At 36.8% G+C, this 213,981-nt stretch carries 202 protein-coding genes, 1 tRNA gene and 1 pseudogene (1 of these 204 cut by a window edge); 84 read left to right on the top strand and 120 right to left on the bottom strand.

Translation table 11 applies throughout. The features are described from left to right. Positions 1-12: 12 nt before the first annotated feature. The gene (locus tag IW16_RS18130; protein WP_034747594.1) at positions 13-771 is read right to left on the bottom strand and encodes an IS5 family transposase; all 759 of its coding nucleotides are present in this window, start codon (positions 769-771) and stop codon (positions 13-15) included. A 68-nt stretch (positions 772-839) separates the two neighbouring features. After that, positions 840-4,523 carry a type II CRISPR RNA-guided endonuclease Cas9 gene (gene cas9, locus IW16_RS18125; RefSeq protein ID WP_084694583.1) on the bottom strand — a complete coding sequence of 1,228 codons (3,684 nt, stop codon included), beginning with the start codon at positions 4,521-4,523 and terminating at the stop codon, positions 840-842. Positions 4,524-4,723: 200 nt separating this feature from the next. On the opposite strand from cas9, the gene IW16_RS18120 reads away from it, so the two are divergent. Genes IW16_RS18120 through IW16_RS18110 form a run of 3 tightly spaced genes read left to right on the top strand, consistent with a single transcriptional unit; the run spans position 4,724 to position 8,166 of the window. Next, positions 4,724-6,847 (top strand): Tex family protein, encoded by a 2,124-nt coding sequence (locus tag IW16_RS18120; protein ID WP_034747589.1) that lies wholly within the window; start codon positions 4,724-4,726, stop codon positions 6,845-6,847. A 57-nt stretch (positions 6,848-6,904) separates the two neighbouring features. Then, positions 6,905-7,561: an HAD family hydrolase gene (locus IW16_RS18115; RefSeq protein ID WP_034747586.1), complete on the top strand. Its 657-nt coding sequence runs from the start codon at positions 6,905-6,907 to the stop codon at positions 7,559-7,561. 38 nt (positions 7,562-7,599) lie between these two features. Beyond that, a complete protein-coding gene (locus tag IW16_RS18110; RefSeq protein ID WP_034747583.1) occupies positions 7,600-8,166 on the top strand; it encodes an RDD family protein in 567 nt (188 codons plus the stop codon). Positions 8,167-8,267: 101 nt separating this feature from the next. Here IW16_RS18110 and IW16_RS18105 read toward each other — a convergent pair whose 3' ends face one another. The 8 genes from IW16_RS18105 to IW16_RS18070 all read right to left on the bottom strand — a co-directional run bounded on the left by IW16_RS18105 (position 8,268) and on the right by IW16_RS18070 (position 18,640). Further along, positions 8,268-9,839, bottom strand: a complete 1,572-nt coding sequence (locus tag IW16_RS18105; RefSeq protein ID WP_034747581.1) for a M20/M25/M40 family metallo-hydrolase — start codon at positions 9,837-9,839, stop codon at positions 8,268-8,270. 247 nt (positions 9,840-10,086) lie between these two features. After that, on the bottom strand, positions 10,087-10,263 hold the full coding sequence (locus IW16_RS18100; protein ID WP_034747578.1) for a histone H1: 177 nt from the start codon (positions 10,261-10,263) through the stop codon (positions 10,087-10,089). A 321-nt stretch (positions 10,264-10,584) separates the two neighbouring features. Then, entirely contained in the window at positions 10,585-11,934 is a 1,350-nt protein-coding gene (locus tag IW16_RS18095; protein WP_034747575.1) for a DUF3526 domain-containing protein, read from the bottom strand. A 2-nt stretch (positions 11,935-11,936) separates the two neighbouring features. Beyond that, positions 11,937-13,385 (bottom strand): DUF3526 domain-containing protein, encoded by a 1,449-nt coding sequence (locus IW16_RS18090; protein WP_034747572.1) that lies wholly within the window; start codon positions 13,383-13,385, stop codon positions 11,937-11,939. 10 nt (positions 13,386-13,395) lie between these two features. Beyond that, positions 13,396-15,870, bottom strand: a complete 2,475-nt coding sequence (locus IW16_RS18085) for a TonB-dependent receptor (protein WP_034747569.1) — start codon at positions 15,868-15,870, stop codon at positions 13,396-13,398. Positions 15,871-15,880: 10 nt separating this feature from the next. Beyond that, complete coding sequence (locus IW16_RS18080) at positions 15,881-16,582, bottom strand: ABC transporter ATP-binding protein (RefSeq protein ID WP_034747566.1); 702 nt, start codon at positions 16,580-16,582, stop codon at positions 15,881-15,883. Positions 16,583-16,653: 71 nt separating this feature from the next. Next, on the bottom strand, positions 16,654-17,013 hold the full coding sequence (locus IW16_RS18075) for a hypothetical protein (RefSeq protein WP_034747563.1): 360 nt from the start codon (positions 17,011-17,013) through the stop codon (positions 16,654-16,656). Between the two features lie 208 nt (positions 17,014-17,221). Next, positions 17,222-18,640 carry an aminotransferase-like domain-containing protein gene (locus tag IW16_RS18070; RefSeq protein WP_034747561.1) on the bottom strand — a complete coding sequence of 473 codons (1,419 nt, stop codon included), beginning with the start codon at positions 18,638-18,640 and terminating at the stop codon, positions 17,222-17,224. 120 nt (positions 18,641-18,760) lie between these two features. Between IW16_RS18070 and IW16_RS18065 the strand changes: the two genes are divergently transcribed. From IW16_RS18065 to IW16_RS18035, 7 genes are all read left to right on the top strand, one after another. Next, a complete protein-coding gene (locus IW16_RS18065) occupies positions 18,761-19,270 on the top strand; it encodes a hypothetical protein (protein ID WP_034747559.1) in 510 nt (169 codons plus the stop codon). A 333-nt stretch (positions 19,271-19,603) separates the two neighbouring features. Next, complete coding sequence (locus tag IW16_RS18060) at positions 19,604-20,518, top strand: helix-turn-helix domain-containing protein (protein WP_034747556.1); 915 nt, start codon at positions 19,604-19,606, stop codon at positions 20,516-20,518. A gap of 93 nt (positions 20,519-20,611) precedes the next feature. Beyond that, positions 20,612-21,817 (top strand): Bcr/CflA family efflux MFS transporter, encoded by a 1,206-nt coding sequence (locus tag IW16_RS18055; RefSeq protein ID WP_034747688.1) that lies wholly within the window; start codon positions 20,612-20,614, stop codon positions 21,815-21,817. Positions 21,818-22,117: 300 nt separating this feature from the next. After that, the gene (locus IW16_RS18050) at positions 22,118-23,167 is read left to right on the top strand and encodes a sensor histidine kinase (protein WP_034747552.1); all 1,050 of its coding nucleotides are present in this window, start codon (positions 22,118-22,120) and stop codon (positions 23,165-23,167) included. 3 nt (positions 23,168-23,170) lie between these two features. Then, a complete protein-coding gene (locus IW16_RS18045; protein WP_051890453.1) occupies positions 23,171-23,926 on the top strand; it encodes a LytR/AlgR family response regulator transcription factor in 756 nt (251 codons plus the stop codon). 57 nt (positions 23,927-23,983) lie between these two features. Beyond that, positions 23,984-24,382, top strand: coding sequence for a hypothetical protein (locus IW16_RS18040; protein ID WP_034747548.1), 399 nt, complete (start codon positions 23,984-23,986; stop codon positions 24,380-24,382). A gap of 388 nt (positions 24,383-24,770) precedes the next feature. Further along, entirely contained in the window at positions 24,771-25,190 is a 420-nt protein-coding gene (locus IW16_RS18035) for a hypothetical protein (protein ID WP_034747545.1), read from the top strand. On the opposite strand, the gene IW16_RS18030 is transcribed toward IW16_RS18035, so the two are convergent. From IW16_RS18030 to bla, 5 genes are all read right to left on the bottom strand, one after another. Beyond that, entirely contained in the window at positions 25,187-25,696 is a 510-nt protein-coding gene (locus tag IW16_RS18030) for a hypothetical protein (RefSeq protein ID WP_034747543.1), read from the bottom strand. The genes IW16_RS18035 and IW16_RS18030 overlap by 4 nt on opposite strands. 135 nt (positions 25,697-25,831) lie before the next feature. Next, on the bottom strand, positions 25,832-26,554 hold the full coding sequence (locus IW16_RS25805; protein ID WP_051890451.1) for a toxin-antitoxin system YwqK family antitoxin: 723 nt from the start codon (positions 26,552-26,554) through the stop codon (positions 25,832-25,834). Positions 26,555-26,642: 88 nt separating this feature from the next. Next, complete coding sequence (locus IW16_RS25800) at positions 26,643-27,194, bottom strand: hypothetical protein (RefSeq protein WP_051890448.1); 552 nt, start codon at positions 27,192-27,194, stop codon at positions 26,643-26,645. 234 nt (positions 27,195-27,428) lie between these two features. After that, complete coding sequence (locus tag IW16_RS18015; protein ID WP_034747541.1) at positions 27,429-28,490, bottom strand: serine hydrolase domain-containing protein; 1,062 nt, start codon at positions 28,488-28,490, stop codon at positions 27,429-27,431. Next, the gene (gene bla, locus IW16_RS18010; RefSeq protein ID WP_034747539.1) at positions 28,491-29,396 is read right to left on the bottom strand and encodes a class A beta-lactamase, subclass A2; all 906 of its coding nucleotides are present in this window, start codon (positions 29,394-29,396) and stop codon (positions 28,491-28,493) included. It abuts the gene before it with no gap. Positions 29,397-29,886: 490 nt separating this feature from the next. Between bla and IW16_RS18005 the strand changes: the two genes are divergently transcribed. Next, positions 29,887-31,410, top strand: coding sequence for a peroxidase, FMP-type (locus IW16_RS18005; RefSeq protein ID WP_034747537.1), 1,524 nt, complete (start codon positions 29,887-29,889; stop codon positions 31,408-31,410). A 170-nt stretch (positions 31,411-31,580) separates the two neighbouring features. Here IW16_RS18005 and IW16_RS18000 read toward each other — a convergent pair whose 3' ends face one another. Further along, positions 31,581-31,925 (bottom strand): hypothetical protein, encoded by a 345-nt coding sequence (locus tag IW16_RS18000; RefSeq protein WP_034747677.1) that lies wholly within the window; start codon positions 31,923-31,925, stop codon positions 31,581-31,583. A 226-nt stretch (positions 31,926-32,151) separates the two neighbouring features. On the opposite strand from IW16_RS18000, the gene IW16_RS17995 reads away from it, so the two are divergent. Together IW16_RS17995 and IW16_RS17990 are read left to right on the top strand one after the other, a co-directional pair. Continuing rightward, the gene (locus IW16_RS17995) at positions 32,152-32,562 is read left to right on the top strand and encodes a VOC family protein (protein ID WP_034747535.1); all 411 of its coding nucleotides are present in this window, start codon (positions 32,152-32,154) and stop codon (positions 32,560-32,562) included. 348 nt (positions 32,563-32,910) lie between these two features. Next, positions 32,911-35,397: a DUF748 domain-containing protein gene (locus tag IW16_RS17990; RefSeq protein WP_034747532.1), complete on the top strand. Its 2,487-nt coding sequence runs from the start codon at positions 32,911-32,913 to the stop codon at positions 35,395-35,397. 208 nt (positions 35,398-35,605) lie between these two features. Here IW16_RS17990 and pgl read toward each other — a convergent pair whose 3' ends face one another. Genes pgl through gndA form a run of 3 tightly spaced genes read right to left on the bottom strand, consistent with a single transcriptional unit; the run spans position 35,606 to position 39,253 of the window. Then, on the bottom strand, positions 35,606-36,316 hold the full coding sequence (gene pgl / locus IW16_RS17985) for a 6-phosphogluconolactonase (protein ID WP_034747529.1): 711 nt from the start codon (positions 36,314-36,316) through the stop codon (positions 35,606-35,608). Between the two features lie 25 nt (positions 36,317-36,341). Beyond that, positions 36,342-37,823 (bottom strand): glucose-6-phosphate dehydrogenase, encoded by a 1,482-nt coding sequence (gene zwf, locus IW16_RS17980; protein ID WP_034747674.1) that lies wholly within the window; start codon positions 37,821-37,823, stop codon positions 36,342-36,344. Between the two features lie 11 nt (positions 37,824-37,834). After that, positions 37,835-39,253: an NADP-dependent phosphogluconate dehydrogenase gene (gndA, locus tag IW16_RS17975; protein WP_034747526.1), complete on the bottom strand. Its 1,419-nt coding sequence runs from the start codon at positions 39,251-39,253 to the stop codon at positions 37,835-37,837. A 344-nt stretch (positions 39,254-39,597) separates the two neighbouring features. Between gndA and IW16_RS17970 the strand changes: the two genes are divergently transcribed. From IW16_RS17970 to IW16_RS17955, 4 genes are all read left to right on the top strand, one after another. After that, complete coding sequence (locus tag IW16_RS17970; RefSeq protein WP_034747523.1) at positions 39,598-39,954, top strand: hypothetical protein; 357 nt, start codon at positions 39,598-39,600, stop codon at positions 39,952-39,954. A 223-nt stretch (positions 39,955-40,177) separates the two neighbouring features. Beyond that, positions 40,178-40,519: a nuclear transport factor 2 family protein gene (locus IW16_RS17965; RefSeq protein WP_034747520.1), complete on the top strand. Its 342-nt coding sequence runs from the start codon at positions 40,178-40,180 to the stop codon at positions 40,517-40,519. Between the two features lie 68 nt (positions 40,520-40,587). Further along, complete coding sequence (locus IW16_RS17960; RefSeq protein WP_034747517.1) at positions 40,588-41,184, top strand: Crp/Fnr family transcriptional regulator; 597 nt, start codon at positions 40,588-40,590, stop codon at positions 41,182-41,184. 77 nt (positions 41,185-41,261) lie between these two features. Beyond that, complete coding sequence (locus IW16_RS17955) at positions 41,262-41,963, top strand: DAPG hydrolase family protein (protein ID WP_051890442.1); 702 nt, start codon at positions 41,262-41,264, stop codon at positions 41,961-41,963. Between the two features lie 124 nt (positions 41,964-42,087). Here the strand turns inward: IW16_RS17955 and pncA are convergent, their stop codons facing one another. After that, complete coding sequence (gene pncA, locus IW16_RS17950) at positions 42,088-42,678, bottom strand: bifunctional nicotinamidase/pyrazinamidase (RefSeq protein ID WP_034747514.1); 591 nt, start codon at positions 42,676-42,678, stop codon at positions 42,088-42,090. Positions 42,679-43,240: 562 nt separating this feature from the next. Between pncA and IW16_RS17945 the strand changes: the two genes are divergently transcribed. Beyond that, complete coding sequence (locus IW16_RS17945; protein WP_034747513.1) at positions 43,241-43,696, top strand: hypothetical protein; 456 nt, start codon at positions 43,241-43,243, stop codon at positions 43,694-43,696. A 115-nt stretch (positions 43,697-43,811) separates the two neighbouring features. Next, the gene (locus tag IW16_RS17940) at positions 43,812-44,165 is read left to right on the top strand and encodes a hypothetical protein (protein WP_131327932.1); all 354 of its coding nucleotides are present in this window, start codon (positions 43,812-43,814) and stop codon (positions 44,163-44,165) included. Positions 44,166-44,216: 51 nt separating this feature from the next. Here the strand turns inward: IW16_RS17940 and IW16_RS17935 are convergent, their stop codons facing one another. Next, the gene (locus IW16_RS17935; RefSeq protein WP_034747507.1) at positions 44,217-44,819 is read right to left on the bottom strand and encodes a hypothetical protein; all 603 of its coding nucleotides are present in this window, start codon (positions 44,817-44,819) and stop codon (positions 44,217-44,219) included. Positions 44,820-45,110: 291 nt separating this feature from the next. Here IW16_RS17935 and IW16_RS17930 point away from each other — a divergent pair, with 291 nt between their 5' ends. Continuing rightward, positions 45,111-45,776 (top strand): hypothetical protein, encoded by a 666-nt coding sequence (locus IW16_RS17930; RefSeq protein ID WP_131327931.1) that lies wholly within the window; start codon positions 45,111-45,113, stop codon positions 45,774-45,776. An 88-nt stretch (positions 45,777-45,864) separates the two neighbouring features. Here IW16_RS17930 and IW16_RS17925 read toward each other — a convergent pair whose 3' ends face one another. The 3 genes from IW16_RS17925 to IW16_RS17915 all read right to left on the bottom strand — a co-directional run bounded on the left by IW16_RS17925 (position 45,865) and on the right by IW16_RS17915 (position 50,117). Continuing rightward, complete coding sequence (locus IW16_RS17925; RefSeq protein WP_034747503.1) at positions 45,865-46,845, bottom strand: hypothetical protein; 981 nt, start codon at positions 46,843-46,845, stop codon at positions 45,865-45,867. Positions 46,846-46,913: 68 nt separating this feature from the next. Beyond that, positions 46,914-48,596, bottom strand: coding sequence for a POTRA domain-containing protein (locus IW16_RS17920; RefSeq protein ID WP_228376960.1), 1,683 nt, complete (start codon positions 48,594-48,596; stop codon positions 46,914-46,916). A 705-nt stretch (positions 48,597-49,301) separates the two neighbouring features. Next, on the bottom strand, positions 49,302-50,117 hold the full coding sequence (locus IW16_RS17915) for a hypothetical protein (RefSeq protein ID WP_034747498.1): 816 nt from the start codon (positions 50,115-50,117) through the stop codon (positions 49,302-49,304). A 621-nt stretch (positions 50,118-50,738) separates the two neighbouring features. Here IW16_RS17915 and IW16_RS17910 point away from each other — a divergent pair. The 18 genes from IW16_RS17910 to IW16_RS17840 all read left to right on the top strand — a co-directional run bounded on the left by IW16_RS17910 (position 50,739) and on the right by IW16_RS17840 (position 69,903). After that, a complete protein-coding gene (locus tag IW16_RS17910; protein ID WP_084694581.1) occupies positions 50,739-51,827 on the top strand; it encodes an NADH:flavin oxidoreductase in 1,089 nt (362 codons plus the stop codon). Between the two features lie 214 nt (positions 51,828-52,041). Beyond that, the gene (locus IW16_RS17905; protein WP_034747496.1) at positions 52,042-52,407 is read left to right on the top strand and encodes a DsrE family protein; all 366 of its coding nucleotides are present in this window, start codon (positions 52,042-52,044) and stop codon (positions 52,405-52,407) included. A 141-nt stretch (positions 52,408-52,548) separates the two neighbouring features. Continuing rightward, positions 52,549-53,430 carry a helix-turn-helix domain-containing protein gene (locus tag IW16_RS17900; protein WP_034747494.1) on the top strand — a complete coding sequence of 294 codons (882 nt, stop codon included), beginning with the start codon at positions 52,549-52,551 and terminating at the stop codon, positions 53,428-53,430. 59 nt (positions 53,431-53,489) lie between these two features. Then, positions 53,490-53,954, top strand: a complete 465-nt coding sequence (locus IW16_RS17895) for a nucleoside deaminase (RefSeq protein WP_034747491.1) — start codon at positions 53,490-53,492, stop codon at positions 53,952-53,954. Positions 53,955-55,060: 1,106 nt separating this feature from the next. Beyond that, complete coding sequence (locus IW16_RS17890) at positions 55,061-57,451, top strand: outer membrane beta-barrel family protein (protein WP_034747488.1); 2,391 nt, start codon at positions 55,061-55,063, stop codon at positions 57,449-57,451. Positions 57,452-57,543: 92 nt separating this feature from the next. Continuing rightward, positions 57,544-57,729, top strand: coding sequence for a class I lanthipeptide (locus IW16_RS17885; protein WP_034747485.1), 186 nt, complete (start codon positions 57,544-57,546; stop codon positions 57,727-57,729). Between the two features lie 42 nt (positions 57,730-57,771). Then, positions 57,772-57,948, top strand: coding sequence for a class I lanthipeptide (locus IW16_RS26695; RefSeq protein WP_165571996.1), 177 nt, complete (start codon positions 57,772-57,774; stop codon positions 57,946-57,948). A gap of 73 nt (positions 57,949-58,021) precedes the next feature. Beyond that, the gene (locus IW16_RS26460; protein ID WP_034747485.1) at positions 58,022-58,207 is read left to right on the top strand and encodes a class I lanthipeptide; all 186 of its coding nucleotides are present in this window, start codon (positions 58,022-58,024) and stop codon (positions 58,205-58,207) included. A gap of 42 nt (positions 58,208-58,249) precedes the next feature. Further along, entirely contained in the window at positions 58,250-58,438 is a 189-nt protein-coding gene (locus IW16_RS17880) for a class I lanthipeptide (protein WP_034747482.1), read from the top strand. A gap of 97 nt (positions 58,439-58,535) precedes the next feature. Then, on the top strand, positions 58,536-59,708 hold the full coding sequence (locus IW16_RS17875; protein WP_034747479.1) for a lanthionine synthetase LanC family protein: 1,173 nt from the start codon (positions 58,536-58,538) through the stop codon (positions 59,706-59,708). Between the two features lie 2 nt (positions 59,709-59,710). Then, entirely contained in the window at positions 59,711-60,865 is a 1,155-nt protein-coding gene (locus tag IW16_RS17870) for a lanthionine synthetase LanC family protein (protein WP_034747475.1), read from the top strand. Between the two features lie 11 nt (positions 60,866-60,876). Next, positions 60,877-61,794, top strand: coding sequence for an LLM class flavin-dependent oxidoreductase (locus tag IW16_RS17865; RefSeq protein ID WP_034747472.1), 918 nt, complete (start codon positions 60,877-60,879; stop codon positions 61,792-61,794). 55 nt (positions 61,795-61,849) lie between these two features. After that, positions 61,850-64,912 carry a lantibiotic dehydratase gene (locus IW16_RS17860; protein WP_165571995.1) on the top strand — a complete coding sequence of 1,021 codons (3,063 nt, stop codon included), beginning with the start codon at positions 61,850-61,852 and terminating at the stop codon, positions 64,910-64,912. Continuing rightward, positions 64,909-67,110 carry a peptidase domain-containing ABC transporter gene (locus IW16_RS17855; protein WP_034747466.1) on the top strand — a complete coding sequence of 734 codons (2,202 nt, stop codon included), beginning with the start codon at positions 64,909-64,911 and terminating at the stop codon, positions 67,108-67,110. The genes IW16_RS17860 and IW16_RS17855 overlap by 4 nt, the downstream gene beginning before the upstream one ends. Positions 67,111-67,504: 394 nt before the next feature. Next, positions 67,505-67,669, top strand: coding sequence for a hypothetical protein (locus IW16_RS26690; protein ID WP_165571994.1), 165 nt, complete (start codon positions 67,505-67,507; stop codon positions 67,667-67,669). Positions 67,670-68,259: 590 nt separating this feature from the next. Further along, positions 68,260-68,397: a DUF1737 domain-containing protein gene (locus tag IW16_RS26180; protein ID WP_083536202.1), complete on the top strand. Its 138-nt coding sequence runs from the start codon at positions 68,260-68,262 to the stop codon at positions 68,395-68,397. Positions 68,398-69,070: 673 nt separating this feature from the next. Further along, positions 69,071-69,427: a hypothetical protein gene (locus tag IW16_RS17845; protein WP_131327930.1), complete on the top strand. Its 357-nt coding sequence runs from the start codon at positions 69,071-69,073 to the stop codon at positions 69,425-69,427. A gap of 2 nt (positions 69,428-69,429) precedes the next feature. Beyond that, positions 69,430-69,903, top strand: coding sequence for a hypothetical protein (locus tag IW16_RS17840; protein WP_034747458.1), 474 nt, complete (start codon positions 69,430-69,432; stop codon positions 69,901-69,903). Positions 69,904-70,229: 326 nt separating this feature from the next. Here IW16_RS17840 and IW16_RS17835 read toward each other — a convergent pair whose 3' ends face one another. The 4 genes from IW16_RS17835 to IW16_RS17820 all read right to left on the bottom strand — a co-directional run bounded on the left by IW16_RS17835 (position 70,230) and on the right by IW16_RS17820 (position 76,080). Next, a complete protein-coding gene (locus IW16_RS17835) occupies positions 70,230-70,706 on the bottom strand; it encodes a pentapeptide repeat-containing protein (RefSeq protein WP_034747454.1) in 477 nt (158 codons plus the stop codon). Positions 70,707-71,125: 419 nt separating this feature from the next. After that, positions 71,126-71,199: transfer RNA gene (locus tag IW16_RS17830), tRNA-Arg, on the bottom strand. Positions 71,200-71,263: 64 nt separating this feature from the next. Then, entirely contained in the window at positions 71,264-73,033 is a 1,770-nt protein-coding gene (locus IW16_RS17825) for a TonB-dependent receptor (protein ID WP_034747451.1), read from the bottom strand. Positions 73,034-73,116: 83 nt separating this feature from the next. After that, positions 73,117-76,080 carry a tetratricopeptide repeat protein gene (locus tag IW16_RS17820; RefSeq protein WP_034747448.1) on the bottom strand — a complete coding sequence of 988 codons (2,964 nt, stop codon included), beginning with the start codon at positions 76,078-76,080 and terminating at the stop codon, positions 73,117-73,119. A gap of 237 nt (positions 76,081-76,317) precedes the next feature. On the opposite strand from IW16_RS17820, the gene IW16_RS17815 reads away from it, so the two are divergent. The 3 genes from IW16_RS17815 (at position 76,318) to IW16_RS17805 (ending at position 80,846) form a co-directional block, all read left to right on the top strand. After that, positions 76,318-78,558, top strand: coding sequence for a CocE/NonD family hydrolase (locus tag IW16_RS17815; protein WP_185116423.1), 2,241 nt, complete (start codon positions 76,318-76,320; stop codon positions 78,556-78,558). 114 nt (positions 78,559-78,672) lie between these two features. Further along, entirely contained in the window at positions 78,673-80,349 is a 1,677-nt protein-coding gene (locus IW16_RS17810; RefSeq protein WP_034747443.1) for an APC family permease, read from the top strand. Positions 80,350-80,492: 143 nt separating this feature from the next. After that, positions 80,493-80,846, top strand: coding sequence for a DUF962 domain-containing protein (locus tag IW16_RS17805; RefSeq protein WP_051890456.1), 354 nt, complete (start codon positions 80,493-80,495; stop codon positions 80,844-80,846). A gap of 191 nt (positions 80,847-81,037) precedes the next feature. Here IW16_RS17805 and IW16_RS17800 read toward each other — a convergent pair whose 3' ends face one another. Next, complete coding sequence (locus IW16_RS17800; RefSeq protein WP_165571993.1) at positions 81,038-81,496, bottom strand: lipocalin-like domain-containing protein; 459 nt, start codon at positions 81,494-81,496, stop codon at positions 81,038-81,040. A gap of 83 nt (positions 81,497-81,579) precedes the next feature. Next, positions 81,580-83,600, bottom strand: a pseudogene (locus IW16_RS17795) (hypothetical protein). Positions 83,601-83,739: 139 nt separating this feature from the next. On the opposite strand from IW16_RS17795, the gene IW16_RS17790 reads away from it, so the two are divergent. From IW16_RS17790 to IW16_RS17770, 5 genes are all read left to right on the top strand, one after another. After that, positions 83,740-84,087 (top strand): DUF4377 domain-containing protein, encoded by a 348-nt coding sequence (locus tag IW16_RS17790; protein WP_034747440.1) that lies wholly within the window; start codon positions 83,740-83,742, stop codon positions 84,085-84,087. A gap of 334 nt (positions 84,088-84,421) precedes the next feature. Further along, entirely contained in the window at positions 84,422-86,638 is a 2,217-nt protein-coding gene (locus IW16_RS17785) for a peptidase domain-containing ABC transporter (protein WP_051890416.1), read from the top strand. A 9-nt stretch (positions 86,639-86,647) separates the two neighbouring features. Then, complete coding sequence (locus IW16_RS17780) at positions 86,648-89,305, top strand: lantibiotic dehydratase (RefSeq protein ID WP_034747437.1); 2,658 nt, start codon at positions 86,648-86,650, stop codon at positions 89,303-89,305. A 1-nt stretch (position 89,306) separates the two neighbouring features. Then, positions 89,307-90,182: a thiopeptide-type bacteriocin biosynthesis protein gene (locus IW16_RS17775; protein ID WP_034747433.1), complete on the top strand. Its 876-nt coding sequence runs from the start codon at positions 89,307-89,309 to the stop codon at positions 90,180-90,182. Beyond that, the gene (locus IW16_RS17770) at positions 90,160-92,073 is read left to right on the top strand and encodes a lanthionine synthetase LanC family protein (RefSeq protein WP_034747430.1); all 1,914 of its coding nucleotides are present in this window, start codon (positions 90,160-90,162) and stop codon (positions 92,071-92,073) included. The genes IW16_RS17775 and IW16_RS17770 overlap by 23 nt, the downstream gene beginning before the upstream one ends. A 178-nt stretch (positions 92,074-92,251) precedes the next feature. On the opposite strand, the gene IW16_RS17765 is transcribed toward IW16_RS17770, so the two are convergent. The 5 genes from IW16_RS17765 to IW16_RS17745 form a co-directional block, all read right to left on the bottom strand. Then, complete coding sequence (locus IW16_RS17765) at positions 92,252-92,446, bottom strand: pinensin family lanthipeptide (RefSeq protein WP_131327928.1); 195 nt, start codon at positions 92,444-92,446, stop codon at positions 92,252-92,254. 102 nt (positions 92,447-92,548) lie between these two features. Further along, positions 92,549-94,738, bottom strand: a complete 2,190-nt coding sequence (locus IW16_RS17760) for a TonB-dependent siderophore receptor (RefSeq protein ID WP_034747425.1) — start codon at positions 94,736-94,738, stop codon at positions 92,549-92,551. A gap of 11 nt (positions 94,739-94,749) precedes the next feature. Then, positions 94,750-96,219, bottom strand: coding sequence for an ABC transporter permease subunit (locus IW16_RS17755; RefSeq protein WP_084694579.1), 1,470 nt, complete (start codon positions 96,217-96,219; stop codon positions 94,750-94,752). A gap of 4 nt (positions 96,220-96,223) precedes the next feature. Next, entirely contained in the window at positions 96,224-97,642 is a 1,419-nt protein-coding gene (locus IW16_RS17750; protein ID WP_034747419.1) for a DUF3526 domain-containing protein, read from the bottom strand. A 246-nt stretch (positions 97,643-97,888) separates the two neighbouring features. Then, complete coding sequence (locus IW16_RS17745; RefSeq protein ID WP_034747416.1) at positions 97,889-98,590, bottom strand: ABC transporter ATP-binding protein; 702 nt, start codon at positions 98,588-98,590, stop codon at positions 97,889-97,891. 126 nt (positions 98,591-98,716) lie between these two features. Between IW16_RS17745 and IW16_RS17740 the strand changes: the two genes are divergently transcribed. Then, entirely contained in the window at positions 98,717-99,097 is a 381-nt protein-coding gene (locus IW16_RS17740) for a Fur family transcriptional regulator (protein WP_034747413.1), read from the top strand. A gap of 173 nt (positions 99,098-99,270) precedes the next feature. On the opposite strand, the gene IW16_RS17735 is transcribed toward IW16_RS17740, so the two are convergent. After that, positions 99,271-100,626: a deoxyguanosinetriphosphate triphosphohydrolase gene (locus IW16_RS17735; protein ID WP_034747654.1), complete on the bottom strand. Its 1,356-nt coding sequence runs from the start codon at positions 100,624-100,626 to the stop codon at positions 99,271-99,273. A gap of 70 nt (positions 100,627-100,696) precedes the next feature. Between IW16_RS17735 and IW16_RS17730 the strand changes: the two genes are divergently transcribed. From IW16_RS17730 to IW16_RS17720, 3 genes are all read left to right on the top strand, one after another. Then, positions 100,697-101,431, top strand: coding sequence for a DNA-formamidopyrimidine glycosylase family protein (locus IW16_RS17730; protein ID WP_034747411.1), 735 nt, complete (start codon positions 100,697-100,699; stop codon positions 101,429-101,431). Between the two features lie 153 nt (positions 101,432-101,584). After that, positions 101,585-102,211 carry a class I SAM-dependent methyltransferase gene (locus IW16_RS17725; RefSeq protein ID WP_034747408.1) on the top strand — a complete coding sequence of 209 codons (627 nt, stop codon included), beginning with the start codon at positions 101,585-101,587 and terminating at the stop codon, positions 102,209-102,211. Positions 102,212-102,213: 2 nt separating this feature from the next. Next, entirely contained in the window at positions 102,214-102,612 is a 399-nt protein-coding gene (locus IW16_RS17720) for a YybH family protein (RefSeq protein ID WP_034747406.1), read from the top strand. Between the two features lie 38 nt (positions 102,613-102,650). Here the strand turns inward: IW16_RS17720 and IW16_RS17715 are convergent, their stop codons facing one another. After that, positions 102,651-103,373 carry a LytR/AlgR family response regulator transcription factor gene (locus tag IW16_RS17715; protein ID WP_034747404.1) on the bottom strand — a complete coding sequence of 241 codons (723 nt, stop codon included), beginning with the start codon at positions 103,371-103,373 and terminating at the stop codon, positions 102,651-102,653. Then, positions 103,370-104,446, bottom strand: a complete 1,077-nt coding sequence (locus IW16_RS17710) for a sensor histidine kinase (RefSeq protein WP_034747402.1) — start codon at positions 104,444-104,446, stop codon at positions 103,370-103,372. Before IW16_RS17710 ends, IW16_RS17715 begins: the two co-directional genes overlap by 4 nt. Positions 104,447-104,639: 193 nt before the next feature. Here IW16_RS17710 and IW16_RS17705 point away from each other — a divergent pair, with 193 nt between their 5' ends. Next, entirely contained in the window at positions 104,640-105,074 is a 435-nt protein-coding gene (locus IW16_RS17705; RefSeq protein ID WP_228376959.1) for a hypothetical protein, read from the top strand. Between the two features lie 4 nt (positions 105,075-105,078). Further along, positions 105,079-106,050: a DUF6268 family outer membrane beta-barrel protein gene (locus tag IW16_RS17700; RefSeq protein ID WP_034747400.1), complete on the top strand. Its 972-nt coding sequence runs from the start codon at positions 105,079-105,081 to the stop codon at positions 106,048-106,050. Between the two features lie 193 nt (positions 106,051-106,243). Here IW16_RS17700 and IW16_RS17695 read toward each other — a convergent pair whose 3' ends face one another. Then, on the bottom strand, positions 106,244-106,579 hold the full coding sequence (locus tag IW16_RS17695) for a DMT family transporter (protein WP_034725086.1): 336 nt from the start codon (positions 106,577-106,579) through the stop codon (positions 106,244-106,246). 1,370 nt (positions 106,580-107,949) lie between these two features. Here IW16_RS17695 and IW16_RS17685 point away from each other — a divergent pair. From IW16_RS17685 to IW16_RS17650, 8 genes are all read left to right on the top strand, one after another. Continuing rightward, positions 107,950-108,669 carry an AAA family ATPase gene (locus tag IW16_RS17685; RefSeq protein ID WP_034747395.1) on the top strand — a complete coding sequence of 240 codons (720 nt, stop codon included), beginning with the start codon at positions 107,950-107,952 and terminating at the stop codon, positions 108,667-108,669. Then, positions 108,666-109,400, top strand: coding sequence for a YggS family pyridoxal phosphate-dependent enzyme (locus tag IW16_RS17680; protein WP_034747391.1), 735 nt, complete (start codon positions 108,666-108,668; stop codon positions 109,398-109,400). Before IW16_RS17685 ends, IW16_RS17680 begins: the two co-directional genes overlap by 4 nt. Before the next feature lie 174 nt (positions 109,401-109,574). Beyond that, a complete protein-coding gene (locus tag IW16_RS17675) occupies positions 109,575-110,105 on the top strand; it encodes a hypothetical protein (RefSeq protein WP_034747388.1) in 531 nt (176 codons plus the stop codon). Positions 110,106-110,224: 119 nt separating this feature from the next. Next, on the top strand, positions 110,225-110,482 hold the full coding sequence (locus IW16_RS17670) for a hypothetical protein (protein ID WP_034747375.1): 258 nt from the start codon (positions 110,225-110,227) through the stop codon (positions 110,480-110,482). A 460-nt stretch (positions 110,483-110,942) separates the two neighbouring features. Further along, positions 110,943-112,400 (top strand): S41 family peptidase, encoded by a 1,458-nt coding sequence (locus IW16_RS17665; protein ID WP_034747372.1) that lies wholly within the window; start codon positions 110,943-110,945, stop codon positions 112,398-112,400. A gap of 228 nt (positions 112,401-112,628) precedes the next feature. Next, complete coding sequence (locus IW16_RS17660) at positions 112,629-113,594, top strand: DUF4062 domain-containing protein (protein ID WP_034747369.1); 966 nt, start codon at positions 112,629-112,631, stop codon at positions 113,592-113,594. Positions 113,595-113,878: 284 nt separating this feature from the next. Continuing rightward, positions 113,879-114,028, top strand: coding sequence for a hypothetical protein (locus IW16_RS17655; RefSeq protein ID WP_223878189.1), 150 nt, complete (start codon positions 113,879-113,881; stop codon positions 114,026-114,028). A gap of 523 nt (positions 114,029-114,551) precedes the next feature. Then, positions 114,552-115,334, top strand: a complete 783-nt coding sequence (locus tag IW16_RS17650; protein WP_034747363.1) for a hypothetical protein — start codon at positions 114,552-114,554, stop codon at positions 115,332-115,334. Positions 115,335-115,409: 75 nt separating this feature from the next. Here IW16_RS17650 and gcvP read toward each other — a convergent pair whose 3' ends face one another. The 23 genes from gcvP to tpx (IW16_RS17535) form a co-directional block, all read right to left on the bottom strand. Beyond that, complete coding sequence (gene gcvP / locus IW16_RS17645; protein ID WP_034747360.1) at positions 115,410-118,268, bottom strand: aminomethyl-transferring glycine dehydrogenase; 2,859 nt, start codon at positions 118,266-118,268, stop codon at positions 115,410-115,412. 665 nt (positions 118,269-118,933) lie between these two features. Further along, a complete protein-coding gene (locus tag IW16_RS17640) occupies positions 118,934-119,581 on the bottom strand; it encodes a J domain-containing protein (RefSeq protein WP_034747357.1) in 648 nt (215 codons plus the stop codon). A 236-nt stretch (positions 119,582-119,817) separates the two neighbouring features. Further along, positions 119,818-120,075: a hypothetical protein gene (locus IW16_RS17635; RefSeq protein WP_034747354.1), complete on the bottom strand. Its 258-nt coding sequence runs from the start codon at positions 120,073-120,075 to the stop codon at positions 119,818-119,820. Positions 120,076-120,165: 90 nt separating this feature from the next. Then, the gene (locus tag IW16_RS17630) at positions 120,166-120,498 is read right to left on the bottom strand and encodes a hypothetical protein (protein ID WP_034747349.1); all 333 of its coding nucleotides are present in this window, start codon (positions 120,496-120,498) and stop codon (positions 120,166-120,168) included. Between the two features lie 13 nt (positions 120,499-120,511). After that, positions 120,512-121,090 (bottom strand): RNA polymerase sigma factor, encoded by a 579-nt coding sequence (locus IW16_RS17625; RefSeq protein WP_034747346.1) that lies wholly within the window; start codon positions 121,088-121,090, stop codon positions 120,512-120,514. 242 nt (positions 121,091-121,332) lie between these two features. Next, a complete protein-coding gene (locus tag IW16_RS17620) occupies positions 121,333-123,342 on the bottom strand; it encodes a S9 family peptidase (RefSeq protein ID WP_034747343.1) in 2,010 nt (669 codons plus the stop codon). A gap of 131 nt (positions 123,343-123,473) precedes the next feature. Beyond that, positions 123,474-123,932 carry a DoxX family protein gene (locus IW16_RS17615; protein ID WP_034747340.1) on the bottom strand — a complete coding sequence of 153 codons (459 nt, stop codon included), beginning with the start codon at positions 123,930-123,932 and terminating at the stop codon, positions 123,474-123,476. 126 nt (positions 123,933-124,058) lie between these two features. After that, entirely contained in the window at positions 124,059-124,502 is a 444-nt protein-coding gene (locus IW16_RS17610; RefSeq protein ID WP_034747337.1) for an SRPBCC family protein, read from the bottom strand. A gap of 103 nt (positions 124,503-124,605) precedes the next feature. Continuing rightward, a complete protein-coding gene (locus IW16_RS17605) occupies positions 124,606-125,034 on the bottom strand; it encodes an SRPBCC family protein (RefSeq protein ID WP_034747334.1) in 429 nt (142 codons plus the stop codon). A gap of 211 nt (positions 125,035-125,245) precedes the next feature. Further along, positions 125,246-126,079 (bottom strand): SDR family oxidoreductase, encoded by an 834-nt coding sequence (locus IW16_RS17600; RefSeq protein ID WP_034747331.1) that lies wholly within the window; start codon positions 126,077-126,079, stop codon positions 125,246-125,248. Positions 126,080-126,187: 108 nt separating this feature from the next. Further along, entirely contained in the window at positions 126,188-127,054 is an 867-nt protein-coding gene (locus IW16_RS17595) for a VOC family protein (protein WP_034747328.1), read from the bottom strand. Positions 127,055-127,146: 92 nt separating this feature from the next. Next, the gene (locus IW16_RS17590) at positions 127,147-127,386 is read right to left on the bottom strand and encodes a helix-hairpin-helix domain-containing protein (RefSeq protein WP_223878190.1); all 240 of its coding nucleotides are present in this window, start codon (positions 127,384-127,386) and stop codon (positions 127,147-127,149) included. Between the two features lie 35 nt (positions 127,387-127,421). Continuing rightward, positions 127,422-127,835 carry an SRPBCC family protein gene (locus IW16_RS17585; RefSeq protein ID WP_034747320.1) on the bottom strand — a complete coding sequence of 138 codons (414 nt, stop codon included), beginning with the start codon at positions 127,833-127,835 and terminating at the stop codon, positions 127,422-127,424. A 77-nt stretch (positions 127,836-127,912) separates the two neighbouring features. Beyond that, on the bottom strand, positions 127,913-128,344 hold the full coding sequence (locus tag IW16_RS17580) for a VOC family protein (protein ID WP_034747318.1): 432 nt from the start codon (positions 128,342-128,344) through the stop codon (positions 127,913-127,915). Positions 128,345-128,467: 123 nt separating this feature from the next. Then, positions 128,468-129,244 (bottom strand): alpha/beta fold hydrolase, encoded by a 777-nt coding sequence (locus tag IW16_RS17575; RefSeq protein WP_034747315.1) that lies wholly within the window; start codon positions 129,242-129,244, stop codon positions 128,468-128,470. 1 nt (position 129,245) lies between these two features. Continuing rightward, positions 129,246-129,770, bottom strand: coding sequence for a hypothetical protein (locus tag IW16_RS17570; protein ID WP_034747312.1), 525 nt, complete (start codon positions 129,768-129,770; stop codon positions 129,246-129,248). Between the two features lie 105 nt (positions 129,771-129,875). After that, positions 129,876-130,337, bottom strand: coding sequence for a hypothetical protein (locus IW16_RS17565; RefSeq protein WP_034747309.1), 462 nt, complete (start codon positions 130,335-130,337; stop codon positions 129,876-129,878). Positions 130,338-130,470: 133 nt separating this feature from the next. Then, positions 130,471-130,884, bottom strand: coding sequence for a VOC family protein (locus IW16_RS17560; RefSeq protein WP_034747305.1), 414 nt, complete (start codon positions 130,882-130,884; stop codon positions 130,471-130,473). 78 nt (positions 130,885-130,962) lie between these two features. After that, positions 130,963-131,553, bottom strand: coding sequence for a Crp/Fnr family transcriptional regulator (locus IW16_RS17555; RefSeq protein WP_051890402.1), 591 nt, complete (start codon positions 131,551-131,553; stop codon positions 130,963-130,965). Between the two features lie 202 nt (positions 131,554-131,755). Next, positions 131,756-132,967, bottom strand: a complete 1,212-nt coding sequence (locus IW16_RS17550) for a DUF763 domain-containing protein (RefSeq protein ID WP_034747302.1) — start codon at positions 132,965-132,967, stop codon at positions 131,756-131,758. A 169-nt stretch (positions 132,968-133,136) separates the two neighbouring features. Continuing rightward, positions 133,137-133,541 carry a glyoxalase superfamily protein gene (locus tag IW16_RS17545; protein ID WP_034747295.1) on the bottom strand — a complete coding sequence of 135 codons (405 nt, stop codon included), beginning with the start codon at positions 133,539-133,541 and terminating at the stop codon, positions 133,137-133,139. Between the two features lie 28 nt (positions 133,542-133,569). Then, entirely contained in the window at positions 133,570-133,917 is a 348-nt protein-coding gene (locus IW16_RS17540; protein ID WP_034747290.1) for a VOC family protein, read from the bottom strand. Between the two features lie 88 nt (positions 133,918-134,005). Next, the gene (gene tpx, locus IW16_RS17535; protein WP_034747287.1) at positions 134,006-134,503 is read right to left on the bottom strand and encodes a thiol peroxidase; all 498 of its coding nucleotides are present in this window, start codon (positions 134,501-134,503) and stop codon (positions 134,006-134,008) included. Between the two features lie 161 nt (positions 134,504-134,664). Between tpx (IW16_RS17535) and IW16_RS17530 the strand changes: the two genes are divergently transcribed. From IW16_RS17530 to IW16_RS17520, 3 genes are all read left to right on the top strand, one after another. Next, complete coding sequence (locus IW16_RS17530) at positions 134,665-135,117, top strand: T9SS type A sorting domain-containing protein (RefSeq protein WP_034747284.1); 453 nt, start codon at positions 134,665-134,667, stop codon at positions 135,115-135,117. Between the two features lie 12 nt (positions 135,118-135,129). Beyond that, on the top strand, positions 135,130-136,245 hold the full coding sequence (locus IW16_RS25795; RefSeq protein WP_051890400.1) for a cadherin repeat domain-containing protein: 1,116 nt from the start codon (positions 135,130-135,132) through the stop codon (positions 136,243-136,245). 105 nt (positions 136,246-136,350) lie between these two features. Continuing rightward, positions 136,351-138,570, top strand: coding sequence for an NADP-dependent isocitrate dehydrogenase (locus tag IW16_RS17520; RefSeq protein ID WP_034747282.1), 2,220 nt, complete (start codon positions 136,351-136,353; stop codon positions 138,568-138,570). A gap of 285 nt (positions 138,571-138,855) precedes the next feature. On the opposite strand, the gene IW16_RS17515 is transcribed toward IW16_RS17520, so the two are convergent. The 4 genes from IW16_RS17515 to IW16_RS17500 form a co-directional block, all read right to left on the bottom strand. After that, positions 138,856-139,869: an MBL fold metallo-hydrolase gene (locus tag IW16_RS17515; RefSeq protein ID WP_228376958.1), complete on the bottom strand. Its 1,014-nt coding sequence runs from the start codon at positions 139,867-139,869 to the stop codon at positions 138,856-138,858. Between the two features lie 45 nt (positions 139,870-139,914). Beyond that, positions 139,915-140,916, bottom strand: a complete 1,002-nt coding sequence (locus tag IW16_RS17510; RefSeq protein ID WP_034747280.1) for an aldo/keto reductase — start codon at positions 140,914-140,916, stop codon at positions 139,915-139,917. An 87-nt stretch (positions 140,917-141,003) separates the two neighbouring features. Further along, positions 141,004-141,909 carry a helix-turn-helix domain-containing protein gene (locus IW16_RS17505; RefSeq protein WP_034747278.1) on the bottom strand — a complete coding sequence of 302 codons (906 nt, stop codon included), beginning with the start codon at positions 141,907-141,909 and terminating at the stop codon, positions 141,004-141,006. 118 nt (positions 141,910-142,027) lie between these two features. Next, the gene (locus tag IW16_RS17500) at positions 142,028-142,447 is read right to left on the bottom strand and encodes a hypothetical protein (protein ID WP_034747275.1); all 420 of its coding nucleotides are present in this window, start codon (positions 142,445-142,447) and stop codon (positions 142,028-142,030) included. A gap of 356 nt (positions 142,448-142,803) precedes the next feature. Here IW16_RS17500 and IW16_RS17495 point away from each other — a divergent pair, with 356 nt between their 5' ends. Further along, positions 142,804-143,091 carry a GNAT family N-acetyltransferase gene (locus IW16_RS17495; protein ID WP_034747272.1) on the top strand — a complete coding sequence of 96 codons (288 nt, stop codon included), beginning with the start codon at positions 142,804-142,806 and terminating at the stop codon, positions 143,089-143,091. A gap of 1 nt (position 143,092) precedes the next feature. Here IW16_RS17495 and IW16_RS17490 read toward each other — a convergent pair whose 3' ends face one another. Beyond that, complete coding sequence (locus IW16_RS17490; RefSeq protein ID WP_034747642.1) at positions 143,093-144,187, bottom strand: MBL fold metallo-hydrolase; 1,095 nt, start codon at positions 144,185-144,187, stop codon at positions 143,093-143,095. Between the two features lie 143 nt (positions 144,188-144,330). Between IW16_RS17490 and IW16_RS17485 the strand changes: the two genes are divergently transcribed. Further along, entirely contained in the window at positions 144,331-145,884 is a 1,554-nt protein-coding gene (locus IW16_RS17485; RefSeq protein WP_228376957.1) for a S41 family peptidase, read from the top strand. 55 nt (positions 145,885-145,939) lie between these two features. Here the strand turns inward: IW16_RS17485 and IW16_RS17480 are convergent, their stop codons facing one another. The 5 genes from IW16_RS17480 to IW16_RS17460 form a co-directional block, all read right to left on the bottom strand. Then, entirely contained in the window at positions 145,940-146,530 is a 591-nt protein-coding gene (locus IW16_RS17480; RefSeq protein ID WP_034747268.1) for a hypothetical protein, read from the bottom strand. 16 nt (positions 146,531-146,546) lie between these two features. Further along, the gene (locus tag IW16_RS17475) at positions 146,547-147,047 is read right to left on the bottom strand and encodes an RNA polymerase sigma factor (RefSeq protein WP_034747263.1); all 501 of its coding nucleotides are present in this window, start codon (positions 147,045-147,047) and stop codon (positions 146,547-146,549) included. A gap of 531 nt (positions 147,048-147,578) precedes the next feature. After that, positions 147,579-148,394, bottom strand: a complete 816-nt coding sequence (locus IW16_RS17470) for a hypothetical protein (RefSeq protein ID WP_034747260.1) — start codon at positions 148,392-148,394, stop codon at positions 147,579-147,581. Between the two features lie 12 nt (positions 148,395-148,406). Then, the gene (locus IW16_RS17465) at positions 148,407-148,916 is read right to left on the bottom strand and encodes an RNA polymerase sigma factor (protein ID WP_034747257.1); all 510 of its coding nucleotides are present in this window, start codon (positions 148,914-148,916) and stop codon (positions 148,407-148,409) included. A 157-nt stretch (positions 148,917-149,073) separates the two neighbouring features. Further along, entirely contained in the window at positions 149,074-150,702 is a 1,629-nt protein-coding gene (locus IW16_RS17460; protein WP_034747254.1) for an NADP-dependent glyceraldehyde-3-phosphate dehydrogenase, read from the bottom strand. A 174-nt stretch (positions 150,703-150,876) separates the two neighbouring features. Here IW16_RS17460 and tpx (IW16_RS17455) point away from each other — a divergent pair, with 174 nt between their 5' ends. Then, the gene (tpx, locus tag IW16_RS17455) at positions 150,877-151,449 is read left to right on the top strand and encodes a thiol peroxidase (RefSeq protein ID WP_084694578.1); all 573 of its coding nucleotides are present in this window, start codon (positions 150,877-150,879) and stop codon (positions 151,447-151,449) included. A gap of 171 nt (positions 151,450-151,620) precedes the next feature. On the opposite strand, the gene IW16_RS17445 is transcribed toward tpx (IW16_RS17455), so the two are convergent. Next, a complete protein-coding gene (locus IW16_RS17445; protein ID WP_034747249.1) occupies positions 151,621-152,190 on the bottom strand; it encodes a hypothetical protein in 570 nt (189 codons plus the stop codon). Between the two features lie 542 nt (positions 152,191-152,732). On the opposite strand from IW16_RS17445, the gene IW16_RS17440 reads away from it, so the two are divergent. The 3 genes from IW16_RS17440 (at position 152,733) to IW16_RS17430 (ending at position 155,697) form a co-directional block, all read left to right on the top strand. Beyond that, complete coding sequence (locus IW16_RS17440) at positions 152,733-153,110, top strand: helix-turn-helix transcriptional regulator (RefSeq protein ID WP_034747246.1); 378 nt, start codon at positions 152,733-152,735, stop codon at positions 153,108-153,110. Positions 153,111-153,806: 696 nt separating this feature from the next. Then, positions 153,807-154,799 carry an SMODS domain-containing nucleotidyltransferase gene (locus IW16_RS17435; protein ID WP_034747243.1) on the top strand — a complete coding sequence of 331 codons (993 nt, stop codon included), beginning with the start codon at positions 153,807-153,809 and terminating at the stop codon, positions 154,797-154,799. Next, positions 154,792-155,697, top strand: a complete 906-nt coding sequence (locus IW16_RS17430) for an S-4TM family putative pore-forming effector (RefSeq protein WP_034747241.1) — start codon at positions 154,792-154,794, stop codon at positions 155,695-155,697. The genes IW16_RS17435 and IW16_RS17430 overlap by 8 nt, the downstream gene beginning before the upstream one ends. Positions 155,698-155,845: 148 nt before the next feature. Here IW16_RS17430 and IW16_RS17425 read toward each other — a convergent pair whose 3' ends face one another. From IW16_RS17425 to IW16_RS17410, 4 genes are all read right to left on the bottom strand, one after another. Beyond that, positions 155,846-156,622 carry a Rossmann-fold NAD(P)-binding domain-containing protein gene (locus IW16_RS17425; protein ID WP_034747239.1) on the bottom strand — a complete coding sequence of 259 codons (777 nt, stop codon included), beginning with the start codon at positions 156,620-156,622 and terminating at the stop codon, positions 155,846-155,848. Between the two features lie 106 nt (positions 156,623-156,728). Beyond that, a complete protein-coding gene (locus IW16_RS17420; protein WP_131327927.1) occupies positions 156,729-157,187 on the bottom strand; it encodes a hypothetical protein in 459 nt (152 codons plus the stop codon). 66 nt (positions 157,188-157,253) lie between these two features. After that, complete coding sequence (locus IW16_RS17415; protein ID WP_051890396.1) at positions 157,254-158,171, bottom strand: tetratricopeptide repeat protein; 918 nt, start codon at positions 158,169-158,171, stop codon at positions 157,254-157,256. 117 nt (positions 158,172-158,288) lie between these two features. Beyond that, positions 158,289-160,274, bottom strand: coding sequence for a urocanate hydratase (locus tag IW16_RS17410; RefSeq protein WP_034747234.1), 1,986 nt, complete (start codon positions 160,272-160,274; stop codon positions 158,289-158,291). A 245-nt stretch (positions 160,275-160,519) separates the two neighbouring features. On the opposite strand from IW16_RS17410, the gene IW16_RS26995 reads away from it, so the two are divergent. Further along, positions 160,520-160,687, top strand: coding sequence for a hypothetical protein (locus IW16_RS26995; RefSeq protein WP_228376956.1), 168 nt, complete (start codon positions 160,520-160,522; stop codon positions 160,685-160,687). Between the two features lies 1 nt (position 160,688). After that, positions 160,689-160,958, top strand: a complete 270-nt coding sequence (locus tag IW16_RS26990) for an endonuclease domain-containing protein (RefSeq protein ID WP_228376961.1) — start codon at positions 160,689-160,691, stop codon at positions 160,956-160,958. 120 nt (positions 160,959-161,078) lie between these two features. Here IW16_RS26990 and IW16_RS17400 read toward each other — a convergent pair whose 3' ends face one another. The 4 genes from IW16_RS17400 to IW16_RS17385 all read right to left on the bottom strand — a co-directional run bounded on the left by IW16_RS17400 (position 161,079) and on the right by IW16_RS17385 (position 163,933). Further along, on the bottom strand, positions 161,079-161,369 hold the full coding sequence (locus IW16_RS17400) for a hypothetical protein (RefSeq protein ID WP_034747232.1): 291 nt from the start codon (positions 161,367-161,369) through the stop codon (positions 161,079-161,081). Positions 161,370-161,529: 160 nt separating this feature from the next. After that, positions 161,530-162,507: a 2-hydroxyacid dehydrogenase gene (locus tag IW16_RS17395; protein ID WP_034747229.1), complete on the bottom strand. Its 978-nt coding sequence runs from the start codon at positions 162,505-162,507 to the stop codon at positions 161,530-161,532. A 105-nt stretch (positions 162,508-162,612) separates the two neighbouring features. Next, positions 162,613-162,861 carry a hypothetical protein gene (locus IW16_RS17390; RefSeq protein ID WP_034747226.1) on the bottom strand — a complete coding sequence of 83 codons (249 nt, stop codon included), beginning with the start codon at positions 162,859-162,861 and terminating at the stop codon, positions 162,613-162,615. Between the two features lie 421 nt (positions 162,862-163,282). Continuing rightward, positions 163,283-163,933, bottom strand: a complete 651-nt coding sequence (locus tag IW16_RS17385) for a protein-L-isoaspartate(D-aspartate) O-methyltransferase (protein ID WP_034747629.1) — start codon at positions 163,931-163,933, stop codon at positions 163,283-163,285. A 138-nt stretch (positions 163,934-164,071) separates the two neighbouring features. On the opposite strand from IW16_RS17385, the gene IW16_RS17380 reads away from it, so the two are divergent. From IW16_RS17380 to IW16_RS17360, 5 genes are all read left to right on the top strand, one after another. Continuing rightward, the gene (locus tag IW16_RS17380; RefSeq protein ID WP_034747224.1) at positions 164,072-165,034 is read left to right on the top strand and encodes a Gfo/Idh/MocA family protein; all 963 of its coding nucleotides are present in this window, start codon (positions 164,072-164,074) and stop codon (positions 165,032-165,034) included. Positions 165,035-165,113: 79 nt separating this feature from the next. After that, on the top strand, positions 165,114-165,995 hold the full coding sequence (bla-A, locus tag IW16_RS17375; protein ID WP_034747221.1) for a CGA/CIA family class A beta-lactamase: 882 nt from the start codon (positions 165,114-165,116) through the stop codon (positions 165,993-165,995). Positions 165,996-166,062: 67 nt separating this feature from the next. After that, positions 166,063-166,473 (top strand): hypothetical protein, encoded by a 411-nt coding sequence (locus IW16_RS17370; RefSeq protein ID WP_034747218.1) that lies wholly within the window; start codon positions 166,063-166,065, stop codon positions 166,471-166,473. Between the two features lie 11 nt (positions 166,474-166,484). Continuing rightward, on the top strand, positions 166,485-167,375 hold the full coding sequence (locus IW16_RS17365; RefSeq protein WP_175550410.1) for a 3-hydroxybutyryl-CoA dehydrogenase: 891 nt from the start codon (positions 166,485-166,487) through the stop codon (positions 167,373-167,375). A 52-nt stretch (positions 167,376-167,427) separates the two neighbouring features. Then, on the top strand, positions 167,428-167,667 hold the full coding sequence (locus tag IW16_RS17360; RefSeq protein ID WP_007845674.1) for a hypothetical protein: 240 nt from the start codon (positions 167,428-167,430) through the stop codon (positions 167,665-167,667). A 50-nt stretch (positions 167,668-167,717) separates the two neighbouring features. Here IW16_RS17360 and IW16_RS17355 read toward each other — a convergent pair whose 3' ends face one another. The 4 genes from IW16_RS17355 to dnaN form a co-directional block, all read right to left on the bottom strand. Beyond that, positions 167,718-168,128 carry an META domain-containing protein gene (locus IW16_RS17355; protein ID WP_034747212.1) on the bottom strand — a complete coding sequence of 137 codons (411 nt, stop codon included), beginning with the start codon at positions 168,126-168,128 and terminating at the stop codon, positions 167,718-167,720. Positions 168,129-168,483: 355 nt separating this feature from the next. Continuing rightward, complete coding sequence (pheT, locus tag IW16_RS17350; protein WP_034747209.1) at positions 168,484-170,886, bottom strand: phenylalanine--tRNA ligase subunit beta; 2,403 nt, start codon at positions 170,884-170,886, stop codon at positions 168,484-168,486. Between the two features lie 295 nt (positions 170,887-171,181). Then, a complete protein-coding gene (locus IW16_RS17345) occupies positions 171,182-172,015 on the bottom strand; it encodes a M23 family metallopeptidase (protein WP_034747206.1) in 834 nt (277 codons plus the stop codon). Positions 172,016-172,081: 66 nt separating this feature from the next. Beyond that, entirely contained in the window at positions 172,082-173,212 is a 1,131-nt protein-coding gene (dnaN, locus tag IW16_RS17340) for a DNA polymerase III subunit beta (RefSeq protein WP_034725003.1), read from the bottom strand. 202 nt (positions 173,213-173,414) lie between these two features. On the opposite strand from dnaN, the gene IW16_RS17335 reads away from it, so the two are divergent. From IW16_RS17335 to IW16_RS17325, 3 genes are all read left to right on the top strand, one after another. Then, positions 173,415-173,771 carry a diacylglycerol kinase family protein gene (locus IW16_RS17335; RefSeq protein WP_034747203.1) on the top strand — a complete coding sequence of 119 codons (357 nt, stop codon included), beginning with the start codon at positions 173,415-173,417 and terminating at the stop codon, positions 173,769-173,771. A gap of 349 nt (positions 173,772-174,120) precedes the next feature. Further along, a complete protein-coding gene (locus tag IW16_RS17330; protein WP_034747200.1) occupies positions 174,121-174,498 on the top strand; it encodes a hypothetical protein in 378 nt (125 codons plus the stop codon). A 2-nt stretch (positions 174,499-174,500) separates the two neighbouring features. Continuing rightward, positions 174,501-175,049: a hypothetical protein gene (locus tag IW16_RS17325; protein WP_034747196.1), complete on the top strand. Its 549-nt coding sequence runs from the start codon at positions 174,501-174,503 to the stop codon at positions 175,047-175,049. Between the two features lie 99 nt (positions 175,050-175,148). Here IW16_RS17325 and IW16_RS17320 read toward each other — a convergent pair whose 3' ends face one another. The 7 genes from IW16_RS17320 to purB all read right to left on the bottom strand — a co-directional run bounded on the left by IW16_RS17320 (position 175,149) and on the right by purB (position 184,314). Continuing rightward, positions 175,149-175,481 carry a gamma-glutamylcyclotransferase family protein gene (locus tag IW16_RS17320; RefSeq protein WP_034747193.1) on the bottom strand — a complete coding sequence of 111 codons (333 nt, stop codon included), beginning with the start codon at positions 175,479-175,481 and terminating at the stop codon, positions 175,149-175,151. After that, a complete protein-coding gene (locus IW16_RS17315) occupies positions 175,481-176,107 on the bottom strand; it encodes an SGNH/GDSL hydrolase family protein (protein WP_051890394.1) in 627 nt (208 codons plus the stop codon). Before IW16_RS17315 ends, IW16_RS17320 begins: the two co-directional genes overlap by 1 nt. An 89-nt stretch (positions 176,108-176,196) precedes the next feature. Continuing rightward, positions 176,197-176,598, bottom strand: a complete 402-nt coding sequence (locus IW16_RS17310) for a ribonuclease inhibitor (RefSeq protein ID WP_228376955.1) — start codon at positions 176,596-176,598, stop codon at positions 176,197-176,199. Between the two features lie 76 nt (positions 176,599-176,674). Next, positions 176,675-180,370: a phosphoribosylformylglycinamidine synthase gene (locus IW16_RS17305; protein ID WP_034747190.1), complete on the bottom strand. Its 3,696-nt coding sequence runs from the start codon at positions 180,368-180,370 to the stop codon at positions 176,675-176,677. A gap of 76 nt (positions 180,371-180,446) precedes the next feature. Beyond that, the gene (locus IW16_RS17300; RefSeq protein ID WP_051890391.1) at positions 180,447-181,871 is read right to left on the bottom strand and encodes a serine hydrolase; all 1,425 of its coding nucleotides are present in this window, start codon (positions 181,869-181,871) and stop codon (positions 180,447-180,449) included. A gap of 10 nt (positions 181,872-181,881) precedes the next feature. Then, positions 181,882-182,841, bottom strand: a complete 960-nt coding sequence (locus tag IW16_RS17295; protein ID WP_034747188.1) for a WG repeat-containing protein — start codon at positions 182,839-182,841, stop codon at positions 181,882-181,884. A 45-nt stretch (positions 182,842-182,886) separates the two neighbouring features. Beyond that, positions 182,887-184,314: an adenylosuccinate lyase gene (gene purB, locus IW16_RS17290; protein ID WP_034747185.1), complete on the bottom strand. Its 1,428-nt coding sequence runs from the start codon at positions 184,312-184,314 to the stop codon at positions 182,887-182,889. Positions 184,315-184,569: 255 nt separating this feature from the next. Between purB and IW16_RS17285 the strand changes: the two genes are divergently transcribed. The 3 genes from IW16_RS17285 to IW16_RS26355 all read left to right on the top strand — a co-directional run bounded on the left by IW16_RS17285 (position 184,570) and on the right by IW16_RS26355 (position 187,024). Next, positions 184,570-185,451, top strand: a complete 882-nt coding sequence (locus IW16_RS17285) for an AraC family transcriptional regulator (RefSeq protein ID WP_034747182.1) — start codon at positions 184,570-184,572, stop codon at positions 185,449-185,451. Positions 185,452-185,514: 63 nt separating this feature from the next. Next, positions 185,515-186,681: an iron-containing alcohol dehydrogenase gene (locus tag IW16_RS17280; protein WP_034747180.1), complete on the top strand. Its 1,167-nt coding sequence runs from the start codon at positions 185,515-185,517 to the stop codon at positions 186,679-186,681. A gap of 193 nt (positions 186,682-186,874) precedes the next feature. Then, entirely contained in the window at positions 186,875-187,024 is a 150-nt protein-coding gene (locus IW16_RS26355) for a bacteriocin-like protein (RefSeq protein ID WP_117590663.1), read from the top strand. A 151-nt stretch (positions 187,025-187,175) separates the two neighbouring features. Here the strand turns inward: IW16_RS26355 and IW16_RS26350 are convergent, their stop codons facing one another. From IW16_RS26350 to IW16_RS17245, 8 genes are all read right to left on the bottom strand, one after another. After that, positions 187,176-187,313: a bacteriocin-like protein gene (locus tag IW16_RS26350; RefSeq protein WP_117590662.1), complete on the bottom strand. Its 138-nt coding sequence runs from the start codon at positions 187,311-187,313 to the stop codon at positions 187,176-187,178. Between the two features lie 219 nt (positions 187,314-187,532). Continuing rightward, entirely contained in the window at positions 187,533-187,946 is a 414-nt protein-coding gene (locus IW16_RS17275) for a hypothetical protein (RefSeq protein ID WP_034747179.1), read from the bottom strand. Between the two features lie 291 nt (positions 187,947-188,237). Next, positions 188,238-188,624, bottom strand: coding sequence for a hypothetical protein (locus tag IW16_RS17270; RefSeq protein WP_034747176.1), 387 nt, complete (start codon positions 188,622-188,624; stop codon positions 188,238-188,240). A gap of 84 nt (positions 188,625-188,708) precedes the next feature. Further along, positions 188,709-191,036, bottom strand: a complete 2,328-nt coding sequence (bglX, locus tag IW16_RS17265; protein WP_034747173.1) for a beta-glucosidase BglX — start codon at positions 191,034-191,036, stop codon at positions 188,709-188,711. Between the two features lie 171 nt (positions 191,037-191,207). Beyond that, positions 191,208-191,915, bottom strand: coding sequence for a carboxylesterase family protein (locus IW16_RS17260; protein WP_034747170.1), 708 nt, complete (start codon positions 191,913-191,915; stop codon positions 191,208-191,210). Between the two features lie 99 nt (positions 191,916-192,014). Next, positions 192,015-193,400 (bottom strand): glucoamylase family protein, encoded by a 1,386-nt coding sequence (locus tag IW16_RS17255; protein ID WP_034747167.1) that lies wholly within the window; start codon positions 193,398-193,400, stop codon positions 192,015-192,017. A gap of 73 nt (positions 193,401-193,473) precedes the next feature. Further along, on the bottom strand, positions 193,474-194,892 hold the full coding sequence (locus tag IW16_RS17250; protein ID WP_051890388.1) for a RagB/SusD family nutrient uptake outer membrane protein: 1,419 nt from the start codon (positions 194,890-194,892) through the stop codon (positions 193,474-193,476). Positions 194,893-194,904: 12 nt separating this feature from the next. Continuing rightward, positions 194,905-197,727, bottom strand: a complete 2,823-nt coding sequence (locus IW16_RS17245; RefSeq protein ID WP_084694577.1) for a SusC/RagA family TonB-linked outer membrane protein — start codon at positions 197,725-197,727, stop codon at positions 194,905-194,907. Between the two features lie 346 nt (positions 197,728-198,073). Here IW16_RS17245 and IW16_RS17240 point away from each other — a divergent pair, with 346 nt between their 5' ends. Next, positions 198,074-198,745, top strand: coding sequence for a DUF4197 family protein (locus IW16_RS17240; protein ID WP_034747163.1), 672 nt, complete (start codon positions 198,074-198,076; stop codon positions 198,743-198,745). A gap of 41 nt (positions 198,746-198,786) precedes the next feature. Beyond that, positions 198,787-199,092 carry a DUF493 family protein gene (locus IW16_RS17235; RefSeq protein ID WP_034747161.1) on the top strand — a complete coding sequence of 102 codons (306 nt, stop codon included), beginning with the start codon at positions 198,787-198,789 and terminating at the stop codon, positions 199,090-199,092. 41 nt (positions 199,093-199,133) lie between these two features. On the opposite strand, the gene IW16_RS17230 is transcribed toward IW16_RS17235, so the two are convergent. The 20 genes from IW16_RS17230 to IW16_RS17135 form a co-directional block, all read right to left on the bottom strand. Further along, entirely contained in the window at positions 199,134-199,484 is a 351-nt protein-coding gene (locus IW16_RS17230) for an arsenate reductase family protein (protein WP_034747157.1), read from the bottom strand. Positions 199,485-199,570: 86 nt separating this feature from the next. Continuing rightward, positions 199,571-200,185 (bottom strand): deoxynucleoside kinase, encoded by a 615-nt coding sequence (locus IW16_RS17225; RefSeq protein WP_034747153.1) that lies wholly within the window; start codon positions 200,183-200,185, stop codon positions 199,571-199,573. Between the two features lie 29 nt (positions 200,186-200,214). Next, on the bottom strand, positions 200,215-201,141 hold the full coding sequence (locus IW16_RS17220; RefSeq protein ID WP_228376954.1) for a hypothetical protein: 927 nt from the start codon (positions 201,139-201,141) through the stop codon (positions 200,215-200,217). A gap of 121 nt (positions 201,142-201,262) precedes the next feature. Beyond that, positions 201,263-202,288, bottom strand: coding sequence for a glutaminyl-peptide cyclotransferase (locus IW16_RS17215; RefSeq protein ID WP_034747611.1), 1,026 nt, complete (start codon positions 202,286-202,288; stop codon positions 201,263-201,265). 102 nt (positions 202,289-202,390) lie between these two features. Continuing rightward, a complete protein-coding gene (locus IW16_RS17210) occupies positions 202,391-203,413 on the bottom strand; it encodes a glutaminyl-peptide cyclotransferase (RefSeq protein ID WP_034747150.1) in 1,023 nt (340 codons plus the stop codon). A 35-nt stretch (positions 203,414-203,448) separates the two neighbouring features. Beyond that, positions 203,449-203,826 carry a VOC family protein gene (locus IW16_RS17205; RefSeq protein ID WP_034747147.1) on the bottom strand — a complete coding sequence of 126 codons (378 nt, stop codon included), beginning with the start codon at positions 203,824-203,826 and terminating at the stop codon, positions 203,449-203,451. Continuing rightward, positions 203,823-204,332 carry a GNAT family N-acetyltransferase gene (locus IW16_RS17200; protein WP_034747144.1) on the bottom strand — a complete coding sequence of 170 codons (510 nt, stop codon included), beginning with the start codon at positions 204,330-204,332 and terminating at the stop codon, positions 203,823-203,825. The genes IW16_RS17205 and IW16_RS17200 overlap by 4 nt, the downstream gene beginning before the upstream one ends. Continuing rightward, positions 204,325-204,762, bottom strand: coding sequence for an SRPBCC family protein (locus tag IW16_RS17195; protein WP_034747142.1), 438 nt, complete (start codon positions 204,760-204,762; stop codon positions 204,325-204,327). The genes IW16_RS17200 and IW16_RS17195 overlap by 8 nt, the downstream gene beginning before the upstream one ends. Positions 204,763-204,783: 21 nt before the next feature. Further along, positions 204,784-206,397, bottom strand: a complete 1,614-nt coding sequence (locus tag IW16_RS17190; protein ID WP_034747139.1) for a Na+/H+ antiporter — start codon at positions 206,395-206,397, stop codon at positions 204,784-204,786. A 230-nt stretch (positions 206,398-206,627) separates the two neighbouring features. Beyond that, entirely contained in the window at positions 206,628-207,632 is a 1,005-nt protein-coding gene (locus IW16_RS17185; RefSeq protein ID WP_034747134.1) for a bestrophin family protein, read from the bottom strand. An 88-nt stretch (positions 207,633-207,720) separates the two neighbouring features. Beyond that, positions 207,721-208,398, bottom strand: coding sequence for a DUF2490 domain-containing protein (locus IW16_RS17180; protein ID WP_034747131.1), 678 nt, complete (start codon positions 208,396-208,398; stop codon positions 207,721-207,723). A 124-nt stretch (positions 208,399-208,522) separates the two neighbouring features. Next, positions 208,523-208,918 carry a DUF1398 domain-containing protein gene (locus IW16_RS17175; protein ID WP_034747128.1) on the bottom strand — a complete coding sequence of 132 codons (396 nt, stop codon included), beginning with the start codon at positions 208,916-208,918 and terminating at the stop codon, positions 208,523-208,525. A 181-nt stretch (positions 208,919-209,099) separates the two neighbouring features. Beyond that, a complete protein-coding gene (locus tag IW16_RS17170) occupies positions 209,100-209,549 on the bottom strand; it encodes a VOC family protein (protein WP_034747125.1) in 450 nt (149 codons plus the stop codon). A 39-nt stretch (positions 209,550-209,588) separates the two neighbouring features. Then, positions 209,589-210,131 (bottom strand): SRPBCC family protein, encoded by a 543-nt coding sequence (locus tag IW16_RS17165; protein WP_034747121.1) that lies wholly within the window; start codon positions 210,129-210,131, stop codon positions 209,589-209,591. A gap of 9 nt (positions 210,132-210,140) precedes the next feature. Next, entirely contained in the window at positions 210,141-210,512 is a 372-nt protein-coding gene (locus tag IW16_RS17160; RefSeq protein WP_034747118.1) for a VOC family protein, read from the bottom strand. Between the two features lie 9 nt (positions 210,513-210,521). Beyond that, positions 210,522-210,926, bottom strand: coding sequence for a hypothetical protein (locus IW16_RS25790; protein ID WP_051890385.1), 405 nt, complete (start codon positions 210,924-210,926; stop codon positions 210,522-210,524). Between the two features lie 2 nt (positions 210,927-210,928). Then, positions 210,929-211,399 carry a hypothetical protein gene (locus tag IW16_RS17150; RefSeq protein WP_034747115.1) on the bottom strand — a complete coding sequence of 157 codons (471 nt, stop codon included), beginning with the start codon at positions 211,397-211,399 and terminating at the stop codon, positions 210,929-210,931. Between the two features lie 9 nt (positions 211,400-211,408). Continuing rightward, complete coding sequence (locus IW16_RS17145) at positions 211,409-211,864, bottom strand: DUF1569 domain-containing protein (protein ID WP_034747112.1); 456 nt, start codon at positions 211,862-211,864, stop codon at positions 211,409-211,411. A 224-nt stretch (positions 211,865-212,088) separates the two neighbouring features. After that, entirely contained in the window at positions 212,089-213,282 is a 1,194-nt protein-coding gene (locus tag IW16_RS17140; protein WP_034747109.1) for an ABC transporter permease, read from the bottom strand. Between the two features lie 2 nt (positions 213,283-213,284). Beyond that, on the bottom strand, positions 213,285-213,981 hold the 3' portion of the coding sequence (locus IW16_RS17135; RefSeq protein WP_034747605.1) for an HlyD family secretion protein. It continues 260 nt past the right edge of the window; the window shows 697 of its 957 coding nt (coding positions 261-957); its start codon lies off the right edge, out of view — the gene reads right to left on this strand; it ends in the stop codon at positions 213,285-213,287.

The following is a 213,981-nucleotide window of genomic DNA, read 5'->3' as shown; positions in this document are numbered from 1 at the left end:
CTTAGAGGCTGTTTAAATTTTATTGAGTAATAATTTTATGGCAGATAATTTGACCATGTTTTCAGAACTTTCCATTAGAAGTTCATAATTCCTGCATAATCTTCTATCATTATCAAACCAAGAAAAAGTACGTTCTATAATCCATCGTTTATGAATGGGCTCAAATTCTCTTACTTTTCTGTCACTCCGCATAACGATTTGAATGATATAATTGAACTTGATTCTTATTTCCTCAATAATCTCACCTCTGTAACCTCCATCAGCGAGGATTACATCAAGTGGAATCAATAAGTATTGCAGTGTTTTCATCAATAATAATGCGGCTTTACTGTCGTGAATATTGGCAACACTTACCATGACAGCTAACAAAAACCCATTTTTATCTACCACAACGTGTCGCTTGATGCCTTTTACTTTTTTACCTCCATCATAACCATTGAGCGAACGGTTATTTCCCCAGCGAACGCTCTGACTGTCCATAATTCCCAAACTTGCCTCGGCTTTTTGACCTCTGTTTTGTCGTACTTTTTCCCTCAATTTTGACAATAATAAATCGAAAACCTCCAGATTTGACCATTTTGAATAATAGTAATAAACCAATTGCCATTTTGGAAAATCATGAGGTAAAAAACGCCATTGACAACCTGTTTTCACCAAATAACTAATCGCATTCCAAATGACAATTAAATCATATTTTCGTTTTCTGTCATCAAAATCTAATGCTTTTTTTATAAATTGCCACTGAGTTTGGGTTACATCTGTTGGATACATTGATATTTTTTGTTTTGCAACTCTAAAATGACAATTTTTAGCCAGTTTTTAGCCCATACTCTTTTTTATTATTCATTTTTTAAACAGGCTCTTAATAAAGATTTATCATTATTATTTATTGCTTCATCAAATTCACCTTGTGATAAACCCAGAATAAACATTTCATTTTGCTGCATACTAAACTTTAGATTAAGTCTATCTGTAGGTAACTTATCTAAAAATGATATTGGAAACTCTTTGTCTAATAATTGACTCCAAACAACTGATGAATTTCCAATAACAGCAGGAATATTATATTTTTTCCTTTCCACTGCGTGCCAAAACGTGCAACTGTGTTGAACAAGCTTATTATCTTTATCTTCATAAATGGCGATATGATGATTATTTCCTGTAAGAACAAAGCCAATATCTTTACCATCTTTATCTTTCTTAATTGTCTGTAAATTATTAGCATCGGGGCGGGCAAACAAACGAACCGTTATAATCGGAATTTGTTTTTCTTCATTAAACCAAAGGATATCCTTGAAAGCTTCTTTTTCCTTATTTCCAAATTGAGCAAGTCTTTCTTTTACCAAAAATTTTATTCTTTCATCAACAATATCATCGGCCTGGCTTGCTTTTAGACTTTGCAATTTGTATTTCATTACCGTTGCATCATTGTAACAAGATGCTTTTTCCAGGATCTCAGTTTTTTCTTCGTTTAAAAAGATTGGAGTTTTCTGTAATGTTGATAAAGCTTTTTTAGAATTATTTTCATTTTCTGAGAGCCTTGTTTTAATAAGATTTTTAATCCTTGTGTTTACGATTTTATCTGAGTTTTCAAATAAATATTTTAAAGATTTATCATTCTCAATTACTTTTATTTTACCATAAACAGATTGTTCGTGTAAAGCTCCCCTTGGAACAATTACACCTGCCTCTTTATTCCTTCCTGTTGCTTTAAATTTAGATATTGTTGCGACTTTTTTACCCGCTTTAAATGAAATTAAAACCTTATCCGCTTCGTTCATTACTTCTTGTGTATTAAATGGCTTCTGCGTTTTTAGATATTTTTCTAAAAGTGTAGTCTTTTCACTAAACTCCACCTTAGCTTCCTTAACTTCTTTCACCATCAAATCTTTTGTCTCACTTGAATTCAAAGTATTTATTCGTTGAATAAAACCTTGTTGTGTACAGGCAATTACCAAAGCGTCAATAGCGTGATGGCGATGATCGTCTCTTTTTGTCCAATTTTCGATTTCTTCTTTTTGATGTTTTCTTTTTCCGTGTTCGCTTGTCCATTCTTTGGTGACGGTTTGCCCTAATTCTTTGTATCTAGGCATTTGAAGAGTCATTAAAACATCATCCCAACCCCATAAGTTGCGGAGTTTTGCAGTAACTCCACCTTCTGTTGTTGTTACGTTATTACATATTTTCTGTAAAATGTCCCTTGATTTTCGAGAGATATATTGAGTATCTTTCAATTGCCTGTCGATGAAGTTTTCCCAAAGCTTTTTATCGGTTTCTGTTTCTTTTCCAAGTTTTTTCCTTTCAAGATATTCTTTGTGTGAAACTTTCAACCTTTGCATTTTACTGTAAGAAATAATTCCTCTCTTGAACCAGTCATCCACCCGTTCTGAATATACCCGAACCTGTTCATCGCCTTTTGTAGCAATGTAATCGTAAGCAGTTTGATTAGTTTTTGTCGAGTTACATTTTCGATGAACCAAAACCTTATTGGTCTGAGAATCATCGAATAATAAAGTTTTCGGCACAATATGGTCAACATCATAGGCATCCCCACTCAAAGCTTCTGTTAAATTGAAAGTTTCTCCACAATAAATACATTGATTATTAACGTGAGCATCTTTCAGGTTTTTACTAAGTGATGGAAAAATGAATTTATACTTTTGAACATATCGCTTGGTGACAGGCAATCCCAATTCAGCCAATCTTTTCCCGATTTCTTCATTGAGTTTTTTATTTTTAGAATTTTGTAAATCGGTCTCATTTCGTTCGTCTTTACTTTGTTTAAGTGCGCGGGCAAGTTCAACTCTAATTTCAGATGGTTTTCCGTATTGCTCAAGGATTACATTAACTACATTAATCATCTGATTTAGAATTTTCTCAACAATAGGTTGTCTCAAACTGTTTTTTGGAAGAAGTTCTAACCGGTCTAAAGTAATTTGTTTTTCTCTTTCATCTTTAGTCAAAGAATTAGAATGATTATAGCCCGCCAAACTACAAGATTGAGAATAATCATAACCCTCCATCAGAAAAGGAAGAATTTTCCTCATCGATTTATTAGATTTATTTCCAAAAGCCTGTTTATTAAAATCGATATGAGACAATTTTTCGGCAATTTCTTGATCCAAACCAAACCTTTTAATTAAAGCACTTTTACACTCATCTAAATCTTTCAGAGAATAAATGGTATGCCACAGTTGATACAATGGTTCTTTTTCCAATGTTGCATTAAGTTCAAGTCCAGTTCTTTCTTCAAGAATTTCGCCTGTCTTCTTATCTACCAATATTGCAGTCTGATTTGAAGTAACGATAGATACATCAAAATTCAAAAGTTCATTATCGCCTAAAACACTATGAAGAGTTGCATACGTTTCATTTCCTTTAATACCTTTCAAGATTTGCTTATTCACATATACATCTTGTTTTTTTAATTCTAAAATTTCAAGAAGTTTACTAAAACTTAGGCTTTCATTCTTAAATAAATAATCTGCTAAAATTTCTTTTTCCTTTAAATCTGGAATTTTTTCGCCCCATTTATATTTACTTCCTTCTGGATTTTTTATTTTTACAGTAATCGTATTGACAACTTCCCAAATCCTGCAAAGCTGAAAGAGAGGAGAGGTTTTAGGAGCAACTTTTGGCCCAACAAATACTATTTTATTCTTGTTTTTTTTATTATCAAAAACCGTTTTCTCAAAGCCTTCAAATTCACAGATACTAACTAATCCTTTTTGAGATTTCAATATCCTTTGAAAATAAATGATTTCATTTCTTAACTGATGAACCACATTATCTGTAAGAAAATCGTGCTTATCTTTTTGAGCATTAATAATGGTATCAAACTCTTCTATATAAGCTTCTCTTGGATAAACTTCTTCTTTTACTCTGAAATACTGCTGATTATCTTTGTCTGAAAAAGCGTTAGAAAGTCCCCCATAAAAATATTGCCCAATAGTCTGATTCCTATCTTTTAACTGAGCATAACGTCCTTTTACAGCCTGAACATAATCTGTATCTTTTTTATCAGAATTAGCTTCGCTTCTTGCAGACTTATAACCTCTTTTCTGATTAAGCATATAGAGAATACGACCAAGTTGTTCTGCAGAAATATTTTCATTGGGATTAGCAGAATCACTTCTTAGTTTCCACAAATCAAGCATTGGCAGTTTTAATAATTCTTCTGATGGGAAAATATTGTATTTATTAAGAATTTTCTTTAAATTACTTTTTTTCAGTTGTTTCCTATCATAGCCTTTCCTCTGAGTACGACTTAATGTTCTACTTTGATTTTTTGTAATTGACAAGCCTCTTTGAAATTCTTCTTTATCACTTGTTGATAAAGGAATTATTCTGGAACCCATTGCTATAATTCTCAGGGGAATATTGTTTTCATCGACTTCTATTAAAGCCCAGCCAATTGAGTTGGTTCCCAAGTCTAATCCAAGTATATTTTTAATCATCATTCTAGTTTTTAGATGCTGTATAAAAATATAAATAAAAAAAGCATTTAAATTATGGTTTACCATAAATCAACTACTGTTTTTTTCTTCTATATTTGTATTAATAATTTTGAAAAGCAATTCACAATAAGGATTATTCCGTTGTGAAAACATTTAAGCCCCCTCGTCTTTCAATACGGGGGATTTTTATTTCCAATATTTTCTGTTTATCAGTATTCAGTTTTTTTCATTCCAAAACCTTATTTTAGCCTTCCGAAAACAAGATAATGACAACGGTAACATTTATACAGCAACAGCTCGATATCTCCGAAAAGAGCATCAACAATACCCTTCAATTATTAGCAGAAGACTGCACCATCCCTTTTATTTCTCGTTACAGAAAGGATAAAACAGGAAATCTGGATGAAGTTCAAATCGAACAGATCTCCAAAATCAGCAAGCAGTTTGAGGAAATAGTCAAACGTAAGGAGAGCATTTTGAAATCAATTGAAGAGCAGAATGCCTTGACTCCTGAACTTAAGCAGAGAATTGAAGAAAGCTTTGACATTACGGAACTGGAAGACTTATATCTCCCATTCAAAAAACGCAGAAAGACCAAAGCGGATACCGCTAAAGAAAAAGGACTGGAACCTTTGGCTAAGATCATTATGAGCCAGAAAAACAATGATCTCCAATTTCTGGTTTCCAAATATCTTACCGGTGATGTTTCTTCAGAGGAAGAAGCTCTTCAGGGGGCAAGAGATATTATGGCAGAATGGATCAATGAAAATATGTACGTCCGTAAAAATCTGCGCCGCATTTTCCAGCGCAAAGCAATAGTTACTTCTAAAGTTGTTAAAGCAAAAAAAGACGAAGAAGAGGCACAGAAATTTTCACAGTATTTCGAATGGGAAGAAAATCTTAACAGAACCCCTTCTCACAGGCTTTTGGCCATGCTCAGAGCTGAATCAGAAGGTTTTGTGAAAGTGAATATAGGAATTGATAAAGAGGAAGCTGTCGACTTTATAGAAAAAGCAATCATTAAATCTAATAATGAAAGTTCGGAACAAATCGCTCTGGCCATAAAAGACAGTTATAAAAGACTTTTAGAACCTGCTATTTCAAACGAAGCACTACAGGAAGCTAAAGAAAAGGCAGATAAAAAGGCTATTGAAATATTCTCTGAAAACCTGAGCCAATTGCTTCTTGCCCCTCCTTTGGGAGAAAAAAGAATTTTAGCAATCGATCCTGGATACAGAAGCGGATGCAAAGTGGTTTGTATTGACGAAAAAGGAGACCTTCTTCACAATGAAACCCTTTATCCTCATGCTCCACAGAATGAGAGTGGAATGGCAATGAAAAAAATACGCTCTATGGTGAATGCCTACCATATTGAAGCGATCTCTATTGGAAACGGGACGGCAAGCCGTGAAACTGAATTTTTCATCAAAAAAATTGCTTTTGATAAACCACTGCAGGTTTTTGTGGTGTCGGAAGCGGGAGCATCAGTTTATTCTGCGAGTAAAATTGCAAGGGATGAATTCCCTTCTTATGATGTAACGGTGCGTGGTGCAGTTTCTATCGGAAGAAGGTTAGCAGATCCTTTGGCCGAATTGGTAAAAATAGATGCCAAATCAATTGGTGTAGGACAATATCAGCATGATGTAGACCAGACTCAATTGAAAAACGAACTGGATTCCACGGTGATGAAGTGTGTGAACTCGGTGGGGATCAATTTAAATACTGCAAGCAAGTCATTATTAAGCTACGTTTCAGGAATAGGAGAAAAAATGGCAGAAAACATTGTCAGTTACCGAACTGAAAATGGTGCTTTTGAGGATAGAAAACAGCTTAAGAAAGTACCAAGGCTTGGAGAAAAAGCTTATCAGCAGGCGGCAGCTTTCGTAAGGATTACTAATGCTAAAAATCCACTGGACAATTCTGCCGTGCATCCGGAAGCATATGGCATTGTTGAAAAAATGGCCAGAGATCTGGGTATTAAAACCACAGAACTTATCGGAAGTAAAGAAAAAACGGCTTTGGTAAAACCTGAAAATTACGTTACTGAAGAAATCGGAATTTTAGGAATTAAGGATATTTTAAAAGAGCTTGAAAAACCGGGATTAGACCCTAGAAAAGCAGCCAAAGTATTTGAATTTGATCCAAGTGTAAAAAGCATCAGAGATTTAAAAGCAGGAATGATTCTTCCGGGGATTGTCAATAATATTACGGCTTTCGGATGTTTCGTGGATCTTGGAATTAAGGAAAGCGGACTTGTTCATATTTCTCAGCTGAAGGACGGTTTTGTTTCTGATGTGAATGAAGTCGTAAAACTTCACCAGCACGTCCGGGTAAAAGTCACAGAGGTGGATGAAGCAAGAAAAAGAGTACAGCTAAGCATGATTTTATAAGTAGGCTTTTGTACAGGTTAAGTTATCATTACAAATCAAACAAAGTAACAATACATTTTGAGCAATAAAAATTTAATTTTCGACTTAGATGGAACGCTTTGGGACCCCAGAGCTACCATCATCAAAATCTGGAATGAGGTTTTAACAGAACATCAACTGATCACAAGGGAATTGAAACCCGAAGATATGGATCAATATATGGGACTGTTATTTAAAGACATTCTAAAAGATATTATTCCCGGAATTTCTGATCAGCAGGTTCAGGATATTCTTTCGGAGATTGTGCAAAAGGAAAATAAGGTACTTCATTCTGAGGGTGGAATTCTTTACGAAGGAGTTGCAGAAACGCTAAAGAACCTATCCAAAAACCATAAACTTTTTATTGTCAGTAACTGCCAGGACGGATATATTGAAGCGTTTTTAGAATACTACCAATTCAATGATTTATTTACAGATATTGAATCTCACGGCAGGACTAAAAAAGCGAAATCGGAGAATATCAAACTACTCATGGAAAGAAACCATTTAAGCGCTGAAAATACCATCTATATTGGTGACACACAGACCGATTATGATTCTGCGTCCGCTAACGGGTTGCCTTTTATCTTCTGTAAATATGGCTTTGGAAAATTGAATGCAAGTGATTACAAGCCTTCTGTTTCGAAGTTTTCTGATCTGGAATCGTGTGTTTTAGAAATCGCTAATGAGATTTAAAAGGTAATGTTTCTATCGAATTTCAATAATAAGGTGTGATGAAAATATCTGAGCTCAAAGACAGAAGAATTATCCGTAGGCCAACCCGTCAATTTGATGAATTTGGATACAGGATTTACAATTCTTTTGAGTATGACTTTCCCTACGAAGCTACTTATAAAGGCAATGAAACAGAAAGACTTTTCGCTAAACTTATCGATATGCTGCCCTTCTTTCTTATTTTCTTCTTTCTGTTTGGAAAAATAGCTTTCATCTGTTTTTTGTATTCCATTCCGTGTGTTATTATTTCGGGGGCTCTGTGTGAATGGTATTGGGGAACGACTTTAGGAAAGGCTGTATTTAAAATAAAGGTAATTGATGATTTTGGAAATTTTCCCAGCCTGTTATTATCTTTAAAAAGAAACTTTTTGTGCCTTGCGAATTTATTGGTCAACTTTATAGATTATGTCCCGCCACTAAATCACACATGGGAAAAAGAAGGTACTCAAATGAATTTCAGAATGAACCTGAACAACAAGATCTGCAAAACCTACATTGTAAAGGAAAATAAAATTGAGGAAATAAGAAAGCTTCTCTACACGCAAAAAACAAAGGTTGTACAATAATCTGTACAACCTTTTATATTCTAAGGATATTTTAAAACACAATCAAAAAACTGGTTAACAAAATATCGCGTATGATGTCTAAGATCTGAAATCCCGCGTCTCTATTTATAATCCCTGGAATCTCTCTTTGGTTCCTTAGCTTCCGGCCATTTTACCGTTTCGCCTTTGTCGTCCTGAGGCATTACCCTTTTTTCTCTACTGGTAAATTCCGGATCTTCAGATGCCATATAAGCTAATGCAGCCGTTAAAACCACATTATTTTTAACCTCATCAAAAACTATTTTGTCATAGGTATCTTTGGTCGTATGCCAGGTGTAACCAAAATATCCCCAGTTCAGAGAGCTTAAAGAAAACCCGGGTACTCCTGCTGCTACAAATGAAGCATGGTCAGAACCTCCACCCCCAGGCATTCCCGGAAAATCTGTTTTAATCTGATCTCTTACCGTTTTAGGAACTCCGTTCAGCCATTTTCCGATATAGCTGTAAGAATCTGCAAATCCCTGACCGCTGATATTAATTACACGTCCCGTCCCGTTATCCTGATTGAATACCGCCTGTGTACCTTTCATAATCTGCGGATTGTCTGCAACGAACCCTCTTGAACCGTTCAGTCCCTGTTCTTCACTACCCCAAAGACCAACCACAATGGTTCTCTTATTGTTCGGATAATATTTTTTCAGGATCCTCATGGCTTCAAGCATGGTAAGCGTACCTGTTCCATTGTCTGTAGCGCCCTGAGCTCCATCCCATGAATCAAGGTGTGCAGAAAGAATCACGTATTCTTCAGGCTTTTCTTTTCCTTTGATGATTCCGATCGTGTTGAAATTTTTCGCATCAGGAAGGATTTTAGACTGTGCTTCTACTTTGATCTTAGGCTTCGCTCCCTTTTCTGCCATTCTGTACAGCATTCCATAATCTTCCACATCGATGTCAATCATCGGAATTTTTGAGGTCTTGGCACCGAAAATCCTGTTTGCGCCCATGATTCCTGTCCAGTTGGAAATAGCAATTCCTGATGCTCCTGCTTTTTCTAAAGCTTCCGGAAGCGTATTATTATCATAGCCAATATTCTTCACATAATCACGGAAGTCTTTTGCTGCCTGTTCTTTTTCTGCTTTCAGTTTTTCGTACAGTTGCGGAGTGGCAAATTCTTTAATCTGCTCGTCAGAACGCCCGATCTTCTGATATTGTGCAATAAGCACTATTTTTCCTTTTGCGGAAGGAAGCCACGCGTCAAATTCAGCTTTGGAAGAAACTTTTGGAAGTATGATAACTTCAGCCTCTACTGCTTTTTTGGTTGCAGGACTCCATGCAAGCTGTGTCGCAGCCAATGATTTCACACGTGGATACGTCATGTCTACATGCGTAATGCCACGCTGCCATCCTTTCCATGTTCCAAACTGCTGAAGGTTGGACTCTATTCCCCACGAACGGAGCTTAGCAGCAGACCATTCATTCGCAGCCAACATTTCTGGAGTTCCTACAAGACGGGGTCCGATACCGTCCAGAAGCTCATAAGCCATGTTTTCCAGCTGAGAGCTGTTGTTGATTTCATCTACAAAACTTTTGACAATAGGATCAAGCTTTTCTTTCGGATCTACCTTCACCTGAGCCCATGAGAACTGGGCAGCCAGCACAACTGCCGGTACAGCAAAAAATCTATTTATCTTCATAACATATATTGAATGCTAAAGATAGTAGAAATTGTTTAAATAAGGATGGTATGACGATGTATTGATATGATGATCTGCCCAAAAACAATATGACCTTATGCATGGAGACGATCAATAAAAAACACCAACTTAAAAATAGCAGTTTAGGCGTGAATCGAAAGTAGGTTGTTTCGTATTGATAAAAGCTGGTAACAAGGGAAAATCAAGGAATAAAAAAGCCGGCTCAGTGAGCCGGCTCGGGAACGAATTATTTTTTAGCTTCTTCTACAGAAACTTTTCTGAATTCTTTGAACAATTTGCTAAGTTCTAAAGCTGATTTACGAGCTCTTGTACCAGCAGCTTTGTTTCCTTTTTCTGCTTGTTGGTTAGCCTCACTTGCGAACGCTTCGAATTCAGCGTTGATTTTTTCAATTAGTTCTTTCATTATTTTAAAATTTAGGGTGCAAATATAGGTTTTATGGTAATTCCAGCCTAGCTCAAGCTTAAAAATTTTGGGTTAAAATGCGATTTTTTTCTACTTTTTAATTGTGAGGTTATCATTTTTTGCATTTATATTAAAAAATCCAGGCTTTTCTTAGATTTATAAGGCCTTTAGATGGATTAGTCAAGTATTACACTATCCCTTCTCAGTTTACATTTATTCTCATTCCAAAATTCTATAATCATTGGAGACTCTTCGTCATTCATTACCCTCATTCTGATTTCACCAAATGATTTTTTTTAATCGACTTCAAAAATCCAATTATTATAAAACCGTATGTTTCCTAAAATTCGCAGCCCCCAGACAATAAAAAAGCAAACTAAACAGGAATAACGGCCCAAGCATAGCCAGCCAGTTGATTTCACTCCGTTCATGATAATACTCCAGTCCAAACTTTTTCCAGTCGATACTTCCGGTAGGTTTGTTTGCAAAAATTTTAGGATAGAACAAAAGTCTTTTGCTCTCGTGAAACCTTTCTGCTTCCTGGGTAAATTTTAACTGATCAGCCAAACCTGAACCGGTAAGATCACTAAACTGAAACTGTACATGAAGTCCGGGAACAAAATAAGAAAGCTTTCTGCTCATTTCTTCTCTTTTCCATAGTTTAGCCTTTAACTGACCGGACTGGTTTTTCGACTCGTCATCCCCCATTTGCTGCATGGCATAATACCAAAGCCAGTTGAAATTTTCTTTAGGAAAACCATAAGATCTGAACTGAGGATAATGCTTATAAAATTTCTCTAAAGTTGGTCTCTGATCGGTATCCCATTTTTCATGATAAGCCTCTCTCTGCTCAATGGCAGTATCCAATGCTTCCGGAAGAGGATATCTGCTCAAAACAAAATTGTTGAGAACTGCTGGCAGAATAACAGTCAGCACAATCCAAAAACATAAAAGTCCTGCTGCCCCTGCCCCGGAACTCTTATTCCATGAAACGACCCAGAAACTTAGTGCAAACCATACAATTATATAAAAGAGTGACACCAGAATAAAACCTGCCAGCGCTCCATTAATGTCCAGATTAAGAATAGGAACAGCCAAAATAATCAGAAGCAGCAAAACTCCGGCAATAACTGCAAAACGGACCAGAAATTTTTTAAACAGAATATTAAAAGGTGTTTGTGACTGTACAGATAAAAGAATCCAGGTACTCTCTTCTTTTTCTTCCGACAGAAGATTATAACAGTAGGAAATAATCACCAGCGGAAAAAGAAAAATAATAACAAATCCCAGATCCAGGCTACCCAAAAGCAGACTTACCGGATTCTGAAGATCTGTATCATACTTCTGCCCTTCCAGATTTCTTATGGTTAAGCTTTGTATCGAGGGATTGACATCTCTCTGACCAATCGACAGCGCATTCAGGTTGTCTGTTTTATTCACCAGTCCAAACTTCAGATAATACAGCAAGAGCCCGAGGTCTTTCTCTATATATCCTGTATACCTTTCAATATGCTCTTTCTGGTATACATCTGTATGACCAATATTAGCTTTTTGCTTTTCAATAAACTGCCTTCCGACCAATATACTTACCAGTCCTGATAATAACAGGAACAACATTCCCAGATAGGCAGACTGGGAACGGATGAAGTTTTTAAATAATAAAAGGTACATGATTAATTTATTTTTATTGTTTTAGATAAAAAATGAAGGACAAAAAGAAGACCTAAGGCCCATACCAAAAGAGAAAGTACAGAAACTGCTTCATTCTGGAACAAGGTGCTTTGGCTGATAAACCGATATTGAAAATCAGGCAGGTCTTTCCAGTGACTCCTGCTTATAGTATAAGGTTTTTCATTGGCCTCCTGTTTTTTGTTGCTGATATTTTCCATCTGCAGTTTATTCATGAGCTGTGCCAGCTGATATCTGTAGTCTTCGACCTGTTGCTGATAACTGATATATGAATTAAAGTCTGATCCCGTAAGCGCTGTCGAAAGATCTTTAACAGCCTGAAAAGGATTCACAAAAGCAAGTGAACGGTTGACCGTGTTTTGCTTTTCATAAATATCAAGCTGTTTTTGCCAGTTTTTATTATAAATTCCGGAACTAATCTTTTCACCTTGAGCCATGATATAACCACTATAATTAAAGGGCAGCTCCTCTACTGTTTTCACACGATACACATGCAGAAGAGAATCTTTTATTTCTTTATAATAGATATCATTGGGGTTGTGGCTGTCTCCCGTTTTTACCAGTTCATTTTCCACACGGGTATCAAAATCTATCTTTGACGGTGCCGGATACAGATAGGCACCAAACGCCTGTGCAGTTCTGGGAATAATAACGATAAACAGAAGCCACAAACCTATCAGTTTTACCAGTGAGGATCTTGACGTTCTGCTTACCGCAGACACGATCACGCAAATGCTGCAGATAATAAAAAAATAGATAAAATAAGTTGCTGCAATCCAAAATAGTCGCAAAAATTCGTCAAACGTATTTTTAAAATCTGTCAGAGAAAACCACATAACCAAAGACAGGATCATGACAGGAATGAAAACCAGGCAGACCAGAAAAAGCAGTCCCAGTATTTTTCCTGCCAGCAGCTCCTTCCACCGTACTCCCTGACTTAGCAGCACTTTTAAGGTATTATTTTCACGCTCTGCAGAAATGCAGCTGAATCCCAGGAAAAAAATAAATAAAGGGATAAGAGTCTGCAGAATCATAGCAGTACTTACCTCTCCAAACCTCAGCATTCCAGAAGAAAATCCGGCTTCCGAAAAATTAACGGTATTCTGCTTATGAGCTTCAAGAAATACTGAATTTCCCATATAGCGCTCCAAACCATAATCAAAAAAGCTTAACGGATATCTGGCTCTGAAAATGAGATAGCCGTAATGAGCCATTCTGTGAGGATGTTTGTCCGGTTTTTCTTCCCATTGATGCCGAACCTCTACCTGATGTTTGACTCTGACATCTTCCTGTACTTTATAATCCTGCCAGCCCGTATAGGCTGCAAATACAAAAAGAAGACTCAGGATCAACAGTAGAAAAACAACCGCTTTATTCTTTAGTGACTGTTTCCAAAGCTGTATGGAAATCAGACGGATAATATGTATTCTCATATTTATAGATTTAAAATTTATAGACTGCGGTGAGCATTGCATTTCTCGGAGCTCCGGGAAACAAACGGAGGTAGTTTTGCGCACCCAGCCAGTAAGTGGTATTAAAAAGATTACTCACATTGAAAGAGATTTTCACAGGTCCCTGTTTGGGTGAGTAATAAATTGCAGCATCAAAGACTGTATATTCAGGGACTAAAAATGAACGGTTATACATCGGAACTTTGTTTCCACTGTACTGAACACCGAATCCCACGGCAATGTCCTTCAGAAAAGAAGATTCTTCAAAACTGTATTTCTGCCAGATATTCGCACTGTGAAACGGTGTATTTTGTTTTCTGGCCCCTATCAATGCAGGATTAATGTCGTCAATAATTCTCGCATCATTGTATCCATACGACGCAAAGACCTGCCAGTGGGGTAAGATATTACCTATGACATCTAACTCAAAACCACGACTCCGCTCCTGCCCTCTAGTCACCAGGCGGTCGGGTTCAGCAGGATCGTTGGCATTCAGGAGTATATTCCGCTGGCGGATTTCGTATACAGCAACATCCACATGAATCTTTTTATTAAAAAAATCAGCCTTCATTCCGATCTCTCTGGACTGGCTCCTTAAAGGATCAAAGGCTCTGCCTTCAGGAATAGCCACCGGTGCCAGCGAAGCTGTATTCGATTGCGGTTGAAATCCTTCTATATAAGAAGCGTATACATTGATATCATCATTGACGTTATAAGTAAGACCAATTCTGGGGATTAATTTGCTGTCTTTTACAACAATTTCATTATTCTCCTTATATCTGGTAATATCCTGAAACCATTCCTGTCTGAGACTTAAAAACAAATTAAATTGATTCCATTTGATCTGATCCTGAATATAAATTCCATTAGAACGTATCAATGCCGGTAGTAAAGCGGTCTTTGAAAAAACATATTCATCAGGATTTTTAATACTGTAAACTGGCTGCGCAAGATTAAAATGCTCTACATTCGGTTTAGGCATGGTAATACCATTGACCGTCACCATCTGATAATCACCTGCATTCTGAGGATTATACGAAGAAGTTGTTTTTCCATTGTTCAGAAGATATCCTCTTGCTGTGTTCTGTGCGCCTCCTTTGTATTTGTGAGTACTGATCAAATCGTAACCAGTCAGAATTTTATGCTCAATAGGTCCTGTTTTAAGATGGAATACCAGATAAGCATTGAGATTATCTGTATTCCAGAACTGATTCCGCTGTACCATCTGCATCCCGGCAAGCGTTGGGATAGGTTTATTATTCGCATCTACAGCAAAAGCGTTGGTTGTTCTGTGTTCCTGAAGATCTTCTTTCCAGGTCTGTTTCATGTAGGATGCATTGATGCTGATTTTATCGGTAATACGGTGTGTAAAATTGGACATAATGATCAGCTCCTTTGATTTAAAGTAATCATTAATGGCTCCCAGGTTGAAGCTTATGGGGGTGCTCCGCAGATCCGTCATTCCTTCTACCGCTCCGAAAATGGGCTGTCCGCGATCTATTTTTCCATTAAGGTCACTGTAGATCATTTCTACATTAACCGCTATCCTGTCATTAGGTATATAGGAAAGGGAGGGAGACACCAGAATACTTTTCTGAGACTGGATATCTCTGAAACTCTGAGCCTGTGAATAACCGGCATTAAACCGGTACAAAAGAGTTTTCTCTTTGTTCAGAGGTCCGGTAAAATCGAGTGAACTTCTTATGGTGCTAAAGCTTCCTACACTCATGCTGACTTCCCTGCTTGCTGTCTTCAGCGGTTTCTTGGTTACAAGAACAATACTTCCTCCGGGATCTACACTTGAAAGAACTGCGCTGGCAGGGCCTTTTATAACTTCTATCTTCTCAAGATTGGTGGTAACAGGCTGCATAAAGTAATATTGGCGCGTACGCATTCCATTGATGATCGTTCCTTCTTCATTTTGTGCAATTCCACGGATACTGAACTGGTTGTAATAACTCACAGGAGTTACACTGCTGGCCATTTTTACAGCATCACCGAGCTGGAAAGCCTGCTTGTCACTGATAAGCTCCTTGCTCACCGTAGAAATAGAAAAGGGAATATCTTTGTTATGAACTCCAATTTTGGTAGCTGAGAAAGAATAATCACTATGATACTTTTTTGATGCCCTGCCTACAATTTCAACTTCCTGGATACTTCCCACTTTGTACAGATGAACCAACAGTTTCTTTGTTAAAAATAAACTGTCCGCTTCTATATGCTCGGTGTAGGTCTCATAAGATTGAGCGTTAACATGTATTTCGTAGATCCCCTTTTTGAAATCCGGTATCGTAAAATTTCCGTCCCGGGTTGTTGTTTCATATAGGTTTTCATTATTTTTAATAATGATCAGGGCATTTTTAAGCTTTTTGTGGCTTTCCCCGACCACTTCTCCGGATAATGTATGCTGCGCACAGACCTTCACACTGGCAATAGCCAGTGCAGCTGTTATATATAAATACTTCATTGCCCGGTTCTTAGATCGTTTCTAAATAAATTTTCTGAAGTTCATCTGCAGTAACAGATTGGGCATCAAGAGTGTGAACCAGGCTTCCTTCTTTCATAATCCCTATCCTTGTTCCCACGTTCACAGCGTTGAAGATATCGTGGGTTGCCATCATAATGGTTTTACCTTTTGCCGCAAGATCTTTGCAGATCCTCGTGAATTCTGCGGTAGCTTTTGGGTCAAGTCCTGAAGTAGGTTCATCCATTAAAATGAGATCTGCATTTTTCGCAACAGCAATAGCTATGGCCACTTTCTGGCGCATTCCTTTAGAATAATCAGACAGTTTTTTGTGATGAGCAGCCTTCTGAAGACTTGTGTTTTCCAGAAACAGTCCAAGTTCTTCTTTAGAATATCGAAATCCGGCCATCTGACTGAAAAAGTCTAAGTTTTCGATCCCCGTAAGATGAGGATACAGCTGCACCACTTCCGGAATATAAGCCGTATATTTTTTAGTGGTCTCACCATTGATTTCCACCGGAACTCCATTGATAAGAGCCTGACCGGAAGTTGCTTTTAAAAATCCTAAAAATATATTGATGGTAGTAGTTTTGCCGGCTCCGTTTTGGCCCAGCAGACAGAAAATTTCGCCTTTTTGTACGGATATATTAAGTCCGCTTAGTGCAGTGACATGGTTGTACTGCTTACTAAGCTCAATTGCTTGTAATATTGACATGAAAATGTATTAGATAATTAAATAATCAAAAGAAGTTCAGCCCGCAAAAGCAGGCTTGGGATATTTAAAAATTATAATACAGCTGGCGGCCCTCTGTCCGGTAAAGAAAAACGACTGTTAGAAAATGGAAATTCGGGAGAAGAAAAGATCTTTCCCGTGATTTTTGTTGCAGAAAAGGTAGCAGTGTAAATTTTTCCTGTTCCTTCCTCACCCAAAAGTTTATGGTGGCAGATAGGACATTTTGTATCACAAGAAGAAAAGGCTTTTTTGAATATTTTGCCATGTTCACCTTTCGCTTGCTGAAATGAATTTCCTGCATTCTGGCTGTGAAGAAAATGATGGTGGAGGTATTCTGCCGGAGAAACAGCAAAAGCATAAACAGCAATGAATATTGCCGTTAAAAAGTTTTTAAAATGCCTCGTGACTCTCAATAGATAGATTTACAAAGTGACTTTGAATCCTGCGAAATTAAAAAATATTTAATTAACAGGAGGTTTTATGCGGAGTATTTTCAAAATTTTTACAGGATCAGCTTTTGACCATTAGTGGATAGATATAATTCTTAAGCATGATTAAGCATCCTATTAACACATCTGTTTTCAGCCATCGAAACAAATCATTATTCTTTCACAAACAGACTTACCTGGCAAGTTCTTTTGCTTTTTTACCCGCACTTTCCAGTAAGCTCATGCTTTCCTCAGTGATCCTGTCTGCAAAAACAATCCGGAAATGATGATCATACTCGCCCGTCAGTGAAAACGTATTTCCGGGAGTGAACAGAATTTTGTTTTGATTGCAATAATTAAAAAATGATTTCATATCAGTTCTTTCCGGAAGCCTTCCCCAAATACTGTATCCTCCCTGAGGGCTGTGAAAATATGAATCTTCAGGAAAGTATCTCCGTAAAGCATTCAACACTTCCAATGCCTGCCGGTTCAGGTGTTTTCTGAATGACCTCAAATGTCTCTGGTAACTATTACCCTGCAGGAGTTTCAGCATCAGTTCCTGGTAGATGGGGGAAACGGATCTGCCCATAACAAATCTTGCTCTTTCCGAACGGGAATAAAAACGTCCGGTATGAAGCCACCCCAAACGGATTCCCGGTGCCAGTGTTTTTGCAAATGAAGAATAGGTCATCACCAACCCGGAATCATCAAAGCTCTTAATACTTCTCGGTCTTTTTTCACCAAAATAAAGATCACCATATATATCGTTTTCAATAATGGGAATCTGAAAAGAGACCGCAGCTTTCAGCAATTCTTTTTTAGCATCATCATTCATAACGATCCCTGTCGGATTGTGAAAATTCGGGGTGACTATCACTGCCTTTATTTCATTCGATGTACAGATATTCCTGAAGTATTCTGTATCAAAACCGTTTTCATAATGAATGGGAATTTCTATTATTTTAAGTCCGAGGTTGGCCATAGCTTCCAGCACTGAAAAGACGGAGGGACTTTCAACAGCTACAATATCGCCGGGATCGGTGACCGCACGTAAAGCTATTGTAAGCGCCTGCAGTGCGCCGTCTGTAATGATGATCTCATCTGGATTTAACAAACATCCATGAATAGCCGTATGAAGGGAAATCTGTTTTCTCAGTTCATCCAGCCCGTTGGACGGATAATACCTTAGCAGAGCTGCTCCTTTTTCACGGATAACTTCCTGCATTGTTCTAAGAATCAGTTTTTGCGGAACCAAAAGATCTCCCGGTGCAGCTGTATTGAAAGTGCTTGATTCCGATGGTTTGTTTCTGGCAGAGGTAAGCATAACATTTTCAGCAAATTCAGCATCGCGAACTACCGGAGGGAGGTACGTTTTCATTTTAGAAACATGAGTATCCGGAGTATATGCTACAAAGTATCCGGAACGTGGACTGCTTTCCACCAAACCTTTCATCATGAGATATTCAAACCCGCTCTGCACCGAACTTGTACTCAGGCTGTATGTATTTTTGATCTCGCGCACAGATGGCAGACGTTGTCCTTGAATCAGAATTCCTCTTTTGATCTGCTCTTCAAGAATCATTGTAAAAACTTCATATTTGTAGCTCCGCATTCCTATTTTTTTAAACTGTACCGTACAAATTTACAAAATAAGCAACTGTACCGATTAAATTAATCAAAACTGTATCCCTTTTGAATGCAATAATCTTCTAATTTTGAATAAAAAAGATTCATGAATATAATTTCAAAATTTACAGTAGGTTCTGAGGAGGGAATTTCTGATCTTATAACCATTATCGATTCTTCAGTCTACTCGCTGCACAGGGAACTCGTCCCTGAAGAAGAAGTCAAAAAATATATAGAAAACGATATTGATCCCAGAAAGATGATCAATGATCTCAATGACCTTTCCACCCAGCTTATCATCACTTATCTGGACGGGAAACCAGTTGGATACAGCATTCTGAAAAGTGGTACAGGACATTCTTCTCTTCCTGAAGGTAAAAAAGCAACAGAGATCAGTTTTGTGATTCTTCCTGAATTCGATTCTGCTGAAGTCAGGGAATCACTTTGGAAAAAAAGCAAGTCAGCGGCCAGTTTTACGGATATCATCTGGATCAATATGATGGTTCATGATCCTCTTGCAGCATTTTTAAAGGACTCAGGATTTACTGTAGCTGCCGATGCGGACGCAGGACCTTTTAAACTTCCATCACATATATTACAGTTCAGTAAAAATTAGATTGCAATGAACAGTACGTTTCTCAAAACGTTTTAAAATATTCAGATACTGTTTATTTTTTTCCATTAAGAACTTTGTGAAGTCACTCGGGGAAGTTGAGATAAAATTTACTTGGGTTAAAAAGTATATTCGGTTTAATCATTCTTAACTGCTTCATGAGTCTTAATGGTTGTTTTTTTGCTCTGACTGAGAAATATTCATTATAAGTCTATCATAAACTTCCTGTTCAAAGAAAATTGAGAAAAACTATTTTACAGATTATTATTACATGTCAGAAAGCAGATAAAGATTGGCGGTGGTTTACGTATCTTTGATTTTTATAATTTTAAAATTATGAGTGATCAGCTTGAAACCATTGAAGATTATTACAAACGTCTCAGGAAGAATCAAATGAAAATGTTTGACTCTGATGATTTCGAAACCGGAAAGTCACATTTTAATGTTTCCATGCGGAAATACTGTAGTTTTAAAAGTCCCTACAACCGCCGGGATTATTATAAAGTAAGCTTTATTCAGGGGAAAGGCACTTTTCAATATGGTGCCCATGAACTGTATATTGACCGCCCTGCCCTTTTTTTTCCTTCTCCTCATATCCCTTATTCATGGGAATGTGACGGTGATCTTCAGGAGGGCTATTTCTGTCTGTTCAATCAGGAGTTTTTTAATGGAAATACAGAATTCAATTTGTTTAAAAAGACATCCCTTTTTAAGGAGTGGAGCAAACCTATTGTTTTTTTAACAGATGAGCAGACCCAGCTGGCAACACTTTATTTTGAACAAATGTATAAACTGAATAACTCAGCTTATCCATTCCGGTGCAGCAGTATCAAAAGCCACCTTGCTTCTGTGATGCATCTTGCTTTGGAGAATCGTGTAGATGATATTCATCCTAATGAACTTCCTGCCAACATCCGCCTTTACCGATTGTTCGATGAGCTTCTCAACAAACAGTTTCCGTTGGATTCTCCGGCTTATCCGCTGGCTTTGAAAACGGCTTCTGATTTTGCAGAGCATCTGAATGTGCATGTCAATCATTTGAATTCATCGGTAAAATCCGTGACTCAGCTTACCACAACGCAAATCATTAAAGAAAGGGTTTTTGAAGAGTCGAAAAATCTTCTGAAATACACGAACTGGGATATTGCGGAAATAGGATATACATTGGGGTTTGACCAGCCTTCCCATTTCAATAATTTCTTTAAAAAGCATGCTGAGGTTTCACCTTTAAAATTTAAAAACGCATATTAAATCTTTGATTTTTGTAATTTTTACTTTGTCTTTTAAAATTCAATTTGATATTTCTTAGCCTACTTTTGCATAGTAAAATAACGAACGAATATGTTGTTGAAAGAAGCATCTGAAAAAAGAATCAGATTAATAACCATTATGGCCTTTGTATCGATCCCGCTTTCCGGGTTTGTTACAGATATTTACCTACCCTCATTTCCTTCGATGGCCAAGGAAATGCAGGTCTCTGAAAAGGATATCCAGATCACTTTAACGTCTTATCTTTTGAGTTACGGAATTTCACAGCTCTTTGTGGGTGGAATTCTGGACAGTATCGGACGTTACAGACCGAAGCTTATCGCCTTGTTTCTACTGATCGTCAGCAGTATTTTGATTACGATGACGGACAGTATTCTCTTGATCTGTCTGCTCCGCATTCTTCAGGGTGCCGCTGTTTCTGTTCTGGTTGTGGCTACCCGTGCTATCTTTGTGGATCTTTATGATTCTGAAAAGGTAAAGCATTATCTGAGCTATTTCACGATTGTCTGGTCTTGCGGACCTATTTTAGCACCTTTTCTGGGAGGATATCTTGAAAAGCTTTTTAACTGGCATGCTAATTTTCATTTTCTGGCTTTGTATGCCGGGGCTTTATTTCTTTTTGAGTGGTTTTTTAGCGGTGAAAGTTTACCGGAGAAAAAGAAACTTAATCTTTCTGAGAACATCAGCCTGTATAAGATGATGCTTAAAAACAGAATTTTCATGCTGGGTATCTTTATATTAGGACTGAGCTACTCTATCGTTATGCTCTTCAATCTGACAGGTCCTTTTATTATTGAGAATACATTTCACTTTACGCCTGTCGTTATCGGATACTGTACCCTGATATTGGGATTCTCGTGGATGATCGGCGGTTTTATTGGAAAACGCAGACTTAAATTAGACTTTAAGCCACGAATTCTTCAGCCAATAATTTTACAGCTGATCCTGATTGCAGGACTTATTGCCACCAGCTTTTATGCAGAAAGCCTGTTTATTATGGTTCCTTTTGCATTCTTTATTCACATCTGTTCAGGAATTCTGTTTACTTCATTCTTTACAACAAGTATGCTGTATTTTCCGAAAAATGCAGGAACAGCAGGTGGGCTGATGGGTGGATTGGTTTATGTGATCACTTCCATTACAAGTTTCATCATATCCGTCAGTGGAACCGTCACAGAACAGAGCGGACTTTCCTGGCGCTATCTGGCTATTGCCATTGTACTGTTAGGAATTATCCTCGTCATGCATCAGGCGGTTAAAAAAGAACAGGCAGAGAATTAATCTCTGCTTTTTTTATGCCCCACTCTCTTACAACACCCCTCCGTTGTTATCTTGTTTATGCATTTAAATAATAGTCAGTCCTTCATTTTTCTGTTTAAATCTATAAAGTTGCCACAATCCTATGATTGATGCCGCTAATACAGGTATTGGTGGATTATATTTTTGTCTCATTATGATATGAATTAATATTGCACTGTCAAAAAGAGAATTGTCGTAATTTTAATAAGGAAAAATTATTATTTAAAGAAAAAACATTTCCAGCAAAAGGCATCCATACTTTATAAAAAGAAGAGAATTAAAATGTTACAAACGATTAAAAAGCAATGGAAACAGATACTGATCATACTCACATTATATACAGTATGGAACATTACTGTATTTCTATTTCTCATCAGGCTTCAGGGGCTCGAAATAACAATGAAACAGTTTGGAACAGGTGCTGAGTTCTATCTCAATTTTGTTCATACTATCATTAAGGGAACCCTAGTCTATTATATCCTGATTTATCATTTGGTTATTCCGCTGATCAGAAGCAGAAACTGGAAAACCATTATTCCGCAGTGTCTTTTTCTTTTTGTAATACTGACTGCTTATGAATTCCTATGGAATTTCGCCATCATAAAACCTGATCCTAAAAGCGTTAACTATGTTTCCCCCAAGACATTTTTTATCACCGCTGCAGTTCTTGACAGCATTATTATATTAATCTCTTATTTTGTGGCAACTTTAATCACCTCCAATGAAATGCGAAAGCATAAAGAAGAACTGGAAAAGGAAAAACTCCGGGCAGAACTTGCAGCGATCAAATATCAGATCAATCCTCATTTTCTTTTTAATTCGCTGAGCCTTATTTACACAAAAACCCTTAAAAGCAGTCCTGAGGCCGCGCATGCCGTACATCTTCTTTCCGAAATTATGAGTTACGCGCTTGATGACTGGGGAGAAATGGGAACAGTTCCTCTGGCACTGGAGGTTGAGCATATGAAAAAAGTGATTGAGATGAACCAGATCCGTTTCAGTAACACCTTAAAAATTAAATATTATGAAGATGTCCAGGCAAATGATGCCGTTATACCTGTTCTGGCATTCGTTACCCTCGTAGAAAATGCTTTTAAACACGGCGATCTCAATGATGAGAAAAACCAGGTATCTATTGAACTGATTGCTACGAAAAGTAAAATATGCTTTCTGGTGTGCAATAAAAAGAAAACGGGTCCGAAAGAACCCTCCAAAGGAATTGGTCTGAACAATGTCCAGCAGCGGCTGGAGCTTATGTATGGGATCAAACATACTTTTAAGATCAAGGAAGATGAGAATTATTATTTAAACGAAATTATCATTAATCTATAAATCATGATGAACTGTATTGTAGTAGACGATGAGGCTCACGCCATAGAACTGCTGACTTTGCATATTGAACAGACTCCGTTTCTGAAACTGGTAGGCTCTGCAACGAATCCCGCTGAAGCATTACAACTGCTGAACAGTACAGAAGTTGACCTCATATTTCTGGATATCCAGATGCCGGGAATGTCGGGGATCGAATTACTGCAGATGCTGAAAGACCGTTATAAAGTGATTCTCACGACCGCTTTCAGAGAATATGCCCTTGAAGGATTTGACCATCATGTAGTGGATTACCTCTTAAAACCAATTTTCTTTCCAAGATTTCTTATGGCGGCACAGAGGGCACAGGAAACTGTTTCAACGCCTATTTCTAAAAAAGAAACTGAAGATTTTATTCTGGTTAAAACAGAGTACAAAGGAAAACTCTTGAAAATCAAGATCAATGATATGGTCTATATTGAAGGAAAAGGAAAATATGTATGTTTTCATACCAAAGACGGCGAGCAGATCATGGCTCTTTTAAATATCGGTGGCCTGGAAGATAAACTGCCGACCGACCGCTTCAGACGTATTCATAAATCATTTATCATAGCGGTTCCCTTTATCACGATGATCCAGGGAAATACAGTACAACTGGAATTTACGAAGAATCAAATCCCTATCGGACAAACCTACCGCGATACGTTTATGACACAAATGATGGATAAAGTACTGACCAATAAAGGAAAGGATGAACCCGGCCCCATTGACCCCCTACGATAAATCAACTAATAACCAACAACATAAAAATCTAACAATTTAATTTACAAATCAGAAACAATGAAAAAATTATTCATCCAATCGATTGGAATCTTTGCACTGGCTGCCACTGCATCATGTACGCCTTCTTATTTTGGTAAAACTTATTCACCCACACAGAACGTAGATGTATATTTTGATGCTGCCGATGTAAAAAGAGAGCATGAAGTAATGGGCACAACAGATATCGGTCAGGGATTCAATTCTTTGAATGCGGTACAGCAGAAAGTAATTGAACTGGGCAAAGCACAGGGCGCAGATGGTGTGGTCATGAAACTCACAGAAGAGGTTACAGGAAGCTCAAAAAGTGATTTCGGTAACATGAAGAATGGCAGCAAAAACAGTACGTATACCGGAGGATCGGTAACGAACAACATCAAAACCAAAAAGGTACTGGCAACTTTTATCAAATATAAGTAAGCCACTACTCTATTCATCAGACCTCTGTTCTGATGACTCCTCTGCAATATGCAGAATCTGATCTATATTTCATACTATTTTTATCTTATTCAACAACATCACTGCTGCGTCATGCATGCGGAGAGGAAAAAAACTGCCTAAGATTTCAGAGGAGAAAAGTAAGGAAAGATTGATATCAATTTTTAAATAGTCGTTTTATCCTTTTATCCAATTGTTTTTTAATCCGGAGTTTTGGCTCCGGATTTTGCAGTGGCAGGTTTCAGATTTTCAACATACTGCGGAAGCTATTCATCTTTAACTATTTATCAGAATTTTCATACAAGCGTTACATTTTTATTTAACTTTAAAGAGATATCTTAAAAGGCAAACCCGTAAAAATCTTAAGCTCATGAAATTATACATCTCTTTATTAATCGTTTTATTGATCAATCCAATTTTATTTGGGCAGATTCAAAACAATAAAACTTATGAAGCATTAATGTCAACGGGTTGTACCGCAATGACCACAGGACCTATCACGAACTATACAATACATGAAATCTTATTTAATGGCAATTTTGCCTATGTAAAGGTGATCCGTATTAACAGTTATGCAACAAAAAAACAAGGTGAAGGAAAGGCAAAAAGGAAAGAAGACCAACCTGAAAAACATCTTTATAAAGTGGTTGGAAAAAAAATACTGATAGACGGTTACGAATATTCTCCTTTAACGGTTAATAAAGCAACACTTAAAACAGCCGGTGGTATTATATTCAGACTGAAAACTAAAACATCCAACCCATTGAATAGGGAAAACTTTACCCGCTAACGATGGGTCTTTTCGATATAGAGTATGTCTGTCTTATTATCTTCAAAGCAATGAATCGTTATGGACATATTCGCATGCATTTCATGAAAAGGAAGACTGGGCTGCATCACAGTCGTTATTGACCAGGAATCCAGATATCTATATTCTGTTTCGATAACGTATTTATATCCTTTGCCAGTCAATTTCTGCTTAACCGATAAAACAATAGTATCAACCACTAATTTATCCTTCCATTTAAGATTTTTAAGTGATTTTCTATAAAAAGGAATCACAAACCGGATGATCAGTAATACAATAATCAAGAGAAATGCAAGACAAAAATACGTCCATCCATCTGCAGTCCTATTTGTTATATCCTGAACGATTACAGCACCCATAGATATGAACATCAAAACAGTCAATGGCGCTATAAAAAACGACCCTATGATGAGCCTTACTTTAAGAATAAATTTTAGTTTTTTCTTTTCCTCAGCAGTAAGAGGTTCCTTTCTAATTTTTGTAAACATTATTCATCGTTTTTGATGCCGGACCTTCATCACTTCTTATATCTGATATTACTGATAGATTTTAATAACAATTCCCGAAACGGATATTTCAGTTATCTGAAAAATTTAAAATGAAATTCACTTTGACGTTGATCTTTAGAACTTCTTCTTTTTCAAATGAGTTATTCCTTTTACCCTCATCGGATTATAAGGATATTCTACAACAGTTCCTTCGACGGGTTTATTGGCCTGTTCTAAATAATCCAGCACATTTCCGTTAGGATCTGCTTCATTCAACCGGGCTGTCCCTATCAGATTGCCGTTAATATCATAGCTTTTCACCATTTTATCCTTAAAATAAGTTTCCTGCCTGATCCCTTTGATGTTTCCGTCAAAAATAATTTCAACCGTCAGCTCTTCTTTTACAGTCTTCAAAGCGGTATCATAGTCCGGTGATCCTTCAGGATCGCCTTTATAGTGAAACATAAGCGCGTTAAGCTGTTTATTATTAAGGTAAACAGCCTTACCTTTTATTTTTCCATTTTCGTCAAAGGAATTAACCTCTCCATTTATGATCCCGTTGTTGAGTACTGCCGATTCTATCAGCTGTCCATTTTCAGCATAGAACTTGGCCACACCGTCAAATTTCTTTTCCGTTTTAGAAGTAGATAATGCTTCAAAATAAAGTTTTCCGGATTTGTAATAATCTTTACATACAAACTTATCTCCAGCAGGCTCCGGCGGCGGTGTATAATACACCATTTCTTTTTTTGAAACAGGCTCCCAGTTTTCATCAAAGTAAATAATATCTGTCTGATGTTCCGGATAATTCCCCAAATAGAACAGCTTAAAAATGATTAAAAAAGGAATTACAGGCATCGTATTGTGAGATTAATTAAAAATAGGGCCAGCATACATTCAGAAAACTAACTGACCATCAAACTATTAAACATTAAGATTCATACTTTTAGTTATATTCGAGTACATCTTCAATTAAAAAGGAAGTCCCGGAAGGAATTACCCTGATATCTCTTTTATAACTTACATTAGACTCTGTATCGGTAATTACCGTTTCAAACATATAAGAAGAACCCATTTTTTTCTTGAAATCACAGTGCGTCACTTTTATGAATCCATAATCTGTCCCAGATATGAGATAACCAGTACCCACACCTGCGTATTGACAGTTAAAATCTTTAGCCCATTTATTTTTAAAAGCTTTCAAAGTCATTCCTCCATCCAAATCAACTTCTGCTGCATCATTTTTGTAGGCTATGTATTTTTTGGTATAGATTTCTTTATGCTTGCCTTCTGCTTCTTCATTTGTATTTTCCTCCATCCCATTGGCCTTATTTAGTGTACTGGCAACTATATGAGTAATCCAGCTTTTTGCTTTTTCAATTTCTTTGGCTGGATTTTGCTCAACTACCGCCTTATTACCAGTATTCTTTTTCTGTGCATGAGCCTGATTAGCCAAACCCAGTGACAGAAGCATTGCTGTTATTAAAAATTTATTCATCTTTTAAATTTAGTCTTTTTTCTATTCTTGTTGAACTAATAATTCTTTTATCACTTCTCACCCAGGTCGCTTGTAAAGTTATATCAGAACCTTTAAATCTGCAACTGCTTAAATCCTCATCAAAGCTCTCTTATTTCTCTTACATAACTTTAACAAAGACTTACTACTTCACCAATAATCTGGAATACATTTCCATTTATAGTTTTTATAACACACTATAGAGCTTAAAAATTTTTATTTCAGGATTGGGTCTGTCAAATCCTTTTGCCCGCCAAGTAAACTGCTTTTTAATACGATGTTTTTAATTACCGCTTCTTTATAACTCCAATACTCACGGCTTTCAGGCATTTGGTTTTCCAGAATGATCAGACTCACATCGTTGTCCGGAAAATGGGCATTTAAACACGTAAACCCATCGCCAAGTCCGGTTACCGCAAAATAATTCATGCCGGATTCTTTGATCACACGGACGTTATAACCGAATCCCATATTTTCTTTTCCAAAAACCTGATGCTGTGACATGGTTGTCGCTGAGGTCATCATCTTAAATGTTCCGGATTTTAACAGCTTCCCGTTGAATAAAGCATCATCCCATAGGGACAGATCGTAAGCTGTCGACACAATTCCGGCTGCGGGTATGTTGTCTTTATTCAGAAATGATTGCTGTACTCTTGCAAAATTATTTTCCTTATTCATATAACCGGGGACAAGATTTCTTTTGTGATCTTCAGTGTAGCAGAACGTATTTTTCATTTTCACTTGTCTGAATAATTCATTGGCCAGTTCAACATATGTTTTACCCGATATTTTTTCCAGCATTTCTCCCAAAAGCATATATGACAGATTCCCGTATTTGAATTGTGAACCCGGTTTAAAAAGAAGAGGTTTTTCTGTATCAGCGATTCCATGGGTATGATTCAAAATCTGATGCACAGTAACAGAATCCGCCCAGGACTGCTTCAGATAAGGGAGATATTTTTTAATTGGAGACTGAAGGTTTATATTTCCTTTTTCTACTTGTTTTAAAATCAATACTGCTGTAATTTGCTTTGAATTGGACATAATCTCAAACTGATCATCAGGTTTCAGTTCAATTCCTGCATCAATGTCTTTGTAGCCAAACGTTTTAGCATATTTAACCTTACCGGCCTTTGTTATCAGAACAGTTCCATTAAATTTTACAGGATCAGAGGATGTAATAACACTGTCAATTTTTTTCGAAAAATCATCTGCCTTCTGCGCTTTGGTTTCCGAAAAAATGAGGATAAGAAATAATAAAGTAAGTTTGGTTTGCATTTAGTTTCGTTTTTCCTTTGTATAATAGTTCCACACTGCTTTGGCAATATCTGCCATTGTCTTTTCTGTTTCCGTTCTTTCTTCGGTAATATTTTTCAGATATAGAGACAGAATACAATGCTTTCCGTTCGGAAGTTTAATGATTCCTACATCATTCATTGCTGCCCGAAGGTTATTTTTATTGGTTCCGGAAATTCCTGTTCTGTGGGCTATCTCTGTACCTTCAGGCAATCCTGCTTTCAGCCATGTGATCCCACGTGAGGTTTGTGCCATGATCTGATACAAATATTTTGTTGTTTCTTTTTTAAGGACTTTTCCTTTATAAAATTTCTCCAAAAGTTCTGTTGTGGCTAAAGGTGTAGTGGTATTCAGGTACAGATTGTCCCAGGATGCCATTTCCTGTTCATTTACTTTGATGGTAAAATCTTTAATTCCCTGTTTGTTTATGAATTGCTGCACTGTTTCAGTTCCTCCCAACATCCTCAAAAGCAGGTCGCATCCATTATTATCACTGTGTGAAACGGTATATCTCAATATCTCATCTAATGTTAAATAGAGATTTCCATCAGGAAACTCATCGCGCATCGGGCTCCAGGTATCTGCATGGAGATCTTCTTTTTTCACAAAAATCTTCTGATTCAATTTCAGCTTCCCTTTATCCACCTGATTCAGAACTGTGAGAGCAATGTGGAACTTAAAAACACTCATCATAGGCATCTGTAAATTGCCATTGATACTCAGAGTGTCTTTATCCTCAATACCTTTTACTGATATCCCAACGGTTGCATTTTTTGTTGAAATAATCTGTTTGATTTCCTTTCTCAGGTTTTCGATGGATTGTGCCTTTATGTTCAGACTTAAAGGTAATAAAAGGATCAGAGGGATCAGCTTCTTTATTGAGTACATAGTTTCGTTTTTATGAGCAGGGAGAAAATCATTTTTTGAAATGTCATAAAAGTAGGAAATATTCTATGATCCCATATCAGTATTTTTATTTAATGAATAAAACATTAAACAGAATACCTTCAAAACCGTTTCCTTTTATTTAAAATAATTCTAAATTAGGTGAAAACAAAACATTCCACAATTCTATTTAATAAAGGATTTTCTTAAAATATCTCAAATTAAAGCAATAAAAATTAAGTAAAAATACTGAATGACAGGTACCACATTGTGATTAATTTTGAGTAAACAAAAACTGATCACTATGGACCGCTCAAAAAACAATCCGCCATTTCTGAAAAAGAAGATGGATTCTCTAAGCGTATTCCAAAGACTCTGACAGGTATATAGATTGACTACACTAATTACTCTCCTATGATGGGGCCTAAAGATACTCTAACCATCAAATCTTAACGAAATAATTATTAATTGATAACCATAAAAACTAAATACCATGCTTAAACGTAAAAAAGAAGGTCTTGAAACAGGCGGACAAATGTTCCGTAAGAGTTCAGGCGGAAATCAGAGTACCCTGGCAGAAATAATGCACGGATACTCAAAACTTCTCATTGATGATCCTGTAATGCCTTTTAAGGAAGAAAACCTGCAGGAAATAGCGAATGATGTGGATTACGGTGTACTGGCTGCGCTGGATGGCACATGGGTAAGCTACAATGCCAATTACAATAAAAACATCGGTGAGCCCTCACTCTCAGGTGGAATACATACAACGATCATGCCTTCACCAGGTACAAATTCAGGAACGATTCCGGGCAAATTCAGCTTTGATTGTGAAGAGTATATTGAAAAACTGACCTTTTCTCTTGTTCCCGGCGGAGTCCGCAACCGTGGCGGTGCCAGTGAGTTATTCTGTGGAGCTGTAAAATATGAGCAGACTATTAAAAGCGTTAATAAAGAAGCAGGAAAGCCAGATCTGCAATATGCATCCATTCATGAGGAAAACGGAATGTATTTATGGCTGAGTGATGTTTACAATCATGCCGCCACTAAAGAATCGATTGAAAAAGACCGCGGTATTCACGCTTTTTCTGACGATGATTTTAAAAAATATGGATACGCCGGTACATACAGAGATGAGCCATTGGTTCAGATATCTGCTGATAAGAATAAAAAAAAGTATATTCTTTTAAGTGAATTACAGGAAGGACAGGAATATTATGAGATCATTCCTGCTCAGGAATTAAAACCGGGAGATGGTATAAAAGGTCCTTACTTTATTCCCGACTATTCTATTTCAAGAAGTGGTGTTATTCCTCATGGCAGCACGATTACGTTGCTGGGAGATATTACACCCAGTGGTAATAACTACTTAATTGAAGGTTCACCAAAATTCCCATATGGTACTGCTGCGTGGCAGACTGATCATCTTGCTATTTCTAAAACCATGGGTGGAGCCGGTCATGAACCAATCAATCTTGATGAACCGGCACCAGCCTGGGTTCATGAAACACTAACGGATAAAAATGATGAGGGTTCCAACAAAATTTATACACAGCGAATCCTTGCTGATCATTTATATCCTTATTCTGTACGACCGGATTTACGACTGCGAGATACGTTAAGCGGTCAGCATGTTTCCAATTACGTAAAGGTTCAGATGTCATCAAAAATGAAGACCGGTGCTCAGGGAGGAATTTTAAATGTTCCTTTTGTGAACCGCTTCGTTCCTACCGTTGAAGTAGACTTTAGTCTGTGGATCCAAACCGTGATTGAAGATGGAAAAGAAATTATTCAGCTGCAGTACGAACAGATTGTATTTTTTGAATTTGATTTCGGAAATGATGGGGGAACGACAAGCTGGCCTCACATCCAGGTAAATACCCTTCGTAAACTTCAGGATATTCCGGAAGACCAGAGACGCGTTATCGAAGAACAGTTCTTTGATCAGAAACCGAATATGACCGTTACCGGTGAGGCGACGAATCCTCCTGCCGGATGTCCTTACCATAAGGAATAATAAGATAATTTCAAGTATTTCCGCGGTGTTTTTATAGAAATGCCGCGGAATCTTTTAAATAAACCCCTTACAAAAATTTTTGTGATGGAGTTTTATTTTCAGATAGGAGAAAGAGTTTTATCACTGACTATAAGATACTTTTGATTAGTGCAGACCTTCGTTTTTTAATTTCAAACCAAGTCGTGCCAGCTATATGTACAATACCTACATTGCTTTGCATTGGGCGTACGGGCAAGCTTATTACATTTTGGACAGTTATTAAAGAATACTTTTTCCGGTGTCTCAGACATTATTCTTTTGACTACATTTAATTCAAATTCTTCATAACCATCCTTGAGGAAATTAATTATCTCAGGACTAGAATCAATCCAGCCTTTTTTTGTCATCACATCTCTCATTTTGGGATTATCAGAACTTTTGTACATGAATATATGGTATTTCAATGCTGCTTTTTCATCGTCAGTCATCAGCTTACTAAAATAGTTGATGATATAGTTTACAGTCTCTTTGTCCATTCTAAATGTTTTTATGGTTGTCACTAATAAAAGGAATTGATAATGAAGTGCTAATTTAGTTTCACTGTTAAAGTAAAAAAACTTTTTCATCAATCATCATGTAAACAAATATAGTTTACAGCCAGTTACAAAAATAAAAAAACTTAGATCCTCAGATACGTTCTCCTGACACACTCTTGTCACAACCTCACTCTATCTTTACAGCCTAATTTAAAAATATTCAATAATGAATTTAGTATCCATCCGTATCATAACCGCCCATATCGAAAGCATGATATCATTTTATGAACAGATCACAGGAATTGCAGCCCTACATTATACGCCTGATTTTGCTGAGCTTAAAACGGCTACAACAACGCTTGCAATAGGAAGTACCAGAACGCTGCAGTTTTTTGGTGGGGAAAGTGTGGCACAGCCTGCTGAAAACCGTTCTGCTATTATCGAATTTTTAGTGGATGATGTAGATAAGGAATTTGATCGCTTAAGAACTGTTCTTTCTTCTCATATTGTACAGGAACCAACCACGATGCCGTGGGGAAATAAATCTCTCTTATTCAGGGATCCGGATGGCAACCTGGTGAACTACTTTACCCCGGTCACAAAGGAATCAGTAGAAAAGTTTACAGGTAAGCAGTAAAATAGCTGCGCCATACAAACAACAGAAAAATATTTTAAGATATTATTCGTTAATTATGTTAGATAAAAAGTCAGGCTTGGATTATAAAATCCAAGCCTGATTTCATAAAACAGTAAGAACAATACTCCCTATTAAAAGGGAATTTTCTATTTTTCACCAGCATTTTGTGCTTCCCCATTCAATGTCGTAAGGAACCTTGTTCTTTCTTTGATCTAAAATTTAACAGTGATAAATTGTGAAATAATTTTAATTATCTTGTAAATTGGAACGGGATTGGAAAGTATTTGAAATATTCGTATTTTAAATTCACTGATTTACTCTGGCCGTTAACACTAACACAAATGCAATATGGAAAAAAAAATAATTAATAAAAAGCCCGGAAAAAAAAAGAGAATCATCCTGATTGTCGCAGGAATACTCGTTATTTTAGTACTTATTTTTCCTTTTCTTCTTAATATTTATCTCAAAAATAAACTGCCACAGCTCGTCAATGAAAAGACGCCTTATCAAATCAGTCTTAAAGATTTCGATCTTAACCTCTTTAAAGGTGATATTTCGGCAAACGCTATTCATATCAAAACCAAACAGACTACAGATCCTGCAGTTACCCAAATTAACGGGGACATTAAAAGTCTCCGCATTCAGAATTTCGGAATTTGGAATGCAATTTTCAATAAGTCTTATCATATTAAAAATGTACAGCTGATTGACCCTAACGTTAAAATAGCTCTAGGCAAGCCAAAAGAAAAAAAAGACTCAGTACAGAAGAAAATCAACTTCGGTGTTGAGAATATTTTGGTCACCAACGGAAATATTTCGGTAAAAGACAAAAACAGGAAAGATCTTGTTAACGGAAAAAATGTCAACATTAACCTTACAGAAATTAAACTGAGTGAAAATGCCTCAAAACTGCCTATTGCTTTTAAAAATTTTAAAATTGATGCTCACGATCTGCTGATCACGGTCAACGATTTTTATCAGATTTATGCCACTAAAATTGACGCTAAAAATAAGCAGCTTCATATTTCTGAATTTCACCTGAAACCTATTGAAAGTCCTGCCCTCTACAATGCCAAGAATGTTTTTGATCTGAAGATCAATCAGCTTTCTGCAGAAGACTTCAGCATCAATCAGGATTCTCTTATCATTGAGAATGCAAAATTCGTTAAACCTCAACTGATTGTTACTTCAACCCATAAAAAGGAGGTCAAAGAAAATCCGAAAGAAGTTAACCTGAAAATTGGGATCAGAAATCTTGATTTTGGACAGGGTTCTGTGCTTATTCAGCAGAGAGACAAAACAAAGATCGCTTCTGTAGACAATTTCCATTTAAATTTAAAAGATATTGTTTTCGATAAAAAAACAGTGAAAGAAAAAATCCCTTTTGCATTTTCCACCCACAATATTGAATTTGAAAATATTTATTTCAAATCGGATCCATTACAGGCTGTGAACATCAGGAAAATTACTTCTGACAATGCGGATATTCTCATTGATGACATAGAGTTTAAAGCCCTTGGAAAGAGCTCTGCAAAAGATCTTTTCAACATCAGATCCAGGAAAGTAGAAATCCTCAACAATACTTCAAAATTTGCAGGACAACAACTTCAGCTTCAACTCGAAAAAATCAATGTACACCACCCTGAAATAGAAATTATTTCTGCATCACATAAGAAGAAAGCTCCTGAGAAAAAGCATAATGCAACACCCGATTTGCTGGCACATCTGGGAGCACTCCATATCATCGACGGAACTTTTATCCAAAGAAAGGATGGCAAACAAAAACTAAAGGTGGACAATTTTAATGTGACCCTTAATTCGGTTACGACCAATAAAGACATTCTTAGAGAATCTATTCCATTTCACATTAAAAGCCAGCTGATTACCGCTAATAAAATTGATGTAGATGCCGGTAAATATTACCGACTGAAAGTTGATCATATAAAAAATACAGGAAAGCAGACTGTTGCTGCCAATTTTGCCTTCCTTCCAAAATATTCCAGAGCAGAGTTTAATCGTTTAATTGCAGTTGAAGAAGATCTTTATACGATAAAGGCTAAATCAATTGTGATTACGGATAAGAACTCAACATTAGGTTCCAAAACCAGTATCGATCTGGATCATATTATTTTTGACGGAATCGACTGTAATATTTATCATGATCTTGCACCACCTGATGACATCGGTGTACGGTATATGTTCAGTAAAAAACTTCGTGATGTGAAATTTCCACTCTACATCAAACAGATCGATATTAAAAATTCAAAATTAGCCTATGAAGAGGTTGCTGAAAAAGCAAAAATTCCGGGTAAGCTTACTTTTGGAGATTTTAATGCAACAATAAAGAACGTCAACAGTGCTAAGATGAAGGGGAAACCGACCTTGGTAAAAGTAGATTCCAACTTTAATTTTTTTGGAGATGCTCCAACCGATGTCCGCTGGCAGTTTGATGTCGCCAATAAAAATGATGACTATGCGATCAATGGAACCATCAAAAACCTGTCTGTAGACAATGCCAATCTTTTCGTAAGACCTTATCTGAATGTCAGTCTCGATGGACAAATTCAATATCTGAAATTTGATTACAAGGGCAACAGCAATCAGATTGGCGGGAATTTTTATTTTAAATACACCGACATGCATGTCAACTTTTTAAATAAGAATACCGGGAAAGAGAGGAAGGTTCTTAGTGCTATTGCTAATATTTTTGTGAAGAATGATTCCAAAGGTGAGCCTAATCACGTAGAGGTTGATGTGAAACGTGATCCCAATAAAAGTTTCTTTAATACTCTATGGCAGGGAATTATGGAGGGTCTGAAAAAGTATTTGATTTAAACCTTTTATCTAATCCCGTTTTCAGCCGACGCTGATTTACTTTCACAGTCAATAACTTATTAAAAAAAAGAATAATAAAAGACAAAACAAACAAAACATAGCACATCATTAAATGCATTACAATAAAAAAGAGGAAATATAAATCACATTTCCTCTTTTAATTAAATTTATAAAATACAATTGCTAAGCAATTTTTTTAAAATAATTTCTAGCCTTTAGCTTTCTCATCTGTAAAAAACTGAAAACCATCTTTTTTATCAATGAGCTGCATGGGATATAATGCAGGATTGTATGCACCGTTTAATACTTCGTTCAGTGCATGCTTTTTGGATTCACCGAATGCTACAGCCAGTATATTCTCAGCTTTATTAATCAATGGTGCAGTCAAAGTAATTCTGAACATTTCCTGAGGTGTAAGGTAATAGGCGGAAACCCACTTTTCTTTCTCATCAAGAACCTTTTCACCAGGAAACAGAGAAGCGGTATGCCCGTCGTCCCCCATTCCCAAAAGGATAAAATCAAAAATACCTTCATCTCCCAGAATTTTTCTGATCTGCTGTTCATATTCTACAGCATATGCTTCAGGAGATACTCCATCTTTATACATCGGAAAAATCTGATCTCTGTTCACCGGAACTTTATCCAGAAGTGTTTCGAATGTCATTTTGGCATTGCTTTTATCATCATCCAGCGGAACCCAACGTTCATCAACCCAAAAAAAGTATACTTTATTCCACTCGATTTTTGCTGCATATTCTTCGGTTGCCAGCAGATTAAAAATAGCTTTGGGAGAAGAGCCCCCACTTAATGCAACAGCAAACCTGTTATTTTTCTGAATAGATTTTTTGGAAAGATCTACAAATGTATCTGCAGCTTTTTTATACAGTTTCTCCAAATCATCAAATACGGTAATATTCATTTTCTTCTATTTAAATTGATAGTATTTATACCCAGTGATTGCCTTGTCTTTCAACCAATGCAATACTGTCTTCCGGCCCCCAGCTTCCTGCCTCATAGTTTGGAAAAGCGGTATCTTTATTATTTTCCCAGGTTTCCTGTATTGTTTTTACAACATCCCAGGCTTCTTCTACCTGATCAGAACGCATAAATAAGGTAAGATCACCCATCAGCGCATCCAGCAGTAAAGTTTCATAAGCCTCTGGAGTATCTTCCTGACAGGCAAAATTATCAAAGATCATCTCAACAGGTTTTAGCACCAAAGAAAGACCCGGTTTTTTGGCCATAAACTGCAGCCGGATATCCATCAGCGGCTGAATATTGATGATCAGCCTGTTGGCCGATAAGAGCTGTGAGCTTTCTGAAAATGTGGAATGTGGAAGCGGTTTAAACTGAATGGTAATATAAGAATGCTTTTCTTTCATCTTTTTACCTGTACGCACGTAGAACGGAACATCCTGCCATCTTTCATTATCCAGGTAGAATTTTACTGCTGCAAAAGTTTCTGTATTGGAATCTTCAGCAACTCCATCTTCCTCACGGTAGCCTTTGACTTTTACCCCGTTTATTGTTCCTTTTCCGTACTGTCCTCTTACGGCATAATAATCAACTTTATCGGCAGAAATCCTACGGATAGATTTAAGAACATCTACTTTACGGTCTCTGATCTCACCCGATTCCAGTGAAGCAGGCGGTTCCATTGCAATCATACACAGGATTTGCAACAAATGATTCTGAATCATATCCCTCAATGCCCCGGTCTGCTCATAAAAACTTCCTCTCGATTCAACGCCCACTTCTTCAGCTACTGTAATTTGTACCGATTTTATATGCTGATGATCCCATAAAGGTTCAAAAATAGAATTCCCAAATCTAAAGGCCAATATATTCTGTACGGTCTCTTTTCCAAGATAATGATCAATACGGTATATCTGCTCTTCTTCAAAGGTCTCAGCCAGCAAACTGTTCAGTTCGATTGCCGATTGTTTGTTGTGACCAAATGGTTTTTCAATAATGATACGGTCTCTTTCGGCATCAGAAGCTAAAGAAGCATTTTTGATATGATTGGAAATCGTAGAAACAAAAGTAGGTCCAATAGACAGATAAAATAATCGGTTTCCTCTTTTTCCGTAAACCCTGTCGAGCTTTTCTAATTTTTGCTGCAGATCTTTATATGAAATTTCCTCATCCAGCTGATGCTGAAAATAGGTAATATGGGCTTGAAAACCCGCCCAATCTTCAGAAGTTATCTTTTTTCTTGAGAAATGTTCGAGATTTTCTTTGATGTAATTTTTAAAATATTCATCGGTATGGTCTGCTCTGCCTAGTGCTACAATATTAAAACCTTTGGGCATTCTCCCATCGATATATAAATTATAAAACGCCGGAAAAAGTTTTCTTTTTGCCAAATCTCCTGTAGCACCAAAAATAATTATTGTCGTTGGCTGCAAGACTTTATTTTCATTCATTTTTCCGAATTTTAATTTTTTGAAGTTTCCCAAGAAGTATGGAAAAAACCTTCCCTGTCTATCCTCTGATACGTATGCGCTCCAAAATAATCACGTTGAGCCTGGATAAGATTGACGGGCAGTGAATCTGTTGTATAGGCATCGAAATACCCTAAAGCAGTTTGAATTCCTAAACTTGAAATTCCGTTTGAAACTGCAAAAGCAGCGGTTTTTCTTAACGAACCAATTTTTTCTTTAACAATATCTGAAATATCCCGATCCAGCAAAATATTCGACAGATTAGGATTTTTGGTATATGCTGCATAGAATTTTTCCAGTAAAACCGAACGGATGATACACCCTCCTCTCCAGATTTTAACAACATCTTTTAATGGAATCTGGAAATCATATTCTTCAGAAGCTTTAACCAATAACGCTAAACCTTGCGCATAGCTTATCAACGTAGCCAGGTAAAGAGCGTCACCCACTTCTTTGATGAATAACTCAGTATCTTCCGGGCTCACTGTTTCTTTTCCTGAATACAGTTGCGACGCCTGAATCCTCTCTTCTTTATAGGCTGATAAAATTCTTGAAGTCACCGCAATATCAATGGTTGGGATAGAAACCCCAATTTCCATTGCCTGCTCGGAGGTCCATTTTCCGGTTCCTTTTGCTCCTGCTTTATCCAAAATCTGATCTACCAGATAACCGTCTGTGAGTGAATCTTTCTGCTGAAAAATATCTCTGGTAATTTCAATCAGGAATGAGTTCATTTCTCCATTGTTCCATTCTTTAAAGACATGGTACAACTGGTCGTTGTTCAGGTTGGCTCCTCTTTTCAGTAAATCGTAAGCTTCACTGATGAGCTGCATGATCGCATATTCAATTCCGTTATGTACCATTTTCACATAGTTTCCGGCGGAATCTTTACCCATATACGCTGTGCAGGCTTCATTATCTACTTTTGCAGCAATAGCTTCGAGCATGGGTTTAAGCAGATGGAAAGCTTCCAAATCTCCCCCAGGCATTATGCTGGGTCCTGTCCTTGCTCCTTTTTCACCTCCGGAAACTCCCATTCCCATGAAGTGAAGATCTTTTGAAGCCAAATCAGCAACACGTCTATTGGTATCTTTAAAATAAGAATTACCTGCATCAATAACGATATCCCCTTTGCTTAGAAGCGGCGTAATACTTTCCAAAACTGCATCTACCGGTTTTCCTGCCGGAACCATAAGAATAATTTTTCTGGGAGTTTCCAGTGCTGATACCAAATCTTCTAAAGTACCGGTCCCTTTCACTTTCATTTCTGAAGTGGCACCATCCTGTAAGTCTTTTATTTTTTGCCCGTCAAGATCAAAACCTGCGATCGAAAAACCATTGTCAGCAATATTATAAAGAAGATTGCGTCCCATTACTCCGAGACCAACCATTCCGTAATTATACTTTTCCATTTATTTTATTGATATTATTATAAAATCTGTAATACAGAGAATAAAATTACGGAAATGCTGAGGAGGAAAAAAATAAAAGAAGATAAAAAATTTCCTGTTTTTTTTCATATCCCTCATTTATAAGCTCATAGTTAATATCATATTTATAAAAAATCTGTCAGGATTTTACTTAAACTCAGTCATTTGCTTCTTCCAAAATCTTAATGGTTCATCATTAAAAACTAAAAATCATCCTTAGCTCATTTTTGAGGAAGAAATACAATAGTCATCATTATGGAAATAATCTATCAAAAAGGGGTGGTTATTTGGCACAATTAAGCATATATTTGCCAAAATTTAAATTCATGAACTATAAACTTGCGCTCAATACGCAGGAGCCTGACTCTAAAATCGTTTTTCACACAATCATATTCGATGCGTTCAAGGTAAATATAGTTGAAAGATATACTGGATCGCGGTCCCGTCCAATATTATGTGAAGCTTTATTTAAGGTAAGAACTTTAGATGATCAAATTGTTAAGAGAAAAGATGACAATGTAAGGGTAAAAATCAAAGACAATGATTTTGACATTTATCAGACCCTGACCAGAAAACTGGATTCTTACGAATATAAAAACAAACTCATCAACAGAAAAGATGTTGAGCAGGATTATGTTCATTTCATTTTGAGCTTAGTTATTTCTAATTATAACCTTAACTGATCCATTTTTTGACTTTCCTTAGACATTAAGCTACCGCATTCTAATAATGGGTAATTGATAATGTACTGGTGTTGAATATCTGACAGCTATCCTATGCAACAGGCAACTGTCTGCATCGTTGTGACGTAGCCATCATTGGCGGCATAAACTTTGAATAATTGAATACGGAGTATCTGGAGATGATGCTCCGGAACTTCTGTTACAAATCAAAACAACCTGCCCTATGAGCCATAAAACAGTCTTAGAAAAAGCAAATACTGCCATATCGGAAGGTGATCACGAAACCTTCCTTAGCTATTGTACTGAGGATACCTTATGGAATTTTGTAGGTGACCAAGCGCTTTCAGGAAAAGAAGAAGTACGCCGTTATATGGCAGAAGCTTACAAAAGTCCTCCCAAGTTTAATGTTGAACACATGATTGGAGAAGGAGATTATGTGACGGCTGTAGGTACAATAAGTATCCTTAACAACGACAATCAGTGGGTAGAATATGATTACTGTGATGTATGGAGATTTGAAAATGGTCTGATGGCAGAATTGCGGGGGTTTGTCATTGAGAAGTGATTCCTGCCTGCGTATTTTATTAAATGATACGAAACCTACTATCATAACAGTCCTAATAATCCGGTACAGTGGAAAACAAAAGTACAGAAGATCATCTTAAGACCATATTTAATCTCAGGGAGTTTCCAGAGGATAAAGAGTGGAATGACCTGTTGAGAAATTCCACTGTTAAGTCTTTCAAAAAGAATGAGATCATTTTAAAGAAAAATTTCCGCTACACGGATGTTCTGTTTGTTGCCGAAGGTATATTAGCCTCAGAATTTACCATCAATGAAAAAACGGTAATCGGCAGGTTTTTCCGTACCGGAAACTTATGCACCAATTTTGACAGTTTACTTCACCAGACTGTATCCAGATATCAGATTGTAAGCGTTACTCCATGTACTGTCGTTTCAATTGCATCCTCAGACTTTATGGAGTATTACAACAATGGTATTTCCGTGGGCAAAATCATAAGAAATACAGTTCTTGAGATCATTGCCGAAGATATCATGATTACTGATGTGAAGCTGTTGTATGGGAAAAATGAGATGATTGAATTCATAAGATCACATTATCCCGATATTGCCCGAAACGTTCCCTATAAATATATTGCCCGGTTTTTAGGAATTACTCCTGAAGCCTATAGTAGAATATTGAAACAAAGCCACCACAAATCTTCTTAGAAAAGCTTAACAAAAGTTAAGTTTTTCAGTAGCCATCTCCAGCTAACTTTGATATGTAATAATAAATCAAAGTTACTATGAGACTGACTAAAGAAGAACAGGGTATCTTGTTTTCGGATATTGATACACTTCTATCTCCCAAACCCTTACGACTGGAGGCAGGGATTAAAAGACTGGGTAACGGTATGCTCCAGGTTTCTATGAGAACAGATCTGCACGGCTGTAAAAGCAGAATGCTGGACTGGTGGTTTACCTATTTCGAAACCACAGCCCATTTAAAATGGTGGCATCCCCATGACCATATCCTGCATAGCGGATGGGACAGCAAGTGGGTGAAAAACAAAAATTATATTGGAGCTACCATACATGCCACTGAAGCATTAGGTGACATTCCACCTGTTCCCGCCACCATCAAATTCCACGCTCCGGATGAGGTATTTGATCCCGCCCTTTTGCATAAAGCTTTTGATAAGGGTGATGTAGGTGCTGTTATTTATGCAAGGATAGGTTTTGGAGAAGACACTTCACTCGACAGCAACGGAGATCCTGAAGATGGCTTTATGTTTCATGTAGCCAGAGACACTCCTTTTGGCTGTACGCTGAGAAGCCATTTTTACCTTGGTGCACTGACGGCAGATACAGAAACACCTCTGCACGAAGATATTGGTTTTGGATTAATGGAACATTGCTATACCGAATTTACTTACTTATCCCATTTCTTATCCTCGCTGTATTATGCTGAGAACCAAAATGGAGATAAAGCTCCCCTGCCCTGGTAATATCAAATTGTGCAATTGATATGCTATTTAAAACAACAATAAGAGAAGCAAAAGGCCTCTCTTATTGTTGTTAATATTAATACCTGCTCCGGTAAATATTTTTATATCCAAAAATGATACATGGCTAAATGACTGTACCTCCTTTTGATTGGAAGTCTGCTTTGACACGTGCATATCTTTCCTGATCTATGGGTTTGGAAGCACGCTCGATAATACTTGATTTAAAACCTAAGTCCAGCGCATCGTTAGCAGTATAATACACACAATAATCAGCAGCTACACCGCAAACTGCCACTTCGGTCACCCCTCTCCCTTTCAGATAGTCTGCCATGCCTGTAGATTTTTTCTTACCGTTGTCAAAAAATCCACTGTAGCTGTCAATTTCTTTATCCATACCTTTTCTAAAAATAGCCTCCACCGCATCTGTTGAAAGCTCCGGAACCAATTCGGCTCCCTTTGTACCCTGTATGCAGTGTTCCGGCCACAGTACCTGATTCAATCCATTTAATGTAATCTCTTCAAATGCTGTTTTGCCCGGGTGGGACGTAAAAAAACTTTTATGGCCTCTTGGATGCCAGTCCTGTGTGGCTACTACCAGATCATACGTTGGCTGCAGTTCGTTAATAGTCTGAACAATTTCGTCACCATGATTAACGGCTAAAGCGCCTCCAGGTAAAAAATCATACTGAACATCAATAATAATTAAAGCTTTCATAATTGTTAAATGTTATTAGTTTATTAATTGTCAGATAGAATTACAGTTCATTTAATTCCACCCTTTGTTATTTTTTTCATTCATTTACAGGATATAACCTCTTCTGATTAAGTCGTTCTTGGAACTTTGATTATATCTAAAAATAAATTATAAATCTAAAGTATGTGATTTATATCGATCAAATTTAACTATTTTTTTTAATTATCATTAATATTTTAACACCAAAACAATATTAGCTTAATAAGTTACTAAATCAAAAAAGTTTGACTGAATTTTTTACAGTGCTTGTTCATGAATGATAATGGGTGCAAAGACAGCTTGACATGATTTAAACGGTATTTATATTGCCGGCATAAGCGCAATTCAAACACTTATGAATCATGAATATCAATCAGTTCGTGATCATAAAGGCAGCCCTGAAGACTTTCATACATTTTTTAATTTTTATAAATGTGTGAGTAAAACCATTTTAAATGACCAGATGTTATGAAAAAAACAGTTTTAGTTTTACGATCAAATTATTATTATCATTTCAAATGCATTAAAAGTTTACTTTTACCCTATGCAAAAAATACCGACCGAAGAATTTTATGCCCCAAGGTGGCAAAAAATCATGTATAGCACTGCCAGTGCAATAGTATTTGTGTTGGGGATTAATGTACTTATGATTAAAGAGCCTAACTGGATCATCTTTCTGGCCCCGTTTATTTTTATAATCTCTTTTTCCATGCTGCTGTATACCCGGTTGAAACTCATTATTTCAGATGATAAAATTCGGCTAACAGGCGGATTAAAACGGTATCACTTTTTGTGGAGTGATATCAAAAAGATCGATATGGTCCGGCTGGGAAAGTACAGAACACCATTAGTCACCATTTACTATTCCGGTGGAAAGGTGACGCTGAGTAAAAGCCTGTACCTCACCGAATTCAATAGAATTTTATTACTTTTGGAAATGAAGGTCAATCCGGAACTGTTTACCGAGAACTATCAGAAGATTCGACATCAGATGGATTAGCGTATTTTGTGTACCCGATGATCTTATTGTTAAAACTAAATCACATACTATGAAAGGTCTGCAACTCTTATTATTATTTTGTTTTTCGTTGGCTATGGCCCAAAAACAATACAGTTTGAAGCTGCATTTTATGACAGACAGCAATGAAGCAGCACCTCATGTTCAGGTAACTTTATTCAAAAATATAGAAGGAAAGGAGGGTGCCGTGATTGTCAATAAAGTCACAGCTGACGAAAAAGGTATTTTAAATCTGAAACTTTCGGATGATTACTTTGACAAGACAGGTTCGCTAACCATACAGGCGTACTATTATAATAAAGATGCTTATTATCTTGATTATTATGAAAAAATTTCAAAGAAACAGTTTCCTTTCAAAAAAACAGTTAAGTTCGAACATATTATTCCTCCAACTCTTGAGGAGATTAACAGTTCCTCTTCTATTCCGCCGCCGCCTATGGTTCCAAAATAACATAAAATTGTTTTCCTGTCAATTGCATTCAAGCCAGATCAAATATGTTATCTACTTCGCTTTGACTGTTGTATACTTATTAAAACTCACATAGGTTCTGGTTTCCTTAAGCTGACCGTTTTTATAGAGCTCAATCCTGGATAATTCTCCGGACTTTTTATCCAGATATCGTATTTTCATTAGTTGGATTTTGGTGTCAAAATATTCGGTTTTAAGATTTCTTCCATCTTCCATATAGTGTACTGTATCTAAATTTCCATTCTTTGTATAAGAATATGTTTTTGAATTGTAAAAATCCCCTTTCTTATAGAGTATGCCTTCATAAGTGTATTGGGGCGTATATACCCCTTCCAGTACCAACTGTTTTTTGTCGTTATAAATAAGATAATAGGCATTATCCTGTGGATTGATCAATTCATATCGGATGGTGGGTTCAGGATTGCTACAGGGGCGGGTGATGATGTCCTCTGTCTTTTTGAAGACAGATGGATCATTTTGAAAAACCCTTAAGGTATCACGTTCAGGCAGGTTGTTTATTTTATAATTTATTTTTGAAATGCTGACATTTTCTTTCTTATCACCATCATATCCCTTCATAAAGCTGCTACAGATGATACTGAAAACTAAAAATAACAGGAGGCTTTTTGTTCTCATAAATTATCGGTTTACTGGTATATAATTGGTGTCAAGATTTAAAATAAATGGGTCTGCAGATGCCCAATCGAATCATTATATTATTTTGACCTGACTGGTCGTTTACGTTGTTCAGTACCTACAAATATATTTCATCCCGCGCAGATTCATCTCTTTATTCTGATAAAATATTTTTAAATCTACCTTTACCATATCCGTCACGAAGGACCAATAAAAAATATATCTTTGCACAAAAAAGTGACAACGTTGAATTCATTTTTCTTATATCTTCTTGTATCAGTACAGTTTTTAATGGTACCGCTAAATCTTAATGCCCAAAAACATCACAGTACTGACCACCCCGGCATACACGGTATGGTCCTTTTTGGGGAGTACAAACAGTACGCATCCCATTTGCCATTGTTCTATTCACCTCATGACTATCAGATTATTTTAAAGGTGAAACTGGATTCTTCAGCTGAACAAGCTTATATCAACGATCGTAAAACCAGCCATACAGAACTTTATACGATAGAACCTGAAAAGTTCGTTTTACCTGAAATAATGAATGATATTCATTCATTTAAAGCTAACCTGTATAGAGGACATTTTGAACGGGGCGGACAGCTTATTCTACAGAATGTAACTGTGCAAATAGAAAAAGTTGCGTATTTCAAAAAACTTAATCCAACACAGAATCAAAAAGAACCCTTCCGTTATATGCTTTTCGGAAATAAACAGGAACAGTTCATGGTACACCAAATTCTCAACCGCCCTGAATTTGATGAGATTCTCAGCGTACAGGTTTCCGATGTAAAAACAAAATCAAAGCTGGACGAAGGCGAAGTTCTGACTATATCTTTACCTGCAGAAACGATAAAACCCTATCCCTGGAAATTCAACACTGAATCAAAGATCGGTACGATTAAAATGAATGTTTTGAAGCAGATTTACCTGGAATTTGACGATCTTAAGTAAGCTTGCATTAATTTTTGGTCCTTTCGCTGAATGGGACTAACACGATCTGCCTACTTTTCAGAATTCTTTTATGGTTCTGAATATTACGTTACCGAATGATTTGCAGGTTTTGTGTACCCTTCGGAATGTATAATAACATATCTATAAAAGTTTTTCTATGCATCCCGTTTTTATCTACATCCTCGTAGCCTAACAAAGACTCTCCACGGCTAAAACCTTCTTTAGGCTCTAATCTCACGACCCGGTTATCAGCATACAATTTCATAATGTAGTTTTCTACAGGATAAACAGTTCGTGAATATTTACCAGGGGTTGACGCTGCTGAAGATACAGATTTTCCTTTTCTACCATTGGTTGACTGAAGTTTTGCGATTGTTTCTTTAGAAAAATATTCTGCCTGATACCATTCAGAGTCTGCGTTCAAAAAAACAGTATTCAAATAGTCATAATCTTTTTCTTTAAGGGCTGAAACCATATTTTTATAGAAGCCGGCTACTTTTAGTTCCAGATCTTTTTGATTCAATGCAGACAGATCTTCCCCATCTTCCCATCCTTTACTATGGTAAGGCACGGAAGCATCGAAAATGAGATTGGTTTTGTATTCCGTTAACTTTGAGTAGTCAATATTTTTATCATTATTCCTAAATTCCAGAATATCCTGTTGAGTTTCTGATGAGCCTTTTTTATCCCATCCGGTTTTTTCTACTTTCAGAATAAACTTGTCACCATTCTCAAGATTGTTTTTTTGAATTCCCTTATGATCATATCCGGGATAAAGCTCAACCTCAATATTTTGTTTTCCACTTTTAAGAATGAATGAATTAATATTAAGTCTTGCCACTCCTCCAGCTACATCAAAGTTTGAATAAACAGGAACTCCGTTGATCATTACCCTGAAGCTCAATAAAGATTGGATATCTAATTCATAAAGAGGTTCCTTATCAAATTTTTGAACTTTCCCGGACAGAAATTCAATCCTTTCGTTAGTAGTCAGTGTTTTCACACTTTGTACCTGTGACTTGCTGCTAAGACTTGCTGTAAGAAGTACTGTAAATATAATTTTTCTCATTATCTTATTTGATGGATCATATGCTGCCTGATTTCATTTGCTCCGGTTCCCGGTCAATTAAAATAGTATCAATTTCCAAAATTCACAAAATGCGGAATATCTGTTGCAAAACTATTCATTGGCAATAGATTATTCCTGTTGCTGTTAAAGTCAAAAACTGAATTATTATCAAAAGGAACCCGTGGATAATAAGTAAAAGAAATTTGAATCCTGTTGAAAACCAAAAACGGATTGTTAATTAAAACGCCCACACCTATTTTTGTGTTGGCCGTAGTTTTAAGCAATTTGTCATCAGGCATTCCCAACCAGCCGACCGCCGCAGTTAAATAAGGACTGAAATGAAAATTCTTCCAGGTTTTATTCACAAAAAGCTGAAGCTGATATCTTAAAACCAATTTTTTAGTTCCTATATAATCCGAATCGTAAACAGGAAATTCGTCTGAAGAAGAAAGATTAATTCGATCTCTATAAGAATAATTGTGCTGTGGATTTCCCAATGCTAAAGTGGGAGAAAAGAAATGTCTTGCTTTGGCAAATTTCCAATCCATAAGATTGGTGAAATAAGTTCCTTCGAGGCGGAAAGACTCGCGATTCCGGCTATCTTCATTAAAGAATCTTCCAAACTGAGCTTTTACATTGAAATATCCCAGCCTTATGAAATCACCATACGATGCAGAAACTCCCACATAGGGCTTCACATCATTACTTCTGGATAAAGCTCCGGCAGTAACGTTTACCGAATTACCATAAGCAATATCCTCCGGCAAATCGTATTGAAAGATATTCTTCTGAACCGAAAAATTTCTGTGAATAAATCCTGCAGACATCAGAAAACTGCTGTAGGAGCTAAAATACTGATACTGATCGATTCCGGGACTGTCTTTGTACTGATAATTCTGAATCCGCCCTATCAATGCGATAGTACTGGAGACCTTGTTTTTGGTGTCAGATGAAACAGGAATCTGATAACCACCCCATAAATCCTGACTGTAGACTTTGATTTGAACTTCCGGAAAGGTGGTATCGGTCTTTATCGGGAGTAAAACATTTCGCATAAAATATTCAAAAGTAAGACCACCTGCCCATTTTGTCAGGGGTGAGTAGAAATCTCTTCTGACATTGAAATTGATTCTTTCATTCTTCAAAAAATCCCGTTCACCCAAAAACTGGGCGTTGATATAAGAGCCCCAAAGGTTATAGGCCGTATAGCTTCCTAACAGATAATCCTGCTTTTCTTTGGAATCGTTTCTATAAAGCAAATTTAATTCGTGTCCTAATCCTAATACATTTTCTTCTGTAACTCCCAGACCAATTTTACTTCCCGAATAACTTACCCTCGGTTTTAAACTCCAGGAATCGAGAACTTTTACAACGACATCAATAGAGTCTTTACTGGAAGTACTGTCGGAAATACTGATATTAACCCTGTTGATAAAAGGCATTGCTCTCAGCAAACGTTCAGATTCATAGAGTTTCTGAGCATTATATTCTTCACCTTCTTTGAAAAGCAAATAATTATTAACCGTTTTATCTCTTGTATTAGCATGAAGATGATTCGTGAACCAGTCATACCACTTGGCTTTTTCTTTTTTCTCTTTAGAACCATATCCAAACGGGTCAATGGTTTCTATCCTGATATTTCGGATATGCTTTCCGTTATGAGTTTCTTGCGACAGTTTCTCAGTTGTGGTTCTAACAGATGTAGAATCTGCTTCCCTCCGGAATATGAAGCGGTGAATGAATTTGGTCACTTTCGTTTTATCCGAAAAATTTTCAATTTTATAATACAGTGAATCCTTTTTTTCCTGCGCCTTAAAAAAGGATAAACCAGTTAAAAAGAAAACTAAAAATATAGCCAGCTTGTTCATTAGTCTTTAAAAATTCAATATCGATTGTACTATCAATTAATAAGCCAACAAAGGGGAAAATGCAATAATATTCCTAAGTCTTTCACTGCAAAAACCAATAAAGGAGCTGTTATTTTCGATATTGTTCTATCAACCATCTTTCAAACTCACTACAACCTAACCTATTGGTAAAAAAATCCTGTCCAAATATTAAATTTCACTGCTTTTTAAAAACAGGATTTGGAAACCCAAAACTCAATTCAGCATTTTAGAGGTATATCACGTCGTCATTTAAACAGATGAGACTGCCTCAAAGAGGGACAGTCTCATACCGGGCGCCCGAAAGAACGTCGTTGTTTGAATATGTTTTTCTATATTATTAGTCTCTAATATACATGGGTATACCACCCACCCTGGTTTCCAATACCGGAAAATTTCGCATTTTCATATATTGTGAAGACTGCAAATGATGATGATTTATTTAATATAAACTATTAATTTCCAAAACATAGCACAATAAAAAAACACTTACTGAGGGAGTAAGTGTTTCCATGTTTGGGAACATTTATGATATTTTGTGTTTGTAGAATAACTTACGCCTGGAAAAAATTAATCCCCTATTCGAAAGACCAATAACTGAGTGGCTGTACCTGTCAAATTCATTCCCGGTCCAGCGCAATTACCCGATATCCCCCTGCCTAAAGCAATTTGCCAAGTTTTGCCAGCAGGAACGGTGGTTGCATATGTTATAGCATTTCCATGGATGGAGTTTCCTCCTTCAACATGAGAAGAGGTATTATGAACTCTGGTTGTACCGGCATCAAGAGGAAAATCAATAAAATAAGAACTTAAAGTGCAGCCTGTATTATTATGAACAGCTTCATAAACAAATGTCATCTGATAGGTTCCTACAGGAAAAGTAATAGTACTGGTAGTTGTATTGTAGGTCAATCCGGGAATAGTATTCTTAATCACTGACATAGGAATCACCTGTGTGTTACCTGCAGCCACTCCGTTCAGGAAATTAGCTATCGGCGCTTCCAATCTGAAAACGGCCGGATTCGGGATTGATAAAGCACCTAAGGTACCAATTGTTTTTACAACACCTGTACCATCCAGAACCATTAACCGATCTGTTGTAGTAACACCAGCTGTGGTACCTTCCAGTCGTAGTGGATTTGCCGCAGCTGTTACATGAAGTTTATTGGTAGGTACGGTATTTCCGATTCCTACATCACCCGCGGTTGTAATGTTTACATCATTGGCTTGCTGTGCTGCTGTAGGGACACCAGTTGCAGGATTATCTTTCCCAGCATCTACTTGAAAAGCGCCTTGCGGATTAGGTGTATTAATCCCTACCTGAGAGTACAGAACCGTGCTAGAAGCAACTAACACTAATAGAGGATAAAATTGTTTGATTTTCATACTAATCTTATTTAAAATGTTTAGGTACTCGAGTATTGATTTTCCAATCAAAAAAGATAATAAATCATAACTGCCAGAACTGTATACCTACAAACGGATCTCTAAAAGTTTGCATTCTTCAATTGTTTTCAACGTTACATGATAGCTTTTGTTAATGGCTGTTAGTTTTATTATTACAGTAAAAATAGAGAAAAAAAAACAATATATCCCATTATTTAGATTTATTTTATAATAATATTTTCGCATTTTAATGTTTAATATTCAACATAAACTAATTATAACATTAAAAAACAACTAATAAGTCACCATTTAACACATTAATCACAAACCATCCAAAATGAAGTTTTTCTCAAAAAGATTCCGCCTTTAATCAACCATATGTAAAACGGATTCCTCATGAAATCAGGCAAGCCGCCTAGTTTACATTCCGTCATCGAAAACGATCAATTCCACGCATCAATTGAAAGTACGTCAATAAACTTGTCGCAGCTAAACATTCTCAATTTTCCACAAAAAAATCCATTATATAGTAGAAATCATCCATTTTTCATGAGCTCCTATCAGAGCATCTTTGCAACAGACTAAAATTTATATAAGTAAAACAAAAAAAATTAAACAAAAATGTCTGTTTCTGATTTATTCAAGCCTCTCACTCTGCTGCATGGTCCGGCAATGAGAAACCGTTTTATGCTTGCTCCCTTAACCAGCCAGCAAAGTGATTATGATGGTACAGCATCCCGATATGACCAATCCTGGATTCAACAGCTGGCAAAAAGTGGTTATGGATTGATCCAAACCAGTGCTGCTACTGTAGAGGCCGGAGGTATTGCCTTTGAACGGCAATTGGGAATTCACAGTGATAAACATTTACCCGGCCTGACTCAGATGGCAACAATGATCCGTGAGGGAGGAGGACTTTCTGCAGTACAGCTGCATCATGCCGGACACCGCGCCAAACCGTCAATAGGAGGAATCCCCTCTCCTGCTTCAGAGAAAACACTGCGTGGTATAAAAGCTATCACCACAGAAGAGGTGGAACGTATAAGAGAAAGTTTTATTGCAGCAGCCAAAAGAGCACAACTGGCCGGATTCGATGGAATCTCAGTTCATGGTGCTTTCGGATGGATTCTGTCAGAATTCCTGTCACCCAACTTAAATGACCGTAAGGATCAGTACGGGGGAAGTCTCGAAAACCGCGCCCGCTTCACGATTGAAGTTATAGAAGGAATTCGTAAGGCCTGTGGACCAAATTTTCAAATTGGCTGGCGATTGTCGATTGAACGTTACGGGCTTCGACTGGAAGAATTGCGCGAAATGACAGCTGATATCTTTAACCGTGAACTGATCGACTATCTGGATCTCGCGCTGTGGGATTCTGCACAAATTGTCCGGGAAGGAACATTTCAGGGGAAAACGATGCTGAGCGTATTTACCGAACTTCCCCGGAAAGGCGTTCGCTTAGGAGCTGCCGGAAAAATAATGAGTGCACAGCGTGCAGGAGAACTATTAGATGAAGGCTGTGATTTTGTACTGATCGCGCGGGCTGGAATCCTTCAGCGGGACTTCCCTCTTCAGGTAATGGCAAACCCTATATACGACAGTCCTCAACTTCCCGTGACAGCAGAGTATTTGCGTGCAGGAGGCCTGAGCGAACGTTTTATTGACACCATGAGAGGATGGCAGACCTTCGTAAAGCCGGGCTCCCTATAACTCCTGTGTGACAATCATAAGAACTTAATATGCACCGATAAGAATAAGCGTTACCTAATTTTATGTCACGCTTATTTTGTTCAGTATGATCAGCGTCATCTTTTGCTTAATGACTAACTGAATACGTTAAAAAATCTCCATCACAAAGTAAAAATTATCCATTCTTTAACAACCATGATTCCCACATCTTTGCAGTGTAAATAATTTGTTTAAAATGAAAAAAACAGCTGTAATTATTCTTTCTGATCCCAAAGATGGTTCAGAAGAAGCAATGGGAAGAGTATTCAATGCTTTGGCATCCGCCTATGAATTCAAACATGCGGGTGAAGATGTCAAAATCATTTTTCAAGGTACGGGTATTAGATGGCCTGAACAACTTGAAAAACCAGATCACCCTGTGAATGCTCTTTACAAAGAAGTAAGAGATCATGTACATGGTCTTTCTAAAGGGTGTGTTGCAGTATTCGGCACTGAGGTATCCGGGTACGACTTGCTAAACGAAAATGAAGTACCGGGGACTCCTGGTTTACCAAGTTTCCTCAACCTCAGAAATGAAGGGTATGATATTTTGATTTTCTAATCCAGCCCTACCACTGCCTTCAGGAAAATCTGAAGGCAGTTTTTAATCCTAAAACCTTTAGATGACACCTTTCAGATGAAGGATAATCCTCTAAAATGTTTCCATAGGGAATTAAAAAAATATTAATAAATTGCAAGTATCATGTTATCACAATCTGTATACACACTGGTAAATCAACAGAATGGAAATTTAGCTTTCAAACTATTTGAGTTTGATAACAACAGCTATTTCGATCATATTCAGCGTAACAATTATTTTACGCTTATATTAATCACTTCAGGTGAAGGGACTGCCAAAGTTGATTTTTGTGATTATTCATTTAAAGAGAACACCTTATTTGCATTCTACCCTTATCAACCATTTATGCTGTCTGCTAAAAAACCATTAATGGGAATTTCAATACAGTTTCATCATGATTTTTTTTGCATATACCGCCATCATCAGGAAATTGCAGCCAACGGTATTTTGTTTAACAACATCTATCAGCAACCCTTTGTTTATCTGGACGAAAGCTCTAAAAACACAATCATACATCTTATCCGGGAAATAGCCCGCGAACTAAAAGACGAAGCGTTCCGAAAGGATGAAGTTCTGGTTTCTTACCTTAAAATTCTGCTGGTAATGGCCACAAGGATAAAACTTGAACAGCAATCTCTTCAGGGGGCAGCAAAAGATAAGGGAAAACAACAGTTTATGATCCAAAATCTCAAAAATGCGATCGAAGATAATTTCAGGGTAAAACATTCTGCCAGTGATTATGCTGATCTGCTCAATCAAACACCCGCTTCTCTTGCAAGGTTTACTAAAAATCATTTTAACAAAACGCTTTCTGACCTGATCACCGAACGGATTATCGTTGAAGCAAAAAGAGAATTGTACCTGACAGACAAGACGATTAAAGAAATAGCCTATGAGCTTGGATATGAGGACGAATACTACTTCAGCAGACTGTTTAAAAATAAAACAGATATATCTCCTCAGATTTATAGAAATACCATTGGATTCAACAGAGGTGAATCTTAATCAATATCCTCCCAAAATTTTTCACAGTTTCGAAGATGAATTAAAACAGGAAAACAGACATGGATTCATATAATAAATATATGCTTGAGTGTATTGAACTTGGCAGAGAAGCACTCCAAAAAGGAAATCCGCCGGTCGGATCCTTGTTAGTCTATCGTGATGAAATTATAGGAAGAGGAATCGAATCCGGAAGATCATCAGGAGACCTCACTCAACATGCAGAAATTTTAGCCGTGAAAGATGCTTTAGCAAAGGGCTATCGGGATGTATTACATGAATCTGTGATGTTCTCTACACATGAACCCTGCATGATGTGCTCTTACCTGATCCGGCACCATAAAATCGCAAAATTGATTTTTGGAATTTCTGTTCCTTTGGTTGGCGGACAGTCTTCAGAGTTTAATATTCTTGAAACCGAAAACATTCCCAAATGGGGCCGCAAACCTGAAATTGAATCTGGCATATTACAGCATGAATGTGAACTTTTAAACGAAGAATTTGCAGATTACCTGTCAAAGCAATAATGAGAACTTCAAACGCCCTGCACCGGTGCCACATTCTATGATACATACCAGTTAAAATTTGTTAAAATTATAAATATCGCTGGCTTCATTCTTTTCGATAACGGCAAATGAACGGCTTATAATTGTACACTTCGCATTTATTTATAATCGGGAAGGCTTATTTTAATTATTCTATTCCTTAATCTCAATGGTTTTCCCGGCTAAACACAATACCATTCATTAGCTTACTTATTCACGGCTGTTAATAATATCCTTACTTGTAAATTCTGGCAATAACCGTAAAAATGGAACCTGGCATCTTCATACAGACTGTAATGGAGGCAGCTCAGTAAACAATGGAAATGTGACTATAAATATTATTGCTATCAATCGTTCTGCAATAAAACAGATCAATACTCAAACTATTAATTTAGGTGGTCATCAGCAGGATCTTTGATCAGCCGTCCTGCGGGCTTATAAATATATAAGCTAAAAAAGAAAATTGACCCATTGCTTCCCTTGTCTGCCGAACAAAGCATTACCTAAATCAATCCTTTACTTCAATGAAATTTCTCTTCAGATGAACTTTATTTTTTACTTAGCTAGCTAATTTTAGCGACGCATCCAGCCTGTTCTTCTTTTACTATACTTATCCAATAAGCTAAAGGTAATTATATAATAGGATCGGTATAGTTCGAAAGAGGATGAAGAAGATTAAATGTTAAATTTTTCATGATTTTTCCTCTCTAAAAATGTAAATCTATCCAATAAAAAAATGAAAAAAAACATACATTTAAATCATAGTATATTGATATATTTTGAATTTTATTCTAAAAAAGAGTGTTTATAAGTATAAATTTTAAGTCAATTAGTATTATGTTTATTAAATAGTAATTGATCCAATTGTTTTATCATAAAAAAACGAATTATGTAAAACAGAGCACACGACAATGTATTAAACAAAAATCAATCAGACAATCAATATTCTGATTTTCAGATATATAATTTTTAAATTTAATTTAATTATTTGTAATCAGTCTAAATTCAAAAAATAATTACAAAATAATTATTTTAAATTTTCTATTTTTTTGTATGTTTGATAAATATTGTAAAAAGCTAATTTCCAGATGAAAAGAAAAATCTATATTTTCCAGTTTCTATTTTTTTGCTGTACCTTATTCTCGCAACAATTCCAACTACAGGGAAAAATTGTTGATGAAAAGGACACTCCTCTGGAATATAGTGAAGTTCTAATTCTAAAAATGGATTCCATTCCTGTTAAAAGTGAACTGAGTAATGAGAAGGGTGTATTTTCCACTCAATTAGCCTCCGGAGAGTATATCATTAAAATAAAATATTTCAAAGACATCGGCTACACTAAAGCAATAAGTTTACATAACAATATTGATTTAGGAAAGATAAAGATAGAACGAACCAAAAATATCAAAGAAATTGTATTAGACGGGAAAAAGAAGTTAATAGAAAGAAAAATAGACCGTCTAATTTTCAATGTTGAGAATTCGATCTCAGCAACCGGCGGAGATGCATTGGATGCTCTGAAAGTAACTCCCGGATTAAAGGTTCAAAACGAAAAAATCTCTATGGTAGGCAAGAACGGCATGTCTGTGATGATCGATGACCGTCTTATACAACTTTCAGGAGATGATTTAACTAATTTTCTGAGAACAATAAGATCTGATGAGATCAAAAGTATTGAAGTTATTACGAATCCTCCCGCCAAATATGATGCAGAAGGAAACAGTGGTATCGTTAATATCAAAAGAAAAAAGATTGCCTCCAACAGCTGGAAGTCATTAATAAGTTCTAGATACATACAGGGAAATTACGCGTCCGGAGGTATGGGTGCCAGCTTTGACTATCAAAAGAATAAAAGCTATTTTAATTTTTCAGTCAATTATGATAGAAATAAAAGAAAAATAGATGAAAACTTCGTCAACAATTATCCTTCCACATTATGGGAAGAAGTAAAAACAAAAAAGAGTCTGTTCTATCCTCTCACTACCAAATTAGGTTTTGACTACAAATTAACGCCTAAAGTGATGACAGGAGTAAGTTTCTACTACAGCTACTCCGATACAAACCCGACTGAAAAGGACAGGGTTGTAATTTCCAGTAAGACAGCCAATAAGATTGATTCTTTAGCTAATTCTAACAAAGATCTGAAGAACAAATACCAATTTCTTTCATTCAATTACCACTTAAATTATGAAATTGATTCGTTAGGTAAAAAACTATCTTTTGACTTTGATTATTTTTCTTATCAAAATAAATCCAATCAATTAATTCAGGGACAGAACTTCTTCCCTAACTCATATCCTACCCCAGGCTCAGGTTTTATGTTTAATAGTATGGGGGGAATCAATGTTGATAACTATAATTTCACTCTTGATATGGATCATCCCATCAAGTCTTTTACTTTGAACTATGGTGCTAAATTTTCTCTATCAAAGTCAGACAGTGACAATTATTTTTATAACCTGCGAAGCGGAACACCTGTACTAGATAGGAATAACACCAATTCGTTTATTTATAAAGAAGATATCAGCAGTGTTTATGCAAGTGTAACGCATAAAATAACCTCCAAACTGGAAGGAAAACTGGGACTCAGGCTAGAGAATGTAAATACAAGCGGTCATTCAATCACGCTGGATCAGACTCAAACAAACAATTATTTAAAGATATATCCTACCGCCTATCTCTCTTATACTCCCAATGATGATCATTCGTTCAATGTGAATTATGGTAGAAGAATAACAAGACCGCGGTATTTTTGGTTTAACCCATTCAGAAGCTTTAATAATCAATATTTTTATTCTGAAGGAAATTCTTTTTTGCAGCCTGCATTCTCGGATAATATTGAATTAAATTATAATTTCAAAAATAAGGTAACGGCCCAGTTTTATTACTCACATTTGAAAAACGGATTTGACTATGTTACTCTCGTTCAGCCTGGCGACCTCACTTCGCGTTATGAAAAACCATACAATTATGTCAGTTCAGATAAATATGGAGTCAATATTTCTTACACATTTGACAAATTTAAATGGTGGGAATCTGTGAATTCTTTGGATTATAATTATTCTCATTCCACCTCTTCAATCCCGGAAACCAATGCCAGCTTAAGTGGAAATTCGCTTCAACTTTACACCACCAATACATTCAAGATTTCATCAACGATTTTTTTAGAAGCTTCTTATTTTTATTCTTTTCCTACCGTAGATGGTTTATTTAAAGTATCAAGCATCAATGGACTAGATCTGGCATTCAAAATGTTTTTTATGAAAAAATCACTTCAGCTATCTGTTGTGGGAGAAGATGTCTTTGGAAGCAACAGGCCAACCTATACAGGATATACCAACAATATTGAGCTTAAAAACAAAATGTATTTTGATAATCAGAGATTCAGGATTTCACTTATCTATAAATTCGGAAACAATAAACTCAAGACACAGCAAATCAATTCTAATAACAGCGAACAAAAAGAACGTGTTCAATAAAAAATAAAGCTTGCAAGCCGAGAGCGAAAAAGAAAAAAGTATTAATCTCTTAAAAATATGATACTCCTACTAATCTCATAAATTAAATTACTATGAAATCAAAAATTCAAATGAAAGGATTACAGTTCAATAAGGAAGCTGTAACAAAGTTAAACGACGACCAGATCAGTCAGCTGAAAGGAGGTATCCTGGGGGCAAGTTCGAAAGGTGATAACTGCTCTTGCTGCCACGGTTCTTGCAATAGCAAGACTCCAGCTACTACCGCTACTATAGAGTAAGCACTAACTACCAAGTAAATATTAATCATTAACCCAATTACTATGAAATCAAAAATTCAGATGAAAGGATTACACTTCAATAAGGAAGCTGTAACAAGGTTAAATGACGACCAGATCAGCCAGCTGAAAGGAGGAATCCTTGGGGCTAGCTCGAAGGGTGATAACTGCTCTTGCTGCCACGGCTCTTGTAACAGTAAAGTTATAACACCTCAGAAATAAATTCAGAGAGCGCTAAAAAAGGGATCAATTCCCAAATTAATATTTATTAACTAATCTCATAAATAAAATTACTATGAAATCAAAAATTCAAATGAAAGGATTACAGTTCAATAAGGAAGCTGTAACAAAGCTAAACGACGATCAAATCAGCCAGCTGAAAGGAGGTATCCTTGGGGCAAGTTCGAAAGGTGATAACTGCTCTTGCTGCCACGGTTCTTGCAATAGCAAGACTCCGGCTACTACCGCTACTATAGAGTAAGCAGTAACTACCAAGTAAATATTAATCATTAACCCAATTATTATGAAATCAAAAATTCAAATGAAAGGACTGCAGTTCAATAAAGAAGCTGTAACAAAGTTAAATGATGATCAAATCAGCCAGTTGAAAGGAGGTATAATAGGAGCCAGTTCAAGAGGAGACAACTGCTCTTGCTGTCACGATTCCTGCAACCCGAAGACGACTACAACGACAACGCTTCAAGCAACGTAAAAATGTAGTTTTTAAAAAAGTATCCTGAGCGAGGTAATTAAATAATTTTATTTGCCTCGCTTTTTTAACTGCAATTAATTTTACAACAATCTAAACCATGAAAATTAATGAACTTGAGCTCTCAAAAATAGCCGATGCGTTGGAAAAAAACATTTCCATTTTAAAGGAAGTTGGATTAAATAAAGGAATTCTGGGGGCTTCTCTATTTTACTACTATTATCATTTATATACGGAAAAGGAAGAGTTTCTGGAAATGTCCGGAGATTACCTCAATCTTAGTTTATCAAGTATTAATGAGACTTATGATGGTGATTCTTTAATTTTAGATATGTGTGAAATAGTGCACGTCTTATATTATTATAAAAAAAAGGCAGTCATCGATGAAGATGTTAATGACTACCTGGAAAGTTACGATCATTGGGCTCTCAAATTTTTGCAGACTAAAATTGAAGAAAAAAATATAGATAGCGTTAATGGATGCGTTAGGATAGGTTATTATCTTTTTCAAAGAATGGAAGACAAAAATTTTGAAAAAGAACTCAAAACTGTTATCAACACTATTGACAGCCTGGCAGTAAAAGAAGGTTCATCCATCAGATGGAATTATAATTTTCTTTGGGGAAGACCATCCAATGAACTCGGTATCATGCATGGAATAGCAGGCACCTGTCAGTTCTTATTGTATTGTTATAAAAGGGATTTTGAAAAGGAAAAATGTCTTGAACTTCTTACAGGAGCTCTTCATTATCTGATCAGCAACAAAACAACAGACGATAATAGTACCAACATATTTCCATTTGATTCAATTCAGCAGAATTATATAAATTATTCAAATATATGCTATGGTGATCTGGGAATTGCATTCATACTGTATCACGCTTCACAAATATTGAATAATGATGATTATCTTGATTTGTCCAATGAAACAATAATACATTTCATTAATAAACGGGATGTTATTGAAAATGAATTGACAGACGCAAGCTTATTGTACGGATATTCAGGTCTGTACTCATTGATGAGAACATTCTACCAATATACAGGAAAAACAGAATATTTGGAAAATGCTGATTTCTGGCATAAAAAGATCTTAGATTCAAATCAAAATGAAACTCCCTGGGCAGGTTATTCTACACATTTCAACAGTGATCTTGAAGAACTTCACCTTTCTTTTTCACAGGGAATCATTGGAATAGGAATCAGCTTAATTACAGCTGATTTACAAATGGAAAATGAACATCTTTTCTTTTTAAAATACTTTTTAATATAGATATGGCAAATAACAGTATTGAAAAAACGACCAAAAAGTTTAATGATTATTTATATCATTATGATTATAATGAATTGGAAGATGACGGCCTGTTTGAAGGTAAATTAGGTATTGTTTATTATCTCACCTATATCAATAAAATATATGAGGATGAAAAAAATATCTCTACCCTATACGAGATCCTTAATCTCGTTTTGGAAAACATATCAAGTCAGAAAAAATTTATTTCAGTATCACCGTGTATTCTCAGTGGTCTATCTGGTTTTGGAGTAATGGCTCATGAATTGAAAAAGCATGAACTGTTAGGAGATGAACTGGATAATGAAATAAGTGACATCAATGATTATCTTCTGGATAAAGCTCTCATTCACGTCCAAAACAACGTATTCGATTACTTAGGTGGAAGCATGGGAATTCTTTATTATTTCATTCAAATTAATGATGTAAAAAAATCCGACATTATTATCAATGAGATTTACAATAACATTAACAACCAGAAACTCGCCTTTTACAACAATACAGACGATTTGTACAACAAAGGACTCAACTTCGGGCTGGCGCATGGAATATCTGCTATCCTTCATATAATAGACCTGTATCTGCAGATCAACCCTAAAAATGAACAGGCCCGGATCATAAGAGCTAAATGTATAGAAATCCTATCCGAACACTGTAAAGAGTACATGATAGAAGATTCAACATTATATTTCCCTTACAATAAGTTTTTAGAAGATCATCAAATGATAACCCATAAAAACAACAGATTAGGATGGTGCAACAGTGATTTGTCTGTGGTGAATACGCTATACAGATCCGCTCCTCTTACCCATTTTGAGAAAATAGATGCAGAGAAAATAGCTTCAGAAACCACCAAACGAAGAACTTTTAATACAACAGGTATACAGGATTTTCATTTCTGCCACGGCACATCCGGAGTAGCAATGATGTATAAAAACATCTATGACCATACAGGGAACGATAATTTCAGAGAAGCTTATCAATATTGGCATGACCAGACCGTAGATTTTTTAAGGAATGACACTCTGGTTCTTCAGGAAAATAAAATGAGCCTTATTTTTGGTTATCCGGCAGCGATTCTTACCATAAATTCAGCAGACAAAAGAATCAGCGATTGGAGTAAAATATTTTTAATTTAAACATATTCAGTATGATAAAATTAGGAATTTTAGATTTTGGGAGAAGGGGTGATTTAAACAGCCTGGAAATCATAGAGCAAATTATTACTTATGCCTCCCAGGCAGAAGAATATGGATTCAATAGATTTTGGCTTGGAGAGCATCACTTACCGATCCCTAATGTTTCATATACCAATCCGGAAATTATAATTTCCATAGTAGCCGGAATGACTGAACGTATTTTGGTAGGGTCTGCAGGTTCTTTAATTTCCATGCATTCCCCTTATATTATTGCAACAAATTTCAGACTTTTAAATAATATTTACTACAAAAGAATAGAACTTGGACTGGCCAAAGGAGCACCGGAAAGCGTGAAAGTCATGGAACTTACCAATGATAAGCTGCTGAGCACTCCACAAAATGAAATTTTTGATGAGAAACTTGATAAAATCCTCAGCCTTTTGAACAATGATGAGTATAATTTAAAGGAAAATAAACTTGTTATTCCACCTTATGGAGGTGAAAATCCAGATATCTGGTATCTTTCATCAGACTTTAACTATCTGGATCTAGCTGTTGCCAAAAATCTTAACTACTGTGTTTCTACTTTTCATGGAGCCAGAAAAAAACTATCGGCAACCAAAGATAAACTGAAAGAATTTAAAACCGCTTTTTTTGAAAAAAATGGCAGAGAAGTTAAAATGGTACTGTCCATTGCCTTCTGTACAGACGAGAGTCAAGTTCTTCAAGATCAAAACCCCAACCAGCATCAAAGTGAAAGTTTCAATATTTTAAACGTAACGATTGAAAACTTATCCCAAATCATTGAAGAGTATCATGAGGAGTATGGAATAGATGAATTTGTCCTGTATGATACCTCAGCCACTAATGAGGCAAAAATATTAAATCTAAAAAAACTAAACACCATTTTCTATTCTGATGAAAAATAAATTAAAAATATTAAATACTGTTTTTTGCAGAAACTCATTATACACTTTAAACGACTTGTTGAAGATACCTCGTCATGAAGATGAGCTCAATACATTCATGGATTATCTTTATAATGATACCATCTTTAAAGACGCCTTATTTTTAGCTTCTCCTGAATTATTTTACAGATGGAAATCTGCAATTGAAGCCGATCTTTCGAATGCGGTTACAGATAAAAGTAAAGAATACAGAAAATTGGCTATTTCTATTTTAAAATATTATATCAGAATATGCTCACGGGCTACCCCTTTCGGACTGTTTTCAAGCTACTCAATCATTGATTTGGAAAAAGAAGTATCCACAACCCATAGTGGTGGAAACTTTATTCCTTTCTATAGCGTAGATCTCAACATTGTATTTAAAATACTCAGAAAAATAAATAACAATCCGAATATCATCAAACAGCAGGATTATGTGATTAATAACACCCTGTACAATATAGGAAAAGAATACAGATATGTTGAAGTAACCCATTCTAAGGAAGACTCCAGAGATTATATTTTAAATTCTTTTGAAAGAAATGAGGTCCTTGATTTAATTATCAGTGAAACTAAAAGCCCGAAATCATTTGCCGACCTGGTATCATTACTTCTTGATAGTGTTGATTCTATAGAAATAGAACAGGCTGAAGAATATCTTTCGTCTTTGATTGAAGCTCAACTGCTCATTGGAGAATTTCAGCTCTACCTAAACCATGAAACACCACCTTTACAGCAGATCATTAATTTATTTGAAAAAAAAGAGCCCCTGCTCTATGATCCGGAAATCAATATACTGCACAAAAAAATAAAGAAAATCAATGACAGCCTGGCTGCATTGGAAAAAAAAGAAATCGGCAACAACATACAATACTATGAAGAAATCTTCCATGTACTGGACGAGTTAGAAATTACATACAATAAGAAATTTGTGATCAACTGTAATTTAAAACATACAGATATAGTACCTGTCATACCCGAAAAAACACAAAAAAACATAAGAGAAGCAATAGAAATATTATCTGCACTAACTACTTTAAAACAGCAGACTCATAAAACATTGGATGAATTTAAAGAAAAGTTCACCGAAAGATATGGGGAGAATCTGATGCCTTTAAATATTGCTTTGGATAATGAAATTGGAATAGGATACTCAAACAATTCCAATAACGCCATCCAATCCGATCTGGTAAAGAAAATACAGGTAAATGCAGAAGGCTCTGAAGATCAACAAATAGAACACAGCTTAAAAATAAAAAGAATATGGAACAATATTCTCGCTAAGGCAAAGTATAGCAAACTCTCTGAAATTGATCTCAGTAATGATGAATTCCGTAATTTAATTCACACAGAAAAAACAGAGAATAATATTAATTTACCGGACAGCTTGCACGCCATGGTATCTGTGGTAGATGATAATAAGATATTAATCAAAGGCATTGGAGGAGTGAGCGCTTTAAATCTGATCGGGAGGTTTACCTGTTTCGACCCTGAAGCCGCGGCTTTAGCTTCCGAAATCAGTAAATCCGAGAGCCAAAATAATGTGAATGCTATTTCAGCAGAATTCGACTATATTCCAGACAACAGAAGCAGTAATCTTTTGGTCAGAAATATAAAAAGAGAATATACTTTAGGTTATATTTCCAAGAACAGTACGGTATCTCATATAGACTTAGACGATATTTACGCAGGAGTGAGATATGGAAAAATAGTATTATGGAGCCAGAAGCATAAATCCATGATCAAACTGTACAATTCTCATGCTCATAATTTTCATATCAACTCTATGCCGATCTATCATTTTCTGTGCGATCTGCAGTGTCAAAACATTACCGAATATCTTCACATAAATTTTGATCAGCTTATATTTTCATACAATAATCATTTCCCCAGAATCAGCTGGAAAAACCTTATCCTTTCCCCTGCTACCTGGAGAATAACCACCTCTGAACTAAAGTATCTGTTTCCTCAGAAAAATGATGAAGATCTCCTTTCTTATTTTAATAAGATAAAAAGCTACTATAATATTCCAAGATATGTTTATCTAAAAGACTCCGGTGATAATCAGTTATTAATAGACACCGAGAATAAAATATTACTGGAGATAGTACGTGATGCTATCAATGAAAAAGAAAGCTTGATACTCATTGAAGTTCTTTATAACCTTAACCATAAAGGAATACATGATAATGAATACATTTTTCCGATAATCAACGAAAAAAGCAATAACAGTCTGGAAGTTGTATCTCCTAAAAAATCATTAAAGAGGAAATTTATACCTACAAACGAATGGGTATTCTTTAAAATATATTTAGGTATTGAAACCGCCAATAAGCTGCTGGCAACGGAAATACCTTCTCTTATTGAAACTTTAAAAAAGAAAAATTTGATAGAAAAATGGTTTTTTATCAGGTATTACGACCCTAATTTTCATATCAGGCTTCGATTTCAGTATGACAATAATAAAACCAAACTTTCAGACATACTGTCCATTGTTAATCAGAAGCTGAAATACTATTCAGATACCCATTACATCTCAAAAATAGATATTTCAACCTATGAAAGAGAAATCGAAAGGTATGGCTATCATTTAATGATCAATGCTGAAAGTTTCTTTACAATGGACAGTGAGATTATTATAGAGCTTTTAAAGAGAATTAAAGCAGACCCTACCGGAGATGAAAGAGTGAAATATTTCATTTTAATCAAATATATTGATCATTATCTTAATTTCTTACAGCTATCGCTCGATACAAGGATTAATTTATTCGGCAACTTATACAATGCGTTTCAGACAGAATTTCAGGCCAATAAAAAGACCAGAAAAGATATTGATTCCATTTACCGTCAGGATTTTGAACACCTTTCAGAGTTTCTTCATCATAGAAATGAATACGATGGCATCATAGAAAATAACATAAGCAGGTTTGCCCCCGACATCAAAAAGTTTATTGGAAGAACAGATATAATAACCAGTTTTATACATATGACAATCAATAGATTTGCAAAACTGGAGCCCCGAAAAAATGAACTCTTAATTTATGGAGTTCTTGAAAAACATTACAGAGCTATGAATGGAAAATTAAATTTAAAAGTATGATTTTCTTACCACAACATGATCAGATGGACTGTGGGCCCGCATGCCTTGCTATGGTTGCAGCCCATTACGGAAAAGAATATAGTGTACAGTACCTGAGAAATATGAGCTATATTACCCGGGAAGGAGTCTCCTTGCTCGGAATAAGTGATGCTGCCCATAAAATTGGGTTCAAAACGATGGCAGGTACATTAAAGCCGGAAAATATTGATCAAAATTTTTTACCTCTTATCCTTCACTGGAATCAGAATCATTTTGTAGTCCTTTATAAAGTTTCAAAAAATATATTTAACGGCAAAAGAACATACAAAATTGCCGATCCCGGGCATGGCTATATTTCTTTATCGGAGGAAAAGTTTAAGCAGTCATGGATCTCGATCGGAGAGGAAGGAGTTGCTTTATTCTTAGAACCTACAGAAGAGTTTTACCAACAGACTCCGCCCAAAGAAGAAAAACTTTCGGCCGCCTACCTGTTTAATTATCTTAAACCTTTTAAGAAACAGATATCATGGATGTTCCTGCTGCTGCTGCTGGGAACACTTACCACTCTCATTTTTCCCTTCCTGACTCAGAAATTAATTGATGACGGTGTCACCAAAAAAGATCTGTCTATTATTACTTATATCTTATTGGCCCAACTGACATTTTTTTTAGGCAATATTATTTTCGGAATTTTCCGGAACTGGATCATGCTGGTCGTAGGTACAAAGATTAACATACAAATTATTTCAGATTTCCTCAAAAAACTACTGAAACTTCCTATCCGGTTCTTTGATACGAAGTTAATGGGAGATTTTAATCAAAGGATTCAGGATCATGAAAGGGTTGAAAGTTTTCTCACTTCACAAAGTTTAATAACATTATTTTCAATCATTACTTTTTCTGTTTTCTTTGGGGTACTGTGGCATTACGATTATAGAATTTTGTTGGTTTACATGACATTGACTGTGTTTTCTGTGATCTGGTCTTTGTATTGGATGAAAAAACGCAAAATGTTGGACTATTTTAAATTTCAGCGAAGAAGCGAAAATCAGGAATCAATTTACGAAATGATCAATGGTGTTTCAGAAATGAAGCTCAACCAGTTTGAAGAGTTTAAACGAAACGAGTGGAATAAAATCCAACAGAAACTTTTTAAAATCAATATCCGTATTTTAAAACTGGATCAGATTCAGCTTTCCGGTTTTGAATTCATTAATCAGATAAAAAATATCATGGTTACATTCCTTGCCTCATCATTTGTGGTACATGGCAATATGACCCTGGGTGCTCTTCTGAGTGTCTCTTACATCATTGGGCAGATGAATACTCCGGTAAGCCAGCTGATCACTTTTTTCAGATCACTACAGGATGCAAAATTGAGTTTAACCCGATTAAATGAAGTACAAACCCATCCTGAAGAAGAACAGGAAAATCATGTTCCATTACTCAGTGAAAAATACACAACCCAGAACGGAATTGAAAAAGGAATTTATCTGAAGAATGTTTCATTCCAATATGAAGGCCCCAAATCACCTTTTGTGCTTAAGGATATTAATATCTTTATCCCGGAGGGCAAAGTCACTGCTATTGTAGGGGCAAGTGGCAGTGGCAAAACTACCCTCATGAAAATGCTGCTGAAATTTTATGAACCAGTAGAGGGTGATATAGAATTTAATCATTTGAATATTAATGATATTTCTCCTGAAGATCTGAGAAAAAACTGTGGTGTTGTCATGCAGGATGGGTTTATATTCTCTGATACCATTGAAAGAAATATTGCAACCGGTGATGAAAACATCAATTATGAGAAGCTTGAAAAATCATTATTTATTTCTAATATTACATCTTTCGTAGAAAAGCTTCCTCTCAATTTAAATACCAAAATTGGCGCAGCGGGCAACGGTATTTCAGGAGGACAAAGGCAAAGAATCCTAATTGCAAGAGCGGTATATAAAAACCCTCATTATATCTTTTTTGATGAGGCAACCAGTGCATTGGATTCTGAAAACGAAAGAACGATACATGACAATTTACAGGATTTCTTTAAAGAGAAAACGGTTGTCATCATAGCCCATCGTCTTTCTACTGTAAAAAATGCAGATCAAATTATCGTATTAAAGAATGGTGAAGTCGTAGAACAGGGCAGTCATCAGCAATTGGTTCAAAATAAAGCAACCTATTTTAAATTAGTGAAAAACCAACTGGAACTTGGAGGGTAGCAGACTGTAAAGATACTCGTCTGCAAGCTAACCCACTTTGTAACCATTCCGTTTTTCTTAAATTTATACCTCGCTACCACATTCGATTGTAGCGTGTGATTCTATGCCCCTTTGCATCAATGGAATTTCTATTCAGATGAACTTTTCTTTACCCCCTTATATAAGTACCTCCAGCCCGTTCACCAACCGCCTCTACCCTCTTCCGGCAAGCCTACAGACATCTGAGAAGCTGTTTACTCTTCTTAAAGCTCCCTGCGAGCAGTTGTAATGATAACTAAAATTCAGATGATTTAACAAAAACAAAACCATTACAGCAACCCACAAAATATCAGTACCCAAAAAACAGAGATTGATTAATATTTGCTTTTGTCAATTATTTTCACTATCTTGATATATGAAAAAAAGTGAAAATCAAGGTGGTATAACACACGCAGGTAAAATGAACGAACGAACAAAAGCTTTGGAAGTTCTTGAAAAAGCTAAGCAGACACAAGGAAAAATCACATTCCTAAGACAAGGTGCCGGAAGAAACTTTAAGCCAAAAAATGAAGAGTCATAAATTGAAATTGATTTAATTTACATCTTCAAAGAGTACCTTTAAACCATAGACAGAGAAAAACTGGAAAACCAGATACTATCTGCATTGAAAAACTTACAGCTCAATAGGTCAAACATTGACCCCTGAGCTGTAATAGTATATTCAAGCTGCATACTGTTTACTTCAGTGTCACCCACTACCGCACGAATCCTTTCGTGTGGTTTAACATTATAAATCAAACATTCTACATACAGCATCCAGCCAATCTACAACAACAAAATTTATAAAATATAATCCTGTAAGATTTTGGAATTTACAATGATGATTCATCAATTATGGTTTTAATAAAAACTTCTTGAGGAAGTCTTGGGAAATAAAAACCATGCGATACAATCGCAGCAGCAAGGGAATTAATATTTCCAGAATTGCTATTTATTAAAAAGCCTCCCGTAGTCCGAGAGGCAAAGTGTAATTTTTAAGAAATATGAAAGTATTCAAGTCCTTAAATATAAAACGAGTTTTCAAGATGGATTATGATTGCAGTCATAATTCTATGGAAAAACGTAATTTCTGTATTTGGATTATTTGTATATTGAAAAAAAAACATCAATATGTACTACAAAGTAATTTCAAATCCAATTCTAGAGTATTTAGAAAAAGAAGTTAATGAATACATTCTTAAGGGTTGGAAGCCCCAAGGTGGGATACTTGTTACCGGTGATGGATTCTACCAAGCCCTATCGAAGTAATCTTATAACAACAATCCCACCTAAGTAGGGATTGTTTTATTTTCACCTTCAAAAAGGTTTCTGATCATAGGATTTTGAAAATATGACTGCATTTTTAGTGTTTGATCTAATACACCTTCTTTCCAATCTCTAAGGCTTTTATATCTGTATTTCATTCTATTACAGCAAAAATCTGGTAGATCGAATCCATTTTGACTGTGATCATAATCATCCGTTTTGAAAAATACTTTCAATTTACCTCTAAATCTCTTGACGATTGCGGAGTATACCTTACACCCTTATCAAGAATTCCATACTATTACTTAATCAATCTGATTGTTGTAATACAATCATACGACCGAAGACCTCCTTTTGACTGCTTGCTCGGAAAGCCTGTAAAACCTGCAAATATTTCCCAAAACTACTATTATGAGGTAAGGCCGGATTGTGCAAGATCTGATTTCCCCCAGTAGACAAAATTCTCAGTTTTGTATTCCAGGTCGTTTTCCTGCCATTGGTCTTTGATAATATCCTCCATCGCTTGCCTTTCATTTGATAGTCAAATAATTTTAAAACAACCAATGCTGACAAGATATTATTTTTGTACAATATTAAAAATAAAGTTAATATACAATGTTTATATTTCGAATATATGCATTATCTTCACGTTATTAACATCAAATTATATATTTTTATGAAAAAATTACTTTTCACATTAATTTGTGCGACTACGCTAGTTTTTACTAGTTGCTCAAACGATCCTCATCAGGAAAAGGAAGTTCAAGACCAGAACCAAGCGGTAGCAGCGAAGAAGTCTGTAAGCAAAACTCAGCAAGAAATCGATAATCTTCTCAAACATTTTACAACACAGGATTATCATTCCTCTGTTTCCAGCTTAACTAAGGAGGAAGTGCAAAAAGATATGGCCATGAAATTACTGCCAAAGTGCAAACAGCTTCTTATGGAAAATGGATATACGGAAGATGATATTAATAAATTTGGCGACGATTACAAAACTATTATTCTTACAGCATTTAACTTAAAAAAATAATTATGAAAAAGATCTTTTTATCACTTGCACTTGTGTTTGGCGCAGCTAATTTTGCAATGGCAATCCCAACCTTTTATTATAATTTTGGAAGTTACGACGTAGAAGGTTTATTTGTTTATTATTCAAGTCCAGCTAACGGAATGGGTTGTTATGATGGAGACATACTTCCTTTGAAACTGTCAAGTTCAAATGTTCTTACCAATATGTATACTGGTGTTCCAGTTCCTGCTAACCAACTTTCACATGCCTATGTATGTGGTGCATCTCCAACGCCGGTATGCAGTACTACACCGGATGTAGTCTTTAGAGGCATGAGATTTTATACTACAGTAAGTAATTTTGCGGGGATGGCAGGAACAAGTTGTACCAATTTCACTCAGGTTCCAACACCTAACGGATGGAAAATAACAATGCCAGGTTCACAAAGTCTAACATTTGTAGACATGGGGTTCATGACACAATATATTTACCAATAAGAAAAAAACTCAAATTTTTATTAAAATAAGAATCCATTATGGCCTAAATTGGAATAAAAATTTGTGACTATAAAGCAAATCCCCGAATAATATCGGGGATTTTTACTGTATATACTTTTTCTTTTCCTCTAAGAAATCAGGCTTATTTTTTCGTTTTTCCAAAGTATGGCTAAAAGTTCTTTAAAACGCCATGCAACTCACGAATGTAAAACTTACATCTATATTATTGAGCTTTCTCTATTTTGTTCTTCAAAAAAATAAAATTTTAAACAGCTTTGTTACATACAAAAAACGGATAACCTTATTTAATTTTCCATTTTTGTATTTTAGTCAAAAGACCAAATCACATTTTTTTCAATATTATCATTGATTACTGAAAAAGATCTTTCTGTGATTTCAAATTGAGTATCGTTAATAATATTATCACTAAAAATAATATTCGTAAAAATACAATTCTTAAAATTGCATGCTGTGATTTCTGCTCCCATTATTTCCGCACCTGCAAAAGAACAAGTGATAAAGGAGCAAAATGTAAATGATGTATTATTTAAATTAGATTTTGTAAAATCAACATTTTTGAAGGTACATTGATGAAATGAAGTTTGAACAAAATATGTAGAATAAAATGATATTTTATTGAATTCAATATGACTATATATAGAATTTACAGATATAAGGTCATCCAAATTACTATCACAAACAATCAAATCTCTAATTTCTATTTCATTAAAACTAGGCAGATCATCGGTCTTGTAATCATTTTGCTCTTTTATAGCACTGTATAAATTAAATACATTTTCCACTTTTTATTAAAATTTCACATTTATTTCTATTATTACTGATCATTCTTCTACGTTTAAATTAAACCATTTCCATAATATAATCAAATTCATTCATAACCACTGAATGATTGATCCATGTACGAGCGCCTTTACCGCACGAATTCTTACGTATGGTTTATTATTATAAGTCTAATATTCTAAAAACAAAAATAGGATTAAAAAGTCCTTTAAAAAATATTCATGCAGCCTACAACAGCAAAACTTATGAAATATATCCTTCAGGAATGTGGAATTTGTAATTGACAACTCATCAATTATGCTTTGAGAAAGATAAAAACTTTTGAAAAAATCTTTGAAATAAAAACCCTTTGATATAATTGTGTATTATCTATTGATTCGGGGGTATAAACGAAAAAAGCCCCTAAAATAGGGGCAATTTGTGACCGCGAAGGGATTCGAACCCCCAACCCTCAGAGCCGAAATCTGATATTCTATCCAGTTGAACTACGCAGCCTTTTGTATAAGTAATTGGTAACCAATTGTGGAAACATCCGATCACCAATTACTCATTAATTTTATTAGAAAGTAATTTTCACTCCTCCTACAACCTGTGCGCCTAAGACTTTGTAGCCCTTATACGTTTGGTAGTTTGAGTTCAGAAGATTGTTTCCGAGTGCGAAAATACTGAAATTTTTGTGAAATTTGTACTCTACGGAAAGATTTAAATCAGCATACCCCCCAATTTTGTCATTTTTGTCCTCCGTAGACTGGTAAACCATTCCCGGATTTGCAACACCTTCCAGAGCGAAAGAGTTTGTCGTTCTGTCACTTGCAAAGATTCCTTTGAATCCTAAGAGCAGTTTTTTATCAAGCATGGTATATTTTGCTCCGATGCTCGCATTTACTAAAGGAACGTTATAAATATCCTCATAATTCTTCAAATCGTACTTCGTAAACCTTACTTCACCATCTAAAACTAGATTTTCAAGAGGAAAATACTGCACGCTACCTTTGATATCACTTACATTTCCATCATCATATACAGCAGAGAATGTATTGGCAAAATTGTAAGCAGAACGGTTCAGTGTAAATACATTGTCGAAAAGACTGTTTCCTTTGAAGAACATAATATCCTTCATTTTTCCGTAACCTGCAGAGAAGTCATATTTGAACGTTTCGTCGATGTCTCCACGTAAACCTATATAAAAATGATATTGAGTCTCTGTTGGCTTTAAAAACTGGTCTGAAACGATGAATGGGTTAGCCTGTAAAAGATCTCCGTAAGTATTAAGCTTCAGACCTCCGTCTACCCCACCGTAGAATTTAAATTCTTTAGCAGCAGCAACCTGAAACTCAGCCTGCGGAAACCAGTAGGTTTTGTTGTTTTTCACCTCTCCGCCCAATACATCATTTGAGTTCCTGGCATTAAGGAAAGAAAAACCGGAACCTATCATTAAGTAGGATTCTCCTTTTCTGAAGGTTACTTTCGGAGTAAGGCTCGTATTAAAGAAATTAGATGAGTTTTTGTTTACCATCTCAAAATCTGTTTTCACAGCCTCTATTCCTACGCCTAAGTCAGCATTTAAAACAATTCCAGACTTTCCAATCTCCACCGCATGCTTGGAAAGGTTTGCCAAAATGGAAACCTGATTTTCCTGTGCATCAAAATGATCTTTAAGGAAAGAAGATTTTACCCTTACATCATTTAAGATCTCATTGGAATAAAAATCATAGTATCCATTTACCTTGAACTGGCTTACCCTCTGCTTCAAATCAACATCTGCAGCAGGTTCCATGGCATAAATTCCGTAATATCTGTTATTGTCCAATCCATACTCTGCATTCAGGTTGAATTTTCCTTTGTCACCGTATGAATTTAAGTATGCTCCTATTGCTGTAGAACTCTGCTTGGAATCCCAGGCATATTCTTTTTTCAGACCTAAAGTAGAAAGAAAATGGAAATCCGCCCCTACTTCAAGTTTGTTGTCAAGGGTTTTGGAAATATTGGCATCTCCCAGGATCTTCCCGAAGTTCCCCATTCCAAACTGCAGATAATTATTCTGAGCCGTTCCCTCAAATTTCGGAGTGACATCCTGTCCCTGAATAGTAGACGTTTTGAAATCTGAAACCGCAGGTACATCTGTGATATTATATTTCACAGGGTTCTGCGATTTTTCTTCCGGCGGATAATTCTTAATCGTTTCCACAGAGGTTTTCTTCTTCTCGATCTTCTTCACCTCCGGTTCCCGCTTCTTATTAAGAATCAGTTTCTCCTCCTTGATCTGGGAAAACGCAAACTGCGAAACCCCTAAAAATAATATGGATAATATTTGAATTTTTCTGTTCATTGTTCAATATTTGTATTAACGTATAATATCCGATGCATCATGTACATACCGGATTGGACTTTGTACATTATACTTTATACATTTTACTTTTTAATCTGCTTTTTAACCTCTTTCGCTTCTGCTACGATCTCCGGGAAATCTTTATAATTCTCGATGATCTGGTCACAGGTATAACTTGCCTGATAATTATCTTTCAGTCCTACATAGTTTTTAGCCATCAGAACCAAAGCTTTTGCTCCCCAATAGTCTTCAGAGGCATAGTTATTCGCCAGTTTAAAGATGGTCTCGTTGGAAGACTTGAATGCCTTACCTTTATTCTGATAATAAGCTTTTGCATAAATAGCTTCGGCGGCCACTGAGGTATTGGAAGATTTTTCAAGAGAAGTATACGCTGACTGGGCATCTTTATCTTTCCCTGAATTCATCAGGCTTCTCGCTTTGATCACTTTCGCTGTTTCAATAACTGCTGCCGAGTTTTTGGTATTGCCAATCACTGCATCTGCAAGCTTTTCAGCCTGAGAGAAGTTTTTCTCTCCTGCATATACCTTCATCAACTCTACATTAGCATAGTTTCTAATGCTGATATCTGAAGAGTTTTTGATGTTCTCAAGGTATTTTTTAGCTTCTGCTGTATTTCCCTGAGCTACAAAGATCTGTGCCAGACGGGTCTGAGCATCATCCTGATAATCATTCTGAACAGAGGCTACTTCCTGAAGAACAAGAAGTGCTTTCGTAGCATTATTGGTTTGATAATAGCTTTCTCCCAGCTCGTATTTAGCCTGATAAAGGCCTTCTCCGGTAGGATTCTGCGTTAAGTATTTTTCGTAGTAAGAGATAGCATTTTTGTAATCCTTCTTCGTGAAATACTGCTTTCCTGTAGAAAGATTGATCTCATCAATTTCAGAAGCAGCTACATTCACTCCGATATTTTTGGCAAAACTTTCATATCCTGAAACATCTCCGTTCTTTGTGAAAATAGGTTTTGCCGCCTGAACGATCTTCTCAGCATACGCTGTATTTTTATATTGCTCGCCCAATGATTTAAGTTCAGAAAGAGCTTTATCACTTTGATTCTGATCAATATAATTCTGCGCTCTGTAAATAGATGCGTTGGCAATAAGATCTTTATCCGAGGACGTTTTGATCACCTTTGCAAAATAATCATTGGAATTTGCAAAATCATCCTGTGCAGAATATGCTGTTCCTATTTCATACTGGGCATCATCATAATACTCAGAATCCTGATATTTGGATAAAAGGTTTTTCAGATTGGTAATTTTCGCCTGAGTATCTCCTTTAAATCCTAAAGCCATTGCTTTTTGATATAAAGTATAGTCTGTGGCATCTTCATTCTTATCGTAAATCGCAATAGCCTCGTTCAGATCATTGTTGGCATAATGAATATCCGCCAGACGAAGCTCTGCATCATTTTTAAATTCAGGTTTCGGATTGGTCAGATACTGCTTGAAATAAGTCTGTGCCTGATCGAATTTTTTAGCTTTAAAATAAGCATAGCCCAAATCATAAGGCAGCTGTTGTTTCTCCGGGAAAGTTTCATTTAGCAGCTTTTCGTAACGGGCAATAGCAGACGGATAATTTCCTTTCTGGTAATAAACCTGCCCCAGCCAGTATAATGCTCTGTTGTAAAACTCTTTATTGATATTGAATCCTAAACTTCTCAGAAAATACCTTTCCGCTTCATCATAGTTTCCTTTGTTGAACTCTTCTGTTCCTAATAAATAAGAAACCTCCTGATCTACTTTATTGATCTCAGGTGTAGAGTTCTGAAGTCTGTCGATGGCGTTAAGGGTTTCCTTATAGTTCCCGGAATACAGGTATGATTTCACAAGAAGTGATCTCATTTCCGGAGCATTCGCGTCATTCTGATTATCGTTGATATAACTTTGGATCACCGCAGAAGGACTTTCAAACGGGTTTCCGATATCGTAACTTAGTTTTGCGTACTGTTCGTGTGCCAGTTTTTTAACCTTAGCATCGTAATTCATCTGATAAGAAGAACGGAAGGCAGAAAGCGCTTCCTGTTTTTTATCTACCGCCAGATAGGCATTTCCTAACTGATAGTAGGCGTTCTGTGCCAATGCTGAATTACTGTTGACAAGCTGGTTGTAATAAGAAACCGCTTCATCATACTTTTTAAGCTGAGCCGCTACAAATCCCATTTCATAAAGGTCATTCTCAGACGGGTTCTGCTGCACGCTCAAATAATCTTTCAGGTGAGGATAAGCCGAGGTATAATCATTTTTCATGAAGTAACTTTCCCCGATGATTTTATGAACCTCTGCTTTATAAGCATCCGAAATACTCTCGTTCAGTAAAGCTGTTCCTTCTGAAATTGCCTTGTCATAATTCTTATCATTATAGTACATCTGTACATAATAAGGACGCACCAGTTTAGAGAATTTAGGCTGATCTTTTACAGAATCAAAATACTGGAAAGCCTTATCATTCTGACCGCTTGAATAATACAAGTGTCCCAGCATATAGGCAATGTCTCCTTTTTGGGATTCATCGGCCGTTTTATAGGCTTCTTCTAAAGCATCAGTAGCTCCTTTTGTATCCCCGGTCATGAATTTAGCATAACCCAGTTTCAGAATGTACTGTGTATTTTCTTCTTTTGAAAGCTGATACTGATTCACTTTTTTCAGAGTCTCTAATGCTTTGTCGAAATCTTTTTTGGCTAAATAATAATCAGCCAGCGGAAGATTTGCCTGAGCAAAATAGGCAGAATTCGGATATTCTTTCATGAAGGCCGTAAGCCCCTCTTCTGCATGATTTTTCTGAAGGATTACTCCGATCACATTATCAAAAAACTGCGCTGCTTCTTTTCTCGATCTGGACAGATTCTGATTATAGAAATACTGTCTTGCATATTCGAATTGAGAAGCATTGTATATTTTGGTCTGATAAAGATTTTCTGCGAGATTGAACCTGTAATTTTCTTTCTGTGTAAAGTACTGTGACTGTTGCGCTCCGGAAATTCCGAAATAAAGCACGGCAGCTGAGAGAAGTATTTTTTTTGAATTCATTCTTTTTCTGAATAAAAAGATTAGTCTTATAAGTTAACGAAAATATTAAAAACTTATTGTTTAAGCAAGTTTTAAAGGTTTAATAACATAAATTAACAATTGAATACATTTCACTATTTGATGATAAAAAATGATTACTTTAGTATCATAAAAACCTGAGTGAATATCAATTGGGAATCATCAAAAAAATATTTTGACTGAATTCTCTTTCTACACCAGCTAAAAACATACCATTACATGAAAATTAAAATACTTTTAGCATTAATATGTGTCAATATGCTACAGGCTCAGAAACTTTACTTTCCGAAAACTGCAGTAAATGACTCTTTGGTTCTGGAAAAACAAATTGCTCTGCTTGCCACCAAACTAATGTCCCAGCCGACGTTACTGAAGCTTAAAAAAGACAAGAGACTTACATATCTGGATCATCTTCTGCGTTTACAGATGGTCGCTAAAGATTATAAAAAATCGATTGCCACTCTAGCAGATTACCGCAACGAATATGCCGCCAATAATATGGCGGGGAATAAATTCATTCTTTATGAATTTTACAGTATGGCCAAAGTAATCGAAGAGAAAGAAAACATTTCTTTTTCCAATGCACTTCAAAAAGCGTTCAATAAAAAGTACGAAAGCCTTTCTGATCAACTGGCGACCAAAGTAGGCATAGCAGTAGACGGAGACGTCATAGATGCCAGAAAAACCCTGCACAAAACACTCGACAAGCAAAAGGATAAAGACAGCATAGATTACGCATCAGCTCTGGCTTTATGCAGAAGTTATCTGAATTACAAAACCTTCTCCTCCACTAAGCCTCAGATTATACAATTGGCAGCATCAAAAGACGCGGAAAAATTCATTACTGAAACCAAGGATCTGAAAACAAAGAATGGGAATACTTTAACGATCACCATCGTCAGAAAAAAAGAAAACACGTCTCCCCTTCCTGTTATTCTCACGAATAATATCTATGCCGGCTCATTTGATCCACTTTTCGGGAAAAGAGCAGCGGTATATAATTATGTAGGTGCCGTTGTGAATACCCGTGGCAAAAGAAACAGCAATGATGAGAACAATCCTTTCGAGCATGAATCTCAGGATATTTATGAGGTGATTGACTGGGTCAGCAGACAGCCCTGGAGCAATGGCAAAGTCGGAATGATTGGTGGAAGTTATCTGGGATTCAGCCAGTGGGCAGCGGTAAAAAAATTACATCCTGCGTTAAAAACTATTGTTCCACAGGTGGCAGTCGGAATCGGAATAGACTACCCTGCCCAAAACAATATCTTCATGAACTATATGTTGCAATGGATTCAGTATGTGACTAATAATAAGCTCACTGACGAAGCAGACTTCAACAATTCATCGAAGTGGGATTCTATTAATACGGCATGGTACAAAAGTGGAAAATCGTTCAGAGCTTTGGATACCATCAGTGGTAAACCAAGTAAGATATTTCAGAGATGGCTGGATCATCCAGGCTACGATACCTACTGGCAGAAAATGGTTCCTTACAAAGAGGATTTTGCCAGGATCAATATTCCTATCCTGACGACAACCGGATATTATGATGATGATCAGATCGGAGCCATGTATTATTTTAAACAACATCATCAGTATAACAAAAATGCAAATCATTATCTGGTGATAGGCCCATATGATCATGGCGGTGCACAGAGTTATGGATTTACATACGTTAACGGGAACCCAATCGATCCCGCAGCCCGGATAAGTATTGACGATCTTGCTTTTTCCTGGTTTGATTATATTCTGAAAAACGGCAAGAAGCCTGCTCTGTTAAAAGACAGGGTCAACTTTCAGGTGATGAATACCAATACATGGAAACATGTTTCAAGCCTTGAAAAAATGCATACCTCAACGGTTAAGTTTTACCTTCAGGATCATAAGAACCATTCATCCGTATTTAATAAACCTGCTGCGAAAAATTTCATCAGACAAACCGTGGATTTTAAAAATCGGGATCAAAAAGACCTGTATCACGCAGTAAGCAAAATAGACAGCCTCAAAACTACCACTTCTCTTTATTTTGAAAGTGAAGTTTTAGACAAAGATCTTATCATCAGTGGAAATATGTCCGGATTTTTCAATGTCTCCATCAACAAGAAAGATTTTGATACGGAAGCTTATTTATACCAGATAAAACCGGATGGCAAGTCCTTTTTATTATCCTCTCACCTTGTAAGAGCGAGCTATGCAAAAAACAATGAAGTCCGCCAGCTCCTTGAACCAGGAAAAACAGAACAGATCCCAATAAACAATTCAATAATCATCAGCAAAAAAATAGAAAAAGGAAGCAAACTGGTGCTGCTGGTCGGTGTTAATAAAAATTCAAGCTGGCAGATCAATTACGGAACCGGAAAAGATGTAAGTGATGAAACGATCAGGGATTCCGGTGAGCCACTGGAAATTAAGTGGTACAATGACAGCTATGTAGAAATACCTATTTACCAAGAATAAAGGCTTTTAACCCTTATAACCTCAGCCTTTTTAACGAAATATTATGATTACACCCAACACCAAAATAAAAAATGATTACATTTGCTTTTTTTCAAACTCAAATATAAATATTGAATGAATCAACTTTTCAGAAGGAAAAACTATTCAGAAACAGATACATCGACCAGCCTTTTAAGGGTTCTAGGTGTTTGGGATATCGTTTTTTTTGGTATAGCGGCCATTATTGGAGCAGGAAGTTTCAGCAGTTTAGGCGAAGCAGTTTTTAGAGGTGGCCCCGGAGTTATTCTACTGTATTTAATTTGTGGTTTTGCCTGTGGTTTCACTGCATTATGTTATGCTGAATTTGCCAGCAGAATTCCTACAGCCGGTTCTGCCTATACCTATGCTTACGCCAGCTTCGGTGAATTGATTGCATGGGTGATCGGATGGGCCCTGATCATGGAATATTCTTTCGGGAATATTTATGTAGCCTTTTCCTGGTCAGACTATTTCACCAGCTTTTTAGAACGTCTGGGAATGCATATTCCCGATTACCTTACCTGCAGTTATACGGAAGCTCGTAAAGCCTTTCAATACGGTTCTGAGAATAAAGAACTGTTAAGCGCCTGGAATACGGCACCGCTGATCGGCAGCTTAAAGTTCATCGTTGACCTTCCTGCATTGGTGATCAACGGACTTATCACATGGCTGTGCTATGTAGGGGTAAAAGAAAGTAAAAACTTCAATAATTCTTTAGTTATTCTAAAACTAGCCGTTATTGTTCTGGTGATCCTGGTAGGCTTTGCTTACATCAATACGGATAACTGGACGCCAGTAAATCCGGAAACGCAGGTCGCTTCATTCATGCCTAATGGTTTTGCAGGAGTAATGAGTGCGGTTTCGGGAGTTTTCTTTGCCTATATAGGTTTTGATGCTTTAAGTGTCCTTTCTGAAGAGACCAAAGATCCCCAGAAAACGCTTCCGAAAGGAATGATCATTTCCCTTGTACTGTGTACGGTAATTTATATTGCTTTAACGCTGGTATTAACAGGAATGGTGGATTACAGAAAGTTTGACGGTATCGGAGATCCCCTTTCATTTATATTCGAAAAATCAAATGCGAATGTGGCCTGGATGGAACTGGTAGTTTCTTTTGTAGCTATTGTCGCTATTACGACCGTACTACTGGTATTCCAGATGGGACAGCCAAGAATCTGGTATGCCATGAGCCGTGACGGATTGATGCCTGAAAAATTCAAGACCGTACATCCAAAATATAAAACACCTTCATTTGCCACGATTGTTACAGGGATTGCAGTAGGAGTTCCGATTCTGTTTACGGATAAAACATTCATTCTTGATTTTACAAGTATTGGAACCATCTTCGCCTTTGTACTGGTTTGTGCCGGAGTTTTAATGCTTCCTGCAAAACAGAAAATCAAGGGTAGATTCCACCTTCCTTATATCAATGGTAAAATTATTTTCCCGGTTATTTTCATCGGTGGATTAATTGGTTTCTATGTATGGCAGCCTGAGTTTTTCAATAATCTAACAGACTGGAACGCTCCTAAAGAAGGTGAATTCAGAGCTTCTATATGTGTTTTCATTCTGATTAATCTAGTGCTGTGTGTGTTCACCTTTATCAAAAATTTCTCTCTGATCCCTCTTATCGGTTTAAGTTCTTGCCTATACCTTCTGACGGGAATGAGTCATGAAAACTGGTTCTGGTTCGGGCTCTGGTTTGCCCTGGGTCTGATCATCTATTTCTGCTACGGTTACAGAAACAGTAAACTTAGAAAAGAAAACGTATAAATAAACTGATACGAATAAGTATAATAAAAAGGCAAGTTTGCAAATCAGCAAATTTGCCTTTTTGCTTCTATACCTTCTGCTTTTGGATTAAATCGGCAGAATTATTGCATAGGTGTCTATAGGAACTATAAACTATGTCAGCCATGTCAGAGCGAATAAAAACTTACGGAGAATTTTATCAGTTTTATCTTACCGAACACAGTAAAACAGGAACCCGGATCTTTCATTTTATAGGAACACTTCTCGTATTTCTGGTAATCTGGTATGTAATCAGTTCCGGAAAAGAAAGGTTTCTTTGGTATATTCCGATCTTCGGATATGGCTTTGCCTGGTTCAGCCATGCCGTCATTGAAAAAAATAAACCTGCCACTTTTAAATATCCTTTATGGTCACTGATTTCAGATTTCAGACTGTTTTTTGAACTGTTGATTGGTAAACAGAAATTCAGAGGAATTGCTCCTGTACCTAAGGAAACTGAGGACTCTGAAGGGGCTTAATTACTGTGATTTCTGCCGCAAAAGTCATTGAACACTTACGTTATTTTTTTAAGTTATATAAATACTCGAAGTACACATTAGTTTTATGAAAATCTAATGATTCCTAATACTGAATGCGTAAAAACCTGCAAAATTTGCTAGCGTTAAAAAGGTGAATCGAAAGATCTCCAAATTTGAAGATTGCCCATAAATTAATCCTTTTTCTCCAGGATATCGTAATGAATGGTATTGATTATTTTCTCGGCTAAGCGATCCCCATCCACTTTAATCTGTTCAGGTTTGTAGGTGGATAATGTAATCGTTTTATCCTTGTTGAATGTAACCCTTACCTCTTCTAAAATCTGATCTCCTGCATAAAACTGCAGCCTGTCTTCCACGATCCTCCAGAATGAAAGCCTTGGTTCGGAAGGCATACAATTACCAGAGCTTCCTTCTGTATAATTATAGACGGCAAAACCATCATCCCGGATGGCATAATTTCTCATCAGACGGCAGTCATCAAAATCTTTGATCACTTTTTTCTGATTTTCATAAAATCCGGATTCTTTGAGTTTCCAGAATCCTGTGACATCTTCCTTCTTTAAGTTCTGGGCATTCAAAATGGAAGTCGTTGCCATTAACATGATTCCTGTGCATAGTCTCTTCATCATTAATACAATCATTTTATTAATTTCAGGCTTAGGATAATTTGATATTTCGGCGGCCTCCGGCCGCCGAAATATCAAATATAAAATTACTTAAACCTCTTTTTAAAGCTAAACTTGAGCATATTCATTAAACCGGGCTCTATAATATCAATCCCCAAACCAAAGTTGCTGTCAGCCACCTGATGGTGATCTTCCCGAAATGCCTCAAACTGATCCTGTGGGATTTCCAGATTCACTAAAGGATCGTACTCTATTGAAACTGTTGCTCCGTTTTTAGTAATCTTTTTACGGCTTTTATAATCGAAATACGGGTTGCTTATGGTACTTTCCTGAATCGTATATTTTTCTTCGGTATCAATCTTTTGGTCCGTAAACAAACTGATCTCGTACTTTTCGCGGTCGAAATTATGCCAGAAGGGAAGATCTTTATGCATAAAATCCCTTGCACTGGCCTTGATGATATTTCTGTCAAAATACATCAGAAAACGATTGTTCTGAGGATCTACATAATAAGGATTCTCTACGGTAGAAGTATAATGGATCTTGAATTCATTTAATTTTTTATCATCACTTACAATATCGATGGATGCATCTTTAAAAATATTTCTGACATCGGTACCGTTCCGGTCATTAGAATAATTAAGAACATAAAAAAGGAAACTGTTCCAGCTGTCTACGATTTCCCGTTTATTGGTGTTTTTAAAATACCTTCTCATCGCATTGGCCCGGTTCCCTTTATAGGTTGTGGTCAGTTTCAGTGTACCTGTTGTATTCTGTACATTAAATTCAGCCTTTTCATCAATACACCAATATGGAAATTGATATGATTTTCTTTCCTGAAGCACCTGATCAGCTTTCACTTCCAGATAATGCATAAAGTAAATGAATCCTCTGTTTTCAATCAGCCCGAATTCATCACGGATGGTGGTATCCACAAAATACTCCTGTCCTTTATACTGAATTTTTATAATGACATGATTAAAACTCAACAGCGACGGCAGATAGTATTTGATATAATAATCTGTATTGAAATTAACAAGAACTACCGATGCTTCCACTCCAATATAATCTAAAATCACCTTAAGCAAAACACATTTGGCTTTGCAGTCCCCCTGCTTATTTTCATAGGTGACAGAGGGTTCCTGTGGCTTGTGCCCATTCATTTCATCCGCATTGAAAATATAGTAAATATGATTCTGTACATATTCTATAGCAAACTGAAGCTTTTCATCCTGGCTATTCAACGCATCCAGCTTTTCGACAAGGTTGGGTGCAAAATCTTTCAGAGAAAATTTATTAAAAACATCATCATAGATCGGGACAATGTAATTGGAAAGTTCTTTCCAGCTGTTTTCTGTAGCAAAATCTATAAAAGGAAAAATCTCTCTGCCTGCATCAACCGGATTAATGTAATTTTCTTCGTCGATAACGAATTGTTCTCCTTTCTTCAGATAAAAGATTTCAGGTTCCAGAACGTTCCCCTGTTCATCTCTGAAAAAGGTTTTTTACAGACAATATTCTGTTCGCGTTCATTAATGAAGGTAAACTTAAAGCTTCCGTATGCCCAGTAATTATCAGGACTTACCCAAACATATTTGGAGAATTCTTTTCTCAGAAAATCACGTTCCGTAAAGGCTTTACACCTTGAATCTTCCATGATAAGAACATCATAAAGCCTCAGATCTTTAATGGTAATATTGATCTTTTTATTACTGCTCAGTATACCGCCGCTGCTTTGGTTTTCGCTGTCCAGTACTTTGATGTTGGTATCCGGAATCTTATCGATCAGAACACCGTCTCTCAAAACACTGATCCGGTGAATGCTGTATATTTCATTTTCCTCTACAATAACTTCTGAAACAGACGCACGTTCAAGGGTTCCCGGCTCATTCAGGGTATAAGCCATACATACGTATTCGCTGTTTTCTTTATTATTTGTATGATGTTTTTTGTCGAGAAAATAGCAGTAGTCTCTTCCTTCATCGATCTGCTTTCGGGCAAATTCTGAATCTTTTATTTTTTCAATCAGTTCCTGATCATTGATACTTCCTGCCCATAATTCAGGTTTCTGAATTTTGTAATTTTCAATTTGAATTGGATTATCCATATTATATTTTGGCGTTTTTGTCCTTTGGTTAAATTTTAAGAGGCGCTCAAATTAAATAATTATAAACTAAAAAACAATAGAAAAACTACGTCAAAAACTTCGGCACAGTAATTGCGAACTAAGCTTTAAAATAAAGTTTATGAAAATTATAGCAACAATTCTAAAGGGAGCTGTTCCTGCAGTAGCACTATTCGCAATGACACAATGTACCACTACGGCTAACACTGCCGGAGCTGATGAAAAAACATTCATCGTAGGACCTGAGACCGCAGACTGTACAGGAGTAGCACCGATGAAATGTCTGCAGGTAAAAGAAAAGGCTTCAGAAAGCTGGACTAATTTCTATACCAACATTGAAGGATTTACGTATGAACCGGGATATGAATATGTATTGAAAGTAAAAACAGAAAAGATAGCTAATCCACCAGCTGACGGATCTTCCATCAAATACACATTGATTAAAGAGGTTTCCAAAACCAAGAAATAATACCAAAAACTCCCGGACATCTCCGGGAGTTTTTAATTTTTAAGATCAATAGTATACGCTATTCTACCCGACTATTCAGAGCTGTTCGATTTCTGATCTGTAGTTCTTCTTTGCTACTTTATCACGCGTAAACCACACTATTGAGAGCTTTGCGCAAATTTCTCACGTCATCTTTCTCCCTTATTAACCGTCAGGTCCTTTAAGGAACGCTAAAAACTCAATTACTCACAATCTTCAGAATTAATTTCAGAAATAGGGGTTGTCTTAAATTATTTTTTTAAATTGCAACACAATTGCATTAGTAACAATGTTGCAATTTATAGATTAAGGTAACATGGAGAATACAATAAGGAGAATTAAACATTACTTTAAAAAAAAACATTATCCCTTTTTCCGTCAGCTGGACACTATGGATTGCGGGCCGACCTGTCTTAAAATGATGACAGCCTATTACGGAAAGGAACTGTCACTCAATCATCTTCGTGACCTCTGTGATGTACGCAGTCAGGGAACTTCAGTATCCGGCATAACGCATGCGGCAGAAAAACTGGGTCTTAAAACCCTGGCTGCAGAATTAAGTCTGGAACTACTGCTTGAAAAAGCACCATTACCATGCATACTCCATTGGGATCATAATCATTTTGTGGTGCTATGGCATCTTACCCAAACTCATGCCTATGTAGGAAATCCTGCATTAGGAAAGAATATGCGTTATACAGTTGAAGATTTTAAAGAGCATTGGAATATACCCGGAAGCGGAAATCAAGGTATTGCTATCTTTCTCGAACAGACCAAAACTTTTGACCAAACAAAAAATCAGCCGGAGCCGTCTGTCAATCTTTTTTCATTATTAAAACGGGTAGATGACCACAAGAGCATTTCTTATGTTATCACAGCTCTTTTAGCTGCTACCCTTTTGACATTAGCTATTCCATTATTAACGCAGGCTGTTGTAGACCGGGCTGTTTCCAAAAAGGATATCGGGATATTATCTCTGATTTGTGCGGGACAGCTTGTTTTATTCACAGGCAGAATTTTAACCGACTTCTTTCGCAGCCGGATTCTTTTTAAGCTGGGTATGAATATCAGTATAAAACTCATTTATGAATTCGTAGATAAACTCATGCAGCTTAAACTTTCTTTTTTTGACTACAGAAGCAGCGGAGATAATTTACAGCGGATCTATGATAACCAGCGTATAGAGGAATTTCTCACCAAAAACTGTGTAAGTGCAGGTCTGTCCATAATCATTCTTATTGTCAATGGCGGATTATTATGCTATTATAACTGGAAGCTTTTCATTCTATTTGCAGTTGCCGGTGCAGTAAGTGTACTGTGGACGAATCTTTTTGAGGAGAAAAGAAGACGTTTGGATCAGAGGACTTTCAGCCTTCTTGCAAACGCTCAGCGTCATCAGATCGAGACATTTGAAGCGATGACAGAAATCAGGCTCACCGGAGCTGAGAAAGAAAAAAACCATTTATGGAAAACCATGCAGGAAGAAACCTACAAGGTAAAAATGGAAAACCTGAAACTGGATCAGCGGATACAGGGAGTTGCTCTTTTTATCAATGAAACGACAGGTGTACTGACCACTTTTTTAACCGCTTCTCTGGTCATCAATGGAAGTCTGACACTCGGTGCAATGCTTGCCATTACTTATATGTATGGCTCCCTGAATGGTACAGTCAATCAGCTTTCAGACTTCATCCGCTCCATGCAGACGGCAAAATTCAGTTTACAGCGTATTTCTGAAGTGGAATATGAAGAAACGGAAGATGCCCATTCAAACCTGACTTTACCTAAAGGGGCTTCCGGCTCTATTGAACTGCTTGATGTGAGCTTCCGGTATGGAAGATTATCCCCTGATGTTCTGCATAATGTATCCTTAAAAATTCCTGCCGGAAAAGTAACAGCTATTGTGGGAATGAGCGGAAGCGGAAAAACAACCCTTTTGAAATTACTTCTCAAATTTTTCCAAACCACTCAGGGGGTGATTATTTTTGGAGGTCAGGATCTGAAAATGATTAATGCCAAAAGTTTACGGAAACAATGTGGGGCCGTGATGCAGGACTCATTCCTGTTTACAGATACAATAGCCGGAAATATCTGGCTTGGAAGTCCTGAAAAGGATAAGCTCCGGGTAAAAAACGCCTGTCAGATGGTCAATATGCATGAGTTTATTGAAAGTCTTCCCTTTTCTTATGAGACCCTTATCGGAAGTGAAGGAATCGGGTTGAGCGAGGGGCAGAAACAGCGTCTGCTCATTGCCCGTCTGATCTACCGCCAGCCTGATTATATATTTCTGGATGAAGCGACCAATTCTCTTGACGCCAATAATGAAAAACTGATCGTTGAAAACCTGAATAATTTTTTTCAGGGAAGAACTGTGGTCATCGTTGCACACAGACTGAGCACCGTTGTCCATGCTGATCATATCATCGTTCTGGACAAAGGATATATCGTAGAACGGGGTACGCATGAGACTTTAACACACTCTAAAGGAGCCTACTATAATTTAGTTAAAAATCAACTTGAACTCGGAAAATAAATTTTGAACATGAGCCTGACTATTTTACCCTATATTTTTACACGTTTTGCCGCACTACCTGTACAAACCTTAAATACACTGAAAATTCCGGAAATTGGTGATCAGCTGAATCAGTGGCAAATGACAGCCGAGGATCATAAGAACAGCAATAAAAAGTTATGCGATGAACTTTATACCCTGATTGAACAGTCTTCTGATGATCTGGAACGAAAGCTTCTTCTGAATCTTAAACGTTCGGTATACAATGGAAGGCAAAACACAGATATTTTAGCACAAAAAATACCCTCAGAAACTTTTAATGCATTCAAAAATTCATGGGAAGAATGGCAGAATGCTGTCGCAAAATATAAAGAATATGAACAGCACTGGGAAAAGAACTTCAATGATCATTTATGGTCCCACAGACTGGATATCCAAAAACTGACCGGACAATATCCATTCAGAAACGGAGTGCTGCTTTCCAGTAAAGATTTATATGATCAGCTGGACAGCTTTACCAATACCGGTGTGAAATCACTCAACAAAGACACCGAGCGGATTGAATTCAGTGTTCTGCGTTACCTCACCCGGATGGCTTATAAAACGTCTCCATTCAGTACCTTCACTTACTTAGGGATAACCAAAATGACAGGTGATGAAGAGCTGCATCATTCGTCAGTTCCGGAAACTATAGACTGCAAAATACGGCTGAATAATAAACTGCTGAAACGCATTAAAAAACTGATGGAAAGACATTCAGATCTTCAGGGTTTATTGTTTGTCAGTACCAATAGCAGCATGACCGAACATGATGGCCGTTTCAAATTTCTGATGAATTGTGCTAATATTGAAGTCTTTCAGGAAATTCAGGCCACTGCAGTCAATCAGTATATCAAAGAATTAATCAACGGTTCGGAAGAAAGTATCTCGCTGTCTTCTTTCATTGAGCTTCTTTCAAATCACATTGAAGCGGATGTTTCAGAATTAAGGCATTATGTTTTAAAGCTGATCGATTCAGGATTTCTGGAACTCACCCTGGAATGCTCCGAAATTGATCCGGACTGGGATATTTATCTGATGACATTTCTAAAACAACATAAGGAAAACAATGAGGCTGTCACAAAGCTTTACGAACTTGTTTCAAATCTACAGAAGGCTAAAAATAAATTTGGAACAGCTGCAATTTCAGAACGGGAAATTCTTTTGAAAAATACTTCAAAGCTATTTGACAGCACCATTTCAGAACTTGAAAACCAATCAGATATCGTAAAGCTTCCGAAAGAAGAAATAAAAAAGATACTTGATCTGATCCTTGAAAAGTATAGAAATGGACATGGTTTTGAAAAATTACCTTATTTACCGGTTGACTACCGTCAGGAAGGATTTATTTATGAGGACACATACACCGGTCAGATCAATCCGGTTTCTGAAAGTACGGTTCGCGACCTGGGACAATTGTTATCCGATCTGACGAACGGTCTAACTTCATTTGATATCCGGGGCAAGGAGAAAAGCAACGCCAAAAACTTTTTCATTTCAAAATACAGCAAAAATCAAAGTATTCCGCTAATGACTTTTTACCATGACTATTACCGTCATCAAAATGAATCTGAAAAAAAAGATCAAAATCAATTGGATTCAGTGGACTTATGGTCTGATGTATTTTGGAAAGATCTTCAGCAGAACGGCCCGCAGACTGATGAGATCAATATTCAGAAGAATAGTTTAGTCCATCTTCCTTTATCCAGTCATTCATCTCCAACCGGATCAGCCTTTCTCCAGTTTTTTGATCAGGAATCACAAACGGGTACAAAAGCTGTTGTCAATGGACTGATGCAGGGAATGGGAAAGATGAGCGGCAGGTTTCTTCATTTATTTGACCCTGAAATTTCAGAAGCACACAAGGAGCACAACAATCGTTTATTTCCGGATCACCTACTCATTGAACTGAATGATGATTCCAGTTTTAATGCCAATATTCATCCGCCTTTGCTGGATCATGAAGTAAAAATGCCTGCCTCTAATACACAAATGAAAAAATCCCAGCAAATTCCCTTGGACCGGATATCTGTTGGTTATCATTCAAATAATGATACGCTCTTCTTGATAGACAATGTCCTGAATAAAGAGATCTATGCATTCGACCTGTGTCTGGAAACCATCACAAACAGGTCCAATCTTTATCAGCTTATGTCTCTTTTCAACCCCTGTACATCCATAAGTTATTTCCCACTTATCCGGTCAATTGATCATCATTACTCAAAACAATATAAAGAGGAAAATATTAAGATATTTCCACGGGTTGTCTTTGAAGAGAAGCTTATACTCCGCCGTAAAGGGTGGCTGATCAGTCTAACTACTGTTCCCAAAAAAAATAAAGATGAAAATGACAGTATTTACTTTTTACGTTTCCACCAGTGGATTTTGGATAACAACCTGCCTTCTTCAGTATTTCTGTATCTGCAGTCTTCCTATATTCCTGAAGATCATTCATCCGAAAAAACGACGGGAACCAGGGATGATTACAAACCTCAGTTTATAGGTTTTGAACAGCCTTTACTTTTTAATCTGTTTACCAAACTACTCAATCGGGCCGGATCTCATATTTATCTGGAAGAAGCCCTTCCCTCTGTGAACAGCTCTCAGGAAAGAGTCGCCGAACATTTGATCCAATGGTATAATTTTTAATATGATGAAGAAAATCTGGAATACCTGGTATCTGTATTATAATGGTGATGCAGATAGTCTGTTGAAAGAAATTGTACATCCATCACTTGAGAATATCGAAGAAAAGCTGAAAAAAGAAGTAAAGTTTTTCTTCATCCGTTATTTCGAAAACGGTTATCATATCCGGTTACGGCTGCTTTTATCTGATGAAGAATCTTCTGTATTTATCTCTGTATTAAAAGATCAGATCTCAGTTTATGAAAAACATCACGGAGTTAATCTTACAGTAAAGGAAGCTCTATATATTCCCGAAACAAAAAGGTATGGAAATGCAGATACCATTCTCTTTGCAGAAAGTCAGTTTGACGCATCATCCCGGTTGGTTCTGCATAATTTAGTGCAAAACAGTTCATTAACAGCGTCCGAAAGATACCTTTTGGCTCTTAAAACCCATTTTGCATTTTTTAAAGGGATGGGATTATCACGAATTTACAGTCAGCAGCTCTGTGATCAATTTATCCAGAGCTGGTTACCGCTCCCTGTTTCCAAAGATGCGGATGAAGAGGAGCAAAACAGGATGGGAGTTTTGTCGGCTTTTCAACAGCAGTTTGAGGTCTATCAAACTTTATTATATGAAAGGGTCTCAGAATTTTGGACCGCGCTCGACACTACAACGGATCCTTTTATCCTTCAATTTCTTAAAGTAAATCATGAGGTTTGGAAAGAATATACTCAGTCTCAATTACCCGAAAATGCCCTGAACGAAGCATTTCTCAGCTTTATTCACATGACCAATAACCGTTTAGGGATCATCAATTCTGAAGAATCCTACCTACTTTTTTTAATTAAGCAAACCATCCCTTTGATACAAAACTATGATAACCAACCAGGAACTTAACGGGCTGCAATCAGGATTGGATGAAATAAGTGAATTTCTCCTGTCAAAAATGAAGCAGGACAAAAACGGTTTTTATTGGGAAACAAACTCCCACAACCAAAATACAGGAACATTTTCTTTGACGTTCAACCCTTCATTGTGGAATGGAACGGCAGGTATCGCATGGTTCTTCCTGGCCCTTTATGAACATGCCGGAAAGAAAAATGATCTGACAACTGCAGAAGGAGCTTTTGCAAAAATATACCATTACTGCACCCACAACAATATGCTAAATCCAAGTCTTTACGATGGGATAAGCGGCGTTATTTATTTGGGTCTGGAGCTTTTTCGGGTCACCGGAAATGAAGGATATCTTCAACAAGCTTCTGAAGTGTATGATTTTTACAGACAAAAAATTCTGGCAGAAAAAACTGAGGATATGCTGATTGGAATATCAGGTATTATCATAGCTGTCTGTACCCTTTATCATTGTACCCAAGATCAGAAATTGTGTGATGATATCGTGGTTTTGGTCACTACTCTTTTGGAAAAATCGCTGGTGGCAGAATCCGGGATCAAATGGGGAAACAGTCTGCTTTCGATGGATGCTTTATGTGGATTTTCACATGGCAATTCGGGAATTGCTTTTACTCTGCTGCAGCTTGGAAAGTATTTTAATAGCGATGAATTCATTTGGTTGGCCGAGCAGGCATTCCGTTACGAAGACCTCTATTATGATTCAGCTCAAAACAACTGGATGGATCTGAGATGGGAAGAATCAAAAAATAGACTTCCCGATTTGTTCGATTGGCATAAAAGCACTTTTCTTAAAGAAGATTTTAATCTTAATGCCTGGGCCCATGGAGCCTGCGGGATTGGCAATGCAAGAATTTCAGCATTCATGATAACGGATAATCCTACCTATAAAAAAGACTGCAAAAAAATATTTGAAAGATGTAAAAAGGATATTTTAACAAGATCCAAACAAAACCACATCCTATTCAGCGGTTATGGTGGAATCTCAGATTTTCTTTTGCAGTATAAAGAAACATTTAGAAACAAAGAAGCCTTAGGTCTCGCTACAGCAATTGTTCAGGAAGGTTTAAACAAAAGCAGGAATCACGGGCATTCTGAATGGGGCGTTCAAAAGAGTGAGGACCTCGGTCTCATGACCGGTACCGCGGGAATCGGACTTTCTGTACTTCAAATTATAAAAGGTACAACGTTCAATTCTATTCTTCATCCGGAACTGCCTGAGCATAAAACAGGAACTCAACCTATCCTGAGAAATATCAAAGTAAAAAAAGTGTTTTTTGAACGTTATTATCCCAAAACACTTAAGGTTTTAAATACTTTTATCACACCGCAGGAATCCATTTACAGTGCCAACAATATTGAAGAATTTGGAGATAACGTATTGAATATCATAAAAACTCTAACCAGGAATGATGCTGTTTTTGTTTTGGATATCTATCAGTTTGAAACCTTTAAAATTAATATCCGCAAGAAACATAAAGGAACCCTTTGTTTTCAAACCCGGCTGATCATACTGAAAAAGGAATTAATTGAATTCTCAGAAAATTCGGACGTTAATCTCCGGAACAAGCGTTTTGTCCGTACACCTTTTATTGATCTGTGTGAATCCCGATGGAACTGGAAAGAAGAAAATCACAAGCATTCTGAGCCTGATTCATATACAAACGTTTTTTATAGTACAGATCAGGAAATATTTCACCTTCTGCTTGAGCCTTTTCCAGCATTGATCCTTCAATTGTTAGAAAATCCATTAAGTATAGAAGAATTGACACAGCATTTTCATTATTTGGAAGGAGAAAAAGAAGTGATGAAAGAAAAGTTATATGAACAGATTATGGAGTTGCTGAACAACTTCTTCATAAGAATTGCTGAGTAACAAAGGAAATAAAATTATCCTACAAAAGATTTGTGTAAACTATTTTATGTAAAACAAAAATCGAAGATTCACTGGAGTTAAAAGGATATTAAAACTTTACGGCTTTTGTGACGGAAATTCAAGGTACAAAAAAAGGCTGCTTTACGAATAAAGCAGCCCTGAAATTCTCTTTCCCGAATTAACACTGAACAGTTCCGCAAACGTGAAGTCTGTCCTGAGTTTTTATTGTATGAGTAGGATGATCATGTTCTCCTGCAGGAGAAATTCCTAAACCACCCTGTAATTTCGCAGACAAATCTTTGTCCAGAGCTGTTACGAAGCTTTCAATCTTAAGATCTTCGATGTTAAGTTTTAATTTTTTCTTGTTTTCCATAATAATAAAACATTTTTTAATTGGGCCTACTCTTTTTAAGGTTTTCGGCTTTCCCTTGTTGTAAAGATACATTTTTTATTGCAACAAAGTTGCATTTAAATGTTAAAATTTAATCCCGAACTGCAATTTAAAATTGAAGGGATTACTTTCTTTGTACATCCACCTCTCTCCTACTACCGCAGTCCAGTCTGCGTTATATCTCGCATTTACATTTCCATCGGTGATATATCGTTTATTCAGCAGATTATCTAAAATCCCGCGGACAAACCACTTTTTATATTGGTACATGATGCTGGCATCAAATTTTACAAAATCGGGAATACGCACTCCGGGCACGTCTGTTTCGCGGACTAATGCAGCCGTCTCCCCCAACGCCAGAGAAAGTCCGTTGAGTTTTCCCTTCTGGAATTTGTACATTACCCATGTGTTGATCTGATGTCTCGGCACACTTGAAAACCTTTGCCCAACAAGCTCCGACGCGTACGGATCTTTTGAGTATACAGAATTGATATATGAATAATTGGCCGTCAGCGTGATATTGGGATAAACAGAACCGATCACATCGATCTCGATTCCTTTATTTCTTACCTGATTAAGCTGGGTCATAAGTCCGGTGGCAGGATTTTGCGAGAATGAATTGTTCCTGATAATTCTGTACGCACTCACTGAAGTGGATAACAGTCCTTCAAACCAATCCTTTTTCAGCCCAATTTCCGTATTATAGCTTTCCAGAGGTTTCCATTCTTTACCCTGCGGATCGGTTCCCGCCATAGGATCAAAACTTTGATCATACGAGAAGTAGGCAGCGAAATTTTTCTGAATCATATACGTTACCCCAACCCTGGGATTGAATGCATGATGTCTAAAAGTTTTGTTTTCACCGTCCGGATTATACGGTCCTTTAAGATAGCGGTCCCGCGTGTTTTTACTGTACCTGAATCCTGCATCAACAAACAGCCGGTTCCAGAATTTAAAATTATTGTATACATAGCCTCCTAACGTTTTATCTTTCGACGTAGTATAATCAATCTGATCATCCGTTTCGGGCTCAATCAGCAGATCACGGTCTATCCCATAGTTCAGAAGGTTTCGGTTAAAGACAAATTCATGAGCTCCCTGAATATGTTCTGTATCACTTTTGCTGCTGTTAAAATCTGCTCCGGCAAGTACTGTATGAACAATATTTGGAGTGATGTTGTAGCTTCCGCTTACAAAGAGCTGCGTATTATAGGTAAGATATTTTTGTTTATTTCTGAAACTGGAACGGAGTGCATTGCCTTCGTCATCAAACATTGGCGGATTGTAGCTGGCCGTCCCTCCCAAAAGGCTCCACTGGTCCAATGGTGTACTTTTAATGGAAGACTGCGAAACTATTTTCCAACGGTCATTAAAGTTATGATGGAACACCAATCTTCCGTAATGTTCATTAAGCCTGGAAGTGGGTAGGTTTGGATCACCCTGATAATTAGCCTTCCACGGATGTTTCTGTACCGTAGTTTCTGTTTCATACTGAATAAAATTACTTGATTCCAGCGCTCTTCCCAGGATCATATTCCACTCCGCCAGAAAGAATGTATTTTTACTGATATTATATTGAATAACAGGGGCAACTACAAATTTCCGCCGTTTTGCATAATCAGCATAATACCCCTGTGACTCATAAGCAGCATTAAATCTAAAAGAGAACCCTTTGTCTTTTACAGCACTTCCCAGATCCACAGCAGCCCGGTAGAATCCAAAACTTCCTGCCGCTATATTGGCTTCACCAATTCGGACGGACCGGGGAGCTTTCGTATTGATATTCAAAGATCCGCCACCGGTTCCCATCGAATTGATAAATCCGGCCGGCCCTTTGATGACGTCCACCTGCTCTATTAAAGCAACATCTTCCTGCGAAAGCCCCCCGGCAAAAGAAGGCAATCCATTCCTGAAAGTACTGACTGGACTAAATCCTCTTAACTGTGTATTGTAGGTTCCTGCAAAGACATTCCCTGCTCCGGTAGCATCGCCGATATAAATCCCGCTTACATTCCTAAGCGCATCCTGAACATCAAACGCGCCCTGAAGATTGAGCAGGTTGCTTTTAATACTCACAATATTCTGAGGAATTTCCAGCAGCCTGTCATTCCGTTTCAGATTTCCGGAAAGACTGTCTGTTTTGATCTGCTTCATGGCGGTTAATACTACTTCATCGATATTCTTTGCAGACAGAGAATCTTTCTTTTCCTGCGCCCGGACCAAAGAAAACGTCCCCAAAAGGGCTGCTGTCAGCAGGACGTAATTTTTCTTCATTTTTTCAATATTTATTGTTTAAATTTTCTGATCATTAATAATCCTCCGGCCCAACAAACTATACTTACAAGCCACAGAAACAACATACCATAAATGAATTCTGCTGTTCTGACTTCATGATGTTTAATGGTAAAAACGGGTAGTTTTTTCAGTTCTTCAGGTGAGAATTTAGACAGTGTTCTTTTTCCGTTTTTGATCGAGAAAACCCTGTCATAGAAATAAGTCTGCCATCTGCGTTGGAAATCGCTGACGTCCTGTTTATAGTCTGAATAGTCTGAGCGGCTTGTGCGTGCTAAAAGGGTAAAAAGGTGTTCTGTACTTTGAACAGGATTATATCTGATGAGCCGGTATGCGGTTTGATTAGCTTTTTTATCTCCATCCCATAAAGAATCGATGACTCTTTTCATCCGGTTTTGTTTGATGTCATAATATCCTGCAAAAAAAGCATCATTTTGATTATCAAGGGTATCTGCAGGACGATACGCTGGGGCATATCCCGGAAAGTTTCGGTAAAAACTGCCGACCACCATTTTAGGTTTCATAGCCCATACTTCATCACTGATGTGTCTGTCTTTTTCTTCAAGGTCCAGAAGTTTAAGATCAGAAGGATGCTGCCATTGTGCCGTCTTGTTAATAATCAATGGTAAAAGAAGTAGTAAAAAAATCCATGATCCCATGCAAGAAAACAAGCTGAACACACTGTTTCTATCCAGAGAGATAATCACAAAACCAATAGATATCCAGAGAACACAATACGAGAACAGTAAAAAGAACCAAAGAAAAGCATCCTTTGCCGATGGAAAACCTGACGGAGAAAGCACCATGCCCAAAGCATTCAAAATTAAAGATGCCCAAAAAACCATGATCAGACGGGTCAGAAGTTTTCCAAAAAGGATCCGTTTTAAGCTCCCTCCCTGAACGATCAAAAGATTACTGATTCCCTTTTCTTTTTCCGAAGAGATCGTGTTGTACACCAAAACAATGATTAGCAACGGTATTAAATACAAATTGACATATACCAGGTCTAACCTCCCCTCAAAGAGTATGGAAGGATTGATCATTTCTCTGTCTATAACGGCATAATCTATATAATAATTTACCTTTTCTGTAACCGGAGTGATATCTTTTATGCCAGCTGCCAGACCCGTTAAAGGATACGGCCTATCATAAGCAATACGTGGATATCTGTAATCGATAACGTATGGATTCCCTGCATTGTCCGCCTGCTGTTTCTTGTCTACACTTCCAGTATCTGCAAAAGCTTTAAGCGCAGTATGATAATCTTTGGCGAATTCTTTCTTTGCCTCCTCAATCGCAGCCAGTTTCTTTCGCGTCAATACATTTCCTGAATAAATGGCGTAACCTCCAATTACAAAGAAGAAAAAAAACAGGATCCACACCGCGGGCTGCCGGGAAATATGTTTCCATTCGTATACTAACAGCATCATCTTATCCTTCATTGACTTAAAATTATCCTTCATTGGTTTAAAAATTATTTCGTTTAATAATAAATCTGAAGGACAGCATCAAAAGGATCATCCAGAACAGCAATGACAAAACCGAAATGATATGATGCAGGATCACATCTCCGGCAGTCGGATATTCATAATGAAAGTCCGGAAGGCTTTTGTAGAAGTTTCTATTGCTTTCGTGGTTCTGATCTGAAACAGCAAGCTGTAATTCTCTTTTATTCAACCTGTTCATCATATCATTTCTATAGAGCTCAGCTTTGTTGAAAAAATCTATGTGATGGTACACATCAGTTCCGGTAAAGCCCATAGATAATTGTCGTACCGCAATAAACGGATTGATAATTCCCATATAATCCATTAACTGCTGCTGCTGTTCAAATTTTCTTTCAATCTGTCCGGAATACAAACGATTCACTTTATTTTCATATGCTTCAGCCTGTATCAGATCAAGAGCAAAACGGATATTTTCCGGCAGTTCATTGATTGTCTTGGCATTAAACTGATTGAGATGTTTATTCAGATACATTTCAGATCTTACCGTGTAAGTGCCATCATCACCGAGTCCTTTGTCGAACCCTGTTTTGATGTTATGTTCAAATTCATGGTAGGAAGGAAGCGGGTATGTACCGTCTGCTGCTGAGCTGCTGAATTTTGGAATAAGAAGAATACAAAGAATCCACACGGTAATATTCGTCATCAGCGAAGACCACGACGAGCGGCTGAAAACAGAGATTAAGAGAACCACTCCACAAATAAGAAAGAAATAGACAGCATATAAACTGAACCAGCATAAGGCCCTCACCAAATGGTTGAAAGGTTCGTTTTCAAAAACCAGACCTGTCAAAATAACAGCGAATGGAGGAACGGTAAATAACAGAACTGCCAGATAAAGTGCTATGAATTTTCCGCAGACCAGATGTCCCAAAGAAGCACCCTGCACGGACAAGAGTTTCAAAAACCCTTTCTCCCGTTCGGATGAGATGCACGAAAATCCTAAACCAATAACAAATAATGGCATCAACCATTGAAAAAAGAATGCAGTATTAAGGTCTGGTCTCCTCATAAAAGCCTCCAGATCCGGCAGTCTGTTAGAATGTATCTGTGGACGCTTATGCGCCTCTACTCTATAATAATTTTCAGAATAAATGGCTGTTCCCGATTCCAGAAGGGAAAGATAACTTACAGGTTTAAAAAGGAAAGTACCCCAATGAGCGGCACTGTGATTGCTCCGGTCCTGATCTTTCCATTCTTTATCAATAGCTTCCTTAGCTTCTCTGTTTTTAACAGAAGAAATATTAAGCTGTACATAATTGCTTCCCCAAACTCCCAAAACCATCAGCACATAAAACAGTACAAATATTTTCAGCCCATTTTCCTGAAACGCTCTAAACTCATGTTTAGCCACTAAAAACGTTATCTTTAAATCAGTCATTCATTCACTTTTGATCATTTCACCCTGCAATACTCTTTTAATCTGAACTTCAATAATCTCATACGTAATAAGGAAACAGAATAAAATAGCTTTTCTAAAACAGCTATTGCAACATTGTAGCAAAAGTAATCATATTTTTAAATAATGCACTATTGTTGCATTAAATAATTTAATATTTTTTTTGCTTCAATAATGAGGATAAAATTTGTGTGAATTAGGAAGAACAATTAAGGATACCCAACAGAATCAGCCCTGCATATAATTCAGATATATCGTCTCTAGCTCCCCTGCCGTTACTCCCGATGTATTCATTTCTTTGACTAAAATCCCGCTTTTAAGAATTCCAATACGGCTGCAGGTTTCTCTGACCCTGAAAATATCATGAGATGCCATGAGTATGGCAGCACCTTCTTCCGCCAGTTTTTTCAGTAAAGCAGAAAGTTCATTACTGGCCAGAGGATCCAGACCACTTGCCGGTTCATCCAATAAATACACCCTTGCCTGTTTTGCATAGGCAATGGCAATACCTACTTTCTGGCGCATTCCTTTGGAGTAAGCTCCTGCTTTCTTATGATGTGAATCTTTTTGAAGTCCGCAACCGGTAAGAATATCGGAAAGTTCTTCTGTACTGTAATTTTTACCTGCCAGTTTGCAGAAATAATAAAGATTCTCCAGCCCCGTTAAATAGGGATAAAGATTCACATTTTCAGGAATGTAACCTGTTATAGCTCTTGCCTTTTTTGCTTCTGCACCAGTATCAATCCCATCAAGGAGTGTTATTCCCGAATCGGGTTGTAAGAAACCCAGCAGCATATTCATTGTCGTGGATTTTCCTGCTCCATTCGGACCGAGAAGTCCATAGATCTCACCCCTTTTTACTGATAAGGAAAGCCCTGTCACAGCCTGTTTCCCGTTGTATGATTTACTAGTATTTTCAATCCTGATCATAACCTATATAGTGTTTGATTTATATGCTCTATCGCTTTCTTTAATGCAATAATGTTTCAAAAATAAAGATTATATTTGTTACTGCAACAATATGGCATTAATTATATTGAAATTTATTCAGAAATCATGAAACAGTCTAGAAATACAATAGCGAGAAAAGAAATAACAAGGCTCATCCACGAATCCGGAGTTGCTTTGTCTCATGCGGAATTGCAGGTTCTATTGGATGGACTCTGCGACCGCGTAACCACTTATAGAGTACTTGAACGATTAATGGATGAAGGCATCATCCATAAAGTAGTAGATATTGACGGCACCATAAAGTACGCGGAATGTCATACCTGCACCACGGAAATCCACCATCACGATCACCTGCATTTCAGCTGTGAACAGTGTAAGACAGTGACGTGTGTAGAGGATGTGGAACCGAAAATTAAATTACCTGTAAGCTATAAGGTTCATAAGATCAATCTGACAGTCTCCGGAATATGTCCAAACTGTCAGTAATGTTCAGGAATTATATGTCCGATCTGATACAGATCGGATGCATCAATGATAAAAGCGGGCTAAAGCCCGCTTTTATCATTTTTTAATACTCTAAATTTCATACAGATATAAAAGTCATTTTCCCTTTCTGAATCTTCCAAGAGATGAAATTGACTGGGTTGTATCCTGATATTTTACACGGTCATTCCTATATCAATTCCTTTAATTTTTCGGTAAAGATCGGTTGCGAAATTATCTGTCATTCCTGATACAAAATCAATGACGCCAAGCACCTTCTGGTAGTCTGTTCCTTCTTCATAAACAAACTGTTTCGGCAGGAGCTTCAGTGCTTTTTTATCATAAGATTTTCTTTCGTCTTCAGGTTTCAGAATGGAAGGAATAAAATGGTCAAGAAGCTCATACATTACATTATATCCGGCATTTTCAATTTCTACTACGGCTTTGTGATTGTAGATCTTTTCGATGGAGAATGCTTCGATATCCTGCAGGGCACGGTTTTCGGATTTATAAATATCCAGAAGTCCATTGTCCAGATTTCCCTGAAGAATAGTTTCAAAATTATGCTTATAAATCTCAAGGGATTTGTTGATCAGCGCATTAATGGCTTTCGCTCTCAGATAGGAAATTTTCTCATTTTCATTGGAAATGGAAGCCAGCTTATTTTTCACCTTATCCATATCGCTGCTTTCGGATCTGATCAGTTCAAAGAACAGGTTTTCGCAGTCTGACGTGGATACGATTCCCAATCTGTGGGCATCTTCCATATCAATAATATTATAGCAGATGTCATCAGCTGCTTCCACAAGCCATACGAAAGGATGTCTTTTGAATATATAAGGTTCTTCGTTTTCGACAATTAAATGTGTTGCTTTTGCAATTTCCAGGAAGATATCTTTTTCATTCTGGAAAAACCCGAATTTTTTTCTGTGGATGATTCCTTTTTTCTTGGCCACAGCTTCACATGGATATTTTGCTATACTGGCCAGTGTAGAAAAAGTCAGCTGAATTCCTCCTTCATCTTTTCCCTGCTGACGTTGAGCCAGAACTCTTATCGCATTGGCATTTCCCTCAAAATTCACCAGATCCGCCCATTCTTTTTCATTGAACTTCTGCTTCAGGTCTTTTTCATTTCTTTCAAAATAGCTGGCAATGGCATCTTCCCCTGAATGTCCGAATGCTGGATTTCCTACATCATGACATAAACATGCAGCGGCAATCACATTTCCTAAATTATGAAGATAGAAGTTTTTGGAATCTTCTGTGAGGTCATTTTTATAAGTATCAAAGATAAATTCTCCTATAATACTTCCCAAACTACGCCCTACTGACGAAACTTCCAGCGAGTGCGTCAGCCTGTTGTGTACAAAAACACTTCCGGGAAGAGGAAAAACCTGGGTCTTATTCTGCAGCCTTCTGAATGCCGAAGAGAATATAATTCTGTCGAAATCTCTCTGAAAATCAGTTCTTGAAGCCTTAGTATGTGGGTTATTCCCTGTACGCTGATTCGTGTAAATCTGGTTTAAATTCATCATTTTTCAAAATTACTCCAAATTTTATTTTTACGGAATAGTATTTGAACTTTTATTGAAAAGCAAAACCATGCCTGAAGGTCCATCCATACTTTTAATGAAAGAAAACCTGCTGCCTTTTGTCGGGAATACCGTGACAGAAGCTTCAAGTAATGCCAAATTCGATAAGGAACCACTGATTGGGCAAGCCCTTCATGAGGTGCGTACTTTCGGAAAGCAGACTTATCTTGTTTTCGATAATATGGCAGTCCGGATTCATTTACTCATGTTCGGATCCTATAGCATTGATGAACAGACAAAACCAGATAAAAGTCTGCGTTTATCCCTCCATTTCGAAACCCGAAGTATGTACTTTTATACCTGTTCGGTAAAATCTGTAGACCTTGAATTTTTATCCTCGATCGATTGGGAAGCTGATATTATGAGTGATGACTGGAATACTGAAAAAGCAAAAAAGAAGCTGAAATCCAAACCTGAGATGATGGTCTGCGATGCTTTGATGGATCAGGATATATTTTCCGGAGTTGGAAATATCATTAAAAATGAAGTTCTGTTCAGAATTGGTGTTCAGCCTGAAAGCCTGATTGGCAAATTACCCGCCAAAAAACTGAAGGAGCTGATTGCTGAAGCCAGAAATTACAGTTTTGACTTTCTTGAATGGAAAAGGGAATTTGTTTTAAAGAAACACTGGCAGGTTCACACCAGAAAGATCTGTCCGAAATGTGGCGGAAAACTGGTAAAAAAACAAACCGGATTGGGAAAACGGCGAAGCTTTTACTGTGAAAAGGATCAAAAACTTTATTAGTTCTTTACAGCTCATTTATAGAATCTATTTTGAACAGTGTTTTTTACATTCACGGAAAAGGTTGGAAACTTCCTATATTTGGGCCTTCAATATGTTCTGATTCATCGTCGACTGATGAATCCATAATAACAACAAAACTAAAATCCTTATACCATGACCGACAACATTTGGCTAGACAGATGGAATGAAAGATACAGCAGTGACGAATTCGCATACGGTACAGAACCCAATAATTATTTAAAAGAACAACTGGAGAAGCTCACTCCCGGAACAATCCTTTTTCCTGCTGAAGGTGAAGGACGGAATGCGGTTTTCGCCGCAAAGCTTGGCTGGAAAGTTTCTGCTTTTGACATCAGTGAAGAGGGAAAAAACAAAGCCCTGCAGCTTGCAAAAAATAATGATGTAAAGATCGACTATCAGGTGGGCGAGATGGAAACACTGGATTTCCATACGGAACAATTTGAAGTTATTGCTCTTATTTATGCTCACTTCCCTGCTGATATCAAGTCGTTTATTCATACAGCGCTGGATCAGTATCTGCGCAAAGGAGGACTGGTTATTTTTGAAGCTTTTAGTAAAAATCATCTTGACTATGTTTTGAAAAACGAAAAAGTGGGTGGTCCGAAAGATATTGGATCATTATTTTCGATCGATGAGATCAAGGCTGATTTCCCCAACTACGATATTATTGAACTTGAAGAAACAGAAGTAGAACTTAATGAGGGTTTATTTCATAACGGAACAGGATCAGTGATCAGATTTACAGGACGAAAGAGATAAAAATGACAGAAAATTTTGACAGAACCCATCCTGCAGGTGCCGTAAAATATTTCAGACACTGTATCGTCACGGGTAATCTGGATGGTGCATTAAGCTGTTTTGACCAGGAAGCCATCTATATTGATCGGGACGGCGAGGAAATTTCAGGACCCGAAAATATAAAAAAACCGTTGGAACATCTTTGCAACTGGAAACCGGACATACAGGGAAACAAACAAAAGCTTACCATTGTCGGCGATCTCGCAATATGGGTTGATCAATGGATGCTAAAAGCCTTTTCACCTGATGGAACCCCCATCGAAATGAAGGGAGCAACCACCTGTATGATGAAGAAAAATGAGGAAGGAATCTGGTTATGGCTGGTAGACAATCCTTTTGCCGGACACCTATTCGAAGATTAAAATCCTACAACAGGCAAGGGCGGTTGATCAATACCTTATCATTCAGGATTTAATGAGCCGCCTGAATATCTGACAAAAAAAGCAGTTTTATATACTTCTCCCAAAGGAATTTCCGAATCATTGATATAGATATTGTGATTGTCGAATGAATCAATATAATCAATGTTGACCACATACGATTTACTGACCCGAACAAAAGAATCGGATGGAATCTTCTGGTGTATGGTTTTTAAATTCATAGCTGTAATAAGCTTTTGGTGCTGGGTATAAATAACGACATAGTCTTTTAAACCCTCAATAAATTTAATGTCTGTAAAATTGATTTTATAGTATCTCCGGTCTGCTTTTATAAACAAAAAATCTTTAGTATTAGATTCTATTGTATTTTTTACGGTATCCTTAGACAGCAGCTCCTTGTAAAGAAGGGCTTTATTAACTGCTTTTTCGAGTCGTTGCTTTTCGATGGGTTTTAACAAATAATCAATGGCATCAAGCTCATAACTTTTCAAAGCATACTGCGCATATGCTGTAGTAAAAATAATCAGGCTCTGCCCCGGAAGCATCTCTGCGAACTCCAATCCTGTTACCATTGGCATTTCGATATCCAGAAAAATAAGATCTACGTCATTGGTTTTAAGAAAGTCAAGGGCGGAAGGTGCATTGGAAAACTCACCAAGGATTTCGGTCTTTGACGTTTCATTGATCAGTGAGCGCATTTCTGCTCTTGCCAGAGGTTCGTCATCTACGATGATACAATTCATACAGGAATTTTTAAATTAACAGTATATTCTTTCGGCCCAGAAATAATATCAAGTTCAAATTTATTATTGTACAGAAGTTCAAGTCTTCTTTTAATATTAGCCAGTCCCAATCCACCATAATTCGCATTAGATATGGTAAGATTCGGGTTCATGGAATTGGTACAGGTAAAATGAAGCGTTTTGTTTTCTACCCCAATATCTATTTTCACATAAGATTCTGAACTGCTGATATCCACACTGTGTTTTACAGCATTTTCAACAAAGGTGGTAAATAAATTCGGGGGAATAAAAGTACTTTTTATCGCTCTGTTGTCTGTTTCTGCATTGATATCAAAAGAAAAATGATCCCGTCTGATCTTTTCAAGGTTGAGAAAATTGGACAGAAAATCAATCTCAGAAACCAATAACGTTTTTTCTTCGCCATTCTCATACAACTGATACCGGAGAAATTCTGACAATTTAACGATCACAACAGATGCTTTTTCCGGATCTGTTCTGGTCAGAGCTTTTACGTTATTCAGCATATTAAACAGAAAATGCGGATTGATTTGGTTGCGAAGTTCATTCAGTTCCATCTGCAAGGTAAGATTATTGAGCTCCGTAATTCTTTTGGAGTCATGGATCCATTTTTGAAGCAGCTTCACTGTTGTAGTGGTCAGAATAATAGGCACACACATCAGAACCCCTTCATAAATACTTCCTTTATCTCCTTCTTTCCTGATATTTTCTATTCTGAAATCTTCAAAGAAAAATTTAAAACTGTAGCCAATCATGTTGAGTCCTGCAACTCCCATCAGTACGAGTAAGGCGAGATAGGTAATATATTTTGTTTTAAAGAAAAACTTAGGCACCAGGACATATATATTAATGTACACCATTCCGATAAGGACCGTATACACGAATAACAAAACATAATACTGATGGATTCCCGAATACCAGTGCCAGAATCGTGCACTGTACAGCAGAAAAAAGAAGAAAATAAGGAACAGTACATGCCTGCGGAGTCTGAACCGGTCTTCTACCAGAAAGTCCATGACCAGCGTTTCCCTAAATCTTTCTGCACCGTTTTCCATAGTATTCTGTGAGTTTTAATACAGACAAAAATAGAGAATAACGTAAAGAATACCTATAATATTATACCAACCCCGTATTTTTTTATACCAATTTAAAAAGCTTTTGGATTTCGTATAAAATAAATGCCATTTGGTATAAAAAAAAATTCGTGCGGTGTTATTCTCTCTTTCTTTGTCCAGTTCAATTTTTTTTATGCTTATGGAATTAGCCGTTTTTCAGGAACTCACCGAAGAAATAACCTTAGAATGCTTTTATATGACAGAATCACAACAGGAAGAAAAAGTAATTCAGCTGATAGACCTTCATCATTTTGTGGAATGCTATCATTCTCATGTCAGAATTTTAAGTTACATCCATCATCCTATTAATATTATAGAAGAAGATGGAATTAAAAAGGGAATTTTATTTTATGATCTCAAACATTTTACGCCATTCAACTGGAATGCTTTTGAAGAGTTTAAAAGACAAAACCAACTTAAAGAGCTCTGGTTTGTCTTCGTGGAAGAAGATCCTATTCATGATACTGCTCATCACACTGATTTCATCACTGAAAACAGCATAGAGATATTTTATGACAGGATATTTCTGTTCAATTTTTTCCAATCCGTGATCAAACCCTTAAAATAAAACTATGAAAACACTGAGAAGAGCCCTTCTTCCCCTTGCAATATTCCCATTAAAGAATATTGCCTATGCTCAAAAAAGAGACAGCATTCCGCTTAAAGTGAGAGCATTTATTGCGGACAAATTCCCGCAGAACAGGGACCTGTATATTGATTTTAGCCAAACCGCGCCTTTTCAGTTTTCATCAAAACTTGACGGAAAGGATCTGCCTGAAAACAAAATGAAAAGCTTTCAGCAGCTGAAGGCCGGTACTAATATTTATTTTGTAAAAAAAAGAAACTGGCTGCTCAGTACATCTCTGAACTACAGGTTTACCTCATTTAACACACAGGAACCTATTACTGCTGAAGCAAATCAAAAGAATAATTTTCATTATCATTCTGAAGCGGTCAATTTCAACTATTTTTCTAAACTGTTCAATAAAACAGCTATCTACACGGCGACAGCTTCTGTGGATGGGAGTGATCAGCATTTTGAAAGAATCAGAGGAATGGTGACGGCTTCTGTAGTTTTAAAAGCTACACCCAAAGTAAAAATGGTTGTAGGACTAGCCGGTTTGATTGATCCCAGTTCTCAGGTTCCTATCCTTCCCATTTTTACGTACGAAAACAAATTCAACAATGGCTGGGTGCTTGATATCCTGCTTCCTAAAAAACTACTGGTCAGAAAAGACATTTTTGCTAACGGCAGAATTTCTCTTGGAACAGAAATGGACAATACCTCTTTTTATCTGTACAAGAATAACAGGACCTATGAATTCCGTCAGCTGGAGATCAATTCCGGAGCTATTTACGAGCATCATCTCGGCGGCAATTTTATAGGTGCTTTAAAAACGGGAATCAGAGCGGTTCCCCGTGCAAGAGTTTTTGATAAGGAGGAGTCTTTTAAGGACTATATTTTTGAAGCCAGTTATAAACCCTCATTCTATTTCAATGTCGGAGTATCTTATAATCCTTTTGGAAAGCCTAGAGCAAAATGATTTTAACTTTCTGGAAACCTTTAAAGAGCTCTGGAAAAAACAAAACCATAATTTCTGAAGGTTTCCATGACCATATTTTAAATTTTGGCTAAAGCCAATGGATGTTTCTTATTTTTAGGTAAGTGGGCTAAAGCCCACTTCTATTGAACAGTACGACAAATTCTTTACTTTCTTAAATCTTTCCACTAAAAACTCAGTGTGTTCCCATTTTTGAAAACACATTAATGACAATAACCCCAATAACGATGAGTGCAATTCCTATGATTGCCGGCAGATCCGGAACCTGTTTAAATGCAATGATTCCGATCATGGTTATAAAAACAATCCCAACACCCGACCATATGGCATACGTGATTCCTACCGGAATATGGCGCAGCGTAATGCTCAGAAAGTAAAATGCAGCAGCGTATCCTACTACTGTAACCACGGAAGGCCAAAGTTTTGAAAATTCTTCTGATTTCTTCAGAAAAGTAGTAGCAATGATCTCAAAGATAATGGCTAAAGCAAGAAAGATATAACTTCGTCCCATAAGGTTGTTTTGTACAAAAGTACGCAAAAGCTGTTTCTTTTCACCGGAAAACGGCTGACAAAATCGACATTGAATGATATTCCAGTTTCTAAATTCAGCTTCAAATTAAGGCCCTGTCTCTATCCTTTCCTGAACACTAAAATAAGGCTTCCCGTATGACAAAACGCTCAGGTAGCGATTGATACATTTGCTTTTTTTTCAAAGCATTTATTTTAAGTCAATTACAGGTCTGAGAAATATTTCTGTCATAAAAAGTCTGACAGCAGGACTTTAAAAGCTGTCAGTATTTCATAGGTATGTGACAAAAGTTTCAAATTGATGACACAAAATTTGTCAGTTTTTAGAAATTCAGGAATAAAATTTTAGTCCAAATAATAAGTTTTCTTAACATCAAAATCCCGCAACCTCCCTAAATTTTATTTCTTAAAATAAGAATTAAAGCGAATATTATGCAGCACATTCTTTATTTTTTGTTTTATCAACTCCAATATAGAAGTGTTCAAACCATTGTCGATTTTTTAATTTTTTACAGATAAGACAATAAAGATATTAATAATTTCCTAAAAACATATTAATTTTTTGTAAACAAACACTCTGTTAAAATTAAGATAATAAACACATAAAGCACTGATATACATCATGATTATTTACTTTGGCACGTGATTTGAAAACTGTAATATTGCAATTAGAAAGTTGATAAAATAATCCCAAATAATTAAATAAAACAAAAATGGTAACTTACATCGGAATCGCAACATGTGTAGTAGTATTCGCTTCTTACTTTATGACAGTAAAAAGAGAGCAAAGAAACTAAGTTCTAAATAAGGTCATCTTATAGAACATCTATATTAATTGTATTGTTTATGTTTTTAATCTGAATATTCAGATGCTGCTCTTTTACTCATTGGAGTAAAAGGGCCTAAAAACATAACCTCTAAAATTGAATTTCATAGCAAATTTTATATATCCAAATAGTCAAGCCGAACAAATTGTTCGGCTTTTCTTGTGAAATATCAGAAAATCCTTTGCTAAACATGGATAAACCATTTTTTTTAAAGCACTGAAAATAAATAATAAGACTGCTGAAGTTCTGATGTTTTTTTGTCTTGAAACAAAATGACCCAAAAATTAAAAGCCGGAATCTATCGCTGAAATTAAACTTACTCTTAAGATCCCGAAGCTCTCGTTGATTAACTACTTCTTGTTCGGTTAAACATTTCATCCGTACTCACAGTGGGAATTTTTAAACACCCCTATCCTTCCACCCCTACCCCTATCGCTGGCCTACCCGATTATTCTGTTTCAGGTCCCCGGCCCTCATTCAATAAAGCCTTATCTTTGTGGTGATAAGAATTTTTTTAGTTTTTAATATGAATCTGTATAATCTCATCATTCAGGATAAGGAGGAAGTAACCCTCAACGATGTATTTCTCGGTAAGAACAACAGAGATCAGCTGGCACAGCTTATCAAAGAACATACTTATGTCAAAGAACTGCAGGAATACGGTCTTCCTGTGAACAATAAGATTCTTCTGCAGGGGAATTCCGGTTGCGGAAAAACGATGACCGCAAAAGCCGTTGCCAATGCTTTAGGAAAAAGCATCCTGATTCTGAATCTCAGCAATATTGTTTCTTCGAGGATCGGGGAAACCTCCCAGAATATTAAAATGATCTTTGATAAAGCCGCAAGAGAAAGATCTGTCCTTTTTCTGGACGAACTGGATCAGATCGGAAAAGCAAGAGGAAGTGATGACAAGGATGTGGGAGAAATGAGAAGGCTCGTGAATACATTGATCCAACTGATCGATTATTATCCCGAAAATGCCCTGCTCCTCTGTGCAACCAATCATGCAGAGATCATTGATACTGCTTTACTGAGACGTTTCCAGCTGAAGATCAACTATGAATTGCCCACCAATGAGTTTCTCGATACTTTCTATGACGACCTATTGTCTAAATTTCCTGAAGACCTGAGAAATGTAGACCGCAAGTATCATATTTCTTTTGCTGAAGCCAAAGACCACACCTATACATCCGTAAAATCGGAACTGATCAAAAAACTCGAATCTCAGGAAATTACACAACCATGAAAGAAGACATCCTCCATAATCTTGAAATCATCAACGACAGAATAAAAAAAGCATGTGACAAAGCAGGAAGAAACTCTGATGAGGTCAGATTACTGCTGGCTACTAAAACTGTTTCTGCGGAAAACATCAAAACGGCTTTAGAAAACGGAGAAACTTTAATTGCCGAAAATAAAGTTCAGGAACTGAAAGATAAATACGAAGCTCTGAAAGACACTCCGCATGAAAATCATTTCATAGGACATCTGCAGACCAATAAGGTCAAAGACATTTTAAAGTACGATGTAGCCTGTGTACAGTCTCTCGACCGTCTGGAACTTGCTGAAAAACTGCATCGAAGGCTTTTATCTGAAGAAAAAACCATTGAGGTTCTGATCCAGGTAAATACTTCAAATGAGGAAAGCAAATTTGGAATACACCCCGACGATGCTGTAGAATTAACCCGCAAAGTTTCGGAGTTCAGTACATTGAAGATCAAAGGATTGATGACGATCGGTCTTTTCAGTGCAGAAACAGAGAGAGTAAGGCATTGTTTTAAAATTCTGAAAAACCTCCAGCAGGAAATCATCAGTCAGAATATACCCAACGTAGAAATGAAAGAACTTTCTATGGGAATGAGCGGTGATCTGGAAACCGCGATTGAAGAAGGTTCTACGATTGTGAGAGTGGGAACAGCAGTTTTTGGAGCGAGAGTGTATCCTGATTCTTATTACTGGAATGAAGAGAAACTGTAAGCCCTGATTGAATCTATACCTACATGAATCTGTTTTTTTGAAAGTAGATTTTTTATTTAGCATTATCATTTCCACAACCCCCTATTGGTAAGTATTTCAATAGAATTTATTACTTTTACACATAGGTAATAATACCCGGCTTTCATAAACGATACACTGCCCCATTCAAAATTCATGCTTATCCATTTTAATGATATGATAAAGACCGTTTCCCCAAACTACCTACTGATATTTCTCTTATTAATTCCCAATTTTCTTTTGGCCAATGCAGGTTCTCCCATGATCTGGTTCAGCTTCTTACATTTGACCTGGATCAACTTTATCATCGGAGCATTTGAAAGCAAGCTTCTTCTGGACAAATTTAACTTACAGAACAGAAAATGGCTGATCATTGCAGCTAACTACATTTCTATGTTTGCAGGCTATTACTTCATTGCCCCTCACTTTTCTTTATTAAATGGCTATCCGGATTTTTGGGGTATTAAATCAAGAGTAGGCGAATATGAACTGGGAGGTTTCTTTATTGGATTTCTATGCAGTTTTCTAGCTACTTTAGTCATTGAATTTCCTTTTTATTGGCTTTCATTGAAAACAAAACAGAAAGGATGGAGATCATTGAAACCATTTTTTATAGTCAACCTTGTGACCAATATTATCATGCTTTTCATTTATTTTGTGATTGTTGCTTTTGGTGCAAAATGGTAAGATGGTAATTTGAAATAATAAAAGAATGCTCATCGCAAATAAGGGAATAGAGACCGATACGTTTTATATAACACCATTTGACTTGAACTCCGGTGAAATTGTCGTTTTAAATTTGTTCAGTGGAGCCCATTTCAACAAAACAGAAATGTTTCTTAAAGACATTTTTTACGGCAGGACACAAAAATGAAAATGTAACAGTTCATCAACATCTGACATTTGCCGAACATTTTTTTGAACCAAAAATCAGAAGATTTTTTTACCCGGTAACAGTTGGAGAATACTTAAAAAAGAATACCAATTCAGACAGCCCATACGCAACAAAAATTGATGAGACTCAATGGATCAATGAGAAAACAAAAGTCAATATACTTCCTTGAAGTCTCAGAAAATAACTCTCTATATATGCGACCCTCTCAAAGTCTAAAAATATTGTATTCAATTGAGCCGGACCAGGTCCTCAAGAAGCCAAAGAAACTTATGATATCGTGAAAAACGCAATAAAAAATGGAGGTTCAGCCATTTTACTTGATGGCTGTGAGGATATGAAAAATGACTGTACAAAATATGTCGAAATTCAATGGAAAAAAAAGTTAATACATAGGGAGACCAAAACTTAATCTTAAGCGTATTTGTTAAAGATTTTCTTTAAAAAGTATTGATTTCATTGTATATTGAATTACATATTGCTTTTCATTGGATATTTATTTATTTTTAGCACCGACTAATCCGGATTGACTTGCTCCATTACCTTTAATGCTGATGGCAACAGGTAAAAAAGTAAAAATGCCATGTAATATTTCAAGTCTGTCAGATGTCCTTATCTTATAAATTGAACCAATGAAGAACTTAAAAGCCGTATTGATTTCGTCTTTATTTACCATAACAACGTCAGTATATGCCCAGAATTGCGATTGCACAAAGAATTATGAATGGGTAAAAAAGACTTTTGAACAAAACGATGCCGGTTTTGAATATGCATTAAAACAAAAAAGTACTCAGGCTTACGAAGCCCATAATACAACCATATCAGAAAAAGTAAAATCAGCTAAAACATTCAGTGAATGTGCTCCAATTTTGAATGAATGGCTCACTTTTTTCCGTTCCGGACATGTGGCTATCAGACCTCTTAAAAAAGAATCTCCAAAACAGAATACTCCTGAAAAAACAAACAACCAATTTGCCAATTGGGAAACCCTGTCCGTAGAGACTCAGGATTTCAAGAAGTATCTTGATAAAAAGAAAACAGCCGACTATGAAGGAATATGGTATACCGAACCTTATACTGTTGGAATTAAAAAGAAAGGAGATCAGTATGTAGGATTCATCATAGAATCCGGGGCAGAAACCTGGACGAAAGGACAGGTGAAACTGAAAATCAATTCCTCAGACGGCAAAATGAGTTCTGTGTATTATATGCGTGATCATTCCGGAGTGGAATCTAAAGAGATTGCATTAATAGGAAAAAACCATTTACAAATCGGGGATTTCAGCCTGTCAAGAGTTTATCCAAAAGTTGAAGATGATCCAAAATATTCTCAATATTTCAAATCGATAAATGCCACTGAACCTTATATCGAAAAAATAAATGAGACCACTCTTTATCTGAGAATTCCGTCTTTTCAGGCTGGTCAGAAAACAAAAATTGACAGTGTAATTGCGGCAAACAAAGATAAAATTCTTTCAACAGAAAACCTGATCATTGACATCAGAAACGGAACCGGAGGAAGCGATTCCAGTTACAGCAACATCCTGCCTTTGATCTATACCAATCCAATCAGAACTGTAGGTGTAGAATATCTATCTACAAAACTGAACAACCAGCGAATGCTGGATTTCATCAACAAGCCTGAATACAAATTCGGTGAAGAGGATAAAAAATGGGCCCAAACCGCTTTTAATACTTTGGACAAACAACAGGGAAAATTTGTTAACCTTAATGAGAATGTATTCAGTATTACAAAGTTCGACACCATTCATCCTTATCCTAAGAATGTAGGGATTATCATTAATCAGCGAAACGGAAGTACGGACGAACAGTTTTTACTGGCAGCCAAGCAAAGTAAGAAAGTGAAATTATTTGGAACGACTACATTTGGAGTTTTAGATGTTTCCAATATGTATTATGTTCCTTCTCCCTGTAAGGAATTTGAATTGGGGTATTCGCTTTCAAGAAGTATGCGCATTCCCGATTTTACGATCGATGGAAAAGGGTTACAGCCTGACTTTTATCTGGACAGAAGCATCCCGCTATATGAGTGGACGGATTATGTGAATTCGGTACTGAATGGAAAATGAAATTGATTCTTTTGTAAATAATAAGCCCTTTTCTTTTTGATAAGGGTTTTTAGTTTGTAATTATGGTTTTCCGTAAGGGATTGTGATGTTTTTTCGCCATATTTGTGGGATAAGACTATAAATGAAATTGCGTTTAAAAACAAACATTAAACTTGCTCAATAAAAAACTCTTAATTATAAGTTCTAACCGATTCAAAACATATTATATTTGCATTAAATGTATTTACAATGGCTAAACCTCGAATATTTTTAAGTTCAACATTTTACGATTTAAGACAAATTAGAAATGATTTAGATATATTTATTGATAATTTGGGTTATGATATAATTAGAAATGAGGAAGGGAATATTCCTTACGGAAAAGATGAAGCTTTAGAAGAATATTGCTATAAAGAAATTAAAAGCATTGATATTTTGGTATCAATCATTGGAGGTAGATTTGGAACAGAATCTAAGAGAGGCAGCAATTCTATTTCACAAATTGAACTTAAGACAGCTCTTAAGGAACAAAAACAAGTATATATTTTTATTGATAAAAATGTACTTTCAGAATATGAAACCTATCTTATAAATAAAGAAAATGATATCGTGTTTAAATATACTGATGATGTTAGAATCTATCATTTTATTGAGGAAATAAAATCTTTACCAAACAATAATAATATTAAAGGTTTTGAAACAGCCTCGGAAATCACAAGGTATCTTAAAGAACAATTTGCTGGATTATTTCAAAGATTTTTGGAAGAGCAAACAAGAATTAGAGAAGTATCACTAATTCAGAACTTAGAGAAAACAGCACAAACACTCAACAAATTAGTAAACTTTCTTAGTGATGAGAATAAGGACAAAGATGATGAGATCAATAAAATATTAATGATTAACCATCCCTTTACTGAGGACTTAAAAGCTATTTTAGATATTCCGTATAATTTTTACATTGAAGGTTTTAATGACTTAACAGCATTACTAAAAGCTAGATTTTTCAAATTAGAAGACCCTAATTGGGAGAAGGACCTAGAAAATTATTATTTGTTTGTCAAAAGGCAAAAGGCAAAAATTTACACATTATTAATTAATCATGAAATTTTTGATGATGATGATAAACTGAAATTTATTAGAAGAACCGATTGGAATGCCGAAAATATTGACTATTCTATTGAAGACGATGAAGATGATGACGATTTACCATTTTAATCTGTATTAATTACCTAATCCGCAAAGCCTACTGACTTTGGACATTAAAAGATGAAACAACCGTAAAGTAAACATTACGGTTGTTTCAATAAACATATTTGGTAAAAAACAAATATGAAGAAGGATTTGTGATCATAAACTAGGAAATACACAACTTTGCTTCCTATTCATCGCATATAGAAATCTTAACTAAACAGAATACACGGCACTTTTTTTGCTCATAAAAACCTAATAACCAAACAAATACATGTATGATTAAAAAATTACTCTTTGGCTGTCTATTCATGACAGCAGTATTCCTGTCTTCATGTGAGAAATCTCAAAATACATCATCAGTAAAAGACAGTGAGCTATCAATCAAAACAGTTTCAATGGTCACTTTTGGTGCCATGGCTGTTGCACTTCTTGTAGCATACAGCTATCGTAGAAGATAGTATGATAAAAAATAATTTAAAAAAAACACCCGTTTAGAATTCTAAACGGGTGTTTTATATTTATTGTGGATGATTATATATAATCTTCATTTGGCTTGACTTCCTATTCTATTATAAAAGGCGAATAAATCAATGGAAAATTAAGATTAAACATTGAGGAAAATTCTCCAATTCAGCACAATTTTCTATCTTTACTATTGTATACTTACAATATTAAGCTTTCAAAAAACGACAAATGAAACGAAAAATACATCAGGAAATAAATTTAAAGAGATTCAGAGAACTGTTAGGAATCAAGCAGTAAGCTTTTGCTTTAGACTTGGATTAAAATAAGGTTAACTTAACAGAAATAAACCATTGAATATCCTGCGCTTAAAAGTTATCTGAAATTTTAAAGATACTTATAGAAGCATTCTAAAATTTTGATGAAGAACAGGCAATCAATATCAACTCAAATATTACATTTAAAAATTGCCCACAACCACCTGTACAATACACTCAAATTTCCAAATAGCTCCAACCTATGAAAAGATATATCGTTTTATTCTTAGCTTTGACATCAATCTTAGCTTCAGGACAAAAAAACATTGAAAAAAAGTTTGACATAGAGATATTTGAATATTTAAGCAATACTATCGATAAAGAATCTACATCATTAGAAGAATTTCTTGTCAACTCTAAACCTTTTTCAAAATGGGATATGCGTCCATTGGCAACAAAAAAAGTTGAGGCATTGGATTCAATTTATACTTCCAGCCAAATTCCTAATTTTATTTGGGGGGCTTTTTCAACTAAATATGGATTATCCGAAGAAGAATCCATGAGTAAACCAAACAAATTTCTGAATGAAGGTGTTCAAAATAAAAGTAAATTAAATGATCATTTCAAGCTTAATATTAAAAATTTCAACAATCTTTCTCACTTGATTATGGAATCTTCTGATAAAATTTTTCTTAATCAAAATACTATTCAAAAAATTGATGCTGTATTTAAGGAAAACAATATCTATTGGAGCTATATCATTCCTAAATACTCACCCTATCCTATTTCATCCAAAACTAAGATTAAGACTAATTTCAAATTTTCACAACAACAAAATCAAATTTTAAAGCTATTAAATGAGCTTAATATATATTGCGCAGTTAAAACTTCAAAAGGTATTTTTTATTTAGTCGATGGATTCACGGATAATTCCTATGGTTTTTATTTTAATCCTAAAAATCAAATGGAAGAAGATAATTTGTTATTTGAAATTATGAAATCTGAAAAGATAGTGGACAATTATTTTTATTATGTAGCTAATTAAAATTGAATTGAATAAAGAATAAAACCCTTCTCAGTTATGAGAAGGGTTTATTTTATATAAAGAAAAAAATTCTAATTACATATAAGCTTCAATCGGCTCACAAGTACATACTAAGTTTCTGTCTCCATAAGCTTCATCAACTCTGGATACGGAAGCGAAGAATTTGTGGTCTCTTACCCAGTCTAATGGATAAGCTGCCTTTTCTCTGCTGTATGGTTTATCCCAAGAATCCGAGATCACCAATTGCTCAGTGTGAGGAGCGTTTTTAAGTACGTTATTAGCCTGATCTGCTTCTCCGTTAGCAATCTCATCGATTTCTTTTTTGATGGAGATTAATGCTTCTGCAAAACGGTCGATTTCAGACTTGCTTTCAGATTCTGTAGGCTCGATCATTAATGTTCCTGCCACAGGGAAAGAAACGGTTGGAGCATGGAATCCATAATCCATCAATCTCTTCGCTACATCAGCTACTTCAATTCCTAAAGTTTTGAACTGACGGAAATCTACGATACATTCGTGAGCTACTCTTCCACTCTCGTTTGAATAAAGAATAGGGAAATGCTCTGCTAAAATTTCCTTAAGATAATTTGCATTCATGATCGCGTGTCCTGTTGCTTTTTTCAATCCGTCTGTTCCCAACATCTTAATGTAAGAATAAGAAATGTTAAGGATCAGACCAGAACCGTAAGGCGCTGCAGAAATACCTTCGATCGCTTCTTTAGAACCGATTCTGATATTCGCATTGGAAGGCAGGAATGGAACCAGGTGTTTAGCGACACAGATTGGACCAACTCCAGGACCTCCACCTCCGTGAGGAATGGCAAAAGTTTTGTGTAAGTTCAGGTGACATACGTCTGCTCCGATGTTTCCAGGACTTGTGAATCCTACCTGAGCGTTCATATTGGCACCGTCCATATATACCTGACCACCGTGCTCGTGGATCAGACTTGTAATTTCTTTAATGTTGGCATCGAAGAATCCGTATGTAGACGGATACGTGATCATTACACAAGATAAATTCTCAGAATGCTGTTCTGTTTTAGCTTTTAAATCTTCGAAATCGATTTCTCCGCTTTCAAGGTTTTTAACAACAACGATTTTCATCCCTGCCATTGCTGCAGAAGCCGGATTAGTCCCGTGTGCAGACTGCGGGATCAATACTACATTTCTGTGGCCTTCACCTCTTGAAATGTGATATTCTCTGATCACCATTAGTCCTGCGTATTCTCCCTGAGCTCCGGAGTTTGGCTGTAATGAAGTTCCTGCGAAACCAGTGATTTCAGCAAGGTCTTTTTCAAGTTCAGCGATCATTTCCTGATAACCTCCTGCCTGATCTACCGGTACAAATGGGTGAACACTACCCCAGTCTGCCCACGAAAGTGGAAGCATCTGAGTTGCTGCGTTCAGCTTCATCGTACAAGATCCAAGAGAAATCATAGAATGCGTTAATGATAAGTCTTTTCTTTCAAGACGCTTGATGTAACGCATCAATTCCGTTTCCGTATGGTATTTGTTGAATACCTGCTCCGTAAGAATTTCGTCTTTTCTCAACAATTCTTCCGGAATACTGTATCCTTCTTTTATTTCTAATTTGAAAGTCTGCTTGTCCTTGAACTGAGCGAAAGAAGCCATCAGATAGTTTAATTTCTCCAATGTCGTACTTTCGTTGATCGCGATACTTACCACTCCTTCTGTAAAGTAGTTCAGGTTAAGTCTGTGATCAAGCATCATTCTCATCAATCTTCCCTTTTCATCTTCGGTCATTACGATTTTCACCGTATCGAAGATAGGCTCTTCTACCGCCTGGTATCCTAATGCTTTAAGACCATTTTTCAAAGCATTTGCTTTAAAGTGGATCTGATCAGCGATATAATTTAATCCTTTCGGACCGTGGTACACCGCATACATTCCAGCCATTACAGCAAGAAGTACCTGTGCAGTACAGATATTGGAAGTTGCTCTTTCTCTTTTGATGTGCTGCTCTCTTGTTTGAAGTGCCATTCTCAATGCACGTTTTCCGTACATGTCCTGAGAAACTCCGATGATTCTTCCCGGAATATCTCTTTTGTAATCTTCTCTGCAAGAGAAAAATGCTGCGTGAGGTCCTCCGTAACCTAATGGAATACCAAATCTCTGTGAAGTTCCAACGGCACAGTCAGCACCCATTGAAGCCGGAGATTTCAGCTTAACCAAAGCCATCGGATCACAAGCCACAACCACCTGCAGATCTAATTTTTTATAGTCTACGATATCCTCAGTATAGTCTAAAACGATACCGTTTTTCCCAGGATACTGTAATAAAACGCCATAATAACTTCCGTCAAACTGGTGCGTTTTGTGATCACCTTCCACGATTTCGATTTCTAAACCTTCAGCTTTGGTTTTCAAAACTGAAACGGTTTGAGGTAAAACAAGATCGGAAACGAAGAATTTATTTGCGTTGGCTTTCTTCTGATCCTTCGTTCTGTTGTTGAAGAACATGTGCATCGCTTCAGCAGCGGCAGTAGATTCATCCAGAAGAGAAGCATTAGCCAGTCCAAATCCTGTAAGGTCACACACTACAGTCTGGAAATTAAGAAGAGCTTCCAGTCTTCCCTGTGCAATTTCAGCCTGATAAGGAGTATACGCCGTATACCAGCTTGGATTTTCAAAGATATTTCTCTGAATAGCTGATGGCAAAAGTGTATTGTGGTATCCAAAACCAATGTAGCTCGTATAATCAGTATTCTTCGATGCCAAATCTTTCGAATGGTTCAGCATTTCGTATTCTGAAAGCGGTGCAGAGATCTCAAGATCTTTCTCTAATCGGATAGAAGAAGGAATCGTTTGAGAAATTAGTTCTTCAATACTTGAAACGCCCAATCTTTCCAACATCGCCTGTTTATCGGCTTCATTAAGGGAAATGTGACGGCTCACAAACTGTTCTGTATTCATTTTTATTTATTAGATTTTGTTCGTAAAAAAGATTCGTAAAATTACAATTTTTTAAACGACTGTACAACAGTTCAAAATTGCCAATTCAGCAACCAAAAATCAATACCTGTAAACAAGGATAATGACACACAAACTATTCGTTAATAACCTAGTAACCGACTCTTTAATCTGCATCTTTTTGTTTGGCTTTATGAAATCGGCAACACATAAGCCAATTGTTCCAACAAATACACACAGTTTACCCCTTTAAGTTTAGTAATTCACCAATTCATTATTTTAAACTCACCCGAACAAATCTAAAATTTCAGCTTTTTATTATCTCAGGATCGTAAGGATTTTGTCCTTTTTTAATCCCGATCTGTTTGTTTTTGGGGAATCAATATTTAGTTTATTCTCCATTTCCCGTCAAAAATAATGTGCTTAATAAACAGCGAACACGCTGATCAACAGACCTTGTAACTTTTATGAAATTTTATTAATTATATTTATTCTAAATTAATATATTTGCAACATGAATATGATTGTCCCATTTAAAGTACCGCCTTTAGCTCCTGTATTTGCATTTAATAATGAAGATATGTATTGTGAAAAGAAATCCTGCTGTAAGAAATTCAAGAAAGGGAAAAGATGTAAAAAATGTCCGGGAAGAAAAAAGATGGCTTAAACTAGCCAGAATTCCTGAATAAAAAATAGATTGCCAGCACCAAGATAATCACTCCCCAGATCAGCATCATGATTTTTGGCTGACCGGATTTATTTATTCTTGTTCTTGGCTGAGGCTTAAACATTTCCTCTACGCTGCTTTTAAACTGAGCAGCATCATTCTCGAAAACTTCCGTAATCGTGATTCCCTGTACTGCGGTTTTATGAAGCAGAGAGTTCGTTGCATGAAGCAGAATCTGAAATTTCCCATCTTTAAATTCTGTGATCTTAAAGATCCTTTCTCCAAATGGTTTTTCCAACCCGAAAGGCAGAACCTTCACCACATCAGCATTGCTCGTCTGCCAGTTAATGATGATCTCCTCCCCTTTTTTTGCATGAATTTTATTCGCCGTAAACGTTTTGATAGAAGGCGGAATATTATATCTGAAGCTTTTCTGATGGTTTTCTAAATTCTGATCGTAGGTACGTCTCCTTCCGGAATCACTCAATATTTCATACGCTTCCTGAATTTCGCGAAACCGCGCTGCAAAGAAATCGTCATTGTCATTCTTATCAGGATGATATTTTAAAGATAACTTTCTATAGGCTTTTTTGATGTCTTCTTCTGAAGCATCCGGAGAAATCCCGAGAAAATAGTAGTAATCTTTCATTGAGCTATGCAAAAATAAGAATTTATTTTTTTTATAATTACTTCTAAAGAATAAAATATAAGGTTCTGTTTAGGTAAAATGTAAAGGTTTTGTCTGCACACTTTGCAAACATCAAAATACTCATCGTATCCGGACAGTCGGTGCATTCTTTAATTTGCCATTGCTGCAAAAAAAAGTTCCGGCGCGGGAAGCAAAGCTTCCCGCGCCGGAACTAAACAATTTCAATTAATCAGGACTTAAGCTTCTACAGTATTGTCCTTTCTGCAGCATCTTGAAGCGAATTCCTTTTTGAATTTTCCTTTCAGTTCCTGATACTGCTCATCATTCATTTCTCTGATCTTATCTGCAAGCCCGAAAGGAGATCTTTCTTTGATTCCGTATTCATTAAAGATACCTTTGATAAATCTTTTTCTTTGTATAGCTTTTTTAGCGATTAACGCTACACCCACAACGGCTAATGCTCCAAGAGCTCCTTTTAATGCTGAATTTTTCATTTTTTCAAAATTTTAAATTTTACTACTTCTTGTTTTTTATATAGACGGATGAATTTCAATTTTACTTTACTACTTCTTAAAATTTTTAAATTATCCGTTGTTTCTGTTGAAGAATCCGCCTGAACATTTATTTCTCCAAACTTCTTTGAATTTCTCTCTTTCTTCAGGAGAAAGTTCAGCCATTCTCTGTCTCATTTTTCTCTCTTTGAAGTCTTTCATTCCTTTTCCGAAATGGAAACCTCCAAAAAGGATCTTACTTAGGACCAGTATTCCCATTGCCTGCCAGAATGTAATAGTTTTTACACCCAGGATCTCAGGAAGCAGACAGTTCCAAAGCGACATTACAATAAATGTAACGGCTAACAAGATCAATGGCGGACATAAGAATAAAAAAATCCAGCCTTTTTTGTGTTTATGATTCATAATTTCTTCTTTACTAACTATTTAAATCTTCGTATAATTTTCTCAGTCTGTTTCTTAAGTGCTTCACAGCATAATTTTTCCTACTGATAATCGTCTTTATATTTTCTCCCTGTTCATCAGCGATCTGCTGCAGAGTTTTGTCATTCAGTTCGTTTTCTACGTACACCAATCTCTGTTTTTCCGGAAGTTCATCCAGTGCTTCAAAGAGTTTTTTCCATATTTCATCCTGAAACATCTTGACTTCGGGCCCTGCGCTGTCGTCCAGTAATAAGATATCCTTGATCGAAAAACTTCCATCCTCATCTTCGTACACGAAATCTTCAAGATTCTCGGTTTTCTTCTTACGGTACTTGTCCGTAATTTTATTGGCCGTTACTCTATATAACCATCCACCAACGTTTACAATCTCAGAAAGATTGGTAATGCTGCTGAACTGATACCAGACTTCCTGCAGAATATCTTCCGCATCTTCTGTGTTTTTCACTTTCGGACGAATATAAGACATCAGCTTTCCTCCGTACTTTGAAACGGTTTGTGAGATGATACTTGCTTTCTCCTCCTGTGGCATTGCTATTTCTTCGACAACCTCCATATTGCTATGACGATCTGCCTTTTGGTTTTACTTTAATAAATTTAAAAAAAATTATTGATTGCTGGAATTTTGTTTCTGGGTGGGGGTTGCAGGTTCGTAAACAGAATTAATGAAAGTCTGTTATAAAAATATTTTCATCTTTTCTTTCCCTGAGATCCCACTTCTAACGTCTAACTTCCACTCACAAAAAAACGGAAAGCATTGCACTTCCCGTTCCTATTTATTACCGTTATTACAGATTCTTATTTGCTTTTGTTAAAGTTTTCTGCAAAGAATCCCAACATATATTTATACAGCTCCAGTCTGTTCTGTTCTTTTCCGAATCCGTGTCCTTCATCATATTTTACCAGATAAGGCACTTCATATCCTTTTGCACGCATAGCTTTTACAATCTGATCAGATTCATTGATATTCACTCTTGGATCGTTAGCTCCCTGTACTACGAATAAAGGCTTTTTGATCTTGTCAATCTGGAAAACAGGAGAAACCTCTTTGGCAATTTTTGCCTCTTCAGGATTATCCAGGTCATACCAAATCTGTTTTACCATTTCTTTATACGGCTTCCAGTATTCAGGGAAAGAATCGAAGAATGTGAAAATATTGGACACTCCCACATAATCTACCCCACAGGCATACAGGTCCGGAGTCTTGATCAATCCCATCAAAGTCGCATATCCTCCATGGCTTCCACCGTAGATCGCTACCTTATCTTTATCGATCCAACCCTGTTCTATGGCATATTTTACTCCATCTTCCACATCATCCATTGCTTTTCTTCCGATCTGCTTGTATCCTGCTTTCTGGAATTCTTTTCCGTAACCTCCTGAAATTCTGAAATTCACCTGAAGGGTTGCATATCCTCTGCTTGCAAAAAGCTGAGTTTCAGGATTGAATCCCCATTGATCCCTGATGCCCTGAGGACCTCCGTGAGGGTTTACGATTAAAGGTACTTTTTTACCGTCAACAGCAGCCTTTGGAAGGGTTATATATCCACGGATTGTTAATCCATCTCTGCTTTTAAATTCGATAGGTCTCATTTCAGCCATATCCTCTTCTTTCAGCTGAGGCATCAGGTTGTAAAGAAGATTTACTTTTTTATTTTTGGTGTCATATTCGTAATAAGCTCCATAAAGTTTATCACTTCCTACATACACCAAAAGTTTGTCATTATTGTCATCCGAAGAAACGATAGAAAACTGTTTATCTTTAAATTCAGACTTTAGTTTGTCATCTATTTCTTTATAGAATTTACTTACCGGAACCGTTTCGCTTTTAATACCGTCATAGCTGATATAGTCCAGTTCATAGTTTCTGTTTTTACCGGCCACCTGTATAGAACTTACGTCAAATACAGGATTTGAATATACTTCTTTAATTAGCGCATTTTTCTTTAGATCATACAGAACAATTCTCGATTTGTCGCTGTCCAGATTGGTTGCTACATAAGCTTCATCCTTATTTTTAGAATTCTCGTTAAGTCCTATGATGCTAAAGGTATCTTTCCAGTCTGTAGATTTAATCAGGTTGAATTTACCTGTCTGCAAATCTTTATAATAGGTCTTTGTTATCAGGCCGTTCTCAAGAACGATATACCCTCTGAGATTGCCATCTTTATCAAAAATATAATCATCAATAGGACTGTTGACATCCTTATTTTCATACAGCTGAGTCATTTCTCCTGTATTGAAATTGATTTTATAAGGTTCAAAGATCTGCTTATTGTTTTTATTCATGGTCAATACCACAAATTCTGTATCCTTTATCAATCTTACAGATCCTAATGTAATTCCGTCAAAAGGAGTTAAATCTTTAAGGTTTTTACCGTCGATATCTGCAGCATACAGATGGATATTTTCATTCCCTCCTTTATCCTGAGTAAAGAAAAGACGCTTTTTGTCAAGCCAGCCATAGCTCTTGATAAGGTCCTCTTTTTCAACGATAGCTTTAGTAATTTTCCCGGTCTTCAATTCTTTTACATAGACGTGGTTCTTTTTGTCTTTGTCTTTTTCTTTGTAGGAAAGAAACTGTCCGTCAGGAGAGATTTTAAACTGTGATGCATTCGGTCTGGCAAAATAATCTTCTACTTTATATTTAAAGCTCCCTTTATCATAAGAAATCATTTTCTCAAGATTAGCTTTAGAAGTTGGAAGTGTGGGGTCTCCCGGCAGTTTAGCCGTGGAAGTCTGTGCATTGATCATAATGGCTGAAAGTACGATTTGAGCCGCACCAAAAATTTTAGTATTTAGATTCATAACTCATGTCTTTTATAATTTATAATATTTACTTAAATAGTAGGCCTTCTACACAATATGACGCCATTTAAGCGAAAACGTTACATAAATTATAAAAAAAACACACAAATGAATAAATAAAATAAACCGATCTAATTCAGATAAATTCCAAAATACCAGGTCCACGCTATTAAAATAATCTGCATGGGAATTCGCTCCTTATAAAGATAAGCCATTCCCGGACCGGTATAATCTGCTTTAAAAATGTTGATTTTCTTTTTTGAAGAATTGATATTGGCAATAAAAACCAAAACATAAAAAACAATCAGCAGTATGGCTGTAAGCTCGCGTATAGATGGAATCATCAGTCCTATTCCCGCTGCAATTTCAATAACCCCTGTGGCATATACCCAAAACATTTTTCCAGGGACAAAATCAGGAATCATCAACGCCATTCCTTTCTGAAATTTAAAATGTGAAAGTCCGGTAAATATAATAAAAACGGCCATTCCCAGATTTCCAGAAAATAAAAAGTCCGGTTTTCCCTGAAATATAAAGGTGGCAAGCAGAGCCAGAATGAATGTCCCGAAAAGGATTGTTAATAATTTCATGTTCTTATTTTATTTTATCGTAAAAGAAAGATACTATATTTCGTGATACAGTATCTGCTATCATCGTAAAATTAACCTTACAGGCTTTAAAACCTGCAAGGTTAGTTTATTTAGGTAAGGATCAAATTATTGATTCTCTGCAAGATTTTTTACCATTTCCAGACCTTTGGTAAATCCCATATTCATATGCTCTTCCCATCTTTTTTCGGTCTGAACCTCAGCATGAAGTTTGGTCTTCCCATCCAGATCAATCAGCAGGTATTTTTCAAATGAACCACTCCAATCCGTTACTTCCTTGCTGTTCAGATCTTCGTGTCCTTCTTTGTCTACCATTCCCAGGTGTTTAAAAATAATCTGGTTAGGTTCGTCAATACTGTCGATGGTTGATACCATTCCCTCTCCTTCCCCATTCAGGAAAAAGGTTTTCCCTCCTACTTTCCAGTCGCTTTTCATTTCAGATCCGGATCCGAAAAACTGAGTCCACTGAGCATAAGTCTCAGAATTCCAAAGGATGTCCCAGACTCTTTGTAATGATGCGTTGATCACAATTTCGTACGATAAGGTTTCCATATTTCAATTTTTTGTAGTTGGTGTTTTTATCCCCTGTCAGATTCTAAGCTTATCAATCTTCAGCACAGGAAAATTACAATGGATTAGTTATTATCAGGCTGTATTAGAGCTGATTTTCTGAAAGATTTTTAACAATTCCCAACGCGGTCGGAAACTTTTCTTCAAAGAATTCTCTAAACTCTTCAGGAGTCTGAATTTCAATTTTAAGTATTGTTCCGGTCTCCGTTTCCTGCAAAATATAAGCTTCTGTGGCTTCACCCCAGTTCCGCTCTGTTTCTACACCGTTATAGATTTCTCCAAGATGAAGAAATTTAATTTCCTGATGAGGGATATTTTTTTCCACACGGCTGTACATTCCGTTGTTATTGGGATCAAAGAACTTCATGATACTTCCTTCTTCAAAAGTTCCCATATAAAAAGACCCCTCCGTAAAGGCCGTTGTCCACTGTCTGTAAGTCATATCGCTCCAGAGCACATCCCATACTTTTTCGGGGGTAGTATCAATCTGGATTTCAAAAAATATTTTTTGCATTGTTTTTTTTATTTAGATGTTAGTTTTAGAGCCAGAAATCAAGAGTCAAGATGCGATATTTCAGATTTCAGATTTCAGATGTCAGATGTCAGATGTCAGATGTCAGATGTCAGATGTCAGATGTCAAAAATACTACTAGTGGTCTTTATAACTTTCAGCTTCTAGCTTCTAATTTCTAACTTCTAACCTCTTATCTCTACTTTCTGATTTTTCACCCTCCCACAAAGTCTCCACCGTTGATGTGAATCACCTCGCCTGTGATGTAATCTGCATCTTTAGAGGCTAAAAAGACATATGCGGGAGCCACTTCTGAAGGCTGTCCTGCCCGTTTCATCGGGGTATCTTTTCCGAATGTTGAAAGATCATCGAAGGCTTCTTTTACAAGTGGGGTCCATATGGGTCCCGGTGCAACACCATTGACGGTAATTTTCTTTTCAGCAAGGTTGGTTGACAGCGATCGGATGAAGGATGAAATAGCTCCTTTTGTTGCAGCATAATCAATCAGATGATCGCTTCCGCGGTATGCTGTAACTGAAGTTGTACAGATGATCCGCCCTCCATTCCCTATCAGAGGCAGAAAATCTCTCGTTAATGAAATCATTGAAATAATATTGGTATTAAAAGTTTCCTGAATCTGATCATCGGAAATCTTTTCAAAATTATTTTTAGAAGTATGAATACCTGCATTATTTACCAGAATATCCAAACTCTTCCAGTCCTTTAATATCTTCTCAACACATTTCCTTCTGAATGTTTTTTTAGTAAGATCTCCTTTGATCAGTATACATTGCTGACCTTCATTTTCCACAAGCCTTTTTGTTTCTTTGGCATCCCTGTCGCTTTCTTTATAAATAACTGCTACATCAGCACCTTCTCTGGCAAAGTGAACAGCCACTGCCTGTCCTATTCCACTGTCTCCTCCTGAAATGACAGCTTTTTTTCCAATGAGCTTACGGCTTCCCTGATAATCGGAACGAATAACCTCAGGGAAGAGTCCTTCCTTCGGGACTTTTGACTTGGATTTTGACTTGTTCTGTGTTTTCATAGGCAAATCTTTTCCCTAAACTCCATCAAACAGCAAGCCGAAAACTAAAATCTACAATAGAAAAAGGACTGAAAGGTATACTTAATTTCACCTTTCAGTCCTTATATCTTAAGAATTATAAGCCTCTTCCAGTTGTGGTATAATAATCTTCTGCATCTTCATCATTGCCTGCACTACCTTCTGGGCTTTTTGCTGATCCGAATCATTCATCAGCTCAATCAGTCTTTTGGGGACAATCTGCCAGCTCAGTCCATATCTGTCTTTCAGCCATCCGCACATGCTTTCTCTTCCGCCTTCTGAAATAAGGGTATTCCAAAGGTAATCAGTCTGCTCCTGATCATCGGTCATCACCACTATGGAAATTCCTTCATTAAAATCAAACTGATGATCATAAGAATTATCCATACAGAAGAAGCTGTAACCGTCAATGGTGAAATGACCATGTTTTATATTTTCAGCAGGTTCGGATATAGGATGACCTTCATTGTCATCTCCATATTTAAGGATATTCCCAATGCTTGAATTGGGGAAAGTTTTGGTATAAAATTCCATCGCTTCCATTGCTTTTCCATTATTTTGATGGATAAACATCATCGTTGGAATGATTTTCTGTGATTCAGGTTTGTCTCCTAAAAACAATTGCCAGGTAACCCCATATTTGTCCTGTACCCACCCATACTTTTTACTCCATGAATAAGAATCAAGTGCCATAAGGGCAATACCGCCTTCTATCAGCCTGTCCCAATACTGCTGAACTTCATCTTCAGTTGCACAGATGACCATAAAAGAGACTGAAGCATTCTTTTTAAAATGAGGTCCGCCATTCAGAAGCATGAGCTTCTGCCCGAACAGATCAATATTCATCACCACAGGAGTATCAACAGTGATCTTTCCTTTAAACACATCGCAATAGTATTCTGCCGCTTCTTTTGATTCTTCATCAAACCAGAGACATGGGAAAATATCGTTATTCATTGTATTAAATTTTAAGATTGAAATATATAGTTTTACTGGTCACTGCTGACAAACAGGTCCGCAATGACAAAAAGATCCGGTAATTGCAATAATTAATTTCTGAAAGAGACCTGATTTTCCTTCATATGGTTTTTTAGCTTTTCCATCGCATTCCTTCCGAAACCGTGAAGTTCCATGATCTCCTGTTCAGAATAGCCTGAAAGTTTTTCAAACGAGTCTATTTTTTCTCTTTCCAAAGCTCTTCTCGCCGGCACTGCAATAATGCCATAGAGGAAATTATTATTTGTAACAACATGACTAACAGCACAAATGGAGCTTAAGCATTTTGCCATTATGACCAGATTTATCATGACTGAGAGTGAGTATTTTAGTTATTTTCAACGTACTTGTGAAAATTGTTGAGAATGCTATACCAGCCCTCCCTCTGCATTTCCACAGAATTTTGTTTTTCAGGATCGAAAATTTCGGTAATTTTTGTGGTATTGTCATCAATTTTATCAAAAATGACTTCTACCTTCCTTCCGTCTTCCAAATGATATTTAATCACAGCGTTCGGGATCACCTCATCGTAAATTCCTTCAAAATCAAAACCGAAACTTTTATCTTTTGCTTCCATTCTGGTTTTGAATTTCCCGCCTACTCTTAAATCATTTTCTGAACTTGGACACTGCCAGCTTTCATGGGCAGCATTCCACTTCATGATATGCTTTGGTTCATTAAAATAATTCCAAACCTTTTCTACAGGGGCTAAAATCGTAATATCTATCTTGATCGGATCCATAATTCTATTCTTTAAATGTTAATGTAAAAAGGCAGTCCGGGTTTGAACTGCCCTTATAAATTTAGTTAAATATAAGATTATTTTGATGATTCTTCATTATAGTTCACCATCCAATGAACACCGTACTTGTCCTGGAAACTTCCAAAATAATCTCCCCAAAACTGGTCTTCAATTGGCATTTCAACGTTTCCTCCTTCGGAAAGTCCTTTGAAAAGCCTGTCTGCCTCCTCTTTGGACTCAGGAAAAATGGAAACATAATTATTATTTCCTACATTCAGTGTCTGTCCGAAACTTGGAACAATATCTGAAGCCATCAGAAGATCCTGTCCAATAGGGAGTGCAATGTGCATGACCCTGTTTTTCTCTTCATCTGATAAATTTTCAGTTCCTGGAGCATTGCCCATCTTGTGAATTTCGCCATGAAATTCTCCACCGAAAACAGATTTGTAAAAGTTGAAAGCTTCTTCCGCTTTTCCGTCAAAATTTAGATATGGATTTAATTTAGCCATGATTTCTGATTTTTAAGTTAATATGAATTAGTTTGTTATTTTGTTTAATCTTCTATATATCATCTTTATATAGAGCCCTTTTTTAAGATTATACTGACTTTGCACCTGGTACTGTGCAGGACTTTAATCGTTTAAAAATTTTGCCACCTCACTGACCGTGAAGTTTATTAAATTATGATCTGTATTTCCTTCGAAGTCACTCATCATGTAGGAGCCGTGCGTTGCCGGAAGGATCATCAGTTGAGATTCCTGAACCAATCGCCACATTTCGACCACATGTTCCGGTTTCATAACATCTTTATCTCCGCTGATGAACAATACATTAGCTTTGACCGAAGTTAAAATTGTATCATCCCAGTCTTCGAAGGTCTGCATCCTCTTACTATCTTTGTCAAACAGATTTTCAAGCTTTGAAAAGTCGGGATTGAGGTTTAGAAAATTGATCTTAAGGGGTTCAGGCATTGATTCCAGAGTAGCTTCCTCCATGCTTTCGAAAAAACCATCTATCATTCCGCTTCTTTTGTAGAATGCAGAAGCCACAATTATTTTTTCGGCAATTTCAGGATAAAGATGCCCCACCTGTATGACCGTATTTCCTCCGTTACTGAATCCCCAGAATGAAGCCTTTTCGATATGAATTTTCCTCAAAAGGGCAACTACATCATGAGCATCCTGCTCAAAGGTTTCAGGAACATCCCGATGATCGGTCATTCCGTGGTTCTGCAAATCAATTCCTATCAGCTGAAACTGACTTTCAAACCTGGCAATCACTTCTTTAAAATCAAAGAGAATGGATGAACCTCCACCATGAATGAGTACCAAAGGTTTTCCGGAACCATAGATCTCATAGTACATTCGGATCCCGTTGACGTTTTGGTAGCCCTTTTCTTTGGGTTCCATATTAATATTTTATAGTTTCATCCATATCGTATTTCATTCCCGGATAACCAAGGATTCTTCTCATGAGACCAATCTGTCCGCATAAATAATCCTCGCGGCCGATACACATCCCGGTGAAATTGAGCTTGGTTTCCCTGACAAAAGGAATATTCATTCCGATCTCGAATATTTCATTTAATTCTTCATCGGTCATTTCCCCAAGTTTTTGGAATACTTTGGGAGAAATATCATGAAAGTTTTTTTCCAGTTCATCTAAGCTGGGATATTTGTAACTTTCGTCCAATGCTTTTCCCTGGAAGAAAAGTTCACCGTACGGATCTTCCTCTTTGAGTCCTAATACCCAGCCCAGACTGTATCTCATATTCACAAAGTTTCCGGCCATCCACACAATATGATTGGTTTTTCCTTCAATTCTTTTCAATGCATCTTCTTCTGAAATTCCGTCCAAAACATTAAGAAAGCTTTGGGTATGCATTCTGTAAGCAGGAATAACAATCTCCATTGTTTTTGATTTTGGTGTGTCCATTTCTGTAATTTTTAGTTGTTTTAAAAATGATATCTCAAAGGAATCAAATCCATATCCTGCACAATTTCTCAGAATTTGAAAGTGAATAAGGTGTTATGTTAAGTGTTACTTTATAGCTCCCGGTTTCCCAAGAATTCTTCTGAGGTAGCCTAACTGTCCACTGTGGTAATTTTCATGAAAAGACAAAATCGCTATATCATTAACCGTTTCGGGATTAAAGCTTTCCATGCTAATAAGTTTCGCTTCCAGTTTATCCTGAGATTGCCGGAGATAAGACATTAGCTCTTCAAAAGGAACAAGTTCATCTTTTCTTTCCAAAGGAAATGCGCCTCTGTTATAACATGAAAACTTTTCGTTATCCCAGACCGATTCTTCGCCAAGAACATTTAGAAAAGCATTACGTATATAAATTAAATGTCCCAAAACCCAGTTCATGCAATTCGCTTCACCATTCGGGAAGATCATAGATTCTTCATGGCTGATACCGTCTGTATTCAGTGAAATCACTTTATAATTGCTGAACACCTGAACTTTTATCAATTCTATATCGTTTGATTGTGTTTCCATGGTAGAGATTTTTTATGTCCTGTAAATTGAGATTGTGCCTTTTGGGTGAAAGGATTGATGTAGACTCTAAGCCTGTTTTTTTTAGATGCTTAGAAACTTTCTTTCTGAAATCTATGAAGATCATAGAGTTATTTTAAGCTTCAGCAGGAAGTTGGGAAATATCGGCAAAGGTAATATTCCAACCATGTCCATCTAAGTCCCAGAAAGAATTTTGATACATCCATCCGTAATCCTGCGGCTCCTCATGTTGCGAAGCTCCATTTTCCAATGCTGTATTAACAACCTGATCAACTTCTTCACGGCTGTTTAAAGCAACAGCTACAAGAACCTGCGTGGTATCACCCTTTGGAACAGGTCTTTCTGAAAAAGTCTGAAAATATTCTTCTGTCAGAAACATGACAAAAATGCTATCGTCCTTCAGGATAACGCATGTCGCTTTATCATCTGAAAATTGTTCATTAATAGTAAAACCGAGTTGGGTCCAGAATGCTTTTGTTTTCTGTACATCTTTTACCGGAAGGTTGACATAAATTTGATTGGCTTTCATAATGGTAATGATTTGGTGTTAAACTTTTAACCAAAATTACCAAGCCTTCATGAAAATCAACTTGCCATAAGACAAGATTTAATTTTTCTTTGGATGGGAAACTATTTCTTTACGTATACGGCTTAAAGAAGTGTCTGTAACACCCAGGTAGGAAGCAATCTGCTTCAGGGGAGCAAACTGTACCACCTGAGGTTTTTGCTCCAAAAGATTAAGATAACGTTTGGTGGCAGATAATGTAAACATTTCTACAGAACGCTGCTTATAGGTAAAAAGTTCTTTTGACATCCACGATCTCCCCCATTCTCTGAGATTAGGTATTTTATGAAACAGCTCCTGAAAAGTTTCGTAATCAAACTTCCAGCATTCACAGTCTGTGATGCAAACGATATCTTCCTGGGAAGGAATTCTCTGAAAAAGGGACAAGACTTCGATAATCACCTCGTTGTCTGCAAAAAAGTGTGTAGTTACTTCATTACCGTTAAAGTCATTGACATAGGAACGTGCAAGGCCTTTTTCCAGAATATAATACTCGTTGGCTGTTTTTCCTTCTTTAAGAATGCTATCTCCTTTCTGGAACGAAACTTTTTCGTGAGCCTGAAATATTTCGTCAAGCTCTTCCTGCAGAAAAAAAGGGAAATCGTAGCAGATTTCCAGGGCTTTGCTGGTCATTGATTCGGTGTTTTTTAAGTCTTTAAAAATATAATTTTTTATCGAATCATAAACAGAAAAAGTTAAACAAATTGAAAGAACATAGGTGAAACGATGTCTATAACTGTATTATTACTAGTTGTTTTTATTGTTTCTAAATAATTAAACAATTATTTACTTCCCTATCAAAGGATAGCATTAGTAAGCTGCTTATCATCTCCTGTCAGAATAAGGAAAGCTGGATGGCTTTGGGATTTTTCGGGGGTTCTGCATCACCGAAAACAGTTTTTCCTCCAAAGCGCCATGAATTCTGCCTCTCTTCTTCAATTACCTGCTGGATATCAAAATCCGGGGTGAAATCTTTTTCAGTAGCGGCTACGATCTGATGCAGTTTATTTAAAGTGTTCAGCTTATCGGAATTTCCGAGTTTGGATTTTTCAATTCCTTTTCTGAGGATACTGATACTTTCATCATACGTTTTGGTAGGAACCGGAAATGGATGTCCGTCTTTTCCTCCATGGGCAAAAGAAAATCTGGCAGGGTCGGCAAACCTTGAGGGAGCTCCGTGAATCACTTCACTTACCAGCGCCAAAGACTGCATCGTTCTGGGGCCTACCCCTTCAAGCATTAAAAGATCTTCAAAATTCTGTGGTTGCTGTTCCCTGGTCAGGTATAGAAGTGCCCCGAGACGCTTCAAATCGACATCTGAAGCCTGAACATCATGATGAGCAGGAAGAATCAGCCGTGCAAAATCTTTCATCACATCAATAGAATCCGTGTGAGAAATATCCAGAATACCTTTACGGTTTGGTGAGGCCTCAGAATCAGTTAAATTAAGGATTTTTCCTCTTGAAACTCCATTAATTCCTGTATGAGGCTCTTCGATAAACGATTTGATATTTCCGGAATGCCAGTGATAACGTCTTGCTGTACCGTCCGACTCATGCATTCCCTGCTGTACTACACTCCAGCTCCCATTATCTGCTACAATAAAATTATGCAGATACAGCTGATAACCATCCTGAATAGCGGTATTGTCTACTTTTGCAGAAAGTTTGCTGGCTCTCACCAGCTCATGACCATTCAGACCTGTTTTATCAGCAATCTGAATGAGCTCAGAAGGCGTTTCTCTTGAATACTTTCCTTTTCCACCACAGATATACAGCCCAAGTGCTTGTGAATTCGGATTAATGGAACGTTTCAAAGCTCCCATTACAGAGGTGGTTATCCCTGACGAATGCCAATCCATTCCCATTACTGCTCCAAAACTCTGAAACCAGAAGGGATCTGCAAGTCTTCTGAGAACTTCATCTTTACCATAATCCATTAAAATCACTTCAATAATGGAAAGCCCAAGTGCCGACATACGTTCATACAGCCAGGGCGGTACTTTTCCGTAATGTAAAGGCATATCTGCTGTTCCTGAACGTTTCATAAGATTCTAAAGTGTAAAGGTAGTTATAGTATAGATTCTTTTTTGATGATTTGAATCATTTGTTTTCAGCCCAAAAGTGTTGGCGAGCCCTGGTGTAGATTTTTCTTATAAAACTATCACACGTCTATTTCCACTGAATGTTTCAAAGTCCTTTTAATCGATATGATGATTAATGAATAGAGGTGAACTCAAGGTCTTTATGTTTATCTTCATCAAAGTTTTCATTGAATATAATTTTGTTTCCAAAAGGATCATCTACTGTAAAGGAGACCGCTTCGTAAAAGGCTTTCTCCAATCCGGGACGGTTGTATTTATATTTTTTATCAATAAGTTCCTTATGGTATGCGGCAACGCCTTCGCCCCAGATAAACACTCTGCTTCCGGGAGTTCCGTCACCGTGATGTTCGCTTAGATGAAAAATAATATTTTCTCTCTTCACTTCCATATAAACCGGAGCATTTTCATCAAAATAATGTTCAAATACAATCTCGAAACCGAGCCAGTCTACGTAAAATTCAACGGCTTTTTGGTAATCAAAAATCCTGAGAATCGGAATAATCTTTTCTGCTTTCATGATCTGTTGTTTACTGTTTATTACAAAATTACTGATGTGAAAGTATATTAACTACATTTCCAAACGGGTCTTTTACAAAAAACCGGCGGACACCCCATTCTTCATCTGTGATACCATAAATGATTTCAAAACCTGCCTTTTGTACTTCCCTGTAGAGTTCATCCACATTATCCACCTCAATTGAAAGTAAAGGAACTTCTGTTCCGCTTCCTCCCTCAGTGGCGAAACTTACCTGGACCTTCGCTTCTTTATGATTTCCAAAAGTTTTGATCCAGCCGTGATCCATTAATGTTTCGAGACCCAAAATGCCGTGGTAGAAGTGATCTCCCTCCGAAAGATTTTCAGCTTTGATATTGGCCACTATTCTTTTTACCATCGTGAAGAGTTTTAGAAATTATAATTGCTAAAAAAGGCCCTGAGAAATAAAATTCCACTGGGCCTCTGTAAAATTTTATTTTCAGATTTTATTTCAAAGCAGAAAGAGCTGCCTCATAATTAGGCTCATCTGCGATTTCAGAAACCTGTTCTGTATAAACCACTTTATTATCAGCATCAGTAACGATTACTGCACGGCTTAAAAGTCCTTTCAATGGAGAATCTGTAATAGTTAATTCAAAATCATCACCGAAGCTGCTTCTAAAATCTGAAAGGGTTTCTACGTTATTCAATCCTTCAGCTGCACAGAATCTTCCCAATGCAAAAGGCAGATCTTTAGAAACATTGATCACCACTGTATTGTCAAGGCTTGAAGCTTCTTCATTGAATTTTCTTGCTGAAGATGCACAAGTTGGAGTATCAATACTTGGAAAAACATTGAACACTTTCTTCTTTCCTTCAAAACTTTCAAGTGTTTTTACATTTAAACCTGAGTCTACCAAAGCAAAATCCTTGATAGTCGTTCCTACTGATGGTAAAGTTCCTATTGTATTTACTGCGTTTCCTTTTAATGTAATATTGGACATAATTTAATTTTTAGTTTTTCAAATTTACTTAAAATAGAAAGTTTCTGGAAACAATTAAAGGTTAAATAATTCTTAAAGTAGAAATAAAAAGACTTATCTATCTGCAGTAATTTTTTTAGTCAGATTTTATTTATATTCGCTATCCAAAAAAAATAATAACTATGCGAAAAAAAATTACTTTCCTGCTCTTTGGAGTACCCGTCTTGGGTTTCGCCCAGTCTGTGATCGGAAATGTTAATTCCGGGGCAGTTTCTGATACCAATTTCACGCAGTCTGTAGGGGAAATTTATGTAATTCCCACCAATCCTGACCAAGCCAATTCCGGGACGATGGGAATGTTCTATCAATCTGTATTACAGGTTTTGGGCGTTAAAGGACTTGAAAAAGAAAACGTCAAGATCTATCCCAACCCAACCGCTGACTTTGTTTATGTGACTTTAAATTCAAATTCAAAAATTGAAGATGCAGAAATCTATGACGCTTCGGGAAGACTTGTTTTGAAAACGAAAATTGACAGCGGAAAACTGGATCTTCGAAACCTTAATTCCGGAATTTACATGATCTCTTTTAAAAATCCGGATCTTAAACCTATTAAAATCATTAAAAAACCTTAAAAACTATCAAACATGAAAAAACTTTACGCTGCACTTGGATTATTTGCTGCTACACTTTTAAGCGCACAGGTTCCGCAGGCTTTCAGCTATCAGACTATTGCTTTCAATGCTTCAGGAGCACCCATTGCTAATGGAAATGTGTCTTTAAAAGTAAGCATTTTAGAAAACACAGCTACAGGAACTGTTCTATATACTGAAACCCATAACAAAACGACTAACGCTAAAGGTCTGGTTAATTTAAATATTGGACAAGGAAATGCATCTACAGGGAGTTTCGGAGGAATTAACTGGGGAACCAATACCAAATTCGTCAAAGTGGAAATGGATCCGCAGGGTGGTTCCAATTACACCAATGTCGGGGTAAACCAACTGATGAGTGTTCCATATGCACAGGTAAGTAAAACAATCGTTACTGGTCCTGGCCAGGGCATTACTCTGGTATCTCCAAACGGAACCAATTATACTTTAAGCGTAAGCGACTCCGGTATATTAAGCCTGCCTACGAACACGAGTTCATCCGGTAATACTTTACCTTCCAACTTATATACGTATGGATCATATAACTCCTTTACTCCCTCTTCTGCTGAATTACTACGGGGAAACGGAACTACGAAAGTGGGTTATAAATACCTTCAGGCCAATACCCAGATTAAATTCATAGCTTCACCGGGTAATGGTGCACAGGTTTATGGTTCAGACTCCAACGGATTCGTTACTGCTAACGGAAGTAATTATAATGTTGCGTCCAACGGATACTACCAGATCCTGATCGCTTCTAACGGTCCGCAAATGAGGGCAGGTTTCTTCAACTTTGTTCCTAAAATCAAGTTTACTGCTGTTTCAGGCACCACGCCTGTAACTTCTGTCACCTACAATAATGCTACAGGAAAATTTACAGCCATTATCAATGGAGTTACCACCAGTACAGGAGGTTCATTTTATATCCAGCTTGCCTCAGAGAGTATTGAGGTTGAAGATTTAGGAGATAACCTGAATGACGGATCTTTTGATATTGAAGGTTCATCGATTACCTTTCCCAATCTTTCTCCTACCACACCCAAAAACTATAAGGTTGAATTCAGCCTCAATTTTGATGGTACCGGAACTTATACCATCTCACAAATATAAACTTAAGAGGCATCAGCCTCTTTTTTTACGCAAAATACCTTCATAAAACAATCATATTTAGTAAATTTGTGGAACTTAAAATTTCAAATAATAAATAACAGTATAATGTCAGACAAATCAAAAATCTATTACACTCTTACGGATGAGGCTCCAATGTTGGCAACACACTCGTTTTTACCAATTGTAAAAGCTTTTACAAAATCAGCAAACATTGAAATTGCAGTTCCGGATATTTCATTGTCAGGAAGAATTTTAGCCAACTTCCCTGAATTTTTGAAAGATGACCAGAAAATAGGTGATGCATTGGCTCAATTAGGTCAATTGGCAACCCAACCTGATGCAAACATTATCAAATTACCTAACATTTCTGCTTCTGCACCTCAGTTAGATGCTGCTATTGCAGAATTACAGTCTAAAGGTTTCGCGGTTCCAAATTATCCTGCAGAACCTAAAAATGACGAAGAAAAAGCAATCAAAGCTAAATATGCTAAAGTTTTAGGAAGTGCTGTAAACCCTGTTTTAAGAGAAGGAAACTCTGACAGACGTGCTCCAAAAGCTGTTAAAAACTATGCTAAAGCCAATCCTCACAGAATGGGTGACTGGGCTTCTGACAGCAAAACCGATGTTGCTCATATGGACAACGGAGATTTCTATGGTACAGAAACTTCTACAACACTTGAAAATGCTACACAATATAAAATTGTTTTCAAAGGTAATGACGGTGCTGAAACTTTATTAAAAGATTTCGCCGGTCTTCAGGCTGGAGAAGTGATCGATTCTTCTGTAATGAACCTAAACGCTCTGAGAGCTTTTGTACAAAAGGCAATCGATGAAGCTAAAAACAGAAACGTACTTCTTTCTGCCCACCTGAAAGCGACGATGATGAAAATCTCTGACCCAATTATTTTCGGGGCTATCGTAGAAACTTTCTTTAAAGATGTTTTCACTAAATATGCTGAGACATTCAAATCTCTAGATGTTAATCCAAACAATGGTCTTGCCGATCTTTTCGACAAAATCAAAGGAAATACTCAGGAAGCTGACATTAAAGCTGACATTGAAGCTGCTTTGGCAAACGGACCGAGAGTAGCTATGGTGAACTCTGACAAAGGAATTACCAACTTCCACGTTCCTTCCGATATCATCGTTGATGCATCTATGGCAGCTTTGGTAAGAGGAGGAGGTAAAATGTGGAACAAAGAAGGCAAGGAAGAAGATACAGTATGTATCATCCCGGACCGTTCGTACGCAGGTTTCTATCAGGCTGTTATTGATGATATGAAAGCTCACGGAAAACTTGATCCTACAACAATGGGTTCTGTACCGAACGTAGGTTTGATGGCTCAAAAAGCTGAAGAATACGGTTCTCATGACAAGACTTTCCAGGCAGCAGCTGACGGAACAATTGAAGTTCAGGATGAAGCAGGAAGCATTCTTCTTTCTCAGAAAGTAGAAAAAGGCGACATCTTCAGAATGTGTCAGACTAAAGATGCTCCTATTCAGGACTGGGTAAAATTAGCGGTAAACAGAGCAAGACTTTCTGATACGCCTGCTATTTTCTGGCTGGATAAAGGAAGAGCACATGACAGAGAAATGATCAAAAAAGTTGAAAAATATCTTGCAGATCATGATACTGAAGGACTTGTTATTGAAATTCTTGATGTGAAAGATGCAATGGCAGAAACGTTATTAAGAGCAAGAGAAGGTAAAGATACCATCTCTGTTTCTGGAAACGTATTGAGAGATTATTTAACTGACCTTTTCCCTATTCTTGAATTGGGTACTTCAGCAAAAATGCTTTCTATCGTTCCATTGATGAACGGAGGAGGTTTATTTGAAACGGGTGCCGGAGGTTCTGCCCCTAAACACGTTGAGCAGTTCCTTGAAGAAGGTTATTTAAGATGGGATTCTCTGGGTGAGTTCCTTGCACTTCAGGCATCATTAGAGCATTTAGCTCAAACACAGGGAAATACTAAATCTCAGGTTTTAGCTGATGCACTGGATGAAGCTAACGCTAAATTCCTGGCGACAGACAAATCTCCTGCAAGAAAAGTAGGTCAGATCGACAACAGAGGTTCTCACTTCTATCTGGCGATGTACTGGGCTGAAGCTTTAGCTAACCAAACTGCAGATGCTGAACTGGCAGCTCATTTTGCTCCGGTTGCAGCAGCAATGCAGGAAAGCGAAGAAGTTATTAATGCAGAATTAATCGGTGCTCAGGGTAAACCTCAAAACATTGAAGGTTACTACAAAACGGATGCTTACAAAACGTACGCAGCCATGAGACCAAGCACTGTTCTAAATGAAATCATCGACGGAATCTAATTTTCCGTTTTGATATACACTAAAAGCTCCTTTTTTAAAGGAGCTTTTTTTTGATTTGATAGAAAGAAAAAAACTAATCAATTAATCTGACGGCTGAAGAAAAAGAGCAGATGATTATCTGTAATGACAGCCACCACTCTTTATTCCTTCCAAATATATTGGGTTAACATTTTTAGGTTGCAAAACTAATTTTAAAAAGCAAATCCCCTCATTTCTGAGAGGATTTATCTTTGAAACGATGTCGTAGAAAATTAAATTTCGGTAGGTAAATCTTTTTTAAATAAACTAATTCATAAAACTCTCTGCAATCCATTCATAAGCTGCTTCTTTTTTCTTTGTAAACCCAAGGCCGGGCCATGGAAGATGACAGGCAAAAGCCCTGGTTTTAGTGTCGGCCAGTTCCTGAAGAAGTTTCTTACGGGATTTTGTAGCGATATCTAAATCTGTATCCCCTGAAAAACCCCATTCAGGATGAGGAAAAAGAACCACGTCCGAATGAAGCAGGTCTGCCATATAAATAAGTTTTTCTTTCCCCGAAGAAATGGTTGTGATCGTAAGGCCCGGCGTATGTCCCGGAGCCAGCTGAAAACTAAAATGCTCATACAAAGGTGCTTTAAAATCATAAAACTTCAGCTTTGGACGGATCGTTTTCAGAATGTTTCTGATAGCAGGAATGACTTGATTGAGCATTTCAGGTTCGTTCTTTAAAAAACTATTGTTAAAATCTTTAACAGAGGCCTGTAACCAAAAGTCGTATTCTATCTTTGAAATGTAAAGGTCTGCATTGGGGAAAACCAGATTATTCTGCTTGTCGACCACTCCACCGATATGATCCGGATGGGCATGAGAAATAAAAACATCGGTGATATCTTTTGGAGAAAACCCTGCCTTTTGAAGACTTTTCAAAACAAAACCTGTTCTTTCATCAGCAAAAACTCCCATTCCCGCATCCAAAATAATAAGTCTGTCTCTGGTCTTTACAAGCAGTATGTTCATTGCCATATTGATATAATCATCAGGACGAAAATGATCCCTTAGAATCGACTTTAACAAAGGGACATCGGCTCTGGGGGAAAATGTATCGATATTCTTCTCGTGAATATAGCCATCGGTAAGAATATACAGATCCAATTCTCCAAGGTGCATTTTTTTGCATCCGGAAAGATCTTCCCCAGAATGAGGTAAAGCATTCTGTGTTTCTGCAAAAACATGAGAGAAAGGAACAATACTCAATGCTCCTGCTAAAAGACCATTTTTTAAAAGCGCTCTTCTGTTCATAATTAATTTGTCTTTTATCATCCGGATTTCTGTTTACTTCTTCAGAAATCCGGATAAATTATTTTTTTAATTATTAACCAGTTTCATAGACCCTTCAGTATACCTTTCGCCTACATTGGGATATTTTTTAAGAAGCGAATCTATCGTTTCCAGATCAGATGGTGAAAGATCAATATTTACGGCTTCAATATTCTCTTCAAGATATTTAATACGCTTAGTCCCTGGAATCGGAATAATATCTTCTCCCTGATTCAATACCCATGCTAGCGCTAATTGAGTGCCTTTAACTCCTTTAGATGCTGCAAATTCATTGATTTCCCTGGCCAGGTTTCTGTTGTTTTCCAGATATTCTGCCTGATATCTCGGCAGCGTTTTTCTGAAATCTTCATCTCCGAAATTCTGCACTTCATTGATATTGGCAAAAAGACCTCTGGCCAGCGGAGAATAAGGCACCAAAGTAATTCCAAGTTCTCTGATGGTAGGAAGGATTTCGTTTTCTATATCTTTGGTAAGAATGGAATACTCAGACTGCAACGCTGTAATCGGATGAATTTTATTTGCTTTTCTGATGGATTCCGCAGAAGCTTCAGATAATCCAATGTATTTTACTTTTCCAGCTTTTACCAGCTCAGCCATGGCTCCTACTGTTTCTTCTACAGGAATATTGGGATCTACTCTGTGGGCATAATACAGATCAATGGTATCGATTTTCAGTCTTTGAAGACTTAAATCAACAGCCTGTCTGATCCACTCTGGTGAACCGTCAAAGTACGTTCCCGGAGCTCCGCTGTGGCTTGGCTTTCCGTCTTTAAATCGGAATCCGAATTTGGTTGCGATAAAGATCTTATCACGGTTGGGAACTAAAACTTTTGAGATTAATTTTTCATTCTCTCCCGCAGCGTACATATCCGCTGTGTCCCAGAAGTTGACACCTAAATCGAGTGCTCTATGAAGCGTACTGATGCTCTCCTGTTCGTCTGCCGGTCCATAAGCAAAGCTCATTCCCATGCATCCCAAACCTATTGCAGATAGCTGCTCTCCTGTGTTTCCTAATTTTCTGAATTTCATAATGGGTTGTGATTAAAATTGATAAGACAAAATTAGAACAACAAAGCACTGGGTCTTCTATAGAATTCAAACTAAGAATTATAAAATTCAAACAACTGCCGTTCGGACTGTATTAGGTGTAAGTCCTGTCTGTTTTTTAAAGAAGTTGGTAAAATAAGCAGGTTCATCAAAACCTAATCCATAGGCGATCTCAGAAATATTCCAGTCGGTATGTTTCAGAAGAGCGTTGGCCTCCTGAACTATCCTTGAAGTAATCTGCTGACTTGTCGTCTTTCCGGTCATCTCTTTTACCGAACGGTTCAGGGAATTTACATGAATAGAAAGACTTTGGGCATAATCATTCGGGGTCTTTAATTTCAGAAACGCTTCAGGACTGTCGATTGGAAACTGTCTTTCCAGCAGCTCCATAAAGAGCGAAGCCACTCTGTGTGATGCATTATGATAGGGTTCAAAGTTTTCTGCAGGCTGCATTTTCATCGTCTCATGGATCAGAAGATGAAGGTATGCACGGAGCATATCATACTTATGCATATACTCTGACTCAATTTCGATCATCATCTTCATAAAAAGATCTGAAATGGTTTTCTGCTGTTCATCATCCACAAAGAACATAGGCGTTCCTCCAATTTTAAAAAGCTGCGAATCCTGAAGATTTCCAAGACGTGTACCATTTTGCAGAAACTGATCCGTAAAAAGACAGAACCATCCTGTCTGATCTTCATCATCTGCCTCCCATGAGTATGGAACAACAGGGTTTGAAAACAAAAGTGCCGGACGGTCCACATAGATCCATTTGTCTGCATAATGCAGCTTTCCTTTTCCGATGATAAGTGATATTTTATAATAATCCCTCCTGCTGTAAGGGGTCATCAATGAACAGCTTTCCCGGGTAAACACATTAAAATGCCCAATTCCCGGAGTGGTAACAGCTTCCAGCCTTTCTACGGATGCATTGCGTAAATAAAATCCTTTTATTGTCTCTTTAGATTCCATACTGCTAAATTATAAAATTCAAACCAATAAAAACATTGACCATTTGAATTACTGATCAAAATAAAGATGGCCGGCAAATAGGCCAGCCATTAATTGAATAGATACACTTGATAAGAATCTAGTGATGATGTCCGTGTTTCTTCTCCATTTTATAGGCTTTATTTTTGTGGCCTTTGGCTTTCTTATAGTTATTTTTGTTACGGTTATAGACCGCTACCGGATTCTGGCCTTTGTAATAATTCTTTTTGAACTTTGTGTATTTTTCTCTTCCCAGAATTCTTTCTATCTCATAATACCGATCTTCTCTCCATCGGTCCGGCTGACTTACATAAGCTCTGTTCCATGAATCATAGTCGCGGTACCTGTCGTTCAAAGCATTGATCTGATTGGTCTGTGCAACGGAAAGTAAAAGATCTGCCGCCACCGACTGCCAATTTACATCCGTAATACTTCTTCGGTAATCATTATAATAATCTGACTGTGCATAGCTTAGGCTAAAAGTGCCTGCAAGCATTAATGCAATCCATATTTTTTTCATCTTTATACGCTTAAAGTTAATGGTTTACATTAGTCAATTAAAATGCCAAGTTTCTAACACATCCACCCAATCTTTGTTAAAAACAACACAAATGACAGGATTGATCGAGATCCGCATCTGAGCAAAATTTTCAAATCAGAATACCATCAAACTCTAAAATAGATAGATGTAGCCATATAAAAGAACTTAAAATTTCGTTAAGTTTCCAAAAAACTCATGTTTCATATTATTTTAATTTGTAATTTTAAGAGTGAGAAGTACACCTCCGAAAGGATTGTAATGATGCCGAAGTATTCAATTGCTTTACAGGCTGTATTAAGCAATTCATTTTTTAATTCAACCAAACCTTAATTATTATGGAAAATGTAAAATTTGAAATATCTCCCTATCAGGATGAACTGCAGCTATTGCTTGATGGAGAAAAAGCGGGATATATGTCGATAAAAATAGACGGAAGGCTGCTGATTGTTTATTATACTAAAATTATTGAAGAACGTGAGGGCCACGGATATGCTAAAATGCTTCTGGACGAGCTGGTCCGTTATTCCGAGGAAAAAGATCTTCTGGTAGATCCCGAATGTGATTTTGTCCGCCAGCAGTTTGAAAATCACCCTGCAAGATACAAGGATATCTGGCACGCCTGAATCAATCTTTCCACCAATTTCTGAACTGATGCTGAGAGCTATTCATATCCAGTATTTCTCCAATCATTGGAGTAAGGATACTGAGTCCTTTTTCTTTTCCTAAGTCTGTTACTTTCTGAAGTGGCTCATTCCATGGGTGAAGGGCCAGTGCAAATTTTGAAGAATGAACAGGAATAACATTTTGAACTTTAAGATCAACAGCTGCCTGGATTACATCTTCAGGCAGCGCGTGGATATACTTCCAGGCCTCATCATACTGACCGTTTTCAAGAACTGCGTAATCGAAAGGTCCGAACTTTTCACCAATCATTTTAAAATGAGAGTCATAACCACTGTCGCCACCCAGAAATATCTTTTTTGTAGGCGTTTCCAAAACGTAAGAAGCCCACAGGGTATTGTTCTGCTTTACTTTCCTTCCTGAAAAATGTCTTGCCGGTGTAAAAGTGATTCTTATATTATTTTTCAAAAGAACTTCAGCGCCCCATTCTTCTTCGATCAGTTTTTCCTCAGCATATCCCCACCTTTCGAGATGCGCTCCGGTTCCCAGAGGTACAATGGCCATACCCGTTCTCTCTCTGATCGATTTTACAGTTGGATAATCGAGGTGATCAAAATGATCATGGGTAATAACCAGATAGTCCAGTTCCGGAATATCTTCTGGCCTAAAAATATCTGAACCCTGAAAAGCTTTATTAAAATATTTGAAAGGCGAACCGTACAGACTGAGTACAGGATCTACCAAAAAGGAAACTCCGTCAGTCTGCATATAATAGGATGAATGCCCCAGCCAGATGAATACATCCCGGTCTTTCTGAAGATTCTTTAAATCTGTATGAATGGAAGGAATAGCTTTCAAAGGTTTGAGCAGCGGATCTTTTTTTCCTAAAATAAAATCATAAGTTACTTTCAACGGACTGTACCCCTCCGTAATAGATGGTGTATGACTGATATTATGGAATTGTCTGTTTTTATAAAGTGTTGACTTTTTTATTCGTTCCAGTCTTTTTCCTTTGGGAGCAGCTCCGAAAGCCGGCATATTCATCACTGCGAAATAGATTACAACCAAAAAAATAACTGCTAAAATCAAATATACCATCTGCATCAAAATAAGCAACAAAGGTATAGACTTTTGATTTCAAATGGAAAATTATCATCTTTTTTAACGTAATTTATAAAGCTTTCTGAATAATTTATTACTTATTTAAACCAGAATAATCTCAAACTTTTTAACTTAGCAGATTGAAAAAAGTTCAAAACACATTGAAAAATTATTCGATCATATTGCTGGCAGCGGCGCTCTCTTCATGTACTTCTATCAGAAGGCATAATGAGCAGAGGGCAACATGCGTCGGGCCGGAAGAGCTTAAGGAGGATGTAGATTACGCTTATCTAAAGCTTCAACAGATGCATCCCCAGCTGTACTGGTATATTTCCAAAAAGGAACTTGACCATAAATTTGACAGTCTTAAAGGGACTATTCATGAACCGTTGACCCCGCTTCAGTTTTATTTTAAACTGCAGCCTGTCATCGCTGATATCCGTGAAGGCCATCTGGCACTGAGAATCCCGAGAAAAAAGTTTACGAAAAAACAACTTAAAGCTCTTGAACATAAAAAAGGAATGTTCAGCCGTTTTGAATATTATATAAAAGACGACCATTTATTCATTATCCAAAACAGAGATTCCATAGAAAACATTAGACCCGGAACGGAAATCCTCTCTATCAACAATATTCCCATAAGTGAATATGTAAAAAAATACCGTCAACTGATCAGCAGTGACGGTTACAATACCACCTTTCAATCCTACTTTCTGAAAGATGTCTTTTTCAATTTTTATACCGCAGAAAATGGTTTTAAGGATACAGCTTCTGTAGAGACTCTGTATAACGGAGAAAAACATACGTACACCCTGCACCGCGAGTCGAAATCCAAAAATGATCTGGAGCAGGATAAGGAGCAGGAAAAAAGAACTCCCGAAAAAAAGGTGAATGATTATGTAGCTTCGAGCAATTCTTATAACCGCGATTTTAAATTCCTGGACAAAGACAGCACGACCGCTTATATAAAAGTGAAAAGTTTTTCAAGAGATTATTCGGATAAATTCTACAAAGAGACATTTGCAAAGATAAAAAAGGCAGGAGCCCAATACCTCATCATAGATGTCCGCAACAATTATGGCGGATCGCTTCACGAGATCAACAATCTGTATTCTTATCTGGCATCAGAACCGTATGTCCTGATAAAACCTTCGCAGCTTACCTCCCGAATCAGCCCCTTAAAAACGAATTATTTCAGGAAGAGCACTCCATTCCAATATGCTTTTAAAAGTCTGGCCTACCCTACTTATGTTTTTGCACAAACCTTCAGCACTTATAAAAAAGACGGAAAGGTGTATTATAAAATGAAAGCGGATAAGCCTACGAAACCTAATAAAGATGCATTTCACGGAAAGGTTTTCGCACTGATCAACGGTGGAAGTTTTTCGGCTTCTTCTATTATTACTGCGAAAATGAAGTATGATAAACGAGCTGTTTTGGTAGGTGAAGAAACCGGAGGTGCCAATGACGGAACCGTTGCCGGATTTTATTCTTATCAAAAGCTTCCTCATTCCAAGATCAATCTTCCTATCGGCTTGCTGCTTGTACAGCCTAATATCGATTTTCTCCATACTCAAAAAGGGGTGTCCCCGGATATCACCATCACCGAAAGCATGCAGGACATTATTGATAAGAAAGATCCACAGCTCGACTGGATAAAAAATGAAATTGCAAAGGAAAAAGAACATCAATAGAACATCAGGAACTGATATAAGATTTCGGCGGGCTTTTAGCCCGCCGAAACTGTTTTTATTTCTTTAATTCCTTCAAAAGATCTTCGATGTGTACAATATATCTTCCATAATAACGGTGAAACCAGAATTTGCCGCTTAAATAAAGGAAAAAAAGTCCCACAGCAACCGAGCTGATCAGGATCACCGCAATTTTCATATCACTCATCGGCTGTCGCCATGGGATAAACTCGATCACAATAATCATTTCACAGACAATAAACGGAACAAAGCTCAGGTAATACGAAAGATAATACTGTTTATTGAGATTAAACTGCATGATCAGGTCTTTTAAAGAATCATAAGTCTTAAGCACAGGATGACTGATATCACTGTAAAGCCTGAAAAATTTACTGAAAAAGAAAATGGTCACCAACAACATGGACGCGATCAGAACCGTAATATAAAACTGAAATTTAAAAGGTCTGCAGAAGGCACATACGATAAATGAAAAAATAAAGACGCCGATTACAAACCAGAATTCCATGCGCATGTTTTTCCGCATTTTTTCCAGTGGAAGATTGATCTTATTTCTCTGCTCAATACTTATTTCAGGTGTTTCCTGAGAAACATCTTCATTCCAAACATTTTTTAATTCATCTATATTCATTGGTATTGATTTAAAATTAGGATTTATTTGAGTTTAAGATATCTTTCAGTTTGTTTTTGGCGCGGTTCATTCTTACCCTTACATTCCCTTCGGAAATCCCCATCTGTTCTGCGATTTCTTTTCCTGAGAAATCTTCCAGATAATAAAAAATAAAAGCTTTGTCGATGGGATTCAGCTGACGGATTGCATCGTACATCTGAGCCAGTTTTTCTTCTTTCGTATAGTCATATTCATCCTGAATGATCTTATAAGAGGTAAAATTCTCATTAGAAATAAAACTTCTTTTCTTGTCGGATTTCAAAAAAATAATCGCTGTATTAAGGGCAATTCTGTAGAGCCAGGTAGAAAACTCACTCTCTCCTCTGAACTGAGGATATGCTTTCCATATCTGGCAGGTGATCTCCTGAAACAGATCATCACGGTCATCTTTTTCAGACATATACATTTTGGAAATCTTAAAAATGATTCCTTTATGTTTTTCAATTTTGTCTAAAAATTCGCGCTCTAATGAATTCATATTTCTGGGCTCTATAGAGTTAGTTTTAATTCCAAAAAAATGTTACAGATTTTCTTAAAAAATAAAAAAAACCCAACAGAAAATTTCCTGCAGGGTCTCATTGTGTGTTTTTTTTTAAGTTCTTTTCCATCATCTGCTTCAGAAAAACAGAGTCTTTTTACGAAATAATTTAATATATAAACTCGTTCTTGAATATCTATCTACTCCATCAACACCGCTGTTACAAAGTCTGAGCTTTCACAAGTTCAAAACAACCCGTAACATCATATGTTTCTAAACAGTTAGTAGAAAAAAAATAAAAATGTTACACCATTTGGAGAAAAATTTTCATCAAAAAAACACTAAAAAAATTCTATGATTCTCCATATGCTTTATAAACCCGCTGATACAGCCTGTTTTCAAAAAACAGAAATTTTTATTCATGATCCAAAAAAAATAGTCCCGGCAAAAAATTGCCGGGGCCATTCTTATTTTTAAATCTCTTATTCAAAGGATTGGAAGAGAGAACGTATATACTTCTAAAATCTTCGACTAATTGAGTCTGTCCAGAGCCTTCTGCAGTGTATGGATATCTATAAAATTGAGTTTCACCCCCATAATAATAAAAATCAGCAGAACCAGCGTCAAAAACAGGATGATGAATATATATACTGACACAAACCATATCACAGTATTCAGTATATTGCCTGTAAGTCCGAACTTATTCATGAAAAACCTCTGTGAACGCTCAAACCAAGAATTTTTCCGGGTCTTCTTCGGCTCCGTTTCCAGTCCGTTAAGTTCATCTACCAGCCGGACAACATCTTCAATGTATCGGCCGTACATATAATAGATCCAATATTTAATGATGAACCACACCAGCATCAGTGTGATCAGGAAACTGATTCCGAAAATTGCAAGGTTATACTGCACTTCAAAATGGAAATTGATCTTGACAAGCGACAGGAGAAAGGCAAGCGGAATGTAGGCTATATAGTAGGAAATGTAGATTTCTTTCGATATTAAAAGCTGTGTTTTGAGGTTAAACAGATCATAGTTGGTATTAATGCTGCTGTTGCAAAGCATTTTGTAAAGCTTCAGAAAACGGGAATAAAAATAAATAATAGAAGCCAGTGTAAGTACGACGACAAAAGCCGATATGATCACAATATTTTTGTCGCCGGAAGCAAATGGAAATCCCATCAAAAGCATAGGCAGAGTGACGACCATCAACCAGAATTCTGTTTGCATATTAATCTTCAGCATTCGCATCGGCGAATGAATTTCCCGTTGTTTATCCAGAGAAATCTCAGGCAGATCCTGCCTGTTATCTTTATCCCAAAGTTCTTTAAAATTCTCTAACTCCATTTGTTTTTTGTTTTAAATCCGGTCATTCTTTTGGCTTTCAATGATCTCTTTCAGTTTGGTCTTGGCTCTGTTGAGCTTTACGCGGGCATTAACTTCAGTGATCCCCAACTGACGGGCGATTTCTTTGCCCGGAAAATCTTCCAAAAAGAAAAAAATAAGAGCTTTGTCTATAGGGCTGAGCTGATGAATTGCCTCATACATCAGTTTCATATTTCTGTCATCTGCATCATTATAGGATTCATGTGGAACAACAAGATTCTCTATCCCCTGATTTTGTATAAAACTACGTTTTTTTTCGCTGCGCAAAAATACGATAGCGGTATTAAGTGCGGTGCGGTAGAGCCACGTAGAGAAGTCACTTCTTCTCTGGAAATCTCCGTATGATTTCCAGGCCTGATAAATGATCTCCTGATAAAGATCATTCTGATCATCCCGATCGTCCATATACATTTTAGAGATCTTGAATATAACACCTTTATGTTTTTCAATTTTCTCCAAAAATTCTTTTTCCATTAAAGACATGCTCAAAAACTCTACTCGTACAGCAGCATTTTCATGAAAACGCTACTTTTTTAACATAAAAACTAAAAACTCCACGCCTCAAATTACAAAATCCTCAAAAAACAAAGAAATGTATTGAGGATTATTATTTTATGTTAAATAGAATCAAAAAATCTGTCTAAAAAATATAGTCTGTGCTTAAGAAATTAGAATCATGTTCCCGTACGATGGTATTTAATAATTTCTTGTTGGAATCGGTCAGCTTTGCGGCTACCAGAGACCTGATCGAAAAGGAACGCAGCGCATCAAAAACAGAAAGTGTTCCTTCTGCACTGTCTTTTCTTCCCGTAAATGGAAAAACATCCGGTCCGCGCTGTGCCTGGCAATTGATGTTGACACGGCTTACAAGATTCACAAACGGATCGATCAGCCTGGAAACCTCCTGCGGATCTTCACTGAAAATGCTCACCTGCATTCCATGGGATGCATTTACCTGATAATCGACAGGCTCTTCTATGTCTTCAAAAGGAACCACAGGAATCACCGGACCAAACTGTTCTTCGTGATACAGTTTCATATCCCCGTTTACCGGATAGACCACGGCCGGGAAGACAAACGATTCTGTAATAAATCCTCCGTTCTCATTTAAAACTTTCGCTCCTTTTGCCAAAGCATCATCAATGCATTCCTTCAGATAAGAAGGTTTATTGACTTCAGGAAGCGGAGTGACTTTCACCTCTTTTTCCCAGGGAAGTCCCGGCTTCAGTCCAGACACTGCCGCACTTAATTTTTGGGTGAATTCTTCAGCTATTTCTTTTTGAACAAAAATCAGTTTGAGCGCAGTGCAACGCTGTCCGTTGAAGGATAATGCTCCAAGGACACATTCACTTACCGCAACATCCAGATTGGCGTTTTTTGTTACAATCGCGGCATTTTTGGCATCCAGACTGAGGATGGCCCGCAAGCGGTTGACTTTAGGGTGCAGTTTCTTCAGCCCGTTGGCCACTTTACTGGATCCGATAAAGGCCAGAACATTCACCTTTCCGCTTTCCATGATTGGGGTAATGATCTCTGAACCTTTGCCGTACAATGTATTTACTGTTCCTTTCGGAAAGGCTTCTTTGAAGGCATTCAATAATGGATAATGAGCCAAAACACCATGCTTTGGAAGTTTGAACAGGATCGTATTACCCATGATCAGAGCAGGAATCAATGTCGTAAATATCTCATTCAAAGGATAATTGAATGGTCCCATACTCAGGACCACCCCTAACGGAGCCCTTCTGATCTGTGCTATCGTTCCTTCCGCTTCCTGGAATCGGGAAGATTCTCTATCCAGATCTTTCAGTGCATCAATCGTCTGGTTGATATAATCCACTGTTCTGTCGAATTCTTTGGTAGAATCAGAAAGTGTTTTTCCTATCTCCCACATCAGCAGTTTGATGACCAGATCACGCTGCTGGATCATCAGATAAACAAATTTCTGCATGCACTTGATACGTCCTTCTACAGACATCGTCGGCCATTCCCCCAGCCCGTTATCATATGCTTTAACGCAAGCATCAAGAACTTCCATTGCCTGTTCCGGGCCAATATTGGGAATACTTCCCAGAAGTTTTCTTTGGAGACCGTTTTCTGTAGGAATGCAGACCGGAGAATAAATGTTCTGAATATCTCCTTTCCACTCTACCAATTCTCCATTAAGAAGATATACTTTCTGGTGAATTTCGGGAACTTTGAATTCTTCAGGAATTTCGTTTTCGCTTTTAAAAATATCTTGAAATGCCGCTTGATGTACTGAATCCATAAAATTTTATTTTTTGATAATGATGTACTTGTTAAAATTATACAGAATAAAGGTAGCCGTTAAAATCGATTTTGAAAACAGGCCCATGATAGATTTACTCTATTTGACGGGTATTTGAATTAAAATTAATGAACGGCTCACAAAAAAATAATAATTTTGTTAAAAATAAAATTCATGTTTTCAAAAGTAGTTTTAAGTACCTTATTATTTTGCTCCGCATTAGTTTTCGCCCAAAAAAATAAAACAGCACATACCGTTTTGATGAGAGGAACCCAGGTTCATACCTATTCTGCATTGCCAATGGTGAATAAACCTGCACCCAATTTTACGCTTACAGACGTTGATATGCAGGATCAGACTTTAGATTCCTACAAAGGGAAATATGTAATTCTTAATATCTTTCCAAGTGTAGATACAGGGGTGTGCTCTGCTTCTGTACATCATTTCAATGAAGATGCCGGGAATCTTCCGAACACGGTAGTTCTTTGTATCTCTAAGGATTTACCCTTTGCACAAAAAAGATTTTGTGGTGCAGAAGGAATCAAGAACGTGGTGATGCTTTCGGATTTCCGTTCCGATTTTGGATGGAAATATGGGGTGGAACTGATCGACTCTCCTATGAAAGGTCTGTTGAGCAGAGCGGTTGTCGTGATTGATCCTACGGGAAAAATAGTCTATGAAGAACAGGTTGCCGATATTTCACAGGAACCGAATTATGAAGCTGCGATCAACGCTGTAAAAATGTAAGTAGTACTTTTAAAATAATGTAAAAAAATCTCCGGCAATTGGGAACATTGCCGGAGATTTTTTTTGAATTATACAAGGAGGAAACCCAATCAAGATATTCCATTTCTTTGCTTATCTTACATTTTGAGCTCCATTCTTCATTCATCATTTTTAATTTTTCACTCTTCATTTTTATTTTCGTTTACTCGTAATCACAATCACTCCATTTTGTCCTTCCTTCCCATAGAGCTTAACTGCGCCTTCTCCAGACAAAATATTCATGCTCTTTACTTTGTCCGGACTGAGATTTCGCAGTTCAGTTTCAGAAATTCTCTTCTTATCAAGAAAGATGACAGGTTTATTCGCTGGCCCTGAAAGGGGTTTTCCCAAAACCATTGTTCTGTTTTTATAGGCAGGATCATTCGCCGGGTGATTTACATGGAGACCTCCTGTCTGATCTACGGCCTTCACTTTTTCATTTTTCACCTCCTGTGCATGGGCAGTTGCCACCACTCCACTACTTCCCAATAATCCCAATGCAATGGCACCAGTAATTGAAAAATTTAAATTCCGTCCCAGCTGGTCGGCTCTAAATTTCCCACAAATATTTTTGTCGTCGGTAAGACTGTTTACAAGTTCTTCATCAGAAAAGCCGGTAAAGTCCCGGACCGTTTTGGAACAAACCTTACAAAATTTTCCTTTTTCTTCGGAAGTCATCATCACCCAGTTTTCGTGACACGGTTTTGGTATGGTGATTTTCATAGTTTCTTTTCTTATAGAGATGAAAATAAAAAGAGTCCAATTGAAACTTTGCGTTAAATATAGAGATACTATAACAATGAAAAAGGTTGGAAAACTTCTAAATTATTTTTTTGAAATGATGATGTAGTACAAGGCTGGGTACTGATAAAAGTCTGCTATCCTTACATTTTATAAAAAAATTTTGGTCCTTTGGTCCTGATCAGACCAAAAGACAAGCTAATTCCAATAGATAAAGATTGATTGACGCAAAGCTTTATGATAAGAATGGATATTTTAGGAAGCAAAGAAGGAATCAATCCTTGATTGATTAGACGAAGCAAACGTTTTAGCCACCCGCTTAGTCAGCGGTGGAACCGCAACCCTTTGCTTTCCTTAAAATAAAAAGAGTCCAATTGAAACTTTGCGTTAAATATAGAGATACTATAACAATGAAAAAGGTTGGAAAACTTCTAAATTATTTTTTTGAAAGAAGATGAAAAACAATACAAGCTAACCTCTGTTTTTTTTAAGTAATATTTTGCATATTTGTACAAAATACAGCTATGCAAAAAGAAAAACTACGCGAGGTAAGAAAAAGAAAAGGCATTACGCAACAGCAAATCGCAGATATCATTGCAACAGATGTTTCCAACTATAGCAGAAAAGAAAGCGGTGATGTAGGAATCCGAAAAGATGAATGGGAAAAGATCGCCCGATTCCTGGAAGTTCCTGTGGAAGAAATATATGAAGAAGAGGATTTTAGACAAATCAATCATTTTGATAACAATTCAAATAGTAACAACATAGGAAGTGTTAGTGGAAATTTCTACTGTAATGTCCCGGAGTTCCTTCTGGAAAGTCAGAGAGAACTTATAGAATTCCTGAAGAAAGAGAATAAAAGACTGGAAGCAGAATTAACTGTACTTAAAAAGAAAAGGTAAATTCTGATCCATCATTCTTAAGGCAATTTTCATTAGAAAAACAGTTGAAAATCTCCGATTTTCCTGAACCTTAAATAACAAACTTTGCGTCTTTGCAATGCTCCAACAGAAGTATCGTTGGTCATTTGCAAAGACGCAAATTGTATTAAAAGAAACCACTTAAAGTAGATAAAGTAGGCTGAGAACCGAATACATGACCATTCCCAATCCGACATAGGAAAATGGAGCGTTAAGAAAATAGATCCTGTGAACGTTAAGAAAATTCTTATGTCCGAAGCGCGGGACTAAAGTTTAATTCTTAATATAGAGCCATACCGCGCAAGTTTAGAATTTTTAGAGAACAGGATCTATTTTTAGCGGAAGATTCCAGGTCTTGAATTTTTGCTTCTTTTGTTTCAAGACAAAAGAAGATTGACAGAACCCTCACCATAGACAGGGTTGTTTTAAATCAACGGAGGTATCGGGAGGTTTGTTTTAATAGTGGTTGGAAGTTGCGGAGGGATTGGGAGGTTTGGAATGGGGTTGTTTTGAAGTAGAATTATTTTTACAATGAACTCCGTGAAAATACTGATATCATAAAAAAACGACTTTTGTATATTTCACTTTAAAAATATTCTGTGTAATATATACATTTATGGTTTCCCGTATTTATATTCATATCAGGATAAATATATTTGCTTTTAATAAAATACAGATATGGCAAGGAGTGTAAACCAAGCTTTTGAGGAGTTTAACATAAATACCGTAAACTTAATTAAAGAAAATACCGATAATGCTCGCAGTAGCAGAGATTGGCTAATCGATCAACTTATAAATTTTCCTGAAAACATTGAGGATTTTCCGAAAGATCATCCTGAAAAGCATATAAAATATGGATCGTTTGCCAGAAATACAAAAATTAGACCTCTAGATGACATTGATTTAATGTATTGTTTACATGCTTCACATGCATACTATTCAGTTGATATTTTTGATAAAAGTAAATATTATATTCATACTCAGAACTCTTCTGATGAACTAAAAAATCTTTCAGATGATGCTAATATACTAAGTTCAATAAAAGTAGTTAATAAATTAGTTAAAGCGTTAAATACTGTTCCACAGTATTCCAATTCAGAAATCAAAAGAAATCAAGAAGCAGCAGTCCTTAATCTAACATCATATAGTTGGAGTTATGATATAGTACCTTGCTTCTATACTGTACATAATTTTTACTTAATTCCAGATGGATCTGGAAACTGGAAAGCTACAAACCCTGTAATTGATCACGATAATATAAAAAATACAAATCAAACTTATGGTGGTAAAGTTTATCAATTAGTACGAACTCTAAAATATTGGAATATGAATTTCGTAAGTCCTAAAATAGGTTCTTATCTATTTGAAGTATTTATAATTAATTTTGTAAAGTATCAGGGTACTCAAAATGATTTTAATGACATAAATATTAGAAACTTTTTTAACTATTTATATCAAAATATTTTTTATGACGTTAATGATCCAAAAAACATACAAGGAAATATAAATAATTTAACTACTGAAGAACGCGCTAAAATTTCCAAGAAAGCGAAGGAAAGTTACGATTATGCTATTAAAGCTGTAGATTTTGAAATCAACGAAACAAATCAAGAGAAGGCCATTGAAAATTGGCGTAATATCTTTGGTGAAAAATTCCCTAAATATGAATAAAGGTACAGAAATATTACATAATCAAAACCTAGACTCTAATATTGATAAACTACTCGCACAAAGAAGGTTATATTCTAATGCAAAAAAAATAAATTACTTATTAATTATTGTTACAGTAGTAGCTCCAATTTTAATTTCATTTATAACAAATTTTACACAGCTAAAAATTGATGACAAAAATTGGATCTATGTTATATATATGGTCTTAGTAATTACTTGTGAAAAAATATTAGAGATATACATTGACCGAAGTAAAAAAACAGCCGCATCAATACAAGAAAATTTTGATACAACCGTTTTTTCAATCCCTGAAAATAAGACATTAAATACAACTTTTATTGATTTAGATCTAATTAGAAAATATTCAAAAAATGACAGACAAAATATTAAAAAGGTTAGCAAAGTAAAAGATTGGTATTCAACAGAAATAAATACTATTAACACAAATATTGCAATTATATTTTGCCAAAGAATGAATATTTGTTATGACCAAAATATCAAAAAAAAATATAGTAATATATTAGTATCGCTTTCTATATTAACCTTCATCATCCTACTTGCATTTGCTCTGTCAGGTGAATTCGGTTTGAAAAAATTTTTTATAGAAGTCATTTTTCCTTCAATGCCACTTTTTATATTTACATATAAAGAATATAAAACTAATCTAGAAACAGTTGATAATTTACAAAAATTAAGAGAGATTATTGAAGACAAACTACAATCTTCATCCTTAAACGATGTAATAGAAGTTGAAGAATTACGAAAAATACAAGATAGAATTTATCAAAATAGAATATTAAGTCCTTTAATTCCAAATTTTATCTATAATCTGTTATGGGGAGAATTAGAAGATCAGATGAATTATTCTGTTAAAAATAAGATTAATGAACTAAGATAATAAAAAACTACCTTGTAAACTTTGTTAATGAGAGTTTCCCAATTCATCTTCTCACACAAGCGTAAGGAATACAGTAAATTGGTTATATCAAAAATTGATAAATAAAAACCTGCCTCACAGCAGGTTTTTTATATTTTCAAAACTCTCATTATTCCGAGACCTTCGTCAGATGAAAATATCGTGGATCGGGATATTGAAATTCAAAATCTAAATCTGAGATTAGTTTTGCGGGAGATATGGTTCTGCCCTCGGTAGTACGATCTCCTTCGTAAGGCAGATCTTTCTGAGCATTGATGATCTCTTCTTTATTGGGATGCACAGGCGCCACCACATTATATACCTTGGATTGAGACTGGTTGTCCAGCATTTTTTCAACCACAGAGCAAATATCCGCGTAATGGATATGATTCACCAAAAGATCCAGATTGGATATATTATAATTCTTTAAAAGCCTCTGATCACCCATCAATCCTGCTAATCTCAAAATATTGACTTTAGGAAACCTGTCTTTTATAAAACGTTCGCTAGGCACATCGTCCGCAGACTGATCGTCTTCTGTAAATTCTTTATCAATATTGGGATACACTCCGGTAGAACTCATCATGAAGATCTGTCCGCTGTAATCTCCAAGAAATGCCAGAAGATTCCGGGCTCTCTCATGAAGCGGAATTTCGGCCCCTCTTACCCCTGCAAACGGAACCGTAATAATCACTGCGTCCAATTGCGTTGCAACATCCCACACCTTCATGGTTTCAGTTATATCATGGTCGGGAAAGTCTACCAGTGTGGGGTGATATCCTTTGGCAGATAAATCGTTTATTTTAGACTCGGAAGTGGTGGTTGCAAAAATCTCATACTGACCGGATAATTTCTCCGCCATATGACCGCCTAACCAGCCACAGCCTATAATTCCAATTTTTTTCATGATCAAATTTATTGATTTATTTTTTTAAGTTGGTTGAAATTTTCATTAAAAAACGAAACAAACCTGATGGGGCATAAATATACACAAGACAGATTATTCTCTAAAATCACCCATTTGAAATCTCACTATAATAGAAATACAATACGCTTAAAATAATCAGATCATTACTGAAGTCATCATCAGTTTCTATACTATAGTGTTCCTTAAGAAAAAATGTTTGCTTGTATCTTATCTCTGCCATTATCCTGTCCTTATTATCATATAAATATAATTTTTTCTTCAGCCAGCCTTTATGTTCGTACGTGTAGATTTCTGTAAAACTTCCGTAATACAATATCCTGTTTTTCGAAGAATCAGTTTTGAAAACTAATCTGCCGGATTGATCAAAAATATGGATGTCCCTCCACAAAAATCCGGCACTTTTAATTTTATACAATTGATCTCCTATTTTTATTTTCTCATTGAAACCACCGATAAATCCAAATAAAAGCACACCAATAAGCTCTTCTGCTTCATTGAACACCTGCAACGAACTGCTGGATTTCCTTACTTTAAAAAGCTTCATGTGTTAGGGTAATAATTAATGTGGACTGTTTCTACTTTGGCATTGCATATTTTTTCAATGTAAATTTTATTTAAGCATCGTAAATATTTTTTTCCTGAAAATGAAAATTATTATTGCTGAGATGAGCAGTGATAATACAGATAATCCGACCTTAATAATCTCTTCTGTGGATTCATCCAATACATCTTTTGGAGCCTCCTTGCCGTCTGTAATTGCTGATAAAGACGCTATTCTTTGCTTTATAATGGGATCGTTAAAGCCATAAATCACTGCCTTTTCATAATCGCCTAAAGCTTCATTTTTAAATTTCATTAAAAATGCCACATTTCCCAGATCAAATAATAACTGAGCAACAATTTTGTCTTCTGGATTTACAAAGGATATCCGTTCATTTAACTGATAAAAAAGAGATTTACGAAGTTTATATAATTCTTCTTTGGATAGATTTGTCTCAGGATTTCTTTTACTTCCAAAATCAGTCTGAATGAGTGCTTCTGAACTATAAGTTTCGCCTCCTTTAATTTTTGCTTTCAAAATATTGGCGTGGATCCACTCTGAACTGAAATGTGATCCGGGGTTGATTTTAATAGACTTTTCGATCCATTTCAAAGCTTCAATATTGTTGCCCATCAGTTCATATGCTGTACCCATATTAGAAGCTGTAGAGTATCTGCCCGGAGCAATAGATTCAATCCTTTTGTAAAGTTCTATGGCTTCTTTATATTTTTTAAGAATAATCAGGATATATCCTTTATCTGACAAATAATCCAGATTTTTTGTTCTCTTATATTCTTTTTCCAGTCTTCCTAAAGTTTTTTCCAGGTCTTCACGATTATTAAAATGATGACCTCTGGGAACAAATCCCGCAAAATCCATATAAATCATAGTTCCATCTTTGAGTTCTTTAGTTTCTCCATTTAAACAGGCCCATGCCGGAATTGAAAATAAAAAAGAAAATATCAAGCTTAAAACAGATTTTTTCATAGGTGTTTATCAGACGTTTTTAAGGTGAAAACTTTAAAGTTGGTTATCTGCTAAAATAAAAAAACTTTGCTATACAAATACAGCAAAGTTTTTTATTATAATCTAATTTTTGTTGAATTACAACAAATTCTCATCTACAAAATTCGGAAGGGTCACTTTCAGATTCGGTTCTGCTTCCATTGCTCTTTTAATGGCGAAAACCGCACCTTCATTTCTGGCCCAGCTTCTTCTGGAAATTCCATTGTTCACGTCCCAGAAAAGCATGGATTTCAGTCTTCTGTCTGCTTCCTGACTTCCGTCCAGCAGCATTCCAAAACCTCCGTTGATCACTTCGCCCCAGCCTACTCCGCCACCGTTATGGATAGATACCCACGTAGCACCACGGAAACTGTCGCCGATCACATTGTGAATCGCCATATCTGCAGTAAATCTTGACCCGTCATAAATATTGGACGTCTCTCTGTAAGGAGAATCTGTTCCGGAAACATCGTGATGATCCCTTCCCAAAACAACAGGTCCGATTTCTCCGTTTTTAATGGCATTATTGAAAGCTTCGGCAATTTTCATTCTTCCTTCTGCATCTGCATAAAGAATTCTCGCCTGTGAACCAACGACCAGTTTATTCTCCTGAGCCCCTTTGATCCACTGAATATTATCTCTCATCTGCTGCTGAATTTCTTCCGGAGAATTTTTTACCATTTCCTCCAGAACAGCACATGCAATATCATCTGTTTTCTGTAAATCTTCAGGTTTTCCGCTAGCGCATACCCAACGGAACGGCCCGAAACCATAGTCGAAACACATAGGTCCCATAATATCCTGAACATAACTAGGATATTTAAACTCTCTTCCTAGAGTAGGATTTTCTGCCATTACATCTGCCCCTGCTCTGGAAGCTTCCAGTAAAAAGGCATTTCCATAATCGAAAAAATAGGTCCCTTTCTGTGTATGTTTGTTGATCGCTGCAGCGTGTCTTCTTAAAGTTTCCTGAACTTTTTCTTTGAACAGTTCAGGGTTCTCCGCCATCATTGTATTCGACTCTTCAAAACTCTGTCCTGCAGGATAATACCCGCCAGCCCAAGGATTGTGAAGGGATGTCTGATCTGAACCGATATCTATTTTCAGATTTTTCTCGTCAAACTTTTCCCAAACCTCAACAATGTTTCCAAGGTAGGCCAGAGAAACAGTTTCTTTATTTTCCTGAGCTTTTTTTACTCTTTCTACCAGCTCATCAAGGTTTTCGAAAATTTCATTAACCCACTTCTGCTCATGACGGATTTTAGTGATCTTAGGATTTACTTCAGCACATACAGTAACACAACCTGCAATATTTCCTGCTTTTGGCTGTGCTCCACTCATTCCTCCTAATCCTGAGGTTACAAAAAGTCCGCCCTGCGGTTCTTTTTTGATCTTTCTGAAAGCATTCAGAACAGTAATCGTTGTTCCGTGAACAATTCCCTGCGGACCTATATACATATAACTTCCTGCCGTCATCTGTCCGTATTGGGTAACCCCTAACGCATTGAATTTTTCCCAGTCATCCGGCTTGGAATAGTTGGGAATCATCATTCCGTTGGTTACCACTACTCTTGGAGCATCTTTATGTGAAGGGAAAAGTCCCATCGGATGTCCTGAATACATCGTTAAAGTCTGCTCATCCGTCATTTCAGACAGATATTTCATCGTCAGAAGATACTGAGCCCAGTTGGAGAAAACAGCTCCATTCCCACCATAAGTAATCAGCTCATGAGGATGCTGTGCCACTGCATAATCCAGGTTGTTCTGGATCATGAGCATAATCGCTTTCGCCTGCTCTGATTTTCCAGGATATTCGGAAATAGAACGGGCTTTCATCTCATAATCCGGACGGAATCTGTACATATAAATTCTTCCATACTTCTCCAGTTCCTCCTTAAATTCAGGCAGCAATTCTGCATGAAACTGAGGCTCGAAATAACGTAAAGCATTCTTAAGAGCGAGTTTTTTCTCTTCTTCTCCTAAAATTTCTTTACGCTTCGGTGCATGGTTGATATTGGTTTCGTATGGTTTAGGCTGTGGCAGCTGATTTGGAATCCCCTGCTGTATCTGTTCTTGAAATGTCATATTGCTATTTAGTTCAATGTTTAGAATTCAACTTTTTGAAGTTTTAAAGATATTCAAATTAGGAAATATAGGCAAGTAAAAGGCAAAATCACTGATCTGTTCAATCTGTGATCCATTACAGGATAATCCATCATTCAATTTAATGCTATATTTGAAAATACACACCTTAATTCCCCTCCTTTGGAGGGGTGGATTTCAAAATTCAATGAATTTTGGAAGACGGGGTGATTAAAAATAAACACATCATGAAAGAAATACTTACCCACATCAAAGGGTTTTCCATTCAAAGAAACTTTGTAACAAATCTCCCTTATAATCATTATCTAAAATGCCTTCTGAAAGAAAAACGAAAGGCGCGAATTCTTGGAGAAGTCCTGTTCTGGAAAAAAGTAAGAGCAAAAAAAATTTCATAATATTGACTTCGACCGGCAAAGAATCATTGGAAATTATATTGTCGATTTTTATGTAAAAATACTTGGATTGGTTATTGAAATTGACGGCTCCAGTCATGATGAAAAAGAAGTTTATGACGGAATCAGACAGGAATATCTGGAGTCTTTGGGACTTTTGGTTTTTAGAATCACAGATTTTGATATAAGGAATAATATTGCTTTTGTTATGAAGGATCTGGAGTATTTTATTATTCTGCACTATGGAACCACCCCGTCTTCAAAAATTCTTTAATTTTTGAATCCACCCCTCCGGAGGGGGGGAATGGGTATCCCTTAGAAAATGGAGGGGTTTTCAAAAATAAAAAACCTCACTGAAATTCAGTAAGGTTTCTATTATTTATACGGTCAGGATTTACGTTAGAACGTCATCATTTTCCTCTTCGTGGTCATCTGCATTATCGCTGCGGCTCCAATAATTGTTTTCTTCGTCCTCAGATCCTATCTCTTCCATATTATCGTCATCTTCAGTGCCGGGAATGTCTAACCCTTTATCAATTTTATCATCATCCTCTTCATTGAGGATAGGATTTCCGTCACCATCAAGCGGAATATGTTTTTCTTTATTAAAGATATCTTCATTAGGATTATAATCCATCTCTTCTAACTTTCTGTTCTGTTCGTTGGTATTATCTTCTGGTATCATAACAATTGTATTTAATGTTACTCATACAGAACAAAAACGGTTCCAACCTTCCTCTTTATTCCTGCTGATTGATAAAAAATATCAGAAACTTCCTTGATACTTTCAAAAAAAATCGGAAAGATGATTCTTTCCAATTTTTCAATGATTACAGGTCTGCCAATTATCCGGTATATACTTCAGGATTGGCACAGTAAGGTAATTTTTCACCTTTAGAGAAAGCGATGATATTTTCTGCGGCCATCCTTGCCATTCCTGTTCTCGCTTCAATGGTGGCAGAACCAATATGTGGCAGCACACATACGTTAGACAATTCCAAAAGCGGACTTTCTTTAGACATGGGTTCCGGATTGGTAACATCTAATCCTGCTCCCCATATCTGTTTTGAAACCAATGCTTCGTACAAATCCTTTTCATTCTGAAAACCACCTCTTGCTGTATTGATGAAAATAGCATTGTCTTTCATTTTTACAAAAACAGAACTGTTGAAAAGTTCTTTCTGCTCAGGGGTAAAATTCGCATGAACACTCAGTACATCTGACTGCGCAATCAGTTCTTCGAAAGAAACATAGGTTGCATTCAGCTCTTTCTCGGCTTCTTCATTTTGATTACGGTTATGATAAATAATATTCATATCAAAGGCTTTTTGAGACTTTTTGGCCATTTCAAAACCAATTCTTCCCAAACCTAATATCCCCAATGTTTTCCCATAGAGTTCCTGTCCCAAAGCATGCAGAGGATCGAAATCTCCCCAGTTCCCGTCTTTCACTTTCTGAAAATTATAACTTGCTCTTCTGGCTACTGACTGCATGAGCAGAAATGCTATATCTGAAGTCGCTTTACTGAGTACATCAGGGGTATTTCCTATGGGAATGTTTCTTCGGTTGGCTTCATCAATATCGACATGATCAAAACCTACGGAATATAATGCGATCGTCTTTATATTGGGGCACTGAGTAAAAAAATCCTTATCGTATTTAAATTCTCCTCCAATGCTTAAAACAGCATCATGATTCTGACAGTAGATCAGCCATTCTTCATGAGAAAGGTTGTCATGTTCAGGGATAAAAACTTCCAGCCCCGCTTCTTTCAGCATATTGATTCCTGCTTCAGGAATTCTTCTGTTTACAAATACTTTCATGTTCTATTTTGATTTAATTTCGTTTTTTAATGGAGTCCATAAAAAACCTCACTCCTGTTAAAAGTGAGGTTCTTTAACTTTAGTATTAAAATTATTGATTTCGTCTTATTGATCTTTATTTTTATCCCAGGCTTCTGAAGCCATCTCCTGAATTTCTTCCCAAACATCCTTTGCCGATTTTTGGGTGTGCGCCATAAATCCCTGTTTGGTAGGTTCCTGATTCTTAGTTTTCATATCATTCATATAGTCCTTCACCTGCTGCCCAAAACTTTCTACATGATATCCTGGATTATTATGCAGGTTTTTCTGAATATTACTAAAATCGTGTGATGATTTAAATCTATTCGTGTCCATAATAATAAAAATTTAAGTGATTAGGTTTTCAAATGAATTCAATTACCATTCCGAAGCGGTCTTAATGTTTATTAAAAAAAAATAAAACTCTTTTTAACCAAAAACCACAGATTCAACGAAGGTAAAAGGCAGATTTTTTTTATAACACTTTAGTTTATTTGTAAGTACACCAGGTTTTTATAAAAATCAAAGATTTATGGAATAGAATAAAAAATATATCTTTTTTAGTTAAGCATAATATAAGAGAGAATATCAACCCAAAAAGCCCAAAGGTTTGGTAACACTTTAGTTATTTAAATTAAAATATCGTGCATATGAAGTACACTTAAGTTTTTATGAAAATCTTCGATTTCTTCTTAGGTACTCTAATTGATTTAAATAAATTAAATTTTTTTGACTTTTGCGGTTAAAAAAATCTCTGTTAATGATTGGTATTTCCCAGCATCGGAACAAATTTATAAGCTCCGAATTCCTCTTTTTCAAACTGGGTAGGAGCTGTTTTCGTAAACCTGTATAAAATCTGCTCATCGGTAGGTCCTAAAGGAATAACCATCTTTCCTCCAACATTAAGCTGTTTCAGTAACTCTATAGGTAAGACGGAAGCTCCGCAGGTGATAATGATCTTATCAAAAGGGGCAAATGTAGGAAGACCTGCAAAACCATCCCCAAAACTCTGGAATTTAGGGCTTAAATGCAGTTCGCGAAATTTTTTCTTTGAGAAATCAAACAGATCTTTCTGCCTTTCTACCGTATACACCAAAGCTTTCATTGCCAATAGCACAGCGGTTTGATATCCGCATCCTGTTCCGATCTCCAGTACTTTTTCTCCTGGTTTTACCTGCAGCAATTCTGACTGTTCCGCCACTGTTGAAGGATGGGATATAGTCTGGTGTGATAAAATTGGAAAGGCCCGGTCTTCATAGGCAAAATCTTCAAAAATACTTTCGATGAAAAGGTGTCTCGGAACTTCACTCATTGCCGAAAGTACATTTTCATCTGAGATCCCGATCTTATGTCTTAAGTATTCGACCAAGATTTTTCTTTTTCCTTTGTGTACAAACGAATCATGCATCATTAGTAAGATAGTAGTTATTAAGTTACGGGTACTAGTTTCTACAAAAGTAAAAAAACTATCAATACTTATCAACCTAAATGCAACAACGTATTTCCTAATACCTAAAATTCTTATCTTTACACAAATTAAAAATCTATGTTAAAAGCAGGTTTGGTAGGTGCCGGACATCTGGGAAAGATCCACTTAAGACTTCTTAACCAGTCAGATAAATACGAGCTGATAGGTTTCCACGATAAAGATACTGAAAACGGAAAAAAAATAGAAGCTGAATTCGGGTATAAATATTTTGAAAATTTTGATGAACTTCTTGACCAGATTGATATGCTGGATATTGTGACTCCCACAGTTTATCATTATGATTATGCATTAAAAGCGATTGAAAAAGGGCTGCATTTCTTCATTGAAAAACCAGTGACCCAAACGCTCGAACAGGCAGAAGAAATCCTTCAAAAATGCCAGGAAAACGGCATCAAGGCACAGGTAGGACATGTGGAAAGATATAATCCCGCTTTTATTGCAACGAAAGAATATATCAAAAATCCTATGTTCATAGAAATCCACAGACTGGCGGAATTTAATCCAAGAGGAACGGATGTTTCTGTAGTTCTGGACCTTATGATCCACGATTTGGATATTCTGTTGAGCATGGCCAAATCTAAGGTTAAAAACATTCATGCAAGCGGTGTTTGTGTAGTAAGCAAAACGCCTGATATCGCGAATGCCAGAATAGAATTTGAGAATGGCTGTGTAGCAAACCTTACCACTTCAAGAATTTCAATGAAAGCGATGAGAAAAAGCCGTTTTTTCCAGAAAGACGCATATATCTCCGTGGACTTCCTTGAGAAAAAAGCAGAAGTGATCAGAATGAAAGACGCTCCCGAAACGCCCACTCCTTTTGACATGATCATTGAGAATGCTGATGGAGAAAAAAATCAGATCTTATTTGAATATCCAAACATCCAGCCTAATAATGCAATCCTTGACGAATTAAATTCTTTTGCAGATGCCATCACAGACGGCAAAAATGTAGAAGTTTCTCTGGAAGACGGGACTGAAGCTTTAAAGGTCGCTTTGGAAATTGTAAAACTGATTTCCTAATCCGATTATTTTAAATTAAAGTAAATATTTATCTTAAACTCCAGTTTCCTTCCAAAAAGGATCTGTCTAATACAGCATTATGAAAAAAATAGGACTGTTTCTTCTTTTGATTTCATCATTGGCAGCTGCCCAGAAATCTGCTTTAGAACAAAAAATAAGCAGTATCACTCAAGGTAAAAAAGCTACCGTCGGGGTTTCTGTTCTTGGTTTTGAAAACAATTTTAAATACAGTAAAAACGGAGATAAGAAACTTCCTACTTTAAGTGTTTTCAAATTTCATATTGCCTGTGCGGTTTTAGATCTTGTAGATCAGAAGAAACTTTCACTAGAACAGAAACTTTTTTTAAAAAAAGAGGATTTGCTGGAAAATACATGGTCACCAATCCGCGAGAAATATCCTGAAGCTAATGTTTCCCTGTCTCTTAGCGAAATACTTGATTATACAGTTTCACTAAGTGATAATAATGGATGCGATATCCTGTTGAGACTTATTGGCGGACCACAAACTGTTCAGAAGTTCATGGATTCCAAAGGTGTAAAAGATTTCCAGATCAAATACAACGAAGATGAGATGCACAAAAAGAACTGGAAAGCACTCTATGAGAATTACAGCACGCCTAACTCTGCTGTGCAGGTTCTGAAAAAGTTCTATGACGGAGCATTGCTTTCTAAAAAATCTACAGATTACTTAATGCAAATTATGCTGGGAACTAAAACAGGAACCAATAAAATTATTGAACAATTACCAAAAGGAACCCCTGTCGCTCACAAAACAGGTTCTTCCGGTAAACCTGATAATGTGCTTACCGTTGCAGAAAATGATATGGGAATTATCACCCTTCCAAACGGAAAACATTATGCAATTGCCATATTTGTAAGCAATTCCACCGAAACTGAAGTGGTGAACTGTAAAATAGTTTCTGATATTTCAAAGGCAGTCTGGGACGATTTTAATAAGTAAAATATTAAGCTTATTTTTAAAGCTGAGAAATGGGCAATCTCCTTCTTCTCTACAGAATATCCTTGATATGAAAAAATTAATATTATCAGCACTATTCTTCTGCTCCACATTCTTTTTTTCACAGAAGAACCAGAGCTATGCAGTGATAAGCTACAGCAGTATCTGTTGTGGAACACCAACTTCAAAACCTGTGATGGATTATCTAAAACAATTTGAAGATAGTAATCGCCTGAACACTTTTGAAGTTATAACCCAGACAGGACTTGGAAAAGAAGGGGAGCATAATTTTTATATAGGAATAGATGCGCTGGACAAAAAGCAAAAATCTACGTTCTTTAAGGGTCTTCAATCTGTGATAGATTCTCAAAATAAAAATAGAAGAAAGAACAGTGACGGTTTTGTAGGTTTTGACCCTGCGGTGACCGTTCATAAGGCTGATTTAACAAAATTTAAAAATTTAATTATCTCTAAAAAATAAAGAATAAAATGATCAAAAACATTGTAGTTATTGGAGCAGGAACTATGGGAAACGGTATTGCGCATACTTTTGCACAAAGCGGATTCAAAGTAAATCTGGTAGATGTATCTCAGGATGCACTGGACAGAGGCCTGAAAACAATTACAACTAACCTTGACAGAATAATTGCAAAGGGAAACCTTACTGAAGAGCAAAAAGCTGAGACATTAGGAAACATCAGCACTTTTACTGAACTTAAAGATGCTGCAGGATCTGCAGACCTTATTGTAGAAGCAGCTACTGAAAACCAGGATCTGAAGCTGAAAATCTTCGGACAAATGGATGAATTGGCGCCTGCGAACTGTATTCTGGCAACCAATACTTCTTCTATCTCTATCACAAAGATTGCAGCAGCTACCAAAAGAGCTGATAAAGTGATCGGAATGCATTTTATGAATCCGGTTCCCATTATGAAACTGGTAGAGATTATCAAAGGATATTCTACTTCTAAAGAGACTTTCGATGTGATCTATGACATGAGTAAGACTTTAGGTAAAGTTCCGGTGGAAGTGAATGACTATCCTGGTTTTGTAGCCAACAGAATTCTAATGCCAATGATCAACGAATCTATTGAAACTCTTTATAACGGAGTGGCTGGCGTAGAAGAAATCGATACGGTCATGAAACTTGGTATGGCGCATCCAATGGGTCCTCTTCAGCTGGCTGATTTTATCGGTCTTGATATCTGTCTTGCGATTCTGAATGTAATGTATGACGGTTTCAAAAATCCGAAATATGCTCCTAACCCACTTCTTGTAAACATGGTGATGGCTGGGAAACTGGGCGTAAAGTCAGGGGAAGGTTTCTATGATTATTCAGAAAGTAAAAAAGCTGAAAAAGTTTCAAAAATGTTTTTGAAATAATTTTAAGTCAATAATTTTATTTATCTTTGATTAAAGTTAAAATATTTAAAAAATGAAATTACCAAAGTTTTTATTAGCAGACAATTCGGAATTTCCTGAAGATTTATTCGTAGTTCACACAGAATATCCAAGATTCATCTTAAACGTTGAAGAAGAAGAAGTTGAGTGGTTGGATGATTTAGAAGGTGACGATGAAGAAACTATGGCAGACGAAGCTACAAAAGTGGTAGAGGCTGCGTTTAAATGGTGTGATGAAGAGTTGGCTAAGTACGACGAAGAAGAGGAAGAATAATAACTACCTAAGCATAAAAAAAGGAACTCAAATTGAGTTCCTTTTTTATTTTATTCCGATTTGTTGAATTTCAACAGCAGAAGATTGTCTTTGTAAAGTTCTAAGGTTGTTCCGGAAACCACATATTTATTGGCTTTCCCTACCATATCCATGAAGTTTTGTTCAACGCTCATATTGTTGCACATCATTTTGGTAGATCCCATCTGTCCTGCAGAAAAATCCCCTGTAGAAGGGTCTATCTTAGCAGTTCCGAAATAGTTGTTGCATCCTCCGTTTCCATTGATCTTTTCACCTTCAATATTCAGGGTTGGAACCTTACCTTTTACGTTTTCAGCCAACGTCCATTTTGTATTAGCCAATGCAGGCTGTGCCTTTCCCACTTTAGATGCAGAAGCACTAGACATTGTACCGCACGATGCCAAAACGGCAGCCGCACCTATACTTAAAAAAAGATTTTTCATTTTTTTCTTTTTGAATTACTCAAATTTAAGGAAATTATATTATTTAAACGGGACGGGAAGGATTTTATTATTTTTAAGGGTTCTATTTCGGATTAATTTTAAACATCAATGTCGCTATTGTTTTTCATATTAATTTAGATTATATTTTTATTTTTTGGCTAAATCCAATTGATCAGGGTCATTATTTTGAAAATGGGTTAAAGCCCGTTCCTATTGAATAACTATCGGGCTTTAGAGATGGTATTCTTTTTCTCATGCGGATCTTGCTGGTTGAATGCAAGAACCTATTAATGTGGAGGGTTACAAAATAAAAAAACGGGCTAAAGCCCGTTTTAATAATATATTTTTATCTTCATTAAGATCTTAACTCTGCGTTGTATTCTTTTTGGAATGATTTGATCAGAGAATCCATTACTTCAGAGATTTCTTTCTCTTCCAATGTTTTTTCTTCATTCAGAAGCTCAAAACTCATCGCGTAAGACTTTTTGCCTTCCGGAAGATTTTTTCCTTCATATACATCGAATAAATTGATATTTTTAATGAAAGGAGATTTGTTCTTTTTTGCTGTCTGATACAGATCCTGATAGTTGATATTTTTATCAATCAACATAGCAAGGTCTCTTCTGATCTTGTTGAACTTAGGAATATCCTTAAATTTAAGTTCATTTTTAGAACGCAATTCCTGTGCTAATTCAAGTTCGATTTCTGCATAGAAACATTCCTGATCAATATCGAAATCTTTCAATAATACCGGAGATACTTTACCGATTCTAACTAACGTTTTTCCGTCTGCTTCGTAAGCTAATGAATCGGAGAATCTTTCGTCTGTTAGTGCGACTTCCTTATAATCAACAGCAAGTCTTTCTAGTAAGACCTTTACATATGCTTTAAGGTTATAGAAGCTTACAGCTGATTTAGGCTGCAGCCAGTTTTCAGCAACATCTCTTCCTGTCACCAGGATCGCTAATTGTTTTCTTTCTTCGTATTTATCTTTTTTGTGGTAGATCTTTCCAAATTCGAAAAACTTGATATCCTGATTCTTTCTGTTGATATTGTATACTGCATTTTGCAAAAGACCTTCCAATAAAGATTTTCTCATGAATGCAAGATCTCCGCTTAACGGATTCAGTAATTTCACTGCATTGGTTTCATCTTTTACAGAAGTCAGTGAATTGTTCATCACTTCATTAAACCCAATGCTCTGCAGCGTTCTTGCCCAGTTATTTTCCAGCTCATCCTGATCGTTAGCGCTCAGTTTAACTGGTGTAAATGAAATTTTTTGAGGAGCATCGATTTTGTTGTATCCATAAATTCTTAAGATTTCTTCAATAACATCAATTTCTCTTGTTACATCAGCTCTGTAAGCGGGTACTGAAATTTCAAGTCCGTTCTGGATTTCGTTTAAAACCTGTATTTCAAGAGCTTTTAAGATCTCTTTTACTTTTTCTCTGTGGATTTTTGTCCCCAGGATCTGTTCGATCTTTGAGAACCTGATGATCACATAGTTATCCTCGATTTTCTTTGGATACTCTTCTAACAGGTCTCCCACCAATTTTCCGCCAGCAATCTCCTGAATCATTTTAATCGCATGAGTGATGGCTGTTCTGGTGATATTAGGATCTACTCCTCTTTCGAATCTGAAAGAAGCATCAGTATTTAAATTGTGGGCTTTAGCTCCTTTTCTTACGGCTACCGGATTGAAATAAGCACTTTCCAGGAAAATAGTTTTCGTTTCATCAGAAACTCCTGACTGAGCACCACCGAAAACTCCGGCAATACATAGCGGATTATCCTTTCCATCTTTGATCATAACCTCAGAACCGTTTAAAGTTCTTTCCACTCCATCCAAAGTAGTGAATTTTGTTCCTTTCTTTACGGTTCCTACCTTCACCTTGCTGTCAGCGATCTTATCAGCATCAAATGCATGAAGAGGCTGTCCGTACCCGTGAAGAATATAATTGGTAATATCTACAATATTGTTGATAGGGCTTAAACCTATCGCTTTCAGTCTGTCTTTTAACCAAGATGGAGATTCTGCTACTTTCACTTCTTCAATGACAGCGCCGATGTATCTTGGACACAACTCAGCATCTTCAACTTCCAGGGTAAAATTGTGTGAGCCCTCATTATTTAAGGCTTCAGAAGACACTTTTTCAAATGTTGACTTCTGCTGGTTGGTAGAAAGGAATGCATGAAGATCTCTGGCAACCCCATAATGAGACATCGCGTCTGTTCTGTTTGGTGTTAAACCAATTTCCAGCACTTCATCATTGGCCAGTTCAAAATAATCCGCAAAGTTTTTTCCTACTTCATATTTGGTTTCATCTAAAACCATGATTCCTCCGTGGTCTTCGCTTAGGCCAAGTTCATCTTCTGCACAGATCATCCCCTGAGAAACCTCACTTCTGATTTTAGCTTCTTTGATTTCAAAAAAGTTTCCGGTTTTGTCATAGATTTTTGTTCCGACCACTGCTACAGGAACGGTTTGTCCTGCTTCTACATTCGGAGCTCCACAAACGATATTCAATATCTTTCCGTTTCCTACGTCAACGGTTGTTTTCTTTAATTTGTCTGCATTCGGATGTTTTTCGCAGGTCAATACTTTCCCTACAACAATTCCTTCAAGACTCCCTCTTACACTTTCAAATTTTTCTATCCCCTCTACTTCAAGCCCTATATCTGTAAGGAATTCTCCGATTCTTTCAGTTTTCAGTTCCGTTTTGATAAAGTCTTTCAGCCAGTTGTTTGATATTTTCATTTGCTCAATCTATTTTTATTGGTCAGACATCGGTTTAACCCGTCATCTGATCATTTTTATTTTTTTCAAGGTCGGAAACCTTTCTTTATTTCGAAAATTTACTTGAATTTTCCAGGGTACAAATGTCGTGTTTTTTTAAGAAACAGCGAAATTTAGAGATCACTTTAAGAGAATAAGTTTTATTTTTTTTGCTGTAAATCCCGCAGATTAAAAAACTTTTTTATCACAGAAAGTATGTACATTCTTACGGCCTGTTGATTATTCACAACAAAAGCATCCAACTATTGTTTATCTGTTAATATTCTTTTGAATACGTTTTTTTCTCAACCAGGTATTCGGTTTTACTTCCATCTCCAGTTCTGAAAAGAGTTTTTATCGGTTTTCTAAATTTCTGACCTTCCAATCTGGGAAGATAGCATATAAAATGAAGATGCGGTCCTTTGCTCCAACCCGTATTTCCGCTTACTCCAATAATATCACCCTTATTTACCTGATCTCCGATATTCACTTTAACTCCATTTTGTTTTAAATGATAATATTGGGCAAAACTTCCGTCTGAGTGCATAATTGTAATATAATTAGCCTGATCGGCACAGCTTTTTGTGGCGCAGCCTGTATTATAATGCTTTACGACGTCCGTGACCAATCCTTCCCTTGCAGCAACAATTTCAGTTCCCTCAGGCATTGTAAAGTCCAGAGAGTTTTCGTTCTGATGAGAAAACAGCCCATTATATCCCTGATTAATCGTAAAAGATTTTCCTTTTGTAAATGGAAGAACATATTGATAATCCGAGTCATATTTTTCCAAAGTAACATCTCCTACATACATCTCATAGCCGGGCATCTTTTTCACTGCCCACTTTTTTGTTTTATCACTGATCACAAAATAAGTTACTTTATTTTTCACTGATTTAGCAGGAATGACCTGTATCTTTTTAAATGCTTCAGGGGCTTTCATATTTTCTAATTCCGGCACACCGGAAAACACAAAAGACATTGGGTAAATCTCCCGGTTATCCGCATAAAGCATTAAAGTATCCCCTTTTTTTTCATGGTACACTTTGATATTTTTTTGAGAAAATACATTGATGAATGGTAACAGTAAGGTGAATATAAGTATTCTTTTCATAAAATTGAGAGCCATTAAAAAAGAGACTGGATTACCCAGTCTCTTTTAGTTGTATGTATCATATTATTACAATCCGATTACCGGCATTGATAACATCAGGATATTTTCGCTTTCTTCAAGACCGTCAAGAGGTTCAATGATCCCCGGTCTGTTCGGCTGTGACATTTTCATTGTGATATCGTCAGAACCTAAAATGGTAAGCATTTCGGTTAAAAATTTAGAACTGAAACCAATGTTGATGTCTTCTCCGTTATAATCACAAGGAATCTGCATATCTGCTTTGTTTGCGTATTCCGTATCTTCTGCATGAAGGTGAAGAATATTGGCAGACAGTTTAAATCTTACCTGATTGGTAGATTTATTAGACATGATCGATGCTCTTTTGATGGCTCCTAAAAGAAGGTTTCTGTTGATCGTCAATACATTTGGATTTTCTTTTGGAATAACCGCTGTATAGTTGGGATACTTCCCGTCAATCAGTCTACAGATCCATATATGTTTTCCAAAAGTAAATTTGGCCATATTCTCGTTGAAGTCGATCTTAACGTCTTCATTGGAACTTGCCAGAATATTCTTGAAAATGTTCAAAGGTTTTTTAGGCATGATGAACTCCATTGGCTCGGCATTCATCAGGTCTGTTCTTTTATATACCACCAGTCTGTGAGAGTCTGTAGAAACAAAATTGGTTTCATTTTCTCCAAACTGGAAAAGTACGCCTGTCATTACAGGACGAAGAGAGTCATTACTGGTTGCAAAAAGGGTATTGGTAAGTGCTTCGGATAAAACACCCGCCGGCATTGCTACGCTTTGAGACGCATCAAATTCCGGAAGTTCAGGATAGTCATCAGCATTATCAAGTGCTACCGCGAAATTATCTTTTTCATCTAAAATCTCTAACTGGCTTCCAGTTCCTTCTGCATTATCTTTCACAACAAAAGTCAGAGGCTGTTCACCATAAGTCTTGATAAAATCTTGAAAAATTTTAGCAGGAACGGCAAATTTACCCGAATCATCAGACTTTACCTCTAAAGAAGTAACAAGAGTAGTCTCGCCATCAGAAGCTGTAATGGTAACGTTATTTCCGTCTAGTTCAAAAAGATAGTTTTCTAAAATCGGTCTCGATTGAGAGCTTGATATTACGCCACTTACAGTTTGCAATGCTTTCTGCAGTTCACCACTTGAAATAATAAATTTCATAGATTTAAAAATAAGTTTCTACAAATATAATAAATAGAAACTATAATGAAAAAAATAATCTTAAGGAGTTTTAAACAAATATCATTAACCTGTTTTAAGACTTGCTCTTATGTTCTGATTTCAGTCCTGATTAATTTTCATACTAAAGATCTGGAATCCTATCACCTTCAAAATACAAATCCTATATTTGCGAAAAACAATCATGAAAAAGCCACCTATCCATAAAAGTTTCCTCCATGCTTTCCGGGGTATTTTCCTGATGGTAAGAAAGGAAAGAAATTTTCAGATTGAACTTGCCGCTTTTTTCCTTAATCTTTTCCTTATTTTCTATTTTAAACTTTCAGCAGTAGATGCGGCACTCGTTTTTATCGCTTCTGTAGCTGTTTTAAGTGCTGAAATTTTCAACACAGCCATAGAAAGGATATGTGACATCATTCAACCTGATTTTGACCAAAGAATAGGCTTTATCAAAGATGCTTCTGCCGGAGGCGTTCTCCTGATGGCAGCTGGCGCTGTTGTAGTGGGAGTGATTGTATACTGGAAATATATTTTTATTTAAATTTCAACAGAAAACATCACCGCTTTCTGTTAATACAAAATTCATTGTAAAATGCATCTTTTCCCAAATACAGTGGTATCCGTAACTGTTCTACTACATCCATCAGCTTTTTCTATTAAGCTTTACAAGGCTTAATTTCCTTTCCATGCCTTTCTTATATTTTCCTTTAAAAAGAAAACCACACATAAATCGTTATGAATAAAATTTAACAGTATTTATTTAATTAAAAACAACATATTGACATAAATATTACTTTATAAATAAAAATATCAAATAAATTATACTTTTCACCGTTACATGATATAGATTAAAACAATACTTTTGTAAAAACCAATACTAATTTATACATATGAAAAGCAAACTATTCTATGCGATCATGATGGCAGCATTTATATCGTGCAGTACGGAATCGACTGCAGTTGTAAATCCAGTTGATGCCAAAAAGAGCGGTGAGATTATCAATTTTGAAAAATCAATCAAAAGCCTTACACTTCCTGAAAACCTTCCTACTGAGGAAGAAAAAAGAAATCAGAAATCAATAGAACTGAGTGACCGTCGTAAAGACATTCTGATTCCATCCGCTTTAGAGTTGATAAAATCTACAGGTGCCTCTGATCAGGAGATTACAAACAATACGCAGGGTGACCGTGATAAAATCCTTACATGGGCTGTAAAAATTTATAATGAAAAACTGAACAAAACTCCTCAAAAAACTCTAAACGATTAATTATGAAAAAGATATTCACCATTCTTCTCGGTTTAAGTATCGGATCTGCTGCTTTTGCACAAGACGGTGCAGGAAGTTTACATGTTTTTAATGATGATTCTTATCACAGCTTAAATTTACATTATACTCTATTTACCATAAATCCCTTCATATGCGGTGATGGTTACCAGGCATTAGGTCCTAATATCCCATTACCTCCCGGCGTTAAGACTACCTATGTAACCTTTTTAAAATCATCGTCTTTTGCCTCTACACCACATCCTTACCCTATCGACAATTATTGGTACAACAGTACGGTCGTTCCCGCCACATCAATCAGTGATGCGGTAGCCAGTAAGCAACGATGGGCATATATGAAGTTTGAGCTAAGGGATCCTAATAATCCCGGGCTGATGAATCCTACCCTGGGAGGATCTGTAGGTTTTTATCAAAACTGTATGAGTAGTATCCCTAATTATATAACAGGAACAAGTACATTGAATGGTGTAAACTATGCATTTAAGGCAGAAGCAGTCACATTCGGAGGAGACTTGTGGATCAATGTCTGGTAAATCCAGTATTACGATATATTAAGAAAACGGGTTTTAGCCCGTTTTTTTTATGATATAAAGTCGTTTTTATCTGTCTATCAGTTCAGTCTGTTTTTAAAATCATTTTCCCACATAAATAAATCCTGTCTTTCCAGACTTGAAAACAGTTTCGATTCTTTTATAATCATCCACTTCGTATTCATCTGCCTGTGCAATTTCATCTTCCGTCACTTCGAAAAGCATTCCATCCACTTCATCTTCGCTGTTTCCTGAAAACGCTAATATCGGATGATACTTCTGACCGCTTTTGCGTAAAACTTCAGGATCTGTAATTTCAACCTTACTTAGTGTATAACCCGTAAGAATATCTTTTTCTCCTTCCAAAATTCTTCCGAATGTTTCTATTTGTACCTGCTCCGTTTGCAGGGTCCCGTATGAAAATAAATGCGTCATTATAAATATTTTTCTATGATTGGGATTGCTGTTTCAGCCATTATTCCGTAGCCTTTTTCATTCGGATGAACTCCATCTGAGGAAAGCAGTATTTCTTTATCTTCAACCAATGCAGCGTAAAAATCGATGTAGTGTAAAGTATTTTCAATGGCTGTATCTCTAAGGATTTGGTTGTATATCAAAACCTCTCCGTTTGTTCTTAACTTTCCTGTTTGAGATTCTACTCCATCAACCTTCTGAGAAAACGGGAGAATGCTTACAAGGTAAATATCATCAGAATATTGCTTTGCAAGCTGTACAGCCGATTTAATATTGTTTCTAAACTGATCAGGAGCTACCAATTGTTGTCCATCTTTTATAGCCAGATCGTTGGCTCCGTAGCCGATAAAGATCATATTTCCTTCTGCGGAATTCCGGGCTGCCAATTCAACAGGCATCCTTTTCAGCAAACCTTCTGTGGTTTCTCCCCCTATTCCAAGGTTGAAAAGGATCACTTCATTACTTCCTTCATGAAACTGCTGCAGGGCATATCTTTTGAGAATGTCTACCCATCCTCCGAAGACACCGTCATATTCTACATACGTAATACTGTCTCCAAAGAACAGTCCGTAAATCATTTTTTTCATTTTCTAATAAAAGCTTAGATAATAGATGTTAGAAATTAGTGCTTCCAGGGGGATGCAAGTAATTATGATCCCTGGCTACTCCTCTACTATCACTTCAAAATTAGTGTAATATTTTTGTGTGATTCTATAATTTCAATTAAAATTTCAAAAAGCGTCTGACCTTTTCCGGAAACTAATTGATCCAGTTTCTGTTGAATCAATTCTACGTTAAAAGGTTTTCCCTGTTTAATTTTCTTTTCATAAAAATCCTTGGTCGCAGAGATACCTAAATCATCTTTTGACTTCTCTGATTCTTTCCAGATCAACTCAATTTTTTCATTGTTTTCGAAAACTCCAAAGCCACCATAAAGAATATCATCAAAACCGTCCAGTGTTCCCACTTCCCAGTCAACATCTTTCATCAAGACCCCGGAAACTTCCTCATAGAATCCTGTAAGGTCTGAAAAATGACTGCCATTGATGCAGATTGTTTTATTTTTATCTGAATTCAAAATTATTTCTTTTATACATTTAATCCCTGTAAATATAAAAAAAATGACCGCCATTGAATGGCGGTCATTTCTATTTTTACTTGAAGTATTCTACTCCGTTTTTGAATATATTGTGGTAATTCGCGGTTGGTATGTTCTTCATGAGGCCTTCTGCAAAACGTTCAGGATGTCCCATTCTACCGTAAATCTTTCCGCATGGGCTGGTTACCCCTTCAATTCCGAATAATGAGCTATTAGGATTGAACGGCATGCCGTGGGCGATGTTACCGTCAAGATCAATATACTGGGTTGCGATCTGTCCGTTTTCGTAAAGTTTTTTGATTTCTTCTTCAGAAGCCATAAAACGGCCTTCTCCGTGAGAGATCGGAATGGTGAACACCTGATCTTTCATTCCTTTTAACCAAGGACTTTCGTCGTTGACCACCTTCACATTGACCATTTGAGAGATATGTCTTCTGATTGCATTGTGAGCCAATGTCGGAGAGTTTTCATCAAGATCTTTGATTCTTCCGTAAGGTAACAGACCTGATTTAACCAAAGCCTGGAAACCGTTACAGATTCCGATGATCATTCCATCTCTGTCCAGTAATTCGTGAACTGCATTTCTCATCTTTTCGTTTTTCAGAACGTTTACGATGAATTTTGCAGAACCATCAGGCTCATCACCTGCTGAGAAACCTCCTGAGAACGCAAGGATCTGAGATGTTCTGATTTCTTCTACCCATGCATCAATGCTTTCATCCAGCAATTGGTGGCTGATGTTTTTCAACGGAAGACTGCTGATCACAGCACCTTCTTTCTGGAATGCATTTAAGGTATCATATTCGCAGTTTGTTCCGGGAAATACAGGAGCAAAAACTTTTGGCTTAGCAAGCCCGTGATTTTTAATGATGATATTTCTTGGGTTGACCGAATTTGATTTCTCATCGATTTCAACCGTCAGTTTTTCTTTTTCTGTCGTTGGGAAAAGGTTTTCAAAGGTACCTGTATATGCTGCTACAAGATCTGATAGATTAGATTCAAGACCATTGATTGCCAAAATTCCAGAATCTTTTACTTCGCCAATCTGCTGAAGAGAAGTATTGCTTAATTCTTCTTTTGATTCGATGATTAAGCTACCTATATTTTTAGCTAATAAAGCCTTGTCGTCAATCCTTATTTCTGCTCCCAATCTGTTTCCGAAGCTCATTTTCGCTAATGCTACTGCTGCACCACCTTCTTTCACCGTTTTCACGGAGACAATTTTTCCGGCTTTGATATTTTCAAAAATAAATTCGAAAATTCCTTTTAAGCTTTCGTAGTCCGGAAGTCCGCTTTCCTGAGGGACATGATTAAAGAAGTAGATCTTATTTCCTGCCTGTTTAAATTCCGGGGAGATAACGTTTTTCTTTTCACCATTCGCACACGCAAATGAAATCAATGTCGGTGGAACATTCAGATCCTGGTAAGTACCGCTCATGGAGTCTTTTCCTCCGATTGCCGCAAGACCAAGGTTGATTTGTGCATCATAAGCACCTAAAAGAGAAGCCAAAGGTTTACCCCATTTTTCCGGATTCTGTCCCAGTTTTTCGAAATATTCCTGGAAGGTTAATCTGATATTTTTGTAATCACCACCCATAGCAGCGATCTTGGCTACACTTTCTACCACTGCGTAAGAAGCTCCCAACAGTGAATTTTGTTTTGAAATTCCAGTATCGAATCCCCAGCTTGCAAAAGAAACGGTTTCAATATCTTTTGCTCCTAAGATTGGAAGCGTCTGAACACTTCCTTCCATCAATGTCTGCTGGTATTTTCCTCCAAGCGGCATCGCAACCGTGGTTGCACCTACAGAAGAGTCGAACATTTCCAACAGTCCTTTTTGGGAAGCTACATTTTTGTCGCTCAATATTTTGACGAAGTTCTCTTTTGTAAAAGCAGGTGTTTCTTCTTTTACTTCTTCAAGATGGGTAATTTTTACCTCCTGAGTTTTGGAACATCCGTTGGTGTCTAAAAATTCTCTTGAAAGGTCAACGATTTTATCACCTTTCCAGAACATCTGCATTCTTCCTGAGTCTGTAACTTTTGCTACTTCTACAGCAACAATGTTTTCATCTTCACAGAATTTGATGAATTTTTCTCTATCCTGTGGATCAACAACAACTGCCATTCTTTCCTGAGATTCAGAAATAGCCAGTTCGGTTCCGTTCAATCCTTCATATTTTAAAGGTAAAACATCAAGATTCACTTCTAAAGAATCTGCAATCTCACCGATGGCTACAGAAACACCTCCTGCTCCGAAGTCGTTTGATTTCTTGATCAGTTTCGTTACTTCAGGATTTCTGAACAGTCTCTGGATTTTACGTTCTTCAACGGCATTTCCTTTCTGAACTTCAGTAGACATCGTGTGAATACTGTTTTCATCCTGTACTTTGGAGCTTCCACTCGCTCCACCAACACCGTCACGACCCGTTGCACCTCCCAAAATAATGATAGAATCACCGTTTTCAGGCTTATCACGTCTTACCCAATCTACAGGAACGGCTCCGGTAACGAATCCTACTTCCATTCTTTTGGCTTTATAGCCTTCGTCGTAGATTTCAGAAACCATGGTAGTGGCTAAACCGATCTGGTTTCCGTATGATGAATATCCGTTGGCAGCCTGTTTTGTGATGGTTTTCTGAGGAAGTTTCCCCGGTAACGTTTGATCAACCGGTTCCAAAACATCAGCAGCACCCGTTAATCTCATCGCCTGGAATACAAATGATCTTCCTGACAAAGGATCTCTGATCGCTCCTCCCAAACATGTTGAAGCTCCTCCGAAAGGTTCAATTTCAGTGGGGTGATTGTGGGTTTCATTTTTAAATAATAAATACCACGGTTCTTTCTTGCCGTCGTATTCAGCTTCGATCTGGATCGTACATGCATTAATCTCATCTGAGATGACCAGGTTATCCAGATTCCCTGTTTTATGGAAATATTTACCGCATACTGTTGCCAGATCCATTAAAGAGATTGGCTTCAGCTCACGGCCTAAGAATTTTCTTTTTTCGATATAGTCATTGAAAATAGTTTCCAATGTGTGTTTGAATGCTCCTTCAAACTGGATATCTGACAATTCTGTTTCAAAAGTGGTATGACGGCAGTGGTCACTCCAATAGGTGTCTAAAACTTTCAGTTCGGTTTCGGTAGGATTTCTTTTTTCTGTCTTAAAGTATTCCTGGATGAATTTAAGATCATCCAATCCTAATGCAAAACCGTGATTATTATAAAAATTTTCAAGCTCGGCATCATCGAAACTAATGAAATTTTCGTGGATTAGAACTTTTGACGGTACTTCATCTGCAGGAATGTTTAGGATAGAAAGATCTTTTTCCTGAGATTCCACTTTGTTGATGAGAAGGTCTTTGATTTTTGCAAGGTCTGCTTCAGAAACGCCTTCAAACTGGATCAGTTTTCCGCTTCTTACTTTAGATTTCTCATTCCCGGTCAGTAGAGCGATGCACTGCTGGGCAGAATCTGCACGCTGATCGTATTGTCCGGGAAGAAATTCCATGGCAAACGTGATCTCCGCTGCGGGTTTTTCTGTATGTAAAATATCGGTCACCGGATCTACAAAAGTGCTGTTTACCACTTTTTCGAATTCTCCGTCATTCAGTCCGAAAATATCATACACATTATACACTTTCACATTTTTGACCGCCAGAACGACTGCTTTTACTTCATCAAAAATTTTTGGACTTTCAACATCGAAAATTCCTCTTTTTTCTACGAAAATTCTTTTGTTATTAGACATTAGATGTCAGATTTTAAATATTAGATTTATTACTTTCTTTTTACTTTTTCAGAACCAGTAGCTGATTCTTTATATTTTAAAACTTTAAGGTCAGATTATTATCATCTGTCCCGTCTGTATTGGAAGCATTTCTTGATGCATTGATCCAGTCTTCTCCGTTTAGAATCAGTTTAAATGTATAGGTTTTCCCTTTTTCAAAACTAGATTTCGGAACTTCTAACTCGAAGCGGTTATTTTGTTTCTTTATTAACTGATAGTTTTTATGGTCCGTTTTCCAATCATTGAAAGATCCTGCTACCGAAGCACTATTGATCAGTTTTGAATTTAAATTCTTTGGATGAGTATAGGTAAACACAACGTTATCACCCTTCAGATAATATCCTTCTATTTCCTTTTTACCCGGAGCAGTCGTCAGATCATTGGCTAATCTGGCAGCTGAATTATAAAGTGCCGGAAACGTACTCTGCCCGCTGACATTTACAATAAAACAAATGCCCATATTCAGTTCCGGATATATGGTAAACCAAATCTGATCTCCGAATGCGCCTCCATGTTTATAACCCATTTTTCCATGTTCGCTAAGGCCATAACCGTCCCAGAAATATCCATACCAGTCTCCTTTACTGTTACTGATGTTTCGTTGAGATTCCTGAACAATTGAATTTTTTGAATCCAGTTCATATTTTAAGAACTTCACCAGATCTCCCATCGTCGATTTGGTTCTCGCTCCACTTGCACCCCATAAATGACTTATGGATTTTGGCATCAGACGTCCGCTTGAATGATATCCATTCGCTAAGACTTCTCCTTTACCCAATTCCAGTTTGGTGTGATCCATTCCTGCTTTTGACAGGATATTTTCTTTAAGCAGCGTTTCATAGCTTTTACCGTAAATGTTTTCCAGCATCAGACCTGTAAGTTCAAGACTCAGATTACTGTAGTTATATTTGGTTCCAGGCAGTGTATCCAGTTTTACCTTTTGAAGATCCTGCTTAAAATTATCTTTTGTGTAATGCTCTGCCAGTTTATTATATTGAAAAGGTGTTTCATCCGACATATTTTTTCGGATTTCAGCGTCATCAGGCAGGTTACGCGGCAATGCGGTTCTATAGGAAATAAGATCTTTAATTTTAATGGGAGTTCCGTTGTATTCTAAATTGGGATATGATCCTTTCAGATATTTACGGATATCGTCCTCAAGATTAATTTTATTTTCCAAAACAGCCTGAGCCAAAAGCTGACCCGTAAAAAGTTTGGTAATTGATGCTATTTCAAAATAGCTATCATTGGTCGCTTTATTTCCTTTTCCTTTATCTATTTCTCCGTAATGTTTTGTATACACTTTACCGTCTTTCACTATTCCTACCGATACGGAATAAGCTCCTGATTTTTCCTTTAATTTGGCAGCATTAGCATCCATGATGGAATACACCTCTTTCTCACTTTGTGAGAAACCTTTCACAGAAAGAATAATGAATAAAAAAATCGACAGTTTTTTCATGGAGTAGATCTTATTTTACAAATTTATTGGGGTTATCGGGATTATCTTTCTGATATTGTATGGCGTCTTTGATCTCATTGTTTAGCCACTGGTCAAAGGGAATTTTTTCATTAAAATCAATCGCGTACTTTTCTTTACCGTCTTCAGAAACCATAAATTTGAAGCGATCAGAAATCATATTACCTTTAGCCGAAGCATAGGTATTGATCTGGTAATAAGGAAAATTTTCTTTGGGTCTTTCTACAATTTCAAAGACCAGCTTCTTCTCAGCCTCCGATTTTAGGGGATAAACATTGACGTAATAGAGCCCTGAAAGGGTTTTGTTCTGCTTTTCAAAAAACTGAAGAATTGTCTTCTCTTTTTGGTTGTACTGAAATGGATAAGCATAGTATTTCCCCTGAATTTCCCTGTCTTTCTCAGACCGTTTTACAATGGGTTTTACCGTTTCTCCTTTGGTGTTCATTATTCCCCAGGTTCCACCTACAATACCTTTATGTTCATCTTCTGTCTGCTCCCAGTCGCAACCGTCACAAAATTCAGCATAACCGTACTCAAAATATGAAACAAAATCATGTCTGGCTTCTATGGCGATTTTTCCGTTCCGGTCTGCAAAACCTACTTTCCCGTTTTTAACAAATCTTTTTAAACCTTCATTGAAATAATCTGCTCCATTATCATAAAAGAATGGTCTGTACAGGAAGTTGCCTTTTTTATCATAAACGTATCCCCATGCATTTTTCTCTTTAGCTTCCCCCTTTTTAGAACCATCAAAATAAATGGTTTCCTCTTGTACAGGATCACCGTCTTTAAGATCTGAATATATTTTAAACTGTGCAGGAACGATGATTTTCCCGTTCTGATCTTTTACTCCAGCCAATGTATCTTTTGAGATAAAATACTTTAAAACCTCTTTCTTCTGGGAAAAAGAAAGGATGGGTATTATGGAAATGAGTAAAAGAGTTTTTTTCATGTTGAATATAAAATAAAAAATGCAGCCCAAAAGGCTGCATATGATTTATACTTTAAGATCAGCCTCCAATCCTATCAGGTCTTTATTCTGATCCAGAATCGGCTGGACTTCATTGCTGATGAACTCCTCTGTCTGAATCGGTGCAAAACCGATAAAATTTTTCGGATCTAAAACTTCTTTTAATTTTGATTTGTCTAATTTCAAAGAATCGTCATTTAAGATTCTTTCAATAAGGTCATTTTCTTTTCCTTCTTCTTTCACTTTCCTGGAAGCTTCCATAGAGTGAACTCTGATCACTTCGTGAATTTCCTGGCGGTCACCACCAGCTTTCACCTCTTCCATGATGATATATTCTGTTGCCATAAAAGGAAGTTCTTCCATGATATGCTTGTTGATTCTGTTTGGATAAACAACAATTCCATTCATGATATTGTTCCAGATCAACAAGATGGCATCAACCGCAAGGAAAGCCTGAGGAATCGTCAGCCTTTTATTAGCTGAATCATCCAATGTTCTTTCAAACCATTGTGTAGAAGCAACCATCGCAGAACTTGTTGTCAGAGACATGACATATTTCGCCAGCGCCCCGATTCTTTCACTTCTCATTGGATTACGTTTGTAAGCCATTGCTGATGAACCGATCTGGTTTTTCTCAAATGGCTCTTCAATTTCTTTAAGATTTTGAAGAAGACGTAAATCGTTGGTGAATTTATGTGCAGACTGAGCAATATTTCCTAATAAAGCGACTACTTTAGCATCAATTTTTCTGTCATAAGTCTGACCAGAAACTCCGAATACTTTCTCAAAACCGAATCTCTTTGAAAGTTCTTTATCTAAATGTTTTACTTTAGAATAGTCGCCGTTGAAAAGTTCAAGAAAACTTGCAGCTGTTCCGGTAGTTCCTTTTACTCCTCTGAAACGAAGGGTTTCAAGGAAGAAATCCAGCTCTTCAATATCAAGAACCAAACTCTGTAACCAAAGGGTCGCTCTTTTACCAACAGTTGTTAATTGAGCCGGTTGGAAATGGGTGAATCCTAAAGTAGGAAGATCTTTATACTGAATAGAGAAATCAGCTAAGTTTTTCATTACGTTAACCAGCTTTTTCTTTAAGATTAAAAGCCCGTCACGGATTTGAATAAGGTCTGTATTGTCTCCTACAAAAGCCGAAGTAGCTCCCAAATGGATAATTCCTTTTGCGGAAGGCGCCACATCACCATACGTGTGAACGTGAGCCATCACATCATGACGGAATTTTTTTTCATACTCAGCCGCTTTATCATAATCGATGTTTTCGGCATTGGCTTTAAGCTCGGCAATTTGCTCGTCTGTAATATCAAGACCCAGGTCTTTTTCAATTTCAGCCAAAGCTATCCAAAGCTTTCTCCAGGTACGGAATTTGTTATTATGTGAGAAATTAAACAACATTTCTTCACTGGAATAGCGCTCTTCCAATGGATTTTTGTAGGAATTCATTCTTTCTTTTACTTTTAGATGTACAAAAATAAGGTTTTTCGGTGAGAGATGAAAATTGTAACGAGTGTTTTAAGCCCGGTTCGGAGCAATTTTATTTTCTTCAGCAGTAAACCTATAAAAGCATGTTTCCATTGCTTCTATTTCTCCCATTAATTATACCCATAAACACAGATAATCTTTTCTGTTTAATTGGGATTTGCTGAAAAGAACTAATTTTGCAGATTGATTTTTAAACCATACTAATTCATCGATTCAATGGGATTACAGAAACTGGAAATAAAGAAAAACATCCAAAAAGAAGAGGATAAGAATTTGTCTTTCCGCATTTTTGATCTGGATAGCAAAAGACTTGAAGAATACCAGCAACCCCATAAAAAAGATCACTTCTGTATTATTGTTATGGAAAGCGGCCATCTGCATGTTCATATTGAAGAGAAAAGTTATCATCTTAAGCCAGGAAAGATCTCTGTCATTTTTCCTGAGCAGGTTCAGTTTATTTCGAATTCAAGTGGAGATTTAAAAGGAAAAGTTATTTTATTTGAAGAGATCCTGTTCTGCTCGGACATTCTTAAAAACGAACTGAGCACTTATAATGTCAACCTTTCGACGCAGCTCAACTGTACGATCCTTCCTCCGAAAGATTTCGAACGAAGCAAGAATCTGTTGGAAATCATCCAGGATATTTATATGCATCCGAGTCTTATCAAAAAAGAACAGGCTCGTTTTTATATTAAAGTTTTCCTGTTGGGTCTTATTGAATCTATTCACGGACTCCATCCTGTACTGTACAAGGAAACTACGGACAAACCTTTGTATGTCCGCTTTAAAAAGCACCTTAACCAACATTATAAAGAGGAGCGAACGGTTCAGTATTATGCTGATCAATTAGCTATCACCCCTAAAAAGCTAAATTCCATCACAAAGAAACATTGCGGCGAAACGGCTATTCACGCTATCCATAACCGAATTCTGATGGAAATCAAAAGACAGCTTTTGTTTTCAGACCTTACGCATAAAGAGATTGCGTTTGATCTTGGTTTCAATTCTCCTTCCGCCCTCAATAAATTTGTAAAATCCAAATTAAAAGAGACTCCGACGGAACTTCAGCAGGAGTTGGCGCAAATGTATAACGGATAGTCTCATTTGTATAACATGTGCCGTTCCTGCTTATCTAAATTTGCATCATTATAAGTAAAGAAAATGAGTAAATTATTTATTGCAGGAGAAGTTTTTCATGGTCCTGGAAGTCTTGACGAGTTAAAAAATATTAAAGGTAAAAAAGCGGTTATCGTAACCGGAGGAGGTTCTATGAGAAAAAGCGGAACGCTGGACAGAGCGATTGCTTTTTTAGCTGAAGCAGGAATAGAAACTAAGGTTTTTGATGGTGTGGAAGAAGATCCTTCCTCTGCTACCAGCCTTAAGGGTGCTGAAGTAATGACTGCTTTTGAGCCGGACTGGATCATTGGTTTAGGAGGATGTTCTGCTATTGATGCAGCAAAGATTATGTGGGTATTCTATGAATTCCCAGATACGGATTTTGATTCATTAATTAAACCTTTCTCTGTACCTGTACTAAGAAATAAAGCCAAATTTATCGCCATTCCTTCTACCAGCGGAACGGGAACTGAAACTACAGGATTAGCCGTGATTACAGATCGTGAAAAAGGGGTAAAATATCCAATTGTTTCTTATGAACTGACTCCGGACATCGCTATTGTAGACGGTGAAATATGCGCTTCCATGCCTGCTCACATTACGTCTAATACTGGTTTGGATGCATTGACCCATTGTGTAGAAGCTTATGTTTCGAATATTGAAAACAATTATGCAGATGCCCTGGCTAAAGGTGGTCTTGAAATCGTGTTCAACAATCTGAAAGAAGCTGTGAATAATCCAAATGATATTAAGGCCCGTCAGAATATGCATGATGCTTCTTTTATGGCAGGGTTGGCGTTTAATAATGCATGGTTGGGAATTGTTCATTCATTATCACATCAGGTAGGTGCATTGTATGGTATTCCTCATGGAGCTTCCAACGCTATTTTCTTACCTAATGTAATCCGTTTCAATGCTCAGGCTACAGACCGTTTTCCTGATCTTGCGAAAGTGATTGGTAAAGAAACTGCAGAAGATCTGGCTCAGGCTGTTGAAACATTGAGATCTGAAGTGAATAATCATTCATCGCTTAAAGAGTTTGGAATTTCAAGAGAAGATTGGGACAAAAATCTGGATTACATTGCTAACAATGCATTAATTGATCCCTGTACTGGCTTCAATCCGCGTGTCCCAACACTGGATGATCTGAAAACTATATACAATGCTTGCTATGAAGGTCTTGTATATGCTGAAGAAACCTTACTTGGTTAATATTCTTTTTTAACAGAGGTTATAATTAATCATTTCGACATTGATAAAAAGATCATTCTTATGAATGGTCTTTTTTATATTCTATTTAATTTTTCAACGGAAGGTGATTTTATTTGAATTTATTTTTTAATTTAGTAAAACATAGAGCTTGAAAAGCTTATGGATTAAATAACAAATCAAAACCAAAATTCTTATGAAAAATTTCAAAAAATTAACTAAATCTGATTTAAAAACAATTGAAGGCGGCTGGGTTCCACCAGAGGGAGGAAGATGCCCGAATGGAACGTGCCAGTATTCTGAAAACGGACCATGCAGAATTTATAACCCCGATAAATGTTATTAAAAACATCTGATCTGAACCCTGTTTAATTGGTTAAAATCAGTTTTAAAAGCATAAACAAAGCCGTTCTTCCGAGCGGCTTTGCTGCTTTGTTTAAAGGAAAATAATATCAAGGTTCAGATACTGATTCTGATATTATTTGAGGAGGGAAATGCTATGCAAGCCCACAATCTGATCCTACAGAAATACATTTTTTTACAAATGAACACCAGAAATAACCTGGCAAGCACATAGGAATACCTCCCTGAACAGTTTTCAATTCTTTTTTTGAAAGTTTTTTTAGATTTTTCATATAGTTTTTTTTGGTCTTTCCTACTCTATAAGCTTTTCGGATTTCGCTATGATTTGATTAAACTAATTTACATTTTTTTTAAATCGAAAATATAATTTTAATTCATCCCCTGTTTGCAAAGATGTATTTGACCTTATTAAATTTAAAAAATTTGAAATTGAATTTCTATATATATGAAAAAGCCGCTCTTTCGAACGGCTTTGTGTATTACAATTGGATTTACTGGTAAATCACAACATCGTCTTTTTTAATCTGGTAACCCGCTTTTTTATAAGGAACTAAAACATAAGCTTCTTTAATATAGCTTCCGCTTTTCCACAATTTGCTTTTTCCTTCTCTTTCAAGGATAATACTTTTTGCATTTCCATCCGGGATGAAAACTTCAGCCCTTTTCATATCCTTACTAAAAATAACAGCCGTCATTGAAGTGGAACTTTTGTCTGAGTTCACTTCCTTTAATTTGATTTTTTGTGCAAAAACCTTTACACAAACATTTTTGATTTGTGAATACGTATAACCTGCTGAGCCTATGCAGCCATGAACATCCCTATCGCCTCCTAGAACGGGAGATTTTTGTTGGGTAAAGGCTAAAGAGCTGAGGAACATTGCGCCCAATAAAATAGTTTTTCTCATATTTTAAATATTAATGGTTTTTAGTTTTACAAAATAACAACAGAAATAAGGTATTAGTGAATCTAAGATACAAAAAAAAGCCAACTCATTTTGAGAGTCTTATAAATATACTGTTAAGTTATGTTGATTTTGAGACTTTATATCTCCGGAATTGGTTCTGCTCATATTATGAAATTTTCTAAATTCAAGCTTGAACTTTAAATCTGCAATTGGAGAATTTACAGTCCTTATGATGTTAAAAACAAAAAGACTGCCTTAACAGACAGTCTATCGTATTTTAAAAGTTGTAGTTTACTGATAAATCACAACATTATCTTTTTTAAGCTGGTATCCGTTTTTCTTAAACGGCACTAATGCGTAGTCATCCTTTTTCCAAACTTTACCTTTCCCCTGTCTGCTAAGGATCAGACTTTCTCCGTCTGTATCCGGAACGAAAACCTCAGCTTTCTTCATGTCTTTACTAAAGATCACTGCGGCCATTGAAGTAGAGCTTCCTTTAGGGGCAACTTCTGTAAGTTTAATCTTCTGTTCAAAAACTCTTACACAGTCTTTCTTGATCTGAGAATAGGTATATCCAGCAGAACCTATACAGCCATGAGCATCTCTGTCTCCTCCGACTGTTTGTGCGAAAGTAAAAGAACCCAGAAATATTGCGCTAAGTAAAATCGTTTTTTTCATAATTATTATCTTAAAGTTATAAATGTCCTAATAAAAATCATGCCAAAAAAATAAAAGCCACTCATAAGAATGGCTTTGGTCATATTATTTGGTCCAGTTAACTTTTGAATGTTTTACATCATCAGAATTGGTTCCGATCATGATATAAAATTCTCCCGGCTCCCAGTCAAATTTCAATTCTCCGTTGTAGAATTTCAAGCTTTCCGGTGTAATATCAAAGGTTACTTTTTTAGACTCTCCTTTTTTCAGGAAAACTTTCTGAAATCCTTTCAATTCTTTTACAGGTCTTGTAATACTTCCTACCATATCTCTGATATACAGCTGTACCACCTCAGCACCGTCATAATTTCCACTATTTGTAACAGTTACTGCAGCCTGAACGGTTTGATTTCCTTTTGGATTTGAATTTGAAACAGACATATCCGAGTAGCTGAATTTAGAATAACTCAAACCGTATCCAAATGGATACAGCGGTGTATTACACTCATCCATATAATTGGAACGGAATCTTTCGTATACACATTTATCAACCTTATCCTGGCTCAGTGGGCGGCCTGTATTTTTTGCATTATAATAAATTGGCACTTGTCCTAAACTTCTTGGGAAGGTCATTGGAAGTTTTCCTGAAGGATTTACTTTTCCAAAAAGAACATCTGAAATAGCATTCCCCGCTTCAGAACCTGCAAACCATGCATTCACAATAGCATCTGGTGTATCTTTTACGTTAGTCAAAGCTAATGGGCGCCCCGTAAAAAGAACCATCGCAATTGGCTTTCCAGTCTTTTTTAGTTCGTTTAGCAAATCAACCTGCGACTGAGGAATGGTAATTTCTGTTCTTGAAGAGGATTCTCCACTCATTTCTGCAGATTCTCCGATGGCAAGAACGATAACGTCTGCTTTACTGGCAACATCCACAGCTTCTTTTAACAGCTGTTCTTTAGAACGGCTGTCTCTGTCTGTTTTTTTACCATGAGCAGCATAGATATCTTCCAGTTTAGCATCATAATCAATGTTGGCTCCTTTTGCAGAAAGGAATTTCACTTCTTTTCCATAATTAGCCTGAAGCCCCTGCATCAAAGAAACTGAAGCAGCATGTTTTGTGGCCACACTCCACGTTCCGGCCATATTGAGTGAATTATTGACCAATGGTCCGATCACTGCGACTGTACCAGATTTCTTCAGAGGAAGCACCTGGTTTTCGTTTTTAAGTAAGACCATAGACTGGGCTGCTGCACTTCTTGCTATGTTACGGTTTTCCATGTTGTAAACCTCTTTTGCTGCCAGTTTTGCATCTCCATAACGGTAAGGATCATCGAATAAACCAAGATCAAATTTTGCCTCAAGAATTCTTCTTGCTGCCAGATCGATCTCTGCCTGGGTTACTTTTCCTTCATCCAGAGATTTTTTCAGCGTGGTAAGAAATCCTTCTCCTACCATATCCATATCCACACCAGCTTTTAGAGCTAAAGCAGATACCTGCTGAAGATCTCCCATTCCATGCTCGATCATTTCGTTGATCCCTGTATAATCGGTCACCACGAAACCTTTGAAGTTCCACATTTTTCGGAGAACATCGGTCTGCAGCCACTTGCTTCCTGTTGCCGGAACTCCGTCCACTTCATTGAAAGAAGCCATTACAGAAGCTACACCTGCATCTACTGCTGCTTTATAAGGTGGAAAATATTCGTTAAACATTCTTACGTGGCTCATATCTACTGTATTATAATCACGTCCGGCTTCTCCGGCTCCATATAATGCAAAATGCTTGACACAAGCTAAAATGGTATTTCCTACGGAAAGGTCTTTACCCTGATATCCATATACCATATTTTTAGAGATTTCACTTCCTAAATACGGATCTTCCCCTGAACCTTCAGATACTCTTCCCCATCTTGGCTCACGGGAAATATCTACCATCGGAGAGAATGTCCAGTTGATTCCGTCTGAAGAAGCTTCTTTTGCAGCTACCCTTGCAGACTGCTGTACCAAATTCATATCCCATGAAGCAGCTAACCCTAAAGGAATAGGGAATGTAGTTTCATAGCCGTGAATGACATCCATTCCGAAGATCAAAGGAATTTTCAAACGGCTTTTTTCAATAGCGACTTTCTGAACGGCTTTGATCTTTTCAGCTCCTTTTATATTAAATAAACCTCCTACTAATCCCATTTCAACCTTTTTACCAATATCAGAGCTTTGAGCCTGCCCTGTGGTAAAATCTCCCGAAGTAGGCAGGTTAAGCTGGCCAATCTTTTCATCTAAAGTCATTTTAGACAAGAGATTTTCTACAAAAGCTTTTCTTTTTGCCTGATACTGAGCTGTCTGATAAGACTGCACGGGCTTGGTTACCATTTCCTGTGCAGAAAATACAGGAGCAAGCGCTAAGGCTGCGAGTACAATTAACTTTTTCATAAATCTATCTTCTTAAATTATAGTTCTGATTTTATTTTTTTGTTTTAACGTGGAGGCGTTTTCTTTTTTTTGTTAGAGCAAAGGTGCTATATCTTTTATGGTACAAGGATTTTATCAGAGGTCAATGGATTGCGTTATAACTTGGCAATCATCCTCCTTATCTACTCTTCTCTATTCTCCTTTTTTTCTGGATAGCATCCACTCATATAACTTGGGGTCCGAATAAGTGGAATCCCAGGAATTATGGTTATCATTAGGAAAAATGACCAATTCTGCAGAAGGGTTTACGGGATGCAAGTTCTGATAAAAATGAATCGCATTTTCAGGTAAGACAACATCATCCATTCCTCCATGGAAGATTTTCATGTTTAACCCTTTATATTGATTAATATTCGCATACATGACCATGTCAGTAGGAGCACATACGGAAACAACTGCAGCGAACATTTCAGGATGTTCCATGGCCAGCTTCAATGTTCCCCAACCTCCCATCGAAAGTCCGGTAAGATAAATTCTGGAGGCATCAATTTTATATTTTTTCTGAATTTCTTTAATCAGACTATACACCGTTTCGGTATCCCACCAGGTATCTGCCGGACATTGTGGTGCTAAAATAGCGACAGGTTCCTTAATCAGGTTTTTATAAGTAAATGGACTGTGAGCCTTCACTGCTTCCAGATTATTTCCTCTTTCTCCTGAACCATGAAGAAACACAATTAAGGGAACATTTCCTTTTACCTTTTGGGGGTAATCCAGAATGTAGGATATTTTTTCTGTCTTTTTAATTTCTTTGTTTAATTCAGCTTTTATCTCCTGTGCATTCAACTGTAATGAAAACGGCAGAAGTAAAAGGGAAAGGTATTTTATTTTTAATTTCATATCGTTGTTTAAGGTTGTTGATGCATTGTTTTTTTAGCAGATTAAGCCTGTTTTTTATTCCTGAAAATCCTTTCAATAAACATCACATTAAAAATCGGATTATTTGATTCCGTATTTTTCAGACTGGAAACTTAATTTTTTAAGTCCCTGCCGAATCTCAGGAGCATTCATAAACAGTTTCCAAAGAAATCCTGTTCTGTAGTTTTCGATCATCGGCGCTATTGTTCCCTGATCTATTGCTAAGTATCTTGGCGTAAACCAATTGTTATAATTAACTGAAGTTGCATCATAAGGTCCTGCCGATCCGATGAATTCAGGTTTTTGAGTGTATAGGAATCTTAGAAAGTCCATAGATTCTCTGGGTGTATAAGGGAAGCTGCTCAGTGCTGCTGTAGGCGTGATTATGCCATTGTCATTGGTAGGCATATGAGCTGTATACCCTGTGCTTCCATCTTCATTTCTTGTGTATCCGGCTGTTAGTCCCCAATAGTTCGGACCGTAGCCTTTCCATTGTTTTGGATTTTCAACGCAGTATTTATAGTCGATAAGGACTTGATTTTTGTTTAAGTCAAAATAGTTTTTCACCAGTTTATCAGAAAGTCTGGTAGGATCCAGACCGATATAAGAATATTGTGACCAGAAAAGCGGTCCGCCGTATTCTTCGGCATAATTGTGTTTTACATACAGGGGAAGTCCGTATTTTGTTTTGTCTGTAAGGTAAGTTCCGTTTCTTGTCCACCCTTTATAATAGGTTTCTGCATCGATAGGATGTGTAGGTGATGAAGCTGCCAAGATATAGGTAATCAGGCATTCATTATAGCCTTCCAGCGGAAAATTCATTTCCCATTGATATTCCGGCGACCAGTGCCAGTACAGAACTTTTTCGCCTCCTTTCGTGTACCAGTTCCATTGAATTCCTTTCCAGAGCTCGTCACATTTTGAAGCAAGGGCCTTTTCTTCGGCATTTCCATTTTTAAAATATTCGCGTACCATCAGAATTCCTGATGTTAAGAATGCGGTTTCAACAAGGTCACCGCCATTATCTTTTTTCCCGAAAGGAACCGTTTTTCCTGTTTCTCCGTTGATCCAGTGGGACCAAGCCCCTTTATGACGATCTGCCTTAGCAAGAAAATCCATCATATGTGTAAGTCTTTTCACGGCTTCTTTTCTTGGAATAAATCCTCTTTCCACTCCTACCAGAAGTGTTGCAAGTCCAAACCCTGAACCACCCGTTGTTATAACGTGTTTATCATTATCGGGATAGATATTGTCTTCATGGTAACGCTCTCTTCCCAGCATTGATTTTGGCTCTGCATAGTCCCAGAAATACTTTATGGCATCTTTCTGAACTCTGTCCATCATCTGCTCATCTGTGATGTCGCTTTTTACGGATTTATTTTGGGCAGTCTGATTTTTGCTGATCTGAGAGTTTTTGCATGAAAGCAGTAAAGAAACTGTAATAATAGAAATAACACCTAACTTCATAACATAGACATTTTCATAAGTTTGATTAAAAAAATAGCCAAAGTAAACTTTGGCTATTTTATAATATTATAGATTAATAACCAGGATTTTGTGTAAAAGCTCCATGGCTTTGATCCATTGCATCTAAAGGTATTGGAAATACTTCATTCTTCCCTGCCTTAAATCCGTAAGGAGCCAATACTGTTGCTGCCTGTCCGGTTCTTACCAAGTCAACAAACCTGTCACCTTCAAGAGCCAACTCTACTCTTCTTTCGTGCCATATTGCCTGACGTAAAGCTATCTGGGTTGTAGCTGTTGTTGGTAAAAGATCTGCTCTGTCTCTCACTTTATTCAGATTTAATGCAGCTGTTGCTGTATTTCCTAATTCATTAGCTGCTTCTGCATTAATCAAAAGGATCTCAGCAAAACGCAATATTCTGATATTCTGGATAGATCCATAGTCACAAGCACTGTTATTCAATGCTTTTGGAACATATACTTTTTGGTTATAGGTCGTTACTGACTGAGCATCTCCCATAGCGATTAAATCTCCTTCAGGAGTAGTTTCTCCATTTCTAAGTATGGTAAGTTCTTTTCTGATATCCCCTGCTTCAAATGCATTTTCCAAAGCAGCAGAAGGTGTGAAAAAGCCCCATCCAAACTGATCTCTTACTCCCTGAACCTGGGCATACTGACTTCCTTTGTATGGAGGTTCACATCCACAGTTCACTTCAAAAACAGATTCTTTCCCAAATTCGCCTGCCGGTCTGAATAAATGGTTAAAATCAGGATCTAAATCGTATCCCATACCGATTAACTGGTTTGAAGTATCATACGCCTTCTGCCAGTCTTTTTTATAAAGATATACTTTAGAAAGCAATCCCAATGCAGCTCCTTTTGTTACGCGTCCCTGATCTGAAACAGGATAGGTCTGAGGAAGAACTTCTGCCGCAGCAATAAGATCAGCAATGATAAAGTTATACACTTCTTCTACAGAGTTTCTAGGCTTTTCATATAAATCCTCTACTTTATCATAAATCGGAACTCCACCATAGATCCTTACTAAATTAAAATAGAAGTATGCTCTTAACATTCTGGACTCTGCAATCAATCTGTTCTTTAAAGTAGTATCCATGTCTATTGCAGGAACCTTGGTTATCACCTGATTCGTTCTGTTCACAGCCTGCCACTGCCCGATCCAATATCCTCTTACTCCTTCATCACTCACTGTATAGGTGAAATTATCATATACATTAATGAAAGAAGAATCTCCGGGATTAGAACCTTTTACAACATCATCCGCCGGAACTCCGAAAACAAACTGATAAGGGAATGCTGAATTTTCCCAGCTTCTCAGAAAGCTATAGATAGCACTCGTTGCCTGCAAAGCATCTTCCTTTGTTTTGAAAAATGATGAAGCTTCTACCTGACCTTCCTGTTTTATATCTAAAAACTCTTCTTTACAGCTTACCGCAAGTGAAAACAATGCGATTGATAAAAATATCTTTTTCATAACTCTTTCTTATTAAAATGTTAAGTTCATACCAATAGTATAAATTGCTGAAATCGGATAGATGTTATTATCAACACCCATCTGAACTCGGTCTGTATTCAAGATTTCCGGTGAAAAACCATGGTATTTGAAACTTGTCCAAGGGTTCTGCGCACTTACATATAATCTTAATTTGGTAATAGACATAGAATCAGCAAATGATTTTGGTAAATTATAACCTACCTGGATATTTCTAATTCTTATATAACTTCCGTCTTCTACATAAAAGCTATTGGGTAAGATAATAGACTGGTCATTGGTTGCCATCGGATAATCATTTGACGTTCCTGCACCGTGCCATCTGTTGTTATAAAAATCTAAATCCCAATTTTCGTTCCCGTAACGCTGCTCTCTGTTGAAATTGTATATTTTGTTTCCAAAAACACCCTGGAAATCAATCGCAAAATCAAAGTCATAGACATTCAGGTTAACACCAAATCCATAAGTTCCTTTAGGAATAGGGCTTCCTAGGAAAGTTTTATCTCTGGCATCTATCACACCGTTTCCGTCAATATCCTTAAATTTAAACCCTCCTGCTTTCGCTCCGTTTTGCGTAGCCCACGCATCAGCTTCTGCCTTGGTCTGGAAAATACCTTCTACCTGATACCCATAATAAGAACCTACAGCCTGTCCTTCCTGAAGTCTTATGATAGAGTTACCGTATAAACTGGCTCCTGTCTGTAAATAAGATCCATTAAAAACAGAAGTAATCTTATTCTTCAGAGTGGTCATATTCCCGTAAACTCCAAGTTTTACATGGTCACTAATAGTCGTGTCATAGTTGATGGAAAATTCAAATCCCCTGTTGTTAAATGAATACGCATTGGTAATGAAATTATTCCAGTTACCTGCTCCAGACACTGTTCCCTGAACAATACCATAAACAACATCTTTTGTATCTTTGTCAAAATAGGTGGCATCAATTTTCAGTTTATTATTGAATAATCCCATTTCTAATCCAAGGTCTCTACCTGTTGTCGTTTCCCAGCCAATATTAGGATCAATAATTTTATCAATGGTTTGCGCCGGTGCTCCATTTTCTCCGTAATATGCTCCTTCATTAATTTTTGTTGTATTCAGAGTAAAAGCTCTCTGTACATCCGGATTACCCAATTTACCCCAGCTTGCTCTTAATTTTAAAAGATTAAAAACATTCTGTTCGCTCATGAAGTTTTCTTTTGATATAACCCATCCGGCGCTTACCGCAGGAAATACCTTGTATCTGTCATTTGAAGAATACTTAGAAGTTCCATCTCTACGAATGGATGCATTCACTAAGTATTTCCCACCATAATCATAATTCAGCCTTCCGAAAAAGGATTCTATTCTATCCTGGTATGGAATAACATCTCTTCCTCCTTCTTCAAAATCAGTCATATAAATATTCGTTCCGTTAGATATACCCAACGAAGCATTACTTCCATCATACTTCACATCCAGTGCTTCTGCATAAGCCTGATAATAAGAATTTCTTGTTCTGGAGAAACCGGCTAACACTTCCAGATTATGCTTTCCGAAATTCTTTTTCCAGCTTAGAGTGTTATCCCAGATATAATTTCTGGTTCTGGAATCTCTTGTGACTAATTTAGAGGCCTTTTGATCAGAAGTAGGAACATAGCCAAATGTTGGCGTGAATTCATACTTACTCGTATTAATATTATCCGAACTATAGCTGATTTTTAAAGTGAAATCTTTCAGAAATTTATACTCTCCCCAAATATTATTCAACAGTCTTTCTTCTCTGATCTGAGATCTGTATAAATCTAATTTCGCCCTGGAATTAGGAACTTTAGCCAACGTAAAGTTTTGATAATCTCCGGTACTTGGATTCATTACATCGTAAACAGGTGGTGATGAGTAAGCATCCAAAAGAGGATTCAGTGCCTGATCCGTGTGCATTTTTGAAAAAGTAAAGTTATTTCCAATGGTAATATTGTCTGTAACTTTATAGGTAAGATTAACTCTGGTGCTTAATCTGTTAAAACCACTTCCTGAATTAATTCCCTGTCCTGCTCTTAAATTTCCTTCATCCTGTAAATATCCGATACTACCATAATAATTAAGTCTGCCAACATTTCCTGCCGCAGAAAAATCATTGGAGTTAATAAGACTTGTTCTTAATATTTCTTTGAACCAATCCTTATCGGTCGGATAGGATGATCTGTCTAAAGGTACCGGGTTGGTTACATTGTCATTGATCAACTTCTCATTGTACAGCTGCAAATACTGATCAGCGTTTGCCATTTTAGGAACATTTGTAACAGTCTTGATTCCTAAATAAGAGTTAAAGTTAAAAATAGGTTTTTTACCCTTTCCGCTTTTGGTTTTAATGATCACAGCACCGTTAGCGGCTCTTGCTCCATAAATTGCCAAACTCGAAGGATCCTTCAAAACACTCATAGATTCAATATCCTGAGGACTTAGGAAAGAGATATCGTCTGTGATCATTCCATCAACGATAAAAACCGTTTTACCAGTCAGGGAGCTGATCCCTCTAATATCTACTCTGGGTGAACCTCCAGGCGCTCCAGAATTCAAAACCTGTACACCGGATAATTTTCCTTGTATAGAACTGATTGGATTTGCATTGGGTTTGTTTGCCAGATCTTTTGCAGAAACTATCCCGATACTTCCGGTAATATTTTCTTTTTTCTGAGATCCATATCCTATCAGGACTACCTCCTCAATCTTCTGCTCTTTCGCAGCAGAATCTTTTGGAGTAACCTGCGCATTGACATTCATACCGAAGTATAAAACGGCAATGAGGCATGGATACTTTAAATCACGTTGTTTCATATAGTTCAATTTTATTCGTACAATCTAAACTTATTTAATGTCTTTATTTGTGAATTATTTAAATTCTCAAAAAAAGACATTAGGTAAAAATATAAAAAAAAATGAACAATGTTAACATATCTTAAAAATTTAAAAAAAATAATTAATCGTTAAATAAAAATCTAAATAAATCATATCAAGATAAGCAAATCACATTACAACTATTGATTCATTATAAAATACCCAATTAAAAAATGAGTATTTTTAACAAAAAATTCACCAAATACGCAGCCTTAATTAATATTTTGTTAATACGGTAATAGTGTTTACCTTTGGCGCAATATTTGAAAAAATAAGAAAAAGTTCAATGAAAAAATACATTATAACGGCAGCCTTATTAATTGGGACAGGAGCATTAGTTCTAACCAGCGTGCAGTCATGCCAGACTATGGCTACTACTGACCTTGGCTTATCGATCATTAAAAGGGTTTTACTGAATGGTATCGATAAAGGAATGGGCATCTACAGCAATAAGGAAGCTTTCCTACAAAACAATATGATCGACAAAGCTCTTCCAAAGGAGCTTAGAGACATCAACTCCACCCTGGAAAAGATTTCGCCTTCCCTTGTAGCCAAAGAAAGAGATTTTATTGCACAGGCAGCTTCTTATACCGTCAATATTTCAAAACCGATATTGCAGGATGCTGTTAACAGCCTGAATGCACAGGATGTGACAAGAATTATCCAAGGCACGACTGCCACACAGATCTTAAAAGAAAAGACCTCACAGCAGCTCGTAGCAGCCATTGCTCCGAAAGTGGATGAGAAACTGAATGAATACGGCATTGCAAAAACCATCAACATGGCTCTTTCAGGAAACAATCTTTTAGGCAGTCTTCTTGGCGGAAGCAACAGCAATGTGAACACCGGAGGATTAAGCAAACTGGCGTCTGAACAATTGGTCAACGGTCTGTTCAATATCATCGAAGATTACGAGCATCAGAACTCTAAGGCACTGCTTGGACCACTTGGAAAATAGAAAAATTTTCGCTATATTTATATATAATTTAACATAGGCAGATGGATATATTACAAGGAAATCAACACGCAAATCCCGAGGATTTTTATAAATCACTGAAGGAGAAACTGGAAGGGCATCATGACTTTCCGGAAGATTATTTATTTAAATTTATTATTCCTACAGACGATGCTAAACTTACCGAAATTTACAAAGTTTTTGACGGCATCAAGTTTACACTGGGTAACAGAGAAAGCAAAAATGGAAAATATACAGCCTGTAACATCAATGCATTCGTTCTGGATGCAGATCAGGTAGTCAAAATTTATAAAGAAGTAGCAAAAATAGAAGGTGTCATTCTATTATAGAAAATAAAAAAGTCAGCTTGCGCTGACTTTTTTTATGTTCATTATTTTTCAATAAAAAATTTCACATTTTCAATGGGTCTTCCCAGCATAGCAACAGATCCTTTGATCAAAATCGGCCTTTGTATGAGCGAAGGATTTTCAGACAGGATCTTAATCCACTCTTCTTCAGAATAATTTTTATCAGCATACTTTTCCATGTACAGTTTATCTGTTTTACGGATCATATGAAATACGCTTTGATTAAGCTTTTTCAATACTGTTTTGATTTCTAAGATGCTCAATGGATCTTCTACGATGTTGATGATCTCAAAAGGAACACCATTTTCATCCAGATACTCAAGAACCGCATTGGATTTCGAGCAGCTTCCGTTATGTAAAACCTTAACCATCATAATATAATCATTTAATAAATTAAACTTCTCCTTCAAATTTAGGAAGAAATGAATCGAAAGCGATCTTAAATTGTGATAAAAATTTGTTAAAACAGGCCATTCAGCTCTGCTTCTATCTTATCAAGGATAAGTCCGAAATCTTCCGGTTTTTCTACAAAATCAAGATCATCTACTTCAATTACGAGGAGCTTTCCTTCTGTATAGTCAGAAATCCATTTTTCGTATTTCTGATTGAGTTTTGAAAGGTATTCGATGCTGATGGATGCTTCATATTCCCGACCTCTCTTGTAGATCTTTTTCACAAGATTCGGAACATCAGATTTTAAATAAATTAAAAGATCAGGTGCAGAAACAAATGATTTCATCAGGCCAAAAACCGATATATAGTTATTGAAATCCCTGTCTGAAAGAAGTTTCATATCATTCAGGTTTTCTGCAAATATGTGAGCATCTTCATAGATGGTACGATCCTGAATAATATTCTTGCCGCTTTCTCTGATTTCTTTCACCTGACGGAATCTGCTTCCCAGAAAATAGATCTGCAGTGCAAAACTCCATTTACTCATATCCGCATAAAAATCTTCAAGATAAGGGTTATGGTCTACATCTTCAAACTGTGCATCCCATCCGTAATGCTTCGCTAGCATCGTGGTTAAAGTTGTTTTTCCTGCTCCAATGTTTCCTGTAACTGCAATGTGCATTCTCCTAAGTATTTTTTTAATTAATTGGTCTAAACACCAACAGTCTGAACGTCGGAAGTGTCCTGTATCAGCTGCTGCAAAGTATCATCAGTAGCTTTCTGTTCAGATTCCTTCTTTTCTGTGTCCTTTTTCGTTCCTTCTTCTCCAGCGGGTTTTTCAGATGATGGCTCTGTAACCGTTGGTACAGCATTCTGCCTGGTTTCGGGTTCTGTCTGTGGTTTAGTTTCTCTTATTTTTTCCAGGTTGTAAAGATAGAGTTTGTTCGCTTTGATTTCAAAATAAGAAAGGATGTTTTTATCCACAATTTGTGCCTCCTTATCTTCAAAAATTTTGACCATTCCTTTTTCGGGATCGTATTTCAAAATCGAATGGTCTGCAACCACCAAAATGGTTTCATTCTCCCTTCTGAATCTTTTCCCGTTTTCAAGTGGTGCTTCAAAGAGTTTTTCAAATTTCAGCGAATACACCCCGATATGTTTTCTGGTTAAAATATAAACCTTTGTTTCATAGACGAGTAAATCCATCAGATCATCAAAACTGACATCAAAGGGATAGGAATTGATGGTGGTATCATTTCTGAAATTATACTGAATGAGTCGTTTTGTGCTGTCATCCAAAAGCCATAGCTGCTGGAGATCTTCCGCGTATGCCATTTTAATGAAACCAAATTTCTGCTTAAAATCTACTTTCTGGATCTCGTTCATATTCTGATCGACAAACTTCATCTCCTGAGCATTTTCTGAAAATAAAACCAGGCTCAGTGGGTTCTGTACAGACTGTACTTTGTATGGGACTGTGAACATCAGTTTCCCAAGCTGTTTTCCTAAAGAATCGTATTTGGTAAAACTGAAATCTTTGTTTTTGTAGATATACAGATTCCCGTAATCGTCTGCCAGCATATCTTTAGCTTCCTTCAGTTTCAGAGTATCAAAAGAAAGGGTTTTCTGTGCACTCAATGTACAGAACAAGAAGGTCAATATAATATAAAGTATTCTCAAAGTGTATTTTGGTAAAGATAACTTTCCTTCACGGAACGTCAGCAATTTACGCTCTTTTATTTAAATTTTAAAAGCTCAATTATTTAATGGCAATTTCATAAATTTTTGCCCAATTTTTCCCTGTCACCAGCATATGATCTCCCTTAAAGGCAATCCCGTTTAAAACATATTCGCTGTTGCCCTGATCGTTCTCTTGAGTTAATTTTGTGAAATCAAACTTCCCGACTACCTCTCCTGTTGCAGGATTGATCTTCAGGATAACAGGCTTATGCCAAATATTGGAATAAATATAGCCGTTATGGTATTCCAATTCATTAATATTATCATATATCTCGGCATGTCCTGCGACGGCAACTGTTCTCACCACCTTTGAAGGATCGTTGACATCCAGGAAAAAAAGATTTTTTGACCCGTCTGTAGCAATAAGATTTTTTCCGTCATAAGTGAGCCCCCACCCTTCTCCTATTACATTAGGTAAAGGAAACTCAGAAAGCTTTTTCAGTGAATTCTTATCATAAACAAAACCTATTTTATTTTTATAGGTTAACTGATAAATTTTATCACCGACAATCGCACAACCTTCAGAAAAAATATTGGCAGGCTGTTTCTCGACAAGGCTTGGAACCGATGATCCCAAAGTATACTTTATAAGTTTGGAAGCACCATCCAATCCTGCGCTTTCATAAACCGTATTCCCTTCCAAAAGAAATCCTTCGACAAAATTAGTCGGATCATGAGGATAGTCTGCGACAATATCATAAGAAATATTCTGTTCCGGACTATTCGCGAAGACATTGATCGTTGCATCCTGATTTAAGGTTTCTCCGCTCTTGGTTTTAACAATGAATGTAACATCATTATCCCCCAACGTAAAAAACCTGGGATCAACGGTTAGATTTGAAGTCTCCTTATCACCAAAACTAATCGTTATGGTTTCTGCATGATCTGTTACTTCTTTGGGCAACTTAAGCTCTTCTCCAAAATGGTATCCCTTTTCCTCCCTTGAATTATTATAATCCGCCAGAGAATCAAGCATTTTCTCATTATTGTTACATGATGACAACAGGAAAATGACGGCTAAACCAGCTATAATATTTCTTTTCAGTGAATTCTTAATCATTCGTCAAAAATAGTAATTTTTTAGTCCTTTAATGAAAACAGCGTTCCTGAGGAACGCTATTTTTTTATGTATAGATTATATTTTAAATTATTTGATCTGAACTTCATAAATTTTTGGCCAGTTTTTACCGGTTACCAGCATATTATCTCCTTTGAAAGCAATTCCGTTCAGAACGTCATCACTTCCTTTGGTATTCTGTCCGGCAATATCTGTAAAATCAAATGTTCCCACTACCTCTCCTGTTGCAGGATTAATCTTTAAAACCACAGGTTTCTGCCATACATTGGCATAGATAAATCCATTGTGATATTCCAGTTCGTTCAGCTGATCATAGATCTGTGAACTTCCCGCTACTGCAACATATTTGATCAGTTTTGAAGGATCGTTGACATCAAGAAAATACAAAAGTTTACTTCCATCTGATGCAATCAGATTTTTTCCGTCATAAGTAAGCCCCCAGCCCTCACCCAACACATTTGGATAAGCGAATTCTGAAAGCAGTTTCAGAGAGCTTTTATCATAGATATATCCTTTTTTGCTCTGCCACGTCAGCTGATAAACTTTATCTCCAACGATGGTGCTACCTTCCGAGAAATCCTCCTGAGCCTGCTTCGTAGATGCCAGCGGAGTTGTTGTTCCCAACGTATATTTCAGGATTTGTGAAGACCCGTTCTGTCCGTCACTTTCATAGATAGTATTTCCTTCTACCTGAAATCCCTGTACAAAATTCTTTGGATCGTGTGGATATTCTGCAATAATCTGATAGGCTATATTTTTTTCAGGATTTTTCGCAAACACATTGATGGTTGCATCCTGATTGAGGGTTTTCCCTCCTTTTGTTTTGATATTAAAGGTAACGGCATTATCTCCTAAGGTAAAGAACTTGGGATCGACCGTTAAGCTTGAAGTTTCTTTATCTCCAAAACTGATACTGATACTTTCCGCATTCTCCGTTACCTCTTTTGGAAGTTCAAGTTTATCACCGAAATGATATCCTTTTTCTACCATAGTATTGTTATATTCATTCAGCGTGCTCAGAATCTTTTCATCTTTATTACAAGATGCCAGCATCAAAACTACAGCTAAACCTACTATTATATTCTTTTTCATTGAATTTCTAAATATTTCCCCAAAAATAGCAAAATTTATTCCGTCTTGCCAATATTATCCACGGGCTGACCAAATTGTAGTATATAACCGTTATTGTCGTACACCCCAAATTCTCTCATTTCCCATTCAAAGGTTTCGATTTCGTAGCAGATCTTGGTCTTTGTTTTAAGATCTTCCCAAAGCTCTTCAACATTATCTACATTGAAATAAAATGATCCTGTAAAGCCTATTCCATTGGATTTTTCATATTCATTTTGAGAAAACATCATCTGTATGTCGTCTTTATGGAGTGAGGCCCATTTCCAGTCATCATTTCTTTCGATCAGAGTAAACCCGAGAATATGGGTGTAAAATTCTATTGTTTCCTCTATATTGTCTGTCCAAAGTATAGGACGGAGCGCCGTAAAGGTCATACTTTCTCAGATTCAAAAGTGCTTCTGCTGACTTTCATATTGAGAGAGCACCAAACTTCATTATCAAAATTGACTTCACTCATCACATCAGGATCGATCTTAAAGCCTACTTTTCTATAGCATTCAATAGCTCCTGTATTCCAGTCGTACACGTTAAGTTCTGCTGTTTCTCTATCAAAATGGCTAAATCCGTATTGCAGGAGCTCCTGTACGATTTTCTTTCCATACCCCTTTCCTCTGTTGTTCTGATCCCAGATCAGAATCCTTCCAAGCAGAAACGTCGCCTCCTTTAAAAAGATCTGCGCATGTCCGATCACATTTCCGGTGGTCTGGTCAGAAACTTTGAATAGGAATCTTTTTTCATTATTCAGATCGTTCTCCAACTGTTCTTTGGTCAGCGGAAACCGATAGGCAGGACCAGCAAACTGAAGAAGAGCTCTTTTGTCTTCAATCCTGGAGATCAGTTCAGAAGTGTCCTGTATTTTAAAAGTTTTCAGCTCAATCATTTACTTGTTTTTCTACATATTCTTTCATCCCCTTTCCGATAATTGCATTCCAGCCTTCTGTAAAGCTTGCTCTGGAAAAAGCTTCACCTAAACCATCAAAACCTTCGATGTTCTCATGAATCAATGTTACCAGCGTTCCGTCTTCTTCCTTCTGAAGCTCCCATGTTACTGTAGTAACCGCCTCTGAAAGTTCAGGATATGTCCAGGTATGCTTCAGTTTCCGGTTGGGTACAATTTCTAAAATACGTCCGCGATGAAGATATTTACCTCCCTCGGAGGATTCATAAAAATCAAATTCATTACCCGGTTCCGGTTCGAAATCCCGGATTGTAAAGTACCAGGATTTCATTTCCTCTCTATCGGTTAACGCTTTCCATATACTTTCGGTGGAAGCATTTATTTTGTACTGAACAATGATTGGCTTATTCATACTATCAGGTTTAATTATGATTTAACTGTGCGAAAATCCCGTAATCTTTGCTTCATCAAAATCCAGCTGCATTTCTATAGATCGCATCACGTGATCATCAAATATTTTTTCTTTTTTCATTCTGTGCAGCTCATTTCTCTGAGCCTGAATGACCTGTCGGAGTACATCTTTGTTTTCATTGATTGCATTGACATAATCTCCGGTAGAGGCCATACACTGGGCTTTATCTGCCATTAGCATCATTTCAGTTTCCAGTTTATGTTTCTGATGACGTACCAGTGTATTGGTCACTGCCAGATCGGAAAAATCATTTTCCAGTTTGTGCAATGCTGTTTCTTTCAGTTTGCGCATCAGAATTACTTCCTGTTTTTCTTCCGGAAGTTCGCTTCCGGCGTCATCTATTTTCAACCATTTCAAGATAGGAGTCAGAAGAAGTCCTTGTCCTACCAGTGTGATTAATATAATAACGAAAGTTACGAATAAAATGATATTACGGTGTGGAAAAGCATCTCCATTCGGTAAAAATGCAGGAATTGAGAGCGCGGCAGCAAGCGATACAACGCCCCTCATTGCTGCAAAACTTATGATGAATGGTTCCCTCCAGTCCGGTTTGGGAACTTTTAGCCTTAATTCTTTTGAGCAGAGTCTCGGGAAATACATCACTGCATAACTGTACAGTATTCTTGTGAAAATAATAGCACCTCCAATCACTACACTGTAAAAGATTCCCTCTGAAATCGTATAATCTTTCATCGCGGCAACGACTACCGGAAGTTCAAGACCGATCAGGATAAAGATAATGGTATTCATCAAAAATATGAGTACACTCCATACATTTCCGGACTGTATCCTTGACGTATGACTGAGGTAGCAATGTGAATTATAAGACATTAAAAGTCCTCCGGCCACTACAGCCAAAACTCCTGAAAAATGAAAATGTTCCGCGCCCACATACATGATATAGGGAACGATCAATGTAATTACGGTGTCAATATTGGAGTTGGAAGGAATGATCCTCAGTAAAGCTCCAAATAATAGCCCTGTAGCCACTCCAACGGCTACGCCACCCACAGCCATAGTAAAGAAATCCTGAATCGCATCTCTCCAGATAAACTGTCCTGAAATCACAGCTGCAAGAGCAAATTTAAAAACAATTAAACTGGAAGCATCGTTGATCAGACTCTCTCCTTCAAGGATACTGGTAATTTTTTTAGGGATCTTCATATGTTTCAACACTGAAGTAGCAGCTACTGCATCAGGCGGAGAGTTTACACCTCCCAGCAGGAATCCCATCGCAACTGTAAGTCCCGGAATAATGGAAGACGAAAGATAGGCGACGACTATGGAAGTAAGAAATACAAGACCGAAAGCCATTGAAAAGATCTGCTTTCTCCATTTGTGAAAATCCTGCCATGAAGTAAACCAGGCGGCTTCAAACAAAATCGGAGGCAGGAAAATAAGGAATACAAGATCGGGTTCTATTTCGATATGTGGCATTCCCGGGACAAGGCTGATCAGAAGACCGGCAATCACGAGGAAGATCGGGTACGCTACTTTCAGCTTTTGTCCTATCATCACCAATATCATCACAGACAGTAGGACTGCAATGGATATTATAACATAACTGTGAATCATTTTGAGTTGTTTTTTTAAGTTGTTTTTTGATTTCAATGTTGTTAACGCAAGGCTGTTAACACTCAGCTAAGGCTGGATTTTAAATTTTTCTTTTTGGGTTTAACGTAAAGATTCAAAATTTTCGGCAGGTGTTTTTAAGACGCGAGAAAATTTTGATTTTTCAGCCAGCCTGTTTTTTCTGTCCTTTTTCTTTAAACCGTATAGTTTTATGAAAACCTGTAAATTTTGTTTTAAAGTACAATATTGTTCTTTGGAGTAATCGCTGGCGGAAGATCAGATTCATCCAGCATATCTCTCATATCAATTTCTATGGTTCGGCTGATCTGGGTAATCGGCACGTCATTCGGGCTTCCTTCAAATGGGTTTACAGAAGCTTCTCCTACACTGTCCAGCGTATGGAAGCACCACGTTACCATGAGTGAAAAAGGAATATTAAACCAGATGGTCCATCCTTCAAGGACGGTTCCCTCACCTAATTTATCAAGTTCTTTCAATAATCCAAAAGGCACAAAAAGAATAAACAACAGCAAAAGGTAGGTTGTGATCGATGAAAAGTTCCGTGGATAAGGAAAGTTTTTGATTCTTTCTGCTTTTCCCTGATCGTCTGTAAATTTCACCAGCTGCTGATTGATCTGTGTCCACTGAAAATCATTGATATCGCCTTTGGAATATAATTCGGATAACTCCTTACTCTGGCTTGCCATCAGCTGTGTTGCCCTGTTCTTTTTACTTAAAATATATTGAAGTTCGGTTTCGGAAAGGTAATTTTTCAGTTCATCATCTATCTTGGTTAACCTTTCCGGAATATCATATTTTTTAGAATATTCGTCATATTGTGCAGTTCCCATATTCTCCCAGGCTCTTGGCTCGCGGAGCTGAAAACGCAATGCTGTAAGCCATGCATAATGACGCTGAAACATTTCTTTTACTTTTTGAGGATCTTTTCCTGAAAGTGCATCTCTCAGGATGTAGCCAAAACTGCGGCTGTCATTGATGATTGCTCCATAAATCTGCCTGGCTTCCCAAAGCCTGCTGTAACTCGCATTGTTTTTAAACCCTACAATAAAGGCTACTGCTGTTCCCAGAATGGCAATAGGCTGCCAGGGAACGGAAACAAATTTCCAGCCTGAACAATATAAAACGGTTGGGACAGCTGCTAATATCGTCAAAACATAGATACTGCGTCTTGTCCACGTGGCGAATTCCAACGCCCCAAATCTTTTCCCTGAATGCATATGTGTTTATTTGTTTTTTGTGTTGATTATACTTCTTAAAGTAACAGTTTCTTTTCTTCATCACAGCATCCGGCAAAGACTGTCTTTATTAATTTTTATTAAAAGGAATATTATTATAAAAACCGATCTGAATCTGACCGCGGTTCCTGTTTTCCTGAATCTGGTTCATATACCCTGCTTCTATTCTCATATTTTTATTGATCACATATCCCAAAGCTCCATATACTCTGTTTCTATCAAAAACGGGACTGTCAAAATTCAGAAATATCTCATTGTATACTGAAGCATACAGAGATTTCGGAAGCATTTCTTTATGGGTAATCGGTATATTGAGTCCTATCATATAACGGAATCTCATCCTGAAATCATCCTGCAGAAAACGTTCTTCCAAACGGTATCTGTGCTGCAGATTAAAACGTCCGAATTTCTGTTTTGTGATAAACTGCTGGAAGATTCTATGCTCTATATTTTCTTTTTTTTCACCGTTTACATAAGGCTGACTTAAAATAAAACCATAACCCAGCAAAACATTATTGTTATTTTCGGTTAGGTCATACCCGATTCCTGTACGGATCAGCAACTGTTCGAGATCTCCTACTGCATCAAAGTTCCGGTATTGGATTTCATTGTGAAGATTCAGCTTCCTGCTGATCTTATTATTTCCGAAATACATATACCATGCTCCCAAATCATTTTTCTGTGCAGAGGCTGCTATTGACCCCAGACTTAATACTGTCAATGCCAGCTTCGTAAAGACCTTTCTCATAAATTTCAATTACTATTATCTATCGTACACAACAAAATTAATAATTAAAATCAATAATTGCAAACAATAAATATTTTACGCTGTAAGCTTTATGCAGTAAGCCACAGACGCACTTATTGATGTTTTAGCCTGGAATCTTTTCTACAAGGATTTCGATGCCTTCCGTATCAAAATAAGTACAGGTCATTGCATTCAAATCCATTTTCCAGCCTTCTACTCCATTGTCTACGCAGTCATTGTAAAATGTGAGATAATCTGTTCCTCCCTGTTGGTGCAGCTTTAGTCTTGTTTTAAACTGGTCAAGGTTAACGATACCTGAAATACTTCTTACTCCATCATCTTTACCTCTAGTGGACACGGAGCTATTTTCCTGATCAAAATAATCTACACCTCCATCAGCAACGGAAACTATATAATAGGAAACCCCCAGTTTCTTTATTGCCTGAATATAGTTAGGAAAATCTGCTCCGCTTTTTACTTTCTGATGCTCTGCTTTGATCTGTTCAATTGTAAATTTCATCTCTGTTTTTTTTATGCTTGAGGCAGTAAACTTTATCACCACGCCCTACCTTTAATTTTTAAATCCTGTGGCTTTACTTCAAATTTAAAAATTTTTGGAATGCAAATGTATCATAAAATAAAAACCGGCAGATATTTCCACCGGTTCATTTTAATTATATTTCATATGCAAAATATGAATCTTAAGGATGTTGCTGTGCTTTCGCAGGGTCGTCGTAGTTTACCATCCAGTTGATGTCGAATTTATCGGTAAACATTCCGAAATACGCTCCCCAGAAAGTATCAGCCAGAGGCATGGTTACCTGTCCTCCCGCAGAAAGTCCATTGAATAATTTATCTGCTTCTTCTTTAGATTCTGTGTTGATGGAAATAGCCAGATTATTTCCTACTTTCAACTGAGATGCCCATTCTCCGGCCGTATCACTCCCCATTAAGATGGTTTCTTTTGAGATTGGAAGAGAGACGTGCATAATTTTGTTTTTGTCTTCTTCAGAAGTTTCTTTGCCTTCCACCGGAGGCATTTCCCCAAAAGTTCCGATGTAAGGATATTCTCCTCCGAAAACTGATTTGTAGAAATCGAATGCTTCTCTGCAGTTTCCACTAAATGTTAAATAAACGTTTACTGATGCCATGATTGTTTTTTTATAAGTTAAGTTTTAATGAGTCTCTGTTTAAGGTTTTTCAGACAATTCCTTTAACCTGGAAAGGCCTTTCTGGTAATCTTTCCCAATCGCATTTTCCATATTCATAAACATTTTCATTACCGTAAATGGATAAGGTATTTTTGAAGTAAATCCCCATGTCACTTTACTTCCATTACCTTCCGGAACAACTTTCACATAGGCACCTGCTTCACTTTCGTAAGGTGTCAGAAATTTCATTTCTGTATCAATTCTTTTGCCTTCTGCATCTACTTTCATCACTTCCTGACAGCCTTTTCCTGCAGCAGCATTCTGACTGTCCCAGCATACTTTTTCTCCTGCCTTTCCACTGGTTCCTGTCCAGTCTTTTTTCATACCCGGATCAAGGTCATTCCATGGGCTCCACTGATCCATCGCTTTTAAAGTATTTGTTTGCTGCCATACTTTTTCTGAGGGTGCATGGATGGTTATTGACTTTTCATACACACAGTCTCCGGAGATAAAAGCTGCTACGACCATCCATAAAATAAGGATAGAAGCAAGAACGAGTATGATTTTTTTTAATATTTTCATAAAGGTGAATTATCTGTGCTGGTCAATTAAGATCATATTTCCATCCGGATCCTTCAGGAAGATATGTTCCGGTCCTGAAGAACTTTCATCAGCAGCTTTCTCAAGCGCTACTCCATTTTCTTTTAAATGTTTCTGAATATCGCGTACATCATCAAAAGAATCCAGATTCTGGGCATTTTGGTCCCATCCGGGATTGAACGTCAGCATATTTCCGTCAAACATAGCCTGGAAAAGCCCAACCAGAGTACTTTCGTTTTTCATGATCAGATAATTCTGTTCCATTGTACCGGCCATGACAGAGAAACCCAGTTTTTCATAAAAATCTTTAGACTTCTGAAGATCCTTTACACTTAAGCTGATTGAAAATGCTCCTAATTTCATATAGAGATTTTATATTTTTTTTGTTTTTAAAGCCAATTTACTTCCGGCAAACACCAGTGTCCAAACAAGAATTCCCAAAATCCAGAACCAAATGGGAGTAGGCAGCGAAGCCATCATATAGATGGTGATGCACAGGAAAATAACTCCACAGACAACCGCAGAGGTATGCTTCCCGTTTCCGGCTACTTTTGAAGCGGTGAACCCCGAAACAAAAGCCGCGAGAGCATAGGCTATGATAACAAAGAACAGGGCCATAAAAGGGGCATGCGCTACATAGTCTTTCATGGCTGTCATATCGCCACTTCCTGCAGCAGCGGGAGGCGGATACAACTGATGTCCAATTTTCTCAACGATGGTGATGCTGATAATTCCGGCAATGAGTCCTGCCGGAACCGCTACTATTCTTCTTAGCATGCTTATTGGTTTTTTAAACGGGTTTTAAAGTCCAGTGTTCCGTCATAACTTTTCCAGTCTCCAATAAATTCTATATACTGTCCTTCTATTTTTTCAGTTTTCTTATTCCACTTGAAGGTATAAATAAATTTACCTTTAAAAATACCGGAATGTTTTCCTTTAGGCTCTTCTGCAAGCTCATATTCTCCGAAGACTATACCTTTTCTTTTGGTATCTCTATATTTGGTAATGGTGACTTTGCCTTCGTATTTGGCATAGTTATCATCCACAAGAGAATACCCGGAAATAAAATATTCCTGGTCATTCTTTTTATTCTGTTCGGAAATATTGACCTTCAGTTTGAGTTCCTGCCCACGGTCGCCTATGGTACCGGTATATGGTTTACTATTGTTCAGCCAGACATTTGAAATATCAGGCATCTGCCCCCATGCAAAATTGCAGGCAAGAATGAGGATCCATAAAAGTTTTTTCATATTGTGATTTTATACTCCAAATTGGGAAAGATGGTGATTCAGGTGTTTGGCAAACATATTATTCCACTCATGAGATTTTAGTTTCCCAAAAGAAAATGACTCTTTATCATCAAAAGCCTCAGGACCAAGCTGCTGTGTCTTTTGAATAAAACCAATCAGTCTTCTCTTTTCTTCTTCAAAGTTTTTTCTTCCGGTAATTAAAAACTGAGGAGCTGTAGGAGAATCTCTTGGATATGCTTTTTCTCCGACTACTTTTGGCTTGACAAATGTTTTCAAAATAAATTTTGCAATAGACCCCGGCTTTTTATGCTTCTCAGGTTCATATACCATTTCATAGGAAATACTGCAGTGCGCAAGCATCTGATCAACCGTCATTTTCCCCCATAAACCGTGAGTATCCTCTACCAGGTTGTTGATCCTATCAATATAGTTTTGAGCATCTTTTGCATCAAATACATTTTCCATATTCTTTCTAATTATCTGAAAGCAAATATATCAGTTTTTTCTTTTGATTTTTACAGAGTGATGAAAAAAACGGTGACGTATTTTCGGGTGTGGATTTCGGGGTGCAGGTTATTAGACAGGAAGGCGTCAATTTAAAGGTACGAGGTATTAGTTACCAGGCAAATTACCTATGTAAATCTTAAATCCTAAGAATCTAAAACTCTTCCATACTCAACCTCTAAACTTTACAACTCTGATACATTTTCAACCTGCTCCGGGGTAGACTTTTTAAAAATAAACCAAAGTTTGATCTTTAAGGCTATCCAGCCAATAATCGCATAAACGACCAGTAGGATGCTCAGATGTTTCAGATATGGATACGTGAGTTCTACAGAACCTTTTTGTATCAATAAGATTTTAAAGGCCTGAAGGAAAGGCGTCAGAGGAATAATGTTGGCAATGAACTGTACAAAAGCAGGCATTGCACTCAACGGCCATGTGAATCCGCTGATGATAAATGCCGGGGAAGCTATAACCATCAGGATTTGAGTTGCTTTTAATGCATCAGGAATTAATATACTGATGAATACCCCTAAAAACGAAGCGGAGCCTACAAATACTGCGGTCAGCAAAATAAAATTGAGTATTCCTTCCGGCATCGGAACCCTGAATATCATATGCATAAAGTAATAGACTCCAACAATAAGAATAGAGAATATCCAAATCGGGATGACCTTGATCAGCATGCTTGGAAAAGCCCATCTTTTCATTTTTATGTATTCTTTTACGAAAGATCCTCTTTCAAATTCAGCGGCAAAACTAACGGCCATTGCCAGAAGAATAACCTGCTGAAGGACCACGGCCAGCATGGCCGGCCACATGAAGATCAGGTAGTTTCCCGTGGTGTTGAAAAGAGTGATATAATTAGCTTTGAACGGCTCATATTGTGTAGCAGCTTTTGTCGCCGGCATTCCTGCTTTCTGCAAGGCTTTAATAGATGCTCCTGCCGAGAACGTTCCTATGGTAAGCTGTAATGCTTTGGAGGCAAAATTGGCGGTAAGAACATTTCCTGTATTGACATATACATTCAGTTCCGGGTATTTTTTTTGCAGCATATCGGCTTCAAACCTTGATGGAATAATAACGACCGCTGCTGCTTCATGCCTGATTACCTCATCCTTGATGCTTAAAGGTTCCTGTGCATATTTTATGATACTGATGCTTTTATTGTCATCCAGCATATCCGTAAGCTGGCTTGATAAAGGAGTATTGTCCCGGTCGATCACCAGAACGGGTGTATTTTCCACTTTTCCGCTTTTGTAAACGAAACCCAACAGGGTAGCATAGAATACCGGGGCCAGAAAAAACACGGTCCTCAGGGTAGAATTGCCTATAAAAAGTTTGAATTCTCGTTTTAAAAGCCGGAAAAATTCTTTCATAATTATTTCAGGATAACGTTAGCATTCACCAATATACTTTTGGCCTTATTCATGTCTGTCGGTTTCACTTTAATCTCGTAAACCGCATCCTGCAGCTGATAATCAGGATAAGCAGTTGTAATGTCCGCGTACCTTGTCAGCTGTTTGATGTAGACAATCTTTCCTGCCAGATTCTCTTTATTATAAACCACCTGCATATTGACCTCCTGCCCTTTTTTATATTTTGAAATGGCACTTTCAGGAACTGTAAATCTGAAAAAAGTACTTTCGGGAATATATCCGTTAAATAAGGCAAACCCGGCCGTAGCCAGTTCCCCTGTATTCAGGCTGATGGTTTCTATTTCCATGTCATTGGTTGCGATAATGTATCTTTCGGAATAGGCTACATTGGCCTCCTGCAATGCCCCTTTTGCCTGAGAAGCCTGACCTGCTGCCATTTCAACTTTTTCCACGCGGGTCCCCCGCTGTACATCATCCAGCTCGGCAACAACAGCATCGTATTGTGCTTTTGCCCCCTGAAGTTTTGCATAGACCTCATCGTGTGCCTGAGGCGACATGAGACTGTCACGGTACATATTATTGGCTCTTCTATAAGATTTCTGAGCAAAATCATACTGCTCTTTCAAACCTTTGTATTTTGCCTGCAGCTGTCTCATCTGATCTGCTGTAGCTCCGTTTTTGGCCATCTGCTCCTGAGCG

The organism is Chryseobacterium vrystaatense (genome assembly GCF_000737765.1).
GTDB classification, from domain to species: Bacteria; Bacteroidota; Bacteroidia; order Flavobacteriales; family Weeksellaceae; genus Chryseobacterium; species Chryseobacterium vrystaatense.
This window is presented reverse-complemented; position numbering and strand designations above follow the sequence as displayed.

What these genes read in the sequence shown, in the direction of transcription:
- IW16_RS18110 (WP_034747583.1), top strand. Translation starts at nt 7,600, where the DNA reads ATGAAAATATCTGAGCTCAAAGACAGAAGAATTATCCGTAGGCCAACC.
- IW16_RS17435 (WP_034747243.1), top strand. Translation starts at nt 153,807, where the DNA reads ATGGCAAGGAGTGTAAACCAAGCTTTTGAGGAGTTTAACATAAATACC.
- IW16_RS26690 (WP_165571994.1), top strand. Translation starts at nt 67,505, where the DNA reads ATGAAAAAAAGTGAAAATCAAGGTGGTATAACACACGCAGGTAAAATG.
- IW16_RS17480 (WP_034747268.1), bottom strand. Translation starts at nt 146,530, where the DNA reads ATGAATATAGATGAATTAAAAAATGTTTGGAATGAAGATGTTTCTCAG.
- IW16_RS17700 (WP_034747400.1), top strand. Translation starts at nt 105,079, where the DNA reads ATGAAAACACTGAGAAGAGCCCTTCTTCCCCTTGCAATATTCCCATTA.
- IW16_RS17810 (WP_034747443.1), top strand. Translation starts at nt 78,673, where the DNA reads ATGAATCAACTTTTCAGAAGGAAAAACTATTCAGAAACAGATACATCG.
- IW16_RS17915 (WP_034747498.1), bottom strand. Translation starts at nt 50,117, where the DNA reads ATGAAAATCAAACAATTTTATCCTCTATTAGTGTTAGTTGCTTCTAGC.
- IW16_RS17965 (WP_034747520.1), top strand. Translation starts at nt 40,178, where the DNA reads ATGAGCCATAAAACAGTCTTAGAAAAAGCAAATACTGCCATATCGGAA.
- dnaN (WP_034725003.1), bottom strand. Translation starts at nt 173,212, where the DNA reads ATGAAATTTATTATTTCAAGTGGTGAACTGCAGAAAGCATTGCAAACT.
- IW16_RS18105 (WP_034747581.1), bottom strand. Translation starts at nt 9,839, where the DNA reads ATGAAGATAAATAGATTTTTTGCTGTACCGGCAGTTGTGCTGGCTGCC.
- tpx (WP_034747287.1), bottom strand. Translation starts at nt 134,503, where the DNA reads ATGTCCAATATTACATTAAAAGGAAACGCAGTAAATACAATAGGAACT.
- IW16_RS17300 (WP_051890391.1), bottom strand. Translation starts at nt 181,871, where the DNA reads ATGAAAAAACTGTCGATTTTTTTATTCATTATTCTTTCTGTGAAAGGT.
- IW16_RS17930 (WP_131327931.1), top strand. Translation starts at nt 45,111, where the DNA reads ATGGTACCGCTAAATCTTAATGCCCAAAAACATCACAGTACTGACCAC.
- IW16_RS17255 (WP_034747167.1), bottom strand. Translation starts at nt 193,400, where the DNA reads ATGAAGTTAGGTGTTATTTCTATTATTACAGTTTCTTTACTGCTTTCA.
- IW16_RS17585 (WP_034747320.1), bottom strand. Translation starts at nt 127,835, where the DNA reads ATGGATCCGATCAAGATAGATATTACGATTTTAGCCCCTGTAGAAAAG.
- IW16_RS17735 (WP_034747654.1), bottom strand. Translation starts at nt 100,626, where the DNA reads ATGAATTTAAACCAGATTTACACGAATCAGCGTACAGGGAATAACCCA.
- IW16_RS17760 (WP_034747425.1), bottom strand. Translation starts at nt 94,738, where the DNA reads ATGAAGAAAAATTACGTCCTGCTGACAGCAGCCCTTTTGGGGACGTTT.
- IW16_RS17800 (WP_165571993.1), bottom strand. Translation starts at nt 81,496, where the DNA reads ATGATGAAGAGACTATGCACAGGAATCATGTTAATGGCAACGACTTCC.
- IW16_RS17550 (WP_034747302.1), bottom strand. Translation starts at nt 132,967, where the DNA reads ATGAAACGTTCAGGAACAGCAGATATGCCTTTACATTACGGAAAAGTA.
- IW16_RS18050 (WP_034747552.1), top strand. Translation starts at nt 22,118, where the DNA reads ATGTTACAAACGATTAAAAAGCAATGGAAACAGATACTGATCATACTC.
- IW16_RS17540 (WP_034747290.1), bottom strand. Translation starts at nt 133,917, where the DNA reads ATGGTAAAAAGAATAGTGGCCAATATCAAAGCTGAAAATCTTTCGGAG.
- IW16_RS17675 (WP_034747388.1), top strand. Translation starts at nt 109,575, where the DNA reads ATGCTTATCCATTTTAATGATATGATAAAGACCGTTTCCCCAAACTAC.
- IW16_RS17740 (WP_034747413.1), top strand. Translation starts at nt 98,717, where the DNA reads ATGAAACAGTCTAGAAATACAATAGCGAGAAAAGAAATAACAAGGCTC.
- IW16_RS17925 (WP_034747503.1), bottom strand. Translation starts at nt 46,845, where the DNA reads ATGAGAAAAATTATATTTACAGTACTTCTTACAGCAAGTCTTAGCAGC.
- IW16_RS17680 (WP_034747391.1), top strand. Translation starts at nt 108,666, where the DNA reads ATGAAAGAAGACATCCTCCATAATCTTGAAATCATCAACGACAGAATA.
- IW16_RS18060 (WP_034747556.1), top strand. Translation starts at nt 19,604, where the DNA reads ATGAGTGATCAGCTTGAAACCATTGAAGATTATTACAAACGTCTCAGG.
- IW16_RS17620 (WP_034747343.1), bottom strand. Translation starts at nt 123,342, where the DNA reads ATGAATCTAAATACTAAAATTTTTGGTGCGGCTCAAATCGTACTTTCA.
- IW16_RS17325 (WP_034747196.1), top strand. Translation starts at nt 174,501, where the DNA reads ATGAAAAAGATATTCACCATTCTTCTCGGTTTAAGTATCGGATCTGCT.
- IW16_RS17490 (WP_034747642.1), bottom strand. Translation starts at nt 144,187, where the DNA reads ATGGTATATTTGATTTTAGCAGTTATTTTTTTGGTTGTAATCTATTTC.
- IW16_RS17685 (WP_034747395.1), top strand. Translation starts at nt 107,950, where the DNA reads ATGAATCTGTATAATCTCATCATTCAGGATAAGGAGGAAGTAACCCTC.
- IW16_RS17780 (WP_034747437.1), top strand. Translation starts at nt 86,648, where the DNA reads ATGAGCCTGACTATTTTACCCTATATTTTTACACGTTTTGCCGCACTA.
- IW16_RS17140 (WP_034747109.1), bottom strand. Translation starts at nt 213,282, where the DNA reads ATGAAAGAATTTTTCCGGCTTTTAAAACGAGAATTCAAACTTTTTATA.
- IW16_RS17445 (WP_034747249.1), bottom strand. Translation starts at nt 152,190, where the DNA reads ATGAAAATCACCATACCAAAACCGTGTCACGAAAACTGGGTGATGATG.
- IW16_RS17505 (WP_034747278.1), bottom strand. Translation starts at nt 141,909, where the DNA reads ATGGAATCTAAAGAGACAATAAAAGGATTTTATTTACGCAATGCATCC.
- gcvP (WP_034747360.1), bottom strand. Translation starts at nt 118,268, where the DNA reads ATGAATACAGAACAGTTTGTGAGCCGTCACATTTCCCTTAATGAAGCC.
- IW16_RS17250 (WP_051890388.1), bottom strand. Translation starts at nt 194,892, where the DNA reads ATGAAAAAGATATTTTTATCAATCGCATTGTTTTCACTTGCGGTAAGC.
- IW16_RS17230 (WP_034747157.1), bottom strand. Translation starts at nt 199,484, where the DNA reads ATGATGGTTAAGGTTTTACATAACGGAAGCTGCTCGAAATCCAATGCG.
- IW16_RS17765 (WP_131327928.1), bottom strand. Translation starts at nt 92,446, where the DNA reads ATGGAAAACAAGAAAAAATTAAAACTTAACATCGAAGATCTTAAGATT.
- IW16_RS17545 (WP_034747295.1), bottom strand. Translation starts at nt 133,541, where the DNA reads ATGAAAGCAGAAAAGATTATTCCGATTCTCAGGATTTTTGATTACCAA.
- IW16_RS17185 (WP_034747134.1), bottom strand. Translation starts at nt 207,632, where the DNA reads ATGCATTCAGGGAAAAGATTTGGGGCGTTGGAATTCGCCACGTGGACA.
- IW16_RS17240 (WP_034747163.1), top strand. Translation starts at nt 198,074, where the DNA reads ATGAAAAAATACATTATAACGGCAGCCTTATTAATTGGGACAGGAGCA.
- IW16_RS17475 (WP_034747263.1), bottom strand. Translation starts at nt 147,047, where the DNA reads ATGAATTCATTAGAGCGCGAATTTTTAGACAAAATTGAAAAACATAAA.
- IW16_RS17335 (WP_034747203.1), top strand. Translation starts at nt 173,415, where the DNA reads ATGAAAAAGCCACCTATCCATAAAAGTTTCCTCCATGCTTTCCGGGGT.
- IW16_RS25805 (WP_051890451.1), bottom strand. Translation starts at nt 26,554, where the DNA reads ATGCCTGTAATTCCTTTTTTAATCATTTTTAAGCTGTTCTATTTGGGG.
- IW16_RS17880 (WP_034747482.1), top strand. Translation starts at nt 58,250, where the DNA reads ATGAAATCAAAAATTCAAATGAAAGGACTGCAGTTCAATAAAGAAGCT.
- bglX (WP_034747173.1), bottom strand. Translation starts at nt 191,036, where the DNA reads ATGAAAAAGTTAATTGTACTCGCAGCCTTAGCGCTTGCTCCTGTATTT.
- IW16_RS17315 (WP_051890394.1), bottom strand. Translation starts at nt 176,107, where the DNA reads ATGAAAAAAATGATTTACGGACTGTTCTTTGGAGACAGTATTACGTAT.
- IW16_RS17875 (WP_034747479.1), top strand. Translation starts at nt 58,536, where the DNA reads ATGAAAATTAATGAACTTGAGCTCTCAAAAATAGCCGATGCGTTGGAA.
- IW16_RS17725 (WP_034747408.1), top strand. Translation starts at nt 101,585, where the DNA reads ATGACCGACAACATTTGGCTAGACAGATGGAATGAAAGATACAGCAGT.
- IW16_RS17260 (WP_034747170.1), bottom strand. Translation starts at nt 191,915, where the DNA reads ATGAAATTAAAAATAAAATACCTTTCCCTTTTACTTCTGCCGTTTTCA.
- IW16_RS17840 (WP_034747458.1), top strand. Translation starts at nt 69,430, where the DNA reads ATGAAAAAGATCTTTTTATCACTTGCACTTGTGTTTGGCGCAGCTAAT.
- IW16_RS17160 (WP_034747118.1), bottom strand. Translation starts at nt 210,512, where the DNA reads ATGAAATTAGGAGCATTTTCAATCAGCTTAAGTGTAAAGGATCTTCAG.
- IW16_RS17495 (WP_034747272.1), top strand. Translation starts at nt 142,804, where the DNA reads ATGGAAAATGTAAAATTTGAAATATCTCCCTATCAGGATGAACTGCAG.
- IW16_RS17790 (WP_034747440.1), top strand. Translation starts at nt 83,740, where the DNA reads ATGAAAATTATAGCAACAATTCTAAAGGGAGCTGTTCCTGCAGTAGCA.
- IW16_RS17560 (WP_034747305.1), bottom strand. Translation starts at nt 130,884, where the DNA reads ATGAAAGCCAATCAAATTTATGTCAACCTTCCGGTAAAAGATGTACAG.
- IW16_RS17285 (WP_034747182.1), top strand. Translation starts at nt 184,570, where the DNA reads ATGGGATTACAGAAACTGGAAATAAAGAAAAACATCCAAAAAGAAGAG.
- IW16_RS17465 (WP_034747257.1), bottom strand. Translation starts at nt 148,916, where the DNA reads ATGTCTTTAATGGAAAAAGAATTTTTGGAGAAAATTGAAAAACATAAA.
- IW16_RS17380 (WP_034747224.1), top strand. Translation starts at nt 164,072, where the DNA reads ATGTTAAAAGCAGGTTTGGTAGGTGCCGGACATCTGGGAAAGATCCAC.
- IW16_RS17865 (WP_034747472.1), top strand. Translation starts at nt 60,877, where the DNA reads ATGATAAAATTAGGAATTTTAGATTTTGGGAGAAGGGGTGATTTAAAC.
- IW16_RS17400 (WP_034747232.1), bottom strand. Translation starts at nt 161,369, where the DNA reads ATGATACCAGAAGATAATACCAACGAACAGAACAGAAAGTTAGAAGAG.
- IW16_RS17820 (WP_034747448.1), bottom strand. Translation starts at nt 76,080, where the DNA reads ATGAATTCAAAAAAAATACTTCTCTCAGCTGCCGTGCTTTATTTCGGA.
- IW16_RS26995 (WP_228376956.1), top strand. Translation starts at nt 160,520, where the DNA reads ATGAAAGAAATACTTACCCACATCAAAGGGTTTTCCATTCAAAGAAAC.
- IW16_RS17890 (WP_034747488.1), top strand. Translation starts at nt 55,061, where the DNA reads ATGAAAAGAAAAATCTATATTTTCCAGTTTCTATTTTTTTGCTGTACC.
- purB (WP_034747185.1), bottom strand. Translation starts at nt 184,314, where the DNA reads ATGAATTCCTACAAAAATCCATTGGAAGAGCGCTATTCCAGTGAAGAA.
- IW16_RS17885 (WP_034747485.1), top strand. Translation starts at nt 57,544, where the DNA reads ATGAAATCAAAAATTCAAATGAAAGGATTACAGTTCAATAAGGAAGCT.
- IW16_RS17900 (WP_034747494.1), top strand. Translation starts at nt 52,549, where the DNA reads ATGTTATCACAATCTGTATACACACTGGTAAATCAACAGAATGGAAAT.
- zwf (WP_034747674.1), bottom strand. Translation starts at nt 37,823, where the DNA reads ATGAATGAAAATAAAGTCTTGCAGCCAACGACAATAATTATTTTTGGT.
- IW16_RS17695 (WP_034725086.1), bottom strand. Translation starts at nt 106,579, where the DNA reads ATGGGACGAAGTTATATCTTTCTTGCTTTAGCCATTATCTTTGAGATC.
- IW16_RS17615 (WP_034747340.1), bottom strand. Translation starts at nt 123,932, where the DNA reads ATGAAATTATTAACAATCCTTTTCGGGACATTCATTCTGGCTCTGCTT.
- IW16_RS17945 (WP_034747513.1), top strand. Translation starts at nt 43,241, where the DNA reads ATGCAAAAAATACCGACCGAAGAATTTTATGCCCCAAGGTGGCAAAAA.
- IW16_RS17910 (WP_084694581.1), top strand. Translation starts at nt 50,739, where the DNA reads ATGTCTGTTTCTGATTTATTCAAGCCTCTCACTCTGCTGCATGGTCCG.
- IW16_RS17855 (WP_034747466.1), top strand. Translation starts at nt 64,909, where the DNA reads ATGATTTTCTTACCACAACATGATCAGATGGACTGTGGGCCCGCATGC.
- IW16_RS17630 (WP_034747349.1), bottom strand. Translation starts at nt 120,498, where the DNA reads ATGAATCATAAACACAAAAAAGGCTGGATTTTTTTATTCTTATGTCCG.
- IW16_RS17385 (WP_034747629.1), bottom strand. Translation starts at nt 163,933, where the DNA reads ATGCATGATTCGTTTGTACACAAAGGAAAAAGAAAAATCTTGGTCGAA.
- IW16_RS17995 (WP_034747535.1), top strand. Translation starts at nt 32,152, where the DNA reads ATGAATTTAGTATCCATCCGTATCATAACCGCCCATATCGAAAGCATG.
- IW16_RS18095 (WP_034747575.1), bottom strand. Translation starts at nt 11,934, where the DNA reads ATGTACCTTTTATTATTTAAAAACTTCATCCGTTCCCAGTCTGCCTAT.
- IW16_RS17905 (WP_034747496.1), top strand. Translation starts at nt 52,042, where the DNA reads ATGAAAAAAACAGCTGTAATTATTCTTTCTGATCCCAAAGATGGTTCA.
- IW16_RS17470 (WP_034747260.1), bottom strand. Translation starts at nt 148,394, where the DNA reads ATGGAGTTAGAGAATTTTAAAGAACTTTGGGATAAAGATAACAGGCAG.
- IW16_RS17580 (WP_034747318.1), bottom strand. Translation starts at nt 128,344, where the DNA reads ATGGCTAAATTAAATCCATATCTAAATTTTGACGGAAAAGCGGAAGAA.
- tpx (WP_084694578.1), top strand. Translation starts at nt 150,877, where the DNA reads ATGTTTTCAAAAGTAGTTTTAAGTACCTTATTATTTTGCTCCGCATTA.
- IW16_RS18130 (WP_034747594.1), bottom strand. Translation starts at nt 771, where the DNA reads ATGTATCCAACAGATGTAACCCAAACTCAGTGGCAATTTATAAAAAAA.
- IW16_RS17150 (WP_034747115.1), bottom strand. Translation starts at nt 211,399, where the DNA reads ATGAAAAAACTTTTATGGATCCTCATTCTTGCCTGCAATTTTGCATGG.
- IW16_RS17200 (WP_034747144.1), bottom strand. Translation starts at nt 204,332, where the DNA reads ATGATTGAGCTGAAAACTTTTAAAATACAGGACACTTCTGAACTGATC.
- IW16_RS17590 (WP_223878190.1), bottom strand. Translation starts at nt 127,386, where the DNA reads ATGGCAAAATGCTTAAGCTCCATTTGTGCTGTTAGTCATGTTGTTACA.
- IW16_RS17395 (WP_034747229.1), bottom strand. Translation starts at nt 162,507, where the DNA reads ATGAAAGTATTTGTAAACAGAAGAATTCCTGAAGCAGGAATCAATATG.
- IW16_RS17190 (WP_034747139.1), bottom strand. Translation starts at nt 206,397, where the DNA reads ATGATTCACAGTTATGTTATAATATCCATTGCAGTCCTACTGTCTGTG.
- IW16_RS17665 (WP_034747372.1), top strand. Translation starts at nt 110,943, where the DNA reads ATGAAGAACTTAAAAGCCGTATTGATTTCGTCTTTATTTACCATAACA.
- pgl (WP_034747529.1), bottom strand. Translation starts at nt 36,316, where the DNA reads ATGAATATTACCGTATTTGATGATTTGGAGAAACTGTATAAAAAAGCT.
- IW16_RS26355 (WP_117590663.1), top strand. Translation starts at nt 186,875, where the DNA reads ATGAAAAATTTCAAAAAATTAACTAAATCTGATTTAAAAACAATTGAA.
- IW16_RS17805 (WP_051890456.1), top strand. Translation starts at nt 80,493, where the DNA reads ATGTCAGAGCGAATAAAAACTTACGGAGAATTTTATCAGTTTTATCTT.
- IW16_RS17720 (WP_034747406.1), top strand. Translation starts at nt 102,214, where the DNA reads ATGACAGAAAATTTTGACAGAACCCATCCTGCAGGTGCCGTAAAATAT.
- IW16_RS17530 (WP_034747284.1), top strand. Translation starts at nt 134,665, where the DNA reads ATGCGAAAAAAAATTACTTTCCTGCTCTTTGGAGTACCCGTCTTGGGT.
- IW16_RS17660 (WP_034747369.1), top strand. Translation starts at nt 112,629, where the DNA reads ATGGCTAAACCTCGAATATTTTTAAGTTCAACATTTTACGATTTAAGA.
- IW16_RS17165 (WP_034747121.1), bottom strand. Translation starts at nt 210,131, where the DNA reads ATGAAAATATTAAAAAAAATCATACTCGTTCTTGCTTCTATCCTTATT.
- IW16_RS17635 (WP_034747354.1), bottom strand. Translation starts at nt 120,075, where the DNA reads ATGAAAAATTCAGCATTAAAAGGAGCTCTTGGAGCATTAGCCGTTGTG.
- IW16_RS17205 (WP_034747147.1), bottom strand. Translation starts at nt 203,826, where the DNA reads ATGACCTTTACGGCGCTCCGTCCTATACTTTGGACAGACAATATAGAG.
- IW16_RS17210 (WP_034747150.1), bottom strand. Translation starts at nt 203,413, where the DNA reads ATGAAAAAGAATATAATAGTAGGTTTAGCTGTAGTTTTGATGCTGGCA.
- bla (WP_034747539.1), bottom strand. Translation starts at nt 29,396, where the DNA reads ATGTACTCAATAAAGAAGCTGATCCCTCTGATCCTTTTATTACCTTTA.
- IW16_RS17330 (WP_034747200.1), top strand. Translation starts at nt 174,121, where the DNA reads ATGAAAAGCAAACTATTCTATGCGATCATGATGGCAGCATTTATATCG.
- IW16_RS25800 (WP_051890448.1), bottom strand. Translation starts at nt 27,194, where the DNA reads ATGAATAAATTTTTAATAACAGCAATGCTTCTGTCACTGGGTTTGGCT.
- IW16_RS18070 (WP_034747561.1), bottom strand. Translation starts at nt 18,640, where the DNA reads ATGCGGAGCTACAAATATGAAGTTTTTACAATGATTCTTGAAGAGCAG.
- IW16_RS17295 (WP_034747188.1), bottom strand. Translation starts at nt 182,841, where the DNA reads ATGAAAAAAACTCTTTTACTCATTTCCATAATACCCATCCTTTCTTTT.
- IW16_RS18015 (WP_034747541.1), bottom strand. Translation starts at nt 28,490, where the DNA reads ATGCAAACCAAACTTACTTTATTATTTCTTATCCTCATTTTTTCGGAA.
- IW16_RS17440 (WP_034747246.1), top strand. Translation starts at nt 152,733, where the DNA reads ATGCAAAAAGAAAAACTACGCGAGGTAAGAAAAAGAAAAGGCATTACG.
- IW16_RS17750 (WP_034747419.1), bottom strand. Translation starts at nt 97,642, where the DNA reads ATGACTGATTTAAAGATAACGTTTTTAGTGGCTAAACATGAGTTTAGA.
- IW16_RS17145 (WP_034747112.1), bottom strand. Translation starts at nt 211,864, where the DNA reads ATGGAAAATGTATTTGATGCAAAAGATGCTCAAAACTATATTGATAGG.
- IW16_RS17170 (WP_034747125.1), bottom strand. Translation starts at nt 209,549, where the DNA reads ATGGCATCAGTAAACGTTTATTTAACATTTAGTGGAAACTGCAGAGAA.
- IW16_RS18080 (WP_034747566.1), bottom strand. Translation starts at nt 16,582, where the DNA reads ATGTCAATATTACAAGCAATTGAGCTTAGTAAGCAGTACAACCATGTC.
- IW16_RS17625 (WP_034747346.1), bottom strand. Translation starts at nt 121,090, where the DNA reads ATGGAGGTTGTCGAAGAAATAGCAATGCCACAGGAGGAGAAAGCAAGT.
- IW16_RS17825 (WP_034747451.1), bottom strand. Translation starts at nt 73,033, where the DNA reads ATGAACAGAAAAATTCAAATATTATCCATATTATTTTTAGGGGTTTCG.
- IW16_RS17355 (WP_034747212.1), bottom strand. Translation starts at nt 168,128, where the DNA reads ATGAAAAATCTTTTTTTAAGTATAGGTGCGGCTGCCGTTTTGGCATCG.
- IW16_RS17430 (WP_034747241.1), top strand. Translation starts at nt 154,792, where the DNA reads ATGAATAAAGGTACAGAAATATTACATAATCAAAACCTAGACTCTAAT.
- IW16_RS18035 (WP_034747545.1), top strand. Translation starts at nt 24,771, where the DNA reads ATGAAATTATACATCTCTTTATTAATCGTTTTATTGATCAATCCAATT.
- IW16_RS26180 (WP_083536202.1), top strand. Translation starts at nt 68,260, where the DNA reads ATGTACTACAAAGTAATTTCAAATCCAATTCTAGAGTATTTAGAAAAA.
- IW16_RS18090 (WP_034747572.1), bottom strand. Translation starts at nt 13,385, where the DNA reads ATGAGAATACATATTATCCGTCTGATTTCCATACAGCTTTGGAAACAG.
- IW16_RS17990 (WP_034747532.1), top strand. Translation starts at nt 32,911, where the DNA reads ATGGAAAAAAAAATAATTAATAAAAAGCCCGGAAAAAAAAAGAGAATC.
- IW16_RS17515 (WP_228376958.1), bottom strand. Translation starts at nt 139,869, where the DNA reads ATGATAAAAGACAAATTAATTATGAACAGAAGAGCGCTTTTAAAAAAT.
- IW16_RS17715 (WP_034747404.1), bottom strand. Translation starts at nt 103,373, where the DNA reads ATGAATTGTATCATCGTAGATGACGAACCTCTGGCAAGAGCAGAAATG.
- IW16_RS17595 (WP_034747328.1), bottom strand. Translation starts at nt 127,054, where the DNA reads ATGAATAACGATATTTTCCCATGTCTCTGGTTTGATGAAGAATCAAAA.
- bla-A (WP_034747221.1), top strand. Translation starts at nt 165,114, where the DNA reads ATGAAAAAAATAGGACTGTTTCTTCTTTTGATTTCATCATTGGCAGCT.
- IW16_RS17895 (WP_034747491.1), top strand. Translation starts at nt 53,490, where the DNA reads ATGGATTCATATAATAAATATATGCTTGAGTGTATTGAACTTGGCAGA.
- IW16_RS17225 (WP_034747153.1), bottom strand. Translation starts at nt 200,185, where the DNA reads ATGCACATTGCAGTTACAGGAAACATTGGAGCAGGAAAAACAACTTTA.
- IW16_RS18045 (WP_051890453.1), top strand. Translation starts at nt 23,171, where the DNA reads ATGATGAACTGTATTGTAGTAGACGATGAGGCTCACGCCATAGAACTG.
- IW16_RS18000 (WP_034747677.1), bottom strand. Translation starts at nt 31,925, where the DNA reads ATGGACAAAGAGACTGTAAACTATATCATCAACTATTTTAGTAAGCTG.
- IW16_RS17970 (WP_034747523.1), top strand. Translation starts at nt 39,598, where the DNA reads ATGAACTATAAACTTGCGCTCAATACGCAGGAGCCTGACTCTAAAATC.
- IW16_RS17610 (WP_034747337.1), bottom strand. Translation starts at nt 124,502, where the DNA reads ATGGAAACCTTATCGTACGAAATTGTGATCAACGCATCATTACAAAGA.
- IW16_RS17650 (WP_034747363.1), top strand. Translation starts at nt 114,552, where the DNA reads ATGAAAAGATATATCGTTTTATTCTTAGCTTTGACATCAATCTTAGCT.
- IW16_RS17755 (WP_084694579.1), bottom strand. Translation starts at nt 96,219, where the DNA reads ATGAAGGATAATTTTAAGTCAATGAAGGATAAGATGATGCTGTTAGTA.
- IW16_RS17500 (WP_034747275.1), bottom strand. Translation starts at nt 142,447, where the DNA reads ATGAAAAAAATATGGATTGCATTAATGCTTGCAGGCACTTTTAGCCTA.
- IW16_RS26460 (WP_034747485.1), top strand. Translation starts at nt 58,022, where the DNA reads ATGAAATCAAAAATTCAAATGAAAGGATTACAGTTCAATAAGGAAGCT.
- pncA (WP_034747514.1), bottom strand. Translation starts at nt 42,678, where the DNA reads ATGAAAGCTTTAATTATTATTGATGTTCAGTATGATTTTTTACCTGGA.
- IW16_RS17600 (WP_034747331.1), bottom strand. Translation starts at nt 126,079, where the DNA reads ATGAAAACACAGAACAAGTCAAAATCCAAGTCAAAAGTCCCGAAGGAA.
- IW16_RS17570 (WP_034747312.1), bottom strand. Translation starts at nt 129,770, where the DNA reads ATGGACACACCAAAATCAAAAACAATGGAGATTGTTATTCCTGCTTAC.
- IW16_RS17935 (WP_034747507.1), bottom strand. Translation starts at nt 44,819, where the DNA reads ATGAGAACAAAAAGCCTCCTGTTATTTTTAGTTTTCAGTATCATCTGT.
- IW16_RS17175 (WP_034747128.1), bottom strand. Translation starts at nt 208,918, where the DNA reads ATGAAATTTACAATTGAACAGATCAAAGCAGAGCATCAGAAAGTAAAA.
- IW16_RS17815 (WP_185116423.1), top strand. Translation starts at nt 76,318, where the DNA reads ATGAAAATTAAAATACTTTTAGCATTAATATGTGTCAATATGCTACAG.
- IW16_RS18065 (WP_034747559.1), top strand. Translation starts at nt 18,761, where the DNA reads ATGAATATAATTTCAAAATTTACAGTAGGTTCTGAGGAGGGAATTTCT.
- IW16_RS17390 (WP_034747226.1), bottom strand. Translation starts at nt 162,861, where the DNA reads ATGGACACGAATAGATTTAAATCATCACACGATTTTAGTAATATTCAG.
- IW16_RS17195 (WP_034747142.1), bottom strand. Translation starts at nt 204,762, where the DNA reads ATGAATAAGCCAATCATTGTTCAGTACAAAATAAATGCTTCCACCGAA.
- IW16_RS17745 (WP_034747416.1), bottom strand. Translation starts at nt 98,590, where the DNA reads ATGATCAGGATTGAAAATACTAGTAAATCATACAACGGGAAACAGGCT.
- IW16_RS17705 (WP_228376959.1), top strand. Translation starts at nt 104,640, where the DNA reads ATGCTTATGGAATTAGCCGTTTTTCAGGAACTCACCGAAGAAATAACC.
- IW16_RS17345 (WP_034747206.1), bottom strand. Translation starts at nt 172,015, where the DNA reads ATGAAAAGAATACTTATATTCACCTTACTGTTACCATTCATCAATGTA.
- IW16_RS17730 (WP_034747411.1), top strand. Translation starts at nt 100,697, where the DNA reads ATGCCTGAAGGTCCATCCATACTTTTAATGAAAGAAAACCTGCTGCCT.
- IW16_RS17770 (WP_034747430.1), top strand. Translation starts at nt 90,160, where the DNA reads ATGATAACCAACCAGGAACTTAACGGGCTGCAATCAGGATTGGATGAA.
- IW16_RS17955 (WP_051890442.1), top strand. Translation starts at nt 41,262, where the DNA reads ATGAGACTGACTAAAGAAGAACAGGGTATCTTGTTTTCGGATATTGAT.
- IW16_RS18100 (WP_034747578.1), bottom strand. Translation starts at nt 10,263, where the DNA reads ATGAAAGAACTAATTGAAAAAATCAACGCTGAATTCGAAGCGTTCGCA.
- IW16_RS17460 (WP_034747254.1), bottom strand. Translation starts at nt 150,702, where the DNA reads ATGGATTCAGTACATCAAGCGGCATTTCAAGATATTTTTAAAAGCGAA.
- IW16_RS17320 (WP_034747193.1), bottom strand. Translation starts at nt 175,481, where the DNA reads ATGACGCATTTATTTTCATACGGGACCCTGCAAACGGAGCAGGTACAA.
- IW16_RS17370 (WP_034747218.1), top strand. Translation starts at nt 166,063, where the DNA reads ATGAAAAAATTAATATTATCAGCACTATTCTTCTGCTCCACATTCTTT.
- IW16_RS17640 (WP_034747357.1), bottom strand. Translation starts at nt 119,581, where the DNA reads ATGAAAGATTACTACTATTTTCTCGGGATTTCTCCGGATGCTTCAGAA.
- IW16_RS17510 (WP_034747280.1), bottom strand. Translation starts at nt 140,916, where the DNA reads ATGAAATTCAGAAAATTAGGAAACACAGGAGAGCAGCTATCTGCAATA.
- IW16_RS17775 (WP_034747433.1), top strand. Translation starts at nt 89,307, where the DNA reads ATGATGAAGAAAATCTGGAATACCTGGTATCTGTATTATAATGGTGAT.
- IW16_RS17655 (WP_223878189.1), top strand. Translation starts at nt 113,879, where the DNA reads ATGACAGCAGTATTCCTGTCTTCATGTGAGAAATCTCAAAATACATCA.
- IW16_RS17280 (WP_034747180.1), top strand. Translation starts at nt 185,515, where the DNA reads ATGAGTAAATTATTTATTGCAGGAGAAGTTTTTCATGGTCCTGGAAGT.
- IW16_RS18005 (WP_034747537.1), top strand. Translation starts at nt 29,887, where the DNA reads ATGCTTAAACGTAAAAAAGAAGGTCTTGAAACAGGCGGACAAATGTTC.
- IW16_RS18085 (WP_034747569.1), bottom strand. Translation starts at nt 15,870, where the DNA reads ATGAAGTATTTATATATAACAGCTGCACTGGCTATTGCCAGTGTGAAG.
- pheT (WP_034747209.1), bottom strand. Translation starts at nt 170,886, where the DNA reads ATGAAAATATCAAACAACTGGCTGAAAGACTTTATCAAAACGGAACTG.
- IW16_RS25795 (WP_051890400.1), top strand. Translation starts at nt 135,130, where the DNA reads ATGAAAAAACTTTACGCTGCACTTGGATTATTTGCTGCTACACTTTTA.
- IW16_RS17425 (WP_034747239.1), bottom strand. Translation starts at nt 156,622, where the DNA reads ATGAAAAAAATTGGAATTATAGGCTGTGGCTGGTTAGGCGGTCATATG.
- IW16_RS26350 (WP_117590662.1), bottom strand. Translation starts at nt 187,313, where the DNA reads ATGAAAAATCTAAAAAAACTTTCAAAAAAAGAATTGAAAACTGTTCAG.
- IW16_RS17415 (WP_051890396.1), bottom strand. Translation starts at nt 158,171, where the DNA reads ATGAAAAAATCTGTTTTAAGCTTGATATTTTCTTTTTTATTTTCAATT.
- IW16_RS17520 (WP_034747282.1), top strand. Translation starts at nt 136,351, where the DNA reads ATGTCAGACAAATCAAAAATCTATTACACTCTTACGGATGAGGCTCCA.
- IW16_RS17555 (WP_051890402.1), bottom strand. Translation starts at nt 131,553, where the DNA reads ATGACCAGCAAAGCCCTGGAAATCTGCTACGATTTCCCTTTTTTTCTG.
- IW16_RS17275 (WP_034747179.1), bottom strand. Translation starts at nt 187,946, where the DNA reads ATGAGAAAAACTATTTTATTGGGCGCAATGTTCCTCAGCTCTTTAGCC.
- IW16_RS17845 (WP_131327930.1), top strand. Translation starts at nt 69,071, where the DNA reads ATGAAAAAATTACTTTTCACATTAATTTGTGCGACTACGCTAGTTTTT.
- IW16_RS17605 (WP_034747334.1), bottom strand. Translation starts at nt 125,034, where the DNA reads ATGCAAAAAATATTTTTTGAAATCCAGATTGATACTACCCCCGAAAAA.
- IW16_RS17870 (WP_034747475.1), top strand. Translation starts at nt 59,711, where the DNA reads ATGGCAAATAACAGTATTGAAAAAACGACCAAAAAGTTTAATGATTAT.
- IW16_RS17270 (WP_034747176.1), bottom strand. Translation starts at nt 188,624, where the DNA reads ATGAAAAAAACGATTTTACTTAGCGCAATATTTCTGGGTTCTTTTACT.
- IW16_RS17360 (WP_007845674.1), top strand. Translation starts at nt 167,428, where the DNA reads ATGAAATTACCAAAGTTTTTATTAGCAGACAATTCGGAATTTCCTGAA.
- IW16_RS18040 (WP_034747548.1), top strand. Translation starts at nt 23,984, where the DNA reads ATGAAAAAATTATTCATCCAATCGATTGGAATCTTTGCACTGGCTGCC.
- IW16_RS17180 (WP_034747131.1), bottom strand. Translation starts at nt 208,398, where the DNA reads ATGAGAAAGGTCTTTACGAAGCTGGCATTGACAGTATTAAGTCTGGGG.
- IW16_RS17305 (WP_034747190.1), bottom strand. Translation starts at nt 180,370, where the DNA reads ATGTCTAATAACAAAAGAATTTTCGTAGAAAAAAGAGGAATTTTCGAT.
- cas9 (WP_084694583.1), bottom strand. Translation starts at nt 4,523, where the DNA reads ATGGTAAACCATAATTTAAATGCTTTTTTTATTTATATTTTTATACAG.
- IW16_RS25790 (WP_051890385.1), bottom strand. Translation starts at nt 210,926, where the DNA reads ATGCTAAGAAGAATAGTAGCGGTTCCGGCAGGACTCATTGCCGGAATT.
- IW16_RS17245 (WP_084694577.1), bottom strand. Translation starts at nt 197,727, where the DNA reads ATGAAACAACGTGATTTAAAGTATCCATGCCTCATTGCCGTTTTATAC.
- IW16_RS17235 (WP_034747161.1), top strand. Translation starts at nt 198,787, where the DNA reads ATGGATATATTACAAGGAAATCAACACGCAAATCCCGAGGATTTTTAT.
- IW16_RS17410 (WP_034747234.1), bottom strand. Translation starts at nt 160,274, where the DNA reads ATGACATTTCAAGAACAGATACAGCAGGGGATTCCAAATCAGCTGCCA.
- IW16_RS18030 (WP_034747543.1), bottom strand. Translation starts at nt 25,696, where the DNA reads ATGTTTACAAAAATTAGAAAGGAACCTCTTACTGCTGAGGAAAAGAAA.
- IW16_RS26695 (WP_165571996.1), top strand. Translation starts at nt 57,772, where the DNA reads ATGAAATCAAAAATTCAGATGAAAGGATTACACTTCAATAAGGAAGCT.
- IW16_RS17710 (WP_034747402.1), bottom strand. Translation starts at nt 104,446, where the DNA reads ATGGAAAACGGTGCAGAAAGATTTAGGGAAACGCTGGTCATGGACTTT.
- IW16_RS17565 (WP_034747309.1), bottom strand. Translation starts at nt 130,337, where the DNA reads ATGGAAACACAATCAAACGATATAGAATTGATAAAAGTTCAGGTGTTC.
- IW16_RS17575 (WP_034747315.1), bottom strand. Translation starts at nt 129,244, where the DNA reads ATGGAACCCAAAGAAAAGGGCTACCAAAACGTCAACGGGATCCGAATG.
- gndA (WP_034747526.1), bottom strand. Translation starts at nt 39,253, where the DNA reads ATGGAAAAGTATAATTACGGAATGGTTGGTCTCGGAGTAATGGGACGC.
- IW16_RS18120 (WP_034747589.1), top strand. Translation starts at nt 4,724, where the DNA reads ATGACAACGGTAACATTTATACAGCAACAGCTCGATATCTCCGAAAAG.
- IW16_RS17420 (WP_131327927.1), bottom strand. Translation starts at nt 157,187, where the DNA reads ATGAAGCTTTTTAAAGTAAGGAAATCCAGCAGTTCGTTGCAGGTGTTC.
- IW16_RS17785 (WP_051890416.1), top strand. Translation starts at nt 84,422, where the DNA reads ATGGAGAATACAATAAGGAGAATTAAACATTACTTTAAAAAAAAACAT.